The organism is Flagellimonas pelagia (genome assembly GCF_003584135.1).
Lineage (GTDB): Bacteria > Bacteroidota > Bacteroidia > Flavobacteriales > Flavobacteriaceae > Flagellimonas > Flagellimonas pelagia.
Genome location: NZ_QXFI01000018.1, coordinates 1 through 230,686, shown reverse-complemented (window position 1 = coordinate 230,686; position 230,686 = coordinate 1). Strand labels below are relative to the sequence as shown.

The 230,686-nt window shown below is 43.9% G+C and carries 222 protein-coding genes, 1 tRNA gene and 1 other RNA gene (1 of these 224 cut by a window edge); 112 read left to right on the top strand and 112 right to left on the bottom strand.

Features of this window, described 5'->3' with window-relative positions; all coding sequences use genetic code 11:
• Together D2V05_RS07510 and D2V05_RS07505 are read left to right on the top strand one after the other, a co-directional pair.
• Nucleotides 1-1,460, top strand: the 3' end of a protein-coding gene (locus D2V05_RS07510) for an alpha-amylase family glycosyl hydrolase (RefSeq protein WP_119647100.1). It extends 1,903 nt beyond the left edge of the window; 1,460 of the gene's 3,363 nt are visible here — the last part of the coding sequence; its start codon lies beyond the left edge, outside the window; the stop codon is at nt 1,458-1,460.
• Complete coding sequence (locus D2V05_RS07505) at nt 1,457-2,158, top strand: hypothetical protein (RefSeq protein ID WP_119647099.1); 702 nt, start codon at nt 1,457-1,459, stop codon at nt 2,156-2,158. The genes D2V05_RS07510 and D2V05_RS07505 overlap by 4 nt, the downstream gene beginning before the upstream one ends.
• Nucleotides 2,159-2,222: 64 nt before the next feature.
• On the opposite strand, the gene purU is transcribed toward D2V05_RS07505, so the two are convergent.
• Complete coding sequence (gene purU / locus D2V05_RS07500; RefSeq protein ID WP_119647098.1) at nt 2,223-3,071, bottom strand: formyltetrahydrofolate deformylase; 849 nt, start codon at nt 3,069-3,071, stop codon at nt 2,223-2,225.
• Nucleotides 3,072-3,213: 142 nt separating this feature from the next.
• Here purU and D2V05_RS07495 point away from each other — a divergent pair, with 142 nt between their 5' ends.
• A complete protein-coding gene (locus D2V05_RS07495) occupies nt 3,214-6,666 on the top strand; it encodes a methylmalonyl-CoA mutase family protein (protein WP_119647097.1) in 3,453 nt (1,150 codons plus the stop codon).
• Between the two features lie 7 nt (nt 6,667-6,673).
• Here the strand turns inward: D2V05_RS07495 and D2V05_RS07490 are convergent, their stop codons facing one another.
• Nucleotides 6,674-7,075: a hypothetical protein gene (locus D2V05_RS07490; RefSeq protein WP_119647096.1), complete on the bottom strand. Its 402-nt coding sequence runs from the start codon at nt 7,073-7,075 to the stop codon at nt 6,674-6,676.
• A gap of 123 nt (nt 7,076-7,198) precedes the next feature.
• Between D2V05_RS07490 and D2V05_RS07485 the strand changes: the two genes are divergently transcribed.
• Genes D2V05_RS07485 through D2V05_RS07475 form a run of 3 tightly spaced genes read left to right on the top strand, consistent with a single transcriptional unit; the run spans nt 7,199 to nt 9,795 of the window.
• Nucleotides 7,199-7,651: an Lrp/AsnC family transcriptional regulator gene (locus D2V05_RS07485; RefSeq protein WP_119640880.1), complete on the top strand. Its 453-nt coding sequence runs from the start codon at nt 7,199-7,201 to the stop codon at nt 7,649-7,651.
• Between the two features lie 60 nt (nt 7,652-7,711).
• The gene (locus tag D2V05_RS07480; RefSeq protein WP_119647095.1) at nt 7,712-9,127 is read left to right on the top strand and encodes an alpha/beta hydrolase family protein; all 1,416 of its coding nucleotides are present in this window, start codon (nt 7,712-7,714) and stop codon (nt 9,125-9,127) included.
• A gap of 32 nt (nt 9,128-9,159) precedes the next feature.
• Entirely contained in the window at nt 9,160-9,795 is a 636-nt protein-coding gene (locus D2V05_RS07475) for a DUF1684 domain-containing protein (RefSeq protein ID WP_119647094.1), read from the top strand.
• A gap of 55 nt (nt 9,796-9,850) precedes the next feature.
• Here the strand turns inward: D2V05_RS07475 and D2V05_RS07470 are convergent, their stop codons facing one another.
• From D2V05_RS07470 to crcB, 4 genes are all read right to left on the bottom strand, one after another.
• Nucleotides 9,851-10,912, bottom strand: coding sequence for a porin (locus tag D2V05_RS07470; RefSeq protein WP_119647093.1), 1,062 nt, complete (start codon nt 10,910-10,912; stop codon nt 9,851-9,853).
• 131 nt (nt 10,913-11,043) lie between these two features.
• Nucleotides 11,044-12,327, bottom strand: coding sequence for an ammonium transporter (locus tag D2V05_RS07465; RefSeq protein ID WP_119647092.1), 1,284 nt, complete (start codon nt 12,325-12,327; stop codon nt 11,044-11,046).
• 36 nt (nt 12,328-12,363) lie between these two features.
• The gene (locus tag D2V05_RS07460; protein ID WP_119640875.1) at nt 12,364-12,702 is read right to left on the bottom strand and encodes a P-II family nitrogen regulator; all 339 of its coding nucleotides are present in this window, start codon (nt 12,700-12,702) and stop codon (nt 12,364-12,366) included.
• A gap of 269 nt (nt 12,703-12,971) precedes the next feature.
• Nucleotides 12,972-13,346: a fluoride efflux transporter CrcB gene (crcB, locus tag D2V05_RS07455; protein ID WP_119647091.1), complete on the bottom strand. Its 375-nt coding sequence runs from the start codon at nt 13,344-13,346 to the stop codon at nt 12,972-12,974.
• A gap of 538 nt (nt 13,347-13,884) precedes the next feature.
• On the opposite strand from crcB, the gene D2V05_RS07440 reads away from it, so the two are divergent.
• Nucleotides 13,885-14,271, top strand: coding sequence for a pyrophosphohydrolase domain-containing protein (locus tag D2V05_RS07440; RefSeq protein ID WP_119647089.1), 387 nt, complete (start codon nt 13,885-13,887; stop codon nt 14,269-14,271).
• Nucleotides 14,272-14,304: 33 nt separating this feature from the next.
• On the opposite strand, the gene D2V05_RS07435 is transcribed toward D2V05_RS07440, so the two are convergent.
• Entirely contained in the window at nt 14,305-15,372 is a 1,068-nt protein-coding gene (locus D2V05_RS07435) for a branched-chain amino acid aminotransferase (RefSeq protein WP_183114801.1), read from the bottom strand.
• 106 nt (nt 15,373-15,478) lie between these two features.
• On the opposite strand from D2V05_RS07435, the gene D2V05_RS07430 reads away from it, so the two are divergent.
• The 10 genes from D2V05_RS07430 (at nt 15,479) to D2V05_RS07385 (ending at nt 24,972) form a co-directional block, all read left to right on the top strand.
• On the top strand, nt 15,479-15,949 hold the full coding sequence (locus D2V05_RS07430; protein ID WP_119647088.1) for a DUF4920 domain-containing protein: 471 nt from the start codon (nt 15,479-15,481) through the stop codon (nt 15,947-15,949).
• Between the two features lie 3 nt (nt 15,950-15,952).
• Complete coding sequence (mnmC2, locus tag D2V05_RS07425) at nt 15,953-16,615, top strand: tRNA (5-methylaminomethyl-2-thiouridine)(34)-methyltransferase MnmC2 (RefSeq protein WP_119647087.1); 663 nt, start codon at nt 15,953-15,955, stop codon at nt 16,613-16,615.
• Nucleotides 16,616-16,752: 137 nt separating this feature from the next.
• Nucleotides 16,753-17,715, top strand: coding sequence for a TIGR01777 family oxidoreductase (locus tag D2V05_RS07420; protein ID WP_119647086.1), 963 nt, complete (start codon nt 16,753-16,755; stop codon nt 17,713-17,715).
• A gap of 135 nt (nt 17,716-17,850) precedes the next feature.
• Nucleotides 17,851-18,426, top strand: a complete 576-nt coding sequence (locus tag D2V05_RS07415; RefSeq protein WP_119647085.1) for a nucleotide exchange factor GrpE — start codon at nt 17,851-17,853, stop codon at nt 18,424-18,426.
• Nucleotides 18,427-18,432: 6 nt separating this feature from the next.
• Nucleotides 18,433-19,548 carry a molecular chaperone DnaJ gene (gene dnaJ / locus D2V05_RS07410; RefSeq protein WP_119647084.1) on the top strand — a complete coding sequence of 372 codons (1,116 nt, stop codon included), beginning with the start codon at nt 18,433-18,435 and terminating at the stop codon, nt 19,546-19,548.
• A 183-nt stretch (nt 19,549-19,731) separates the two neighbouring features.
• Nucleotides 19,732-20,670, top strand: a complete 939-nt coding sequence (locus D2V05_RS07405; RefSeq protein ID WP_183114800.1) for an ABC transporter ATP-binding protein — start codon at nt 19,732-19,734, stop codon at nt 20,668-20,670.
• Nucleotides 20,660-22,000 carry an ABC transporter permease gene (locus D2V05_RS07400; RefSeq protein ID WP_119647083.1) on the top strand — a complete coding sequence of 447 codons (1,341 nt, stop codon included), beginning with the start codon at nt 20,660-20,662 and terminating at the stop codon, nt 21,998-22,000. Before D2V05_RS07405 ends, D2V05_RS07400 begins: the two co-directional genes overlap by 11 nt.
• A 6-nt stretch (nt 22,001-22,006) precedes the next feature.
• Nucleotides 22,007-22,894 (top strand): mechanosensitive ion channel family protein, encoded by an 888-nt coding sequence (locus D2V05_RS07395; protein WP_119647082.1) that lies wholly within the window; start codon nt 22,007-22,009, stop codon nt 22,892-22,894.
• Between the two features lie 57 nt (nt 22,895-22,951).
• A complete protein-coding gene (locus D2V05_RS07390) occupies nt 22,952-23,797 on the top strand; it encodes a DUF6268 family outer membrane beta-barrel protein (RefSeq protein WP_235855407.1) in 846 nt (281 codons plus the stop codon).
• Nucleotides 23,798-23,808: 11 nt separating this feature from the next.
• The gene (locus D2V05_RS07385; protein ID WP_119647080.1) at nt 23,809-24,972 is read left to right on the top strand and encodes a sigma-54-dependent transcriptional regulator; all 1,164 of its coding nucleotides are present in this window, start codon (nt 23,809-23,811) and stop codon (nt 24,970-24,972) included.
• Nucleotide 24,973: 1 nt separating this feature from the next.
• Here D2V05_RS07385 and D2V05_RS07380 read toward each other — a convergent pair whose 3' ends face one another.
• On the bottom strand, nt 24,974-25,684 hold the full coding sequence (locus D2V05_RS07380; protein ID WP_147378247.1) for a hypothetical protein: 711 nt from the start codon (nt 25,682-25,684) through the stop codon (nt 24,974-24,976).
• A gap of 178 nt (nt 25,685-25,862) precedes the next feature.
• Between D2V05_RS07380 and D2V05_RS07375 the strand changes: the two genes are divergently transcribed.
• Together D2V05_RS07375 and D2V05_RS07370 are read left to right on the top strand one after the other, a co-directional pair.
• The gene (locus D2V05_RS07375; protein ID WP_119640861.1) at nt 25,863-26,744 is read left to right on the top strand and encodes a PPK2 family polyphosphate kinase; all 882 of its coding nucleotides are present in this window, start codon (nt 25,863-25,865) and stop codon (nt 26,742-26,744) included.
• Nucleotides 26,744-28,141, top strand: a complete 1,398-nt coding sequence (locus tag D2V05_RS07370; RefSeq protein WP_119647078.1) for a M20/M25/M40 family metallo-hydrolase — start codon at nt 26,744-26,746, stop codon at nt 28,139-28,141. The genes D2V05_RS07375 and D2V05_RS07370 overlap by 1 nt, the downstream gene beginning before the upstream one ends.
• A gap of 12 nt (nt 28,142-28,153) precedes the next feature.
• On the opposite strand, the gene D2V05_RS07365 is transcribed toward D2V05_RS07370, so the two are convergent.
• From D2V05_RS07365 to D2V05_RS07320, 11 genes are all read right to left on the bottom strand, one after another.
• Complete coding sequence (locus D2V05_RS07365; RefSeq protein ID WP_119647077.1) at nt 28,154-28,738, bottom strand: TMEM175 family protein; 585 nt, start codon at nt 28,736-28,738, stop codon at nt 28,154-28,156.
• A 5-nt stretch (nt 28,739-28,743) separates the two neighbouring features.
• Nucleotides 28,744-29,352, bottom strand: a complete 609-nt coding sequence (locus D2V05_RS07360) for a PepSY domain-containing protein (protein ID WP_119647076.1) — start codon at nt 29,350-29,352, stop codon at nt 28,744-28,746.
• Nucleotides 29,353-29,447: 95 nt separating this feature from the next.
• Nucleotides 29,448-29,831 (bottom strand): SpoIIAA family protein, encoded by a 384-nt coding sequence (locus D2V05_RS07355; protein ID WP_119647075.1) that lies wholly within the window; start codon nt 29,829-29,831, stop codon nt 29,448-29,450.
• Between the two features lie 16 nt (nt 29,832-29,847).
• Nucleotides 29,848-30,135 (bottom strand): hypothetical protein, encoded by a 288-nt coding sequence (locus D2V05_RS07350; protein WP_119647074.1) that lies wholly within the window; start codon nt 30,133-30,135, stop codon nt 29,848-29,850.
• Nucleotides 30,136-30,253: 118 nt separating this feature from the next.
• Nucleotides 30,254-31,090, bottom strand: a complete 837-nt coding sequence (locus tag D2V05_RS07345) for a CPBP family intramembrane glutamic endopeptidase (protein ID WP_119647073.1) — start codon at nt 31,088-31,090, stop codon at nt 30,254-30,256.
• A gap of 15 nt (nt 31,091-31,105) precedes the next feature.
• On the bottom strand, nt 31,106-31,534 hold the full coding sequence (locus D2V05_RS07340; RefSeq protein WP_119647072.1) for a PH domain-containing protein: 429 nt from the start codon (nt 31,532-31,534) through the stop codon (nt 31,106-31,108).
• Between the two features lie 32 nt (nt 31,535-31,566).
• Nucleotides 31,567-31,743: a hypothetical protein gene (locus tag D2V05_RS19660; protein WP_183114799.1), complete on the bottom strand. Its 177-nt coding sequence runs from the start codon at nt 31,741-31,743 to the stop codon at nt 31,567-31,569.
• A gap of 236 nt (nt 31,744-31,979) precedes the next feature.
• The gene (locus D2V05_RS07335; RefSeq protein ID WP_147378246.1) at nt 31,980-32,342 is read right to left on the bottom strand and encodes a hypothetical protein; all 363 of its coding nucleotides are present in this window, start codon (nt 32,340-32,342) and stop codon (nt 31,980-31,982) included.
• Between the two features lie 112 nt (nt 32,343-32,454).
• Nucleotides 32,455-33,282 (bottom strand): alpha/beta hydrolase, encoded by an 828-nt coding sequence (locus D2V05_RS07330; protein WP_119647070.1) that lies wholly within the window; start codon nt 33,280-33,282, stop codon nt 32,455-32,457.
• 40 nt (nt 33,283-33,322) lie between these two features.
• A complete protein-coding gene (locus tag D2V05_RS07325) occupies nt 33,323-34,150 on the bottom strand; it encodes a class I SAM-dependent methyltransferase (RefSeq protein ID WP_119647069.1) in 828 nt (275 codons plus the stop codon).
• Between the two features lie 9 nt (nt 34,151-34,159).
• On the bottom strand, nt 34,160-34,762 hold the full coding sequence (locus D2V05_RS07320; RefSeq protein ID WP_220473541.1) for a dihydrofolate reductase family protein: 603 nt from the start codon (nt 34,760-34,762) through the stop codon (nt 34,160-34,162).
• Nucleotides 34,763-35,072: 310 nt separating this feature from the next.
• Between D2V05_RS07320 and D2V05_RS07315 the strand changes: the two genes are divergently transcribed.
• Nucleotides 35,073-36,005 carry a peptidylprolyl isomerase gene (locus D2V05_RS07315; protein WP_119647067.1) on the top strand — a complete coding sequence of 311 codons (933 nt, stop codon included), beginning with the start codon at nt 35,073-35,075 and terminating at the stop codon, nt 36,003-36,005.
• Between the two features lie 452 nt (nt 36,006-36,457).
• Here D2V05_RS07315 and D2V05_RS07310 read toward each other — a convergent pair whose 3' ends face one another.
• The gene (locus D2V05_RS07310; protein WP_119640848.1) at nt 36,458-36,652 is read right to left on the bottom strand and encodes a cold-shock protein; all 195 of its coding nucleotides are present in this window, start codon (nt 36,650-36,652) and stop codon (nt 36,458-36,460) included.
• 85 nt (nt 36,653-36,737) lie between these two features.
• A complete protein-coding gene (locus D2V05_RS07305; protein ID WP_119640847.1) occupies nt 36,738-37,376 on the bottom strand; it encodes a peroxiredoxin in 639 nt (212 codons plus the stop codon).
• A gap of 157 nt (nt 37,377-37,533) precedes the next feature.
• Here D2V05_RS07305 and D2V05_RS07300 point away from each other — a divergent pair, with 157 nt between their 5' ends.
• Nucleotides 37,534-38,076: a YfiT family bacillithiol transferase gene (locus D2V05_RS07300; RefSeq protein ID WP_119647066.1), complete on the top strand. Its 543-nt coding sequence runs from the start codon at nt 37,534-37,536 to the stop codon at nt 38,074-38,076.
• Nucleotide 38,077: 1 nt separating this feature from the next.
• On the opposite strand, the gene D2V05_RS07295 is transcribed toward D2V05_RS07300, so the two are convergent.
• The 4 genes from D2V05_RS07295 to D2V05_RS07280 form a co-directional block, all read right to left on the bottom strand.
• Nucleotides 38,078-38,620, bottom strand: a complete 543-nt coding sequence (locus D2V05_RS07295) for a GNAT family N-acetyltransferase (RefSeq protein WP_183114798.1) — start codon at nt 38,618-38,620, stop codon at nt 38,078-38,080.
• A 1-nt stretch (nt 38,621) separates the two neighbouring features.
• On the bottom strand, nt 38,622-39,182 hold the full coding sequence (locus tag D2V05_RS07290; RefSeq protein ID WP_119647131.1) for a thioredoxin family protein: 561 nt from the start codon (nt 39,180-39,182) through the stop codon (nt 38,622-38,624).
• Nucleotides 39,183-39,263: 81 nt separating this feature from the next.
• Nucleotides 39,264-39,644 carry a PUR family DNA/RNA-binding protein gene (locus tag D2V05_RS07285; protein WP_119640844.1) on the bottom strand — a complete coding sequence of 127 codons (381 nt, stop codon included), beginning with the start codon at nt 39,642-39,644 and terminating at the stop codon, nt 39,264-39,266.
• A gap of 75 nt (nt 39,645-39,719) precedes the next feature.
• Nucleotides 39,720-41,474, bottom strand: a complete 1,755-nt coding sequence (locus D2V05_RS07280) for an ABC transporter ATP-binding protein (RefSeq protein ID WP_119647064.1) — start codon at nt 41,472-41,474, stop codon at nt 39,720-39,722.
• Nucleotides 41,475-41,653: 179 nt separating this feature from the next.
• Between D2V05_RS07280 and nusB the strand changes: the two genes are divergently transcribed.
• From nusB to D2V05_RS07260, 4 genes are all read left to right on the top strand, one after another.
• Nucleotides 41,654-42,601: a transcription antitermination factor NusB gene (nusB, locus tag D2V05_RS07275; protein WP_119647063.1), complete on the top strand. Its 948-nt coding sequence runs from the start codon at nt 41,654-41,656 to the stop codon at nt 42,599-42,601.
• A 38-nt stretch (nt 42,602-42,639) separates the two neighbouring features.
• A complete protein-coding gene (locus D2V05_RS07270) occupies nt 42,640-43,119 on the top strand; it encodes a DUF1573 domain-containing protein (protein WP_119647062.1) in 480 nt (159 codons plus the stop codon).
• Between the two features lie 13 nt (nt 43,120-43,132).
• Nucleotides 43,133-43,423 (top strand): preprotein translocase subunit YajC, encoded by a 291-nt coding sequence (gene yajC, locus D2V05_RS07265; protein ID WP_119640841.1) that lies wholly within the window; start codon nt 43,133-43,135, stop codon nt 43,421-43,423.
• An 87-nt stretch (nt 43,424-43,510) separates the two neighbouring features.
• Nucleotides 43,511-44,860: a Gfo/Idh/MocA family protein gene (locus D2V05_RS07260; RefSeq protein ID WP_119647061.1), complete on the top strand. Its 1,350-nt coding sequence runs from the start codon at nt 43,511-43,513 to the stop codon at nt 44,858-44,860.
• 160 nt (nt 44,861-45,020) lie between these two features.
• Here D2V05_RS07260 and D2V05_RS07255 read toward each other — a convergent pair whose 3' ends face one another.
• The 3 genes from D2V05_RS07255 to pepT form a co-directional block, all read right to left on the bottom strand.
• A complete protein-coding gene (locus D2V05_RS07255; RefSeq protein WP_119647060.1) occupies nt 45,021-46,055 on the bottom strand; it encodes a serine hydrolase domain-containing protein in 1,035 nt (344 codons plus the stop codon).
• Between the two features lie 182 nt (nt 46,056-46,237).
• On the bottom strand, nt 46,238-46,828 hold the full coding sequence (locus D2V05_RS07250; protein ID WP_119647059.1) for a YdeI/OmpD-associated family protein: 591 nt from the start codon (nt 46,826-46,828) through the stop codon (nt 46,238-46,240).
• 1 nt (nt 46,829) lies between these two features.
• Nucleotides 46,830-48,059, bottom strand: coding sequence for a peptidase T (gene pepT / locus D2V05_RS07245; protein WP_119647058.1), 1,230 nt, complete (start codon nt 48,057-48,059; stop codon nt 46,830-46,832).
• 97 nt (nt 48,060-48,156) lie between these two features.
• Between pepT and D2V05_RS07240 the strand changes: the two genes are divergently transcribed.
• The 5 genes from D2V05_RS07240 (at nt 48,157) to D2V05_RS07220 (ending at nt 51,789) form a co-directional block, all read left to right on the top strand.
• The gene (locus tag D2V05_RS07240) at nt 48,157-48,576 is read left to right on the top strand and encodes a hypothetical protein (RefSeq protein ID WP_119647057.1); all 420 of its coding nucleotides are present in this window, start codon (nt 48,157-48,159) and stop codon (nt 48,574-48,576) included.
• 54 nt (nt 48,577-48,630) lie between these two features.
• Nucleotides 48,631-49,671 carry a quinone-dependent dihydroorotate dehydrogenase gene (locus D2V05_RS07235; RefSeq protein ID WP_119647056.1) on the top strand — a complete coding sequence of 347 codons (1,041 nt, stop codon included), beginning with the start codon at nt 48,631-48,633 and terminating at the stop codon, nt 49,669-49,671.
• A gap of 3 nt (nt 49,672-49,674) precedes the next feature.
• A complete protein-coding gene (locus tag D2V05_RS07230; RefSeq protein WP_119647055.1) occupies nt 49,675-50,334 on the top strand; it encodes a LysE family translocator in 660 nt (219 codons plus the stop codon).
• A gap of 20 nt (nt 50,335-50,354) precedes the next feature.
• Nucleotides 50,355-51,218, top strand: a complete 864-nt coding sequence (locus D2V05_RS07225; RefSeq protein ID WP_119647054.1) for a hydroxymethylglutaryl-CoA lyase — start codon at nt 50,355-50,357, stop codon at nt 51,216-51,218.
• 79 nt (nt 51,219-51,297) lie between these two features.
• A complete protein-coding gene (locus D2V05_RS07220; RefSeq protein ID WP_119647053.1) occupies nt 51,298-51,789 on the top strand; it encodes a hypothetical protein in 492 nt (163 codons plus the stop codon).
• 15 nt (nt 51,790-51,804) lie between these two features.
• Here D2V05_RS07220 and D2V05_RS07215 read toward each other — a convergent pair whose 3' ends face one another.
• Nucleotides 51,805-52,155, bottom strand: a complete 351-nt coding sequence (locus tag D2V05_RS07215) for a DUF6686 family protein (protein ID WP_119647052.1) — start codon at nt 52,153-52,155, stop codon at nt 51,805-51,807.
• Nucleotides 52,156-52,312: 157 nt separating this feature from the next.
• Between D2V05_RS07215 and guaB the strand changes: the two genes are divergently transcribed.
• Complete coding sequence (gene guaB, locus D2V05_RS07210) at nt 52,313-53,785, top strand: IMP dehydrogenase (protein WP_119647051.1); 1,473 nt, start codon at nt 52,313-52,315, stop codon at nt 53,783-53,785.
• Between the two features lie 22 nt (nt 53,786-53,807).
• Here guaB and D2V05_RS07205 read toward each other — a convergent pair whose 3' ends face one another.
• The 3 genes from D2V05_RS07205 to lysA all read right to left on the bottom strand — a co-directional run bounded on the left by D2V05_RS07205 (nt 53,808) and on the right by lysA (nt 56,047).
• Nucleotides 53,808-54,323, bottom strand: coding sequence for a thioredoxin family protein (locus D2V05_RS07205; RefSeq protein ID WP_119647050.1), 516 nt, complete (start codon nt 54,321-54,323; stop codon nt 53,808-53,810).
• A 70-nt stretch (nt 54,324-54,393) separates the two neighbouring features.
• Entirely contained in the window at nt 54,394-54,807 is a 414-nt protein-coding gene (locus D2V05_RS07200) for a DUF3995 domain-containing protein (protein WP_119647049.1), read from the bottom strand.
• 1 nt (nt 54,808) lies between these two features.
• Nucleotides 54,809-56,047 carry a diaminopimelate decarboxylase gene (lysA, locus tag D2V05_RS07195; protein ID WP_119647048.1) on the bottom strand — a complete coding sequence of 413 codons (1,239 nt, stop codon included), beginning with the start codon at nt 56,045-56,047 and terminating at the stop codon, nt 54,809-54,811.
• 167 nt (nt 56,048-56,214) lie between these two features.
• Here lysA and D2V05_RS07190 point away from each other — a divergent pair, with 167 nt between their 5' ends.
• From D2V05_RS07190 to D2V05_RS07170, 5 genes are all read left to right on the top strand, one after another.
• Nucleotides 56,215-56,853, top strand: a complete 639-nt coding sequence (locus tag D2V05_RS07190; RefSeq protein ID WP_119647047.1) for an LON peptidase substrate-binding domain-containing protein — start codon at nt 56,215-56,217, stop codon at nt 56,851-56,853.
• Nucleotides 56,854-56,971: 118 nt separating this feature from the next.
• Nucleotides 56,972-58,165 (top strand): ADP-forming succinate--CoA ligase subunit beta, encoded by a 1,194-nt coding sequence (gene sucC, locus D2V05_RS07185; RefSeq protein WP_119640821.1) that lies wholly within the window; start codon nt 56,972-56,974, stop codon nt 58,163-58,165.
• A gap of 347 nt (nt 58,166-58,512) precedes the next feature.
• Nucleotides 58,513-58,848, top strand: a complete 336-nt coding sequence (locus D2V05_RS07180) for a hypothetical protein (RefSeq protein WP_147378245.1) — start codon at nt 58,513-58,515, stop codon at nt 58,846-58,848.
• A 117-nt stretch (nt 58,849-58,965) separates the two neighbouring features.
• Nucleotides 58,966-59,367, top strand: coding sequence for a TerB family tellurite resistance protein (locus D2V05_RS07175; protein WP_119647045.1), 402 nt, complete (start codon nt 58,966-58,968; stop codon nt 59,365-59,367).
• Nucleotides 59,368-59,483: 116 nt separating this feature from the next.
• Nucleotides 59,484-59,909 carry an Hsp20/alpha crystallin family protein gene (locus D2V05_RS07170; protein ID WP_119647044.1) on the top strand — a complete coding sequence of 142 codons (426 nt, stop codon included), beginning with the start codon at nt 59,484-59,486 and terminating at the stop codon, nt 59,907-59,909.
• 98 nt (nt 59,910-60,007) lie between these two features.
• Here the strand turns inward: D2V05_RS07170 and uvrB are convergent, their stop codons facing one another.
• Genes uvrB through D2V05_RS07150 form a run of 4 tightly spaced genes read right to left on the bottom strand, consistent with a single transcriptional unit; the run spans nt 60,008 to nt 65,547 of the window.
• The gene (uvrB, locus tag D2V05_RS07165; RefSeq protein ID WP_119647043.1) at nt 60,008-61,996 is read right to left on the bottom strand and encodes an excinuclease ABC subunit UvrB; all 1,989 of its coding nucleotides are present in this window, start codon (nt 61,994-61,996) and stop codon (nt 60,008-60,010) included.
• Between the two features lie 49 nt (nt 61,997-62,045).
• Entirely contained in the window at nt 62,046-63,776 is a 1,731-nt protein-coding gene (locus D2V05_RS07160) for a T9SS type B sorting domain-containing protein (RefSeq protein ID WP_119647042.1), read from the bottom strand.
• Between the two features lie 28 nt (nt 63,777-63,804).
• On the bottom strand, nt 63,805-64,638 hold the full coding sequence (locus tag D2V05_RS07155; protein ID WP_119640816.1) for an ABC transporter permease: 834 nt from the start codon (nt 64,636-64,638) through the stop codon (nt 63,805-63,807).
• Between the two features lie 12 nt (nt 64,639-64,650).
• Nucleotides 64,651-65,547: an ABC transporter ATP-binding protein gene (locus D2V05_RS07150; protein ID WP_119647041.1), complete on the bottom strand. Its 897-nt coding sequence runs from the start codon at nt 65,545-65,547 to the stop codon at nt 64,651-64,653.
• A 78-nt stretch (nt 65,548-65,625) separates the two neighbouring features.
• On the opposite strand from D2V05_RS07150, the gene D2V05_RS07145 reads away from it, so the two are divergent.
• Nucleotides 65,626-66,702 (top strand): hypothetical protein, encoded by a 1,077-nt coding sequence (locus D2V05_RS07145; protein WP_119647040.1) that lies wholly within the window; start codon nt 65,626-65,628, stop codon nt 66,700-66,702.
• Here D2V05_RS07145 and D2V05_RS07140 read toward each other — a convergent pair.
• The 6 genes from D2V05_RS07140 to D2V05_RS07115 form a co-directional block, all read right to left on the bottom strand.
• Nucleotides 66,699-67,757: a nucleoid-associated protein gene (locus D2V05_RS07140; RefSeq protein ID WP_119647039.1), complete on the bottom strand. Its 1,059-nt coding sequence runs from the start codon at nt 67,755-67,757 to the stop codon at nt 66,699-66,701. The two genes, D2V05_RS07145 and D2V05_RS07140, sit on opposite strands and share 4 nt — an antisense overlap.
• Nucleotides 67,758-67,833: 76 nt before the next feature.
• On the bottom strand, nt 67,834-68,346 hold the full coding sequence (locus tag D2V05_RS07135; RefSeq protein ID WP_119647038.1) for an IS1096 element passenger TnpR family protein: 513 nt from the start codon (nt 68,344-68,346) through the stop codon (nt 67,834-67,836).
• Nucleotides 68,347-68,389: 43 nt separating this feature from the next.
• Nucleotides 68,390-69,403 (bottom strand): COX15/CtaA family protein, encoded by a 1,014-nt coding sequence (locus D2V05_RS07130; protein ID WP_119647037.1) that lies wholly within the window; start codon nt 69,401-69,403, stop codon nt 68,390-68,392.
• Nucleotides 69,400-70,830: a CCA tRNA nucleotidyltransferase gene (locus tag D2V05_RS07125; protein WP_119647035.1), complete on the bottom strand. Its 1,431-nt coding sequence runs from the start codon at nt 70,828-70,830 to the stop codon at nt 69,400-69,402. The genes D2V05_RS07130 and D2V05_RS07125 overlap by 4 nt, the downstream gene beginning before the upstream one ends.
• Nucleotides 70,831-71,391 carry an L-threonylcarbamoyladenylate synthase gene (locus D2V05_RS07120; protein WP_119647032.1) on the bottom strand — a complete coding sequence of 187 codons (561 nt, stop codon included), beginning with the start codon at nt 71,389-71,391 and terminating at the stop codon, nt 70,831-70,833.
• A gap of 12 nt (nt 71,392-71,403) precedes the next feature.
• Nucleotides 71,404-72,540 (bottom strand): glycosyltransferase family 4 protein, encoded by a 1,137-nt coding sequence (locus D2V05_RS07115; RefSeq protein WP_119647029.1) that lies wholly within the window; start codon nt 72,538-72,540, stop codon nt 71,404-71,406.
• A gap of 136 nt (nt 72,541-72,676) precedes the next feature.
• On the opposite strand from D2V05_RS07115, the gene D2V05_RS07110 reads away from it, so the two are divergent.
• Nucleotides 72,677-73,510, top strand: a complete 834-nt coding sequence (locus tag D2V05_RS07110) for a glycosyltransferase family 2 protein (RefSeq protein WP_119647027.1) — start codon at nt 72,677-72,679, stop codon at nt 73,508-73,510.
• On the opposite strand, the gene D2V05_RS07105 is transcribed toward D2V05_RS07110, so the two are convergent.
• Nucleotides 73,492-74,295 carry a glycosyltransferase family 2 protein gene (locus D2V05_RS07105; RefSeq protein ID WP_119647025.1) on the bottom strand — a complete coding sequence of 268 codons (804 nt, stop codon included), beginning with the start codon at nt 74,293-74,295 and terminating at the stop codon, nt 73,492-73,494. The genes D2V05_RS07110 and D2V05_RS07105 overlap by 19 nt on opposite strands.
• Nucleotides 74,296-74,541: 246 nt before the next feature.
• Nucleotides 74,542-75,357 carry a 2,3,4,5-tetrahydropyridine-2,6-dicarboxylate N-succinyltransferase gene (locus D2V05_RS07095; RefSeq protein ID WP_119647021.1) on the bottom strand — a complete coding sequence of 272 codons (816 nt, stop codon included), beginning with the start codon at nt 75,355-75,357 and terminating at the stop codon, nt 74,542-74,544.
• Between the two features lie 100 nt (nt 75,358-75,457).
• On the opposite strand from D2V05_RS07095, the gene ruvX reads away from it, so the two are divergent.
• The 3 genes from ruvX to D2V05_RS07080 are packed head-to-tail and all read left to right on the top strand — an operon-like array spanning nt 75,458 to nt 76,959.
• A complete protein-coding gene (gene ruvX / locus D2V05_RS07090; RefSeq protein WP_119647020.1) occupies nt 75,458-75,868 on the top strand; it encodes a Holliday junction resolvase RuvX in 411 nt (136 codons plus the stop codon).
• A 3-nt stretch (nt 75,869-75,871) separates the two neighbouring features.
• Nucleotides 75,872-76,462, top strand: a complete 591-nt coding sequence (def, locus tag D2V05_RS07085; protein WP_119647017.1) for a peptide deformylase — start codon at nt 75,872-75,874, stop codon at nt 76,460-76,462.
• Nucleotides 76,463-76,515: 53 nt separating this feature from the next.
• On the top strand, nt 76,516-76,959 hold the full coding sequence (locus D2V05_RS07080) for a DUF5606 family protein (protein ID WP_119647015.1): 444 nt from the start codon (nt 76,516-76,518) through the stop codon (nt 76,957-76,959).
• On the opposite strand, the gene D2V05_RS07075 is transcribed toward D2V05_RS07080, so the two are convergent.
• Nucleotides 76,960-78,531, bottom strand: a complete 1,572-nt coding sequence (locus tag D2V05_RS07075; RefSeq protein WP_417935671.1) for a family 20 glycosylhydrolase — start codon at nt 78,529-78,531, stop codon at nt 76,960-76,962. It lies immediately after the preceding gene.
• A 15-nt stretch (nt 78,532-78,546) separates the two neighbouring features.
• Nucleotides 78,547-79,191, bottom strand: a complete 645-nt coding sequence (locus D2V05_RS07070) for a GDSL-type esterase/lipase family protein (protein ID WP_119647130.1) — start codon at nt 79,189-79,191, stop codon at nt 78,547-78,549.
• Between the two features lie 154 nt (nt 79,192-79,345).
• Between D2V05_RS07070 and mazG the strand changes: the two genes are divergently transcribed.
• The 5 genes from mazG (at nt 79,346) to D2V05_RS07045 (ending at nt 84,065) form a co-directional block, all read left to right on the top strand.
• Nucleotides 79,346-80,119 (top strand): nucleoside triphosphate pyrophosphohydrolase, encoded by a 774-nt coding sequence (mazG, locus tag D2V05_RS07065; protein ID WP_119647010.1) that lies wholly within the window; start codon nt 79,346-79,348, stop codon nt 80,117-80,119.
• Nucleotides 80,120-80,209: 90 nt separating this feature from the next.
• The gene (locus D2V05_RS07060) at nt 80,210-81,577 is read left to right on the top strand and encodes an MATE family efflux transporter (RefSeq protein WP_119647008.1); all 1,368 of its coding nucleotides are present in this window, start codon (nt 80,210-80,212) and stop codon (nt 81,575-81,577) included.
• Between the two features lie 36 nt (nt 81,578-81,613).
• Entirely contained in the window at nt 81,614-81,841 is a 228-nt protein-coding gene (locus D2V05_RS07055) for a hypothetical protein (RefSeq protein ID WP_119640798.1), read from the top strand.
• Nucleotides 81,841-82,410, top strand: a complete 570-nt coding sequence (locus D2V05_RS07050; RefSeq protein WP_119647005.1) for a phosphatase PAP2 family protein — start codon at nt 81,841-81,843, stop codon at nt 82,408-82,410. The genes D2V05_RS07055 and D2V05_RS07050 overlap by 1 nt, the downstream gene beginning before the upstream one ends.
• Complete coding sequence (locus D2V05_RS07045) at nt 82,407-84,065, top strand: ArnT family glycosyltransferase (RefSeq protein ID WP_119647003.1); 1,659 nt, start codon at nt 82,407-82,409, stop codon at nt 84,063-84,065. The genes D2V05_RS07050 and D2V05_RS07045 overlap by 4 nt, the downstream gene beginning before the upstream one ends.
• Here D2V05_RS07045 and D2V05_RS07040 read toward each other — a convergent pair.
• Genes D2V05_RS07040 through meaB form a run of 3 tightly spaced genes read right to left on the bottom strand, consistent with a single transcriptional unit; the run spans nt 84,062 to nt 86,956 of the window.
• Complete coding sequence (locus D2V05_RS07040; protein WP_119647001.1) at nt 84,062-84,934, bottom strand: lysylphosphatidylglycerol synthase transmembrane domain-containing protein; 873 nt, start codon at nt 84,932-84,934, stop codon at nt 84,062-84,064. The two genes, D2V05_RS07045 and D2V05_RS07040, sit on opposite strands and share 4 nt — an antisense overlap.
• A complete protein-coding gene (locus D2V05_RS07035) occupies nt 84,915-85,877 on the bottom strand; it encodes a glycosyltransferase family 2 protein (RefSeq protein WP_119646998.1) in 963 nt (320 codons plus the stop codon). Before D2V05_RS07035 ends, D2V05_RS07040 begins: the two co-directional genes overlap by 20 nt.
• A gap of 35 nt (nt 85,878-85,912) precedes the next feature.
• The gene (gene meaB / locus D2V05_RS07030; protein WP_119646996.1) at nt 85,913-86,956 is read right to left on the bottom strand and encodes a methylmalonyl Co-A mutase-associated GTPase MeaB; all 1,044 of its coding nucleotides are present in this window, start codon (nt 86,954-86,956) and stop codon (nt 85,913-85,915) included.
• 209 nt (nt 86,957-87,165) lie between these two features.
• On the opposite strand from meaB, the gene D2V05_RS07025 reads away from it, so the two are divergent.
• The 4 genes from D2V05_RS07025 to D2V05_RS07010 all read left to right on the top strand — a co-directional run bounded on the left by D2V05_RS07025 (nt 87,166) and on the right by D2V05_RS07010 (nt 90,278).
• A complete protein-coding gene (locus tag D2V05_RS07025; RefSeq protein WP_119640792.1) occupies nt 87,166-87,591 on the top strand; it encodes an organic hydroperoxide resistance protein in 426 nt (141 codons plus the stop codon).
• 150 nt (nt 87,592-87,741) lie between these two features.
• Entirely contained in the window at nt 87,742-88,278 is a 537-nt protein-coding gene (locus D2V05_RS07020; RefSeq protein WP_119646993.1) for an RNA polymerase sigma factor, read from the top strand.
• Nucleotides 88,268-88,870, top strand: a complete 603-nt coding sequence (locus tag D2V05_RS07015) for a hypothetical protein (RefSeq protein WP_119646991.1) — start codon at nt 88,268-88,270, stop codon at nt 88,868-88,870. The genes D2V05_RS07020 and D2V05_RS07015 overlap by 11 nt, the downstream gene beginning before the upstream one ends.
• Nucleotides 88,842-90,278 carry a CCDC174 family protein gene (locus tag D2V05_RS07010; protein WP_147378244.1) on the top strand — a complete coding sequence of 479 codons (1,437 nt, stop codon included), beginning with the start codon at nt 88,842-88,844 and terminating at the stop codon, nt 90,276-90,278. The genes D2V05_RS07015 and D2V05_RS07010 overlap by 29 nt, the downstream gene beginning before the upstream one ends.
• Before the next feature lie 109 nt (nt 90,279-90,387).
• Here D2V05_RS07010 and msrA read toward each other — a convergent pair whose 3' ends face one another.
• Nucleotides 90,388-91,080, bottom strand: coding sequence for a peptide-methionine (S)-S-oxide reductase MsrA (gene msrA, locus D2V05_RS07005; protein WP_119646986.1), 693 nt, complete (start codon nt 91,078-91,080; stop codon nt 90,388-90,390).
• 390 nt (nt 91,081-91,470) lie between these two features.
• On the opposite strand from msrA, the gene D2V05_RS07000 reads away from it, so the two are divergent.
• Nucleotides 91,471-91,707, top strand: a complete 237-nt coding sequence (locus tag D2V05_RS07000; protein ID WP_119646984.1) for a hypothetical protein — start codon at nt 91,471-91,473, stop codon at nt 91,705-91,707.
• Between the two features lie 182 nt (nt 91,708-91,889).
• Here D2V05_RS07000 and D2V05_RS06995 read toward each other — a convergent pair whose 3' ends face one another.
• The 7 genes from D2V05_RS06995 to D2V05_RS06965 form a co-directional block, all read right to left on the bottom strand.
• Entirely contained in the window at nt 91,890-93,107 is a 1,218-nt protein-coding gene (locus tag D2V05_RS06995; protein ID WP_119646981.1) for a sensor histidine kinase, read from the bottom strand.
• 161 nt (nt 93,108-93,268) lie between these two features.
• A complete protein-coding gene (secA, locus tag D2V05_RS06990; RefSeq protein WP_119646979.1) occupies nt 93,269-96,631 on the bottom strand; it encodes a preprotein translocase subunit SecA in 3,363 nt (1,120 codons plus the stop codon).
• 135 nt (nt 96,632-96,766) lie between these two features.
• Complete coding sequence (locus tag D2V05_RS06985; RefSeq protein WP_013551418.1) at nt 96,767-96,991, bottom strand: DUF2795 domain-containing protein; 225 nt, start codon at nt 96,989-96,991, stop codon at nt 96,767-96,769.
• 125 nt (nt 96,992-97,116) lie between these two features.
• Nucleotides 97,117-97,674: a cob(I)yrinic acid a,c-diamide adenosyltransferase gene (locus D2V05_RS06980; protein ID WP_119646976.1), complete on the bottom strand. Its 558-nt coding sequence runs from the start codon at nt 97,672-97,674 to the stop codon at nt 97,117-97,119.
• A gap of 277 nt (nt 97,675-97,951) precedes the next feature.
• A complete protein-coding gene (locus tag D2V05_RS06975) occupies nt 97,952-98,449 on the bottom strand; it encodes a hypothetical protein (RefSeq protein ID WP_119646974.1) in 498 nt (165 codons plus the stop codon).
• A 2-nt stretch (nt 98,450-98,451) separates the two neighbouring features.
• Nucleotides 98,452-100,323, bottom strand: coding sequence for an ABC-F family ATP-binding cassette domain-containing protein (locus D2V05_RS06970; protein WP_119646972.1), 1,872 nt, complete (start codon nt 100,321-100,323; stop codon nt 98,452-98,454).
• Nucleotides 100,324-100,345: 22 nt separating this feature from the next.
• Complete coding sequence (locus tag D2V05_RS06965; RefSeq protein ID WP_183114796.1) at nt 100,346-101,515, bottom strand: lipoprotein N-acyltransferase Lnb domain-containing protein; 1,170 nt, start codon at nt 101,513-101,515, stop codon at nt 100,346-100,348.
• A gap of 101 nt (nt 101,516-101,616) precedes the next feature.
• Here D2V05_RS06965 and D2V05_RS06960 point away from each other — a divergent pair, with 101 nt between their 5' ends.
• Together D2V05_RS06960 and D2V05_RS06955 are read left to right on the top strand one after the other, a co-directional pair.
• On the top strand, nt 101,617-102,345 hold the full coding sequence (locus D2V05_RS06960) for a CDP-alcohol phosphatidyltransferase family protein (RefSeq protein WP_119646969.1): 729 nt from the start codon (nt 101,617-101,619) through the stop codon (nt 102,343-102,345).
• Nucleotides 102,346-102,780: 435 nt separating this feature from the next.
• Nucleotides 102,781-105,219 (top strand): hypothetical protein, encoded by a 2,439-nt coding sequence (locus tag D2V05_RS06955; protein WP_147378243.1) that lies wholly within the window; start codon nt 102,781-102,783, stop codon nt 105,217-105,219.
• Here D2V05_RS06955 and lptB read toward each other — a convergent pair.
• The 4 genes from lptB to D2V05_RS06935 are packed head-to-tail and all read right to left on the bottom strand — an operon-like array spanning nt 105,216 to nt 108,161.
• A complete protein-coding gene (gene lptB / locus D2V05_RS06950) occupies nt 105,216-105,956 on the bottom strand; it encodes an LPS export ABC transporter ATP-binding protein (RefSeq protein WP_119646964.1) in 741 nt (246 codons plus the stop codon). The two genes, D2V05_RS06955 and lptB, sit on opposite strands and share 4 nt — an antisense overlap.
• Before the next feature lie 57 nt (nt 105,957-106,013).
• Nucleotides 106,014-106,364: a carboxymuconolactone decarboxylase family protein gene (locus D2V05_RS06945; protein ID WP_119640779.1), complete on the bottom strand. Its 351-nt coding sequence runs from the start codon at nt 106,362-106,364 to the stop codon at nt 106,014-106,016.
• On the bottom strand, nt 106,354-107,196 hold the full coding sequence (tatC, locus tag D2V05_RS06940; protein WP_119646962.1) for a twin-arginine translocase subunit TatC: 843 nt from the start codon (nt 107,194-107,196) through the stop codon (nt 106,354-106,356). The genes D2V05_RS06945 and tatC overlap by 11 nt, the downstream gene beginning before the upstream one ends.
• Nucleotides 107,196-108,161, bottom strand: a complete 966-nt coding sequence (locus D2V05_RS06935) for a KpsF/GutQ family sugar-phosphate isomerase (protein WP_119646961.1) — start codon at nt 108,159-108,161, stop codon at nt 107,196-107,198. Before D2V05_RS06935 ends, tatC begins: the two co-directional genes overlap by 1 nt.
• A gap of 185 nt (nt 108,162-108,346) precedes the next feature.
• Between D2V05_RS06935 and recQ the strand changes: the two genes are divergently transcribed.
• A complete protein-coding gene (gene recQ, locus D2V05_RS06930; RefSeq protein WP_119647129.1) occupies nt 108,347-110,548 on the top strand; it encodes a DNA helicase RecQ in 2,202 nt (733 codons plus the stop codon).
• On the opposite strand, the gene D2V05_RS06925 is transcribed toward recQ, so the two are convergent.
• The 3 genes from D2V05_RS06925 to D2V05_RS06915 are packed head-to-tail and all read right to left on the bottom strand — an operon-like array spanning nt 110,545 to nt 111,508.
• The gene (locus tag D2V05_RS06925) at nt 110,545-110,856 is read right to left on the bottom strand and encodes a CCC motif membrane protein (protein WP_119640775.1); all 312 of its coding nucleotides are present in this window, start codon (nt 110,854-110,856) and stop codon (nt 110,545-110,547) included. The genes recQ and D2V05_RS06925 overlap by 4 nt on opposite strands.
• Before the next feature lie 8 nt (nt 110,857-110,864).
• Complete coding sequence (locus D2V05_RS06920) at nt 110,865-111,188, bottom strand: CCC motif membrane protein (RefSeq protein WP_119640774.1); 324 nt, start codon at nt 111,186-111,188, stop codon at nt 110,865-110,867.
• 11 nt (nt 111,189-111,199) lie between these two features.
• On the bottom strand, nt 111,200-111,508 hold the full coding sequence (locus tag D2V05_RS06915) for a DUF2752 domain-containing protein (protein WP_119640773.1): 309 nt from the start codon (nt 111,506-111,508) through the stop codon (nt 111,200-111,202).
• 83 nt (nt 111,509-111,591) lie between these two features.
• On the opposite strand from D2V05_RS06915, the gene D2V05_RS06910 reads away from it, so the two are divergent.
• Nucleotides 111,592-112,137, top strand: a complete 546-nt coding sequence (locus tag D2V05_RS06910) for a Smr/MutS family protein (protein ID WP_119646959.1) — start codon at nt 111,592-111,594, stop codon at nt 112,135-112,137.
• Here D2V05_RS06910 and D2V05_RS06905 read toward each other — a convergent pair.
• Complete coding sequence (locus D2V05_RS06905) at nt 112,134-112,649, bottom strand: hypothetical protein (protein ID WP_119646957.1); 516 nt, start codon at nt 112,647-112,649, stop codon at nt 112,134-112,136. The two genes, D2V05_RS06910 and D2V05_RS06905, sit on opposite strands and share 4 nt — an antisense overlap.
• A gap of 110 nt (nt 112,650-112,759) precedes the next feature.
• Between D2V05_RS06905 and D2V05_RS06900 the strand changes: the two genes are divergently transcribed.
• The gene (locus tag D2V05_RS06900) at nt 112,760-113,908 is read left to right on the top strand and encodes a cysteine desulfurase family protein (RefSeq protein ID WP_119646956.1); all 1,149 of its coding nucleotides are present in this window, start codon (nt 112,760-112,762) and stop codon (nt 113,906-113,908) included.
• Here the strand turns inward: D2V05_RS06900 and D2V05_RS06895 are convergent, their stop codons facing one another.
• Complete coding sequence (locus tag D2V05_RS06895) at nt 113,909-114,559, bottom strand: hypothetical protein (protein WP_119647128.1); 651 nt, start codon at nt 114,557-114,559, stop codon at nt 113,909-113,911.
• Nucleotides 114,560-114,664: 105 nt separating this feature from the next.
• Complete coding sequence (locus D2V05_RS06890) at nt 114,665-116,356, bottom strand: M23 family metallopeptidase (protein ID WP_119646954.1); 1,692 nt, start codon at nt 116,354-116,356, stop codon at nt 114,665-114,667.
• Nucleotides 116,357-116,521: 165 nt separating this feature from the next.
• On the opposite strand from D2V05_RS06890, the gene D2V05_RS06885 reads away from it, so the two are divergent.
• The 4 genes from D2V05_RS06885 to rny all read left to right on the top strand — a co-directional run bounded on the left by D2V05_RS06885 (nt 116,522) and on the right by rny (nt 118,908).
• Entirely contained in the window at nt 116,522-116,812 is a 291-nt protein-coding gene (locus D2V05_RS06885) for a hypothetical protein (protein ID WP_119640768.1), read from the top strand.
• Between the two features lie 14 nt (nt 116,813-116,826).
• Nucleotides 116,827-117,120 carry a cell division protein ZapA gene (locus D2V05_RS06880; protein ID WP_119640767.1) on the top strand — a complete coding sequence of 98 codons (294 nt, stop codon included), beginning with the start codon at nt 116,827-116,829 and terminating at the stop codon, nt 117,118-117,120.
• Nucleotides 117,121-117,174: 54 nt separating this feature from the next.
• A non-coding RNA gene (ssrS, locus tag D2V05_RS06875) (6S RNA) lies at nt 117,175-117,284 on the top strand.
• A gap of 52 nt (nt 117,285-117,336) precedes the next feature.
• Nucleotides 117,337-118,908 (top strand): ribonuclease Y, encoded by a 1,572-nt coding sequence (gene rny, locus D2V05_RS06870; RefSeq protein WP_119646952.1) that lies wholly within the window; start codon nt 117,337-117,339, stop codon nt 118,906-118,908.
• A gap of 12 nt (nt 118,909-118,920) precedes the next feature.
• Here the strand turns inward: rny and D2V05_RS06865 are convergent, their stop codons facing one another.
• Nucleotides 118,921-120,174, bottom strand: coding sequence for a DUF7477 domain-containing protein (locus tag D2V05_RS06865; RefSeq protein WP_119646950.1), 1,254 nt, complete (start codon nt 120,172-120,174; stop codon nt 118,921-118,923).
• A gap of 247 nt (nt 120,175-120,421) precedes the next feature.
• Between D2V05_RS06865 and D2V05_RS06860 the strand changes: the two genes are divergently transcribed.
• Nucleotides 120,422-120,844, top strand: a complete 423-nt coding sequence (locus D2V05_RS06860) for a CBS domain-containing protein (protein ID WP_119646948.1) — start codon at nt 120,422-120,424, stop codon at nt 120,842-120,844.
• A 71-nt stretch (nt 120,845-120,915) separates the two neighbouring features.
• Here the strand turns inward: D2V05_RS06860 and D2V05_RS06855 are convergent, their stop codons facing one another.
• The 14 genes from D2V05_RS06855 to D2V05_RS06790 all read right to left on the bottom strand — a co-directional run bounded on the left by D2V05_RS06855 (nt 120,916) and on the right by D2V05_RS06790 (nt 139,180).
• Nucleotides 120,916-122,979 (bottom strand): DUF349 domain-containing protein, encoded by a 2,064-nt coding sequence (locus tag D2V05_RS06855; RefSeq protein ID WP_119646947.1) that lies wholly within the window; start codon nt 122,977-122,979, stop codon nt 120,916-120,918.
• 145 nt (nt 122,980-123,124) lie between these two features.
• Nucleotides 123,125-123,877, bottom strand: coding sequence for a shikimate dehydrogenase family protein (locus tag D2V05_RS06850; protein WP_119646945.1), 753 nt, complete (start codon nt 123,875-123,877; stop codon nt 123,125-123,127).
• Nucleotides 123,831-124,868, bottom strand: a complete 1,038-nt coding sequence (locus D2V05_RS06845) for a DUF368 domain-containing protein (protein ID WP_119646943.1) — start codon at nt 124,866-124,868, stop codon at nt 123,831-123,833. The genes D2V05_RS06850 and D2V05_RS06845 overlap by 47 nt, the downstream gene beginning before the upstream one ends.
• Nucleotides 124,869-124,885: 17 nt before the next feature.
• On the bottom strand, nt 124,886-125,803 hold the full coding sequence (locus D2V05_RS06840; RefSeq protein WP_119646941.1) for a polyprenyl-phosphate transporter: 918 nt from the start codon (nt 125,801-125,803) through the stop codon (nt 124,886-124,888).
• A gap of 25 nt (nt 125,804-125,828) precedes the next feature.
• The gene (locus D2V05_RS06835; protein ID WP_119646939.1) at nt 125,829-127,229 is read right to left on the bottom strand and encodes a tetratricopeptide repeat protein; all 1,401 of its coding nucleotides are present in this window, start codon (nt 127,227-127,229) and stop codon (nt 125,829-125,831) included.
• 86 nt (nt 127,230-127,315) lie between these two features.
• Nucleotides 127,316-128,512 (bottom strand): aspartate aminotransferase family protein, encoded by a 1,197-nt coding sequence (locus D2V05_RS06830; RefSeq protein ID WP_119646937.1) that lies wholly within the window; start codon nt 128,510-128,512, stop codon nt 127,316-127,318.
• The gene (locus tag D2V05_RS06825; RefSeq protein WP_119647127.1) at nt 128,513-130,222 is read right to left on the bottom strand and encodes an OstA-like protein; all 1,710 of its coding nucleotides are present in this window, start codon (nt 130,220-130,222) and stop codon (nt 128,513-128,515) included.
• Nucleotides 130,223-130,313: 91 nt separating this feature from the next.
• Complete coding sequence (locus D2V05_RS06820; protein WP_119646935.1) at nt 130,314-130,793, bottom strand: Dps family protein; 480 nt, start codon at nt 130,791-130,793, stop codon at nt 130,314-130,316.
• A gap of 103 nt (nt 130,794-130,896) precedes the next feature.
• On the bottom strand, nt 130,897-133,014 hold the full coding sequence (locus D2V05_RS06815; protein WP_119646932.1) for a glycoside hydrolase family 97 protein: 2,118 nt from the start codon (nt 133,012-133,014) through the stop codon (nt 130,897-130,899).
• Nucleotides 133,015-133,113: 99 nt separating this feature from the next.
• On the bottom strand, nt 133,114-134,382 hold the full coding sequence (locus D2V05_RS06810) for an adenylosuccinate synthase (protein ID WP_119646929.1): 1,269 nt from the start codon (nt 134,380-134,382) through the stop codon (nt 133,114-133,116).
• A gap of 12 nt (nt 134,383-134,394) precedes the next feature.
• Nucleotides 134,395-134,853 carry a Fur family transcriptional regulator gene (locus D2V05_RS06805; protein ID WP_119640753.1) on the bottom strand — a complete coding sequence of 153 codons (459 nt, stop codon included), beginning with the start codon at nt 134,851-134,853 and terminating at the stop codon, nt 134,395-134,397.
• Between the two features lie 41 nt (nt 134,854-134,894).
• On the bottom strand, nt 134,895-137,099 hold the full coding sequence (locus D2V05_RS06800) for a RelA/SpoT family protein (protein ID WP_119646927.1): 2,205 nt from the start codon (nt 137,097-137,099) through the stop codon (nt 134,895-134,897).
• A 44-nt stretch (nt 137,100-137,143) separates the two neighbouring features.
• Nucleotides 137,144-138,376, bottom strand: coding sequence for a M48 family metallopeptidase (locus tag D2V05_RS06795; RefSeq protein WP_119646925.1), 1,233 nt, complete (start codon nt 138,374-138,376; stop codon nt 137,144-137,146).
• Between the two features lie 3 nt (nt 138,377-138,379).
• Nucleotides 138,380-139,180, bottom strand: a complete 801-nt coding sequence (locus tag D2V05_RS06790) for a TrmH family RNA methyltransferase (RefSeq protein WP_119646922.1) — start codon at nt 139,178-139,180, stop codon at nt 138,380-138,382.
• 69 nt (nt 139,181-139,249) lie between these two features.
• Here D2V05_RS06790 and D2V05_RS06785 point away from each other — a divergent pair, with 69 nt between their 5' ends.
• Nucleotides 139,250-140,053: a DUF6503 family protein gene (locus tag D2V05_RS06785; RefSeq protein WP_119646920.1), complete on the top strand. Its 804-nt coding sequence runs from the start codon at nt 139,250-139,252 to the stop codon at nt 140,051-140,053.
• 41 nt (nt 140,054-140,094) lie between these two features.
• Here the strand turns inward: D2V05_RS06785 and D2V05_RS06780 are convergent, their stop codons facing one another.
• The 6 genes from D2V05_RS06780 to D2V05_RS06755 form a co-directional block, all read right to left on the bottom strand.
• The gene (locus D2V05_RS06780; protein WP_119646918.1) at nt 140,095-141,393 is read right to left on the bottom strand and encodes an amidohydrolase family protein; all 1,299 of its coding nucleotides are present in this window, start codon (nt 141,391-141,393) and stop codon (nt 140,095-140,097) included.
• 10 nt (nt 141,394-141,403) lie between these two features.
• Nucleotides 141,404-144,346 (bottom strand): amidohydrolase family protein, encoded by a 2,943-nt coding sequence (locus D2V05_RS06775; RefSeq protein WP_119646916.1) that lies wholly within the window; start codon nt 144,344-144,346, stop codon nt 141,404-141,406.
• Nucleotides 144,347-144,405: 59 nt separating this feature from the next.
• Entirely contained in the window at nt 144,406-145,479 is a 1,074-nt protein-coding gene (locus D2V05_RS06770; protein ID WP_119646914.1) for a DUF3810 domain-containing protein, read from the bottom strand.
• A 91-nt stretch (nt 145,480-145,570) separates the two neighbouring features.
• Nucleotides 145,571-146,677, bottom strand: a complete 1,107-nt coding sequence (locus D2V05_RS06765; RefSeq protein WP_119646912.1) for a peptidylprolyl isomerase — start codon at nt 146,675-146,677, stop codon at nt 145,571-145,573.
• Between the two features lie 12 nt (nt 146,678-146,689).
• Entirely contained in the window at nt 146,690-147,238 is a 549-nt protein-coding gene (gldI, locus tag D2V05_RS06760) for a gliding motility-associated peptidyl-prolyl isomerase GldI (RefSeq protein WP_119646910.1), read from the bottom strand.
• A complete protein-coding gene (locus D2V05_RS06755; RefSeq protein ID WP_119646908.1) occupies nt 147,235-148,251 on the bottom strand; it encodes a DHH family phosphoesterase in 1,017 nt (338 codons plus the stop codon). The genes gldI and D2V05_RS06755 overlap by 4 nt, the downstream gene beginning before the upstream one ends.
• A 74-nt stretch (nt 148,252-148,325) precedes the next feature.
• On the opposite strand from D2V05_RS06755, the gene D2V05_RS06750 reads away from it, so the two are divergent.
• Together D2V05_RS06750 and D2V05_RS06745 are read left to right on the top strand one after the other, a co-directional pair.
• Complete coding sequence (locus D2V05_RS06750) at nt 148,326-149,360, top strand: alkaline phosphatase D family protein (RefSeq protein WP_119646907.1); 1,035 nt, start codon at nt 148,326-148,328, stop codon at nt 149,358-149,360.
• A gap of 50 nt (nt 149,361-149,410) precedes the next feature.
• Nucleotides 149,411-149,830: a nucleoside-diphosphate kinase gene (locus D2V05_RS06745; protein ID WP_119640741.1), complete on the top strand. Its 420-nt coding sequence runs from the start codon at nt 149,411-149,413 to the stop codon at nt 149,828-149,830.
• Nucleotides 149,831-150,067: 237 nt separating this feature from the next.
• On the opposite strand, the gene D2V05_RS06740 is transcribed toward D2V05_RS06745, so the two are convergent.
• Genes D2V05_RS06740 through recF form a run of 3 tightly spaced genes read right to left on the bottom strand, consistent with a single transcriptional unit; the run spans nt 150,068 to nt 151,870 of the window.
• Nucleotides 150,068-150,364, bottom strand: coding sequence for a DciA family protein (locus D2V05_RS06740; protein WP_119646905.1), 297 nt, complete (start codon nt 150,362-150,364; stop codon nt 150,068-150,070).
• Complete coding sequence (locus D2V05_RS06735; RefSeq protein WP_119646902.1) at nt 150,364-150,786, bottom strand: hypothetical protein; 423 nt, start codon at nt 150,784-150,786, stop codon at nt 150,364-150,366. Before D2V05_RS06735 ends, D2V05_RS06740 begins: the two co-directional genes overlap by 1 nt.
• A 4-nt stretch (nt 150,787-150,790) precedes the next feature.
• Entirely contained in the window at nt 150,791-151,870 is a 1,080-nt protein-coding gene (recF, locus tag D2V05_RS06730; RefSeq protein ID WP_119646900.1) for a DNA replication/repair protein RecF, read from the bottom strand.
• A 127-nt stretch (nt 151,871-151,997) separates the two neighbouring features.
• On the opposite strand from recF, the gene D2V05_RS06725 reads away from it, so the two are divergent.
• The 7 genes from D2V05_RS06725 (at nt 151,998) to D2V05_RS06695 (ending at nt 158,201) form a co-directional block, all read left to right on the top strand.
• Nucleotides 151,998-152,759, top strand: coding sequence for a tetratricopeptide repeat protein (locus D2V05_RS06725; RefSeq protein ID WP_119646897.1), 762 nt, complete (start codon nt 151,998-152,000; stop codon nt 152,757-152,759).
• Nucleotides 152,760-152,762: 3 nt separating this feature from the next.
• A complete protein-coding gene (gene ribH, locus D2V05_RS06720; protein ID WP_119646894.1) occupies nt 152,763-153,245 on the top strand; it encodes a 6,7-dimethyl-8-ribityllumazine synthase in 483 nt (160 codons plus the stop codon).
• A 184-nt stretch (nt 153,246-153,429) separates the two neighbouring features.
• Nucleotides 153,430-153,714, top strand: coding sequence for a riboflavin synthase subunit beta (locus D2V05_RS06715; protein ID WP_119646892.1), 285 nt, complete (start codon nt 153,430-153,432; stop codon nt 153,712-153,714).
• Nucleotides 153,714-155,561 (top strand): DNA mismatch repair endonuclease MutL, encoded by a 1,848-nt coding sequence (mutL, locus tag D2V05_RS06710; RefSeq protein ID WP_119646890.1) that lies wholly within the window; start codon nt 153,714-153,716, stop codon nt 155,559-155,561. The genes D2V05_RS06715 and mutL overlap by 1 nt, the downstream gene beginning before the upstream one ends.
• Nucleotides 155,562-156,296: a rhomboid family intramembrane serine protease gene (locus D2V05_RS06705; protein WP_119646887.1), complete on the top strand. Its 735-nt coding sequence runs from the start codon at nt 155,562-155,564 to the stop codon at nt 156,294-156,296. It abuts the gene before it with no gap.
• 3 nt (nt 156,297-156,299) lie between these two features.
• On the top strand, nt 156,300-157,163 hold the full coding sequence (locus D2V05_RS06700) for a rhomboid family intramembrane serine protease (RefSeq protein WP_119646885.1): 864 nt from the start codon (nt 156,300-156,302) through the stop codon (nt 157,161-157,163).
• Nucleotides 157,164-157,166: 3 nt separating this feature from the next.
• A complete protein-coding gene (locus tag D2V05_RS06695; protein WP_119646883.1) occupies nt 157,167-158,201 on the top strand; it encodes an endonuclease/exonuclease/phosphatase family protein in 1,035 nt (344 codons plus the stop codon).
• On the opposite strand, the gene D2V05_RS06690 is transcribed toward D2V05_RS06695, so the two are convergent.
• The 11 genes from D2V05_RS06690 to udk all read right to left on the bottom strand — a co-directional run bounded on the left by D2V05_RS06690 (nt 158,190) and on the right by udk (nt 168,491).
• Complete coding sequence (locus D2V05_RS06690) at nt 158,190-158,498, bottom strand: DUF6122 family protein (RefSeq protein WP_119646881.1); 309 nt, start codon at nt 158,496-158,498, stop codon at nt 158,190-158,192. The two genes, D2V05_RS06695 and D2V05_RS06690, sit on opposite strands and share 12 nt — an antisense overlap.
• The gene (locus D2V05_RS06685; protein WP_119646878.1) at nt 158,491-159,123 is read right to left on the bottom strand and encodes a WbqC family protein; all 633 of its coding nucleotides are present in this window, start codon (nt 159,121-159,123) and stop codon (nt 158,491-158,493) included. Before D2V05_RS06685 ends, D2V05_RS06690 begins: the two co-directional genes overlap by 8 nt.
• 18 nt (nt 159,124-159,141) lie before the next feature.
• The gene (gene lepB / locus D2V05_RS06680) at nt 159,142-160,884 is read right to left on the bottom strand and encodes a signal peptidase I (RefSeq protein ID WP_119646876.1); all 1,743 of its coding nucleotides are present in this window, start codon (nt 160,882-160,884) and stop codon (nt 159,142-159,144) included.
• Between the two features lie 48 nt (nt 160,885-160,932).
• On the bottom strand, nt 160,933-161,634 hold the full coding sequence (gene dapB, locus D2V05_RS06675) for a 4-hydroxy-tetrahydrodipicolinate reductase (RefSeq protein WP_119646873.1): 702 nt from the start codon (nt 161,632-161,634) through the stop codon (nt 160,933-160,935).
• Between the two features lie 3 nt (nt 161,635-161,637).
• Nucleotides 161,638-162,282, bottom strand: coding sequence for a DUF5683 domain-containing protein (locus D2V05_RS06670; RefSeq protein WP_119646870.1), 645 nt, complete (start codon nt 162,280-162,282; stop codon nt 161,638-161,640).
• Entirely contained in the window at nt 162,275-163,183 is a 909-nt protein-coding gene (locus tag D2V05_RS06665; protein ID WP_119646868.1) for a ParB/RepB/Spo0J family partition protein, read from the bottom strand. Before D2V05_RS06665 ends, D2V05_RS06670 begins: the two co-directional genes overlap by 8 nt.
• On the bottom strand, nt 163,184-163,957 hold the full coding sequence (locus tag D2V05_RS06660; RefSeq protein ID WP_119640723.1) for a ParA family protein: 774 nt from the start codon (nt 163,955-163,957) through the stop codon (nt 163,184-163,186).
• A gap of 135 nt (nt 163,958-164,092) precedes the next feature.
• On the bottom strand, nt 164,093-166,165 hold the full coding sequence (gene scpA, locus D2V05_RS06655; protein ID WP_119646866.1) for a methylmalonyl-CoA mutase: 2,073 nt from the start codon (nt 166,163-166,165) through the stop codon (nt 164,093-164,095).
• The gene (locus D2V05_RS06650; RefSeq protein ID WP_119646863.1) at nt 166,158-167,555 is read right to left on the bottom strand and encodes a methylmalonyl-CoA mutase subunit beta; all 1,398 of its coding nucleotides are present in this window, start codon (nt 167,553-167,555) and stop codon (nt 166,158-166,160) included. Before D2V05_RS06650 ends, scpA begins: the two co-directional genes overlap by 8 nt.
• Nucleotides 167,548-167,880 (bottom strand): FtsB family cell division protein, encoded by a 333-nt coding sequence (locus D2V05_RS06645; RefSeq protein ID WP_119646861.1) that lies wholly within the window; start codon nt 167,878-167,880, stop codon nt 167,548-167,550. The genes D2V05_RS06650 and D2V05_RS06645 overlap by 8 nt, the downstream gene beginning before the upstream one ends.
• A 2-nt stretch (nt 167,881-167,882) precedes the next feature.
• A complete protein-coding gene (gene udk / locus D2V05_RS06640) occupies nt 167,883-168,491 on the bottom strand; it encodes a uridine kinase (protein ID WP_119646858.1) in 609 nt (202 codons plus the stop codon).
• A 178-nt stretch (nt 168,492-168,669) separates the two neighbouring features.
• Between udk and D2V05_RS06635 the strand changes: the two genes are divergently transcribed.
• Genes D2V05_RS06635 through D2V05_RS06625 form a run of 3 tightly spaced genes read left to right on the top strand, consistent with a single transcriptional unit; the run spans nt 168,670 to nt 172,166 of the window.
• On the top strand, nt 168,670-169,170 hold the full coding sequence (locus D2V05_RS06635; RefSeq protein ID WP_235855406.1) for an acyl-CoA carboxylase biotin carboxyl carrier protein subunit: 501 nt from the start codon (nt 168,670-168,672) through the stop codon (nt 169,168-169,170).
• Between the two features lie 6 nt (nt 169,171-169,176).
• Nucleotides 169,177-170,619, top strand: a complete 1,443-nt coding sequence (accC, locus tag D2V05_RS06630) for an acetyl-CoA carboxylase biotin carboxylase subunit (RefSeq protein ID WP_119646855.1) — start codon at nt 169,177-169,179, stop codon at nt 170,617-170,619.
• Between the two features lie 5 nt (nt 170,620-170,624).
• Nucleotides 170,625-172,166 (top strand): acyl-CoA carboxylase subunit beta, encoded by a 1,542-nt coding sequence (locus tag D2V05_RS06625; RefSeq protein ID WP_119646853.1) that lies wholly within the window; start codon nt 170,625-170,627, stop codon nt 172,164-172,166.
• 158 nt (nt 172,167-172,324) lie between these two features.
• On the opposite strand, the gene D2V05_RS06620 is transcribed toward D2V05_RS06625, so the two are convergent.
• Entirely contained in the window at nt 172,325-173,386 is a 1,062-nt protein-coding gene (locus tag D2V05_RS06620) for a Gfo/Idh/MocA family protein (RefSeq protein ID WP_119646851.1), read from the bottom strand.
• Nucleotides 173,387-173,574: 188 nt separating this feature from the next.
• On the opposite strand from D2V05_RS06620, the gene D2V05_RS06615 reads away from it, so the two are divergent.
• Nucleotides 173,575-174,786 (top strand): multidrug effflux MFS transporter, encoded by a 1,212-nt coding sequence (locus D2V05_RS06615; RefSeq protein WP_119646849.1) that lies wholly within the window; start codon nt 173,575-173,577, stop codon nt 174,784-174,786.
• Here the strand turns inward: D2V05_RS06615 and D2V05_RS06610 are convergent, their stop codons facing one another.
• From D2V05_RS06610 to nagB, 6 genes are all read right to left on the bottom strand, one after another.
• Nucleotides 174,787-175,869, bottom strand: coding sequence for an anhydro-N-acetylmuramic acid kinase (locus D2V05_RS06610; RefSeq protein ID WP_119646847.1), 1,083 nt, complete (start codon nt 175,867-175,869; stop codon nt 174,787-174,789).
• Nucleotides 175,866-177,461 (bottom strand): glycoside hydrolase family 3 protein, encoded by a 1,596-nt coding sequence (locus tag D2V05_RS06605; protein WP_119646845.1) that lies wholly within the window; start codon nt 177,459-177,461, stop codon nt 175,866-175,868. Before D2V05_RS06605 ends, D2V05_RS06610 begins: the two co-directional genes overlap by 4 nt.
• Nucleotides 177,454-178,734, bottom strand: a complete 1,281-nt coding sequence (locus tag D2V05_RS06600; protein WP_119646843.1) for an MFS transporter — start codon at nt 178,732-178,734, stop codon at nt 177,454-177,456. Before D2V05_RS06600 ends, D2V05_RS06605 begins: the two co-directional genes overlap by 8 nt.
• Complete coding sequence (locus tag D2V05_RS06595) at nt 178,731-179,213, bottom strand: GNAT family N-acetyltransferase (RefSeq protein WP_119646840.1); 483 nt, start codon at nt 179,211-179,213, stop codon at nt 178,731-178,733. Before D2V05_RS06595 ends, D2V05_RS06600 begins: the two co-directional genes overlap by 4 nt.
• A gap of 2 nt (nt 179,214-179,215) precedes the next feature.
• Nucleotides 179,216-180,706: a glycoside hydrolase family 10-like protein gene (locus D2V05_RS06590; RefSeq protein WP_119646837.1), complete on the bottom strand. Its 1,491-nt coding sequence runs from the start codon at nt 180,704-180,706 to the stop codon at nt 179,216-179,218.
• A gap of 73 nt (nt 180,707-180,779) precedes the next feature.
• Nucleotides 180,780-182,717 carry a glucosamine-6-phosphate deaminase gene (gene nagB, locus D2V05_RS06585; protein WP_119646835.1) on the bottom strand — a complete coding sequence of 646 codons (1,938 nt, stop codon included), beginning with the start codon at nt 182,715-182,717 and terminating at the stop codon, nt 180,780-180,782.
• 174 nt (nt 182,718-182,891) lie between these two features.
• On the opposite strand from nagB, the gene D2V05_RS06580 reads away from it, so the two are divergent.
• A complete protein-coding gene (locus tag D2V05_RS06580) occupies nt 182,892-183,641 on the top strand; it encodes a DeoR/GlpR family DNA-binding transcription regulator (protein ID WP_119647126.1) in 750 nt (249 codons plus the stop codon).
• Between the two features lie 5 nt (nt 183,642-183,646).
• Nucleotides 183,647-184,459 (top strand): N-acetylmuramic acid 6-phosphate etherase, encoded by an 813-nt coding sequence (murQ, locus tag D2V05_RS06575; protein WP_119647125.1) that lies wholly within the window; start codon nt 183,647-183,649, stop codon nt 184,457-184,459.
• An 8-nt stretch (nt 184,460-184,467) separates the two neighbouring features.
• On the opposite strand, the gene D2V05_RS06570 is transcribed toward murQ, so the two are convergent.
• Entirely contained in the window at nt 184,468-185,586 is a 1,119-nt protein-coding gene (locus D2V05_RS06570; protein WP_119646833.1) for a PQQ-dependent sugar dehydrogenase, read from the bottom strand.
• A gap of 155 nt (nt 185,587-185,741) precedes the next feature.
• On the opposite strand from D2V05_RS06570, the gene D2V05_RS06565 reads away from it, so the two are divergent.
• The 18 genes from D2V05_RS06565 to D2V05_RS06480 all read left to right on the top strand — a co-directional run bounded on the left by D2V05_RS06565 (nt 185,742) and on the right by D2V05_RS06480 (nt 206,813).
• Nucleotides 185,742-194,051, top strand: a complete 8,310-nt coding sequence (locus tag D2V05_RS06565; RefSeq protein WP_119646832.1) for a T9SS type B sorting domain-containing protein — start codon at nt 185,742-185,744, stop codon at nt 194,049-194,051.
• Nucleotides 194,052-194,199: 148 nt separating this feature from the next.
• Nucleotides 194,200-194,273, top strand: a tRNA-Pro gene (locus D2V05_RS06560).
• 222 nt (nt 194,274-194,495) lie between these two features.
• Nucleotides 194,496-195,770: a site-specific integrase gene (locus tag D2V05_RS06555; RefSeq protein WP_036385944.1), complete on the top strand. Its 1,275-nt coding sequence runs from the start codon at nt 194,496-194,498 to the stop codon at nt 195,768-195,770.
• 84 nt (nt 195,771-195,854) lie between these two features.
• Nucleotides 195,855-196,238: an ArsR/SmtB family transcription factor gene (locus tag D2V05_RS06550; protein WP_036379075.1), complete on the top strand. Its 384-nt coding sequence runs from the start codon at nt 195,855-195,857 to the stop codon at nt 196,236-196,238.
• A complete protein-coding gene (gene merTP / locus D2V05_RS06545; protein WP_036379073.1) occupies nt 196,231-196,833 on the top strand; it encodes a mercuric transport protein MerTP in 603 nt (200 codons plus the stop codon). Before D2V05_RS06550 ends, merTP begins: the two co-directional genes overlap by 8 nt.
• Before the next feature lie 2 nt (nt 196,834-196,835).
• Nucleotides 196,836-197,048 (top strand): GDCCVxC domain-containing (seleno)protein, encoded by a 213-nt coding sequence (locus D2V05_RS19815; protein WP_081894160.1) that lies wholly within the window; start codon nt 196,836-196,838, stop codon nt 197,046-197,048.
• 108 nt (nt 197,049-197,156) lie between these two features.
• On the top strand, nt 197,157-197,489 hold the full coding sequence (locus D2V05_RS06535; RefSeq protein WP_036379071.1) for an ArsR/SmtB family transcription factor: 333 nt from the start codon (nt 197,157-197,159) through the stop codon (nt 197,487-197,489).
• A gap of 68 nt (nt 197,490-197,557) precedes the next feature.
• Nucleotides 197,558-198,190 carry a hypothetical protein gene (locus D2V05_RS06530; RefSeq protein ID WP_108423558.1) on the top strand — a complete coding sequence of 211 codons (633 nt, stop codon included), beginning with the start codon at nt 197,558-197,560 and terminating at the stop codon, nt 198,188-198,190.
• Nucleotides 198,187-198,657, top strand: a complete 471-nt coding sequence (locus D2V05_RS06525; RefSeq protein WP_036379069.1) for a DUF6428 family protein — start codon at nt 198,187-198,189, stop codon at nt 198,655-198,657. The genes D2V05_RS06530 and D2V05_RS06525 overlap by 4 nt, the downstream gene beginning before the upstream one ends.
• A gap of 16 nt (nt 198,658-198,673) precedes the next feature.
• Nucleotides 198,674-199,306, top strand: a complete 633-nt coding sequence (locus D2V05_RS06520) for a low molecular weight phosphatase family protein (RefSeq protein ID WP_108423559.1) — start codon at nt 198,674-198,676, stop codon at nt 199,304-199,306.
• A 3-nt stretch (nt 199,307-199,309) separates the two neighbouring features.
• Entirely contained in the window at nt 199,310-200,356 is a 1,047-nt protein-coding gene (arsB, locus tag D2V05_RS06515; RefSeq protein WP_036379066.1) for an ACR3 family arsenite efflux transporter, read from the top strand.
• Nucleotides 200,357-200,358: 2 nt separating this feature from the next.
• A complete protein-coding gene (locus D2V05_RS06510; RefSeq protein ID WP_036379065.1) occupies nt 200,359-201,129 on the top strand; it encodes a metallophosphoesterase family protein in 771 nt (256 codons plus the stop codon).
• A 322-nt stretch (nt 201,130-201,451) separates the two neighbouring features.
• A complete protein-coding gene (locus D2V05_RS06505) occupies nt 201,452-202,048 on the top strand; it encodes a sigma-70 family RNA polymerase sigma factor (protein ID WP_051947131.1) in 597 nt (198 codons plus the stop codon).
• Between the two features lie 85 nt (nt 202,049-202,133).
• Nucleotides 202,134-202,370: a thioredoxin family protein gene (locus D2V05_RS06500; RefSeq protein ID WP_051947130.1), complete on the top strand. Its 237-nt coding sequence runs from the start codon at nt 202,134-202,136 to the stop codon at nt 202,368-202,370.
• A gap of 12 nt (nt 202,371-202,382) precedes the next feature.
• Nucleotides 202,383-203,357, top strand: coding sequence for a permease (locus tag D2V05_RS06495; protein ID WP_051947129.1), 975 nt, complete (start codon nt 202,383-202,385; stop codon nt 203,355-203,357).
• Between the two features lie 12 nt (nt 203,358-203,369).
• Nucleotides 203,370-203,909 (top strand): sigma-70 family RNA polymerase sigma factor, encoded by a 540-nt coding sequence (locus D2V05_RS06490; protein ID WP_051947128.1) that lies wholly within the window; start codon nt 203,370-203,372, stop codon nt 203,907-203,909.
• Nucleotides 203,910-203,983: 74 nt separating this feature from the next.
• Nucleotides 203,984-204,451, top strand: a complete 468-nt coding sequence (locus D2V05_RS06485; protein ID WP_161594391.1) for a DUF2703 domain-containing protein — start codon at nt 203,984-203,986, stop codon at nt 204,449-204,451.
• A 565-nt stretch (nt 204,452-205,016) separates the two neighbouring features.
• Nucleotides 205,017-206,813 (top strand): ParB/RepB/Spo0J family partition protein, encoded by a 1,797-nt coding sequence (locus tag D2V05_RS06480; protein WP_036385939.1) that lies wholly within the window; start codon nt 205,017-205,019, stop codon nt 206,811-206,813.
• 129 nt (nt 206,814-206,942) lie between these two features.
• Here D2V05_RS06480 and D2V05_RS06475 read toward each other — a convergent pair whose 3' ends face one another.
• Both D2V05_RS06475 and D2V05_RS06470 read right to left on the bottom strand, forming a co-directional pair.
• Nucleotides 206,943-208,490, bottom strand: coding sequence for a Fic family protein (locus D2V05_RS06475; RefSeq protein WP_036379063.1), 1,548 nt, complete (start codon nt 208,488-208,490; stop codon nt 206,943-206,945).
• Nucleotides 208,491-208,691: 201 nt separating this feature from the next.
• On the bottom strand, nt 208,692-209,447 hold the full coding sequence (locus tag D2V05_RS06470; protein ID WP_036379062.1) for an SOS response-associated peptidase: 756 nt from the start codon (nt 209,445-209,447) through the stop codon (nt 208,692-208,694).
• Between the two features lie 116 nt (nt 209,448-209,563).
• Here D2V05_RS06470 and dinB point away from each other — a divergent pair, with 116 nt between their 5' ends.
• The 17 genes from dinB (at nt 209,564) to D2V05_RS06380 (ending at nt 230,654) form a co-directional block, all read left to right on the top strand.
• Complete coding sequence (gene dinB, locus D2V05_RS06465) at nt 209,564-210,778, top strand: DNA polymerase IV (protein WP_036379060.1); 1,215 nt, start codon at nt 209,564-209,566, stop codon at nt 210,776-210,778.
• Nucleotide 210,779: 1 nt separating this feature from the next.
• On the top strand, nt 210,780-213,761 hold the full coding sequence (locus D2V05_RS06460; RefSeq protein WP_119618876.1) for a DNA polymerase III subunit alpha: 2,982 nt from the start codon (nt 210,780-210,782) through the stop codon (nt 213,759-213,761).
• Nucleotides 213,762-214,007: 246 nt separating this feature from the next.
• On the top strand, nt 214,008-214,316 hold the full coding sequence (locus tag D2V05_RS19955; protein WP_081894468.1) for a DUF6660 family protein: 309 nt from the start codon (nt 214,008-214,010) through the stop codon (nt 214,314-214,316).
• 124 nt (nt 214,317-214,440) lie between these two features.
• Entirely contained in the window at nt 214,441-218,814 is a 4,374-nt protein-coding gene (locus D2V05_RS06450; protein WP_119646830.1) for a CusA/CzcA family heavy metal efflux RND transporter, read from the top strand.
• A 4-nt stretch (nt 218,815-218,818) separates the two neighbouring features.
• The gene (locus D2V05_RS06445) at nt 218,819-220,018 is read left to right on the top strand and encodes an efflux RND transporter periplasmic adaptor subunit (protein ID WP_119618874.1); all 1,200 of its coding nucleotides are present in this window, start codon (nt 218,819-218,821) and stop codon (nt 220,016-220,018) included.
• Between the two features lie 15 nt (nt 220,019-220,033).
• Nucleotides 220,034-220,450, top strand: a complete 417-nt coding sequence (locus tag D2V05_RS06440) for a Fur family transcriptional regulator (protein WP_067036187.1) — start codon at nt 220,034-220,036, stop codon at nt 220,448-220,450.
• A gap of 42 nt (nt 220,451-220,492) precedes the next feature.
• Nucleotides 220,493-222,460: a heavy metal translocating P-type ATPase gene (locus D2V05_RS06435; RefSeq protein ID WP_119646828.1), complete on the top strand. Its 1,968-nt coding sequence runs from the start codon at nt 220,493-220,495 to the stop codon at nt 222,458-222,460.
• Between the two features lie 885 nt (nt 222,461-223,345).
• Nucleotides 223,346-223,699, top strand: coding sequence for a single-stranded DNA-binding protein (locus D2V05_RS06425; protein ID WP_036385938.1), 354 nt, complete (start codon nt 223,346-223,348; stop codon nt 223,697-223,699).
• 62 nt (nt 223,700-223,761) lie between these two features.
• Nucleotides 223,762-224,211, top strand: coding sequence for a JAB domain-containing protein (locus D2V05_RS06420; RefSeq protein WP_119618872.1), 450 nt, complete (start codon nt 223,762-223,764; stop codon nt 224,209-224,211).
• Between the two features lie 150 nt (nt 224,212-224,361).
• The gene (locus D2V05_RS06415; RefSeq protein WP_090294768.1) at nt 224,362-224,559 is read left to right on the top strand and encodes a hypothetical protein; all 198 of its coding nucleotides are present in this window, start codon (nt 224,362-224,364) and stop codon (nt 224,557-224,559) included.
• Between the two features lie 303 nt (nt 224,560-224,862).
• On the top strand, nt 224,863-225,042 hold the full coding sequence (locus tag D2V05_RS06405; RefSeq protein ID WP_067036202.1) for a hypothetical protein: 180 nt from the start codon (nt 224,863-224,865) through the stop codon (nt 225,040-225,042).
• Between the two features lie 276 nt (nt 225,043-225,318).
• The gene (locus D2V05_RS19655; RefSeq protein WP_183114795.1) at nt 225,319-225,489 is read left to right on the top strand and encodes a hypothetical protein; all 171 of its coding nucleotides are present in this window, start codon (nt 225,319-225,321) and stop codon (nt 225,487-225,489) included.
• 24 nt (nt 225,490-225,513) lie between these two features.
• Complete coding sequence (locus D2V05_RS06400) at nt 225,514-226,101, top strand: BfmA/BtgA family mobilization protein (RefSeq protein WP_119618878.1); 588 nt, start codon at nt 225,514-225,516, stop codon at nt 226,099-226,101.
• Between the two features lie 2 nt (nt 226,102-226,103).
• Nucleotides 226,104-227,123, top strand: a complete 1,020-nt coding sequence (gene mobB, locus D2V05_RS06395) for a MobB family relaxase (RefSeq protein WP_119618879.1) — start codon at nt 226,104-226,106, stop codon at nt 227,121-227,123.
• An 11-nt stretch (nt 227,124-227,134) separates the two neighbouring features.
• Nucleotides 227,135-228,730 carry a type IV secretory system conjugative DNA transfer family protein gene (locus D2V05_RS06390; protein WP_119618880.1) on the top strand — a complete coding sequence of 532 codons (1,596 nt, stop codon included), beginning with the start codon at nt 227,135-227,137 and terminating at the stop codon, nt 228,728-228,730.
• Between the two features lie 309 nt (nt 228,731-229,039).
• Nucleotides 229,040-229,714, top strand: a complete 675-nt coding sequence (locus D2V05_RS06385) for a hypothetical protein (RefSeq protein WP_147378242.1) — start codon at nt 229,040-229,042, stop codon at nt 229,712-229,714.
• Between the two features lie 25 nt (nt 229,715-229,739).
• Nucleotides 229,740-230,654 carry an IS481 family transposase gene (locus D2V05_RS06380; RefSeq protein ID WP_119646114.1) on the top strand — a complete coding sequence of 305 codons (915 nt, stop codon included), beginning with the start codon at nt 229,740-229,742 and terminating at the stop codon, nt 230,652-230,654.
• Nucleotides 230,655-230,686: the final 32 nt, after the last annotated feature.

Below are 230,686 nucleotides of genomic sequence, written 5' to 3'. Positions count from 1 at the left end.
TATCCTATTTAGAACATAACTGGACCACGCCATCCAATATTGCCTATATGGAAAGCCATGACGAGGAACGGTTGATGTACAAGAACCTGAATTATGGAAATGCTTCGGGGGACTATAACATCCAAACCCTTTCAACGGCCTTGGACCGTATGGCCTTGGCAGGAGCTTTTCATTTTACTGTTCCAGGGCCAAAAATGATTTGGCAATTTGGTGAATTGGGCTATGATTATTCCATCGAATACAATGGCCGTACCGGTAACAAACCCATTCTTTGGGAATATTTTGATGATGCCGACCGAAAAGCACTTTACGACACTTGGAAAGATCTCATCACATTGTCAGTTGGTGAGAATATTTTTGAAACATCGGACTTTACATTGGATGTTGGCAATTCCTCAGGTTTGAAGGCCATCCATCTCACGGATACATCCGCGGGAACCGATGAAGTTGGGTATGTAACCATTATTGGAAATTTTGGTGTGGAAAGCCAGCAAATCAACCCAGCATTTCAAGAAACAGGGGTTTGGTACGAGTTTTTGGAGAACAACCTTAAATACGTAGTGACCGATGTGAACAAAGCGATAACGCTTGCGCCTGGGGAATATCGCATTTTTGGGAATAATCCTTCCAGTCTTTTTCCTAATGATAATCCACCAGATGAAGATTCTGATGGAGTGGTGGACGCCAACGATATCTGTCCAGGCACCACTTTAGGAGCTACCGTTAACGTAGATGGGTGCGAAGTGTTTTCCCTTCCGGAAGATAATTTTACCGTGATTGCCAGTAGTGAAACTTGCAGGGGCAGCAACAATGGAAGCATTGAAGTAACAGCCTTGGAAGCATTGAGCTATACCGCATCTTTATCGGGAACTTCGGTAGAGTTCAGTCAGTCCACAATATTTGAAAATCTTTCTGCAGGCACTTATGAGCTTTGCATTACGGTGGCCGGACAAGCAGATTACGAACAGTGTTTTGACCTTGCCATAACGGAACCTGAGGCACTTTCGGTGTACTCGAGTCTGGATAACAGTGCCAATTTGCTCACTTTGGAACTCAATGGAGGTACTTTTTACAAGGTTCAGCTCAACGATCAGTCTTTTTTGACGGATAATAGTTCCATCGAACTAAAACTGGACCAATCCGTGAATAAAATATCGGTCAGTACCGATGTCGATTGTCAGGGCAAGTTTGAAGAAACCTTCTTGCTTTCCGACAGGGCGTCTGCCTATCCTAACCCTATTGTTAATTCGGGAACGGTATCGTTGGATTTGGGTAAGGAAGTTGAAGTGCCCATGACCGTTCAAGTGTTCAATTTGAGTGGTAGGCTTTTGTATTCATCCCAAAGGGATGTATTATATGGAAAGCTTGATGTTGACCTATCACCTTATTCCAATGGGATGTATTTGGTAAAAGTATTTGGTAAGGATGTTGCCCATGAATTCAAAATCATAAAACAATGAAGACATTATATAGATATCTTTTTCTAATACTTACATTGCCATTTATTTCGTGTAGTGGAGGTAGCGATGATCCGGACCCAGAACCGGAAGTGCCAGCACCCTCGGCAACTACATTGATCTATCCTGATAATAATGAGGAATGTACGGAGGGCAGTGTCCTTTCGGATACGGAAAGTCAGGTGACATTTCAGTGGAACGCCTCTACAAACACAGATTCCTACACCTTAAAGTTGAAGGATTTGGAATCTGGTACCGAAAGTTCCTCCAACACCTCCAATACCACTTTGCAGGTGACTTTGAAAAGAGGTAATGCCTATTCATGGTCTGTGGTCTCCAAGGCAACGGGAACCTCCACCACCGCAGAGAGTGATACATGGCGTTTTTATAATGCTGGGGCAGCAGTTCAAAATTATGCGCCATTCCCGGCGTATGACCCTACACCTGCGATGGGATTATCCGTGGATGCAGGGAGTATGACTTTGAAATGGTCTGGATCTGACCTTGATGGGGATACTTTGTCCTATGCCATTTATTTGGATACGGCAACACCTCCGACCACTTTACTTGGTGAAACAAACGATAATAGCTATACGACCACACTAAACACGAATACCATTTACTATTGGAGAGTTATTAGTTCCGATACGTCGGCTAACAGCTCCCAATCCGAAATTTTTGAGTTCAGGACCAATCCATAAGATCTGTGGAAATTGGTTTTTGAGGTTTGTAGTTAGGAAAATAGGGGCTTTTGCCCCTATTTTTTTATGAAAAGATGACTGTTTTATTATTGTAGACCATGGTCTTTCTTGCCACATGGAGCTGCACGGCACGTGAAAGCACAATGCGTTCCAAGTCCCTTCCCTTGGCAATAAAATCGTTCACGGAATGGGTATGGGAAACGGCGGCGACATCCTGCTCGATGATAGGTCCGGCATCCAAGTCCGCGGTCACATAATGGCTGGTGGCCCCGATGATTTTCACCCCACGTTCAAAGGCTGCATGGTAGGGTTTGGCACCCATAAAGGCAGGCAAGAACGAATGGTGGATGTTGATGATTTTTTGTGGGTACACATTAATCACCTTCGGAGATACGATCTGCATATAACGGGCCAACACAACAAAATCCACTCGATGTTCCTGCAAAAGGGCCAATTGTCGGTCTTCGGCTTCCGCCTTGTTCTGTTTGGTAACGGGGACATGATAAAAGGGTATGTTGAACTGTTCCGCAACATATTCCAAATCTTTATGATTGCTCAAAATAAAGGGAATATCCACCGAAAGCTCTCCAGAGTTGTATCGGCTCAATAAATCGTAGAGACAATGGTTGTATTTGGAAACGAACACTGCCATTTTGGGTTTGTATCCATCCAGATATACTTCCCATTCCATTTGAAATTGATTGGCCAATTCGTTTTGGAACTCCTTTTTGAATGTATCCAAAGGCAACTCTTTTTCAAACTCACTTTGCAATCGCATGAAAAACACCCCGGCCTGTTTGTCCACATGTTGGTCAAGATAAACTATGTTTCCTTCTTGTTGATGGATAAAGGTGGTCACCGACCGAATGATACCCGCTTGATCGGGACAATGTATGAGTATGGTAAGCTTCATGTCCAATGTTTGACCGGATAAAATTAGAGGTTTAAGAAAGTGATGCCTAAACCTTGGATATTTTTTGTAAAATCCTAATCAAAATACGTTTTGATTTGCATTTTCTGTAAATTGCAGGGCAAATTCAGACCTTTTATTGCAGATGGAACAAATAACAGCCTATAAACCCAAGAACAAGATTAGGATTGTGACCGCGGCATCGCTCTTCGATGGGCATGATGCGGCCATCAATATCATGAGGAGGATCATACAAGCTACTGGGGTTGAGGTGATTCACTTGGGGCATGATAGGAGTGTGGCCGAAGTGGTGGATTGTGCCATCCAGGAAGATGCCAATGCCATCGCCATGACTTCCTACCAAGGGGGGCACAATGAATACTTTAGGTATATGTTCGATTTGCTGAAGGAAAGAGGTGCAGGACATATCAAGATTTTTGGCGGCGGCGGTGGAGTTATCCTTCCTGAGGAGATTAAGGAGCTGATGGATTATGGTATCGAACGAATCTATTCTCCAGATGATGGTAGGGAAATGGGTCTGCAGGGAATGATCAATGATTTGGTACAACGTTGCGATTCGACTGTCCCAGACTTATTTATCCCAAAAGGAACAAGCTTGGCGTCGTTGTTGGATCAACGAAATCCGAATACGCTAGCAAGGCTGATTTCCTTGGCCGAAAACCGACATGATGCATTTGAGAAGTTTCAGTCTGAGATAGAGAAAAGGGAAGGAAAAGTTCCAGTGCTTGGCATCACGGGTACTGGAGGTGCAGGAAAATCGAGTTTGGTGGATGAATTGGTGCGCCGTTTCCTGATTGACTTTCCAGAAAAAAATATCGGTATCATATCCGTAGATCCTTCAAAAAGAAAAACGGGTGGAGCCCTTTTGGGTGATCGCATCCGGATGAATGCCATCAATAACGAACGCGTTTATATGCGTTCCCTGGCTACCCGTCAATCCAATTTGGCGCTATCCAAACATGTTTCCGAAGCAATGCAAGTGCTTAAGGCGGCCAATTATGATCTCATTATTTTGGAAACTTCAGGAATCGGGCAATCCGATACTGAGATTTTGGAGCACAGCGATGTTTCCCTATATGTGATGACACCAGAATTTGGTGCGGCTACCCAATTGGAGAAAATTGACATGCTCGATTTTGCGGATATCGTGGCCATCAACAAGTTTGATAAAAGAGGGGCTTTGGATGCCCTTCGTGATGTGAAAAAACAATATGCCCGCAACCATGGATTATGGCATGCCAAGGAAGATGAACTTCCTATTTTCGGTACCATTGCCTCTCAGTTCAATGATCCGGGTATGAACAACCTGTACAGAAAGGTCATGGATACCTTGGTAGAAAAAGCAGAAGCTACTTTGGATTCAACGTTTGAGGTTTCCGGGGAAATGGCTGAAAAAATATATGTGATACCGCCTTCTCGAACCAGATATCTTTCAGAGATAGCGGAAAATAACCGCGCTTACGATGTCAAGGCAAAAGAACAGGCCCAAACAGCACAAAAACTGTACGGTATTTTCCTGACGCTGGCCTCTGTATTGGAAGTGGAACCCGAAAAAGCCGAAGGACTCTTTTTGGATAAATCCGGGTTGAATGAAATGGAAATCAACAGATTGGCTTCCAATCAAACATCAAAAGAGTTGGTGGGTTTGTTGATGAAGGAATTCGACAAGGTGAAAATGCAATTGTTGCCACAGCATTGGGAAACCCTCTTGAAATGGAACGAAAAGGTAAATCGTTATGCTTCTGAATATTATATGTTCCAAGTAAGGAACAAAGAAGTCAAGATCAAGACCCATACTGAATCTCTTTCCCATAGCCAGATTCCGAAAGTGGTGCTGCCCAAGTACAAGGCCTGGGGTGATATCCTTCAATGGATTTTACAGGAAAATGTTCCTGGGGAATTTCCATACACGGCTGGATTGTATCCCTTCAAAAGGGAAGGGGAGGACCCCACGCGAATGTTTGCCGGCGAAGGTGGCCCGGAGCGAACGAACAGACGCTTCCATTATGTGAGTATGGATATGCCTGCAAAGCGCCTTTCCACCGCTTTTGATTCGGTGACGTTGTACGGAAACGATCCAGATCATCGCCCTGATATCTATGGAAAGATCGGGAATGCTGGGGTCTCCATTTGTTGTTTGGATGATGCCAAAAAATTGTATTCTGGATTTGATTTAAGCAATCCGATGACTTCCGTGAGTATGACCATCAATGGTCCGGCACCTATGCTCTTGGCGTTTTTCATGAATACTGCCATTGACCAAAGCTGCGAAAAATACATCCGTGAAAATGGATTGGAGGAGGAAGTGGAAAAGCAGATCAAGGCTCTATATAAAGATATTGAACGCCCTTCCTATTTGGGACAACTTCCCGAGGGGAACAATGGTTTGGGATTGCTATTGTTAGGGGTTACTGGAGACCAAGTACTTCCAAAGGAAGTCTATGAAAAAATCAAGTTGGAGACCTTGGAGCAGGTACGTGGTACGGTGCAGGCGGATATTTTGAAGGAGGACCAAGCGCAGAACACCTGTATCTTTTCTACTGAGTTTGCCCTAAAGTTGATGGGTGACGTTCAGGAATACTTTATTGATCATAACGTAAGGAACTTTTATTCCGTATCCATTTCTGGATATCATATTGCGGAAGCAGGGGCAAACCCTATTACCCAGTTGGCCTTTACGCTTTCCAATGGGTTTACCTACGTGGAATATTATTTGAGCAGGGGAATGGACATCAACAAGTTTGGTCCTAATCTATCTTTCTTTTTTTCCAATGGGGTAGATCCTGAATATGCCGTTATCGGTAGGGTAGCCAGAAGAATTTGGTCCAAGGCCCTTAAAGAAAAATATGGGGCCGATCCAAGAGCCCAGATGTTGAAGTACCACATCCAGACTTCGGGAAGGAGCCTACATGCCCAAGAGATTGACTTCAACGACATTCGTACCACACTGCAAGCATTGTACGCCATTTATGATAATTGCAATTCTTTGCATACCAATGCCTATGATGAAGCCATTACCACACCTACCGAAGAATCGGTGCGTAGGGCCATGGCCATTCAATTGATCATCAACAAGGAATTGGGATTGGCAAAGAATGAAAACCCATTACAGGGATCCTTTATTATAGAGGAGCTTACCGATTTGGTCGAAGAAGCCGTTTTAATGGAATTTGATAGGATTACGGAGCGCGGCGGGGTGTTGGGTGCCATGGAAACCATGTACCAGCGATCCAAGATCCAAGAAGAGAGTTTGCATTATGAGACTTTAAAGCACTCTGGGGAATATCCCATCATTGGGGTGAACACCTTTTTGAGTTCCAAGGGCTCACCTACGGTTTTACCGGCTGAAGTGATCAGGGCAACCGAGGAGGAAAAACAAAATCAGATCAAAACGTTGCAACATCTTCATAAAAGAGAAAAGGACCATGCGGCAAAACAACTCGGGGAACTACAAGAAGTTGCTATGAACCATGGGAATATTTTTGAAAAATTGATGGAAGTGGCCAAATGTTGCTCACTCGGACAAATTACCGAAGCCTTGTTCCAAGTTGGGGGGCAGTATCGCCGAAATATGTAGGGAAAAATTAATCGTTTCTGTTGGAAATCGACTTTCTCCACTTTTTAAAAGTGATTCGGAAAGTCTTGATTTCTCTTCGGAGAAGGTTCAAATATTCCTTTTCCTTTACTCCGTCCCTTTCAAGGCCATTGCAATAGGCCAAAATGTTACGGGTCATGACGTTGACAAAGGAAAGGCTTTTCATGCGTACGGAATGGGAGTTGCTCAATGCGGCCTGTTCTACTTCTTGGGTAATCAAGAGTGCATCCGTCATCAAAGATTTGGTGATGTCGTCCCGGAAACAGTCTATTTGACGTAGGGACAACATTTCTTGGTTTCGGGAAAAATAGGAAGCGACCGCTTCGCTCAAATCACGTAGAGCCAAGGATTTACGGTATACAAGCAGGGTATTAAGAGAACTTCTCTCCATCTTTTCAAAAGCAATTTTGTACTATAAAATTACGGACGATTGAAAAATTCTTACTTTTGTTTTTAAACCAATAATAAAGTTTGGCTTTAAAAAGAAAGATTTATCGATTAATTTTCTTTCCAAATGAAGATAGATGAACTTAACTGGCAAATACTTGGGCACCTGCAACGCAATGCAAGGGAATCTTTTGCCAATATTGGCCGCAAGGTTGGGTTGACCTCGCCAGCTGTTGCGGAGCGAGTAAAGAAGATGGAGGATCTTGGGATCATAGAAGGCTACAGGGCCAATATTTCATATGTGGAGGCCGGACATCAGTTAAAGGCGATCATTATGTTGAGGGCCTTTATGGGAAAACTAAAACCCTTTTTGGACAAGGTAAAATCTTTTCAGGAGGTTGTAAATTGCTATCGTATTACAGGGAATGAGAACATTATTATGGAAGTGGTGTTGCGCGACCAGTCGCATCTGGAGAAATTCATAGATGAACTCATCGTATACGGAGAATGCCGAACGCACATTGTTCTTTCCAATGTAGTGGCCCATGCCCCTATTAAAAAAGGGAAGCCAAACAAATAACTTCCTTTAAATTTGATAGGACCAAGTAGCTTTTGGCTAGGTTTTTGTTCAATATTTGCTATGAAAAAATTACACTATACCATCATTCTTTTCATCTTTTTAGGCCCTTTAGCGATCGGCCAAAAATTGGTGTTGAAAAAAGGAGAAATTATTGAAGGCTTGGCCGTTAATGATTCTACAAAGAGTACGTTCTCACTCTATTTGCCTACAAATTTTAGAACGGATACCGAATGGCCATTGCTGATGGTGTTCGATGTGGAAGGCAAGGAAAAGCAAGCTTTGTCCATGTTTGTGCTGGCCGCGGAAAAAGAGGGATATATTTTGGCCGCGCCCAAAATGGTGGACAGCCTCTCTTTGACCAATAACATGCTTTTGACAGGTAAGACCATGGAGGAGGTGGTCAATATGCTTCCTATAAAACAAGGTCGGGTTTACGCAGCGGGATCTTCGGCTGGAGGGAGATTTGCTACATTGGTCCCCATTTTCATCAAAGGAGTAAAGGGAGCTATTTCCATTGGTGCCTCCCTGGCCAATAGGGAATTGTTGAACATTAAGAGTCCTTTTCATTTTATCGGTATGGTGGGCAAGGACAATTATGAATATACTTCAATGCTGACCGATACCAAATTGCTAGATAAAATGAAGTTTCCAAATCAAATGCTGCTATTTGATGGAGGCAACGATTGGCCAAGTTTTGATTATCTGGAGAAGGGCCTGCAACTGTTCACTTTGGATGCCATGGGCAGAAAATTGATTCCCAAAGATTCGGCCTATGTGGAACAAGCGTATCAGGAAGATCTGACCAAATTGAATCAGTTAAAAAAAATTGGAGATCTCCTTTGGGCAGAACAGTACATGACCGAAATGATGTCCATTTATGGCGCACATAAAAATCTGGATTCCCTGCGGTTGGTGCAAAAGGAATTGAGAAAGGACAAGCAGTTCAGGAGTATGAAGCGCAATGAAAACTCGGCTTTTCTGAAAGAGTCCTTGTTGAAGGAGGATTACCAGTATTATATGGAGGAAGATATATATACCCATAATTTCAACAATCTGGGCTGGTGGAACCATCAAAGGGGAGAAATCAAGAAATTTATGACAGGTACCGACCCCTTTGAAAAAGAGATGGGACACCGATTACTGGGATTTGTAAATGCCTTGGCAGAAGATTATATCGATTTGGTCCGATCCGATGAAGTAGTGGATGAAGATGCCCTGGCTTTCCTTTATATGTTGAAGACCATATTGGAGCCGGAAAATTTTGAGTACTACTTAAAGACCATTTCCTTGAGTGCCAAGAACGAGGATTTTGGCACTTCACTCTTTTATTTGGAAGAAGCCCTCAAAAAAGGGTTCAAGGACAGGGAAAAACTATATACTTTGGAAGGTACGGCCTTGCTACGTATTACGCCGGAATTTAACGAACTGGTATCCAAATACCTGAAGGATGCCCTGTATGAGATTGATGAAAATTGATTTTCCACTTACCTTTGTGTAAAATCCTTCAGATGAAATACGTAAGTCTGCTTTGCCTTTTGTCCCTATTGTCTTGCGGACAGGGGAAAAAGTACCATGATGAATCCACGGCATCCCCGAAGTCGGCTCTAGTGGCCGATATTTTGAAGTTTCAGGAAGGATTGGATGCCAGTTTCAAGGATCCGGAGGAATCGCCGTTACCGGATAAATATAAAAAGGATTTTGAGGGATTGGACTATTTTGAACCGGACACTACCTATGTGGTGAAGGCCAAATTGGTCCGTACCCCGGATGCTGAACCTTTTTTCATGCCTACCACTACGGATAGGAAAACGAATGAGGTTTTATATGGTATTGCCCATTTTACCTTAAATGGGGAAGAAAGGCAATTGGAAATTTACCAAAGTCTTGACCTGATCCAACAGGAACAATACAAGGAGTATTTGTTTTTACCTTTTAATGATGCCACCAATGGGGAAGAAACCTATGGGGGAGGTCGTTATATCGATCTTTCCATTCCCGAAGGGGATACCTTGGTGATCGATTTCAATAAGGCATACAATCCCTATTGTGCCTATAACAAAAAGTACTCCTGCCCTCTAGTGCCAAGGCAAAACTATTTGAGAACTAAGGTGAGAGCAGGAGTGAAAGATTTTCATAAAGACTAAAAAAAGCCTTAGACCAGAGGAATAAGGCTCTTTAGTTTTTACATATAATTTGTTTCTAGAAAGAATAGATGGCTGCAAAAAGTACAGAAGCCAAACTTTTGGTCGGTGCCAAATCGTTATCGATAAAACTATCCTCGGAAGAGCTATCCAAACGAATTTCTGGTTTTAGAATCAAGTCGCCAATGGTAGCACTACCTGTCAATGTGACTGCGAAAACATTTCCGTCTCCATCTGCATCGGCTCCAACTCCGGTTATTTCTTGACCAAAGAAATCTCCCGCCATGAAATATTCACCACGTAGCCCTAGGCTAAAGGTTTCAGATACTGCATATTGTGGATAAAGGGCAACACCTGTAAAAGAACCACCATTGTCTTCAATAGAGAAGTGGGCCGCATTCAATCCCAAGTAGAAATCTTCGGAAAGATCAAATCCACCGGTAAAGTCGATTTCATAGCTGCTTTGGCTGTACACAAAGTTCAAGAACTGACCTGAATATCCCAATTGCGCACCAACGGCATAATCACCAGTTGGGTTAAACTCGGTAAGATCCGTTGGGTTCATCACGGCTAACATAGCGGTCCAATCGCTTCCAAGATCAAAATCAGCCTTCAAACCGGTATGGCTAAATGGTCCATAAGAGAACAGGTAAGACGTACTGTAGTTGAAGTTGGCTACTGGAGAAATTACTTCGTATCCCAAGAAAGTGTTGAAGTTACCAAAGGTAAGGGTCACATCATCACTTACATTCCAGTACACATACAATTGGTTAACAATGTCACCTGTTGCAGAATACATTGGGGAAGCAAAAACGGCATCCGTACCACGTGGGCCAAATACCAAATCGGCCACAAATCCTACCTTTTCACCTTCATAAGCGGCAACTAGGTTGGCCATACCTAAAGCGAAACCAGGTAGCTGGGCAAAAGAGGAACCTGGAGCAATGGCGTCCTCGTCGTTTGGAGCAGTCAAATTGGCCCTGTAATAGGCATCTACCGAACCACTAAAGCTAAATTTTGGTTTTTCTTCCTCTTCTTGTGCAAAAGCAGAAATTGTTACCATTGAAAGTATGGCGAAGGCCAAATTTTTTCCGAAATTTGTATTTATAATCGCTTTCATATCATAATCATTTTGAGTTGTCCCTGATGGGACTACTAGTTGTTTAAATTGTGAGTTTTTGATTGAAAAGGTTATCAACGGAGCGTTTGGCAGAACGCTCCGTTTTCTTTTCTTGTAAATTGTGTGAGTTTTTAATTATTCTGTGAGGAAATGTGCTCTGGATAAGCTTCCACACCGTGCTCGTGAATATCGAGCCCTTCAATTTCTTCCTGTTCTGATACGCGAAGGCCGATAGTTTTCTTCAAGATGAAAAGGACCACAAAAGTACCGAGGGCGGCCCAGCCGATATAAGCCAAGGATCCGTAAGTCTGTACCCAAAGAAGTTTGGCACTTCCTCCGTAGAACAAACCACCATCCAAAGCGAACAAGCCAATCAAAACGGTTCCTAGGAATCCACAGACACCGTGTACGGAAATGGCTCCCACGGGGTCATCGATTTTGAATTTTTTATCGATAATCTCAATAGAGAATACTACGGCCAATCCACAAAGTAGACCAATGGCAAGACTTCCTACGGCACTAACGGCACCACATCCTGCAGTAATACCGACCAATCCGGCCAAAGCTCCGTTCAAGGTCATGGAGATATCTGCTTTTCCGTAACGGATCCAAGTCAAAAGTAGTGCAGCAATGGCACCCATGGCAGCAGCCAAGTTGGTGTTGATGATTACACTACTGGCAGCAATGGTATCGTCACCACCCCAAGCCAACTGGGAGCCTCCGTTGAATCCGAACCATCCCAACCAAAGGATCAATACCCCAAGGGCACCGAACATCATGTTGTGGCCTGGAATCGCTTGCGCTTTGCCATCTACATATTTTCCAATACGAGGACCTACCATGATGGCGGCCACCAATGCGGCACCTCCACCAACGGCGTGTACAACGGATGAACCTGCAAAATCGACGAATCCTGCTGTGTTCAACCAAGCATCATCATCAAATGGCCAGTACCAGCTACCGGAAATAGGGTAGATGAGCGTGGTCATCACGGCTGAAAAAATAAGGTAAGTGGAAAACTTGGTCCTACCGGCTATGGCTCCTGATACAATCGTGGCAGCGGTTGCACAGAATACGGTTTGGAAGAACAGGTTATACCAGTCTGTCGCACTGAAAAAGAAATATCCTTGATCGGAAGGGCTGGTCCTGAAAAAACCGCCGGCCACAAGGTCGCTACCGTACATAATACCGTAACCCAAGGCCCAGAACATGACCGAGCCAATGGCAAGGTCCATAAAGTTTTTCATGATGATGTTACCTGAGTTCTTGCTACGCGTAAAACCTACCTCGACCAAGGTAAATCCTGCTTGCATGAAAAACACCAAAACACCTGCAATGGTGATCCATAGTGCACCCATGTCGCCAGTGATGGCTTCCACGGCTTTTTCTATCGCTTCTTGTTCTTGTACAATCATAATCTAAATTTTTTGAGTTGTTTTTTGGTTATACTTTTAATTGATTCCGGCGCTACCGCTTTCCTTGGTCCTGATTCTGTAGGCCTCGATCATGTCGGAAACGAATATTTTTCCATCTCCCACGTTGCCGGTGCTTGCAGTGTCCAATAATACATTTACGGTTCTTTCCAGAAAGTCATCGGATACCACGATAACCAAATACCTCCTCTGTATATCGCTGGTGCTGTAAGAAATACCACGATACACATGTCCTTGTTTTTCATTGCCAACTCCTGTTACATCCCAGTAACTGAAGAAATTGACCTCAATCTGATGGAGTGCTTTCTTCACTTCATCAAACTTCGATTTTCTAATAATTGCCTCGACTTTTTTCATAATTAAGTAGTTAATTGATGTCTCAAATATATAGTAATTCACAAAAGACTATTAAAAATGAGTGGGTTATCCACCCATTTTTATGGGTATAAAAAAAATACCCCTAATATTTTAGGGGTATCTGATTTTAAATAAACTTTTGTTATTTATTTGTTGATTTTTTTTTAACATACTCTCTTTGGAAATTAATTTTTGTCATTAAAAACCATCAAAGCAAGTATTAATGTTTAAGTTTTAACAAAAATTAACTATAAAAATGTAATTTATAACTAACCAAGTTGTTTGGCCAGCCAAAGGCCCAAAACTACGGCAAGAACACCCAAACAGATGCTGGCGACCATATAAAAGCCCAAATTTAAGAAGTCTCCGTTCCTGAGAAGGGAATGTTTTTCAAAAGCGAAGGCAGAGAAGGTAGTGAACCCGCCACAAAAACCTGTGGCGAAGAACAAGGTGCTATTGTATGAAAGAATATTTCCCTTAGCAGATAAACCTAAAACTAGTCCGATGAGCAAGCAGCCCAAAATATTGACAAGAAAGGTGCCAAGGAAAAAATTATGGAGCAAAGGATTTAGTGGTTTGGAAATCAGGTAGCGCATTACGCTGCCAAATCCCCCACCTAAAAAAACAAGAAAGGCCTGTTTCATGCCCTAAAGGTACAAACTATACCGCTTCCTTGTATTCGGTTTCGGATGTCTCTCGGGGGAAGAGTCTTGGAAGTGAGGTCTCCGAAATTTTTTGAATAGGTTTTCTTAATCTTTCGCCTGCCCCGTTGACGCTAAAAATCAACAGTATTGCATTAATAGCGAGCAAAATGAAAAGAATGCTTAGGAATAACGTCATTTTTTCTGCTAAATTAATGTTAAACAAAAGTACGGTTTTTCCTATAGTATGTGAATCAAACAACATTTAATGTTGTGTAAATGAACATTTTTGTGGTAAACACAATGCAGCTGTTAATTTTTGAGAAAGTATTTGATTAAAAAAAGGATTATTATGAAAGTTATAAAGGAAATAAGAATCCAGATGACACCTTTGTAATTTTTCCGATGCAATTTTTTATCCTTTTTATAAGATAGGGCGATGATAACCACAAAAGCCAGAAAAAAAAGAATGGCGAAAATTAACTGTCCTGTGCTGAACATATTTTTTACTTTTATGCAAATCTAAATCAAATCGAAAGCAATGGAAAGTAAAATAAGGGCAGTAGAGCTTTTTCACAATTCCTTCGGTCTTGGGGTGTTACATGAACCAGTGGCAGATCTAGGGAAAGAAAAGAACATGTTGAGGTTCAATTTGATGGATGAGGAGAACAGGGAATATCTGGAAGCGGCCAATGATGGGGATTTGGTTGAGGTGGCCGATGCTCTTGGCGATATGTTGTACATTCTTTGTGGCACCATTTTGGAGCATGGTATGCAGTACAAAATAGAGGAAGTCTTTGAGGAAATCCAAAGAAGCAATATGAGCAAGTTAGGGGCGGATGGCAAGCCGATTTATCGAGAAGATGGAAAGGTATTGAAGGGCCCCAACTATTTTAAACCGGACATCCAAACAATCATGGACAAATAAAAAAAGCACCTTTTAAGGTGCTTTTTCATTTTATTATTCAACGGGATACCGCCATCCAAACTTGTCTTCAGCCCGGTTGTACTGTATATCGGTAATCCGCTTTTTCAACATGGAGGCATAACTGTCCTTCAATTCTGGAAGTTCATATTCTTCCCCATGATAGCCAAACCCTGAAATGGGGGATACCACTGCTGCGGTCCCGGCACCGAACATTTCCTTGAGGGAGCCATTTTTGGCAGCTTCCACCAATTCGTGAACGGAAATCTTCCTCACTTCTGTTTTGATACCTTCGTCCTTGGCAATGTCCAATATGCTTTTTCGGGTAATTCCATCCAAGATACGATCATTTGTCGGGGCGGTCATCAAAGTATCGTTGATGCGAACAAAAACGTTCATGGCACCAGCCTCTTCTATGTATTCGTGTGCATTGTCGTCTGTCCAGATCACTTGTTGGTACCCTTTGTCCGCAGCCAACTTGGTTGGGTAAAACTGTCCGGCATAGTTTCCACCTGCTTTGGCATATCCTACACCGCCATTGGCGGCACGGGAATAGGTTTCTTCAATCAACACTTTCACCTTTCCTGAAAAATAGGAACCGGATGGTGCACATGCGATGATGAATTTATATTCATTGGCCGGGGAGGCATGGAAACCTGTCCCTGATGCAAAAATAAAGGGTCTAATATACAAGGAACTCCCCGCATTGGTTGGGATCCAATCACTTTCCAATTGGATGAGCGCATGGAGTCCATCCATAAAAAAGGATTCTGGCAATTGTGGAATGGCCAAACGTTCCGCTGATTTGTTCAATCGCTTGAAATTTTCCAAAGGACGGAACAAAAATACCTTGCCATCATCATCCTTATAGGCTTTCATCCCTTCAAAGATAGATTGACCGTAATGGAAGATTTTGGCCGAAGGATCTAGGGTAATGGGTTGATAGGGAACAATCTTGGGGGCTTCCCATTCGCCATTTTTGTAATCGCAGACCAACATGTGGTCTGTATAAACGCTTCCAAAGGATAGATTGTCAAAATCCACCTCATGGATTTTGGAGGTTTTAGCTTTCTCTATAGCTATGTTGTTAACCATTGTTTCCATATCACTTACATTTGCAATGTTAAAATTAGCTATTTATTGTTAGTTTTGAGCGTTATACAAATCTAAATATCATACTTGATCTACAAACTTTTAAAACTTATTAAAAATGAAGGTTTTTAACACTATCTCTATTGTATTGTTACTGATTTTGGGAGTTTCCTCCTGCAAGCAGGAGGCCATTAAGGGCGATTATTACGGTCAGGAGTTCGAAGTTTCGGGCAAAGCCGTCAAATCATCCGCCACTTATGATGGTATTGGTGTTAAGGATTCCCTTCAAACACAGATGGTTGGGGAGATTACCGAAGTGTGCCAGGCCAAGGGCTGTTGGATGAAGGTGAAGTTGGATGCCGATAATGAGGTTTTTGTGCGTTTTAAAGACTATGGGTTCTTCGTTCCCAAGGATGCTGCCGGCAAAACTGTGGTGATGAACGGTGCCGCTTTTTTTGAAGAAATGTCCGTAGAGGATCAAAAACATTTCGCTGAGGACGAAGGCGCTTCGGAAGATGAGATTGCTCTGATCACTGCTCCCAAAAAGACACTCCGTTTTGAAGCAGACGGCGTGCTCATCGCCAATTAAATCTTGAAAAGAAAAATCATCGTTACCGGGGACGGCTCCAAAACCATCCAAATTGAGGACTGGGACGAACAGTACCATTCCAAACATGGCGCTATACAGGAGGCCTACCATGTTTTTATGGAACACGGTCTGCGATTGTTCCAAAACAGTGAGATCCATGTTTTGGAAATTGGCTTCGGAACTGGGCTAAATGCTCTCATCACCTTATTGGAAGCTCCAAAGCAACACCTCAGAATACATTATGTTGGGGTAGAGGCCTATCCGGTTACCTTGGAAGAAGTGGGGCATTTGGATTATTGTCATCAATTAAAGGCGGAAGATTCAGAGGAATTGTTTCGGTTAATGCATCAATCCCATTGGGAAGAATCGGTGTCCGTTACCGATGCTTTCCATCTGCTCAAACAAAAGAAGGATTTTAGGGAAATCAAGGATTTGAATAAGTTCAACCTCATTTATTTTGATGCCTTTGGTGCCCGGGTACAGCCCGACTTGTGGACTGAGGACATTTTCAAGATAATGTATGAAGCATTGGTACAAGGTGGGGTTTTGGTTACCTACGCTGCCAAAGGCAGTGTACGTAGGGCCATGCAGGCCGTTGGCTTTACTGTTGAGCGATTGCCCGGACCGCCAGGAAAACGCGAAATGCTCCGGGCTGTTAAAAATTAGACCTTGCCAAGATACTGTTAATGCCGGTGACCCAGATTGTCTTAAAAAGTTTTAAAGTTTGAACAATAGTGTTAAACCTAAATTAACATCTCAGAAACAGCCACTTAAACCATTAAATTTGTGTCAAATATGATAGTATGAGGGTGTTGATTACAGGGGCAACGGGTCTGGTGGGCCAAGCAATCACCAATGTCTTGCATTCCAAGGGCATTCCCGTAAACTATTTGACCACGAGCAAGGATAAAATCACCATATCGGAAGATTTTCAAGGCTTTTATTGGAACCCATCTAAAGGTGAAATTGATTTGAATTGTTTCAAAAATGTGCAGGCCATTATCAATCTTGCGGGTACCAACATCGCTAAAAAATGGACTCCCATTCATAAGAAAAAAGTGATTTCAAGTAGGGTGAACAGCTTGAAAACCCTAAAAAAAGGGTTAGAGCAAGTTGGGGCCAATGATGTGGAATGTTTGGTTTCCGCATCGGCCATTGGCATTTATCCCGATTCTCTTTCCCATTACTACGAAGAAGATGAAAAAGATTTGGATAAAGGATTTTTGGGCAAGGTGGTCAAAAAATGGGAAGCCGAGGCGGATACGTTCAAAGAGCTCGGCATTAATGTGGCCAAAGTGCGTATAGGGGTTGTTCTGTCTACGGAAGGTGGGGCTCTTCCTAAATTGGCCCTTCCCATCAAGAATTTTGTGGGATCGCCGCTGGGCAGTGGTAACCAATGGCAGTCGTGGATCCATATTGAGGATTTGGCGCAACTGTTCGTCTTTATAGTCGAGAACAACTTGAAAGGAGTTTACAATGGGGTTGCACCCAATCCAGTAACCAATACTAAAATGACCAAGGAAGTGGCCAGAATATTGGAACGCCCGTTATGGATGCCCCATGTACCCAAATTTGTCCTTAGGGCAGTTTTGGGCAAAATGTCAACTTTGGTATTGGCCAGCCAGCGGGTGAGCAGCAAAAAGATTGAAAAAAAAGGTTTTACCTTCCAGCATGCCAATATCTGCACGGCTTTACAGGATTTGTATTCAAGTGCAAAAGAAGAGGAAACTTCTCCTTTGGAGGCCGCTAAAAATGAGCTGATCTGAACTTAAAAGGTTCAATACGATACGATTATAAATCCGCCTAGGCGGATTTTTTTGTGATTTGTGGTGACATTTTGACATTTTTGGACAATTGGCAGTACTTTTGCCCTTTCAAAACGGAAACAAAACAGACATAAAATGAGCAATAACAGTAAGGTTGAGGAAATGGAAGACGAGCTAAACAATGGCCAAACGACCGATAATACTGAGCTGAACGAAGAAAATATGGATATGGACCAAAATGAAGGACAGGAAGAAAAGGTTTCTGTTGAGGATCAATTGCGACAGGATTTGGCCCAAGAAAAGGATAAGTTCCTAAGACTTTTTGCCGAGTTTGAGAATTTCAAGAAAAGAACCTCAAAAGAACGCATGGACCTGTTCAAAACGGCAGGACAAGAAGTCATGGTGGCCCTATTGCCCGTTATGGACGATTTTGACCGTGCCCTGAAGGAACTTTCCAAATCCGAGGATAAGGAAATGTTCAAAGGGGTGGAACTCATCAGCAATAAATTCAAGGAGACCCTAAAAAATAAAGGTCTGGAAGAAGTTGAGGCAAAACCAGGCGATGCCTTTGATGCCGAAGTGCACGATGCCATCACCCAAATTCCCGCACCCGATAAAAAACTGAAAGGCAAGATCATCGATGTGGTCGAAAAAGGGTTTAGACTCGGAGATAGAATCATCAGACACCCAAAAGTTGTGGTAGGTAACTAGAGTTATATGAAGGAGGATTTTTACGAAATATTGGGAGTCTCCAAGGGAGCATCCGCAGCGGAAATAAAAAAAGCCTATCGCAAGAAGGCCATTGAATACCACCCGGACAAGAATCCCGGCGATGCCAAGGCAGAAGAAATGTTCAAAAAGGCTGCAGAAGCTTATGAAGTTCTTGGTGACCCCGACAAGCGCGCCAAGTACGACCAGTTCGGCCATGCTGCTTTTGATGGAAGCGGTGGCTTCGGCGGTGGAGGTATGAACATGGACGATATCTTCAGTCAGTTTGGGGATATTTTCGGTGGTGCCTTTGGCGGTGGCTTTAGCGGCTTTGGTGGCTTTGGTAGTGGACAACGTAGGGTGAAGGGAAGTAACCTTCGCATCCGTGTAAAACTGAATCTGGAAGAAGTGGCCCACGGGGTCGAGAAAAAGGTGAAGGTGCGTAGAAAGGTCCAGGCAGATGGGGTAACCTATAAAACCTGCCCAACCTGTAACGGAACGGGCCAGATCACCAAAATCACCAACACCATATTGGGTAGAATGCAAACCGCCACTACCTGTAGTACGTGCGGTGGTTCTGGTCAGACCATTGATAAAAGACCCGCTGGCGCTGATGCCCAAGGGCTTATTGTGGAAGAGGAGACGGTTTCCATCAAAATTCCACCAGGTGTGGAAGATGGCATGCAATTAAAAGTATCCGGTAAGGGAAATTCAGCCCCAGGAAACGGAGTTCCCGGAGATTTGTTGGTGGCCATTGAGACTGTGGAGCATGATACGTTGAAACGGGAAGGGGACAATTTGCATTATGATCTTTATATCAGCATTTCCGAAGCTGTTTTGGGCAGCTCCAAAGAAATTGACGCCATTGGCGGCAAGGTCCGTATTAAGTTGGAACCCGGAATACAATCTGGTAAGATATTGAGGTTGAGGGGTAAAGGGATTACAAGCCTTAACGGATATGGTAGTGGGGATCTTTTGGTGCATGTGAATGTTTGGACCCCAAAAGAAGTAAGCAAGGAGCAGAAAGAGTTTTTTGAACGTATGCAGAACGATGAGAATTTTACGCCAAAACCGGAAAAATCCGATAAATCTTTCTTCGAAAAGGTGAAAGATATGTTCTCTTAAGCATAAAAAAACTTTCTGTTTAAATAAAAAACGTATATTTGAGACTGATGTTGGGTGACCGATATCTAATTTTCTTTTTCATAGCAATTTTTTTCCCATCCTTGAATTTTTTAAGGGTGGGTTTTTGTTTTTAAGGAATATGCAGGTATTGGTCAATTACATATCTTTGAAAAAATAGTTTACATGGATCATATCCTTGTTGCCAAAAATGTTTCCAAGACCTATGGGAACTATACAGCATTGAGCAACATTTCACTCGAGATTCCTAAAAATTGTATTTATGGACTTTTGGGCCCCAATGGGGCAGGGAAGACCTCTTTTATACGTATCATCAACCAGATTACCCACCAAGATGCCGGGGAGATTTTTTTCAATGGCGAGCATTTGTCCCCCAAGCACATTGCCCAGATCGGATATTTGCCAGAGGAAAGGGGATTGTACAAAAGCATGAAGGTGGGAGAGCAGGCCCTTTACTTGGCCCAACTGAAGGGGTTGTCCAAGCACGATGCCAAGGAACGGTTAAAGTATTGGTTCGAAAGGTTGAATATCGGTGACTGGTGGAACAAGAAGATCCAGGAACTTTCCAAAGGAATGGCGCAAAAGATCCAGTTCATTGTTACGGTGCTCCATGAACCCAAGCTGTTGATTTTTGATGAGCCTTTTAGTGGTTTTGATCCCATCAATGCCAATATCATAAAGGATGAGATCCTTAAATTGAAGGAGCAGGGAACCTCCATCATCTTTTCCACCCATAGAATGGAATCCGTGGAAGAATTGTGTGAGTACATCGCCCTGATACATAAATCGGAAAAGATTCTGGATGGGAAACTGGCCGATATCAAAAACGCCTACAAGAACAATATTTTTGATGTAGGCCTTCAAGTGGAAGAAAACAGTGATGCCCTCATGAAATCCTTGGCGGAAAAATTCAACATCTTGTCTTCCAACCTAGAAAAGCAAGAAGGGCATTTGGACTTTAAGGTGCAATTGCCATCATCCCATACGGGTGATATTTTAAGGGAATTGTCCGCGGTAGGAAACCTTTATCGGTTCGATGAGACCATCCCTTCAGCAAATGACATTTTTATCCAAACTGTAAACAATAAGGAAAATGGCAAATAAACTCGGATTGATCATAAAGCGGGAGTATTTGGCCAAGGTCAGGAACCGTTCCTTTATTGTAATGACCATATTGAGCCCTTTATTGATCGTGGGGATGATCGTACTGATTGCCTATTTGGCCAAAATAAATGACAATGAGACCAGGGTGATTTCGGTTTTAAACGAGAGTTCCTTTTTTCAAGAGGAATTTAAACCAACCAAGAGTTTGTCCTTTGTGCAATTGGACGACCTAACCCTGGATCAGGCCAAGGATTCCACCAATGCGTTGGAATATTATGGATTGTTGCACATCCCTAAAGGCGAAACAGTGGAAGAAGTGGCCCGTGCCACCTATTTATTCACCAAGGGCAATCCCAATTCCAGTGTTACCCAAAAGTTGGAATCTATCTTCCAAAGACAGTTGCGCCAGGACCGACTAGAGAAACTTGGGGTGTCTTCCGATCAGTTTTCCAATGTGGAAGCTCCATTCGAAATCAATCTGGCCACTTTTGATGGGGAAAGAAGTATCAAGGGAATCAATGAGATCAAGGCCTTTATCGGTGGTGGCTTCGGATATGCTATCATGATGTTCATCATCATTTATGGCGGATTTGTTATGCGTAGCGTAATCGAAGAAAAGACCAGTAGAATCATTGAGGTCATCATCTCCTCTGTAAAACCGTTCCAACTGATGTTGGGCAAGATTGTGGGCAATTCCTTGGCAGGATTAACCCAATTCACCATTTGGATCATATCCGCATCGGTATTGTTATCATTGGTTGTGATGGTGTTGGGGATTGATCTTAGTGCCATGTCCGGGGAAACCAATATGCCCGCTGGCCCCATGGGTGGTATGTCACAATTAGCTCCTATGGACAGTGATATGATGATGTACACCAAAGAGATTTTGGATATTCCTTGGGGGATTCTGATCATTTCGTTCTTCATCTATTTTGTACTGGGTTATTTGATCTACAGTTCCATATATGCGGCCATTGGGGCTGCCGTGGACAACGAAACGGATACGCAACAATTCATTTTCCCCATTATTTTGCCATTGATGCTGGCTATTTATGTAGGATTCTTTTCTGTGTTCAGCAACCCACACGGGCCCATTGCCGTTGGTTTTTCACTCTTCCCACTTACATCGCCCATTGTTATGTTAATGCGCTTACCGGGTGGAATTGGAGAAGGTGGAGTACCTTTATGGCAGTTTTTGTTGTCCATTTTCCTATTGATCGTTACCTTTTTGGGAATTGTTTCTTTAGCGGCCAAAATTTATAGGGTCGGGATATTGATGTACGGTAAAAAACCTACCTACAAGGAGTTGGTAAAATGGTTGAGATATTAATTCGGTATGCAAGAAGGTCCAGAAGAATTAAAAGAGATTATTAAAGAGGATATCTGGGGATCCATCAAGGATTTTTTGGATATCGGTTTTCATATTGGCCAAGGGGAGAAATCCATCAACTTAACGGTTGGCCTACTTCTCCTGCTAACGGTTGCCTTGGTGGGCACCAAGTTTCTTTTAAAATGGCTCCGTCACATCCTAACCCGAAAAATGGAGCAAGAGGACCAACAAAAATTCACCAGTGTCTTTAAGTTTACCAATTATGTGATTTATATAGTTGCTGTGCTTGTGACACTGAGCGCGGCGGGGATTGATATTACTTTGGTGATTACTGCATCTGCGGCCTTGTTCGTTGGCTTGGGTTTGGCACTCCAGGAACTGTTCAAGGATGTTTTGGGAGGGATTTTCATCATTGTTGACAAATCCTTACAAGTAGGTGATGTGGTTGAGGTGGATGGCAAGGTCGGGAAAGTCTTCGAGATCAAGCTGCGCACTACTCGGGCCATCACAAGGGATGATAAGGTGTTGATCTTGCCCAACCACAAGTTTATCAGCGACATTGTCTATAACTATACCCAAAACCATAAGACTACTCGGGAAAAAGTAACTGTGGGCGTGGCCTACGGCAGCGACGTGAACTTGGTGACCCAAATTTTGGAACAGGTCGCTGCAGGACAAAAACAGATATTGAAAAACCCCAAGCCATTCGTGCTTTTTGATGATTTTGGGGATTCGGCATTGATGTTCTCCCTGAATTTTTTCACGAACGATAGTTTTAGGGATCCAAGGATAAAAAGTGAACTTCGGTATAAGATCAATGCCAAGTTTAAGGAAAACAACATCAGTATCCCTTTTCCACAACGCGATGTACATATTATTCAGCCTAAACCATAAGAAGACATAAAAACCTCGATCCACCATATTGCAATCTGGAGGCTGTTCGCTTTCGTTGTGATACTTTGCAGCCATTCCGGTTGGGCCCAAAGCACAGATGTATTACGAGTGGAATACCTCAATATTCCCCAAAATGACACGGGCATCAAGACCCAACGCTACAAGGGACTCTTCAATCTGCCGATAAAGCTCAACGAAAAAAAGGACTACCTCATTGTGGGAATGGAATACAACAGGTTCGATATGGGGTATTCGGAAAACTTTCCTTTTGATAAGAAAGAGCTGATTCGGTTCCATGTCATCGACATGAACCTTGGATTTATTACCAAATGGAACGAAAACTGGAATTTGGTCACCATACTGACCCCAAGAATGGCCTCCAATTTTATCAGTGGTACGGTCACCGATGATTTTTTTATGAACGCGACGGCAACATTTTGGAAAGAAAAACCCGATGCCGAAAAACCCTATCGTATCGTATTGGGCCTTACCTATAATAGTACCACCGGATTACCGGTTCCGTTACCTTTGATCAACTATTACCGAAGGTTCCATCCGGACTGGGCCTTTACTCTTGGTATTCCCCGTTCTGATCTGAAATATTACGTTTCCAAGAAGCATGTTTTCGAAATGGCACTATTCTTGGACGGTTACTTTATAAATCTCCAGAATAACATTCTTTTGGAGGACGGCCAAGTGGCCTCAAAAATATCGCTCACCTCGTTGTTGGGGACCATTGGGTACCAGTACAACATTTCAAATCGTATGGCACTTTTTGCCATGGTGGGCACATCGGTGGTGCAGGAAGGGAAATTGAGGAACGATGAACAGGGAAACGTATTTTTATTGAATGACGAGTCAAATTTTTATATTAGGACTGGCTTCAAGATTGGAATTTTTTAAAAAAATAAGGTATGTCAAAGATTTTGGTGATAGAGGACGAATCAGCGATTAGAAGGGTATTGGTCAAAATATTGGCCGAGGAAAGCGATAGTTACCATGTGTTGGAGGCCGAAGATGGCCTGCAAGGCATCGAAACCATTAAAAAAGAAGACTTTGACTTGGTACTCTGCGACATCAAAATGCCTAAAATGGATGGTGTGGAAGTACTGGAAGCCGCCAAAAAAATAAAACCTGAAATACCCTTCATCATGATTTCCGGTCACGGGGATTTGGATACTGCTGTGAACACCATGCGATTGGGTGCTTTTGATTACATTTCCAAACCGCCGGACTTGAACCGTTTGTTGACTACCGTTCGGAACGCCTTGGATAAAAAGGAATTGGTAGCCGAAAACAAGATTTTAAAGAAAAAGGTCTCCAAAAACTATGAAATGATCGGGGATAGCGAGGAAATCGGGACCATAAAGGAAATGATCGAAAAGGTGGCCCCGACAGATGCACGGGTTTTGATCACGGGATCGAACGGAACCGGAAAGGAACTGGTGGCCCATTGGTTGCACCAAAAAAGTCCACGTTCGGCCGCTCCCTTTGTGGAAGTAAACTGTGCCGCAATTCCTTCGGAATTGATAGAGAGTGAATTGTTCGGTCATGTGAAAGGTGCCTTTACTTCGGCGGTAAAGGATCGTGCAGGAAAATTTGAAGCGGCCAACCAAGGGACCATTTTCTTGGATGAAATCGGTGATATGAGCCTTTCTGCCCAAGCCAAGGTGCTGAGGGCCTTACAGGAGAACAAGATTTCAAGAGTGGGTTCCGATAAGGACATTAAAGTGGATGTTCGGGTACTTGCGGCTACCAACAAGGACCTGAAAAAAGAAATAGAAGAGGGCAAGTTCAGGGAAGACCTTTATCATAGATTGGCCGTTATCTTGATCAAAGTACCAGCCTTAAACGATAGAAGGAACGATATTCCTTTGCTCATCGACCATTTCTCCAAAAAGATAGCCTCGGAACAAGGGACGGCCCAAAAAGCTTTTTCCAAAAAAGCGATCGACCTATTGAAAGGTTACGATTGGACCGGTAACGTACGTGAACTCCGCAACGTGGTGGAACGATTGATCATTCTGGGAGGCAAGGAAGTCTCCGAAGAAGACGTAAAGCTTTTTGCGAGCAAGTAATCTATTGCTTACAGCTTCCCAATTTTTCAAGGGCTTCTTCGGACAAGGTCATGACCCGATGGTGATATGCCTTTTTATGTGGGGATAACTTGGTGTTCAGAAGTATCAATCTGGATTCTTCATAGATATTGGTGATAAAACGATGGGCATCTTCACAATCCACGTCGGCGACCACTTTGTCCAAAGAAGATTCAAATCCAAGGAGACAGCTATGCACCTGTTCCTTCACCGAACTATTTTGGGTCAAAAACAAGGGATTTTGATTGTCCAACACCTCTTTGGTATTCATGACCAAAATATCGTCGTTATAATTACTTGAGGTTTCCTGTTCAAAAACTTTAAGGACCTTCATGCCGATCATGGTGTTTTCAAGGGCCTTGTGCAATGTTAATTTGGAATCTTTCAGGGATTCTGCCTTGGTGGCCAGTTTAAGTTCGGTCTGGGTACTTTCCAAACTTTCAATGGTACCTTCACAACCGCAATCCAAAAAGTTTCCCCGGGTTTTTTCAATACCGTTCAAGGCTTTGTAGGCGTGGTATTTTGCCATATCCAAAGTGGTGGAAACTACGGCGTTCTCTATTTCACTTTTGATGAACTGTAAATTGGAATTGGCATACTCACAGGCATTCCGTGTAGTAAAGGCCGTCATCAACCAAAAGCCCAGAAGGCCCAGGGTAAAGGCAATAAGTAGGATTATTTTCCTTGTTTTCATAACGCTTCTTGATTTGGGACAGTGCGTATTTGATATTCACTAAGTTACGTGGGGGGATTCTGTCAAGGAATATAAAATCGATAAAATACCTTCTAAACCCACAAGTGGTAAAAATATCGATGAACTGCACTCTTCAATGTAGTTGAAGGAATGGTCAAAAAGGTTTATATTCATTCCTATGGAAAAAATAAATACCGATCGCTTTTTGGTACGAGAGGAGATAAGGCTCTCCCAAGAAGAAACCTTTGAAGATTTTGGGGCCTCCAAAAAGGACCTGAAGGAAGAATTGAAGGATATACGTAAAAAACTGGGCGAATTTCAGGATACATTGTACGCCCACGGCAAATATGGGGTACTGGTCTGTCTACAAGGGATGGATACCGCTGGCAAGGACAGTCTTATCCGGGAAGTGTTCAAGGATTTCAATGTTCGTGGCGTGGTAGTGTACAGTTTTAAAGTGCCCACTACGTTGGAAAGGAAACACGACTATTTATGGCGACATTACATAGCATTGCCGGAGCGGGGAAAATTTTCCGTGTTCAATCGAACGCATTATGAAAATGTGTTGGTGACCAAGGTACATCCTGAATATATCATGGGTGAAAATTTGCCTGGTATTGAATCGGTGGACGATATAGACAAGGATTTTTGGGAAAAACGATACCAACAGATCAATGAATTTGAACAGCATGTGGCCGAAAACGGGACCATTATCTTCAAGTTTTTCTTGAATCTTTCTAAAAACCAACAGCGCCACAGGTTATTAAGGAGGATAGAACTCAAACAAAAAAACTGGAAATTTTCACCGGGCGATCTGGAAGAAAGAAAACTTTGGGAAAAATACCAGGCGTGTTACGAAGAGGCCATCAACAAAACTTCCACGGAACATGCACCTTGGTACGTAATTCCGGCCGACAGTAAGAAGGGGGCAAGGGTAATTGTGGCCTCCATAATGCTGGAAGCGTTAAAAAAATACAAAGATATAGAGGAACCCGAGTTGGATGATGAAATAAAGGCTAATTTAGAAACCTTTAAACAAGAACTGGAAAAAGAATCCTGATGAGAATAGTCCTCCTATTGGCCTTTTTATTGGCCAGTACCCCTTTTTTTTCACAAACCGAAGACGAAAAGCAAATAAAGGCCATTTACGATATGGCATTGACCAATGGCAAGGCCTATGATTGGCTCAATTATCTTTCCAATCAGATCGGTGGTCGACTTTCTGGTTCCGTTCAGGCGCAACATGCCGTAGATTATACCAAAACCCAGTTGGATGCCCTTGGGTTGGACAAGGTCTGGTTGCAGCCCGTGATGGTACCAAAATGGGTAAGGGGCATTCCGGAATTCGCTTACTTTGAGACTTCACCCGGACTTACCACCAATGTGCCCATTTGTGCCTTGGGAGGATCGGTCGCAACCCCTGATGGAGGCCTAAAGGCCAATATCGTGGAAGTGAAGGGACTGGAAGAATTGGAAAAGCTGGGAAAAGCTAAAATAGAGGGCAAGATCGTTTTTTATAATCGCCCTATGGACCCGACCTTGATCAACACCTTCTCGGCCTATTCCGGATGTGTGGACCAACGGGCTTCTGGGGCAGTTGAAGCTGCAAAGTATGGGGCACTGGGTGTCATCGTACGTTCCATGAACCTCAGGTTGGACGATTATCCACATACCGGGTCTATGCGGTATGGCGATACTCCGGTGAACCAAAGGATACCAGCGGCAGCGATCAGTACCAATGCGGCAGAATTATTGAGTACGACCTTAAAGTTGAACCCTAACACCAAATTCTACTTCAAACAGAGCTGCAAACAGTATGATGATGTGCAATCCTATAATGTGATCGGTGAGATCACGGGTAGCACCTATCCCAATGAGGTTATGGTCGTAGGGGGCCATTTGGATTCTTGGGACTTGGGGGATGGGTCGCATGACGATGGTGCAGGTTGCGTTCAAAGCATGGATGTGCTTCGGATATTGAAGAAAACGGGATATAAACCCAAACGTACTCTTCGGGTAGTGTTGTTCATGAACGAAGAGAATGGTATGCGGGGCGGTAACAAATATGCCGAAGTGGCACATGAAAAGAACGAGAAACATGTCTTTGCCCTGGAAAGTGACTCTGGCGGGTTTACGCCAAGAGGCTTTTCCATAGATGCATCAGAAGAGAACATTGAACAGATACAAGGTTGGAAAAACCTGTTCGAACCCTATTTGATCCATGTTTTTCAAAAAGGTGGTAGCGGTGCCGATATCGGCCCCTTAAAGGATGAAGGTATCGTACTTGCAGGCCTGAAGCCCGATTCGCAACGTTATTTTGATTATCACCATGCTGAAAATGACACTTTTGAGCAAGTGAACAAACGTGAACTGGAGTTGGGAGCGGCCACTATGGCCAGCTTGATCTATCTTATGGATAAATACGGCACGGTACCGACCCAAAAGGTGAAAGGCTAGGCGGCTGGAAGATCATTCCGGCTGTCCTTTCAATATTCTTTCTATCCTCTTGTCAGGGACCAGCCAAATGATGGCCACTAGAACGAACATGGCTCCGGAAAACCATACACTTATCCAAGCCATCGCAATACCTATGATATAAAACATTGGGGATAATTTTCCTTTCAAATCTTTGCCCACAGCGTTCTTTAGGATGGAATCTTTTCCTTGTGATCTAATGATGGAATTTTGAAGAAAAAAATAGGCTATGGCGGCCATCAACAGGATGAAACCATACAAGGCCATGGGTTCCGTGGCAAAATGGTTTTCTCCCATCCATCCGGTTACAAAAGGAACCAGTGAGAGCCAAAACAGCAGATGGAGATTGGCCCATAGGATTTTTCCGGTTACCTTTTTTACGGTGTGCATCATATGGTGATGGTTGTTCCAGTAAATACCCAGATAGATGAAACTGAGCACATAGCTCAAAAATATGGGCAAGAGTGGGAGAAGATCATCGAAATTGCTCCCGTGCGGTACTTTGATCTCAAGGACCATGATGGTGATGATAATGGCCAGCACCCCATCGCTAAAAGCTTCCATTCTTCCTTTGGTCATGATTTTCAGTTTAAAGGTTGGTAATTTGGTTGTTTAGGTAGTTTATCTGGTTTGGCCTTGCCAGATTTTCGCATTTGTTTAGGCCCATACCAAAGCCAAAATCCGGTCACGGTAAAAAGGAGCAAGGAAACCCCCATGATTGTGGTATAGGACAATTTTATATATCCGTCAGTGTTAAGATATCGGTCCAAAATGGAACCATCGTGCACATTTTCCAAAAAGTCTGATTTTCTTTGTCCTATGGAAAGCACTTCGCCTGTGGCCCCATCCAGTTGGACTTCATAATAGTTATCCACAAAGATAAATTTTACCGAACCCTTTTGTTTTCGCATATCGATTCGGTCCAACTCCAAAGAAAGGTCGGGAGAAACAATATTATGAAGGGTGGTGCAGGCAATGGTGTGCAGACTGTCCACGGGCAACCAATTCTTTAGTTCGGCCGTGGTCCCTTTTTGAGTTTTGGGCAGAATAACGCCATTGGTGTTTTTTTTCCAGCCTAAAAGGAGGCCTGTGACGGAGATGAAAAAAAAGAAAATAAATAATAAGGCTCCAGTGGTCCTGTGGACTTTTCTAAAAACCCGGAGTATTTTGGCCTGTTGTGTCCGTTTACCCATTCCAGTTTAGTTGAAGCATAAATATCATCAAAATTTGTCAAAAGCTAAAAGTCTTAACCAATGGATGCATTTATACCCAAAGAAGGGATGTGGAATTATTTAGCTTGGACGAACGCCATGGCCTCATCCATTTGCGAGACATCAAAATACCGTTCCAACCTACCTTTGCTGGCCCTTTGAAAAAAGAGATTGTCAATAGGGACAAGTGCCTTCAGTATCTTACTGTGGGCCACAATGGCCAGGTGCCCCATTTTCTTGTAGTTTCTCAGGGTCCAGATAATGTCCTCCATAAAGGCTTTGGTGCTGCTATGGGCAATCTTGAGCTCGTCCAATTTCACCAGTACATTTACCGTTGCAAAGCCTTTCTCCAATTTTTCGTCAAAGAATTTTTGACAAAGTTTTTCGTCCGTTTCATCAAAACCATCGATTACCTCAATGGCCAAAACGTTGTCTTCAAAAGTTTTGATTTGTTCTATCATGGTATAGATATTTTGTTCAACTGCCAGCTAACGGAGTCCCAAATACGCCCACTGCCAACTCCGCCCAAACCACCAGAAAAAGGATGATGATGGCCGAAACCCACAATAGCCTCTTATTTGGGGTTTTGGCCTTTCTGATGGCAAGATCAACGGAAAAGCCAACGCCTGAAAGGAGGATACCGGCCACTACAAAATCCATCAAGGACCATTGTACCTCATTGGTGAATTGCATGGCGATAAAAGGAATCAATAAAAGAACGGTTACCGTGATCAAAATAATCAATGGGCGTTTTACGGATAACATGGGATGGAATTTGAAAGATTCCCTCTAAGTTACTCCATGTAATACGGTATTAAAAGTAATTTGGGAAAGATTAACGCTTCTACAACCTAGGATATGGTAAAACAATATATGCCGTTGCTCAGAGTACAAGCATAAGGGAAAGTTGATATACAAAGCTTACACCATTTAAAATGCTATGGAGCCATATTCCATGCCATACATTTTTACTTTTATAAACCACAAACCCTAAAAATAAACCCATAATGAATTGCTCGTTTATGGTTCCTGCCATACTGGATAATAAGTCACCATGGTATTCCGACCTAACATTATAATATCTCATGGGAATATGATAAGTGCTAAAAAAGAGAGCGGTTAAGAATATGGAGGCACTTGCACTTTTGGTCAGTTTTAAAATACTGCTTTGTAAGATCCCCCTAAAGAAAAACTCTTCCCAAAAAGCAGCAATGACCAACATGTAAAGGATGCTGATGGGCATGTATAAAATAATTTTCCATGATTGGAACAACTTCAGTATCTGCTCGGAATCCCTAACTTCAAAAATTAAAAAGGGAACCAATAGAATAACCGAGACCAGTATGGCTTTACCATCTTTGAAGATGTTGGACCACTTAAAAAAAATGCTTGAAAGTGATTCTTTGTGAAGTTTAAGAATGAGTAGAGGTATAAGGAACTGTACCAGCCAATAAACAATGGAACTGCCGAGAAGGTTCATGAAAAAAATGCTGGCAAAGTACAGCAGACCATACACTACCAAGTATCCAGATGTCTTCTTTTGCAGAAGGCTTATAGGTTGCTCATCGTTTCTGAAAAAATACATGTATAAAAGTGCTACAATGGCCAATATTGCAATTAGACCAAAGTCAAAGCCTTTTTTCAATATGGTCAGTGACCAAAAATAAATCCCCATCGAAAGCAGGGTAATGACAAGAGAGGGCAAGTATTTTTTCTGCATTTAAAGGAATGGGTTTTATTCGGTGATATTTACATCACTTTTCAACTCTAAGATTTTATCTATGAAGACTTCATTGGTCTTCGGGCTGATATAAATCTCATTATATCTGTCATATTTTATAATCAGACCCTTCCTTGCCGTAGCAGGCCTAAACCCTACCCAAAGGGTGCGTCCCTTTACAATTTCCCTAATCCGTTCGTAACCGATTTTACCTTTCATAGGGCCGCAGCGGTAAATGAGCCCGTTGGGCGACAGTTCGTAATCGGTGCCAAAATACATCCAGAAAAGAAACACTACAACACCCAAGAGGAGGGGAAGCGTCCAATATTCATGGGGTTCCATTTCCCCAATGAAAATGCCATAAAGGGTAATACCCAACAAGAAAAGGTTTGTCCCAATAATGATGGTACTGAACAAAATATCCTTTCTGCTCTTAAATTTCATTGATTGTATTGGGTGAAAGGCGAGTACTTTGCCTATTGTCGTTGTTTCTGCGCTCTTATGGTGATAATCATGGCCAAAATCAATAGCACACTGGAAGAAATTCGCATCCAGAATCCAAAATCCATGTCTTCACTTTCTAAAATAAAGTTCAGAACGACCAAGATACCACTCAAAATAATTAAGGTAACAGGTAATACCTTTGACTTCATGTTTGTTCAGCGTTTCATTATATCAACATCGATAATCAAATCCCGATCATAAGCAGTGAAGCTACGATAAGCAGGTTCAACGTTTTGGTCTTTCTTCTTTTTGCCAATAAGATTCCTAACATAATGATACTATTTTTCTACAAATTACTAAAAAGAGCGGAATTTTGGTTACGGCAATCCATTATAGAATTATAAATAGTATTGTTCCAATTTTTTGGAATCCAAAAATATTTCGCCTACATACTTTTTCGACGTTTTAAAAGATAGGCTCCTCCCAAGATGGAAACCGGGGCAAAAACAAAAATGGCAAGCAGTTGTGTATAGTGATTGCCTTCCGATTTAAATACTGAGAAGGCCGCGAAACCGGCAATGATTCCAGCCAATATATAATTGGTCTTCAGATTCGCCCCTTTTGCTATCCACTGGGCAACAAGACCGGAAAGGAAGGAAGCAACGGCGCCGTACAAAGCCGTCAAGACTGCAAAGCCGATAGTTGGGTCAGCATGTGGGTTTTGGGCTGTCAGGTTGAAAAATGCCAATGAGGTCACTACAAAAATTGTGTATCCGATAAGTACTCCTATAATTTTTCTTATAATCATTAGTTTTATTTTTTTGTTTAAAATAAGCTTTTTGAGTTCTCGAGTTGTGTTTACCATATGGTTTTTCAACATGAGGCTATATGCTCTTTCATTTCAAGAGTAATCTTTTGTGTTATTTTTCATCAGGATTTCTTGCAAAGAAATTTTTGAAGAAGAGCAGTTGATATTCTATGGAATTTTTCCAGTATTCCCCGTTGTGTTCACCAGGTCGTTCAATATAATCGTGGGGAATATGCATATCCAGCATTTTTTTATGTAGGGCCTTGTTCACTTTATAGAAGAAATCATCGGTACCGCAATCAAAAATGATGGACAGATCATCGGTAGGGTATTTGTCTATCATATTTATGATGGTCATGTTTTTCCAATTATCCTTATGGTTGATGGTGTCCCCGATCTGTTCTGAAATTTCCCAATTGGTCTTGAAAGGAGTAATGTCCACCCCACCACTGGTACTGCCTATGGCTCCGAAAATATCTGGATGTCGCAATCCAAGATAAAAGGCCCCATGGCCGCCCATACTCAATCCGGTTATGGCCCTATGGTTGCGATCGGGAATGGTCCGGTAATGATCATCGACATAGGAAACCACCTCTTTGCTCACATGTGTCTCGTATTTACGCTCGGGATTGATGGGGCTGTCAAAATACCAACTGTTGTATCCGCCGTCGGGGCATACCAAGATCATTTGATGGTCATCTGCATATTCCTTTAGGTTTGGGGCAGTTTCCACCCAAGAGGCATAGGAACCGCTGTAGCCGTGCAATAGATACGCCACGGGATAGCGAGTGGTCGAATCATCGTAGTGGTTTGGTTTTATGATGACACATTTAATGGTCTTTTGCATGGAAGGACTGTAAATGGCCACGGTATCCACGGTGGAGGCCGAAGCGGTAGCAAGTCCCATGGTTGTGATAAATAAAAAAAGAAATTTTTGCATTAGGATTGCATTTGGTTCAAATAATAGGTTTTTGTGATGGTCATGGTTTTTTGTATACCCCACTTTTTAGTTCAAGCTCGCCGGACTTTAAGTGGAAAAGAAGATTCATCAACTTCGGTTTTGTGGTTTCCCCCATTAGAACGTTCAGTCCCATTTTGGGAGGTCCGGATTCTTTCAATCTGGCCAGAAGGGACTCAAAAAAATCGATTCCTGCCTGAGTTTGGTCAACGGACTGTTCTTCGATAAAACCAAACTCCTTCAACAGATCATCCATTTCTTTGGTTTTGAACAAGAAGCTAAGATGGGCATTGCTGGCCCAGGGCATGGGATAGTTTATTTGTCCATCTCCTTTTTGTAAGATGTCGTAAAATATAAAACGCCCCCCGTTTTTTAAAACCCTATTTATTTCCGAATAGAATTTTTTCTTGTCAGGAATGTTCATTTGCACGTGTTGTGTCCAAACAATATCAAAACTGTTGTCTTGAAAGGGAAGTTGAGTGGCATTCCCTTGTACAAAGGATGTTCCCTGATCCAAATTCACCAATTCCGATAACTTTTTTGCCGTCCTGATATATTCGTGGCTCAGATCGATGCCCGAGGTCCTGCAACCATGTTCTTCTACCAGCATCCTACATGGTCCGCCCAATCCGCAGCCTATGTCCAAGACATGCAGTCCATCTAAATCGATACTGTTCGCAAGCTCCTTGGATACTATTGCCCCACGTACATGGAACTCATCAACCCCAGCAATATCGGACCTTTTTACTTTATCCAGGGGAATGTTCTGTTCTTTAAGGCGATTAACAATGTCTTCATAAAGCCCCTCTTTTAAGTAGTGGTTCTCAATACGTTGGTTTAAATTTTCCATTCTGCGTTTTTACTTGCCATCTTTATGGTATGTCAGTGGCATATTTATTACAGGCCATTTCTTGATTTCGTAGCGGAGTTCCACCATTCCATTTTTATAGGCTGTGGTATCCTTTAGGTGAAGGGGCAATTCTTGCCCAAGATGGTCAAAAAAGGGCAATCCGCCCCCCAATATGATAGGTAAGATGCTGATTCGTATTTCATCTGTCAATTTGTTGATAATAAAATCTTTGGCAAGCTCTGCGCCACCCACGACCCAAACATTTTTATACTTTGGCCTTAGTTGTTCTACTACAAGTTTGTTGAGGTTGCCAGCATAAAATTCGATATTGGATCTTTCATTGGGAAGTTTCCGTTTAGTGACCACGATGGTAGGTTTGTCCCCATACGCCCAACCATATGATTTGGAAAGTTCCAAAGCGTGTTCATAGGTTTTGGACCCCATTACATAACAATCAATCGTCTTGAGAAATTCTTCCGGATCTTGTCCTGAAACACCTTTTTCATAACTGTCCGATGTCTCGAACCAAGAGATGCTATTGTCTTTTTTGGCTATGAATCCATCCAAACTGGAAACCATGTGTATGGTAACTGTTAATGATTGTATTGACATAAAGAATTGGACTTATGGGTATAACGAGTACTTATGGAAAATGTCCTGTACCATGTTCATTTTGAATTAAATGTACTATTTTTTTAAACGAGTTCGATAAACCTCTGTAATCTGGGGAACAACAATTATGACTTTCAAACATTTGGTTTAAATTGATGGTTGTCCCCATGGCCATACCGAATGATTGTCCTTTCCTTTTCATGCTTTAATCTATAGCTTTCCAAGGTATTGCACTATAAAACCCTTACCTTTGCACCCTTGGAAAAACCCAAGGGTCGAGAAATCGAATAATCCTATTAAAAAGAAAATAATGCAAGACGGAATTTACGCGAAGTTCAATACCCCTAAAGGGGAAATATTAGTGAAACTTACCCATGATAAAACCCCGGGAACCGTGGGTAATTTTGTTGCTCTGGCCGAGGGAAATATGGAAAATAGCGCAAGACCCCAAGGAAAACCTTACTATGATGGTCTTAAGTTCCATAGGGTGATTGCCGACTTTATGATACAAGGGGGATGCCCATTGGGCACCGGTACAGGAGACCCCGGTTATAAGTTCGACGATGAATTTCATCCAGAGTTGCAGCACGACACCCCAGGAGTATTGTCCATGGCAAATGCTGGACCTGGTACCAACGGGAGCCAGTTCTTCATTACCCATGTGGCCACGCCTTGGTTGGACAACAAACACACTGTTTTTGGACACGTGGTGGAAGGTCAGGATGTAGTGGATGCCATTGCACAAGGGGATACCATCGACAGTCTGGAAATCGTAAGGGTAGGGGACGAAGCCCAAACCTGGAACGCCATAGAGGCCTTTAGGGTTTTTGAAGGTGCCAGGGAAAAACGAATTGCCGAGGCGAAGGCCCAAGCAGAAGCTGAAATGGAAAAGTTGGCCGCCGGATTTGACAAGACCGATAGTGGACTTCGATATAAGATCATTCAAAAGGGAAGTGGACCCAAGGCCGAGAAGGGAAAAACGGTTTCTGTACACTATGAGGGTGCCTTGTCCAATGGGCAGGTTTTTGATTCTTCCTATAAAAGAAACCAACCCATCGATTTTACATTGGGCATTGGTCAGGTTATTCCGGGATGGGACGAAGGTATTGGATTATTGCAAGTGGGTGACAAGGCCCGTTTTGTGATTCCATCGCATTTGGCTTACGGAAGTGCCGGGGCCGGAGGGGTAATTCCTCCCAATGCAACTTTAATCTTTGATGTTGAATTGATGAAAGTGAAATAGGAATACTTCACTGCTAAATAAGTAAGAAAGCTTCCAGCAATGGGAGCTTTTTTATTTGGATCGGTTTACACTCAATAAGAGTAAACAAAGGTTTAGGGCCAGAAGGAATAGCAAAACGCTAAAAAAGGTATTCATGGTCGTTGCGTGTTTATAGTATAACAATCCAACGAAAAAATACCCTACCTATTGCCCGAAATGTATAGATTGCTCGTTTTCCTTTATTTTTTGGACCCATTCACGCTCAAAAAGAGCAAGAGAACATTAACGACCAAAAGAAATGAAAGTACTCCAAAGAAAGTGTTCATACGGATATAGGGTTAATGGTTATGGGGGAACAAAGCTTGTTTACATTTAATAGATTGGGAATGCCAAATTGGTTGCGTAAAAAATGTAAAAAAAATAAAGCCCGGGCTTTTGCCCGGGCTTGACATATAAAAAAGTGTGTTGCTACCTTAATCTATAACTTGTACATTAACGGCGTTCATTCCTTTTTTACCTTGTTGTAGTTCGAATTCTACAACATCACCTTCTCTAATTTCGTCTACCAAACCTGAGACATGTACGAAGTGATCTTTGTTTGAACCATCTTCAGTGATGAAGCCGTAGCCTTTAGAATCATTGAAGAATTTTACTGTTCCTTTACTCATAATGAAAATTAAAAAAATTAAATGAACCGCGAATGTACATTTAATTTATTGATAATTAGGGTTTTTTAAATAATTTCTTAAAAAATTATGCTGTTGGGTCCGGCGTTAAACGCAAATAGGGTTTGATTTCCTCCACACCTTTGGTGAAAATCCCCTTGGCCTCTTCGGTAGGTATTGCTGGGCTAACCACCACTTTTTGACCATGTTCCCAGTTAGCAGGAGTGGCAACCTTATGGTTGGCGGTCAATTGCAGGGAATCCACCACACGTAACAATTCATAAAAATTACGACCGGTAGAGGCTGGATAAGTCAAGATGAGTTTTACTTTCTTATCCGGACCAATAATGAAAACCGAACGTACGGTAAGGGTATCATTGGCATTTGGATGGATCATGTCATACAGATCAGAAACCTTTCTGTCCTCATCGGCAATGATCGGAAAGTTAACCTGGGTATGTTGGGTCTCATTGATATCCTTGATCCATTCTTTGTGCGAATCGGCCCCATCAACACTGAGAGCCATCATTTTCACGTTCCTTTTGTCGAATTCCCCTTTGAACTTGGCCGCGGTACCCAATTCCGTGGTACAAACGGGGGTAAAATCTGCGGGGTGGGAGAAGAGGATTCCCCAACCATCGCCCAAATAGTCATAAAAATTAAGGGTTCCTTCGGAGGTTACCGCAGTAAAATCGGGAGCGGTATCGCCCAATCTAAGAGTTGCCATATATGTTGTTTTAGAGTTGATACATCATTACCCTACAAAATTAGTAGATAAATCGGGACCAGCACCGAATTTTGGTTAAAAGTGTATTAAAAAATCCTTGCTCAACTGGTAATCAAAAAGTAATCTATTGCGACCTTAAGTTTATTATTTTTAGGCCATGGAAAATGATACATTGGAACAACTTCGCTATCCGATCGGGAAATTCGAAGCCCCGTCGGTCATCACAGAACCACTTTTGAAGGAATGGGTCTCTGTTTTGGAGCATTTGCCCCAACGGTTGGAGGAAATGGTAAAACCGCTGAACGAGCAGCAGTTGGAAACCCCATACCGACCTGGAGGATGGACGGTACGGCAATTGGTACACCATATTTCCGATAGCCATCATAACAGCTACATTCGTTTTAAATGGGCGTTGACAGAGCAAAATCCTGTGATCAAAGCCTATGATGAAAAAGCTTGGGCCGAACTCTTTGACACCCGTACAGCACCCATTCAAATGTCCCTGGATCATTTAAGGGCCATACATGCCAAATTGGTCTATTTGTTGAAAGGTCTCTCCAAAGAAGACCTAAAACGCTCCTTTATCCATCCTGATGGAAATGTAGCAACAACGTTGGAAGAAAATGTGGGCCGGTATGCTTGGCACAGCAACCATCATTTTGCACATATTGCCAATCTGATAGAGCGGGAGGGCTGGTAGCCTATAGGTTTTTGGTCAAGATCCACATGGCCTTTTCCGAGGGCTTGGCTCTGGGCAAGACCACTTCACTTTCCCGTTTAATGGTGTACCCATTTTTTTGATAAAATAGAATGGGATTGCCCTTTTGCATGGTATCCAGCCAAACTGTTTTTTTGCGGATGGAACGGGCGAAGTCTTCAATATATTGAAGTACCTGCTTGCCAAATCCTTTCCCTGAATGTTCTTGGAGGAAATATATTTTTTCGGCCTTCAAGGCTTCTTCCTTGGGTATCTCATCTATGCCGCAGTCCTTCACCAGTTTTAGGATGCCAACCGTATCGGTGTCATGATTGATCAAAAAATGCAGATTGTTGCGGTCTTCCAGTTCACGCTGAACCACTTCCTTGGTCAATCCATGTGAAATGTATGGCGTAGGGTCCTCATTTTCCCATAAATGCAAATAATGTTCACGGTATGATCGGGTTCCAACAGTGAGATAGGTCTCTAGATTGGTGCTGTCTATGGGAACCAAATGGATCTTGAGAATAGGAATCGTTGACTGCATATTAAGCTTCCTTCCATTTAATGTTACAACCCAGACTTGGTTTTTGTTCCTCGCTGATGGGTTTACCGTCCAAAAGCGCATCCATGGCAGTTTTTAGGTCCTTGCCCGTAAGTGGGATGCCGTTTCCTGGTCTGGAATCGTCCAATTGCCCTCTATAGACCAACTTTAGGTTTGCATCAAAAAGATAAAAATCGGGAGTACAAGCGGCGTCATAGGCTTTGGCCACCTTTTGGGTTTCGTCATACAGGTAGGGAAAAGAGTAATTCTCTTCACTGGCCTTCAATTTCATGAGATGTGGGGCGTCTTGTGGATAATTGGCCACATCGTTGCTCGAAATCGCCACGAACCCGATTCCCTTGGCCTGATATTCTTTCGCGATTATGGAAACCTCTGGATTTACATGGATCACAAAAGGGCAATGGTTACAAATGAACATGACTACAGTGCCCTTTTCACCCTTCACCTGTTGAAGGGACAGGATTTTATCGGAAACCGTGTCCAATAGTTCAAATTCAGGTGCCTTTGTCCCCAAGGGAAGCATATTACTGGGAGTACGTGCCATGGTATATTGTTTTGGATAGATCAAAAATAAAAAACGGCCTGCAAAAAGGCAGGCCGTCATCCATATTTTCAAAGATAAGGTCTAGATGTCGTCAAAATCAACATCGGTAAAGCTACCCGATGCGGTACCGTTTTCACTAAAGCTGGTTTCCTCGTCTTCTTCCTTCTTGAAATCCTTTTGGTGGCGCTCGGAAATGACCTCTTGGCCTTTTTCGTCGATGATGTATTCCATCATTTCCTCCATAATCTCCTTGAAGGCGGTAAAATCTTCCTTGTACAGATAGATTTTGTGTTTTTTGTAGTGGAAAGAACCATCATCATGGGTAAACTTCTTGCTTTCTGTGATGGTTAGGTAATAATCCCCGGCCTTGGTGCTTCTTACATCAAAAAAGTAAGTTCTTCTCCCTGCCCTTAAGACTTTCGAGTAAATCTCTTCCTGGTCCATGATATCTTTCTCGCCCATATGGTATAGTGTATTTGGTACTATGTTGAATTATGTTACCAAAAATGTAAAAAAAATGCTAATTCAGCAACTTTTTTATGATTCTTTACCCGAGAGTTGGTTGAGGTAAAGCTCTTTGTAATAGCCCTCAACGTTGTTCAACTCTTCATGGGTGCCCTCTTGTATGATCTTGCCGTTATCCATAACAATGATCTTGTCCGCATTTTTTGCAGAGGAAACCCTATGGCTCACAATAAGGGTGGTCTTGCTTTCGGAAACTTTTTTGAGGTTGTTAAGGATTTCTTCCTCGGTCTCGGTATCCACAGCAGAAAGACAATCGTCAAAAAGATAGATCTTTGGATTTTTCAACAACGCCCTGGCAATGGACACGCGCTGCTTCTGTCCACCACTCAAGGTAATGCCGCGTTCACCGAGAATGGTATCGTATTTTTTGGCAAATCCTTCAATGTTCTTATGGACCACGGCTTGCTTGGCCACTTTCACAATTTCGTCAAAAGAAGCATTTTCATTTCCAAAGCGGATGTTGTTCGCAATGGTATCCGAAAAGAGGAAGGCATCTTGCGGAACTGCCCCGATAGCACCCCGTAAACTGTCCAAATTGAGTTGCTGCACGGGAATCCCATCTACCAAAACTTCCCCGGAAGTGGTATCGTACAACCGGGCAACCAAATCGAGGATGGTGGATTTACCGGAACCGGTTTTTCCTAAAATGGCCACGGTTTCCCCGGCCTTCACTTTAAAGGAAACCCCGTTCAACGCAGTGATGTTGGTATCCTCATAGGTAAAGGTCACGTTTTTGAACTCGATATCACCATGGATAGGAGTGGACTTCTTTACTTCATTTTGGATGGAAGGCTCTTCTTTCAAAAATTCGTTGATCCGTTTTTGTGAGGCTTCTGCCCTTTGGATGATAGAAGTCAACCATCCTACAATGGCCACGGGCCATGTAAGCATGTTCACATAGAGGATGAACTCTGCAATGATCCCAACGGATTCAATTTGTCCGTTGATGTATTGTCTTCCGCCAATATAAATTACAAAAATGTTACTGATACCAATCAACAGGATCATTAAGGGGAAAAACCATGCATTTACCTTGGCGAGGGCCATACTAGTATCTTTTCCCTCATTGGCAAGGTCCCTTAGTTCTGCATTGATGCGAGGTTCTATGCTATACGCCTTGATTACGGAGATGCCCGAAAACGACTCTTGGGTAAAAGTGGACAGATTGGACAGGAACTCCTGTACCTTGGTACTTCTTTTGTGGATCACCTTGCTGATCTGGTAGATCAACACAGATAATACTGGCAAAGGCAACAATGTATAAGCGGCCAACGTAGGCGCCTTGATGAACATTAGGGGAATCAAACAGACAAACAGCGTCAGTGTTTGGATTCCGTACATGATGGCCGGGCCACCGTACATCCGAACTTGGTTGATGTCCTCACTGATGCGGTTCATCAAATCCCCGATCCTATGTTTCTTGTAAAAATTAAGGCTCAACAGTTGGTAGTGATCGAATACCTCATTTTTAAGGTCGTATTCGATATAGCGCGATACGTTGATGATGGTCTGGCGCATCCAATAGGTGAAAAGGCCCGATAAGATGGCCGTGCCCACAATAATGAGAATGTATTGCAACAACATTTCCTTGGCGTCGGAAAGGGTGATGGTCTTGTTCAAAAATTGCTCGACAGCCTGTATGGACTTGTTTACATACGACGGCATGACCAGTGAAAAGATGCGTGCTATGATGGTGATCAAAATCCCAACCAGCAGCTTTAACCAGTATTTTTTAAAGTATTTATTGAGGTGTCTTAGTTCCTTCATAGAGGGGAAAGGCAGTTTTTTGAGTGTCTTTATAGGTGGACAATCGAGCAAATATATGGCATTGACCACAAACTAAATGTTATAAAACTGATAAGAAAACAACTTTGGTAGGTAAGATTGAAATATAAGATTACTTTTGCGGAGTGAAAGCCAATCAACGACTTTAAAGTTCTTTAAAAATGCTTACCCGCAGGCATATCAGAGTAAAAGTGATGCAATGCATTTATGCATTGGTCCAGTCCAAGGACGATTCCTTGGCGAAGCAGGAAAAATTCCTAAGAGTGAGTATAGATAACATGTATGTGCTCTATCTACTTGTTTTGAGCCTTTTGGCCGAACTTCATCGCATGGCCGAAAAACATGTCAGCCACGCCAATAAAAAATACCTTGCCACCGAAGAGGACAACTATCCGGACAGGGAAAAGTTTGTCAAGAACCGCTTATTGTTGCAGATTGCCAACAACGAATCCTTGAAAAACGAACTTTCCAAACGAAAGTTGAACAATTGGTACCTTAACGAGGAATATATCAAGATACTCTACAAGGACGTTACCTCCAGTGACATTTACAAGACCTACATGACCAACGGGAAGAACAGTTACGAGGATGACCGCGATGTGGTGCTACAGTTATATCGAGAGATTATTGCGCCAAATGAGAAGGTATACGATTACTTTGAGGATGAGAAACTTACTTGGGTGGACGATTTCCCCATTGTGAACACCTATCTCATAAAACGCTTGAAGAAGGCCAGTGAAAGCTCTGCGGAGCGATTCTTTTTGCCAGCATTGCTCAAGGACCAACAGGATATGGATTATGCCAATGAGTTGTTGACCAAGACCTTGCTCAACGATGCCAAATGGGAAAAGGAGATTGAGGGCAAGACCCCCAATTGGGACAACGATCGTATCGCCGAGATTGATTCCATCATTTTGAAAATGGCCATTTGTGAGTTGCTCAACTTTCCCTCCATACCCGAAAAGGTAACCTTGAACGAGTATTTGGAGATAGCCAAAGAGTACTCCACCCCCAAGAGCAGCATCTTTATCAATGGGGTTTTGGACAAGCTGGCCAAGGAGTACAAAGCCTCTGGAAAACTGCAAAAAATAGGAAGGGGCCTCCAATAAACAATATTTGTTTAATTTTGGGAAAACAAATTTTAATCATGAAAAGAATAACAACAGTTTTTAGTTTGATCGCAGCCGTTGCTTTGATGGGGGTTTCCTGCAAGGACAAAGCTTCGAACAAAATAGTTGCGGACAATGTTGAAAGTGCTACTACAAGGGATGAGGCACAGAAAAAACTTCCGGTAATGACCTTTGAAACTTCCGAGCACGATTTTGGTACCATTGAAAGGGGTACCCCACAAGAAACCGTGTTCAAGTTTACCAATACAGGTGATGCCCCTTTGATCATTACCGATGCAAAAAGTAGCTGTGGCTGTACAGTGCCCGAATACCCAAAGAACACCCCGATCGCCCCAGGAGAAACTGGTGAGCTTTTGGTGAAGTTCAACGGTTCCGGACAAAACCAGGTGACCAAGACCATCACCGTTACCGCCAATACAGCAAAAGGTTCCGAAATCTTGAGGATCAAGGCCTTTGTTAACCCTAAGGAGGCGATGCCCGCTGGTCCCGTTAAATAAGGAGAAGATTTAAATGGAAAACCTCGGACAGTTTTTACCTCTGATCATGATTTTTGCCGTGGCGTATTTTTTTATGATACGTCCGCAGATGAAACGTCAGAAGGATGAGAAAAAATTTACTTCGGAATTGAAAAAAGGAGACCGCATCATTACCAAAAGTGGGCTTCATGGCAAGATTGTGGAATTGAACGACAAGGATTTTTCCTGTGTCATCGAAACCATGGCCGGCCGTTTAAAGTTTGATCGTTCTGCCATTTCCATGGAAATGAGCAAAAAGTTGAACGCCCCCGAAGAAAAGAAATAGCGTACAAAAAGTTTTATCAAGAACGTCCCTTGGAACATTGCGTTTCAAGGGACGTTTTTTTTGTACCTTATTCAAAATTTGAGGATCATGAACACACGTAGGCAATTTGTAAAAAGAAGCTCCTTGGGTATGGCCGGACTAGGGGCCAGCTTTATGTTCCCGACCGAAATGTTGGCTTCCATTCGAAGGACCATCAGCCCCAATGACAAGATACAAGTGGGACTCATTGGGTGCAACGGGATGGGGTTTTCCGATTTGAGCTCCATGTTGCAGAACAGCGAAGTGGAAGTGGTGGCCCTTTGTGATGTGGATGAAAATGTGCTGCGTGAAAAAACGGCCGAACTGGAAAAGGGAGGCATCAAAAAGCCAAAATGGTATTCCGATTATAGAAAACTGTTGGAGGACAAGGATATCGATATTGCCATCATTGGAACGCCTGACCATTGGCATTGCCTACAACTTACAGATGCCATTGATGCAGGAAAAGATGTGTACTGCGAAAAGCCTATAGCCAATTCGGTGGGTGAAAGTCAAGCTATGTTGGCCAAAGTGAATGCCAGTGACCGAATGGTGCAAATAGGGCAGTGGCAACGCAGCGAGCCTCATTTTGTGGATGCCATCAACTATGTGCATTCCGGGAAATTGGGACAAATACGATTGGTAAAGGCATGGGCCTACCAAGGGTGGATGCAATCCATTCCCGTGTTGCCGAACAGTCCTGTGCCTTCTGGGGTGGATTACGCCATGTGGTTGGGACCTGCCCAAAGCAGGCCTTTCAATGCGAACAGGTTCCACTTTAACTTTAGATGGTTTTGGGACTACGCAGGTGGTTTGATGACCGATTGGGGGGTGCATATGATAGATTATGCCCTGTATGGCATGAAAGCCTCCAATCCCAAATCTGTGATGGCCATGGGGGGTAAATTTGCCTACCCTGATGATGCGGCCGAAACGCCGGATACCCTACAGACCATTTATGATTTTGGCGATTTTTCCCTGCTTTGGGAACACGCTACAGGAATTGACGGTGGAAACTACGGTCGAAACCATGGAGTGGCCTTTATCGGGAACAATGGTACCTTGGTGTTGGATCGTGGCGGTTGGGAGGTGATCCCTGAGCACGACCGCCCACATTGGAGTCAAGATTTAGGCCCAAAAATAGAACCGGTTCCCTTGCAAAAAGGAATTGGCCAAGGTTTGGGACTACACACTAAAAATTTCTTGGAAGCCGTTAAAACCCGAGATGTCTCCCTATTAAAAGCTCCTATAAAAGTGGGTTACGATGCCGCAATGGTGAGCCATTTGGGCAATGTCGCCTTTAAAACGGGGGAGCGATTGTTCTGGGATGTCGAAAAAGGCAAGTTCAACCACTCAACGGCAGATGCCCTTTTGACCAAGGAGTACCATAACGGTTGGAAGTTTCCGAAGATGGGGTAGGTTTTGACTTGTTATGTTTTAGATTTATTTGTTGCACTTATCGGTGAGTATTTGCAAATAGGCGATTGTGGTTTTCAAACCTATCAAACTGCCAAAATTTAAAGCAGGTTACAGCCCTTGATTTTACTAATGTCGCGCCAATTTTGTATATACATTGTTATTAGCTGTTTTTCTTTAATATTTTGACAATTCGGCCATAAATGATTTCCGCTAAATTCCAGTCATATCCATTAAAATTAGTTGTATTATTGAATTGGATAACAACCATGTCCATGTCTTTGTAGTATTTTGCAATGCTTTGATATCCGGGAATCAGCCCTGTATGTTCATAAACGTAAATTGAAGAATAAATTTCCTGTTCACCTTTATTAAACACCGAACCATCGTTTAACGCCCTCAGGAATATACCCACGTCTTCTGCTGTAGCCAGCATTAAGCCTGTAACTTCATATTTGAAATCGGTTTCAAGGCCAACATAATAGCCGCTCATTACATCGTCCATGTTTACTTCACTAATTGAACCAAAAGTGTGTTTCAGCCCAAGTGGAGTTAATATTCTCTCCTTGATGTATTGCTGGTGGGGATAGCCCAACGTTTTATCAATAAGGTCTTCAATCAACATATAATTGGTATTTGAATAACCATAATCTTCACCTGGTTCAAAGTCGGCTGGCAAATCAAGGGCGTATTCAAGTGTTTCTAGTCTATTTTTTGGTGGATTTATCCAATAATCAGGATGGTCAACAAAATTGGGAATGCCACTTCGATGCTGCACCATCATTCTCAAAGTTATCTTGTCTGAATATTCAATTCTTTCCGCAAGTTCTGGAAAGTATTCAGCAAGTGTTTTATCCAAAGACAGACGCCCTTCTTCAACTAATTTTGTGGTAGCAACAGCGATATATAACTTTGTAATACTCGCTATTTTGAATAAGGCTTGCGGGTAGGCAGGTATTTTCTTTTTTCGGTCATGCCAGCCTGCGGCATAAAACTCCGGCGGCTTTCCCGCTTCGTCCACATAAACAATCATTCCGTCAAATCCATAATTAATTCCTTCGTTAAGTTGTTCTTGAACCGTATCCGGCAGTGGCATTATCCATGCTCTTACCAAAATCCATGGCACGAAGTATAAAGAGCCTATGCTAGCAATAATAAATACGATTCTGAGTATTCGTTTTATTTGTTTCTTTTTCATAATGTCATTCTATTTCAGTGCGATGCTTTACTTTATCAAATTGTGCATAACGTCATTAGATATGAATCGTTTTTAATGATTTATATCGACCGATACTGAATCAAGTTCAGCACAGGTAAGTGAAGTTGGTTTTCTGGTTAAAATATATTGAGGAATTCCATAATTGCTCATTGTAAATTGCCCTACCGATATCCATCATTCAAGCCTACTCCCTTTTCAATCATAGGAAGGATTTTATCCAATCTACGCAATTTGGTGGCTTCCTGTTTGGCTTCGGCAATGTATTCGCAGAACTCTTTCTGTTTGTAGGGGGCAAAGGCGTCAAAGGCACTTTTTAAACTTGCGTTTTCGGCCAATTTGGTTTTGAGTAGGTCTGGAATTACGGCTTTTGTGGGTTTGGAAGGCGCTAGTTCAATTCCCTTTTTTTGATTTTGAATGGCTTCTTGCATATAGGCCTTTACGCCCTTTTTATCAACCTCGTCCAAAGAAAAGAACTTCCAGTGCCGCATGCCCTTGGTCTTACCTTCCTGGGCATTTTCCAACACTTTTTTAGGGTCGTTCATAAGGGCCCCATTGAAGAACCAGACACCAAAATAGTTTTTGAATTTACTGATTCCAAAAACGTTTTTGCCATTTACGGTATACACTGGAAAACTCCATTTAAAATCCTCCTCGCAATCGGTTTGGAGGGCCAACTCGCGCAAAAGCGCAATTCCGTCCTTAAAGGGATGTTCCTTTTCATAAAAGGCTTCTAGTTTTTCCGATCTTTCCATCTTATTTGATTTGACTGGCGGTCAACTCACAGATTTTCACGATGACCTCTACCGCTTTTTGCATGCTTTCCAAAGGAATATACTCATATTTTCCGTGAAAATTATGACCGCCCGCAAAGATGTTGGGGCAGGGTAGGCCCATAAAACTCAATTGGGAGCCGTCGGTACCCCCTCGTATCGGTTTAATGATGGGCTCAATACCCAAGGATTCCATGGCCTCTTCGGCAATCTCCACAATATGAAAAACGGGCTCCACTTTTTCCCGCATGTTGCGGTATTGGTCCTCAATGACCAGACTCGTATAGTCCCCGTACTTTTGGTTGAGCTTGTCCACAACGTCTCTCAACAACTCTTTCCTGGCCTCAAAATGTATGGCATCGTGGTCGCGGATGATCAGTTCGATCTCGGCTTTTTCAATTTCGCCCTTAATCTTGTGTACATGGAAAAAACCTTCCATGCCTGTAGTATGTTCAGGAACTTCCCTTGAGGGGAGCAGGCTTAAAAATTCATTGGCAATGCCAATGGCATTCACCATTTTGTTCTTGGCATAGCCAGGGTGAACACTTTTGCCCGTAAAGGTTAGGTTGGCCTTGGCGGCATTGAAATTTTCATATTCAAGTTCCCCAATTTGGCTGCCATCCATGGTGTAGGCCCAATCGGCCCCGAATTTTTTCACATCGAACTTGTGGGCTCCCCTGCCAATTTCCTCATCCGGGGTAAAGGCTATCCGGATTTTACCATGTTTGATCTCGGGATGTTGCACCAAATATTCCATGGCTGTAACAATTTCGGCAATGCCAGCCTTGTCATCGGCACCCAAAAGGGTAGTACCGTCGGTGGTGATCAAGGTCTGTCCCTTGTATTGCAACAGGTCTTCAAAATAATCGGGAGACAATACAATGTTTTTTGACTTGTTCAACACAATGTCATTGCCGTCATAGTTTTCGATAATCTGCGGTTTCACGTTCTTCCCTGAAAAATCAGGCGAGGTATCCATATGGGAAATAAACCCGATGGTCGGCACTTTCTTGTCCACATTACTGGGCAAGGTGGCCATGATATAGGCATTTTCATCAATGGAAACCTCTTGCAGACCAATTTGATGGAGCTCCATCACCAGTTTTTTGGCCAGGTTCCATTGCTTTTCCGTACTTGGGGTCGATTTGGAATAAGGGTCACTCTGGGTATCGGTCGTCACATAGTCCAGAAAACGGGGCAGTAGTTTTTCCATGTTGGGCGTTTCACCAAAAATAAGGCTTAATTGGGCTATATTTGAATTTCCAACGGATTAAAAAAGTATCTTTCCCTATCATTTAAATCAACCTGCATTGAAGCCCATTTGTTTGATTTCTTTTCTCTTGTTGTGTTTTTCGGGTACTGCCCAAATGGAATGTATGCTGGGTGTGGGCGGAAAGGACAACGAGACGATTATCAAGGTGTTTGAACTCAGCGAAGAGCAACAGGAGAACCTTAAAAACTGGAGTGCGGAACTCAAGGTGCGAAATGACCTGTTGAGGGAAAAGGCCCAATACCTGATGAAGAAGAACGAGGAGAGTTCCCCTGAGGTGTTGGTTACAGTTTCACAGGAATACAAAATCATTTTGGATAGCATGAAACAGAATATCCGCATGATGGACAAACGCCTGTTGGGCACCTTCAATGAAGCGCAATACGAGCGGTATACAAAACTATGCAACCAGATGACCTTGCGTCCTATCTACATAAACAGGTCTGTTGACGAAAATTGAAGGAATTACAACAATCCATAGCAAGAGTTTTTATTTTTGTCCAAAATCTTTTTGATGTACAAAATCCTTATCCGACCCATCCTTTTTTTGTTCGATCCAGAAACGGCACACCACTTTTCTTTTTGGGCCATCAGGATTTTTTCAAGCTTGGGTCTGGGCTTTCTTTTTAGGAAAACCTTCGTCTTGAACGATCCCAAGCTCGAGCGTGAACTTTTTGGGTTGAAATTCAAGAATCCAGTAGGGTTGGCCGCTGGATTTGATAAGGATGCCAAATTGTACAACGAGTTCTCGGATTTTGGTTTTGGATTTGTGGAAATCGGGACGGTTACACCCAAGCCCCAACCGGGCAACCCACGGAAAAGATTGTTCCGTTTGGTGCAGGACAAGGCCATCATCAATCGGATGGGTTTTAACAACAAAGGGGTTTTTGAAGCCGCCGAACAACTGAAGAAAAAACACAGGGTGTTGATCGGTGGAAACATAGGGAAGAACAAGGTGACGCCCAATGCAGACGCCATAAAGGACTATCTGATCTGTTTTGAAGCCTTGTTTGAACATGTGGATTATTTTGTGGTGAACGTGAGTTCACCCAATACACCGGGACTTCGGGAACTTCAGGATAAGGAGCCCTTGACGAATCTGTTGAAAAAATTGAAAAGCCAGAATACGAAGCTGTCCAAAAAACTCAAACTGAAGGAGAAACCCATCCTGTTGAAAATAGCTCCGGATTTAACGGATGATCAACTCATGGATATCATTGACATTGTAAAGGTTACGAATATCGATGGAATCATTGCAACGAATACGACCATTGAGCGCAAGGATTTAAAAACCCACCTGATTCTGACCGAAGAGAAAGGTGGTTTGAGTGGTAAACCCTTGAGCAAAAGAAGCACGGAGGTGATTCGGTTTTTATCCGAAAAAAGCAATAAGGCTTTCCCGATCATTGGAGTGGGCGGAATCCATTCTGCTGAGGATGCTCTTGAGAAATTGAATGCCGGGGCCGATTTGGTCCAGCTCTACACTGGGTTTATCTACGAGGGTCCAGCACTTATTAAAAAAATCAACAAGGCCATTTTAGACCGGATGCAATAGGTTATGCACAGCTTGCTTTTGTACACTGAGGAAACCATACATTACCCTATTCTAATCGGGTTCGTGGTATCTTCTTTGGCATTGGCCCTTTCCCCTGGACCGGACAATATTTTTGTGCTGACCCAAAGTATTTCCAATGGGGTAAAATCAGGACTGGCCACGGTTTATGGCTTGGTTTCGGGTTGCTTGGTTCACACCACTTTGCTGGCTTTTGGTGTTTCGGAAATTATCAAAAGAAGCAATACTTTGTTCTTTGCCATCAAACTTTTTGGAGCCTTGTATCTGTTGTTCTTGGCCTTCAAGGTGTATCGAAGCGATGCATCCATCCTATTGAATAAGGAAAAGGCTCCGGCCAAATCCACAAAAAAATTGTTCATGACCGGTTTCACCATGAACGTGCTGAACCCAAAGGTCACCATCTTTTTTTTGGCCTTTTTTCCTGGGTTTTTGTTCAGTGATACATTGAACACCGTACTTCAATTTTATGTCCTGGGATTACTGTTCATGCTTTGTGCCCTGATTGTTTTCAGTTTTCTTGCCGTATTGGCAGGAAGTATTTCCAAATATTTGACGACCCATAACAAGGCAGGATTCTATTTGAAATGGGTGCAGATCGTGGTTTTTGTTGGCATCGCCATTTATCTGATCTTATCGGATAAATAGTGCTATTTTTACGTTTGCCTATGTCAAAGATCAAACTCATAGAATGTCCTCGGGACGCCATGCAGGGAATCAAGACCTTTATCCCCACAGATGAAAAAGTGAGGTATATCCAAGCTTTGTTGGGTTGCGGTTTTGATACGATTGATTTTGGAAGTTTTGTTTCGCCCAAGGCTATTCCACAAATGCAGGACACCGCCGAAGTGTTGGCCAAGCTGGACCTTTCCCGCACCAAGAGCAAACTATTGGCCATAGTGGCCAATATTAGAGGCGCAGAGGATGCCTGTGAACACCAGGCCATTGACTATTTGGGCTTTCCTTTTTCCATTTCGGAGAACTTTCAGATGCGGAACACCCATAAGACCATAACCCAATCCGTGGAAACCCTGAAGGGAATTTTGGAACTGGCCCATGCACACGACAAAAAAGTGGTCACGTATATTTCCATGGGTTTTGGGAACCCGTATGGCGACCCGTGGAATGTTGAGATTGTGGGGGATTGGACCGAGAGGCTAGCCGAGATGGGGACCCATATCTTGTCACTGTCCGATACGATTGGAAGTTCAACACCGGAAGTGATCGACTATCTTTTTTCCAATTTGATTCCCAAGTACCCAGAAATTGAGTTTGGGGCGCACTTACACACCACGCCTACCAAATGGCACGAAAAAGTGGATGCTGCCTATAAGGCAGGTTGCCGTCGGTTTGATGGTGCGGTGCAAGGTTTTGGTGGTTGTCCTATGGCCAAGGATGAACTGACGGGGAATATGCCCACTGAAAAAATGCTTTCCTATTTTACCTCCCAAAAAGCGGATACAGGTGTGAACTGGATGGTTTTTGAGGCGGCATTCAACAAGGCCACCGAATTGTTTTCGGTCTATCATTGACCTTAGGGTTGAAGAATACATGTCATTTATTTATATCGATTCTAAATTAATTATCTTTGGGGCCTAAATGATTTCAAGGATGACGTACAACGGATTTTTGGCCACCCTTCCCAAAGAGATTAGACTCTTTATTGCCACTTTTGTGGTAATTCTTTCCATAGGATATTTTACCGGGCTGCTGTTTATTCAACATACCGAAGCCACTTCACCGAGTGGGATTGAGGAAAATTACTTGGGTAATGAAGAAGATGAAGAAGCAGCGGTGATGAAGTTCAAAAAAGGGGATAGGGAGATGCTCACCACGGTACACACCCATATTTTGTCCATGTCGTTCATCTTTTTTTTGTTGGGTGGATTGGTGTGGATGACCCACGCTCCTAAAAAGTGGAAGCTCTTTTTGACCATTGAACCCTTTCTTTCCGTGATTCTCACCTTTGGTGGAATTTATTTGATGTGGTCAGGAATCGGATGGTTTAAATATGTAGTGATCGTTTCAGGAATTTTGATGACGGTTTGCTTTACGGGAGCGGCCAGTTTGGTATTGTGGCACTGTGCCAGACCGAAAAAGTAGGGGAATTGATTTTCCTCAATTCTCAATAAACTGATAATCGATATCCTGATAATGCAAAAGCGCTATGTCAGGATCCTCAACGGAAAGCAATCCCAATAGTTCCTGTACTTCTTCCCGGTTAACCAGTATGATAAAGTGCTTTTTACCTACGGAAATGGGAATCTTTCTATGGTGCGACCAATTTTTTAAATGGCTTTCCCAGTAGGGTAGATCCAACTGTTCAATGTACTCCTTTAGCGCCTCCAACTCCCACTCATACAATTCAAAACAGAGGTTGTTGAATAACAGTTGGAACAGTTTGGTGTGGTTGCAAAAGGTTAAAACGCCATTTTTGGATCGGTTAAGAATGTTCAATGATTGACACATAATACTGATTTGTGCCTTAAAGATAAAAATAAATTAGAATCATTCTAAATAATGATTAAAAAATCTGGAATGAAGCCATAGATAATCTCTATTTGGATTGCAGGCTGATTTCAATAAAAATAGTGGTATATTTGCACGCAATTAATCCGTAATTGCAATGGAAGCCCACCTAAACAAAATTGTTGGCGAAGGACTAACCTATGATGATGTTCTTCTTGTGCCCGCATATTCCGAAGTACTTCCCCGAGAAGTCAATATCCAATCCAAGTTCACTAGAAACATCACCATTAATGTGCCCATTGTTTCCGCAGCGATGGATACCGTGACCGAATCCCGAATGGCCATTGCCATGGCCCAAGAGGGAGGTATTGGGGTACTGCACAAGAACATGACCATAGAGCAACAGGCTCTTAAGGTTAGAAAAGTGAAACGTGCGGAAAGCGGCATGATCATGGACCCCGTGACGCTTCCTTTGGATTCCAAGGTTAGGGATGCCAAGGCCAGTATGAAGGAATTCAGCATCGGGGGAATCCCGATTGTGGATGCCAATAAAAAATTGATCGGAATCGTGACCAACCGCGACCTTCGTTTTGAGAAGGACGACGATCGTCCAATTTCCGAAGTCATGACTTCGGAAAATTTGGTGACCGTAGGTGAAGGAACCTCCTTGGAGCAGGCCGAGGTTATTTTGCAGGAAAATAAAATTGAGAAGCTTCCGGTGGTCAACGACAAGTATGAATTGATCGGGTTGATCACATTCCGGGATATCACCAAACTCACCCAAAAACCCATAGCCAATAAGGACCAATATGGAAGGCTACGCGTTGCTGCCGCCATTGGTGTTACCGCAGATGCTGTGAAAAGGGCCGGAGCACTGGTTGAGGCCGGTGTGGATGCCATCATCATTGATACGGCACACGGGCACACCAAAGGTGTGGTGGGTATTCTGAAAGAAGTGAAAAAATCGTACCCTCAGTTGGAAGTGGTTGTGGGTAACATTGCCACGGCCGAAGCTGCTAAATACTTGGTAGAGGCTGGTGCCGATGCTGTTAAGGTCGGAATCGGTCCTGGTTCTATTTGTACCACCCGTGTGGTGGCCGGTGTAGGTTTTCCACAGTTTTCCGCTGTGTTGGAAGTGGCCGCTGCCATCAAAGGAAGTGGGGTGCCCGTAATTGCCGATGGTGGAATCCGCTATACCGGTGACATTCCAAAGGCCATTGCTGCTGGCGCCGATACAGTGATGTTGGGATCGTTGTTGGCAGGGACCAAAGAATCCCCAGGGGAGACCATTATCTATGAAGGCAGAAAGTTCAAATCGTACCGTGGTATGGGTTCTGTGGAAGCCATGAAAGAGGGTAGCAAGGATCGTTACTTTCAGGATGTGGAAGATGATATCAAAAAATTGGTTCCGGAAGGTATCGTGGGCCGAGTTCCTTACAAAGGAGATCTATACGAAAGCATGCACCAATTTATTGGTGGTCTACGAGCTGGTATGGGCTACTGCGGTGCCAAGGATATTGCTACTTTGAAGGAAACAGGTCAATTTGTAAAGATTACTTCCAGCGGTATCCATGAAAGTCATCCGCATAACGTGACCATCACCAAAGAAAGTCCGAATTACAGTAGATAAAAAGCTTGGTTTTCTAGGGAAACTATTTCCCTGCGTAGCTTTGCCAGTCCTTGTCCTTGTAGATGTTTTCACCAAAGTACTTGGCAATCTGCATAAAGGGCTCCACTTTTTGATATCCGGGAACAGGGGACAACATGTTCATTTCCTCATCTAGGAACACCACGGTAGGATAACTCAACTGGCCTTGCAAAAGGGCGGCTGCCAATTCATGGTAGCCATTTCTTCCGGAAGGGACAAACTTGAAGGTCTTGCCTTTGTATTCAATGGGATCTTTACCCTCTGCGTCCAATTTCACCATGTAAAAGTTGGCCTGCATGTATTTGGATACATCGGGATGTTGGAATGTGTCCTTGTCCATTTTTTTGCACCATCCACACCAATCTGTGTACACATCGATGAACATTTTCTTGGGTTTTGCGTCGGTTTGGGAAAGCTTAACGGCTTCATCCCAACTTAGCCATTTTATATCTTGGGCGTTGGTCTGCAGTCCAACAAGAAGAAGAAAAAACAAACTGATTTGGGTAAATGTCTTGCGCATGATTTCTTAATTATGAACGTTTTGTCGTTCCATCCATACAAAGCTAACGAAAATTGTGCCAAAAAAGTATTCAGGACAAGAGCTCCAAAACAAATATCAAAAGGGATACCAGCAAGGCCAAAGGCGAGTAATACTGGCTGTCCATTCGGGCGAAACGGGTCGACCTCAATTTTTTGAAGAATCCCAGGTATTTGAAATCGCCCAGGGCCCGCAAAAGAAAAATGAAACCAATGGCTACTGAAGCATAGGTTAACTCTCTACGTTCCGTAAAACTGATGGCTTTGTTCAGGTAAATGAACGCGAAAAGACTCAAGAACAGCCCCACAAGTACGGTTCCCAACTTGCCCGGTTTAAAGAGAAACTTACCATTTTCCTTCGTGGGTAGTACCACGGAAGGATCCTTGATGCCGAAAATCGCCCAATAAAAATGGAGTCCGGCCAAAAAGATAAAAATAATGGAAAGCAACAGGGCTATAGTGCCCATTCTAGTTTACGGTTTCTTTCTTGGGTGCTTCAAATAGCGATTTAACATCTACTTGGTTCCTTAAAATGTCATCAAAGGTTTCGCGCTCGCGAATCAAATGGCCTTTGCCTTTGTACCACAAAACTTCAGCAGGTCGATATCTGGAATTGTAATTGCTTGCCATGGTAAAGCAATAAGCACCTGCATTTTTAAAGCACAGAATATCCCCTTCGGAAATTTCATTGATGCGTCGGTTGCTACCAAAAGTATCGGTTTCACAGATATATCCAACAACAGAATAGTAACGCTCCCTGCCATTAGGGTTGGAAATGTTGATGATTTCATGACTGGAGCCGTAAAACATGGGACGGATCAAGTGGTTGAATCCGGAATCCACACTGGCGAAAACTGTTGAGGTGGTCTGTTTTACCACATTTACTTTGGCGAGGAAGAACCCAGCTTCGCTTACCAAAAACTTCCCAGGTTCAAAGGCAAGGGTCAGATTCCTTCCATAATCCTTGCAAAACTCATTGAACCTTGCTGATAGTTTTTTCCCTAGTTCCTCAATGTTCGTTTGAATGTCTCCGTCTTTGTAGGGTACTTTAAAACCACTTCCAAAATCGATAAACTCCAGGTCCTTGAAGTTTTTAGCAGTCTCGAAAAGAATTTCAGAGGCATAAAGGAATACATCGATATCCAAAATATCACTACCGGTATGCATGTGGATACCGTTGATATTCATTTTGGTCAAGTCCACAATGCGTAACAAATGCGGAATTTGGTGTATGCTGATACCGAATTTTGAATCGATATGCCCTACAGAAATCTTGGAGTTGCCCCCGGCCATCACGTGGGGGTTGATACGGATACAAACTGGAATGTCGGGGTGTTTGCTTCCGAACTGTTCCAAAATGGAAAGGTTGTCGATGTTCACCTGCACACCCAAGGCGGCAGCGGCTTCAATTTCTTCCAACGAAACACCATTGGGGGTAAAGATGATGGATTCGGGTTTGAATCCGGCCAATAGGCCCAATTTTACTTCTTGGATAGAAACCGTGTCCAGGCCACTTCCCAAACTGTTCATGAATCGTAGTATACTGATGTTGGACAAGGCCTTCGCTGCATAGTTCAATCGTAGGCTGGGTACTTCCTTAAAAGCATTGGTAAGCCTGTTGAACTGCGATGCAATTTTATCCGCATCATAAACATATAGTGGGGCACCGTATTGGTCAACCAGTTTCAATAAATCCTTGGAATTCATGCTACATCCGTCTTTAATGGACAAATCTAAAGTAAGTCCTTGGGTTATACAAGAACAAAAAACATATTTTATATATTTATAACAAAATGTTTTAATTGTAACAATCCTTTTCTGGAGAACTGTTTGTGGCTTTGCTTGGGACATTGTACTTTTAGGCAAACCACAAAATGAAACTGCCATTATTTCCATTGCAATCCGTTTTCTACCCTGGTGAGACCGTACCACTCCATATTTTCGAAGATCGGTACAAACAATTGATCCATGATTGCAGAAAAGAGGCCTTGACGTTTGGGATCCCCGTTTTTATCAATAATTCCATTTCTTATGGTACCGAAGTGCAATTGGTGGAGGTGGTCACTACCTACAATTCTGGGGAAATGGATGTGGTCTGTGTGGCCAGACAGGTGTTTAAGATACTCAGTTTTGAAAAGCAAATGGATGGCAAATTGTACTCTGGTGGAGATGTGGAATTTTTGGAAATGGAGAACGATGCCGACGACAATCTCAGGAAAGAGGTAATCCAAAAAGTGGAAATGTTATACGATTTGATGGATGTCCCCTTTACCCAGACGTCGCCCAAACAGTTCAACAGTTATTCTTTGGCGCACAAAATGGGACTTTCTTTTGAACAGGAATACGAACTCCTGTTGATGACCAAAGAAACTGACCGATTGCATTTTATCAAGGCCCATTTGGAATCGACTACGAATATTTTGAACGAGGTCAACCGCACCAAAACCGTTATAGAAATGAACGGACATTTCAAAAATTTCGACCCTTTGGACTTTCAGGATTTTAAGCCTTGAGTTCCGACAGTGAAAAAGCACGGAATTATGGGCGAATAATTGGCAATAATTCCATAATACCTTCAATTTCTCCGTAGTGTTTTCTATTTTTGTCGGCAAACAAAAGTAAAATTCACAGATGAATCTTCACGAATATCAAGGAAAAGAGATTTTGGCCAGTTTTGGGGTCAGGATCCAGCGAGGTATTGTTGCCCGCAACGCCAAGGAAGCGGTAGAGGCCGCGAAACAACTTACACAGGAAACCGGAACCGGATGGCACGTGATCAAAGCACAGGTGCATGCAGGTGGTCGTGGTAAGGGCGGCGGTGTAAAACTTGCCAAAAACTTGAAGGAAGTGGAGGAACTTGCTGGTAGCATCATCGGGATGAACCTGATTACACCACAAACATCTGCCGAAGGTAAAAAAGTACACCAGGTTTTGGTGGCCGAGGATGTGTACTATCCAGGTGACAGCGAAACAAACGAGTTTTATATGTCCGTGCTCTTGAACAGGGGTACCGGCAGGAACATGGTGATGTACTCTACCGAAGGAGGTATGGATATAGAAGAGGTGGCCGAGAAGACCCCACATTTGATTTTCACCGAAGAAATTGACCCAGGATTGGGCTTGTTGCCTTTCCAGGCGAGAAGGATTGCCTTCAACCTAGGGTTGTCCGGAACAGCTTTCAAGGAAATGGTGAAATTTGTTTCCAACTTGTACAAAGCATACGAACAGAGTGATGCCAGCTTGTTCGAGATCAACCCGGTTTTGAAAACATCGGATGATAAGATCATGGCGGTGGACGCCAAGGTAACCATCGATGACAATGCTCTCTACAGAAGAAAAGCCTATGCCGAAATGCGCGACCTTAGGGAAGAAAACCCTATCGAGGTTGAAGCAAGGGAAGTAGGTCTGAACTATGTGGATTTGGATGGAAACGTAGGTTGTATGGTAAACGGTGCCGGGTTGGCCATGGCCACCATGGACTTGATCAAGATGGCAGGTGGTGAGCCGGCCAACTTCTTGGACGTGGGAGGTACCGCCGATGCCAAAAGGGTAGAGGAGGCCTTCCGTATCATCTTGAAAGACCCCAACGTTAAAGCGATTTTAATCAATATTTTTGGCGGAATCGTTCGTTGTGACCGTGTGGCTCAAGGTGTGGTGGATGCCTATAAAAATATGGGCGACGCCATTAAGGTGCCCATCATTGTGCGTTTACAGGGTACCAATGCCGAATTGGCCAAAGAGATCATCGATAATTCTGGATTGGCCGTACATTCAGCGGTGCAGTTCCAAGAGGCTGCTGATAAAGTGAAGGAAGTTTTGGCATAAAACGTCAACAATCGAAATAGACAAGGGCAACGTTTTCTTAACGTTGCCCTTTTTTGTTTTCCGGGAACAGGAAAAGAAGACAAAATCATTTTTTGTTGGATTTCAGAAAAGGTTTGCAAGGTTATTGGTCCTTTCTCAATTCGGCTGCAGAGTTTTCATGATTGTTCGGATTTTCTTCAAAATCTTCAATATTAGGACATCGTTACACAGGTTAAACATTGGTTAAATGACGTATTTGTGTAACATTTCGATTTTTTTACCGTCTTATATTTGTAGTGTCTTTAAAACAGAAACGTTTTTTTGACAAATCATTAAAATCATTCATCAATACATCAAAAAACAAAATCATGAGAAAAATTAAAATTGCATCCGTAGCATTTATGTTGTTTGCTACTTTGGGCGTTTTCGCCAACAAAGGGCACAATGAAGTTTCAGAAAAGAGCTTGTCCTCCCAAATTTATGAAATGTTGAAGCAGAATAACTTTGAGCTTCAATACAACGAGTTGACAGCCGATGTACGTCTCACCATCAATGATAAAGGTGAGTTGGTAGTACTTTCCGTGGACACCAAAAATGAAGTTTTGGAGAAATTTGTAAAGAGTAGATTGAACTACCAAAAAGTAGAGTCCGCACAACCTGTAGAGGGCAGAATCTATACGGTTGCCGTAAGAATTACCGCGTAATTGACGGAGATTGTTTGAGTTAGTTAGAAAGCCTTGATCGCATCAAGGCTTTTTTTATGCACTAAAATTGAGCTTTTTGAGTTATGTATAAGGAAGCAAGCCCCAAAACCAAACCAAATGGGAACCTACGAAGAAAAACTGAGCATCCTTTCGGAGATGATCGCCTTTGCCAGGGTGGATCATTCGATGAAACGGTCCGAATATGAGTTCCTGCTCAAGGTGGCCTCCAATTTAGGGATCGATAAGGAAACGTTCGATGGACTTTTAAAACATCGCTCCCCTAAAATAACCCTGAAGTCCCAAGCGGAACGGATCGTTCAGTTCCACAGGTTGTTGCTTTTAATGAACATTGATCGCGAACAACACAAAAGTGAGGTCAATACCCTTTACAATATAGGACTTAAAATGGGGCTTCCGCCCGTGGCCATTGGTCAGGTCTTGGAGGTGATGCACCGTTATCCTGACAACGTGGTTCCTCCAGAGGTGCTCATCGATATCTTCAAAGCGCATTACAATTAGTGTCATTTTGACATCAATTCCCCCTGTATTCATGCCATAAAGACATGTTTTTTGTATTGGTACACCATTTGCCTAGTACTAGGTGATTTAAGTGTTTAACTAAAAATTGAATCGCCATGAGTATAGTAAAAAGAAACAACCTGTTTTTTCCATCCCTGATGAACGATTTTATGGGTCCTGATTGGTTTGGTGGAACAGAGAAGTGGAATGCTTCCGTTCCCGCTGTCAACATAAAGGACAATACTGAAAATTTTGAATTGGAACTGGCCGTACCAGGTATGAAAAAGGATGATTTCACCGTGGAAATCGATAACGATGTGTTGACCATTTCCAGTGAAATGCAAACCGAAAACGAAGAAAACAAAGAAAATTACACCCGCAAAGAGTTTTCATATACCTCATTCAGAAGGGCCTTTACCTTGCCTGAGACTGTTGATGGTTCTAAAATCGATGCGAAGTACGAAGATGGAATTTTGAAATTGACCTTGCCCAAAAAGCAAGAAGCATTACCAAAACCAAAGCGATTGATTGAAATCGCATAAGAAATTGAAGGCACCAACTATAGGTGTTTCATGATGGTTGGATTAGTTGGTTAGTTTGTTGGCGCGCCCCTACAGCAATGTTCGGGGCGCGCTTTCGTTTATTCCTTTTCTTGGAGCATCTTGATTTCGTCCCGTAGTTTGGCCGCCTCCATGAAGTTGAGTTCTTTGGCCGCTTTTTCCATAGCCTTGCGCTTTTCCCTGATCAATTTTTCCTTTTGGTTCTCGGTCAGGTATTCCAAATCGGGTTCTGCGGCGCGCAGTTCTTCCTTTTGAAAATGATAGGTGGACACGGAATTCTTGGCCAAGGCATTGTCCAAATTCTTTTTCAAAGCCTTGGGGGTGATGTTGTGCTCCTTGTTGTAGTTCATCTGCTTGTCCCGACGGTAATTCGTCTCATCAATGGTCTTTTTCATGCTGTCCGTGATGGTATCCGCATACATGATGGCCTTTCCGTTCAGGTTACGGGCCGCACGCCCCACGGTCTGTGTCAGGGAACGGTTGCTTCGAAGAAATCCTTCTTTGTCGGCATCCAAAATCGCAACCAATGAAACTTCTGGTAAATCTAATCCTTCCCGAAGCAAGTTTACACCAATGAGCACATCAAAAATTCCTTTTCGTAGATCCTGCATGATTTCCACACGTTCCAACGTATCCACATCGCTGTGTATATAACGGCATCGAATATCGATTCTGGTCAGGTATTTGGTCAGTTCCTCTGCCATTCTTTTGGTCAGGGTGGTCACCAAGGTACGTTCATCCAGTTCCACCCGCTGTTGGATTTCTTCGACCAGATCATCAATTTGATTGGCGCTGGGTCGTACCTCGATTACGGGGTCCAATAATCCTGTCGGACGGATTACCTGTTCCACATATACCCCCTGACTCAGTTCCAATTCATAATCTGCAGGAGTGGCACTTACATAGATGACTTGGTTCTGTAAGGTTTCGAACTCTTCAAACTTTAAAGGTCGGTTGTCCATGGCCGCGGGTAAGCGGAATCCATATTCCACCAGGTTTTCCTTTCGGGACCGGTCGCCTCCATACATGGCATGTACCTGGGGAATGGTCACGTGGCTTTCATCAATGATCATCAAGTAATCATCCGGAAAGTAATCCAACAAACAGAAAGGTCGTGTGCCGGGTTCCCTGCCGTCCAAATAGCGGGAATAGTTCTCTATGCCGGAACAATAACCCAGTTCTCGAATCATTTCCAGATCAAAATTGGTGCGCTCGTCCAATCGCTTGGCTTCCAAGGGTCGACCTATTTCTTTGAAATAGTCCACCTGTTTGACCAAATCATCCTGAATTTCACGAATGGCATTCTGTAGGATGTCCGGCGAGGTTACGAACATGTTGGCCGGGTAAATATTCAGCGAATCGTAAATTTCGATGACGTTATTGTTGAACGGATCCAAAGCTTCGATTTCCTCAATCTCATCCCCGAAAAAATGGATACGGAACGCATGGTCTGCATAGCCGGGGAACACATCGACCACATCCCCCTTCACCCTGAAATTCCCATTCCGGAAATCTGCTGTGGTCCTGGAATATAGGCTTTGCACAAGTTGTTTCAGGAATTTGGTCCTGGAAATTACTTGGTCACGATGGATGGTGATCACGTTCTTTTGAAATTCGATGGGGTTACCGATACCGTACAAACAGGAAACCGAGGCAACCACAAGCACATCCCTTCGTCCCGAAAGAAGCGAAGAAGTGGCACTCAGCCTCAATTTTTCAATATCCTCGTTGATGGAAAGGTCCTTTTCAATATAAAGTCCACTAGTCGGAATATAAGCTTCTGGCTGATAGTAGTCGTAATAGGATACAAAGTATTCCACAGCATTGTTCGGAAAGAATTGTTTGAACTCCGAATACAACTGGGCCGCCAGGGTCTTGTTGTGGGCCAAAACCAAAGTGGGCCGCTGCACCGACTCTACTACATTGGCCACAGTGAAGGTCTTACCGGAACCTGTAACCCCAAGCAACGTTTGGTGGCGTACGTTTCCCTCAATACCCTCTACCAATTGTCGTATGGCTTCGGGTTGGTCCCCAGTGGGTTTGAATGCTGAGACTACCTGAAATTTCATTCGATAAAAATAGTAAAGGATACTACTAAAAGGAAGCGAATCAATGAGATTATCTTTTTAAGGAAAAATGCCCTTTGATTTCTTGGTTCGAATCATCGATGGCCACAAACCAATAGTCCCCGGATGGTAGGGGCCGACCTGCGATTCTTCCGTCCCAGCCCTGGGAATCCTGTGAAATCTGCTTGAGAAATTTTCCATACCGGTCAAAAATTCGGATACTTTGAAAGACTACTTCCGCTGATTTTTCTGGTTGGATGAACTGCCAATAATCGTTGATGTTATCCCCGTTTGGGGTGAAGAATTTTGGAAAGCCTTCCAAAGTAAGGTCTTGGATAAATGCTTCTTGGGCCACCCCGCAACCGTTCTTGTCGCGGACATACAATGTGTGGTTCCCAGGTTCAATATTGCTAAAGACACTGCTATCGGAATAAGGACCATTCATGTTGTCAATGGCAAATTCATAATCCCCAATACCCGAGGCTTCCACTTGAATGCTGAGCAGTCCATTGCTGTTTTGAACCCTAAGGTTGTCTATGGAGGCCATTTCGGAAGAGACTACATGGAATATCTTGGTAGTGGGGCATTCAAGGGTGCCTGCTTCCCTGTCCACCAGATTGTAGGCTTCATAACGATAGGTGCCATTTTCCGAGATGGCAACTTCACTGGTCTCCGAAAGCAATGTTTCGTTGTCCTTGTCATCCACTTTGTACCAACGATACCCATCGGCAACATCGGTGGAGAAGGCTATGTATGGGGCTTCGTTTTCACAGAATGAAATGGTGTCTGGAAAATCAATTTCAGGATTGATGGTCACAAAGTCACCCACGTTCACGTCCCAATACGGGCCACATCCAAAGGATGTGGTGAAACTTTCCTTTTGGCATCCCATGGCGGTACCTGTTTCGTTGGAAGGGGATATGGTGATGAAATAGGTCTTATTGGGTTCCAGATTGAAAATAGGGGTAGAGTTGGTATAAAACCGGGAATTGTCCAAGATATCACTACTGGTCGGTGTGGTTCCAATAGTGACATAGTAGGAAGTAGCCCCGGCCACCTCGTTCCATTCCAGTTCGGTGGTCAAGGGAACGTTGGTTTCCCCATTCGGAGGGTAGGTCATACTGGTGCATTCCGGCAGGTCTGAGACCATTCCTGTAGTAAATTGTTGGGCGGAACATCCCATTGCCGTTCCAATATCATTGTAAGGGATAATGGTTGCAAAAATGGGGGTTTCCGCTGGAAGGTCAATGTCTGGGTTCAAGGTCAATCTGTTTCCGACATCTTGCTCCAAAATATCATTGCCGCCTGCTGTTGTGCCCAATCTGACCAAGTAACCCGTGGCTCCGTAAACATAATTCCAAGAAATGTTGGTTTTTGGGTTGACATTGGTAGCCATATCCGAGGGCTGCGTCATTGTTGCACAGGAGGCGGGAGGTTGGGTCAATGACTCCGTGGTAAAGCTTATACTGGGGCAAGTAATATCGGGCCCATCATAGAAATAAAGGGAAATGGTTACATAAATGGTCTCATTTTCCGGTAGTCCAAGTGGAGGCGTGTAAGTGGTTCCGCTGACAAATTTAGGAGACACAATATCATTCCCGCCCGGTGTTGTACCTAGGGAGATGATGAATGCATTTACCCCATCCACAGGATTCCAAGAAATCGTGGTATTCAGGGGAACGTTCACCGCACCTTCGGCAGGGCTTAAGAGGTCAGGGCAATTTTGTGCATGTGCCATCACACCCATCAAAAGAACCAAGAAAAGTAATTTTCTGTTCAGCATTTACATGATATGTGCATCTCCCAAGATACTACAAATCACGCTTTTTCAATAGGACATAGGATAAATAGATGAAAATGGCAGTCCAAACGAAGGCAATCAGAAATTCGTACCAATAGGTGTGGTAATCGAACTTCATGTCTTCCCCAATCTGCTGCCCGATGTTCTGGACTGCAGAAAGACGGGTGAAAGGCTCCTTTATCAAGTTGGACATAGACTGCAATGGGAAAAAGTTCTTGATATGTTTTGCCGTGTCCCAACTGACCACTTTCCAGCCCAGTAGCCCGAAGACCACTTGTTCCAAAATGCTCCATAGAATCAGAAAGCCCAAAGCAAAGGCCGAACGTTTTACCAAGATGCCCAAAAACAGACAGAAAGAGAAAAAAGCTACCAACTTCACAAAAAAGGCGAACAAGAAGTCCAGATCGGAGAAGATAATGGACATCTCGTTATAATCCGAATAGGCCAACCCCAAAATCATGGATACCACAAAAACAAATACAGTGGAAATGAGGGCAAAAGAAATAACGGTCAATAACTTGGAAAGGATGAATTCCTTCTTGGAAAGTCCGTCAATCAAGTTTTGTTTGATGGTCTTGTTGCTGTATTCATTGGACATCATGGAAACGATCACGATTGCCAAGAACAATTTAAAAAGTGCAGTGACAAAGGTGTTAAAGTGCCAGATGTATGGGAAGTTGAAGATGCCCTGATCGGCTAAGTGAAACTGCACAGGTCCTATGTCGAACTTGATGGCCGCGATCAGTGCGATGGAGGTCAGAAGCACAAAATAGGAGATGATCAATACCTTACTGGCCCTGTTGTTCCACAGTTTTATGAATTCTATTTGGAGTAGACGTAACATTCGTTTTTTTGATTAGTTGTTTTTGGTCAAGGTTAAAAATTGTTCTTCAAGGCTTTCTTTGCGTTTCACCAAATGGGACAGGACGATTCCTTTTTCAAACAGCATCTTGTTCAAAGATTCGGCGTCCATTTCCTCTTTCAGATAAGCCGTAAGGGTACCGTTGAAGTTTTCTATTTTTCCAAAACTTGCATTTTTTTCGAGTAGATTCTGTAGTTGGTCCATCTGACCACATCGGAGCTCAAAAAAGCCGTGGCTGGCCAACATACTGTCTACCGGGCCCGAATACAAATTCTCTCCTTTTCGAAGAATGACCACATGGGAGCAAACCTTTTCCACCTCATCCAACAAATGCGAAGCCAACAAAATGGTAGTGCCTTGACCGGCAATGGTTTTAATGATTTCCCTGATTTGATGGATTCCTTGGGGGTCTAGGCCATTGGTGGGCTCATCCAGAATTAGTATTTCAGGATCGTTGAGCAGGGCAGAGGCTATGGCCAAGCGTTGCTTCATCCCAAGGGAATACGTCTTGAATTTGCTGTCCTTTCTCTCCCAAAGGCCGACCAATTCCAATTTTTCCTGGATTTTGGTCTCGGGAACCTCCTTGATCTTACAGACAAGCTGAAGGTTTTGGATGGCGGTCATATAGGGGTAAAAGTTGGGTCGCTCAATGATGGCGCCTACTTTTTTCAATGCTTCATGGGTGGAGGTGTTGCCCTCAAACCAACTAAAATCACCGGAAGTACGATTCACCACGTTCAATATAATGCCTAAAGTTGTGGACTTACCACTTCCGTTGGGTCCCAAAATGCCATAGACGTTTCCTTTTTCAATGGTGAAGGAAAGATCGTTCACGGCAGTCAGGTAACCAAATTTCTTGGTGAGATGGTTAACGGTCAGAATTGTTTCCAAAGGTTGCTAACGTTTTTTGAATGGTTTATACTAACTTGACGATGTTTATCGAAATTTGTTACAAAATAACCCTTTACAATGTCCGAAGAAAAATTGATGTCCAAAAAGAAACCTGCCTATCCCATAAGCAAGGAACTGGATGAATATTTGGATTATTACAACCGAAAGATTGAGATTCCCATCCATTATGATGATCTTCTCCGGTTTTCGGGCAGTGTTGCTGTGTATGATGCGAATGATGAGGACACCCTTTGGGTGAGGGTCTATTACCCGGAGTTTGATAGGGACGAGATCGACCTTGCCCTTAAACGGGTGTATTCCATCTTTGTGTCCGATGGTAGTGACTCCATTCTACAATACCTGAACGTGGATTATGTGGATTATTGCACCTTTGGGAACTCCAAACCCTTTCGGATCAAGATCCGTAACATCTTGAACGACAACTACACCTTGCTCTATGTAAAAAAGACCGATGCCTCCAGGGTGTATGGGCTGGAGTTGGAGCACATGCTGTCTCCCTACAACCTGAATTTTGTGATCTATGAGAATACTTTGATCGAAGAGCACATTGTGGGTATTCCCGGGGATCTTTTCATCAAGAACAATTTACCGGAGTGTTCGGAATTTGATAAAGCACAGATTGCCAAGGAGTTTGTAAAGTTCAACGAGCGCTGTATGATTCGACTTTTGGGTGATATGCGTTCCTACAATTACGTAATGGTTCCCACCCACGATTTTGACAGTGTGGTCTACAAGATACGCGCCATCGATTTTGACCAACAGTGTTATGAAGGGAAGTTGAAGGTGTACCGCCCCCAATTTTTCAAGGAGAACAAGATTATGGTGGATATGGTACAGAACAAACTGCGGATGGACTCGGTAAACCAATATATTGTGGAGGAGCGTTCCATCATTGCCAAACGGATTTTGAGTTGGGGGCATCGACTCACTGCACTTTTGGATGCCTGCCGTAAGGATACCATTTCCACTCCAGAAAATATTGAATTGCTCAAATCCCAATTGCAGGAACTTACGGGCGATATCAATTTTAGGGACAGTAAAAATATGGGTGAAATATTGACCCATGCCCTGGACTTTGTCCGTAGGAATTATGAGGATGTCAGTATGAAACAGATTATCGAGAAGAAGTTCTAGCTTTTCTGTTCCTTGTTGAAGTAGACCAAGTAATAGTACATTTGGCGTTCCTCATCCCATCCTTTTTCCACAAATTTCTCTGCAGATTCCGGGTTGATGAAATCCAGTTTGATTTGGATGTTGGTGTCCAGATTGATTACATTCTTGATCTTTCTTCTGGCATCGCTCACCGCTTTATTGGCAATATCGAAGTTGGAAACATCCTCAATGCTGTATTTGGGTCCTTTTTCCACTTTGTAATGTTTGAACTCGGGAATCAATTCCGGGTTTTCCATCACTTCATTCAAAAAGGTGGTTTCCTCAAAGGCGTCGTTTTTGGCAAAATGGTTCACTGCGCGGTTCATGAACAAAACTTCCTGTTGTTTGTCCTCGGCAGGTAAAACCACATCCTTGGCAAAGTTCTGGCAGAATTTCAGGTAGTTTTTGGTGTAAAAGTTCTCATCGGTCAATGGGATCAGGCCCAAAAAGTTTTCCAACCAGTATTTGGCATCATACCGGTTACTGTCCACCGACAACACTTTATAACCTTCTTCTTTTTCCACATTGAAGACAATACATCCCTTATCCAGTTTGTTGACATTGATACCTTGTTTGATCAAGATTTCCAGATTTTGTTCCGTTTCCTTGAACTGAAGAAAATCATGCTTCAACTCACTTTTAAAAATGCCCACGGCATCGGTTTTCTTGTTGTCGATTACCACATCCGAAAAATGCACCACGTATACCTCACCACTTTTGATATGGGGGTGATTGGATTGGTCATAGAGGTGTTGGGTAATCTTTTTTGAAAGTTCGTGCCCGTTCGCCGGGTTTTCAAAAATACCTGAAACAGCCGTGAACATATCATTGAACTCTACATCCACATCATTGGAAAACCTATAGTAATTCTCCTCTTTTTCCCGAAAGGGGCGGAAGAAATATTCCTTCAACAGACCTGCCATCTCATCGTTCAAGGTAAAAGGTTCCGACGATAGAAATGCGGCTTCGTTCTTACTTTTGTTTCCTACTCGGTGGAGGGAAAGACTTTCAATCTGGGCGTTATATAGGTTTAGCATTTTTTGGGTAAAGGGTTTAGGGTAAATGGTTTATAGTAAAAGGGTGAAGGGTTTGGGGTGAAAGGTCAAGTTCGATTCAATTCCAATTTTCATCAAAATCCATATCATCATAGCTGTCGAGGAAATCATCATCTTCATCAAAGTTATCTTCTAAATCACCTTCCTCGGCCTCAAAGTTTTTCTCTGGTGGGGCATCGGGCAGTTCCCCAAAACTGAAGAGCAGACTTGGGTATACGCGTCCATCCTCTTTTTCTGCAATATCGGCAAGTTCCACAAAAAAGGTCCACATGCTGAAAAAATCATACACATAGATCATTTTCGGGGTCTGTTCGGTTAGTACATCATCCAAACTGGTCTCGTTCATCAACCGAACATCAGAATCGCTGTCGCTCATGTCAAAAAGGGCGATTTCCTCATCTTGGTTCCATTCTTCGTCGCAAGTATAAAAAGAAGCCATTTCACTACCTTCAAAACCAAAGGCTTGGGTAATGGCATTGTGGAATTCTTCCAAAGTATTGTTGTCCTCAATCTCGATATCCCTAAAAATATCTTCCTCAGCATCAAGTATTATCCTGATTTTATAAATCATCCAAAAATTTTTAAAGTGGGCACAAAGTTACAATAAATAGACCTTATTTGGTGAACCGGTGCAAGGTAAACGTCATGGTGGCCAAAAGGAAAAATGCCCCGATTTGATGCGCGATTCCCAACCACAGAGGAACGGCGTAGATCAAGGTAAGTACACCCAACAAAAATTGTACAAAAACCATGGCCAAAAGCACTTTCAGACCTTTTTCCTGCAACGGTGTACGCTCTACCTTTCGGGTCTTGAACCATATCGCCAAAATGAACGCCACAACTACATAGGCAAGATAACGGTGAACAAATTGTACACCACTTTTTCCTTCAAAAAAGTTCTTGATTACGGGTTGTTGCTCAATATAAACCGTTTCGTGAATCAGTTTTCCTTCGCTCATCAACGGCCAGTGGTTGTGAATAAAACCAGCATCCAAACCTGCCACAAAAGCCCCCCACACGATTTGCAGGAGCAGGATGACCAAAGCGAACCGGATAAGGTTCCTGATCTTTGTGTTGACTTCCTTTTTGTCGGGATAAATCAAATCTAAAGCCACCCAAAGGCTATAGGCAAAGGTGAGGAAGGCCGTAGTCAAATGCGCCGCCAACCTAAAATGGGAGACATCAGGGCGATCTACCAAACCACTTTTGACCATATACCACCCCAAAAATCCCTGGAAACCACCCATGATCAAAAGGATCACCGCTTTTTTGATGGTGGCTCTGTCCAATCGTTTGGTAATCAAAAAGAACAGGAAAGGTATGATGAACACCATGCCAATAAGTCTTCCAATGAACCGATGCAACCACTCCCAAAAATAGATGTCCTTAAAATCCTCAAGGCCAAAATGGCTGTTCAACTTTTGGTATTCTGGGTATTGTTGGTACAATTCAAAGGCTTCCTGCCATTCTTGGTCATTCATGGGGGGAAGGGTGCCCTGTATCAACTTGTAGTCGGAAATGGATAGTCCGGAATGGGTAAGGCGGGTAATTCCCCCGACCAAAACCATCACAAAGATGAGCGCACAACCCGTTAACAACCAATACACCACATATTTGTTCTTTTTCATTTGGAGTGGACTTTTAGGTTCATTGATTTGCCTTTTTCCAACATAAATTGATAAGCGGCTTCGTATTCGTTCGGAATCTCGCCCTCTAGAATAGCCTCTTTGATGGCATCCTTGATGATGCCTATTTCCTTGCTAGGTTTTAGGTTGAAGGTTTCCATGATCTCTTCTCCGGAGACCGGGGGTTGAAAGTTTCGGACATGATCCCTTTCTTCGACCTCCACAATTTTTTGACGAACAATCTGAAAATTGTTCTTATATCTTTTCTGTTTCTTTGGATTTTTTGTGGTGATATCGGCTTCGCACAGTGTCATGAGGTCGTCCACAAAATCCCCGGCATCAAAGACCAATCGTCGCACCGCGGAATCTGTTACATGGTCTTCGGAAAGGATGATGGGCCTGGAACTCATCAATACCATCTTTTGAACGAACTTCATTTTTTCGTTCAGGGGCATGCGTAGCCTTTTGAACAGCTTGTACACCATTTTAGAACCCACGAATTCGTGGCCATGGAACGTCCACCCGATTTTATCATGGAACTTTTTGGTGGGAGCCTTACCAATATCGTGGAGTAGGGCGGCCCATCTCAACCAAAGGTTATCCGTGGTTTCTGAGATATTGTCCACCACCTCCAGCGTGTGCCAAAAATTGTCCTTGTGCCGTTGTCCTTCCACTTCCTCAATGCCCTGCAAAGCTGTCAGTTCGGAGAGGATCAGGGGAAGCAATCCGGTTTGGTGCATCAGCTTAAAACCAATGGACGGCTTGGGACTCATCAAAATTTTGTTCAACTCGTCCACGATGCGTTCCTTGGATACAATTTGGATACGCTCCTTGTTCTCCGAAATGGCTTGGAGCGATTTCAGTTCTATGGTAAAATGCAATTGTGTTGCAAACCGGATGGCACGCATCATGCGCAAGGGATCGTCGGAATAGGTAATCCCCGGTTCAAGTGGCGTACGTAATATTTTTTGGTCCAGATCGGACAATCCATTGAAAGGGTCCAACAGGGTTCCGAAACTGTCCTTGTTCAGGGCCAAGGCCAAGGCGTTGATGGTAAAGTCACGTCGGTTTTGGTCGTCTTGCAAAGAGCCATCTTCCACAACAGGTTTTCTGCTATCGTGGTGGTAACTCTCTTTTCGGGCACCCACGAACTCCAATTCCAATTCATTGTGTTTGATCATGGCCGTCCCAAAATTCTTGAACACGGAAATCTCAGGTTTCCCTTTGAGTTTGGAAGCCACTTTTTTGGCCAGTTGAATACCGCTGCCAATGGCCACAATGTCGATGTCTTTTGGAGTGCCCCTTTTTAAAAGATAATCCCTTACAAACCCGCCGATCACATAGGAATCAACCCCCAGTTCTTCGGAGGCTTCACCGATCAGTTTAAAAATGGGGTGTTGTAGGGCTTCTGTGTGCAACTCCTTCGTCATTTATTCGCGGATTACCTTTACCTGACCGTCATTGCTCAATTTGATGATGGAAGAGGGAACGGCATTTTTATTTACGTCCGGCAAATTTACCACATAGTCCACTCCTTTTAAAATTTCTGGGCTTATATCCTTGAATTGTTTTGGGGTGGGTTCCCCGGAGATGTTTGCCGAGGTAGAAACAATAGGTTTTCCAAATTTGTTGATCAGGTATTGGCAGAATTTATCCGATGCCACCCTGATTCCTAAGGTATTGTCTTCGGCCACAAGGTTTTCGGCAATTCCTTTGGGTTCATCAAATACGATGGTAGTGGGCTTTGTGGAAAGGTCTATAATGTCATAGGCCACGTCAGGTACTTGCTTTACATGGCGTTCCAACATACCCTGATTACCAACCAAACAGATGAGTGCCTTACTGTCTTCCCGTTTTTTGAGGGCATACACTTTTTTGATGGCTTCAGGATCTGTGGCGTCGCAACCGATTCCCCAAACCGTGTCCGTAGGGTAGAGGATTAGTCCACCTTCCTTCAATATTTTGATACAGTTGTTTATTTCTTCGGTCATGCCAGCCGATTTTTAATTTTTAGGAAAATTATATTCATTTTCGGCTATTTGTAAGGCCAATTCATATAGTTTCCTTATTTGATTGGATTGTTCATAATTATGTTGAATATGTTTGCGGCCCTCAATTCCCATTGATTTGGCAAGTTCGGTATCTTCGCAGAATTTCAACATATATTTTGCCATTTCATCTTCATCCTTTTCAGCTACCAAAAAGCCGGTTTTATTATGAATAACCAATTCTTTGATTCCGCCATGCTTGGTGCTTATTATGGGCAGGCCAGATGATGATGCTTCCATGATACTCACTGGTGAGCCTTCCATATCCCCATTAGGTGCTGTAATGGAATGTTGGACGAATGCCATTGATGTGCTCATTATTTCAGATATTTCTTTTTGATTTAAAATGCCTGTGAATGTTACCGATTTTTCAATTTTTAGTTCTGCGATCAATTTTTGACATTCATCATAAAGTCCAGTTTTATTGCCCACAAAAATAAGTTTGGCATCTGGATGTTTTTGTAGGACTTGATTAAATGCCCTAATAGTATATAGTGGGCCTTTTTTCGGGATTAATCGTCCTACTGCAATAAATGTTTTTGGATGAATACTTTCCCTGTTGTACAAAAATTTAGAAGTATCCACCCCACAAGGAACAACATGTATTTTTTCCTTATTGGCACCCAAATCAATGAGTGAAAATTTCATGTCCTGGGACACTACAATTATGCTTGAGGCATAGTTGAACAATGATTGGTATTTGTTTTTATATTGATTGAGTAATTTTTTGTCCGTAGCATCATGTCCATGAAAAATCACCATAAGTGGTATATTCATGGACTTAGCGGGTGGTACCATATGTGAGGCACTCATGCCATAGTTTGCTAGTATTATATCGATGTTGTTTTGCTTTAAAAATCTTTTCATACCATAGTTGCTAAAAAAATTATTCCTTCCAACTAATCCTTTTGCAACCTTATGAAGTATCCAAAAAGGCCATGGACTTAATAAATTGCCATTCTCCATTCGTTCCGGATATCTTCCATCGAATAAGGAGTATGTCTTGCATAAACTTTTGAACCCATTGATTTGATCCCTAATAAAGGTTTCTGAGTATGCGTGTTTTTCTGTACGGGTAATACAAATTCTCATAACCAAGACTTTAGAATTGTTTGTAAAATTAGCTCGATCTTAAAATTGAGGAAGCAATAAAGGTATTTCTATAAGGATATATGAATTGCAAAATTAAGCATATGGGATAACATTTAATATTTCTATTTTTGCCAGAATGAACCCGATGGAACAAGAAGCACCAAAAATTTCAGTTATCGTAAGTACCTACAATGCCGAGGAGTGGTTAAGGAAGGTGCTTTGGGGCTTCAATTGCCAAATTTTCAAGGATTTTGAAGTGGTGGTGGCAGATGACGGTTCCGGTCCCAAGACTAAAGCATTGTTGGATGAGCTGTCCGAGCAGGTTTTTTATCCGATCATCCATGTTTGGCAAGAGGATGATGGTTTTCAAAAATCAAGGATCTTGAACAAGGCGGTAGAGGCCTGTAATGCGGAATACATCATCATGACCGATGGGGATTGTATACCCAGAGAGGATTTTGTTGAGGTGCACTACATCAACAAAGAGCCAGGTTACTTTATTTCCGGAGGATACTACATGTTGCCCATGAACATTTCCAAGTTGATCACTCTGAAAGATATAGAACAGCAGAATTGTTTCAACATACAATGGCTCAAGGAAAAAGGCATTCCACAGACCTTTAAAAACAATAAACTCACGGCAAAAGGATTCGTTTCCAAGTTTTTGAACACATTCACCCCGACCAATGCCAGTTGGAACGGGCACAACTCATCGGGTTGGAAAAAGGACATCCTGAATGTAAACGGTTTTGATGAACGCATGCAATATGGAGGGCAGGACCGTGAGCTAGGTGAACGGCTTTTCAACTTTGGGATCAAATCTAAGCAATTACGCTACAGTGCCGTTTGTGTGCATTTGGACCATAAACGAGGGTACAAAACCCCGGAATCCATTGCTAAAAATCAGTCGATAAGAAAAGAGACTAGGTCGCAAAAAATGGTGTGGACCCACTACGGCATCACCAAGTAATAGGCTAGCTCGTTCTTTTTTTCCAATCTTTTACGTTCCTTGAATCTTTCCAAAACCCCAAGGGCATTCAGATAGCAGATGGTCATGCCTTTTTTTCCATCCAAAAAACCTAGGCGGATGATGTAGTGATTGAAAAACTTCCAAGCTGGTTTTACCACCATCATAAGATAATTGAAATGCTTTTCTTTATAAAAATCCTCTTTGGCCTTCAGACGGCCATATTTGAGCATTTTACTTTTATAATCCTCGTAATCCTTGTAGCAATAGTGGATCAGTTTTTCTTTTAGGATTCCTGATTTTCCATCGACCTCCAAGGTTTCATGGACAATTTTTCTATCGGTAAAACATGCTTTGCTTTTTCTGAAAAGTCTATGATTTTTATCCGTCTGCCAACCGCTAAAATTAAGGGGTTGGTTTTGGAACATGAATTTTCTGTAGAACCAATAGGCTTCATCGGCTTCAGGATTGTTTATGGTAGCTATGATTTCTTTTTGAAGGGATTTGGTAACCACTTCATCGGCATCCAAAAACAAGACCCAATCATTTGTTGCCTGTTTCAGGGTGAAGGATTTTTGTGATGTAAAATTCTCGAAAGGATTTTGTATTACTTTCACTTTGGGATGGTCCATTAAATATTCAAAGGTGCCGTCAGTACTAAAAGAATCTACCACAATGATTTCGTCTGCAAAAGAAACGGAATCGATACATCTTTCGATGTAACCCATTTCATTATAGGTGATGATTAACGCTGATAATTTTTGCTTTGGGGTGCTCAATCCAGCCATATGTATTGGTGTAGTGTTTTGGTATTTTACAAATCTATAACAAAAAAAAGGGTCAAAAATTGTTTATTGCTTTATTTTTCTTACAACAATCAGATCTTCATTATCCCTACCGCTTTTTTGTTAAAATCTAAATTTATAGTTGATATTCTTCTAATAGAGACCAAAAAAGAAATAGGGTTGCTTCTTTTTTTGGAAAAAAACAACCCTATCTTAAAAAATATGAATTGATACTCCTTGAGCATACAATTATACCGCTACATCATGCTCCCTCAAGGCATTGTTCAAGGATGTTTTCTTGTCTGTGCTTTCCTTTCGCTTACCGATGATCAAGGCACAAGGAACCTGAAACTCCCCTGCCGGGAATTTTTTGGTATAACTTCCAGGGATTACTACTGACCTAGCGGGCACCCTTCCTTTTAGTTCAATGGGTTCATCACCAGTTACATCAATGATTTTGGTAGATGCCGTCAAGACCACATTGGCCCCCAAAACGGCTTCTTTTTCTACACGAACACCTTCCACAACGATGCAGCGTGATCCGATAAAGGCATTGTCCTCAATGATTACCGGTGCCGCTTGTAAGGGTTCCAATACTCCACCGATACCTACACCACCACTCAAATGCACGTTCTTGCCTATCTGGGCGCAACTGCCCACGGTGGCCCAGGTATCTACCATAGTGCCTTCATCCACATAAGCCCCGATGTTCACATAGCTGGGCATTAAAATGGTTCCTTTGGAAATATAGGCGCCATGTCTGGCCACTGCATGTGGTACAACGCGAACACCTTTTTCTTGATATCCCCTTTTGAGCGGAATTTTATCATGGTATTCAAAAATGCCAGCTTCCAGGACCTCCATTTTCTGGATGGGGAAATAGAGGACCACGGCCTTTTTTACCCATTCGTTGATCTGCCATCCATCCTTGGTAGGTTCTGCACAGCGCAATTCTCCCATATCGATAAGGTCGATCACCTCCCGTATGGCCACTTGGGTCCTTTCGTCTTCCAACAATGCTCTATTGTCCCATGCTTCTTCAATAAGCGTCCTTAAATTGGTCATTTTTCTTAAAATTTTCGCAAAGATACGGCCCTCCCCAGAATAATGCCCGTCATTTTTAAGGGCATAACATTTTTAGGGTTATTTTTGCCAAAAAATTGTCTTGGCGAGAATTTTGGCTTTGGATTATGGTAAGATTAGGACGGGAATTGCGGTCACCGATGAACTGCAATTGATCGCCTCTGGACTTACTACCGTTGAGACCAAGGAACTGATCCCGTTTCTGGAGAAGTATCTCAAGGAAGAAACCGTGGAACGTTTTGTGGTCGGACAACCCAAACAGATGGATAATTCCCCGTCTGAGTCGGAAGAGCTTATCCAAGGATTTTTGGAGAAGTTGATGGCCGTGTTTCCCGCCATTCCAGTGGAACGACAAGATGAGCGGTTTACCTCTAAAATGGCGTTCCAGTCCATGTTGGACAGTGGGGTGAAAAAGAAAAAGCGCAGGGACAAGGCCATGGTTGATGAAATTAGTGCCACGCTTATATTGCAGGCATACCTTAACAGATTTTAGTTTATGATTTTACCCATTGTGGCATACGGTGACCCCGTTCTACGTAAAGTGGCAAAGGATATCACACAGGAATATCCAAAACTTGAAGAATTGATCACAAACATGTGGGAGACCATGTACAATGCCCATGGGGTAGGTCTGGCCGCCCCACAAGTGGGTTTGCCTATACGTTTGTTCGTGGTGGATACCGCTCCGTTCGGGGATGACGAAGAATTGGACAAAGAAGAACAGGAACAGCTCAAAGGTTTCAAAAAAGTGTTCATCAATGCCAAAATCGAAGCCGAAAATGGCAGGGAATGGGATTTTAACGAAGGGTGTCTGAGCATTCCCGATATCCGTGAGGACGTTAAGCGCAAGCCAGAGATCACCATTAAGTATATGGATGAAAACTTTGTTTCTCATACCGAAACCTATGATGGGCTTTTGGCCAGGGTGATTCAACACGAATATGACCACATTCAGGGAATCCTCTTTACGGACAAACTTTCATCCCTGAAAAAACGTTTGTTGAAAAGCCGCCTCGATAAAATCTCCAAAGGAAAGATTGATGTGGAGTACAAAATGAAGTTTCCCAACATTAAAAAAGGACGTTAAAAAAATCGCAGTTTGTGATAAAAACATATTTTTGCCCGCATAAATTATAATACATGGCCCTAGACAAGATTTTATCTATTGGTGGAAAACCTGGACTTTACAAATTGCTCACCCAAACAAGAAGTGGTTTTGTTGGGGAATCCCTGTTGGATGGTAAGCGTGTTACCGTTGGCATCCGCAGCAATGTGAGTGTACTTTCAGAAATTGCCATCTATACTTTGGAAGAAGAGGTTCCCTTAAGGGAAGTCTTCCAAAAGATAAAGGAAAAGGAAGGCGGCAAGAAAACTGCTATCAGTCACAAAGCCGATAAAATCGAGTTGGAGGAATACTTCTTCGAAATCCTTCCCAACTATGATGAGGACAGGGTCTATGCGAGTGATATCAAAAAAATTGTGCAGTGGTACAACATCCTTCTGGACAACAACATTACAGATTTTGTTGAAGAGAAGGATGCCGAGGAACCTACTGCTGTAGAAGCCTCCAACGAGGAGGAATAATCATTCTTTTTCCCAATCCACCAACTTGGTGGGGTAGTAATTGATGTTCATTTCTTTTAAATAAGGCACTTGCTTGGCCAAGCGTACTTTATAATCGTCCCAATTCAGGTTTTCACTGGTGGACCATCCTAACTCGGCAACACCAATAATGCGGGGAAAAGCCAAGTATTCCAGTTCTGCACTGTTGCTAATGGTTTCGGACCAAAGTGGAGCCTCAATACCTAAAATACTTTCCTTGGGAAGACCCTCCACATACGTTTCGGGGTTCCAGTTGTAACCTTCATCCACGGGGATGTAGGCAGCCCAATGAAGGCCAAATTTTGATAGGGAATCATACTGCATGTCCAAATAGACCTTTTTGGCAGGCGAAAGGATGATTTTGGACCCATTTTCAGCAGCCCTTATGGCATTATGGGGCTCGTTCCAAAGCTGGGCAATGGATGATGGGTCAATTTTTGCCTGTGCAATTTCATTCCAACCGATCATGGTCTTACCGTGTTTTTGGACAATTTTTTCCACTTTTTCCACAAAGTGGATATAGTCACTTTTTTTGGTCGCATGGCTTTCATCACCCCCAATATGAAAATATGGGCCAGGGGTCATCGCTGCAATTTCACCGATTACATCATCCAAAAAGCTGTAGACAGTATCCTTGCGCGCATCGAAGGTACTGAAACCTACGTGGGTACCGGTATAAGCTTCCACCTTTTTGCCGTTTCCGTTCAAGAAGGGATAGCTGAACGATGCCGCATTGGTGTGTCCGGGCATATCAATTTCAGGGATAATGGTGATGTGTCTGTCCGCTGCATATTGCACCAGTTCCTTATACTCTTCCTGTGTGTAAAAACCACCTTCACCACCACCTACTTCGGTAGCACCACCTACCTCAGTAAGTTTGGGCCAGGATTTAATTTCGATGCGCCATCCTTGGTCATCGGAAAGGTGTAGGTGTAGGGTGTTGAACTTGTAATAGGCCAGTGCATCCATGTATTTCTTCACTTCGTCCATGGTGAAAAAATGTCTTGAAACATCCAACATGGCACCTCGATGTCCATATTTGGGCGAGTCCATGATCTTTCCCGATGGAATCACCCATAAGGAATGGTCCGTTAAGGTGTCGTTACTTTTTTCGGGAATGAGCTGTCTCAAGGTTTGGATGCCTCTAAAAGCACCGGCAGCGGTTTTGGCATTCAACAAAATGGAGTCCTTTTTAATGTATAGTTGATAGGATTCAGGAGTTTCCAAATCTGTACTATCAGATTGGTTGATGTAGATCAATCGCCGGGTATTACCATCCGGAGAGGCGTTCACCATAAGATCCAACCCGGTTTTTCCTTTGATTTTTTCAGAAAGGAACCTTCCCACTTTTTCAAATTCAGGGTCAGTAGTTGTCGTATAGATGACCGTGCTGCTATCCAGCCCAAAGGCACTATGGGTGGCAATGGTCTTAACTGGTTTAGGGATCAATGGGGCACTGGCCAGATCGGTCTTTGGAAAATTGATTTCCTTTTTTTCGGTTTTACATGCTGCCAGGCAAATCACTGCCGTAAACAACAATAGGGTTTTTTTAATCACGTTAGTTCGGTTTTATTCTACGTAGTCTTTGAGGGTTTCGTACCAGATATCGTATCCTTTTTTGTTCATGTGCAATCCATCTCCCACGAAGATGTCCTGTTTCACTTTTCTTTTGTCCAACATGGGGTACCAGACATCCACAAAATTGACTCCCTGGGTTTCAGAGGCCAATTTGCTCAGTTTTCGGTTCAATCGTCTATAACGTCCTCGATAATGCCATCTGGAAATACTGGGCTTTGCCGAGATAAGCACGATTTCCATGGTTGGATTTTTTTGTTGTAACTGCGCCAAAATCCCTTCAGCGGTTCTCAGAATTTTTCGAGGACTTTTCTTGGCGAAAATATCGTTGTCCCCTTCATAAATGAATACTTTCACCGGATTGTAGTCCAGTATCAGTTCGTTTAGGTAAAGTTCCAAATCTGAAAATTGAGACCCCCCAAAACCAGTGTTCAATACCTGATGTTGAGGGAATCGTTCTTGTACATCGTTCCAAAAACGTATGCTCGAACTCCCTGTGAACACAATGGTAGGCCTTGTGGAATCCCAAAGGCTGTCATTCTTTTTCTGGATGGAACTTACTTCGTTCAAAAACGGCTTGTCGTTTTGGGCGATAACAAGGAAAGGGGCCAAGACTAGGGCCAAAAACAATTTTTTCATTCCAAATGGGTTTTGCCTTGAATGAAAGTTGAAGATAGTGATATTTTTCTTTTGTGGGTTGTTGAAAACTAGGTCTGCCCTTTTCATAAGTAAGTTCTGACCACAGGTGTCCAACCATACATACTTTGTATTTTTGACCTAAATATGCATAAAAATGAATTCAAGATCAGAACAATTGGCAGCTTTCGACCGACTTTTGACCATTATGGACGAGTTGCGGGAGCAGTGCCCATGGGATAAAAAGCAGACCATGCAGACCCTTCGGCATTTGACCATTGAAGAAACCTACGAACTAGGGGATGCCATTCTGGACAACGATCTTGAGGAAGTAAAAAAGGAATTGGGTGATCTATTGCTTCACATTGTCTTTTATGCCAAGATCGGTTCGGAGACCCAGGATTTCGATATCGCTGATGTGGCCAACAGTATCTGTGAGAAATTGGTCAACCGCCATCCCCATATTTATGGTGATGTAAAGGTGAAAAATGAAGAAGAAGTGAAACAGAACTGGGAGAACATCAAACTTAAGGAAGGCAAAAAAAGTGTGCTCGAAGGCGTGCCCAATAGTTTGCCTGCCTTGGTGAAGGCCAACCGAATCCAAGAAAAGGTGGCCGGTGTAGGTTTCGATTGGGAACATCCCGAACAGGTTTTTGAAAAATTAAAAGAAGAGTTGGGGGAGCTTCAAGAAGAAGTGAAGGCCAATGATGCCGATAAAATGGAATCCGAATTTGGGGATGTGCTGTTTTCCATGGTCAATTATGCCCGGTTTTTAAACATCAATCCAGAGAATGCGTTGGAACGGACCAATAAAAAGTTCATCAAGCGTTTCCAGTATTTGGAAGAAAAAGCAAAAGCATCCGGAAAAAGCCTTAAGGACATGACCTTGGCCGAAATGGATGTTTTTTGGGAAGAGGCCAAAGGGCTATGATGACCTAAATTTATCCTTTAGCTCATGTCAGTTTGACTTCATTGTTGTGTCAAACTAGCTATATTTGCCATCTTTTCATACGTATCCGTTTTGTTTCAGCAGTACACCAAAGAATTCGCCTATAACCTAAAGTTGTCCTATCCCGTTATTTTGGGGATGTTGGGTCATACTTTTGTGGCTTTCGCCGATAATATCATGGTGGGTCAATTAGGACCGACGGAGTTGGCCGCGGTTTCATTAGGGAATAGTTTTGTGTTCATTGCCATGTCGCTGGGTATTGGTTTTTCCACGGCCATAACACCCTTGGTGGCAGAGGCGGATGGGGCAGGCAATCAGGGAGCGGGCAAGAATGCCCTAAAACACGGTTTGGTACTTTGTACACTCTTGGGACTCTCTCTTTTTGGAATCATTTTGCTTTGCAAACCTCTGTTGCATCATATGGAACAGCCACCTGAAGTGGTGGAACTGGCCGTTCCTTACCTGGAGCTTGTGGCTTTTTCCCTGGTGCCCTTGATCATGTTTCAGGCGTTCAAACAATTTTCGGAAGGACTTTCCCAAACCAAATATCCCATGTATGCCACTATTTTGGCCAATGTGGTGAACATTACCCTCAACTACCTCTTCATTTTTGGTTCGTTCGGATTTCCCAAATTGGGCGTGGTTGGGGCGGCCATCGGTACGTTGGCCTCACGGGCCATCATGGTATTGTTTATTTGGTTTTTATTGAATCGTAAGGAAAAATTCAAGCCCTTCGTGACACATTTCAATTTCAAGAATATTGAAAAGAAGATGATCAATAAGATCATCAGTCTGGGTTTTCCATCGTCCATGCAGATGTTTTTTGAGGTGGCCATTTTCACGGCGGCCATTTGGTTGAGTGGGGTACTGGGTAAAAACGCCCAAGCGGCTAACCAAATTGCCTTGAACCTGAGCAGCATGACCTTTATGGTGGGTATGGGGCTCAGTGTGGCCGCCATGATCCGTGTGGGCAACCAAAAAGGGCTCCAAAATTTCAGGGAACTGAAGCGTATAGCCGAATCCATATTTTTCTTGACCTTGATTTTGGAAATTGTTTTTGCCACACTCTTTTTAGTGGGTAGGCATTGGTTCCCGACCATTTATTTGGATGTGGACGATATTATGAATCAAGCGGATAACACTGAGGTGATTATTATAGCGGCCAAATTGTTGTTGGTGGCGGCTTTCTTTCAAATTTCAGATGGTTTGCAAGTGGTGGTATTGGGGGCCCTAAGAGGACTTCAGGATGTAAAGGTTCCTATGTTGATAACCTTCGTCGCTTATTGGCTCATCGGTTTTCCTGCTTCTTTTTATTTGGGTCTGTATACAGATTTGACGAGTACCGGGATCTGGATCGGATTGCTTCTTGGGCTCACGGCATCGGCCGTAATGTTGTATCTTCGGTTTAAGTATTTGATCCAAAAATTGATATCGGAATAAGTAAATCACCCATTTGGGTCCAAATTGATAACACACATGGAACTACCTAAATTTTTGTTGGCCGACAATACGGACTATCCCGAGGCCATTTTCATTGTCCATACCGAATACCCGCGTTTTATCATCAATTTGGAAAATGATGAAGTGGAATGGATGGAGGAATTCTCCAAAGAGGACGAAGCGGATTTGATGGAAGAAGCCGAAAGTCTGATCGAGGCGGCTACTGCTTTTTATGATCGTGAAGTGGCAAGATACGACGCATAATGCTCGAACAAATCCTACAGTACGATAAAGACCTCTTCCTATTCCTCAATGGCTTGGGAACGGAAACTTGGGACGGTTTCTGGATGTTCATGACCACCACCCGAAATTCCGCTCCACTTTATCTGCTGTTATTATATCTTACCTACAAACATTTGGGTTGGAAGAACACCGCCATCGTTTTGGTTTCTGTTGCGCTTTTGATTACGTGTACGGATCAGTTGGCCAATTTTTTTAAATATGGGGTGGGTCGCTTGCGTCCATGCCACGACCCAGAAGTGAGCAGTGTAATGCGCTTGGTAAAAAGTTACTGTGGTGGACAGTACGGTTATTTTTCGGCACATGCGGCCAATTCCTTCGGGCCTGCCGTGTTTTTTATCGTCTTGTTCCATCAAAAGGTGAAATACATCAGTTGGGTTTTGTTGCTTTGGGCCTGTATCGTGACGTATAGCAGAATCTACATCGGCGTACATTATCCATTGGATGTAATCACGGGGGCTTTCATAGGTTCGCTCTTCGGATGGTTGTTTGCCAAGTTGGCTATATTTGCATTCCAAAAAATAGGGACATGATCTCCACCACCCGGTATTGGTTTTTTATTGCCCTCATTGTGCTGGTGTATCTCATCGGGATGTTCGTGACCCTGTTCGAGAATGATTCTGCCCAATTTGCCGTAATGGCCATGCGAATGGTCCAAGAACATGATTTTTTAAGCCTTTTCAAAGGCCCGGAGGAGTATCTGGACAAGCCACATATGCATTATTGGTTGGCGGCCCTTTCCTATAAGATTTTTGGCATCCATGATTGGGCGTACCGAATTCCCGGTATTCTGTCCACCTTGTTGGGTGCATATAGCTGTTATGGCCTTGGAAAATTGCTCTACAATAAAGATGTGGGCAGATTCGCCTCCTTGATCTTTATGACGGCCCAGACGATGGTGCTGGCCAATATTGATGTACGTACGGACGCCGTGCTCACCGGCTTTACCATATTTTCCATTTGGCAGTTGGTGGCCTATATTGAAAAGAATTCCCTGAAAAATATTGTCTTGGGTGCGTTTGGGGCCGGAATGGCCTTTTCCACCAAAGGACAGATAGCCTTGGTGGTTATTGGTATTTCCGTATTGTGCCATTTGGCCTACACCCGAAAATGGTACCGATTGCTCAACTGGAAACTGTTGGTGGCTGTTGTAGTGTTCGGGTTGACCATTGCACCCATGCTGTATGCGTATTACCATCAATTTGATCTACATCCCGAAAAAGTGATTCGTGGTAAAGACCATCGCAGTGGCATCTTCTTTATTTTTTGGGAACAGAGCTTTGAACGCATGAGCGGAGAAGGGGTAGGGAAGAACAGCAGCGATTTCTTCTTTTTCTTCCACACTTTTTTGTGGGTGTTCCTGCCATGGACGGTTTTGGCCTTGATCGGCTACTGGAATCAATTGAAAACCTTTTGGAAGATGAAATTCGCTTACCGACCCAATCTGGAGTTTATAACACTTGGTGGTATTTCCATCCTGTTTTTTGTCATCAGTTTCGCCCAGTTCAAGTTGCCACACTACATGAATATTTTAATGCCGTTGTACGCAATTCTATCGGCAGCATTTCTCTATACCCTGTTTCAAGAGGAAAAAGCTAAAATGGCCAAAGTGATTTTGGGCTTCCAATATTTTATATTGGGATTGGTCGTGGTGTTCGTTTTGTTGGTCAGTTTTTATGTGTTCCCATTGAAGCACTGGTACGGATATACAGCTTTGATAGTTGCCCTCGCATTAACTGTCTGTTTTATTTGGAAGAAAGAAGAATTGGTCGCCAAAATTGTGATCGTGGCACTATTTAGTTCAATATTGTTGAACGGATTGATGAATGCCCAGTTCTATCCAAAATTATTGGAATACCAAGGCGGGTCCACCATGGCCGAAAAGGTAAAGGAGCAAAATATTCCGGTGGACAAGATCTACAAAGTTTCCGAACAACATACTTGGGCCTTGGATTTCTACGACAAAGATCCCGTCAATATTGTTTCCATCCCTGAACTAAAATCCAAAAAGAATGTTTGGGTATATGCCACCGATCAGGAATTGGCTCAACTCTCCAAACAAGGGATTCAGTGGGATGATCAAATCACGGTGGACCAGTTTAGGATTACCCGATTACAGATCAAGTTCCTGAACCCGAATACCCGCCAAGAAAAGCTCAATAAAATGCATTTGGTGCATTTAAATTAGGCTACCGATTCCAATTCCGGTTTTTTGAAATGATATAGAATTCCAAAAAGGGAGGTGAGTGCCGTAATCAGAAAGAAGGTAAAACTGATGCCGATGGAGGTACTTGCATCCAAACCCAGCCATTCCGCCCCATACAAAAAAGTAACCTCCCTACTTCCAATGCCACCAATGGTCAATGGAATGACCGACACGATGGACGATACCAAGAAGACAAAAAGATATTCGATGGCATCCGTGGAAATGGATAGCGCCTTCAAGATGAAAATCACACAGACCAACTGCGCCAATTGCACTAGAGCAGAATAGCCGAACGATTTCCAAAAAACGGGTAGGGTGGTGGTAAAGAACAGCTTGTTCATGAACCAAAAGGCAACCAAACTTAATGGTATTAGCAAAATCAATAACCAGTCAAAGCCATCAAAAAATGGATTTTTGGACAAGGTTCCCAAAAAGCAAGCATACATAAAAAGCAACAACATGCCACTCAAGCGGTCCAGCAACAAACTGGAGACCACTTTTTTGGTCCCAGGCTGAAATGCTTTTTGTACCACATATCCCTTATAGGCATCTCCGCCAATTCCTCCAGGTAAGAACAGATTGTAGAACATGCCTAACAAATAGAGTTTCAAATTGCTGCGATGCGAGACTTTGGCCCCAATTTGATGGAAGTACTCATTCAACCGAAAAGTGGCTAAGATCTTGGAAAGCACAAAAAATACCAAGGCCAAGAAAAGGAAGAAAGGCTTGCTTTTCTTCAGGGTTTCCAAAACGTCCTTCAGATCTATTTTCGTGAAGATAAAGTAGATCAGGGCTGCACTTACAACTAGTTTTAAGGCAGTGATGAGCTTTTTACGCAGCTTTTCCGTCACCTATCGTGATTTTTTTAATGCGATATGGTCGTTTTTGTTGAGACTCGTAATACGTGCGGATCAAGAGTTCCATCACAATACCGATGGTAAACAACTGTATACCTCCTAAAATGAACATCATCCCGAAAATGAGCAAAGGCCTACTTCCGATATCCTCTCCGAGTCCTAGCTTCACTATCAATAAATAAATATTGATGAAAACACCCAATATGACCAACAATACGCCCAAAATACCAAAGAGGTGGATGGGGCGTTGGAAATACTTTCGGATGAAGAGCAGCAACATCATGTCCGCCACCACCTTGAAAACCCGCTCCAAACCGTATTTGGAAACCCCTGCATGGCGTGCATGGTGTTTTACGGGGACTTGTTTGATCTGGGCGCCTTCCAAAAAGGCCAACAACGTGATAAATCGATGCATCTCGCCATAAAGGTTCAAGCCTTTGGCAATGTCCTTGGTAAATACTTTTAAGGCACAGCCGTTATCCTTAATATCCAGTTTGGTCACCCTTCTCACCATAAAATTGGCAATCTTGGATGGTATTTTTTTGACGAGGGAATCCTTTCTTTTTTGTCGGATACCTGTGACTACATCATATTCACCGCTAACGGCATATTCCAGCATATGCGGAATGTCCGAAGGGTCGTTCTGAAGGTCACCATCCATGGTGATGATGTATTCCCCTTCGGCGTAATCAAGACCGGCCGCCAAGGCGAGACTTTGGCCGTAATTTTTTTTCAGCTCGATCAAATGGACCTTGTCGTCATCCATTTCCTTGACCCTTTGGCGGGTTTTGTCCGTGGAAAAATCATCGATATAGACGATCTGGTAGTTGTACCCCGGAAGACTTTCATGGATTTTCTGGGTTAACAAGACCACGTTGTCCTCCTCGTTGTACAAAGGAACCACTATGGATAAAAGGGAATCGGTAACGGTGCTCATTCAGTATAAAATCTGTGCAAATTTATCGCTTTTATTTAAAGTTCCTTGGTTATCTGATCCAATAGGAGCTTGGCCGCATAAAACGGGGAAATTTTGTTGTCGTCAATGTCCTTCAACAGAGCAATCTGGGCATTTTTAAAGGATTCCTTTTGATGAAAAAACTGTTTAATGTGTTCATCCACGGTCTGTAGGAACCAATTCTTGTTCTGGGTCTTCCTATTTTTATCAAAAAAACCATTTTCCTTGTTCTGTTGCACAAAGTTTTCCACTACATCCCAAATTTCCTTGATTCCGGTATTTTCTGTTGCGGAGCATTTCAATACTTTGGGGATCCATCCGTTTGCCTTTGGGGGATAAAGATGTAGGGCTCTGGAAAATTCGGTTGCTGCCAGTTCGGCCTTTTCCAAATTGCTTCCGTCCGCTTTATTGATGGCGATGGCATCGGCCATTTCCATAATTCCCCTTTTGATGCCTTGTAACTCATCCCCGGCACCGGATAATTTCAGCAAAAGGAAAAAATCCACCATACTGTGCACGGCAATCTCACTCTGGCCCACCCCGACCGTTTCCACCAAGATTACATCGTATCCCGCAGCTTCACATAAAATGATGCTCTCCCTTGTTTTTCGGGCCACACCACCCAATGAAGTTCCCGAAGGGGAGGGGCGAATAAAGGCGTTTGGATCCTTGGACAGTTCCTGCATTCGGGTCTTATCTCCCAAAATACTGCCTTTACTCAATGAACTGGTGGGGTCCACGGCCAAAACGGCCACTTTTTTGCCCAAAGAGGTCAAATAGGTCCCAAAAGTCTCGATAAAGGAACTTTTACCCACACCTGGGACTCCGGTTATTCCTATTCTGATGCTTGCATTGGGCTTGGCCAGGCATTTTTCGATTACTGTATTGGCTTTTTCATAATGGGAAGGATGGGTGCTTTCCAGCAATGTGATGGCTTTGGCCAACTGGGTTTTATTGCCATTGAAAATACCTTCGGTCAACTCCTCCGCGGATACTTCCTGTTTACGGAGTGCCTTTATTTTTGAAATGGTGTTTGTTGGTATGTTCTTATCGCTTGTCAAGAGTATGTCCCTTAGGATTTATCACGAAGGTATAAAGTTTTTGTTTGTTAATGGGAATGGGAAGACGACGAACGATGGATGCCGATATCCATTTCACATAAATTTAATAACTGTTTAAGGGTACTTCCAGTTTCAATTTGGTAACTTTTCAGATTAATGACCGATGTGTTTTATACTATCGGTTTTTATCAACCCTTAAAAAGAAACGAATGAAAACTATTTTTGAAGCGAAGGCGACCAACACAGGAGGCAGGTCCGGACATGTAGAAAGTGAAGATGGCGTATTGGACTTCGATATTACAATGCCGAACTCCAAGGGCAAGCCAGACCCAAAATCCACTAATCCCGAAGAACTGTTCGCGGCGGCCTATTCCACTTGCTTTGCGGGAGCTTTGCAGGCCGTTGCCAAGGAGCAGGGAATTGATGATCTAGGGGATTTTAACGTTACGGCTACCATAGAATTCAATAAGGAAGAAGAAGGTTTTTACCTAGAGGCCACTTTGGATGCCTATTTGCCCACGGTAGATCAGGAAACAGGGGAAGACCTGATCAATGCGGCCCATGAAATCTGTCCTTACAGCAAAGCTACACGTGACAATATCACGGTACATCTCAATTTATTACTGGACGAATAAGTCTTATAAGTACTTGATAAAGAATCCCGTTGAGCGAACTCTTCGGGATTTTTTTGTTAAAAATGACTCAAAATCGCACTAATTTGCAACGAGGCCATTTTTGTATCGTCCTTATGATGAACAACTAAAAAACCAAGCATAGAACCGAGCGTGTTCCATATTGAGCTAGTGGAGCGGTGTAAAGCGAACGATCGTCAGGCACAGCTTAAACTGTACCATCAGTACTGTGATGGTATGTTTGGTGTGGCCATGCGGTTCCTTAAGAATACAGACGATGCGGAGGATGTGCTCCAAGAGTCATTCATCAAGGCTTTTCAGCGTATCCACCAGTTTAAAGGAGAGGTAACCTTCGGGGCTTGGTTAAAAAGGATCGTAGTGAACGGGAGCATCGATTTTTTGAAATCGAAACACCAGCAGACCGTGGAGCTCAATGAAAATTACCTCCATGTCACGGACGAAGATGGTTGGACAGTTGAAGAGGGGATTTCTTTGGAACAGGTTAAGGTGGCCATTGAAGAACTGCCCCAAAAATATAAATACGTGGTGCAATTGTTCTTAGTGGAAGGATATGACCACAGCGAGATTTCGGAAATCCTGAACATCTCGGAAACGGCCTCACGCACAAGACTGCTGAGGGGAAAAGCGCAATTGCAGGATAAACTAAAGGATTTGGCTTATGGCACATGATCTAAGGGATTTGTTTGAAAAGGAAAGGGAGCAAAAGCACTATAGCTTAAAAAAAGGGCACGAGGCGCGGTTCTTGGCCAAATTGGACGAGCAGTTGCCGTCAACACCTCCCAAAAAGAAGGTATTTACCTGGTGGCTACAGGTTGCCGCCTCGGTTGTGGTGGTGTTAGGATTATCAATATATTTTTTTGTGGTATCCGACAATAAGATCGACCCTGATGAGAACATTACCGTAGTAGACCGGGAAAACCCAAACGGTGAGGCGCAGAGCATATCCTTGGGCGATCTTTCCCCCGACCTGAAAAAAATAGAGACCTATTATACGACCAACATCAACCTGCAGCTTTCGGATTTGGAAATAGATCCGAACAATAAGGAGCTTATGGACAGCTATATGGACCGGTTGGCGGAACTTAATGACGAGTATCACAAGTTGAACGCCGAACTGAACGAATTTGGTCCGAACGACCAAACCATAGAGGCCCTTATCAAAAATCTACAGCTTAGGCTACAGTTATTGCAAAAATTAAAAACCAAGTTGAATCAATTAAAATCATCAAAAAATGAACAGGAATCGTCTAATATTGTTTAGTGGATTACTCGCTGTGCTGGCAGGGTTAACCTGCCATGCACAGGAGAAATCGAAGACCTACAAGGAAACCTATAATGTGGACAAGGACACGGAACTCAACATCAATACCAGTTATGCCGATATTGAGTTTGTGACCTGGGACAAGGACCAGGTGGAAATTACCGCAACTATTGAATTGGATGGAGTGCCCGATGAGGATGCCAAATCGTACTTGGATAAAGATCTGGTCAAGATCATGGGCAACAGCAAGGAAATTGAAGTGAGTACCGAAGGAGCTGGACCCTATGCTTTCGATTTTAGGAGCATTGACATCAACATTCCGGAAATTCCCTCCGTGGCCCGTATTATGGAGAATATCGAGATTCCCGAAATGCCTGAGATCGCTGTTCTTCCCGAACTAGCAATTTTGCCTCCAATGCCACCGATGCCATACATGGAGTTTGATTATGATGCTTATAAAAAGGATAAGGAAAAGTATTTGAAGGAGTGGAAGAAGAAATTCGACAAAAACTTTGACGAGGATTACAAGAAGCACTTTGAGGAGTGGAGCAAGGAGATGGAAGAAATGGCCAAGGAACGTGAGGAACAAATGGAGGAGATGAAAAAGCAACGTGAGGAGCTTAGGGCCGATCGTGAAAGAATGCGCCAGGAAATGCGAGAAGAGTTGCAGGAACAACGTGAAGAACTCAGAAACCAAAGGGAAGAAGTGAGGAGACAGCAAATAGAAGAGGCCAGGGCCATGCGAGTAGCTCCCAATGTGTTCTACTTTTCATCCGATGGTAAGAACAAAGAGTACAAGGTGAAGAAACACATCATCATTAAAATGCCGAAATACCTGAAACTAAACTTGAACGTGAGGCACGGCGAGGTAAAACTTGCTGCCAATACGAGGAACATCAATGCAAGCTTGTCCTACGCAAGCTTGCTTGCCTCTACCATTGATGGCGACAAGACGGACATCAGGGCCTCATACTCGCCGGTGGTGGTGCAGCGATGGAATTACGGAAAATTAAAAACCGATTATTCCGATGATGTAAGTCTAAAAGAAGTAAAGGAATTGAAGTTGAATGCCGTATCATCCAATGTGGTGATCGGCAGGTTGACTAGTAAGGCATCTGTCACGAACAATTTCGGCAACCTGAGCATCAATTCGGTTTCCGATGGATTCCATACGTTGGATATTTCTGTGGAAAATGGCGAGTTGGATTGCAAATTACCGGCTACTCCCTTTGTGATTTCCGTAAACGAAACCACCTCAGGGTCAGGGTTTAAGTATCCCCAAGCCTTGAAACTACAATCTTCCAAAAGTCATGGTTCCAATTTGTATAAAGGGTACCACATCAATGACAAGGATGGCAAGTCCATCAGCATCAATTCCAAATACAGCGAGGTGGTTCTTAAAAATTAAAAAGACCTCCCATTCCCAAAGAACCACCTACTTTCGGCTGTCCTCTCTACTAGGCCAATTCTTCTACTTCAAGCGATATCCGCTTCTTCGTCCATACAAAGCCTTCAGCTTAATGCACATCTTCCTTTAGGAAGGATTTGAAATTCTTTTTGAACCGGTTCAACCTTGGAATGGAAACATTCTGGATGTAGCTGTTGTTCGGGTGTAGTTTTTCGTAATCCTGATGGTAATCTTCGGCCCTATAAAATTTGTCGAACTTTTTCACTTCGGTCACTATAGGTCTGCCATAGACGTGTTCCGCTTCCAATTTGGCCATATAATCCGTGATAATCTTCTTCTGTTCATCATTCTTATAAAATGCAATGGAACGGTATTGGGCGCCCCTGTCGGGTCCTTGCTGGTTTAATGTAGTGGGATCGTGAGAGCCAAAGAATACTTGTACCAGTTGTGTGAACGAGACCACTTTTGGGTCATAATATACCTCTACGGATTCGGCATGGTGGGTTTTACCATAGGAAACTTGTTCATAGGTAGGGTTTTTCTCCGTTCCGCCTGAGTAGCCTGAATATACTTCCTTAACACCCTTTACGCTTTCAAAGATGGCCTCTACGCACCAAAAACAGCCACTGGCAAAATAGGCAGTTTCGTATTGCTGTAATTCCGAAGGAGTCAGTTTGGGAGTTTCTGGATTTTCAATAGGCTCTTGATGGGCCATTTCGGGTTGGGTAGATTTCTCTTTGGGTCGGCAACTGGTCGAAACCAAAATCAGAAGGGTAAAAAATGTAATTCTCACGATGTTCATGTTCTTTCTTGCTTAGTTGCTTTAAGATACCAAGAATTACACGAAAGGGTGTTAAAATTTGTGAATTGACCTCATTTCTGCCTTGGACTAAAATTTGCCTTACAATTCAAAATCTTACAATTTTCCTACACGATGTAATGAAAATATAATCTTTTTCCTACAAATATATCATTCATTATCAACAACTTACAAAGCACCCTACATTTTCATGATCGATGAAATGCACATGCTGTCGGTATGATGTTTTTGGACCCAAAAACGTTCGTCGTCGATAAAATGCACTTCAACCAAGAAAAGTTTTTATACCGAAAATTTTGGTCCGTTAAGCGACACAAATCTGATCCAGGGTAGGTGCGAGGGTAATTTTACTTCGTAATAAAAACCCAAATCATGAAAACAATTTTAACCATCATCGCAGTAGTTTTTTTCGGAACCGTGGCCATGGCCCAAGATACTTCCAAAGAAGTTAAGGTAGATACCGTTACTGTGGGAGTTGAGTTGAACATCGATCTTAATGCATCCGTTAAGCAGAACAGGGAGGTTGCCAGATTGTACAAATTCAAAAATTCCAAGGTTAAAAAAGAGCTTTCTTTCACCACCAAAAAGGACAAAGCTAAATTGGCTTAATCATGATTTTAAGTTTGCTGATTCCCTTTGCCTTGTTTTTGAGCATGGCATTTGTGATCGCTTCGATCGTGTTTTCATTACGGGAGAAAAAATTTCAAGATAAATAGGTAGGCAGTAGCATATTTCATAACAGAAGAAGGCCGGTTTTAAACCGGCCTTCTTTATTTCTTTTGTTTCTGGGATCAATCCACGGAGTTGAACTCTTCCACGATCTCTTCGAACTCTATGCGGTAATAAGTACCTTTTTTGTCATAATCGCGGCTGATGGTACCCCTTAGCTGCCTAGCGAGGTTATAGATCAATTTAAGACCCAAGGAATTGGATGTCCTAGGGTTGATGTCCTCGGAATACCCTATGCCATTATCGCCGAGGTACATTTCAAAACGATTGTCCCCAATCTTATGGACCGACACGTGGACTTCCCCATCATGCCCTTCCGTAATGCCATATTTGAGGGCATTCGTAATAGTTTCATTAATAATCAATCCCAAGGGAATAACAGTGTCTATGCTGAGTTTGTGCTCGTCGATATCCAAATCAACCTTTACACTGTTGTTACTGCCCTTTACGGAACGCACTAGATAATCGCATAGTTCCTTTACATAGGGTTTGAGTTCTATTTTGGAAAGATAATCGTCCCTTTTGTAAAGCATTTCATGCACCATGGCCATGGACACAACACGGTTTTGACTGCTTTTGATAATGTTGCTGATCTTTTCATCGGCAATGGCCCGGGATTGCAGGCTGAGAAGACTGGAGACCGTTTGAAGGTTGTTCTTTACCCGATGGTGTACTTCCTTGAGCAAGGTTTCTTTCTCTTCTATGCGTTCCTGGATCTCGTTTCTGGATTTGTACAGTTTATGATGGGCTCTAAGCAGGTTTTTGCCAAATACACCCCCAAGTAGATACACGGCGAACACGGCACTCAAGAAAGCGAACCAATTTCTGGATTCCATGGGAACGGTATTGTCCGATATCTTGAAATCCCCGGTATCATAAAGGAACAGGATAGTAAGTACCGCCAAATTGATGATCAGGTAGAGTTGGCCGAACACCTTGGTGGTCACATACCCCGCAAAGACCACAATGGCGAGCACAAAAATGAACGGACTTTGGATGCCCCCGCTGTAAATGGTGATGATAATGGCCCCGATCATGGAGAGTATGGAGGTCAGGTTATAAGTGAGCACTAAGTTGTTGTGCTGCTTGTAGACTAAGGTGTTGATGAGGTTGATAAAGGCGTAGCCCAAAAATACATAAGGGATTACCCCTCTGATATCCAAAAGGAAAAAACAGATCAACCCGAAGACGGCAGCAAAAATCGAAGAACTATAGTTAACCTTTAGTATCAAATCAATCTTATCTTGTAATCGATATTTATCCTCACCAGGAATTTTCATATGCTGCACGTGATTGTACCCTCTACTACCAAAAGGTTGAAAATTGGGGTAGTAAAGAAACTTAATGGGGTGTTTCAGGGTGTAAATCTAACTATGTTTTTGATATAAAAAAAGTGGCAGCTATAAATAACTGCCACTCTTAAAATTTTGAATGAGAGGGTTTAGTCTTCCACCAATACCCACTCCCCTTTATCGAGTAAGGGCTCTGCCTGCTTAAACTTCATGGATTTGCTCTCTCCCGACATTACGTTTTTAATGGTGACCCTATCGTTACGGCCAATTTTCGGTTTCTCACGAACAATAGTCTCGGTAATATGGGGTCTTTGCCCTTGGGTTTGGCCCGCAGCCCTGTTCTGGGCAGCCAGCTCGTCACTGTTCGGGATTTCCTCTTTGGAAGTCTGAAGGTTTTCCTTGGGTCTGCGAACCGTTCTGGCTTCTTGGATCTGATTGGTGTTCTCGGATGGCAATTCCCCTTTGAAAAGGAAAGAAATCACTTCCTTGTTCACCTTGTCTATCATATCCTTGAAAAGTTCAAAAGCCTCAAACTTGTAGATCAATAAGGGATCTTTTTGTTCGTGTACGGCCAATTGAACGGATTGTTTCAACTCGTCCATTTTACGCAAATGCGTCTTCCAGGAATCATCGATGATGGCAAGGGTGATGTTCTTTTCAAAATCGGTGATCAGTTGCTTTCCGTCCGTTTTATAAGCCTTCTCCAAATTCGTCACCACGTTCAAAGTCTTGATGCCATCGGTAAAGGGAACCACAATACGTTCGAACTTGTTGGTGTCATCCTCGAACACTTTTTTGATGACCTGGAAGGCCACAGTGGCACTTCGCTCCATTTTTTGTTGATAGAAGTTATAGGCGGCCTTATAGACGGTCCCTGCAACTTCTTGGAAGCTCATTTTTTTGAATTCCTCCTCGGAAATGGGCGACGTAATGGAGAAAAACTTGATCAGCTCGAACTCGAAATTTTTGAAGTCATCCGCCATTTTGTTGGTCTCCGCCACCACTTCACAGGTGTCGTAAATCATGTTGGCGATGTCCACTTTTAAACGATCTCCTTGAAGGGCGTGTTTCCTTCTTTTGTAAACCACTTCCCGTTGGGCGTTCATCACATCATCATACTCCAACAAACGTTTACGGATACCGAAGTTGTTCTCTTCCACCTTTTTCTGGGCGCGCTCTATGGATTTGGTCATCATGGAGTGTTGGATCACTTCTCCTTCTTCCAATCCCATACGGTCCATCATCTTGGCGACCCTATCCGAACCGAACAGACGCATCAAGTTATCTTCCAGCGAAACGTAGAACTGGGAACTTCCTGGGTCTCCCTGCCTACCGGAACGACCTCTCAACTGTCTGTCCACCCGTCTGGAATCGTGGCGCTCTGTACCAATAATGGCCAAACCACCTGCTTCTTTCACATCTGGGGTCAATTTGATGTCGGTACCCCTACCGGCCATGTTGGTGGCAATGGTGACCACTCCCGATTTACCGGCCTCGGCTACAATATCGGCCTCTTTTTTATGGAGCTTGGCGTTCAATACGTTGTGCGGAATCTTACGCACGCTCAACAGTTTGGACAACAATTCTGAAATCTCTACCGAAGTGGTACCGATCAGCACGGGCCTGCCTGCAGTGGCAAGCTGGGTCACTTCTTCAATAATGGCATTGTATTTTTCGCGCTTGGTCTTATAGATCAAGTCGTGTCTGTCATGTCTTGCAATAGGTCTGTTGGTCGGGATTTCCATCACATCCAACTCATAGATTTCCCAAAATTCACCAGCTTCGGTTACCGCGGTACCGGTCATCCCTGCCAACTTGTTGTACATTCTAAAGTAGTTCTGCAGGGTGATGGTGGCGAAGGTCTGGGTCATGGCCTCGATCTTCACGCTCTCCTTGGCCTCAATGGCTTGGTGCAGACCGTCGGAATATCGTCTACCGTCCATGATACGACCGGTTTGCTCATCCACAATCAACACTTTGTTGTCGATGACCACATATTCCACATCCTTTTCGAAGAGGGTATAGGCTTTCAATAATTGAGTAAGTGTGTGGATTCTTTCACTTTTGATGGCAAAATCCTTGAAAAGGTCTTCCTTGAGATCGGCCTCTTCCTCAATTTCCAGATTTTGGTTTTCGATCTTGGCGATTTCGCTACCGATATCAGGCAATACGAAAAAGTCTCTATCCTGATCGCCAGAAATGTATTCAACTCCCTTATCGGTCAGTTCTATCTGGTTGTTTTTTTCATCGATTACGAACAACAGTTCCTCATCCACTTTGGGCATTTCCCTGTTGTTGTCCTGCATGTAGTAGTTCTCGGTCTTTTGCAACAATTGCTTAACCCCTTCTTCACTCAAAAATTTGATGAGGGCCTTGTTTTTGGGAAGACCACGATGTACACGTAGCAGTTGGAAACCACCTTCTTTGGTATCCCCTTCCTTGATCAACCGTTTGGCCTCTGCCAAAACCCCGGTCAAATATTGTCGTTGCTTTTGAACGATATCGGAAACCTTGGGTTTCAATTCGTTGAATTCGTGTCGGTCACCTTCAGGTACAGGTCCGGAAATGATCAATGGCGTTCTGGCATCGTCGATCAATACAGAATCCACCTCATCCACAATGGCATAATGGTGTGGACGTTGTACCAAATCATCAGGTGTATGCGCCATGTTGTCACGTAGGTAGTCAAAACCGAACTCGTTGTTGGTTCCGTAAGTGATATCGGCGTTATAGGCGGCCCTTCTTCCATCGGAATTGGGTCGGTGCTTATCGATACAATCCACGGAAAGGCCATGGAACTCGAACAAAGGGCCCATCCAGGCGCTATCCCTTTTGGCAAGGTAATCGTTCACGGTTACCAAGTGTGCTCCTTTTCCTGCCAAGGCGTTCAGATAGAGGGGTAGGGTGGCCACAAGGGTCTTACCTTCACCCGTTTGCATTTCGGCAATTTTACCTTGGTGCAATGCAATACCTCCAATCAACTGCACATCGTAGTGGACCATGTCCCAGGTTACTTCTTTTCCGGCGGCATCCCATGAGTTTTGCCATACGGCCTTGTCATCCTCTAGGGTCACATAGTCCCTGTCACCGGACAATTTTCTGTCAAACTCGGTGGCGGTTACCGTCAGGGTTTCGTTGGCCGCGAAGCGTTTTGCGGTTTCTTTGACCACGGCAAAAGCCTCGGGCAATATGGTATTTAGGGTATTTTCTGAAATTTTATAGGCCTCTTCGTTCAGCTTGTCAATTTCAGTATAGATTTCTTCGTTTCGATCGATGTCAGTGGAGGCTTCGACTTCTGCTTCAAGGGCTGCGATCTTATCGTTGATCTCTTTGCAGTCCTCAGCGATCTTGGCCTTGAAATCGACGGTTTTCTGTCTTAGTTCATCGTGCGACAATCCTTCCAACTGCTGCTCGAAGGATTTTATTTCTTTTACCAAAGGTTGGAGCGCTTTTACATCTTTCTCCGATTTATCTCCTACAAAAACCTTTAGTACGGAATTAATTAAACTCATGGAATAATTTTTCGTTTGAATGGCAAAAGCTGTTCCAAGGATGGGATTACGATGGAAATCTTTTGCTGGGCTGTCAAAATTACATAAAAAAAAGCCTCAGATGAGACTTTTTAACGTGCTTTGTGCTTTATGAATTTAATATTCATCCTCGTTCCAGAGGTAATCTTCCTCGGTGGGATAATCAGGCCAGATCTCTTCGATGGATTCGTATATCTCGCCGCCCTCTTCTTCCATGGACTGCAAATTTTCAACTACTTCCAACGGGGCTCCCGTACGAATCGCGTAATCTATCAGTTCGTCTTTGGTGGCTGGCCAAGGTGCATCACTTAAATATGAGGCTAGTTCTAACGTCCAGTACATAGTAACGGTTTGATTTTAAATTTTTTGCAAAAATAAATTTTAAACCCAATTTGTCAAGTAAAAACTGGATTATTTAAAAATTATTTTATTGTTGGCAAAACTTAGTGGTCAAAAAAACGATTTTATCAGTCCAATTTCTCCGGAATCCACTTGATTTCATCGGCGTTTGCATCTTTGGACAATTTTCGTGCCAATACAAAAAGGTAATCGGATAGGCGATTCATATAGGAAAGCAAGGTCTCCGGAACAGGTTCGTTCTCGTGCAAGTAGGAGATCATGCGTTCCGCCCTACGGCAAACCGTTCTGGCAATATGACAGTATGACACGGTCGTGTGGCCTCCGGGAAGGATAAAATGTGTCATTTCAGGAAGGTTTTCGTTCATTTGGTCCATTTCCTGTTCCAAAAGGGCAATATCTTCCTGGTTAATTCGCGGAATTTTTAAACGTTTGTCCCTTTCAGGTTCCGTGGCCAATATGGATCCCACAGTGAAGAGCTTTTCTTGGATCAATACCAATATTTCTTTGGAATGGGAATCCATTTGCTGATCGCGGAGCAGCCCCAAATGCGAATTGAGTTCATCAATGGTGCCGTAACTTTCTATACGGATATGGTGCTTGGGAACCCTGCGGCCTGTAAAAAGTGCCGTGGTGCCTTTATCGCCTGTCTTGGTGTATATTTTCATTTTTTCAATTATCAATGTTCAATAAACAATAATCAATTAACAGTTGTTGTCTGATCGGTATGTGTACTGTCAATTGCTCATTGTAAATTGGTAATCGTCCATTGTTCACTGTTCATTGTCCCGCCTTCGCTTTCCTTCCATGAACCTGCGCGACTTCCTTCGTTTGGTGGCTCTTTTGTTTCTGGTTAAAATCACCAAATAAATAAGCCCCAATACGCCGAGTACGTACCAAATCGTATTGTCTGTTGCAACATTTTCCATACCTAAAATTACTGCATTAAATCCGAATGGTGAAATGCTCCTTTACCTGTTCCCTGCGGATAAAGAGGATACCACAATGATACAGGTCCATGCTGACCGTAATTTCAGGTCTAGCAATAAGGTGGTTCCACTCTTCCAATTTTTTTTTGTCAAAGTAGATGTTGTCAATTATCAGCAAACTGTCATTATGAAGTCTACCTTCATCGAGTAGCGTATTGAATTCGGAAGGGTTTAGTGAATTAAGAAAGAGCATATCCAACATTTGTTGTGCAAATTGAACCTTTGGAAATCTTTCTGCCACTAGTTTGCTGATTCCTGAATCTTGGATGATGGCATGCTGAACGTTGAAATATTTGATGCTCTTAAGCAAAACATTGATGCTTTTGTCCTTATGGTACGTCTTCTTATTGTAAAGGCATTTTGTTACAAAATTGAAGACGAAGGGCGAATGCACCCCGTGTTCGTTGGTGGATTTAAGCAGGAATTGAAGATACGAAGCGATCCTGAACCACATGATTATCCTTCAAGAATTGAGGAAAGCTCAAACCAGCGCTCCGTTTTGGTCTCGATGGCATCCGAAACTTCCTTGAGTTCCACGGACAATTGATTGATCTGATCACCTGTTAAGTCAGGATCGGTAAATCGGTTCTGTAGCGTCTCTTTTTGCTCCTCAAGCTTTTGGATGTCCTTTTCCAATTGCTTGTATTCTTTTTGCTCATTGTACGAAAGTTTACCCCCACTGGTGTCCCTCCAGTTTTTTTCCTGTTTCTCCACAACGGTGGACTTGTTTTCCCTTTCCTCTTCCACCTTGCTGCTCTCGTACACCCGGTAATCGGTATAGTTGCCCGGAAAATCTTCGATAATCCCATTTCCCTTGAAGACGAATAGGTGATCCACGATCTTGTCCATAAAATAACGGTCGTGCGATACCACGATCAAGCAGCCCGGAAAATCCAACAGAAAGTTTTCCAAAACATTGAGGGTCACAATGTCAAGGTCGTTGGTGGGCTCATCCAAGATCAAAAAATTGGGGTTTTGGATAAGTACCGTACACAAATAAAGTCGTTTGCGTTCCCCTCCACTCAATTTTTCGACAAAGTCGTACTGTTTTTTTCTGTCGAAGAGAAAACGTTCCAAAAGCTGTTGGGCAGAAATCTGCCTTCCTTTTTTCAGGGGAATGTAGTCCCCGAACTCTCGGATCACATCAATGACCTTTTGGCCTTCCTTGTCCGGAATCCCTTTTTGGGTGTAGTAGCCAAATTTTAGGGTATCGCCCACCACAACCTTTCCGCCATCCACATGTTCCTGTTGGGTGATGATGTTCAAAAAAGTGGATTTTCCGGTACCGTTCTGTCCAATGATACCTACCCGTTCACCTTTGGTGAAGTTGTAATCGAACTTGTTCAAGATTACTTTGTCCCCATAAGACTTGGAGATATTGTGCAATTCCAAAATCTTGCTGCCCAAGCGCTCCATGTTGAGTTCCAATTGCACTTCGTGCTCCTTTCTACGTTGATGGGCCCTTTGCTTGATCTCATTGAAATCGTCAATCCGGGACTTGGATTTGGTGGTCCTGGCCTTGGGCTGCCTTCTGATCCATTCCAATTCCTTTTTGTAGAGCATTTTGGACTTCTGTTGTTCCACGGCCTCCCGCTCCATGCGGCCCTCTTTCTCATTCAGGTAATAGGAATAATTGCCCTTGTAGGTGTAGAGTTGGTTGTTGTCCAATTCTATGATTTCGTTGCAGACGCGGTCCAGAAAATAGCGGTCGTGGGTGACCATGAAAAGCGTGATGTTCTCTTTGGCGAAATAAGCTTCGAGCCACTCGATCATTTCCAGGTCCAAGTGGTTGGTGGGCTCGTCCAAAATAAGCAGGTCCGGCTTGTTGAGCAGCGCATTGGCCAATGCCAATCGTTTTTTTTGACCTCCCGATAACGTGGAAACCTTGGCATCGAGTTGGGTCAGTTGTAGTTTGAAAAGGATTTGCTTGTACTGGGTCTCGAAATCCCAGGCTTGGTGGCGCTCCATGGCTTCAAACGCCTTTTGATATCGTACGGAGTCTTCTGGATTTTCTACCGCTTTTTCGTAGGCTGCAATAATCTTTAAAACCTCATTGTCGGTGGCGAAAATGGTTTCTTCTACGGTCAAGTTGGGGTCCAAATAGGGTTCTTGTTCCAAAAAGGATATCTTGATACCTTTTCTAATATTCACTTGACCTGTTTCGGAAGTATCCTTGCCCGACATGATGTTCAATATAGATGTCTTGCCGCTCCCATTTTTGGCGATGAGCGCAATTTTTTGGTCTTTGTTGATGCCAAAAGAAATGTCGGAGAACAGGACCAGTTCCCCATAGGATTTCGATATGTTTTCTACCGTCAATAAATTCATGGATGCTGCAAAATCATCAAGCTTACAACTTGGAATACCGAATAAGATATACGTATCGGATGGCCAGGGTCAAAAGTAAGGGAATCAGTACGGGCGAAAAAATCTGCACTTTAAATATCCAAAGCAAAAGCATCAATCCTATCAACCCCAAAGCGGTCCAAAGATATTTGGTTGACCATTGGGGCAGTTTGTCCTGAAAGGCAAAAATGAAGGCCACAAAAGCATTCAAAGGGAAAGCCCAAAGCACATTGAAGTTTCTGGGTGTGGAGGTATGGTCCGTGGCCACCCAAAGGAGGAACAAGACCGTTCCGGCCAGTCCGGTGATCAACATCAGTGAAAAATCCAACCATCTGCTGCGTGTTTGGTGGCGATAATCAAAATAGGTGATGATTCCCGTGAATGCCAACAACAGGATAAACCAGAATAAGGGGGTCAAAGGGAAAAAGGTTTGGTTGAGGTGTTCACTATAATCCAAAATGGTACGTTCCCTTTTTAAAAGGGGCTTCCTGTCCAACGTGGTATGCCTTATCTGTTCCATGGCGTAATAGGGCATGAACATATGTTCTTGTACGGTTGCTTTTCGATCTACGGGGGACCCAAATGCCAAGTCAATGCCGAACATGGACCATGAATTTACTTTTAGAAATTGCCTCACCAATTGCCTGAAGGTATACTGTTTCTCCAGATAAGAGCCATCAAAAACAACTTTATCCCCAAACTGGTTCTTTAAAATGGTGCCCGTAATGCTGGAACAATTGTTCAGTAGCGGGTCGTAGAGGTAGTCCCTGTTCTGTGGCAGGTAATTGTTCTCAAAAAATTGGAACATTTGGTTGCGCTGCTCTAGGCTAAGGTCCAGAATCTGTTCTTTGATCCATCTTTTCTCCAATTCATAAGAAAACAAAAAATCATCAAAAGTGCTCCTAGAAAGGGAATAGATCAAACGTCCCTTGGCAAAATTGAGATAGAAATTGGGTTTTTTGAAGTCGAAAGTTCCGTAGTTGTATACCACATCAATACCTAAAACGGAATCCTGCACACGGAAGGCACTATGCCCGAAAGCGGTGTATACCTCATCGCCGGCGGCACAGGTCAATAAACTTATCTGGGATTTTTCAGAAAGTTCGGGTACTTGGGAAAACATCGTTTTCCCGACCAAAAGAGACAAGATAAGTAATAGGGATTTTGGTTTCATTCCAAATTTCATCAGCGCAAATATCAGAATAAATACGGCTCCTTGAAATAGGATTCCGTAACAGTTTGTTTTTTCCCTTATTTTTACGGAAATCAATACCTATGAAGTCCTATATTCCCAACTTTTTAACGCTTTTGAATGTTTTGAGTGGTTGCATTGCCACAGTTTTTGCCGTGTTTAACCATCTGGAGTGGGCTGCGTTGTTTGTGTTCATTGGAATATTTTTTGACTTTTTTGACGGATTGGCCGCACGGGCCCTAAATGTTCAGAGCGAAGTTGGGGTGCAATTGGACTCCCTTGCCGATGTGATCACCAGCGGGTTGGTCCCCGGAATATTCATGTACCAATTGCTGAACATGGCTGAAAGGGGAGGGTGGAACCTTGGCTTTGGACATGATATTGAATTGTCCGTCATGCCCTTTTTAGGTTTTGTGATTACACTGGCTTCCGCTTATCGGTTGGCCAAATTCAATGTGGATGAGAACCAGGTTTCTTCTTTCGTGGGCTTGCCTACTCCTGCCAATACACTGTTGATCATTTCCTTGCCCCTTATTTTGATGTACCATAACAACGAAGTATTGAACGGCATCATCCTCAATCCTTGGTTTTTGATCGGGTTAACGATTTTAAGCGCTTACTTGTTGAATTCACCCATAGAACTTTTCGCCCTCAAATTCAAAAATTGGAGTTTTAAGGACAACGGCATACGCTACCTTTTTTTGATTGGAAGTTTGATCATGTTATTGACCCTGAAGTTTTTGGCGATACCTATTATTATCTTAGCCTATATTTTGATGTCATTGATCGATGGAGGAGGAAGAGCGGCTTAAATTAAATTAGATAGGCAGTTCCAGTGGGGTTAGACATTTTTACAGGATAGAGAGGTGTTGTCTATTCCCTGTCAGCTTTCCTGGATGGTTTGGAGTTAATATGGGAAATATGGCAGTACTGTTACCCCTCCGGAAAGTAAAATGAAGTTGGTCGAATGCGCTGATCGTTTCCACATCAAGCCGGTTTAAAAAGAGATGTAGGCTATGACTCCCACTTTTTCTTTTTATGGACTCTTAGTGCGCTGCTTTGAAGCTTTGGTGCCATTTAGTCCCGTTGCATTTTGAACTAGTTTCTTTGAGAGAATGTGTGGTGTTGAAATTGCTTCAACATGACATAAAGCAAAGGACAAGAAAATGTATACTGGGTTTATTTATGTATTTTTAAAGGTATATGAATTGGTCTGTTTTCTTTCCGAAACAATTAAATTATTTATAATGCTCAAACACAAACCATTATTATGTGCCTTATCGTTCCTTCTTGTCATCAATATCCTTAAAGCTCAAAATCAAATTGTAGGGAGATACCGCAAATATTTTGAGGAACCTAGAGAAATTGTGTACCTACATGTTAGTAAGGATGTATTTCTTCCAGAGGAAGAAATTTGGTTCAAAGGTTATTTGTATGACCAGAAAAATGCCCGACCATCAAAAATTTCCAAAACAATAAATGTGGGCATATATGACAGTTTAGGTATCTTAAAAAAAGAACAACTTTATTATTTGAACGAAGGCTATTTTAAAGGAAGTGTAAAGATTGATTCAACTTTTTCCCATGGGCGTTATTTTTTGAAAGCAAAAACCAACTGGATGCGAAACTTTGATGATGGAAATTCATTTTTAAAGGAAGTTTGGGAGGTTAAATCAGACTTTCAAGCTGCGGAAAAACCCCAAAATTTGAAAAATTTAGATTTCCAGTTTCTACCGGAGGGAGGGAATCTAGTATCGGGTATAAAGAATATTGTAGGAGTAAAGATCCTCGATCATATGAACATGCCTTTACAATTGAAAAATATTAAGATTGTTGATGAGCGAGGGGAGCAACTTGCATTGATGGAAACCAATACCCTAGGCCTGGGGAAATTTGAGATAGTACCGAAATCAGATATTAGTTATTTCGCCAAAGTAAAAATACCTTCCGGAGAAGAAGTGAGTATTAAAATACCTAAAGCTTATCCCAAAGGCGTTAACCTAAATGTATACGACAATCCATACAAAGAAGAGGTTTTGGTGCAAGTACAAGCCAATGATTTAGCACTGGAGGAAGGGGATATAAAGACAAATTTGGTTTTACACAAAGATGGGGAAGTCATTTCCGAACCAGTCTTATTGTCAAAAAACTCCAAAAGTTATACTACTTATTTTGATAAGTCTAAATTGATGGCAGGCGTAAATATCCTGACCTTATTTGATGAAAAGGACAACCCCATAGAAGAGAGACAATTCTTTGTATGGAAAGGGATAGGGGAAAATAGAATTGAAACCTATGTGGATTACGCTACACGATCAAACGACTCTTTGGAAATAGTGTTGACTGCCAAAGTTGCTCAACCAATGGGGCTAAGTGTTTCTGTTTTGCCCAAGAATACAATGGCATATCATGGGAATGACAATATTTATGAGCAATTTTATCTTAGATCATATGTGAAAGGCGATATCCAAAATGTTGACTATTATTTTACAAATACCGATAATAAAAAAAAATACGAGATGGATCTGCTTTTGCTGACTCAGGGTTGGAGTAGATACAATTGGCATGAGATAGTAAACGGGAAATTCCAAACAGCCTATAAACCGGTAGATGGATTGAACCTCTATGGTTTTTTAAATGAAAAGTTGAATAGGGAAAGTATTTTGATTCATAAATCCATTGTGCATGAGCCAACAGAAATACACCTATCACCTGAGCAAGATAAATTTTTGGTTACCAATTTTTATCCAATTATCGGGGAAAGTATCTTCTTTTCCAAGAAAGATAGCCGTGGAAAATTATCCAAGTTGAATATGTATGCCCGTTTGTCAAACAACTATTTTCTTAAGGATGAAATTGATATTTCCGGTTACGAAAAAGTCAACATTTTTAATAGGGGAAGCAGTAGTATAGATGGAGGTGATGATGATTTTGAACTACCGGAATTAAGTACCGACGAAAAAATCATTGCCCTGGATAATGTTATCGTTACGGAGCAAAGTAAAATGGAGAAAGATGCACGAAATAATTTACAGGTTCCCAGATATTTGGCTAATAAAATTACGGTTGTTGATAAAGAATTGGCCTCAACGTTTGGTACTGTTGCGGATTTGTTGCGCTCTAAAGGCTATGAGATACGGGAGGATTTGCAGGCTTATGATGGTGGTAGCAATGAATTTATTAGTAGGTTCAGAATAAAATCACGCCGGGGCGGAGGTGTTAATATGTTCTTAGATGATGTGTTACAACCTAATTTGGATGTGTTTTACAATATGCCCTTAACACAGGTAGAGAGTTTTTATGTGGATAGGTTATCCAGGTATATGGGAACAAAAGCAGGGCATAAGGAAACGGTATACATTTTTTCGAGACGTAGCGAAGAGTTAAATCTGACGCCTGGTCAAGATTTCATATCCGGAAAATCCTTTACATTTAAGGTGGACAAGGGCTTCGAGAAACAAAAGGAGTTTTATAGCCCTAATTTTAAGTCATTTACGGATTCGGCATTTGAAAATTTTGGGTTAATCCATTGGGAACCATTAATATGGATAGACGGGAATAACAACTATAAGTTTAAAATTCCAAATTACGGTTATGACAAATTAAAACTTGTGATTGAAGGAATGGGAGAGGACGGAAATCTATATTCTGATATTAAAATATTGAATGCAGCTAAATCCGACTAAAAATCAAGCTTCTTTTTCCGTAGCTCGAAGTTTTGGCCCAGATATACCTTACGAACCATTTCGTCCACCGCCAATTCTTCGGGAATACCAGCCTTTAGGATGCCTCCTTCGAACATCAGGTAAGAACGTTCCGTGATGGCCAAGGTTTCCTGAACATTGTGGTCGGTGATTAAAATGCCGATGTTCTTGTTCTTCAATTGTGCCACAATACGTTGAATATCCTCCACCGCAACAGGGTCTACCCCGGCAAAGGGTTCGTCCAACAAAATAAACTTTGGATCCGTGGCCAAGGCCCTTGCAATTTCCGTTCGGCGACGTTCACCTCCTGAAAGTAGGTCCCCTCGGTTTTTACGGATATGCCCCAAACCAAATTCATCAATGAGCGATTCCATTTTCATGTGCTGCTCCTTTTTGCTCAACTTGGTCAGCTGCAGTACACTTAGAATATTTTTCTCAATGCTCAGTTTTCGGAATACCGAAGCTTCCTGTGCCAAATAACCGATGCCGTGTTGCGCCCGTTTGTACATCGGAAAACTGGTAATATCGGTGCTGTCAAGGTAAATGTTGCCGCCATTGGGTTTGATGAGCCCTACGATCATATAGAACGAAGTGGTCTTACCCGCCCCGTTCGGTCCCAAAAGACCCACGATTTCTCCTTGGTTCACTTCCAAGGAAATACCCCTAACAACTTTTCGGCCACGGTAGGCCTTCATGATATTTTCTGCGCGTAGCTTCATAAGAACGTGCCAAAACTAAACATATTCTTTTTCTGGGATGGTGTCTTTTGGATTTTTTTAAGCATCGTTGGCTTCCAAATCTTCCCAAAATTCATAGGCCCTTCGCAAATGGGGTACCACGATGGTACCACCTACCAAAGTGGCAATACCCAACGTTTCCATGACCTCTTCTTTGTTGGCCCCGGCTTTTTTGGAACTTTCCAAGTGGTATTTCACGCAATCGTCGCACCGAAGCACTGCGGAAGCCACCAACCCCAACAATTCCTTGGTCTTTACATCGAGGGCTCCGGCCATATAGGCATTGGTGTCAAGATTAAAGATACGCTTGATCAACTTATTGTTGTCTGCAAGCAGCTTTTCGTTCATTTTGGAACGATAGGCATTGAATTCTTCTACTTTATTTGGCATTTTTTCGCGCGTTTTCTTTTTTCTCTTCCCTTCTAACCACCATTCTGGAGATATAGATGCTGATTTGGTATAAAATAAGCACAGGGATAGCCACTACAATTTGACTGGTGATATCCGGAGGTGTAATGATGGCCGAAAGAATTAAAACCACCACCAAGGCAATCTTCCGGTACTTTTTCAAGATTTCCGGGGTTACCAGACCCACTTTGGTCAAGAAATAGATTACGATGGGAAGCTCGAACATGATCCCACAGGCAATGACGGAGGCTCTAACGGTGGATACGTAGGATGCCAGGTCAATCTCGTTTAATACCTCTTTACTGACCTGATATGAGCCTAAAAAGTTGATGGACAACGGTGCCACCACATAATATCCGAACAGCACCCCCAAAAAGAACAGGGAAGAAGCGGTTAGGATGAATCCTCTGGAGTGCTTTCGCTCTTTTTCATAGAGCCCTGGACTTATGAATCGCCATAACTCGAACAATATATAAGGGAACCCGATGATCACACCGGCCCAGATGGATGTCCAGATGTGGGCCGAAAATTGCCCCGCCATCAATCTACTCTGAATGGTGAAAGGTAGGGATTCACTACAAAATTCGGATGTTACCCCAAAAAAGGTCGCAATGTTGCAAAAGAACTTGTAGGTGGGGAAATCCATGTTCTTTGGACCGAATAGGATGGTATCAAAAATGAACCCCTTAAAAATAAAAGCCAAGCAAGCGATGATCACCACGGCGAAGGTGGAGCGTATCAAATGCCAGCGCAATTCTTCCAAATGGTCCAAAAAGGACATTTCATCCGGATTTTTCTTCTCTGTTTTTGCCATTATAGGATTCCCTCGTTTATAAGGTTATGGATATGGACCACGCCGGCGTAGGAATCACCCTCAAAGGCCAAAAGCTGGGAAATGCTCTTTTCTTGGAGCATTTTCAACGCATTGATGGCCAAGGTATCCACATCCACCGATTTTGGGTTGGAGGTCATGATGTCCTTGGCGGTCAGTCCACTAATATTGTCGTATTTGCTGAGCATCCTTCTTATATCCCCATCCGTAACAATGCCTACTACTTTTTTGTCATCCATGACGGCCGTAACCCCCAACATTTTGGAGGATATTTCAACGATTACATCTTTTACGCTGGTGTTGATGTCCACTTGTGGTTTTTCATTGTTCACCACGATATCGGCCACGCGTAGATAAAGTTTTTTGCCCAGGGCCCCTCCGGGATGGTACTTGGCGAAGTCAGCACTGCTGAAACCCTTGAGCTCCAAAAGGCAGATGGCGAGTGCATCGCCCATGGCCATTTGCGCCGAGGTGCTGGTCGTTGGGGCCAGATTATTAGGGCAGGCTTCTTTTTCCACAAAGGTATTCAGTACAAAATCGGCCTGTTTGGCCAACAGTGAATCCATATTGCCGGTAATGCCCACAAGTTTATTCTTCCCGATCTTGATGAGTGGCAGTAAAGCTTTTATTTCGGGCGTGTTTCCACTTTTGGATAGGCAAATGACCACATCATCCTCTTGAATGGTGCCCAAATCGCCATGAATGGCATCCGCAGCATGCATGAAAATGGCAGGAGTGCCTGTGGAGTTCAGTGTGGCCACAATTTTAGAGGCTACAATGGCACTTTTCCCAACGCCGGAAACCACCACCCTTCCCTGCGATTCCAATATGTGTTGTACGGCATGTGCAAATTGGTCATCGAGTAGGTCTATCAAATTGCTGATGGCCTTACTTTCGATTTCAAGTGTCCGCTTTGCGATGGATAAAATTGACTGATTGTCGTTCAAGGTAAATAACGGATTATCTAATTGTATTCCTAAAAGAATATCTTATCTTTAAGATTACAAAACTAATCAAACTATCTTTTACAGACCATTATGGAAGATAGAATACTTCCTACTTTTGAAGATTGATTAAAATGATTGTTTCAACGGCCTTTCAGGTTGCTTGTTATTAATTGAAAAATGCGGAAATGAGCCTAACGAATACCGATTTGCATTCCTCACTCAAAAAATATTTTGGTTTCTCAAAGTTTAAGGGGCTCCAGGAGGATGTCATCCAAAACGTGCTGGACGACAAAGATACATTTGTGATCATGCCCACAGGGGGCGGGAAGTCCCTTTGTTACCAGTTGCCGGCCATTATGAAGGAGGGTACCGCTATTGTGGTTTCCCCATTGATAGCTTTAATGAAAAACCAAGTTGATGCCATCCGTGGTATATCCGAACAAAATGGTATAGCCCACGTGCTCAACTCTTCGCTCACCAAGACCGAGGTAAAGCAGGTGATGGAAGATATCTCGAACGGCGTCACCAAATTGTTGTACGTGGCACCGGAATCCTTGACCAAGGAAGAGTATGTGGATTTTTTGAGAAGCGTGAAGCTTTCCTTCGTGGCCGTTGATGAGGCACACTGTATTTCGGAATGGGGGCACGATTTTAGGCCTGAATACCGAAACCTCAAAGGTATCATCAATCGATTGGGAGAAGATATTCCCATTATTGGATTGACAGCAACGGCCACACCGAAGGTGCAGGAAGATATTATTAAAAATTTAGGGATGAACGATGCCTTGGTATATAAGGCATCATTCAATAGGCCCAACTTGTTTTATGAGGTGAGGCCCAAGACCCAGAATGTGGATGCCGATATTATCCGATTTGTAAAGCAGAACCAAGGAAAATCGGGCATCATATACTGTTTGAGCAGAAAACGTGTAGAGGAGCTTGCCCAGGTGTTACAGGTAAATGGGGTGAGCGCCGTACCTTACCATGCTGGTTTTGATGCCAAGACAAGGGCCAAATACCAAGACATGTTCCTGATGGAAGAAGTGGATGTGGTCGTGGCCACCATCGCTTTTGGTATGGGGATCGATAAGCCCGATGTACGTTTTGTGATCCATCACGATATCCCGAAAAGTATAGAAAGCTACTATCAGGAAACCGGTCGTGCCGGTCGTGATGGCGGCGAAGGGCATTGTTTGGCCTTCTACTCGTACAAGGATGTGGAAAAACTGGAAAAGTTCATGTCAGGTAAACCTGTGGCGGAGCAGGAAATAGGAAATGCCTTGTTGCAAGAAATTGTGGCCTATGCCGAAACTTCCATGTCGAGAAGAAAGTTCATCCTGCATTATTTTGGTGAAGAATTTGATGAAGTGGATGGGGAAGGGGCCGATATGGATGATAATTCCAGGAACCCGAAACCCAAGGAAGAGGCCAAGGACGAAGTGGTAAAATTGTTGAGTGTGGTCCGGGATACCAAGGAAAAATTCAAGACCAAGGAAATTGTCAGGATTTTGGTGGGTAAGACCAATGCCATGATCTCGTCGCACAAGACCGATGAAAAGGAATTTTTTGGGATTGGTGCCGAAAAAGACAAGTCGTATTGGATGGCGTTGGTCAGACAGGTACTGGTGGCTGGAATGCTCAAGAAAGAAATTGAACGGTATGGTATTTTGCACTTGACCAAGGCCGGGGAGGATTATCTGGAAAACCCTGAATCGTTCATGATGACCAAGGACCATGTGTATTCGGGGGATGCCAACGATGCCGTGATCCAAGCGGGCAAATCGGGAGGTGCATCGGCAGATGACAACTTGCTGAAATTGCTGAAGGACCTTAGAAAAAATGAGGCCAGAAAAAGAGAAGTGCCACCTTTTGTGGTGTTCCAAGACCCTTCTTTGGAAGATATGGCCTTAAAATATCCCATTAGCATGGATGAACTCTTGAACATTCAGGGGGTGGGCGAAGGAAAGGCCAAAAAATATGGCAAGCCCTTTATCGACCTTATTGCCAAATATGTTGAGGAGAACGAAATTATCCGACCAGATGACCTTGTAGTGAAAAGCACCGGGGCCAATTCTGGATTGAAGCTATATGTAATCCAAAGTATAGACAGAAAATTACCTTTGGACGATATTGCCTCTGCCAAGGGGTTGGAGCTCCCTGAACTTATCAAGGAAATGGAACAGATTGTTTTCAGTGGTACCAAACTGAACATTGGCTATTGGATCGACGAAATCCTGGACGAGGACCAGCAGGAAGAGATCCACGATTACTTTTTGGAAGCCGATACCGATTCCATCACAAAGGCCATTGAAGAATTTGATGGCGATTATGACGATGATGAACTTCGGTTGTACCGACTCAAATTTATAAGTGAAGTGGCAAACTAATAGTTGCCACTCCACTCACCTGCCGTAATCATGGCAATGATAAATCCAAAATATAGGATAAACAGCACCAGATAGATCAAGGCCAATGCCAAGCCGATATAGGCTAAAATCTTTCCTGTCTTTACATTGCTGTAATCCGTATAACTTTCAGGACTTTGTAGATATAACTGATTGGCGGTCTTCGCCTTCACCAAGGCGATGATGCTAAAAATAGCACCAAAGGGACCGCAACATACCAAGGTGCCGACTATGGAAATGATTCCCATGGTCAGCACGGTACTTGCCCCGGGTAAGGGTTGTTGGCTCATATATTGGATTATTGATATTGTTCCATCATTTCATTGACCTTTTCCATATAGCCGTCCCAGCCACCCATTTGATTGATGGACCAGATGGTGTAAAGTAGATAAAGGAAGCCCAAGACCATACCTATGATTGCCAAGATCTTGACCGTTTTCAGGGTACTGTAATTTTTATAAAGGTCTGGGTTTTCGGTATAGGCCTTTTCATCTTTTCTGACCAACAAGAAGGCAATTCCACCTAGAATAAGTCCGGGGACGCCTCCAAAGCAGCAGCACAAGAATGAAAGAATGGCCAACACCATAGCTATCGTTACATTTGGTAAATTTTTTTGTTCCATGATTTAAATGTTTAGTGTATCAATTTGATTATGAAGTTAATGAGTATCAACGCTACGCTTGTAATGCTCAGGAAAATAATGTACCTGTTGTCCACTTTCGCTTGGAATACTTTACTGCTGATCAGCAGAACGAACAATGGAATGAGTGTGTAAACGGCCGGATACATTTTGAAGGCCGCCAAGAATTCACCGTGCAGCAGCAAGTCAACAGATCGTTGCATTCCACAACCAGGACACTCCAGTCCGAACAGTTTCTTGTTTAGACAAGGCAACATATAATCCTTTAAACTGAGGGCAAATATGGTTGGTTGTAGGTGCATCTTAGTCTGTAATAGGTGAAAAATACTATTATTTTTGTTTATGGGTTTAACTTTTTGGTCATTTTTTTAACCGTAAAGGCGATATGGGTAAATTTTCGATAGGTGATAGGGTAGAGGTACTGGACGAAGCCATCAAGGGTACCGTACAACAGATAGAAGGGGATATGGTTACCTTGATGACCAAGGATGGTTTTCCCATGAAGTTCACAGCCAAGGATTTGGTCAAGGTCCAAGGGAAAATATCGGTTTCCAATATTGAGGTTTCCCAAATCATGGAAGAGAAGGAAGTTCCAAGGAGGAAAAAGGCCGTCAGCAAAAAACCAAAGGAACGCAATTTGCCCAAAATGGAGGTGGACCTACATATCCATCAATTGGTAAGATCCACCAAGGGACTCACTAATTTTGACATGCTCAACATTCAATTGGAAACCGCCAAACACCAACTGGACTTTGCTATCCAAAAGCGGATTCAAAAAGTGGTTTTTATCCATGGGGTGGGTGAGGGCGTCCTAAAGGATGAACTGCAGTATCTTTTCAATAAATATGACAACCTCAAATACTACGATGCCGATTATCAAAAATATGGGTTGGGGGCTACAGAGGTCTATATTTTTCAAAATGTTTCCTAGGGAATTGCAGTGGTAACCTCCCCGAACGCACTAATGTTGAGATTGGTAATCCGCTCACCACTCCCTGTTACGAATGAAATACCGCTCAAGCTGATATTGTGCACAAAGTTGGCGCCATCAGTATCCGCGTAAGTTTCAATGATAACCAATCCATCTTCGGCTTCCACTTCATCTATGACCACTGGGTCCACGGTTGGAATATCATCACAGAAATAGTTCTTGCTTACGTCATCAGAGAAAATACGATAGGTAACCTGGGATTGGCTGGATACGGTGCTTTCCGTGACAATGGTATCCCCAACAACCCCCTTGTTCAATACACCGCTCTGTAATTCCAGAATCAAGGCTTCATTGTCATTGATCTTAAATAGAATATTCTTGCTGGTTGTTACGGGAGCCGTACAATATTGAAGCGATACACTGTCGAAATCGATGGTCTCTATCTGCAGGTCACCATCACTGCAAGCAAAAAGCGCCAAGGAGCACAAGACTAAAAAGAAATATTTTCCCATGTGCCAAATTTAAAGCAATTCCCTTTTAATAGCCCAACACAGAGAGTGACTTTAAAGGAAATTAACTTTATTTCACGTATTTTTGCCCCGTTAAAAATGACGACTGGACCATGCAAAAAGTGTATCTGGACAATGCGGCGACCACGCAGGTAAGGGATGAGGTAATTTTGAGAATGCAAGAGGCCCTGGCTGCGCATTATGGTAACCCTTCTTCTACCCATAGCTTTGGCCGCTCTGCAAAAACAGCTGTGGAGCAGGCCAGAAAAACCATTGCCAAAACCCTAAATGCCCAACCTTCCGAGATTATTTTCACCTCGGGCGGGACTGAAGCCGATAACATGATCTTGCGCTGTGCCGTTCGCGATTTGGGTGTGCAGACCATTATTACCTCAAAAATAGAACACCACGCGGTTCTGCATACCGTGGAAGAACTGGAGAAGGAGTATGGTATTGCTGTTTGGTATGTGGACCTTGACGAATTTGGAAATCCAAAAATGGACCACTTAGAAAGCCTTTTGCAAAAGGACAGTTCCAAAAAACTCGTTAGTTTAATGCATGTGAACAACGAGATTGGGAACATTACGGATATTGCATCCGTAGGGAAGCTTTGCCAGCAGTATGGCGCATTGTTCCACTCCGATACCGTACAATCCATTGGGCATTACGCTTGGGATGTGCAATCGGTACATATCGATTTTATGACCGCCGCTGCCCATAAGTTCCATGGACCTAAAGGCATTGGATTTGCCTTTATCCGAAAAAATTCCGGACTGAAACCTTTGATTGTCGGGGGAGCGCAGGAGAGGGGTTTTCGAGCTGGTACGGAGCCGTTCCATAATATCGTCGGATTGGAAGAAGCTTTTGTGAAAGCCTATGAACATTTGGAAGAAGAGACCAAGACCGTGAAAGCCTTGAAAAAGTACTTTGTGGAAAAAGTACAACAAGAAATTCCTGGGGCTTTCTTCAATGGATTGTCCGCTGATTTGGAAAAAAGCACCTATACCTTGGCCAATGTTCGTTTGCCTTTCGACAAACAGAAAGGGCTTATGTTACTTTTCCATTTGGATATGAAAGGAATTGCCTGTTCCAAAGGAAGTGCCTGCCAATCGGGGAGTGATCAAGGATCACACGTGCTTGCGGAGATTTTATCGCGAGAAGAACTGGAAAAACCTTCTCTAAGGTTTTCTTTCTCCATGTACAATACCAAGGAAGAATTGGATTATACGGTGCAGGTGCTCAAGGAATTTGCCAACAACTGATCAATCCTTGTTCTTCTTTTTCTTTTCCTTGTCGTAAGGGAATTTTCTGGAGGCCGTCTTCATCATTTTATCGATGAGTTCGTTGGTGTTCTTGCCTGTCTTTTTGGTGATCACGTTCTCGTATTTCCAGAGGAGCTTGCCGGTTTCACCATCACTAATTTTCAATCCGATTCTACCATAGTTGGCATCCCCGCTGAAGTAATCCATAAAACTGAAATCCGTGGGCACACCTTCTGAAAGGAGGATGTTCAGGTTTAGGTTGCCACTGATGATGCCATCCACATCCAAGATTTTGCATAGATCTTGGGTGGTGTAGGTGTCTATGTTGTTGTAATCGATTCCGTTTTTAGCCAAGATGGCATTGGTATTGTGTATGTTCTGAAAATCTACATTGAACTTTTTGCGTTTCTTGCGTCTAGCAAAGTAGGTTTCCAATGCGTTCTGTACTGCATAGCCTTCCTTTTTTGCAAGGACCTTCAATTCGTCATGGTCCACGGTTTTCTTCAGCTCCAGATAGGCAATGAAGGGGATAATGGCCAATGTTTCATGGTCCTCGGTAAGCTCGTCGAACTTCATGTTCTCATAAATGTTCTTTTGTGCCGTAACCAAGGTACTTGCCAATAGAACAAAAACGAAGACAAATTTTTTCATCAATATCATTTTAATCAAATCATAACCCGAACAGAGGTCAACATAGTTCTCAATAAAGGGTGTTGTGGGTTCGTTGCTGGCTGATTTGCGCTTGCAAAAATACGGTTATTTCCTGAAAAAAATACTGGTAAAGGTATTGGAGTTACCCACATTGTCTGTTACGGTCACTTTGAGTTCACATTCGTTGGTGTTCAGGATCTTGTCATCAAAATTATAGGTAATGGTATTGGTTTTTGGCTCGTACTCCATTAAGATCCACTCGCCGTTCAAAGTGGCACTGTAGGTGTCTATCCCACTCAACTCATCAGAAATATTGAGGCTCAAATAACTATAGTTGCTCAGCCATTGTTTCTCCTTAAAGTTTTTGGGTCGAATGGTGGGTGCAACACTGTCCCTCACCAAAGTATAGGTGCCAAGGGTGCGGGTGCGGGTAGTGAATGATCCATCCCTTTTGTAGGTCTTGGAATAGGATGGTCTCATATCCTCGTCCAAATGGGCAATGAACAGTTGTTTCCTTTCTTCCAACGGATATTTGGAAGGGTCAAAGCTGATGGTAAAGTTTCGATGGGCCGCCACACTGTTATCGTGTATGGCAATGGTATCGGTTCCTTTCTTTAAGTTGATGTAAAAATCTTCGTAAAAAGTATTAGCCGGAAAATATACTTTGGCCGCACCTAAATCAAAATTGTTGGGCTTGTCGGCAATGATGAAATCATCGGTCCTATCATCATCCTTGGCCACTTTTTGTGGCTCCCGTTTTCCTTCGACCGGAATGATCAGCTTGGTAATGTTCCCCAGAATATCCGAGATAAGCAACTCTACTTGGTAGGACATCCCCTCTTCGATATCAATTTTTCCATTGTTGTAAAGGGATTTGTAGATATCCAAATGGTTATAGGGTTCCTTGAAGCATTTTTGGATACGCTGTCTGTTTTTATAAAAATAAGGGTAATCGATCAAGGTGTTGATGTAACGCGTCTCCCCGAAGGAAAAGGTTTCAAAATCGAATTCGGAATATACCCTGCCGTTAACCGTTTGTTTTACCGAGTACACACCATTCTTGTTGGCGGCCAAATCTTGGCGGTCAAAGCTGTTGATACCGAACCCAATGGTTCCCAAAGCCGATACCTTGTCAGCAAGTAAAGAACCGTCGGGCTGTTTGGTAAAATTGATCTGGGTGGTTTTGGCACTTTGGTTTATCAGGGCACCATCCGATAAAGGATATCCGAATAATCCCAACACGGTTGGATTGGTGGCATCGCGCACCTCATAGCCGTATAGCAAAGGGTTGGTCGGTTTTTCGGTGATGCTGCTTCGGATTTCGAAATGTAGATGGGGTCCAGCTGACCCCCCTGTGTTACCCGAGTAGGCTATTACACTGCCTTTGGTCACTTTCAGCTCCCCAAAATCGGGGAATATTTCCACCTCGTAAGATTGCTTTTCATACTGCACCTTTTTTACATAATCTTCCAATTCTGGACCGAATTTTTTAAGATGTCCATATACCGAAGTGTACCCATTGGGATGTGCCACATAGATTACCTTGCCATAACCCCAGAGGGAAACCTTGATCCGTGTAACGGTCCCATCCGCTACGGCCATTACGGGTAAACCCTCCCGTTGCTGGGTCTTGATGTCTATCCCGGAATGAAAATGATCGGAACGTAGTTCCCCGAAAGTTCCGGCAAGAATCAACGGTATTTCCAAAGGCGACTGAAAAGCATCCTGGGGATAATTGTCTTGGGCGACAAGTATTCTAGTGGAAAAAAAGAGGAAGACTACAAGATTAAGGCGCATAGTGTAATTTATAATTACTTACGAAAGTAACCAATGTTTTGTTTTTTGGAAAAGGATTTGCCGAGGTTTGGACTTAAACCAAAGCTTTAAGAATTAATCCAAAAAGTATTGCGAGGTAACCCTAGGATCGTTAACTTTGTGTAATACGTATTGTTGTTTGCATCTATGAGCGAACTTGTTGAGATTGTGGATTCTTTGGAGAACAAGGTGAGCAAACTGCTGCACAAAATGGAGCTATTGCACAAGATAAACACCAAGTTGAAAGAAGAATTGGACCTGATAAAGGAAGAAAGCAAGCTTAAGGAAGAAGCTCTGGTAGAATGGGAAGAAAAGTATAATTCCCTGAAGATGGCGAACACGATGCTGGGTAGTAATGCTAGTAAAACTGAGGCTAAGCTCAAGATAAATACATTGATCCGCGAACTGGATGTTTGCATTGCCAAGTTGGCGGATTGACATGTGCCAGAATTATGGACGAGAAGCTCAAAATAAAGCTTTCCATTGCCGATAGGGTATATCCGCTAACGATAGACCCACGACAAGAGGAAGGTTTGCGTAAGGCCGCCAAGAATATTGAAAACCTGGTCAAAAAGTTCGAACAGAACTATGCGGTCAGGGATAAACAGGATGTTTTGGCCATGTGTGCCCTACAGTTTGCTTCTAAAATTGAGCAAGGCGGAATAGATCGTTCCGAAAATACCGAGGCCGCCCTAGAGCGTCTTAAGGCATTGGATGAACTGGTATATTCCAAATTGGGGGAATAAGTTCTTTTAAATAAAATATTGTTACTGCCCACATTGGTAAATATTTTTTGACAAACTCAACGCTATTATAATTCAAAAGGGTGAGTTTGGGTTGTAAAAGCAGGCCCTACTTGTATAGGGATCCTTGATCAGCCTGGTAGCCCTAAACCTGTAATATGGAGTTTGTACAAAACTTCGGCCAATGTGGGCTTTTTTTTTAACTAAACACTATCAAACATGGATACTATCATAGGAATAATCGTAGCGGCTGTTGTGGGGCTGGCGATAGGATTTGCAATTGCCAAGATGATGGAGAAGGGCAAGGCATCCAAAACCATTGCCAATGCAAAGAAAGAGGCAGCGGATATCATTAAGGAAGCGAACAAGGAAGGTGAAGGCATCAAAAAGGATAAGATATTCCAGGCCAAGGAGAAATTTTTGGAACTAAAGGCCGAACACGAAAAGGTCATCATCAATAAGGACAAAAAAATCGCCGAGGCAGAAAAACGCACCCGTGACAAGGAGTCGCAAGTAAGCAGTGAGTTGGCCAAGAACAAAAAGTTGAACGACCAACTACAGGAGCAGATCAAGGAAATGGACTATAAAAGTGATATCCTTGATAAAAAGCAATCCGAACTGGAGAAACTTCACAAGAGCCAGGTTCAGCAGTTAGAAGTCATTTCTGGACTTTCCGCAGAGGAAGCAAAGAGTCAGTTGTTGGAATCCCTGAAAGAAACGGCAAAGTCCGATGCCATGGCCTATCTTCAGAACACGCTGGAAGAAGCAAAGCTTACCGCCCAACAGGAGGCCAAAAAGATTGTGATCAATACCATCCAACGTATCGGAACCGAAGAAGCAGTGGAAAACTGTGTTTCAGTCTTCAATCTGGAATCAGATGATGTAAAAGGACGTATCATTGGCCGTGAAGGAAGAAATATCCGTGCCCTTGAGGCGGCCACGGGGGTAGAGATTATTGTGGACGACACTCCGGAAGCCATCATCCTTTCCTGCTTTGATTCTGTACGCAGGGAGGTCGCACGACTTTCACTCCATAGATTGGTGACCGATGGTAGGATTCACCCTGCCCGTATTGAAGAAGTGGTGAAAAAGACCGAAAAGCAGATCAACGAAGAAATTGCCGAAATCGGGAAAAGGACCGTAATCGATTTGGGAATCCATGGATTGCATCCGGAACTGATCAAAGCGGTAGGTCGTATGAAATATCGTTCCTCGTACGGACAAAACCTATTGCAACACTCCAGGGAAGTGGCCAAACTCTGTGGTGTGATGGCCGCCGAATTGGGACTCAATCCCAAATTGGCCAAACGCGCAGGTTTGTTGCACGATATTGGTAAGGTGCCTATGGCAGAAGTGGAGGTGGAAACACCCCACGCCATCTTGGGTATGCAATGGGCCGAAAAATATGGCGAGAAAAAAGAAGTATGCAACGCCATTGGTGCCCACCACGATGAAATAGAAATGACGACCCTAATTTCCCCTATCGTACAAGTATGTGATGCCATTAGCGGTGCACGTCCTGGTGCTAGGAGACAGGTATTGGACTCCTACATTCAGCGATTGAAGGACTTGGAGGACATTGCCTTCGGGTTCAATGGGGTACAAAAAGCCTATGCCATCCAGGCAGGTAGGGAGCTTCGCGTCATTGTGGAAAGCGAAAAGGTAAGCGATGACAAAGCAGCCGAATTATCCTTTGAAATATCCCAGAAAATACAAACGGACATGACCTATCCTGGCCAAGTTAAGGTGACGGTCATCCGTGAGACACGCTCCGTTAACGTAGCCAAATAGAAGTTATTCCCCTTAGTTGGCGTTGTTAATGATCCAATCCAGGGGAAGTTCCGTGTAGTTGGAGGTAGACCTGTTGGAAGCATGTGTGGAACCATCGGACATGACCACAAACCACATGTCGTTTCCATAGGCTACTGTGGTAATTTTATACCCTTTGTCCGACTGCTCCCTGATCCAATCTATGGGATATTCGTATTGGGTCTTCCAGGTTTGAAGGCCCAAATTGGACCCGGCACTCATGCTAAGGGCCCATAACCCGTTTCCGTAGTTGGCAGAGGTTATGGAGTAGCCATCGTTCCAGTTTTCGGTAATCCACTCTTTGGGCAGTTCGTAACTTGTTTTCCAGCGTTGAGCCGTATAACCAATGTTCTTGTCCATGACCACGTACCATTCGCCACCTCCACAGGCAATCTCTGTGATGTAGTAATAGTCGTTCCATTTGGTGGTGATCCAATCCTTGGGAAAGACATCCGATTTTTTCCATGATTGTGGCCCCATTCCGTATGCTTTGCTCATGACCACCACATAGGTGCTTTTGTCAGCATTGTGCTCCACAGCGGTGATATAATAACCCAAGTCCCATTGCTCCTTGATCCAGTCGCTGGGATACAACGCAGCTTCCTTGATTTTTTGTTCGGAATAGGCCTTGCTTCCAAGATTGCTCATGACCACCGACCAAAGGGGAGTATCGTATTCTTGGTCCATGCCCATGGCAATGGAGGTAACGGCTGTATTATTGGTGGGGTATTCCACTTCACCTTTAGTGATGTAGGTAAGTAATTTGAACAATACTTCATCCTCATTGTAGTAATCGTCCAAGTAGCCTTTAGTAAAGGCATCTGGGTTCATTTTAACCCAATACAACATGGGTTTCATATATTGGGTGATGTCCGAGCCACCCAAGCCATTATCATCAACGGTATACGCCTCAAAGTTATTGTTTCCCAAAATCTTCACATAGAAATTGTCCGCAGAGTAACTTGACCCTTCTGGCCCACGTACCATAAAGGCATCACTTCCGTTCAAGTATTGGTCCTGGGTACCATCGGCTTTGGAGAAGTTTTCATATTTACACAAAAAACTGGCCAACTTGTCTGCACCGTTCGCATAGTATTTTACACGTACAATGGCTTGGTCCTGTTCATAGAAGATGACCAGGGCGGTATATTTCACCTCCCCACTGATCCAACTGGTTTCGTAATAGTCTTGGGCCTTGGTAACTAATGAACAGCATACAATGATTACAAGGGCAATGAAGTTTTTCATAATCGGGAGTACTTGGTTGGTTATTTGGTGGTCAAAAATGTTTTTTTAAACAGGGTTAAGCAAAAAAATGGGGCGTATGGTCAAAAATAGTAAGTGTAAGTTCTTTTTTGATTTTTTAATAGCTTGAAAATACCCTTCTAATAATCATAGTACTTTGTGGAGCATGCCCCCCCAAGATGACAATTATCATACTTTCCCCTTTGTGATTGGAGTAACTTCATAAAAGGATTTTTAAACTGCAACGAAGATGAAAAATGGTGTTCCTATTTCCGAGATCATGACCAAAAAACTGGTTACATTGAAGACCACAGACGATTTGGTCACCGCAGAACGACTTTTCAAAAAGCATCACATCAGGCATATTCCAGTAGTGAAGGGTGATATCATTAAGGGTATGCTGAGCTATACAGACCTTCTTCGGATAAGTTTTGCCGATGCCATTGATGAGCACGAGGAATATGTAGATACAATTGTCTATAATATGTTCTCCATTCCCCAAGTGATGGTAAATGATGTGGTGAGCGTCACTTCCAAGACAACCATCAAGGAGGTAGCCCAATTATTGGCCACCAAAGAATTCCATGCATTGCCTGTTGTGGATGATGGAAAACTTGTAGGTATCGTGACCACTACGGATTTGATCAAGTACCTTTTAAAATTGTACAAATAGGAATACTTTCACTGCAAACAGCGGAACTTTATTGGTTTTGAATGACGGGGTTCGTTGGAGGCGGAATGTATTTATTCCTCTTCGCTGCTGTCATCCTCTTCCTCGGCCTCTTTGTTCAATTTATGTTCAAGGATGTTAAGTTTTTTGAGCTTTTCTTTCCAGGTTTGTAGTGTCTCTTTCTGTTTGTCGATGTTCTTGATCACCTCCTTCACCAAGGGATTATCTTCGGAGTCCCCTGAGAAAAACTGGAGATTGTTCTCCAATTGACGGATTTCTGCCTTGCTCTCATCAATTTTGCGTCTAATGAAGACCCTTTCGTTGCCAATGGCGTAGTTATCCTCGGTTTTGGCCAACTCCTGCACCTTGTTGCCATATTTGAGCAGTTCCGATTCATGTCTGCCGACCCCCAGCTTTTTGAGCAGGGCATCCACAATTTTATTGAACTTGCCATTGATGTGCTTTTTGTTGTAGGGAATGCGGCCGTATTGTTTCCATTCAGCCAAAAATTCCTTGATGGCCCCAAGATCTTTTTTCTTATCGCCACTCAATTGGAATTCCTTCAAGCGCTCCAAGCAGGCATTCTTCTTGTCAAAGTTTTCGTATTCCTCCTTATGGGCATCATTCTTGTCGGAATGCAATCGGTCAAAATAATGGTTACAGGCCTCCTTGAACTCGTTCCATATCTTGTCCGAATATTTTCGAGGCACATGCCCTATCTTTTTCCATTCATTTTGAATGCGCTTCATTTCCGGGGTAACCGTGACCCAGTCATCACTGTCTTTTAGGGAAAGTGCCAGATCCAGTAGTTCCTTTTTCTTTTCAAGATTCTGCTGCTGATCTTTTTTCTGGTTTTTATAGAAGGAATTTTTGCTTCTGTTGAACTTGCGAACGGCATCTTTAAAATGGCCCCAGGTTTCCTCGTTCACTTTTTGGGGCACCTTACCTGCCTTGAAAAAGGAATCCCGGAGTGCCTCGACTTCCTTGATCTGCTTCTGGATACCTCTATGGTTATCTGCAACATGATCGGCGATATGGACAATGGAAGCAATGATTTCCTGCTTCTTTTCCAGATTTTTTTCAAATACTTTTTCCAATTCCTGGAAATGTTCCTGCCTACGCTGGTGCATGGCCTTGGTGGCATTACTGAAACGTTCCCAGATATCTTCGCGGTGTTCCTTGTCCACGGGTCCTATGTCTTCCTTCCAGATCTTGTGCAAGGTTTGAAGTTCCCTAAATGCCTTTCCCAGGTCGGGTTCGTCTGCCAAGGCTTCGGCCCGCTCCACCAGTTTTTGTTTTTCTTCCAGATTGTGCTTGAAATCGAGGTCACGTAACTCCCTGTTCAGGTGTAGAAAATCGTAGAAGATTTCCATGTGGTGATGGTAGGTGCGCCAAACATCGTTATAGTTGGTTCGCGGAATGGGACCTGCATTTTTCCATCGTTCCTGTAGTTCCTTAAAATTGTTGTAGGTGGTGTTGATATCCTCTTCAACATCGATGAGCCCTTTCAGTTCCTCAATGATCTGCAATCTATTCTGAAGATTGTTCTTGAGGTTTTGTTCCAGTTGTTTGTAGTACTGATCTCGTTTTTCACGATAATCGGAGTACACCTCGTTAAATTGTCGCTTGGCAACCGAGTTGTACCTGAAATCAATTTCATTGCCTCCTTTGGAGACAAATTCCTCTTTCTTTTGTTCGATGAATTCCTGGAACTTTTGATCGAACTCATATTTAATGGCACTGACATGTCTGCCAATGGCCTGAACCTTTTCATTTTTGACCAAACGCTGTAATTCCCCTACCAAGTTTTCAAGTGGCATGGAATGGTAATCCAGCATGGGGATGTAGTGCCGTTTTTCATTTTCGGAATCCTCTGCATCCTCTGCATTGGATTCGTCTATTTCATCTATGGCCTCATTGGAGTCATTGGACTGTTCGGATGGTTTGGATTCTTTTTCGGTATCCGTGGCCTCGGAAGGAGTAGTCTCCGATTTGGGTTCTTCGGTATTTTCAGGCATGGCATCTTGGGACTCATTTGGTTCGGAATTGGGGCTTTCCTCCAAATGTGCTTTTATGTTGTCCGATGTCTGCTCATTCCCACCTTCAGCTTGCTGAAGTTTGCGTTCATTTTCCTGCATTAGTAGTCTCTTTTCCTGTTGATTGATGGTAATCTATAGCCAATTTAACAAAATTAAATTGTCTAATTGCAAAAGTACCGATTCTTCTTTTGCCTATGATTTTTGATGTACGGATTGGCCCAATCCTTTTATCGATCGTACTTTTTTAGGGAGTGTTCCAGATTTCCCAAGCTTTTTCGGCTTGTAGCTTCAACATTTGAAGCCCATTGCAAATGCTGGCCCCACGTTCCTCACCCAAGGTCAAAAAAGTGGTTTTTTCAGGGTTGTAGATCAAATCGTAGAGCAAATGGTCCTTGTTGAGAAATTGATAGGGGATGTTGGGTTTTTCGGCAATGTTGGGGTAAGTGCCCAAGGGGGTGCAGTTGATGATCAAGGTGTGGCCTTCAATGACTTTCCTGTCAAGTTCATCATAGGAAAACTGGCTTGCTTTTTTTTGTCGGGAAACATAGGTGTTGGCTATGCCCAATTCATCCAGTACAAACCGAACGGCCTTGGAGGCACCACCGGTACCCAAGATCAATGCCTTGGTATGGTGGGATTTTAAAAAAGGCTCCAATGATTTTTGAAAACCGTATGCATCAGTGTTAAAACCTTTCAATCCATTTTTGGTGATGTTGATGGTGTTCACGGCCCCTATTTTTTCTGCCTTGGCATCCAATTCATCCAAAAAGGGAATCACTTCTTCTTTGTAGGGAATGGTCACGTTCAAGCCTTTGATGTCACTTTGGGAAAGCACAATTTCCAGCTCTTCTATCCTTTGGATATCGAAATTTTCGTAACTATATCTGTTCAGTCCCAAATCCTTGAACTTTTGGGTGAAATAGCCTTGCGAAAAGGAATAGGAGATGTTCCTACCGAGCAGCCCGAACCTGTTTGTTTTCTTTTCTGTTGTTTCCATACCAATCCAATACCAATAATACCAAAATTCCAAGGAAAATGAAAAGTATGGCCCACCAAGTTTCGCCATCCCCTATATGGGGAAGGTACCTTTGGTAGTTGAGGATGATTTTGTCGCCATTGGAATCCAACAAAGGGATACCAGTGCCATCCGTTTTAAAAATGGTTCGTTTCCAAGGCCATAGTACCCCCAACGACCCAGTAATAAAACCAAGGATCACGGCCGTGGTTGTGGCCTTGAAATGCTTGAGTACATAACTGAGCAAATGCGAAAAGGTGACCAGCCCCGTTGCGGAACCCAGGGTAAAAATGGCCAAAATCTTTAGGGTCTGCATGCGTTCGGCATCCTTGAAAAAGTCAAAATCCCCTGAAAAAATATCGGAGAAGGTATCGTAAAGGGCGTTGACCGAATCTACCAGAAGCAACACATAGTTTCCAAAGAGAATCAAAATGAACGACCCGGAAAGCCCAGGGAGCGTCATCCCCGAGACACTGATGATTCCACAGAAAAAGATGAACAACAAATTGTCGTTTTCCTTTGCAGGGTTCAAAAAACTGATGGATATCCCGATGATCAGTCCAAGAATACCGGCCGGAATGGTCCGTTGGTTCCATGGCTCAAAATCTTTTCCGATATGATAAATGGACCCGACCACCATACCAAAGAAAGTGGCCCAAACCAAAGTCTCGTTCCGGTCCAAAAAATAATCCAAAATCCTAGACACGCTAAAATAGCTTACCAACATTCCAAAGATCAAGAGGGCCAAAAACTGGGCATTGGTGTATTGATAAAAACTCTTGAAACGCCCGTTGAACAACAATTTGAGGGCTTTGGAGTTGAGTTTTTGCAAGGAATAGATAAACTCTTCGTAAAAACCGCCCACAAAGGCCACAATACCACCTGAAACTCCTGGAACCTTATTGGCCGCACCCATACAAAGCCCTTTGATGACCAAAAAGAAATTGTCCAGAAATGTTCTAGGTTGATGCATGGGCACTTATGTTTATCCTATTTTTTGGAAGCTGCCTTTTCCAGGATAAAAATAAGTGAAAAACCTATGATGGCTAGGATAATGGCGAGCATTAATTTGTTGTCCCCCTCAAAAGCACCGGGCCATACGTTCATGTCGTCTACTACTACAACTTTTTCACCAAAAACCTTGGTTTCCAAAACTTTTTTCCAAGGCCATATTTTGTTGAGGGAACCCAAAATGAAGCCGGTCAGCAAAGCCAAGGTGATATTTTTATAATGGTTGAACATCCATTTCAGCAATCTGGCAAAGCTCAACAATCCAACAATTGCTCCGAGGCCAACCGTTGCTACAATCTTGATGTCTCTTTCGTGGACTGCATCCAAAATGGTCTTGTAGGAGCCCAAAAGTACCAAAATGAAGGCTCCTGAGATGCCAGGTAGGATCATAGCGCAAATGGCCAGGGCACCTGACATGAAGAGATAGGGGAGGCTATCGGAGTTCTCGCTTACGGGCAGTTCCGTGATAAAAAAGGCCAACAGGGCTCCAAGGACCAAAACGATTACGGTTCCCGGGTTCCACTTGGTGATTTCCTTTCCCACGAAGAAAATACTGGCCACTACCAAACCAAAGAAAAAGGACCAAAGCAGGACAGGTTCGTTTTCCAACAGCCAACTCAAAAATTTCGCCAAGGAAAGCACACTGATGAATATGCCAACAAAAAGGGAAATCAAAAAGTTACCATTGATCTGGTTCCAAGCAGCTTTAATGCCTTCTTTTCGGAGAATGGTAAACAATGAGAGATTAATGTTGTTGATGGAAGTGATCAACTCTTCATAAATTCCTGAGATGAACGCGATGGTACCTCCGGAAACTCCTGGGACCACATCAGCGGCACCCATGGCCATACCCTTAAGGGTAACGAAAATATAATCCAGTAAACGGCGTGATTTCATGCGGCAAAGATAAACAACGGGATGTTTATTTGGCGGTTTTCTTGATTTTGGAAACCAATGCCTTTACCCATTTTACTTCGCTGAATTCTGGAAATTCTTCATCAAACAACTGTAATTTGCCCATATCCATTTCCATGGCGTCGGACAAGGCTTTTTTTGCTTCGGCAATGTCGTTGTTCTTGAGGTGGATACCTGCCAATTTATAGGTGAGCACGGCACTGTCGGGATAAAATTCCAGCCCTTGGAGCAGAACCTGTATGGATGAGTCAAAATCACCGATCCTCTTCAGGACTTCCGACCAATTCTTCCAGGTTTCCAATTCATAGTTGCCCAGGTCCACAGCTTGTTTGTAGGCAAAATCAGCCTCATCCAAATTGTCCATGGCAAAATAAATCTTGGCAGCTTTTTTCCAGTACAATGGGTTTTCCCCATCAATATTTATGGCCTTGTTGATGTAGTACAATGCCTTTTCGTAGTTTTTTTGTCTATAGTGAAAATCGGTAATCGCCAACCAGCCCTTGTCCAACAAAGGGTCTTCGTGAACGGTTTGGTAGTAGTAATATTTGGCCAGATCATAGTTTCCTAATTTTTCATGACATTTTCCAAGTCTTAGGAAAGCATGGGAGGTAGGGTCTTCTATTGATATGGTGGATTCGTAATTTTCGATGGCCTCGTTATAGCGACCCAATTTTTCCAACACTTTGCCTTTTTCGAAGTATGCCCCGATGAAGGTATCGTCGGAAATCACGGCAAAATCAAACGCAGTGAGCGCCTCTGGGTACATGTCCATGGCATAGTACATTTTCCCCAACTGGTGCCAAGCCACTTCGGAATAGGGATTTCTCTCCAAATAATCGTTCAGATAATGTATGGCTCCATCAAAATCCTCTAAGAACTCAAAACAATAGACCACATTGTACAACGAAGAATAATCACTGTCATCAAACTCCACACATTTCATAAAGCTGGTCTTGGCCCTTTCATAATCGTCCATAAACAGGTATTCCATGCCCAAAAGGGAATGGATATCAAAAGTGTCGTCCGTTAAATGCAAAGCCTCCAAGAGCAAGTTTACAGCTTCTTGGTGGTTGTCCTGTTTGGATTGGATGTTTGCCCTTTGAATGTAGATTTCTTCATTGTGGGCATCGATGTTCTGGATTTCGTCCAATAGCTTTTCGGCAGCATCGAATTTGTCCTCAAAGGCCAATACCTCTACCTGCAATAGTTTAAGTTCAAGGGAATTTGGGTGTTGTTCCAAACCAATTTGAATGGCCTTTTTTCCCAAGGAGATTTTGCCGTTGTTGAGGTAGTGGTGGATGATCTCTTCAAAGTCCTCCGCGTCGAAGAAATAGACGTCATCCGTCTTCAGCATGGACTCGAATTTGCTAATGGATTTGTCAGGATATTCGTTAGAATCTAACGCCATAGGAACGTTTTTGGTTTAACTATGGACTTAAAATTAACCCTTTGCCTACCTTATTAAGTCCAAAATTTGGGTATGTTATCAACAAATTAGTTAACAGCGTCGGGTTTATAGCTGTTTAAAATGGCTAGTATTTTGTCGCAACCTTTCTCAATTTCTTTCATAGAAATGGTCAATGGAGGCGATATTCGTACCGCTCTCGTCTCAAATAACAACCAAAAGAGAATCAGTCCATTTTTAGCCGCTTCAAGGACCAAATAATCGGCCACTTCCTTGCTTTCCATGATGAGGGCGAGCATTAATCCCTTGCCTCTAATCTCTTTAATCAAAGGATGTACCAAAAGCTTCCGGAACAGTTTTTCTTTCTCTAGGGTCTGTGGAATGAGCTCCGTTTCGGTAATCTCACGTAAAGTTGCCAAACTGGCAGCCGCTATGACAGGATTTCCCCCAAAAGTGGTGATGTGTCCGAACTTGGGATGGTCCTGTAGGTCGGCCATCATATCCTTACTCGCCACAAAAGCGCCAACAGGTAATCCAGAGGCCATGCCTTTGCCAATGACCAAAATATCGGGTGCGCAATTGAAATGTTGAAAGGCAAAAAGTTTGCCCGTTCTACCAAAGCCTGGTTGGATCTCGTCCAAGATCAACAGGGCGCCAACGTCGTCACAACGTTTTCTTACCTTTTCCAGATAGCCATTTTGTGGAAGGATGAATCCCGCACCCCCTTGAATTGTTTCCAAAACAACACCAGCGGTCTTTTCCGTGATCTTTTCCAGATCTTGCTCGGAGTTGAAGTCGATAAAGCGAATATCCGGCATTAACGGCCTGAAGGCACTTTTTCGTTCTTCAAACCCCATCAAACTTAAACTGCCCGTAGTATTTCCGTGATAGGCTCGGTTGGCAGCAATGATTTGAGATCTTCCCGTATGTCTTCTGGCCAATTTTAAGGCCCCTTCCATGGCTTCAGTACCCGAATTGACTAAGTAGGTAGTCTCCAATTTTTTTGGAAGGAGGGAGGCCAATAATTTGGCAAACTCCACGGCGGGTTGCTGCACATATTCCCCATAGACCATAACATGCATATACTGATCCACTTGGGTTTTGATGGCTTCTACCACCCTAGGATGGCAATGACCCAATCCGCAAGCAGATACCCCGGCCACAAAATCCAAATGGGCATTGCCCTCTTGGTCATAGATGTAACTTCCCTTGGCTCGGGAAACCTCTAAGCCCAAGGGATGTGGAGAAGTCTGTGCTTGGTATGTGAAAAAGTCTTCTTTCTGCATTTATGGGGTCTGTGCCTTTTTTTTGACCGTTGGTAGCTTGGGTCTTACGGCCTTTGTATTTGCCTTGGCATTCACGGGGTCGTTCTCGTTGTTTTGACGTTCTTCTTCCTCTGCATCAATATCGATGGGATTGTCTATGCCTCGTATCTTCACCAATTGGATATTGTTGTCGTCCTCATCAAAAATTTCATCCTTGGACATGATCCGTTCATCACCACGCCAAACAAAACCTTTAAGTTTTCTGCTCTCCACAGGTAAATCCGTTTCAGGGAAAATATCGCCATCCGGGTTTACGAAGAAAGTGATATCCTCCATATCGTTATTGGCCATCAACAGTCGGATTTTACTACAAATGGTCTTATCTATGCCAATCAACTCCTCGTCGTCATTGTACACGTAATAGATGACTTCGGTATTACTGACCAGGTCAATGATTTTTAGCTCATTTTCAATGAACTTACCAAAGAGGTTCTTTCCTTTAGCTTGATTGTACCCTATACCACTAATGGTATCGAGGGAAATGATGAATGCGTTCTCGATGACCTTTAAGGAATCCAGTTTTTCGGTTTCCATATCAGAAATCAGGTGGATGCTGTCCCCCGTGATCTGGTTGTCCACATTCCAGAGGATGGGGTCCTTGATCAGTTGGGTAATACCTGTGGACTCATCAAAATGGATGGAATCACATTTTCCGCTTAGATCGGTCTTGTAGAATTTGGCGTTCCTGAAGGCCCTCAATATCCTGTGTTCCTCCTTGCCGGTGACCATCAAGGTGTCCCCATGCATATACAGGGAATCTTTTTGGACTAGACTGATGGAAACGGCCCTTTTGGTGGCAAAAACGGAATCCTTGGCCTTATGTACCTCGGCGTAGTGGGCCTTGATCACCCCATTGTTGATGGTATCCGTAATCTTGATGTTGTTGGTGGCGGAAGCAAACTCCGTGATTTTGTCAAAATAGAGGCTATCACCCTGAATGATCTTGTTGTCGTAATCAATGCGGGTATTTTTAATGCCATAGCCCTGCTCGATCTTGGTATCATAAAAACCTCGTTCGCAATAGATCTTGTAGTCTTTTCCAACTATGGTGGATGGACCGTACATATAAGCGTTTTTGGAAGTGGTGTAGTAGTCCAATTGCTCCGAATCAACAATATAATCCGGATTGTCTATGTGCACATTTCTTTGGAACTGATACTTTTTAGGGGTCATGAAATAGGTCCCCACTTTACTGGTCAAAACGTTGGCAGAATCCACGACTTTCCCACCCGAATTGTAGTAGGCTTTCTGGTTTTCTCGATCAAAGTACAGGGTATCGGTGGTCAATGTCATCTGCCCGTTTGTCAAATCCACTTTTTCCCATGCCTTGGCCAGTTTGGTGTTACCGTCATAATCCATCTTGCCACTGTTCATTTCTATGGAATCGCCCTGTTGCATGCGTATGTTCCCAATGGCTTTTAGTTTATTCTCTTCCGTATAGAAAATGGCAATATCGCACCAAAGGTCGGCACCTTGATGTTCAAATTGAACCTGATGGTCATCATCCCGGCTAAATATGGATGCACCCGGAAATTGGTCCTCATCCTTGGTAAAATTGGCCCCATAGACGATGTTGATCTGTCTACCCTCGGTTTTTGGTTCTTTTTGCTGGGCCATGGTTCCCAAAAAGGAAAGCACCAGTATCAAAAAAGAAATTCTTTTCAAATCCATGGAATTTTGCCCAAAAGTAGGATTTTTGGGCAAAGTGGCATCAATCCTTTAGAAAGGTTTGTGAATTACAGGGAAACCGTACTATTTTGGCCTATTGGTTCAGATAGGCCGAATACATCCAAATCAATTTTTCCTGTTCCCTGATATAATCGCTCATGAGGGCATTGGTACCTTCATCATTGGAATCACCGGACATTTCCAGAAGTTCACGCTCCAAAGGAAGCAATACCTCATAGCCTTCCAGTATTTTTTGAATGGCTTCCTTGCCGTTCGAAATATTTTTAGCAGCCTTTATTTTAGAAAGAGACGAATAGTCTGCATAGGTGTGTAAAGGAGTGTATCCTAAGGTTAAAATACGTTCTGCTATTTCGTCGACTTTGATCAAGGAATCGTTGTACAGTTCCTCAAACTTCATATGTAGTTCGAAGAATTTCTCGCCTTTGATGTTCCAATGGAATCCACGGGCATTCATGTAGAAAATCTGATAGTTGGCCAACAACTCGTTCAGTTTTTCGGACAATTCTTGGGATGCTTTTTTATCAAGTCCTATTAGATTTAGATTACTTGCCATTTGTATTATTGTTTAATTTGATATTGTTGAAATACTTTTTATAGAGTTCAAAGTTAAGGATACCCCCATTTTTGTAAAGTGACCTAGGTCACTGTATAAGTGTCTAGGATTTGGTTTTCTTTATTAAACTGATAGCAAAACCACCCCCCTCTGCCAAATGAACCGACAAAGTGGATCCCTTTTTCACATCAATATTTTCAATGGATATTGCTGTGGGGTTCTCCTTATAATTCGCATCCGCAGCATCTTTATAGATGATCGCTTCATAGTCGACCCCGTCATCCAAAAATTCAAAATCAATATCAATGTCCCTGGCATTTTCGTCGGTAATACCACCCACAAACCAGTTGCCTGTTTCCCTTTCTTTACGGGCAATGGTCACAAAATCACCCACTTCACCATTCAGAACAACAGTTTTGTCCCAATCCACCCCCACATCTCTAATAAACTGGAACGCGGGTTGGTTCTCATAATTTTCGGGGAGGTCACATGCCATTTGAATGGGGCTGTAAATGACCACGTATAAAGCCAGTTGTTGTGCCAAGGTGGTGTTGATCTGGTTATTGGGTTTGGTGGGCAGGGCAATGTCAAACACACCAGGTGTGAAATCTATTGGGCCGGCCAACATTCTAGTAAAAGCCACAATGGGTAAATGCTCCGGGGGATTACCACCATCAGAAGCCCAGGCGTTGAATTCCTGCCCACGAAGCCCTTCCCGAGCAATCACGTTGGGGTAGGTACGTCGGAGGCCAGTTGCCTTTATGGGTTCGTGGGCGTTTACGGCCACTTGGTACTTGGCTCCGGTTTCCACCACTTTTCGGTAATGGTTCACCATCCATTGTCCATGATGGTATTCCCCTTTGGGTATGATTTTGCCCACATAGCCGGTTTTCACGGAATGGATGCCCAATTTGTGCATGAGTTGATACGCGGTGTCCAGTTGTTGCTCATAGGTGCGGGGGGCTGCGGAAGTTTCGTGGTGCATGATCAGTTCCACTCCCTTTTCCTTTCCGTAGCGGGTCACTTCCTCTAAGTCATAATCGGGGTAGGGTGTGATAAAATCAAAGACTCCTTCGCGGTCCTCAAAACCAATCCAATGTTCCCATCCGGTGTTCCAACCTTCTACCAGTACGCCAGTAATGTTGTTCTTGGCCGCAAAGTCAATATAATGTTTGGTGTTTTCCGTTGTGGCCCCATGTTTTCCATGTGGTTTGGCATCGGTGGTAAAGGAATTCATGTCTTGTGAAGCAGCATAATCCCATGTGGATTTACCAATGTGCATCTCCCACCAAATGCCCACATATTTTTTGGGTTTGAACCAGCTCACATCGCCAATCTTATTGGGTTCGTTCAAATTGACGATGAGCTTGGAGTCGATAAGCTCCGTGGCCTTGTCCGCAATCTGGATGGTACGCCATGGTGTTTTGAAGGGTAAGGCCCGCTTTACTTTATATCCCAAACGGTCGGAACCTACCAATTCACTGGTCAGTTTCAAGGTTTCATTGTCCACTTTTAGGGTCATACCTGCATAATCGGTGAGGTTGGCCTCATGGAAACTAAGGTGTAGCCCTGAATTCGAACGCATGGTCACCGGAGTGTTCACTGCGTTTTCAGGAATGTTGCTCTGGGCCAGGTCGGCATTGTTCCTTTTGGCTATGGCATCGATTTCCGAAACTTTGGAGGTGTTGTACAGATGTTCATAAATATCCCAATCCCCGGGTATCCAAAACGAGGTGTAGTCTTCCGTTAGTTGGAACTCGGTGTTTTCATCCACAATGATGATGCTATCGATGCCTTGCTGTGGCAAAAACTCATACCGGAAACCGATACCGTCATCATAGGCCCTGAAATACACGTTGATTTTTCGGTTCGGCGCTTGGGTCTCTTCCAGTTCCACCTTCAACTCGTTGTAATGGTTGACCACATCCTTTTGTTCACCCCAAGGCATTTCCCATGTCTCGTTTACAGTATTTGTACTGCTGCCAGTGATTTTAAGATGATTTTTGATGGATTCTTGGTCTTTAAAATCAAATCCAAAGGAAGAAGTGTCAATAACCACTTTGTCTTTATGGCTCACCAAATAAATTGGGGCACCATCGTCCGTAACCTGAAAATCTATGGAATTGTTCCCGCTGGGAGATGATACGGTTAAAACAGTTGATTTTTCGGTACAGGAAAGCAATGTCCCGGCCAAAAAAAGGAGGGTCAGCAGTTTGTTCATTTTAGTAGTTTTTGGATAATTTATTATGTGTGTTACGGTTTGAAAAAAGCCGTATCAAATTACCCTTAAAGGTACTGAAAAATGAGCAATAACTGAAGTTTACCTATGGATAGTTTGGAGTCTGTCCGGACCCACGGAAACTATTTTGATAGGCACCTGCAACTGCTCTTCCAAAAAGGAGATATAATCGTTAAGGGCCGGGGGCAGTTCATCCGATTTGGTCAGTTTTGTAAGGTCCTTGGCCCAGCCTTTCATCTCGGTGTATACCGGTGTTACGTACTCACTTTCGATGTTGTAAGGCAAGTGCTGTATTTTTTCACCTTTGTAATCATAGGCAGTGCAAACTTTTATGGTCTTGAACCCGCTCAACACGTCTGCCTTCATCATCATCAGCTCGGTGACGCCGTTGATCTGTACGGCATATTTCAATGCAACCAGGTCCAACCAACCACAACGTCTTGGTCTTCCCGTGGTCGCCCCGAACTCGTTTCCTACACGGCCCATGGTGGCACCGTCCTCATCAAAAAGCTCGGTAGGGAAGGGTCCACTGCCTACACGGGTGGTATATGCCTTGAAAATACCCAAAACACGTTCAATCTTGTTGGGGGCCACGCCCAAGCCGGTACAGGCACCCGCTGCGGTGGTATTGGAAGAGGTAACATAGGGATACGTTCCAAAGTCTATGTCGAGCAAAGAACCTTGGGCACCTTCTGCCAATATTTTTTTGCCTTCGGCCTGTGCCTTGAAAATATACTCTTCACTATCGATAAAGGTCAATTTCTTCAAAGCTTCGACCCCGACACAGAATTCTGCTTCCAATTCGGCCAGATTGTATTCGATTTCCACATCGTAAAAGTCGATCATGGCCTCGTGCTTATCGGCAAGGGCACGGTATTTCGTTTTCCAGTCGTCAAATTCAAGATCGCCCACACGCATACCGTTGCGGCCTGTCTTGTCCATATACGTCGGGCCGATTCCTTTTAACGTGGAACCAATCTTGGCCTTCCCCTTGGAAGCTTCCGAAGCGGCATCCAACAATCGGTGCGTAGGAAGGATTAGATGGGCCTTTCGGGAAATCAGGAGTTTGGATACGAAATCGATATTGAACTTTCCAAGGTTATCCAATTCCTTTTTAAAGATGACGGGGTCAATGACCACGCCATTGCCCACAATATTGATGGCATTTTTATGGAAAATCCCAGAGGGAATGGTGTGCAATACGTGTTTGATGCCATCAAATTCCAAAGTGTGCCCGGCATTTGGACCTCCTTGAAATCTGGCGATGATATCGTATTCCTTGGTCAGTACATCAACAATTTTTCCTTTTCCTTCGTCTCCCCATTGGAGTCCAAGCAATAAATCTACCATGAAATGTGTGGATTATTCGGTTAGGTTTTCTTCTTTTTTGTTTCGGGTTCCGTAGAAATATAAGGAGTGGTTGTTGATCTTGATATCAAAAACCTCCTCAATCGTTTTTTTGATGGATTGGATGCGTGGGTCACAAAATTCCACTACTTCACCAGTGTCGGTAAGGATGACATGGTCGTGCTGACGATCAAAATAGGATTTCTCGTATTGTGCCTGGTTTTTACCAAACTGGTGCTTTCTTACCAATTTGCACTCCAACAACAACTCGATGGTATTGTAGAGGGTTGCACGGCTTACCCTGTAGTTTTTGGTCTTCATTTTGATGTAGAGGGATTCCACGTCAAAATGGTCGTCACTTTCGTAAATTTCCTGTAAAATAGCGTAGCGCTCAGGGGTCTTGCGGTGTCCCTTTTCCTCAAGGAATGCGGTGAACACATTTTTTACAATTTCCTGATTTTTGTTGTTATCCATGGCTTTCTACCTAAGCTAATGCACAAAGGTACAGCTAAAAATTAAATTCTGGTCACTTTGTCGATCCCTTCAACCTGCTTTAAATTGTCTATAAGCTTTTTAAGGATGGTGTTGTTTTTTACCACCAAAGTGATTTTTCCTTTGAACGTACCACCATCTGCCGAAAAGTTGAGGTTGCGCATGTTCACGTGCATGTTTTCCGAGATGATTTTGGTGATATCCTTCACCAAGCCGAGGTTGTCGATGCCCGTAATCTCGATATCCACCGAAAACTCTTCTTGGGTGGAATCTATCCATTTGGCGCTAATGATCCTATAGGCATAATTGGATTGCAATGAAATGGCATTGGGGCAGTTTTTCTTGTGCACTTTGATGCCATCATTCACACTTACAAAACCAAAAACATCGTCCCCTGGGATAGGGTTGCAGCACTGGGACAGTTTATAGTTGAGACGTTCTTCTTCCTTGCCAAAAACGAGCATGTCGTACTTGGTGGTGATTTCATCTTTGTCAATATCCTTGGGAACCGGGGTTTTTCGGATCCTGTTCTTGAAGAAATTGATAAAGGCATTGTGATAGGAAGAAGCAAAATCCTTGAGCTTATCGTTGTCGATGACCCCGATACCTACCCGGTAGAACAAGTCTAAACTGGTCTTTAGTTTAAAATAGTTCACCAGTTTGTTCACGGTATCCTCGTTCAGCGTGATCTTTTGCGATTTCAGCTTTCTTCGGAGAATCTCTTTACCTTCCTCGGCCACTTCTTTCTTCTCCTCCATCAATGAGGATTTGATCTTGGACCGAGCCCTGGCGGTATTGGCATAGTCCAACCAGCTTTGGCTGGGCTTGGCAGTTTCCGAAGTCATGATTTCTACTTGGTCTCCACTGCGCAATTGTGTGCCCAGGGGCACCAATTTTCCATTGACCTTGGCCCCACGGGTCTTCATGCCGATTTCTGTATGGATGTTGAAGGCAAAATCTAGGGCCGTAGCTCCTTTGGGCATAGATTTTAAATCTCCTTTCGGTGTAAAAACAAAGATTTCTTTGGCGTACAGGTTCAGTTTGAATTCCTCCACAAAGTCAACTGCATTGCCATTGGCACTTTCCAACGCTTCTTGCAATTTGTTGAGCCATTCTTCAATGCCCTGTTCCTTTTGGGCTCCATGTTTGTATTTAAAGTGGGCGGCATATCCTTTTTCCGCAATCTCGTGCATCCGCTCACTGCGTATCTGCACTTCTACCCATTTGCCTTTGGGTCCCATCACGGTAATGTGAAGGGCCTCGTATCCTGTAGATTTTGGAGAGGTGATCCAATCGCGCAATCGCACAGGGTTGGGGGTGAAGTGATCTGTGACTATGGAGTATATCTTCCAGGCCAGGAATTTTTCGTTCTTCCTATCGGATTTGTATATGATCCGAATGGCAAACTTATCGTACACTTCATCAAAGGAAACGTTCTGGGCCTTCATTTTCCTTCGTATGGAGAATATGGACTTCATACGGCCTTTGATGTAATAGTTGAGCCCTTCCTTGTCCAGAGAATTTCGTATCACATCGGAAAACGCTTCGATATAGGCCAAATTCTCTTCTTCCGTATCTTCAATTTTGGCCTGAATATCCTTATATACCTCAGGTTCGGTGTATTTTAAGGCAAGGTCCTCAAGATGTGTCTTGATATTATAAAGCCCTATCCTATGTGCCAACGGGGCATAGATATAGAGTGTTTCAGACGCGATTTTCACTTGTTTGTGCTCCGGCATGGAATCCATGGTGAGCATGTTGTGGTAACGGTCTGCAATTTTGATGATGATTACTCGCACATCATCATGGAGAGTCAACAGCATTTTTCTGAAATTCTCTGCCTGTTGACTAATGTCCATGTCCTTTTTAAGGTGGGCAATTTTGGTGAGCCCGTCCACAATCTTTGCTACGGTTTCCCCGAACATCCGTTCAATATCGGCAAGGGTGTAGGGGGTGTCCTCGACTACATCGTGCAAGAGCGCAGCCGCTATGGAAACGGCATCCAATCCAATTTTGGAGGCAACGATCTTGGCAACTGCAATGGGATGGAAAATATAGGCCTCACCTGATTTTCGTCGTTGGTCCTTATGGGCATCCACGGCCACGTCAAAAGCAGAGCGTATCAACTTCTTGTCCTCATCGGTCAAGGTTTGATAACTGATGCGAAGCAATTCCTTGTATTGCTTGGCAATCTCCTTGTTTTCTTTTTCGATAGCAGCGGCTGTCATAGTATACTAAAATTACTACAAACTTATTATGTGGGCAACAAAAACTATGCCTTCAAATTACGGATGCGTTCCACCAACGGTGGGTGGGAATAGTGTACGAAAACGTAGGCAGGGTGGGGAGTTAGGTTGCTCAAACTGTTCTTGGACAACTTCTTTAACGATGTGACCAAAGGTGTTGCCGAAAAGGTGTTCTTGGCATAATCATCGGCTTGAAATTCGAACTTTCTGGACAGATAGTTCATAGCCAAACCTGTGATTTCCGAAATGGGACTGTACAACAAGGCAAAGCCGACCAATGCAGCATGGAAACTTGGTGTAGTTACTCCAATGGCCTTAGAAATTTCTGGGTGATTGATGAAAAGGGAGAGAATGTACAAGGTAAAACCCGTTACAGCTAAAGACAACACCAAGTTGAAAATGATATGGTTTCTCTTGTAATGACCGACCTCGTGTGCCAAAACGGCCACAATTTCCTCTTCATCCAGATCATGGATTAAGGTGTCGAACAACGTAATCCGTTTTTCTTTTCCAAACCCTGAAAAATAGGCATTGGCCTTGGTAGAACGCTTGGAGCCATCGATTACGAAAATATTCTTGAGTTCAAAGCCGACTTTTTGGGCGTACCCTTCAATGGCATTTTTTAGACTGCCCTCATTCAAAGGTGTCTGTTTGTTGAACATCGGCACGATCAACCTACTATAAAACAGGTTGATGAAAAGGATGACCACGCCAACCATGATCCAGGTATAGATCCAAAATTTTGGGCCTGTCCATTGATAGAACCATATAAAAAGGGCCAAGATACCACCGCCTAATATCGCGGTCAGTATACCGCCTTTGATCTTATCCATAAAGAACAGTTTTTTAGTGGTCTTGTTGAAGCCGTATTTTTCTTCGATCACAAAAGTGCGGTAATAAGAAAATGGCAATCCCAAGATGGCACTGCCAAAGGTGATCAGCCCAAAGAATATCAGGGCCATGGGGATAATATTCTGGCTTATGGAACGCGTCAATTGGTCGATCCACTCAAAACCGCCGAACCACAGAAAGCATAGGGTCAATATAAGGGAAAATCCATCCGAAAGCAACCCAAAACGATAGTTGGCAAGCTTGTACTCCTGCGACTTTTGGTATTCCTTTTCATCAAAAACATCGGAAAGTTCCGGAGGCAAAGTGGATTTGAACCGTTTGGCATTGAGGTATTCCAAGAATTGGTGGACCAAATATTGGACAACAAGGATGGCGAGAATAATATAAAAGAGTACAGTTTTTTCCATAGACTAAAATCCGCGTTGTCGCTTGGCTTCAAAGATAAGTATTGCCGCCGATACGGAAACGTTCATGGAATCGATTTCGCCCTGCATCGGTATAATGATATTTTGGTCGGAATTTTGGAGCCAATCCTCCGTTAATCCGGTCGCTTCGGTACCCATGACCATGGCGGTGGCATCTGTAAAATCGCAATCCACATAGTTTTTGGAGGCGGTTAGGGCGGCACAGTAAATCTTGATTTGGTTCGATTGAAGAAACTGGATGATTTCTTCCGTCGAACCCATCCCTATTTGATTGGTAAAAATGCAGCCTACACTGGATCGGATGATATTCGGGTTGTACAGGTCCGATTTGGGATTGGCAATCAACACGGCATCTACGGCGGCGGCATCGGCGGTTCTTAACAAGGCACCGATGTTCCCTGGTTTCTCGGGGGCTTCGGCCACTAGTACCAAGGGTTGTTTGTTTTTGAAATGGATGTTTTCCAATCCGTGTTCCTTGACCTTCATGATGCCCAAAACACCTTCAGTGGTGCCCCGGTGTGCAATTTTCTCATAAACAGGTCGGGTAATCTGGATGATTTCAGGTTTTGAATTTACCAGTACATCCTTCAGGTGATGATCGGACCAAATCTCTGGGCAATACAAAAAGGTGGTTAAGGTATAGCCTCCTTTCTGGGCAAGTTCCAGCTCACGCTGTCCCTCCACCACAAAAAGCCCGGTCTTCTTCCGCTCACGGGATTTTTCCTTTAATAGCAGTATGTTTTTTACCAAAGGGTTTTGGACACTGCTGATCGATTTGGCTTCCATCACGAAGTAAAAATAGCGTTTCTTGTAATCTAAAAAAGCGGTTTTCGACCAATTGCCAAAATATAGACCATGAAAAAAACAACCATCCTAATGATTTTTTTGGCCCTAATGGCCTGCAAACCTTCCCCAAAAAAAGAAGCGGCACAAGTGCCGGAACCGATTGGGTCGGGCACTCCTAAATCAAAATATCCAGAATATTTAGCCAAGGTTTTTGAGGCGCACGGTGGCCTAGATCTTTGGAAATCCATGCGAACGCTCACCTTTGTGTTGCCCAACCCCGATGCGCCCGAAACCCACACTATTGACCTATGGTCAAGAAAAGATAGAGTGGATACGGAAAAGTATTCCATGGGTTTTGATGGGGAAAGTGCTTGGCTTTTGGATCCTGATCAAAACTACCAGGGAGATGCCGCTTTTTACCACAACCTGATGTTCTATTTTTATGGGATGCCCTTTGTATTGGCCGATGATGGCATTGTGTACGGTGAGGCTGAAGACTTGGTGTATGAAGGGAAAAGCTATCCTGGAGTGAAGATTTCCTATGATGCTGGGGTCGGTGCCTCTTCCCAAGATGAATATTTTATCCACTTTGATCCAGATACACACCAAATGGCATGGCTAGGTTATACGGTCACGTACCGGACCGGGGAGAGTTCGGATAATTTTAGATGGATACATTATGGTGAATGGCAGGATGTTGGAGGACTAATACTGCCTAAGGCCATCACATGGCACAATTATGAGGGCAGGAATATCTTGGATGCCAGGAATACCGTAAATTTTGAAGATGCCTCGGTGAGCAAGGAGCCCAAACCCGATAGTTTTTATGAAAAACCGGAGGGAGCGGAATTTGTTGAAATCAAGAAGAGTTAAAAAAAGCGGCGTTCATTTGAACGCCGCTCTCTTTTTGGAATCTATTGTCCTGCTTTTTCTCTTTCATATTTATCCATGTACCGGTGCCATAGCTTGGTCTGATGGGTTTCTAGGGAAATATCCCTACCATCGATATAAGCTTTGGAAAGTTGGTTGGTGCGCATATCCAAGGCATCACCCTCGGAGATGAACAAGGTGGCGCTCTTGCCAACTTCCAACGTTCCGTATTGGTCATCAATACCTAGAATTTTGGCCGTGTTACCGGTCAATAACTGTAAAGCTTTTTCCTTGTCCAACCCTTGTCCCACGGTCTGACCCGCATAAAAGGCCAAGTTTCTGGCTTGGAAATTGGCGGCATCCTCATTTTGTAATCCAACCAAGAGACCGGCGTCTACCAAAAGTTTTGGCAATTTGTATGGCAAGTCATAATCATCGTCTTCGTATTCTGGCAATGCATGAGTCTGTCCTACCAAAACGGCTACATTGTTTTCCTTAAGGAAATCGGCAATTTTATTGGCACGATATCCTCCCACGATCACAATGTGCTTCACCCCGACTTCTTTGGCCATGTTCACGGCATCTGTAATTTCCTTTTCGCCATCTGCGTGGATGTACAAACGCTTGGAGCCGTCAAAAAGTCCCTCCATGGCAGCAAATGGTAGGTTTTTCTCTTTTTCAACAGCTTTTCCATAGGCACTGGAATTCAAAAAGAACATTTTGATGTCATCTACCTGATCGCCATACTCCTTGTTGGGAATAAAGCCTCGTTCTTCACCCATCCACCATCTACCTCTCCTGAAAAAGGATGGCCAGTTCATATGGATGCCATCGTCAGTTTTAACGGCAGCATCTTCCCAGTTCCAGGCATCAAACTGTACAATACTGGAGGTTCCAGAAATAGTTCCACCCTGTGGGGTTACCTGTCCCAACAGCACGCCATTGGGTCTCATACTCTCCACTACCTTCGATTCGGCGTTGTAGGCTATGATGCTCCTTACATGGGGAATCATTTCGCCTATCTCATCTTGATCATCACTGGCCCTCACGGCATCCACTTCTACCAATCCCAAAGGTTTGGCCGGAGCTATAAAACCGGGATAGACATGTTTTCCTTTGGCATCGATCATGGTTCCGATCGTAGGAGCCATGAGGTCCGCACCAATGGCGGTGATCTTACCATCTTTAAAAATGATGGTACAGTTCTCAATGACCTCCCCGTTACCGATATGGGCCGTAGCACCAAAAATGGCAACTTGTTCCGTTTGCGGAGGTGCTGGGGTCTGTTGTGCGTTCAATGATACCCCTAAAGCTATGGCTATGATTAAAAATATTTTTTTCATGGTGTATGGTTTATAGGGTGTCACAATTAAATTGTTCTTTCTTGCTTTGGACCGGTGTTTTGGTCTTTCCGCCTTTTTTCTTCTCGTTCAGCATCATACCGATGAGTTGGTTCCTTTCTTTTTTGGCAGATTCACGCAACATTTTGTCCTTTTCCAGGTCAAAATAAACAGTCCCTTCAATCATAGTTTTTTCTGCCTTGGCGTATACGGACAATGGATGGTCTGACCAAAGGACCAAATCGGCATCCTTACCTTCCTCTATGCTTCCTACGCGGTCATCCAAATGCAAAAGTTTGGCAGGGTTAAGGGTAACCATCTTCCATGCCTCTATTTCTGAAACACCACCATATTTTACTGTTTTACCGGCCTCTTGGTTCAATCTACGTGACATTTCCGCATCATCACTATTGATGGCCACGGTAACACCTTGACTGGCCATGATGGCTGCGTTATAAGGAATGGCGTCGTTCACCTCGTACTTATAGGCCCACCAATCGCTGAAGGTGGAACCCCCAACACCATGTTTGGCCATTTTATCCGCTAATTTGTATCCTTCCAAAATGTGAGTGAAAGTGTTCATGCGGAAACCAAACTTCTCGGCCACTTTCATCATCATGTTGATTTCGCTCTGTACGTAGGAGTGACAGGTAATGAATCGTTCACCGTTCAAGATTTCGGCCAAGGTTTCCATTTCCTCATCATAGCGATAAGGTTGTCCGCTCTTTTTCTTGGTATCGTATTCCTTGGCTCTTTGGAAATAATCGGTGTATACCTGTTCTACACCCATCCGTGTCTGTGGAAAACGGGAGTAACTGCCCCAGTTGGACTGTTTCACGTTTTCACCCAAGGCAAACTTGATGAATTTGGGAGAATTTGGGAAGATAAGTCCATCGGCATTTTCGCCCCATTTCAACCTTAAAATAGCAGAACGCCCACCGATTGGGTTGGCGGAACCGTGCAATAACTGAATGGTGGTAACACCTCCTGCCAGGTCTCGGTAAATGCCCATATCCTTTGGATCTATAACATCCTTCATACGAACCTCAGCGGAAGAATTTTGCCCTCCTTCGTTAATGGCCAAAGCAGCAATGTGCGAATGCTCATCAATGATTCCTGCCGTCAAATGCTTTCCTGTTGCATCCACCACCGTGGCACCGCCTGCCTTAAGATCTTTGCCTACTTTGGAAATCTTTCCATTTTTTACCAGTACATCGGTATTTTCTAGGACTGCTTCACCGGTCCATACCGTAGCATTTTTGAAAAGGATATTTTCTTGCTTGGGCTTGGTCTTGTAGCCATATCCTACATTGGGGTAGGTGAGGGCCACCAATTCAGGTTTTTCGGTTTCCTCTGGAGTGGATTTTTCCTCAAAAGGTTTGGTTTGGATCATGGTTGCTGTGGACTCATCCCCATTGGGAAGTACCACCTTTCCGGTAATGGTTTGTGACCCTGGCATTACATGGGCCACCATGCGGTAGGATCCCATGCCATCTTCAGAAAAGGCAAGGTTCAACCAATCGGCATCATATGCAATTTTGGACTCCAAGGTCTCATCACCTTTTTTGATTTCGGCTTTTGGTTTGTCTACGGAACCGGTCACTGATACGGTATAGGTATTCGCTCCAACAGAAAGATTGTAATCTCCACGGATGTCCACAATGTCCATGGACTGTATGATGTTCTTGCTTCCTTGTACCCAGTTTTCGTAAAGAATGGTCCCTTTGTCGAAAATTTCACCGGAGGTGATCAAGAAATTGGCCTGACTTCCTGCCTGCAAAGAACCTACTTGCCCTGATTTTCCCAGAATACTCGCGGGAATAGTGGTCAATGCCTCAAGGGCCTTTGTCTTGGGAAGTCCATAGGCAATGGCCTTCATCAATTTTTCTTTCAGGTCCGAGGGGGATTTTAACCCGTGTAGGGTTATGGTGAACTCAACGCCATTATCAGCCAATACTTTGGGGTTAGATGGAGCCAAGTTCCAATGTCTCATATCCTTAAGGGCAATATATTGGGCCTGATAAGGATTGGAAACATCATAAGCATCCGGAAAGTTCAAGGGTAGGATCAACTTGGCATTGGTGGCCTTGATATCGTCAATTCGCTCATACTCATCTCCTCCTGCCAAAATAACGTATTGGATTCCGAAGAGGTCCCCGATCTTGTCGGCCCTCAACACATTGCCATTGTCACCTGCATCAAAAACTTGAACCAACCCCTTGTTGGCAATCAAAGCCTCCAAAGAACGGTCCTTGGTGTCCACATTGCCCTTGCTGTACCAATCCATGTCATAATACATTTGACGCATGAGGGCCATGGCACCCATTAAGGAACTAGGATAGGACTGTCTTTTGGCAACACTCTTGGTAAAAGAAAAGTATTGTGCCGATTTATCCGACAGGATACGCTGTGCCTCACTGCCCTCGTCGTTCAGGGCAACGAGCAATCCGGTACCGCGGGCAATTCCGTCCTCGATGTGTGCGTTTACAGTTCCAAAACCGGCCTTTCTAAGCTCACCTGCTTTTTTGGAGTCATATTTAAATTCATTGATGGCGTTGTTTTCGGGCATGATATGGTCGTTCCAGTAAAATCCTTCCCTTTCCGGGCCATATTGCGCGGAACGTCCGCCACCACTGGCGCGTTCAGGTTTTTTTACCCCGAAATCCGAGAAAATATCAACAAAGGATGGATAGATGGATTTTCCTTCCAAATCCTCCACAACCGCATTTTTAGGGATGCTCACGGATTTCCCGACCTGTACCACTTTTCCGTTTTGGATCAGAAGGGTACCTTTTTCAATAACTTGGGTTGGGGTAACATAGATCTTGGCATTGGTAAATGCCGTGTAATTGTTGTTCTTCTTTGCCTTTACGCCGTCATTTATGGGAAAATAATCCTGTGCAAACAAAGAAACACTGCCCATGAAGAGGGACAGCGCCAAGAGTTTAATTTTCATAAGGTTATTATTGAATTAGTTGGTTTAAATATAACCTAAGTGCATAGATTGCACAAGTTTCAACCACCTTGAAAAACCCTGTTTTGGTAATTGATCATGAGCCCGACAACCGAATTATAACTTTTGATGCCTTCCTTTTGGTTGTTCACCTTCAAAAATGTGTTGAATACGGATTTGAATAGGGGTTCCAATGGATTCTCATATTTTTTCCAAAAATCGTTCAATTCCTTAAAATTTTCCTTTACACCGGGATTAATGGTTGTCAAAATCCTATTGTATTGAGTTTCATCCTTGTAAAACAAATCGGAAAGGCAATACCCCAAGGCATGATGATAGGAAGCGTATTTGAAGTAAGCATCATCACTGTTCGACGTGACCAAATAGCCGATAAAATTCGTTGCATCTTCAGCAGAGTATCCCAACTGGTGGCCCACTTCATGGCCACTCACCATAGGTAATCGAAAGAGAGGTGTTATCCCGTTTACTTGGGCTTCATTGGTAAAAGGATTAAGATAGCCCCCATAACCCATAATGGTCAGAGGAAGGCTGTAAATGGAGGATTTTAGACTCGGGTTTTTGTATTCAAAATCCGGGTATTGTTTTTGGAGCAGGGCATAGGCTTCCTCGGTTTTTTGAAAAATTTCCCTTTTGGAGTAGGGGATGTGTACCGGGGCTAGGCTATCCTGGGTTATTTGATATTGGTACTGGTTCGTTTTTTCCACAATATATTCGGTAAAATCCACCAATTCCTCCAAGGTGTATTCCCGTTGGATGTTCAACTTCCATGTGATGGGCTGACGGTAATAATTCATGCCCCAAAGCAAATGGAAAGCAAAATAAGCTATGGAGAGGACCACGACCACATTCTTTAAAAAGAGCAGGGGCTTGGCCTTGATTACTTTCCAATGTTTGTAAATGTATCTGCCTGCCAAAAAAAACAAGGCCGTGTAAAGCAGATCCCCAAACGAGAAGGGGATCCATCCGAACAGTATTCTCAGAAACCTGGAAATATAGATGTACAGGCCATTGCTGTAATAGTTTTCCACTACGTCCGGGTAACTCGCCAACCATCTGACCAATAGGATTTGGGCCGGAAGTAAGAGGGCGATAATGGTTTTTGTTCTTTGTCCCATTTACATAAATAAACTCAAGGTCTGTGGCATGTTCGAATAAAAAAAGCCGCACGGAAAAGTACGGCTTTTTTGTATTTTCTTTCGGGTGGTATTATTCCATGATTCCTACTACTTCCAAATCGAATACCAAAGTGGAGCCACCGGGGATAGGTCCATAGTCAGAATCTCCATATCCAAGGTGTGGTGGGATGAACACACGAAGTTTGTCGCCCACTTTCATGGTCAACAACGCTTCCCTGAAACCTGCAGCCAATTGCGCATCGGGGCTGTACTTCATCGGGAAGGGGGTATAACCGCCTTGATCTCTACGACCAGGATTCAATTGATTGAATTTTTCGGCAATCTCTTGAATATTGCTATCGAACAATTCCCCGTTCATCAACCAGCCGGCATAGTTTACCAAAGCCATTTGACCAATTTCGGGTTGCTCGCCTTCGCCTTCCTTCAATTTAAGTATTTTTAGTCCTGTTGGGGTTTCTTCGGCTTTTGCCATTTGCTCGGTAAACTCCGCTGCCAAATCTTGTTTCATTTTAATAAAAGCTGCCGAAACCGCTTTTTCTTCCTCAAAGTAATCGCCCAAGATTTTTATCGCATCAAATTTTTTGGCCTCCTTTCCGTTCCGAACAATTTCCACATGGTTCATCACCACATCGGTTTTGGGCCGGTCACCAGGGGCGGTTTCTACATTGGCAATGGAATCCACCACGTCCAATCCTTTTACCACTTCCCCAAAAACAGTGTGCTTGCCATCCAACCACGGTGTTTCTTTGTGGGTGATGAAGAATTGGCTGCTATTGGTCTTCGGACCACGGTTGGCCATGGAAATGATTCCTTTCTTGGAGTGTCTCAGGGAATCGTTGAACTCATCCTTGAAAGTGTAGCCAATGTTTCCGCTTCCGGTGCCTGATGGATCACCACCCTGGATCATAAAATCCTTGATGACCCTATGGAAAATGATGCCGTCATAGAATTTTTTGTCCTTGTATTCATCGTTCACATAAGGGTTGTTGCCTTCTGCCAGAGAAACAAAATTGGCCACGGTAACGGGTGTTTTTTGATATTCCAATTTTATGACAATGTCACCTTTCGTCGTCTGGATATTGGCAAAGATGCCATCTCCCAAATCGGCATACTTGCTCGATTTGCATCCGAAGAAAACCGTGGAAATCAGGATTAAGATATAAAGGGATTTTTTCATTGTATTTTAAATTTAGTTTAAACTGTCCTTGTTTATGATGATGGTGTGTAACTCTACCGAAGATTTTACCGGGGTCCTTGGTCCAATGGCATTGTTGTCGCCTTGGTATCCGTATGCCTGGAGTGATGGGAAAATGAAGGTTGCCTTTTCACTCACCTTGAGTAATTTAACTGCATTCTGTAAGCCTGGGAACAATTGTTGTTTGTCTACCACATGAGACACTGGGCCAATGTCCTTGGCCGTATATATAGTGTCATTGTCCAAGGTCATCAAATTGTAGGAGAACAAGATTTGATCATTGGTCTTTGGCAAATAAGTGGCCGTATCGTTCTTGGTCTCGAAATAATACCAAAAACCATTGGGACTGGTCAAATATTCATGAACCGTATCTTTTTTGATGATATCCTGAATGGCCTTTTCTTCCTCTGCCAACAATTTCTTGTTGCGTTCAATGGATTCCTTGTAGAAACTACCCGTTTTTACCTCAACGGGTTTTCTAGGTTCCGGTCCGCCACAATTGATGAACAACAGGGCCAGCAAAAAAACGAAAGCAATTCTCATGGGTTCAGTTCGTTTTTATAGGTTTTTAGGATGTCGTTAAAGCGTGATATGGTCTCTTCCATGCCCAATTCACTTCTTCCCCCGGCAGCATTGGTATGGCCACCACCGTCGAAATGATTACGGGCAAATTCGTTCACTGAAAAATCACCAGTGGAGCGCAACGATATTTTGATGATGCCTTCTTCCTTGTTTTCAATAAAGATCAAGGCAAAAATAATGCCTTCCAAGGTAAGGCCGTAGTTTACAAAACCTTCGGTGTCTCCTTTTTTATAGTCGTAGGCATCCAATTCTTCCTGGGTTAGGGTGATGTAGGCCGTGCGGTATTCCGGCAAAATGACCATGTTGCTCAAGGCCACGCCCAACAAATGCAATCTGGAAGGGGAATTGGTGTCGAAAACCTGACGGTGTATCTCCATATTTTCGGCGCCCCTATCGATAAGTTCGGCCACAACGCGATGTGTTTTGCTAGAGGTAGATCGGTATTTGAAAGATCCGGTATCGGTCATGATACCCGTATACAGGTTGGTCGCGATATCCTTGGTAATGGCATCCGTTTCACCTAGATATTGGATGAAATTGTACACCATTTCGCAGGTGGAACTCATGGTAACATCAGAATAGGTTACCTTGGCATAATCACCGGGTTGCTGATGGTGGTCGATCATGATAAAATCGGCCGTGGCCGCTTTCAGGGCGGTCTCCATTTGCCCTACGCGGGACAGGTCGTTGAAATCCAAGGTGAAGATAACCGTGGCTTCTTCCAGCAATCGCCCGGCTTTCGGATTTTCCCTTTCAAAATTGATGACCGAGTCGTTTTCCGGCATCCATTTCAGGAATTTTGGATAATCGTTCGGGGCGATCACATGGGCGGTCTGCCCCATTCCTTTCAAAAAGCCATAGAGCGCCAAACAGGAGCCCATGGCATCTCCATCTGGGTTTTTATGGGGGATGATCGCTATTTTTTGAGGTTGGGAAAGTATCGACTTTACTGTAGTGATGTCCTCTGCATTCATGCGGCCAAATATACAATAATATAATATAGAGCTAACTTGCATAATCCTTATTTTTGAAGACCTAAATTCCAATCATGAGACACTTTAGTGTATTGTTCCTTTTGGCTGCCCTGATCATGGGATGTAAAAAGAAGGAAGAAAAACCGACCGTAATCCAAGAAGAAACAAAACCCGATTTCGTTGTCGCTTTCGGGTCTTGCAACATGCCACAGGAACCCAATCCTTTTTGGGACGATATTTTAGCGGAACAACCCGATGTATGGATCTGGGGCGGCGATATTGTGTATGCCGATACCGAGGATATGGATAGGTTACGTTCCATTTATGCCATGCAGGATACGGTTTCTGGCTATGCCAAATTAAAGGCTGAAGTACCCATTATCGGTACATGGGATGACCATGACTTTGGCGTAAATGATGGAGGTGCCAGCTTTGCGGTTAAAAAGGAAAGCCAACAAGTGTTCCTTGATTTTATGGGGGTTCCTCAAGATAGTGAAAGAAGGACGCGTGAAGGTGTTTATGCTTCCCATGATTATCAAACCGGAGCAGGCAAATTGAAGGTCATTATTTTGGACACCCGATATTTTAGAAGTGATTTGGTAAAGGATGAAGACCCGAAAAGACGCTACCAACCTAATATGGCAGATGATGCCACGGTTTTAGGTGATGCCCAATGGGCGTGGTTGAAAAATGAGTTGACCCATTCCGATGCCGACTTCAACTTGATCATGTCTAGTATCCAATTTTTATCGGGGGAGCATGGTTTTGAATCTTGGGGCAACTTTCCAAAGGAAGTAGAAAAAATGGAAAATATGATTGTGCAGTCCGGGGCGAAAGGAGTGATTATTTTGTCGGGAGACAGGCATATTTCGGAATTTTCAAAAACGAACCTTCCGGGATTGGCTTATCCCTTGGTTGATTTTACGAGCAGCGGCCTTACCCATTCCTATTTTAGTTATAGCGGGGAACCAAACAAATATAGAGTAGGGGATGTGGTTTCTGATAAAAGTTATGGGATCATCAACCTAAATTTTAAGGATAAGGAGGCCGATATGAAAATTATGGGGGATAATGGTGTGGTACTTCAGGAGTTAAAACAAACCTATTAAACCTTGTCCGTTATTCGAAAAACTGTACTTTTGCGCAAAATTTAAAGAAAATGACGGGAAATAGAACGTTTACCATGATCAAGCCTGATGCCGTTGAAAACGGGTACATTGGTGCGATTTTGGAAAAAATAACGGCTGCTGGGTTCAAGATCGTGGCCATGAAGTACACACAATTGAGCAGAAGGGATGCCGGGGAATTCTATGCCATCCACAAGGAGCGTCCATTCTTTGGTGAATTGGTCGATTTTATGACCAGAGGCCCCATTGTGGCTGCTATTTTGGAAAAAGACAATGCTGTTGATGATTTTCGTGCCTTGATCGGGGCAACCAACCCTGCAGATGCTGCCGAAGGCACCATCCGTAAGTTGTATGCTGCTAGTATTGGTGAAAATGCCGTCCACGGTTCCGATAGTGATGAAAATGCTGCCATTGAAGGTGCTTTCCACTTTTCTGGAAGGGAAATTTTCTAAAAGCAATAAAATATCAAGAAGAAGCCGCTCCAAAAGAGTGGCTTTTTTTTTTGGAAACACAAGATTTTGAATATTGTCATTCCGTGCTCGACACGGAATCCCATGAAAAGTAAGGTGTGGATGCAGAATCAAGTTCGGCAAGACCTCTTTTGGTCTTGGTCATTTTGAGAACAGCGAAAAATCTCTTACCTGGGAAAATGTCAAATTGTTCTCGACTGCGCTCGAATTGACACTAAATTACCTTAAAATCAACTTTTTTACCAGCTCTCGACCCAACTCCTCATTGATCATGGTAATAATCTTGGATTTTCCCAAACTGAGCTCCTCGCGTAAAACCGAAGAGGAAAGCGAGACGTATAGGGTTTCATTTTTCAATTCTACCGATGTAGTGTAATTGTTCACCCCATTGCCCATCAGGTTGGTCCAAGCTTCGCGGGCATCCACTTTGTCCATACCCTTTTGTAGCTTATTTTCCTTGATGAATTCACTCAAGGCCTCGCCCAAAGCCATATGATCGTTGTTTCTTTTGGCCATTACTTGGGAATTTTAATGGGTTCGAAACGTTTGTACGTATATTGGATGCCATCCATGTTGGTCACGGAGAAACCCATGGAATCCACTGCGACCAGATTCTCCTCCCACTCACTGAAATCGTTTTTGTACTGAAGGACAAAAGTTTGATTGCCAGGAGTTATGGTGAAAGTTTCCACATCGTTGGAAGTGTCATAAGAGCCGTCAAATTTGGGCTGCATTTTTTTTCGGTACCCTTTTCCGTCTTCAAATTGAATAAAATCGATGCTGGGATTTACACCGTATTCCTTGATGGAACCATCAGGAAAAACCACTTCTGAAATCTCCCAATACCCATTCAAATAATGAAGGTCTGCTTCCTTGACGGAGGTGCTTTCGCAAGCAAAAATGAGAAAGGCGATTAGGGTAAAAAGGAATTTTTTCATGATGCTACAAGGTAAAGATTTTATAGCTCTGATGAATATTTTTCACCACATTTTCGGTACGTTCCGCATGGGTGTCACTGATAAAGATCTGCCCAAAATTGTCATTCTTCACCAAACCCACAATATGGGAAACCCGATTCTCATCCAACTTATCAAAAATATCATCCAATAATAGAATGGGAGTGGTGCTGGCCTGTTCCTTTATAAAATGGAACTGGGCCAATTTTAGGGCGATCAGGAAGGATTTCTGCTGTCCTTGACTCCCAAATTTTTTAATGGGATGGTCGGCAATGGTAAAGTTGAGGTCATCTTTGTGGATACCCACAGAAGTATATTGCAGTGCCCGGTCCTTTTCCATGTTGGCCTCCAAAAGTTCTAGTAGACTACCTTCATCAAGTTGACTTTCGTAGGATAGCATGATTTGTTCCTCTTTATCCGAAATGTGCTGGTATTGCTCCTTGAAAATTGGCAAGAAGGAGGATATGAACTCCAGTCGTTTTTTATGGATTTCGGTGCCCAAGGCATGCAATTGTTCATTGTAAATGGATAAAGTTCCTTTTTCAAAAGTGTGGTTGGCCACAAAGTATTTTAAAAGAGAGTTCCTTTGTGTCAACACCTTATTGTATTTGATGAGGTTATTGAGATAGGCTTTGTCCGATTGCGAAATGACCCCATCCATAAATTTTCTTCGGGTGTCGCTGCCTTCCAAGATCAGATCGCGATCAGCAGGAGAAATGATCACGAGGGGCAAAAAACCGATGTGCTCCGAGAACTTTTCATACGGTTTGCCATTTCGTTTGATTACTTTTTTGGTACCTTTTTTAAAACTGCAGATGATTTTTTCGCTCCTGCCTTCCTTTTCAAATTCCCCGTCCACCACAAAAAATTCGGTGTCGTGTTTGATGTTTTGGGTAGAGACGGGATTGAAATAGCTCTTGCCAAAACAAAGGTGGTATATGGCGTCGAGGATGTTCGTCTTTCCAACACCATTATCGCCGACCAAACAGTTGATCACCGGGTCGAATTCCAGGTCCTTGGAATCAAAATTTTTGTAATTGACTAAAGATAAATGTCTTAAAAACATATGGCTTTTGAGAAACAATGGGATTTTTGCAGGTTGGTACCCAAATTTGCGATTCCAAAAATAACGAATAAATTACCTTTTGGTTTTGGATAAAAACTTTATTTTTGCGCGACCAATTTAATGACGGATGGCAACATACAAGAAGAGAGGCTTCAAGCCAAAAAATAAAGAAGAGGAAGCTCAATTAGACGATCACGAAAGTACAACAGCGGAAGTATTCCATACGTTGGACGAGAGTGCATCGCGCACCGAGGCATGGGTACAAAAGAACCAAAACTATATTTTGGGCGTTATTGGAGCCGTTGCTGTTGGTGTTTTGGCCTATTTGGGATACCATCAGTTCATCCAAAAACCAAAGGAGGCAACAGCCGCCAACGAACTTTTCTATCCACAACAATATTTTGACCAAGCTTTGAACAGCGAAACCGAAAGGGATTCTTTGTTCACATTGGCCTTGAACGGTGCCGAAGGTAAATATGGTTTCTTGGACATCATCGAAGAATACAGTGGTACCAAAGCGGCCAACCTTGCCAAATACTCTGCAGGGATGACCTATTTGAACCTTCAGCAATATCAGGACGCCATTTCCCAGTTGGAAAGTTTTTCTTCTGATGACGACATCATGGGAGCCATGGCAAAAGGGGGTATTGGGGACGCTTTTTCCCAATTGAACCAGCCAGAAGATGCCTTGGATTACTATCAAAAGGCCATTGCTCACAGTGAAAATGAATTCACAACCCCTAGATTTTTGTACAAAGCTGGAGTGGTTGCCATGGAACTAGGACAAAAGGATAAGGCCTTGGGTTATTTTGAACAAATCAAAGAAAAATATCCCGACTCCCAAGAAGGAAACGGCATTGATGCCTTGATCGGGATGGCCCAAAACTAAAACATGGCCACAGAGAACAAAAACTTATCCGTTTACGATAAAAATAAAATCCCAAACGCGAAGGATCTTCGGTTTGGGATTGTTGTTTCGGAATGGAACGGACAGATTACCGAAGCCCTTTTCCAGGGTGCCCAAGAGGCCCTTTTGGATTGTGGGGCCTTGCCAGAAAACATCATCCGTTGGAACGTACCCGGTAGCTTTGAGCTAACTTTTGGCAGCAAAAAAATGATCAACACCCAAAAGGTGGATGCGGTTATCGCCATTGGAAGTGTGATCAGGGGAGAGACCAGCCATTTTGATTTTGTATGTAGTGCAACGGCCCAAGGTATCAAGGATTTGAATGTTGCTTACGATGTCCCGGTTATTTTTTGTGTACTTACCGACGATAATATTCAACAATCCTTGGATAGGAGCGGCGGCAAACACGGCAATAAAGGTACCGAAGCGGCCATAGCGGCCATCCAGATGGCGGTGTTGGGGAAATAAGAGCAAGTTTAAGTAACAAGTCCAAGCTCAAGTTCAAGACGAGCGTTTTTTATCCGAGCAATCCAATATTCCAGCAATCAAACAATCCAGAAATCAACGGTTCGGTTGTTAACATTTTTTAGGAAGGGTCTCCGAGCCCTTTTTTCTATTTTGAGTACCTTTGGGCATATAGGAGAAGGATATCATGCGAAACCCCCTGAAACTTAGGAAAAATAGGAGCTTTGAGTATTCACCGCGATACTACAAAGGGGAGGGCAATCCTTATAAGATAGAACACAAACTGGATAAATTCCGAAGTACGGTACAGACTAATCGAGGGATTAAGAACAAGTTTACCTCGGCCATGGATGACCTGAAAAACGAAGGGGACAAGAACATGAAACTTCGATTTCTTGTAATAGTGGCCATCTTGGTCTTATTGTTCCTCATCATTATAGACTTCGATTTATCGATATTCTGGAATCCATAATGGCGGACATCATTAAACTGTTACCGGACCATGTTGCCAATCAGATAGCGGCAGGGGAGGTGGTTCAGCGCCCAGCTTCCGTGGTGAAGGAACTGATGGAAAATGCCATCGATGCCGGTGCCAGTACCATCAAGTTGATTATCAAAGATGGTGGAAAGACGTTGATACAGGTAGTGGACGACGGCATGGGGATGAGCGAGACCGATGCCCGTTTATCCTTTGAGCGCCATGCTACTTCCAAGATTACTTCCGCACAAGATCTTTTCAATTTGCATACCAAAGGTTTCCGTGGTGAGGCCTTGGCTTCCATAGCGGCCATTGCCCATGTGGATATGCAAACAAGAAAAGAGGATAGTGAGGTAGGGGTTCAGCTCAAGATTGAAGGCAGTAAGATCGTTTCCCAAGAAGTGGTGGCCACTCCGAAAGGGACATCCATTTCCGTGAAAAACCTGTTTTTCAATATTCCGGCGAGAAGAAACTTTTTAAAATCCCACCAAGTGGAACTGAGGCATATCACCGATGAGTTCCATCGGGTGGCCTTGGTGCATCCCAATATCGAATTCCATTTTTACAACAACGGGTCGGAACTGTTCAATCTGCCCAAAACAAAACACCGCCAGCGAATTGCCCATATTTTCGGCAACAGGATGGAGGACCGGTTGGTGCCTGTGAATGAAGAAACCGAGGTGGTGAAGATTTCCGGTTTTGTCTGCAAACCCGAATTTGCCAAAAAGAGTCGGGGCGAGCAGTTTTTCTTCGCCAATGACCGATTTATCAAGAGTCCTTATCTGCATCATGCCGTGACGGCCGCCTTTGAAGGTTTGATCAAATCGGATATGTACCCAGGTTATTTTCTGTATTTGGAAGTAGATCCATCGTCCATCGATATCAACATACATCCCACCAAAACCGAGGTGAAATTTGATGATGAAAACACCTTGTACGCCATTTTGCGTTCCACGGTAAAGCATAGTCTAGGACAATTCAATGTGGCCCCGGTCTTGGATTTTGATCATGATCCCAATCTGGATACGCCTTATGCCTACAAGGAAAAAGATGTCATTTTACCAAAGGTAACGGTAGATGCATCCTTCAATCCATTCAAGGAAACTTCGGAATCCAAGGGAATGGGTAAATCCTTTCAGAAAACAAGTGTTAAAGGTTGGGAAGACATGTATGAAGGCTTGGACAAGGATATTGATGTGGAGGAATTCAGCAGTGTGGTAATCGAATCCGAAAGTGCAGTACAAGGGACATTATATACCGATGAAGAGGTGGAGGAACGCTTGGCCGCAACTTTTCAATTGCGCAGAAAATATGTAATGAGCACTGTGCGATCGGGCTTGTTGGTCATTCACCAGAATAGGGCCCATGAACGCATCCTGTTCGAGAAGTTTTTAGGGGAGATCACCGTAAAGGAAGGGGTGAGCCAACAATTACTCTTTCCTTTGGAACTGACTTTCAACAAACAAGAATTGGCCGTTCTTAACGAAATCAAGGAAAGCCTGACAAATATCGGGTTCGCTTTTGAAAGTTTGAAACATGAAACTGTAAAAGTGACAGGTGTGCCCTTGGTAGTGCCCGAAAGTGGGATTGGCACGGTATTGGATCATTTGATTGCCGACTATATGGAAGGTTTTAATGATGGAACCCTTTCACAGGCGGAGGTCCTGGCCAAAGTGCTTTCCAAAAACCTGGCCATTAGAACGGGGGAAGTTTTGGACCAAGAATCGCAATTGGCATTGGTGAACAATTTGTTCGCCTGCAAGGAGCCTTCCCTTAGTCCGTTTCAAAAAATAACGTATACCATTGTCTCCGAAGGGGATATCGATAAAAAATTCAGCTAGATGGGTAGAATGACAGAGGCAGTAAAACACATATTGATCATAAATGTGATCATGTTTTTTGCCACACAATTATATGGAGACCAAATGTACCAATGGATGTCGCTTTGGTTTCCCAAAAACCCCAATTTTGAGTGGTGGCAGGTGGTAACCCATATGTTCATGCATGGGAACCTTATGCACATTGTCTTCAATATGTATGCCCTATGGGCATTCGGTACACCATTGGAGCGTATTTGGGGAAGGAACAAGTTCCTGTTCTTTTATTTTTCAGCGGGACTAGGTTCGGCGGCATTGCATACAGGGGTCAATTATTTTCTTTTCACCGAAGGAATCAATGCTTTGGAAGGAGCAGGTATTGCCAAGACACAGATTTTGGATATTTTGGCCAATGGACAATACAGTCCGGGTTGGTATAATGTGGTATCAAAAGGTACTATAGATAGTATGCTCATGGCATTCAACACTCCTGCAGTGGGAGCATCGGGAGCTATTTATGGTGTTTTGGTGGCTTTCGCCTTTATGTATTCCGAGGCAAAACTGATGCTCATCTTTTTGCCTGTGCCCATAAAGGCGAAGTATTTTGTGCCCCTATTGATTGCCAGTGACTTGATCTTTGGTATTAGCAACGTGAATACAGGGGTTGCACATTTTGCCCACATTGGGGGTGCGTTGATCGGATTTATAATGATGTGGTACTGGAAGAAGAACCAGTTCAACAATAACCGTTGGAATTAATCTATGGCGAGTGGTGGACTTCAATATCAATATGCCAGGCTGACCGTTGCGGAGAAGCTGATAGCCCTGAACGTATTGGTTTTTTTACTGGATGGACTTTCAAAAGCTTTACTCGGGTATTCCATTTCCACATGGTTCCAATTGCCAAAGGATTTTTTGGAGTTTATTGGACAACCCTGGTCCTTGGTGACCTATTCCTTTTTCCATGCAGGGCTGATGCATATTTTTTGGAACATGGTCATGCTCTATTTTGCGAGCCGTATATTTTTGAACCTTTTTGATGCCCAAAAGTTCATCAATGTATATTTCTTAGGGGTCATTGTGGGTGGATTGGTATTTCTTTTGAGCTATAACGTATTCCCAACTTTGTTGAATACCAATACGGCATTGATAGGGGCTTCTGCTGGGGTAACGGCCGTGTTGATCTTTGTTTGTGCCTATATTCCCAATCAAGAGGTTCGTGTGTTTTTCTTCAATATTAAACTGTGGTATATAGGGGCGTTTTTTGTGTTGATGGATTTGATCCAAATACCTTACGGAGGAAATATAGGAGGTAGGCTGGCGCATTTGGGAGGAGCGTTGTTAGGGTATGTCTATGCCCGTCAATTGTTCAAGGGAAATGATATCGGTTCTGGGTTTACCAAATTGAGAAACGCTATCGCAAGTCTTTTTAAACCAAGGGAAAAAAAGGCACCTATGAAAACGGTTTACAAAAAGAGTGCAACGGTAAACAATAAAGCGGATTACGACAAACAGGCCAAACAACGGAAGATAGATATCATTTTGGACAAGATAAGCAAATCGGGGTACGAGAGCCTGTCCAAGGAAGAAAAGGATTTTTTGTTTAAAGCCGGTAAGGAAGACTGATTTGTGAAGAACCTCTCATTTTTTGATAAGATCATCTTTTTGTTGAACACCTTGTTTGCCTTGGTGCTGGCCATTTCATTGTTGGTGCCTTATATACCTACCAAATACATTTCCTCACTTTCCATACTGAGTCTTGTGGTGCCAATATCCGTATTGATCAATGCAAATTTTGTTGTGTATTGGTTATTGCGAAGAAAAAGGAACTTTTTGTTGTCCGTATCCTTGTTGGTGCTTTGGTACCTGTTTTTAGGTCCTTTTTACAAGTTTTCTGGGCAGGACAAGGTTGATGAAAAAGATCAAAGGGCATTATCCATAATGTCTTTCAACGCAAGGAGTTTTAATAAATATAGTTGGATCAAAGATTCCAATATTGAAAACGAAATAGTCTCTTTTGTAAAGCAGCAAAACCCAGATGTTATCTGTTTTCAGGAATTCAGTATGATAAAGAAAAGAGAGTTTAAAAACTACCCTTACAACTATGAGACTCCTGGAGGTACTAAAAAATCATACCAGATTATTTTTTCAAAGTTTCCTATTATTCAGGGACATTCATTGGATTTTCCACAAACCAATAATAATACCCTGTATGTAGATATTTTGTTTAAAAAAGATACCTTAAGGATTTTCAATGTTCATTTACAATCCTTTAGGATAGTTCCAGGTTTGAATACGATAAAAAGGGAACAGTCTGCAAAATTGTTCGAACGGTCTAGACAGGCGATGTTGAAACAATACGAACAGGCCAATCTGATAAGGGAGAACATGGAGAAGACCCATTTTAAAAAAATATTGGTGGGAGATTTCAACAATACCCAATATTCCAATGTTTACCAGATCATTAAAGGGGATATGAACGATTCCTATTTTGAAAAAGGAAAAGGTTTTGGTCGAACCTATGATCTGTTGAAATTCCCGATACGAATTGATTATATATTAGCTGACCCCGAATTTGAGGTGCTTTCCCATCAAAACTTCAATGAAAGACTTTCGGATCATTTTCCGGTCATGGCAACATTGCGATTGGACTCACATCAATAAACAATCCATCGTATCCGCAAAAATATGGAGGAGCAGGGCCAGACCAATCAATCGTGTAGGTTTAAAAAATGGAAGGATACAATATCCCAAAATGGCCCAATAAGAATGCAACGGATGAAAACCGATGCTGCAACGATTGGAATCGAACAATGGATTGGCCCAAAAATGGTCAACATCAATGAGGATGCCGGTCCATAAAATCAATAATGCCCCAATCCGGTTTCCTTTGAAAAAATAGAAAGCGATGAAGACGGGAACTATAAAATGGATTCCGTAATGGATACCGTGCCTAATCATGCAAAAAATCCAAGGATTGTTCTTTTAAGTAGGTGAGCGTATTGGTTCCCTCATTGAACAATAGGTCCAAAATACTGAGGTTTGGAATAAAGCCATGTCTTTCTTCAAATACCTGTGGGTAAGATTCCAAATCCGGTTTTTTTTCCTTTTTGGCTTCTACCAAAAAACGGGTGTCGACCAAGTCTTTGGGACTCAATTCATATTTGCCCGTTCTTTCACTTGCCAATGGAACCCCCAGACAATCTCCTATAATCTCAACAGCCTTTAGGTTAAACTCAAATAGAGAAGCCTCTTTACCTTCGAACAAAGGCCTGATATCATCCTCGTAGAACTCAAAGAACGGAGAGGTGCGGTATGCAGTTTCCAGGGTGCGCCAATGCTGCTTTTTCCAAGGATAGCTGTTGTCCATGAGCACATCGGCATATTTTTGACGACCTTCATCTCCGCCCACATGTTTTATGGGGATATTGAGCATGTGCTTGCCCTTATCAGTACAGATATAGCAACGGTTCCGGTAGGTCTGCTTCTGAAAATTGTCATGTGCCTCCCAAACCACTTCTTGCTGTGCTATGGCAGCAAAAGTAGCGATGTTGGGAAGGTATGTTGGATGAAGCAGTAATTTCAAAAGTGAAACGATTTTGAATTATGCCGTTTTCTTCTTCTTTCTTTTACGGAAAAAATCGAATATGAACCAACCGATGAGCAGGGCCACAAAATATTTGAAATAGGACACAGGTTCGCCGCTGCCGCCCACGGTGGTAAAGATTCTTTCCCAACGAGGTCTCCAATGGGCTATGCCTTCCTGGAAATTGTCAAAACTCATCCAAAGGAATACGGGTTTGCCCACAATGTGGTCGGCAGGGACATAACCCCAAGTACGGCTGTCCTCGGAATGGTCTCGGTTATCGCCCATCATCCAATAGTAATCCTGTTTAAAGGTATAGGAATGGGCTTCCTGCCCGTTAATGTAAACTTTATTCCCCGTGATTTTTACATCATTGTGTTCGTAGTCCCTAATGATTTTCTTGTAAAGCGGGATGGTCTTGGCACTGATCTCTACTGTTGTCCCTGCTTTGGGTATGTAAATGGGGCCGAAGTAATCGTTGTTCCAAGGGTATAGGTTCGGTTTTTGAGGGAATGCGCCTCCATATTCGCCTTTGGGTTCCTCGGTCTTGACTACCGAATCGATGGCAGGGTTTTCACGGAGTTTTGCCACCATTTCATCCGTCATATTGGCAACCCTAGATCGTGGTTTTTCCTCTGTCAAGGAAAGCCTTAATTGACGAATAACATCGGTCGGGATTCCTTTTTCTTTGGTGATGAGTTCAATTTTGCCATCACTTGTTCTATTTCCTCCTAAAATATAAGGGGAAAGGGCATTGACCTGACTTTCGCTGATGTTGGTGGCAATATATTTTCGTAGATAATCCGCGGCATCAACATCTTCCAAATATTTACTGGAAACACCATTTTGGGCGTAAACCTCATAATCATACATGGGTTTGGCACGGTCGGAAAGTTTTAACTGTTGCCCGTTGATATAGACATACCCATCAATGACTTGCAGGGAATCTCCCGGGGTGCCCACACATCGTTTTACGTAGTTGGATTTTTTGTCGACAGGTTTCATTACGGCTTTTTGCGCCTTAAAAAACTGGTACAGGGTATCTGATGGGAGACTGAAAACGACAATATCATTTTTCTTGACCTCTTCAAACCCGGGCAAACGCATATAGGGCAGTTGCAACTTGTTGATCCATGAGGTCTTGTAGGTCTCTGGATCCACATCGGCCAAGTAGGAACGTGTTTTGAGTATGGGAAGGGTGTCGTGCACCATGGGTGCCGCCAAAGTGGTCATGGGTACCCTGGCCCCATAATGGAACTTGCTTACGAACAAGAAGTCCCCAATTCGAAGGGTGCGTTCCAAAGAGCCCGTTGGAATTACATAGGGCTGAATAAAATAGGTATGGACAAAGGTAGCGGCCACAATGGCAAAAACAATGGAACTTACCCACTCCCCAAGTCCGGTGCGTGGTTTCAGGCTTCTATCCTCAATATAGGCCACATCTTCAAAATAGTTGATGTAGTAGATGTAAAATCCAAGAGTGAGGATTACCAACCAGGTATCTAAAAGGGAATGTTTTCCAAAACTTCGGATGGTTTCCACCCAAACTACGGGGAACATCAATAAATTGATGATAGGAATGAAGAGTAACAGTACCCACCACCATGGTCTTTTGATGATCTTCATCAAAACGATGCCGTTATAAACCGGAATTGCAGCTTCCCAAGTCTTTCTACCTGCCTTTACATATAGTTTCCAGGTTCCCAAAAAGTGGATGACTTGAATGACCAAAATAAAAATGATCCATTGTGTACCGTCCATATAAAAGTTTCTTAGTTAGACTTGATGCCTAAATTGTTGTTACGTTTTTTAGCTTAGGTTTAACACATCCTTCATGGTAAAAACTCCAGTTTTTCCCTGAATCCATTCTGCAGCGATTACGGCTCCCAGAGCAAATCCCTCGCGATTGTGTGCTACGTGTTTGATTTCAATTTTGTCCACGGCACTTTCGTAGGAAATACTGTGGGTTCCCGGTACCATACCCTCACGAATGGAATTTATGGTAATGGCCTTGTCGGCGGTATCGTGCAACTTCCAATTTTCATAGGAAGAGTTTTGAATGATTCCCTCTGCCAAGGTAATGGCTGTACCACTTGGGGCATCCAATTTTTGGGTATGGTGTATTTCTTCCATGGAAACCTTGTATTGCTCCAGCCCGGCCATCATTCTGGCCAAATGGGTATTGAGTTCAAAAAAGATATTAACGCCCAAGCTGAAGTTGGAGGCATAGATGAACCCTCCATCATGCTTTTGGCATAGTTCCACGGCATCGGCATAATTGGACAACCAACCTGTGGTGCCACTGATTACGGGAACGCCATTTTTAAAACAATTCGTAATATTTTCAAACGCAGCATCAGGTGTACTGAAATCGATGGCTACGTCCATGGATTTGAAATCGATATCTGTTGCGCCGGTATCAATTTTGGCTACAATGGTATGGCCTCTTTCCACAGCGATCTGCTCGATCATTTTGCCCATTTTGCCATATCCAAAAAGACCAATCTTCATAATTTAAAATTTTACGACCAAGGCCATTCCGTAGTTGGGTTGGTTGGTCAGGGGGTTCAAATCCAAATAAGGTTTAATATCGAACGATAGGTTGTCGTCCACGTTGTATTGTTTTAAATGGGCATCCACATTGGCATCGATAATGTTCAGGGCGTAGAGTGCAATGGTGATCACCAAGGAAAGGTCGCGATCCCGTTGGGCACTTTCTTGTTCCTCTTGGAGGGCATCATCCGATACACGGGGGATAGTTCCATCACCATAAAATTCATCATCCGTAAAACCTGCCAATCTTCGCTTGAAAGCATTCCGGGCTATTCTATATCGTGTATTGTTATAGGAATAGGCATAAATGGCCGTGCCCATGGCACCCCAAACGATGGGGGCTTTCCAATACCTTTTGTTGTAGATTTGCCCCAAACCTGGTACAATAGCGGAGTAAAAGGCAGCCTTGCTGGGAGCCAAAGGGTTTACGCTCTCCCTTTTGCTCACTTCCTCAAAGGTGATGCCCTCGCCGTTCAAACCTTGGGTCAAGGAATCCACTTCTTTGGTCTGAGGTTGTTCTTTTTCCTGGTTTTCTTGTTTTTCCTGAGAAAAGCCAATGTGAAGAAACAATAGGGAAAAGAACCAAAAATGAAGGGTTTTACTCACCAGTCAATAGTTTTTTGATACGCTTGAATTCTTCCTCGGAATGGAAGGGAATCACAATCTTACCTTTTCCGTTACTGGATGCGGTAACGTCCACTTTGGTGGAAAGGTAATCCTTCAAGGCATCGATTCCGTTGGAAACAAACCCAGGAACCGCCTTGCCCGTTTTTATCTTTTCGGTGTTGGGAGCGTCCGAAGGTTCTTTGTAATCCTTCACCAATCTTTCAGTTTCCCTAACGGATAGACCATCGGATACTATTTTCTCATAAATCCCGATTTGGTCTTTTTTCTTTTCGATATTGATAAGAGCCCTGCCATGTCCCATGCTGATGAACCCGTCCCGCATCCCGGTCTGAATGATGGGGTGCAGTTTGAGCAATCTAAGGTAATTGGTAATGGTCGAACGTTTTTTCCCCACCCGATCACTCAGTTTTTCTTGAGTGATCTGGATCTCATCGATCAAACGTTGGTAGGATAATGCAATTTCAATAGGATCAAGATCCTGTCTTTGGATGTTCTCCACCAAGGCCATTTCCAGAGACTCTTGGTCATTTGCAATACGGATGTAGGCAGGAATGGTCTCAAGCCCCACCAACTTGGAAGCACGGTACCTACGCTCTCCTGATACCAACTGAAACTTGTTGAAATCGAGCTTGCGAACGGTTATGGGTTGTATGATGCCGAGCTCACGAATGGAGCTGGCCAGTTCTTCAAGGGCTTCGTCATTAAAATTGGAACGCGGCTGAAAGGGGTTCATCTCTATGGATTCGATATCCAATTCCACTACATTCCCGATGACCTTGTCCGCATTCTTGTCCGAAACCGATTGGATATCGTTCTCGGGGTCTTTCAAAAGAGCGGACAGGCCTCTACCCAAAGCCTGTTTTTTTGTTGCTTTCGCCATTTAAACTTTCTCCTTGTTTTTCTTCAAAATTTCGTTGGCCAAGTTAAGATAATTCGAGGCACCCTTGCTGCTGGCATCGTATTTTATGATGCTTTCCCCATAACTTGGTGCTTCACTCAGCCTTACGTTTCTTTGGATGATGGTATCGAAAACCATATCCGCGAAGTGTTTTTTCACTTCTTCAACAACTTGGTTGGATAGGCGTAGCCTTGAATCGTACATGGTCAATAGCATGCCTTCGATATCCAGGTCGTTGTTGTGTATTTTTTGGACACTTTTTACGGTATTCAAGAGTTTTCCCAAGCCTTCAAGTGCAAAATACTCGCATTGGATAGGTATCATCACCGAATCCGCTGCGGTAAGGGCGTTCAGCGTTAAAAGACCTAGGGAAGGAGCACAATCGATCAAAACAAAATCATAACGATCACCAAGACCTTTAAGGGCTTCCTTCAACATATATTCCCTATTGTCCTTGTCCACAAGTTCAATCTCAATGGCGACAAGGTCGATATGTGCCGGAATAAGGTCTACATTGGGGGAATCGGTCGGGATGATGACTTCATCCACACTCATCGTATGTTCCAGCAATTGGTAAGTTCCCTGTTCCACGGAATCCACATCGATACCTAAGCCGGATGTTGCATTGGCTTGGGGGTCGGCATCGATCAATAAAACTTTCTTTTCCAATACACCAAGAGAGGCCGCGAGGTTTACCGTGGTGGTCGTTTTTCCCACACCGCCCTTTTGGTTTGCAATAGCAATAATCTTGCCCATTTCATAGTAAGTTAGGTGCTAAAAATACGATTATTTAAGATGCTAAAAAATGTAAATTGTTAACAGTGGGTGAATAAACCCGCTATTATGCGTTAAAGAAAGTTAAAGTTGTATTTACAAGCTAGTTAAGCGGGTTCAATCCATCAAAATGTTCAAGATTTCTATGGCTGCATCCGCAATCTTGGTACCGGGTCCAAAAACAGCCACTGCTCCATGGTCCAACAAGTGCTTGTAATCCTGTTTTGGGATAACACCGCCAACGATGACCATAATATCTTCCCGACCCAGTTTTTTGAGTTCTTGCACCACTTCGGGTACCAATGTCTTGTGCCCACCAGCCAAGGAAGAGATACCCAAAATGTGTACATCGTTCTCCACGACCTGTTTGGCCACTTCGGCCGGGGTCTGGAAAAGGGGTCCGATATCCACGTCAAAGCCAAGATCGGCATACCCGGTGGCCACTACCTTGGCACCACGGTCATGGCCATCCTGACCCATTTTGGCCACCATGATCCGAGGTCTTCGCCCTTCCTGTTGGGCAAATTCATCGGCCATTTTTTGGGCCTTTTCAAAACTTTCGTCGTTCTTGATTTCTTTGGAATACACGCCGGTAAAGGATTGGATTTTTGCTTTATACCTACCAAAGGCACTTTCCATGGCGTCACTGATTTCGCCGAGAGTCGCACGTTCTTTGGCGGCTTGTACGGCTAAAGCTAGCAAATTTTCCCGGCCGACTGTATTTTGGGTCGCTTTTTTGGCCGCTATCCGTATCTGTTCCAAGGCCTGCTCCACCGCTTTTTTATTTCTGGTCGACTTGATTTGCTGAAGTAGCTCCATCTGCTGTTTGCGCACTTTGGCGTTGTCCACTTCCAAAATCTGGAGGTCGTCCTCGTTTTCCAATTGATATTTGTTCACGCCCACGATAACATCCTGTCCACTGTCGATTCGGGCCTGTTTTCTGGCCGCGGCTTCTTCAATGCGCATTTTAGGGATACCTGCTTCGATGGCTTTGGTCATGCCCCCCAATTTCTCTACTTCCTGAATCAGTTTCCAAGCTTCCTCGGCAATGTGATGGGTTAGTTTTTCCACTTTATGGCTACCTGCCCAAGGATCCACGGTTTTGGTGATGTGGGTCTCCAATTGAAGGAAGATCTGGGTGTTTCTGGCAATCCTTGCCGAAAAATCAGTGGGTAGGGCAATGGCCTCATCCAAGGCGTTCGTATGCAGGCTTTGGGTTCCGCCAAAAGCGGCGGCCATGGCCTCGATTGTGGTTCTGGCCACATTGTTGAAGGGATCCTGCTCCGTTAAACTCCAACCACTGGTCTGGCTATGGGTACGGAGCATCAGCGATTTGTCACTTTGTGGCTCGAACTGTTCTACCAATTTGGCCCAGAGCATACGGCCCGCTCTCATTTTTGCGATTTCCGAAAAATGGTTCATCCCAATACCCCAAAAGAAGGAAAGTCGCGGTGCAAATTCATCAATTTTTAATCCTGCCTTGATTCCGGTACGGATGTATTCGATACCATCGGCCAAAGTGTAGGCCAGTTCCATGGCCGCAGGGGCACCTGCTTCGTGCATGTGGTAGCCCGAAATACTAATACTGTTGAACTTGGGCATCTTTTTGCTGGTAAACTCAAAAATATCGGCCACAATCTGCATGGAAGGGGTAGGAGGATAGATGTAGGTGTTCCGCACCATGAATTCCTTCAGAATGTCATTTTGAATGGTCCCTGCCAATTTTTCCATGGGCACGCCTTGTTCCTCGGCAGCCACAATGTAAAAGGCCATAATAGGGATGACTGCCCCGTTCATGGTCATGGAAACGGACATTTCATCCAACGGAATGCCATCAAAAAGGATTTTCATGTCCTCCACGGAATCGATGGCTACCCCTGCCTTTCCCACGTCACCAACAACACGATCGTTATCGGAATCGTAGCCACGGTGAGTAGGAAGGTCGAAGGCTACCGAAAGTCCTTTTTGGCCTGCTTCCAAATTTCTACGGTAAAAGGCGTTACTCTCCTCGGCGGTGGAAAACCCGGCATATTGACGAATGGTCCATGGCCTCAGCACATACATGGTGGAGTAGGGTCCCCGGAGAAAAGGGGAGATTCCGGCGGCAAAATTTTCGTGACCGAGGTTTGGGGTCTCGACTGCGCTCGACCCGATAGCCAATTTTAGGTTTTGAAGATCTTTTCTACTCATGGTCCAATCTTTTTTGTTCCGATGTCTCGGCCAATCGCTTTTCTATAATGGGCACAATGATGGTCTTTCTGGGCTGGGTCTTTACGAAGGGATACAATTCCAGGTCATCCTTCATGCGGTCCTGTGGGTTTTGGTACTTGTTGGTGCCCAATGATATGATCTTGCCTTCATCAAACAGTTCTTGCTCTTTGGCGGCACTTTCCTTGATTTTTTGTTGGATGGTCCCTTTTTTCAACGCATCCAAAAATCCTCCGGAGGCTTCCAACTGTTTGAAAAGTGTCAAGGATTTTTCCGCCAATTGCTTCGTCAACGATTCAATGTAATAGGTGCCTTCCGAGATTTCTGCAGCTTCGTTAAAATAGCCTTCTTCCTTCAACAACAACAATTGGTTTCTGGCAATGCGTTCCCCAAAAGCATTGTCCTTGTGATAGATGGCATCATAAGGAAGGTTACATACCGTATCCGCTCCGCCCAAAACGGCCGACATACATTCCGATGTGGTACGCAGCATGTTCACGTTATAATCGTACAGTGTTTTGTTGCGCTTGGATGGGACAACTAAAATGTGACATTCGTTTTCAATTCCATATTCCCCAGCTAAGGTTTTCCAAAGCCAGCGCAAGGCTCTCAATTTCGCTATTTCAAAGAAATAGTTGCTGCCCACAGCCACTTTGAAAGTGATGGGGAATGACTTCTCGACTGCGCTCGAAGTGACATTTGCAAAATGGTTCAGGTATTCATGGGCATGGGCCAAACCATAGGCCAATTGTTGTACCATGTTGGCCCCTGCATTTTGATAAAGCGACATATCCACACCCACCACAGATACTTTGGCGTCAGATTGGGTCAATTTCAAAATCTCATCCAAAATCTTATGGTCCGTTTCCAGATTATGGAACCAGTTGCCGTCTTTGGCCAGATGACCAATCAAGTCGATATGGAGATGGATAGGGGCTTGGTGACCTTTTGTGGCCGCCAATAACTTTTGGATAGGTTCCACAGCCAAAAACTCAAAATGAAAATGGATCGGAACAGATGCTAAATCGATTTCGGAGAGCAGTACATTAAAATCGGTCCCTTCGCTTGGAACAATAAAAATCAAACTTTCCACTCCCTTTTGAAGGATTTCACGAGCCTTGGTGTTCGCTTTTTTGGCATCGCCTGCGTAAATGGTTTGGGCAATGTTCCACGGATGTTCCTTGCCAATCGAAAAGGTAGGAACACCTTCAACGTCATCGTGGTTGTAAAAGGGCTTCACCTTGATTCCCTCCAAGGATTCCCATACCAAGGCTTCGTTGTAGTCGGCACCTTTTAGGTCGTATTGGATCTTTTGTTTCCATTGTTTGGCGGAAACTTCAGGAAACCCATCAAATAGGCCAGTTTTACTCATCTTGTTTGTTCTTTATGCTGTCTTCGTATTCGATCAAAAAGATTTCTTCCTTATCTTTTTTCATGTAATATTTTTCCCGGGCAAGCTTCTCGATTTCCTTTTCATCCGACATTTTTTCCAGAATTTCCTTGTCCTTGGCAATTTCCCCCTTCAAAAACTCCTTTTGTTTTTCCAGTTTTTGGATTTCGTCCCTAAGTTCCAAATGGATCAATAGGGAATTGGTATCAAAAAAGGCCATCCAAATCACAAAAATGGTCAACACGAGGATGTACGTATTCGTCATCACTTTGAACCATTTTTTCTGTTTGAGTTCCTTGAGACCCATGGTTATGTCAATTTATTGTTGATGATGGTACGTACCATATCCACGGCCACCGTATTGTAATGGTTGTTCGGGATGATGATGTCCGCAAACTCCTTTGATGGTTCAATGAACTGCTCATGCATGGGTTTTACCGCAGTTTGATAGCGTGTCAAAACCTTGTCAAGATCATGGCCACGTTCCCTGATGTCCCTTTGCAACCTGCGGATCAAACGCTCATCGGAATCGGCATGCACAAAAATCTTGATGTCGAACATATCTCGCAGCTTGGGGTTGCTCAAGACCAGAATACCTTCCACAATCATCACTTTTCTAGGTGGAGTAGGTATGGTTTCCTGCAACCGTGTTTCCTCCACAAAAGAATAAATAGGCGTGTCGATGGTCTTGCCTTCTCGTAATTGCTCAATATGATCGATCAATAGGTCAAAATCGATGGAATTCGGATGATCGAAATTGATTTTTGCCCTTTCCTGCCGATCCATATGGGATAGGTCGTTATAATAGGAATCCTGGGATATGACCCCCACTTCGTTATTGGGAAGTTGGTCAACAATTTGGTTGACCACGGTGGTTTTACCACAACCAGTGCCCCCGGCAATCCCTAAGATCAGCATACTTTTAATTTTGGTACCAAAAATAAGCAATTGATTAGATCTGCCCTTGGTTTAAACCTTTACATAATTAGTTACCATTTATCAATTAAATAATGACCAAAGTCATAACCTTCCAAAGTTAATGGCGCTAGCTTTGTGGGATTCTAACGCATTAATCATATCTTTATCAGGGTAACCTATGGAAACACTTTTTATGGATAACTCTTATTCGGTCAAGGTTGATGCCGACTTTGACTTTAAACTTTCCAAAGACCAAATTTCCTCCTTGGATTTGATAAAAACCGGCGAAAACGCCTATCACTTGTTGAAGGATGGCATTTCCTACCACATTGAGATTTTGGCCGCCGATTTTTGCAGTGGAATGTACACTATCGGCATCAATGGTAGTGAACATCAAGCCTTGATCAGCACTCCTTTGGATGAACTCATTGAGAAAATGGGCTTCGCCACCAATTCCAACAAGAATATCGATTCCATTGAGGCACCTATGCCTGGGTTGATTCTGGATATATTGGTTAATGAGGGACAAGAGGTGAAGGAAGAAGATCAATTGGTCATCCTAGAGGCCATGAAGATGGAAAACATCATCACTTCGCCTCGTAATGGGGTCATCAAAAAAATAGCCGTCAAGAAGGGAGATGCAGTTGACAAAAAACAATTGTTGATTGAATTTCAATAAGATATCATGAAAAAAATATTGATTGCCAATCGTGGCGAAATTGCGGTCCGTGTGATGAAGACCGCAAAAAAAATGGGAATCCGAACCGTGGCGGTCTACTCCACCGTGGATAGGAATGCTCCCCATGTGCAATTTGCGGACGAAGCCGTTTGTATCGGCGAAGCTCCATCCAACCAATCCTATTTGCGTGGTGACAAGATCATTGAAGTGGCCAAACAACTCAACGTGGATGGGATTCACCCTGGATATGGTTTCTTGAGTGAAAATGCTGATTTTGCCGAAGCTGTTGAAAAGAGTGGGATTACGTTTATTGGTCCCAAATCCAAGGCTATCCGTATGATGGGAAGCAAATTGGCTGCGAAGGAAGCTGTAAAAGCATACAACATCCCCATGGTGCCGGGAATTGATGAAGCCATTACCGATGTGGCCAAGGCCCATGAAATTGCCAATGAGGTTGGGTATCCGATCTTAATAAAGGCCTCTGCCGGAGGTGGAGGTAAAGGTATGCGGATCGTGGAACGCGAAGAAGACCTGGAATCCGGAATGAAACGTGCCATCAGTGAGGCAACTTCGGCTTTTGGGGACGGTTCCGTTTTCGTGGAGAAATATGTAAAATCACCAAGGCATATTGAGGTGCAGGTCATGGCGGATACCCACGGGAATGTGCTCCATTTTTTTGAAAGGGAATGTAGTGTGCAACGTAGGCACCAAAAAGTGGTGGAAGAAGCCCCATCATCCATATTGACTCCAGAAAAAAGAAAGGAAATGGGGATAGCGGCCACCAAAGTGGCTCAAGCCTGTGATTATATTGGGGCCGGAACCGTCGAATTTTTGATGGATGCCGACCACAACTACTACTTTTTGGAAATGAACACCCGTTTGCAGGTGGAACACCCGGTTACCGAAATGATTACGGGCGTGGATTTGGTGGAATTGCAGATCAAGATCGCTAGGGGAGAGGCTTTACCCATGAAACAGGAAGACCTTTCCATTCATGGTCATGCCGTGGAGCTTCGGGTGTATGCAGAAGACCCATTGAATGACTTTTTGCCCAGTGTGGGGAATCTAGAAACCTATAAGCTTCCGACTGGGGAAGGAGTTCGAGTAGACAATGGTTTTGAGGAAGGCATGGACATTCCCATCTATTACGACCCCATGTTATCCAAGTTGATTGCTTATGGCAAGACTCGAGAAGAGGCCATTGAATTGATGTTGGACGCCATCAACCATTACAAAGTAAAAGGGGTGCAGACAACTTTGCCCTTCGGCAGTTTTGTTTTTGCACATGAAGCCTTCCGTTCCGGAAACTTTGATACCCATTTTGTGAAAAATTATTATTCCCCCGAAAAGATTCACGAGGAAAACTCCAAACATGCTGAAATAGCTGCTTTAGTGGCGCTTCAACAGTATCTGGAAGATAAAAAAATAGTGAGATTACCTTCAAATTGAACTCTATGGATTCCAAGATAAAGACACTACAGGAAAAAATTGCCGAAGCTCATTTGGGTGGCGGTATCAAGAGGATAGAAAAGCAGCATCAAAAGAAAAAATTGACCGCTCGGGAGCGAGTTCTTTACTTGCTGGACGAAGGCTCTTTTGAAGAAATGGGTATTTTGGTCACCCACCGGACCAAGGATTTTGGTATGGATAAAGAGCTCTATTATGGTGATGGGGTGGTGACCGGATATGGAACCGTCAACGGAAGACTGGTCTATGTGTACGCACAGGATTTTACCGTGTTTGGTGGTGCGCTTTCCGAGACCCATGCAGAGAAAATTTGTAAGGTGATGGATTTGGCCATGAAGGTTGGTGCACCTGTTATCGGATTGAACGATTCAGGCGGGGCCAGGATCCAGGAAGGAGTACGATCATTGGGCGGTTATGCCGATATTTTTTATCGAAACGTACAGGCCTCAGGTGTAATCCCTCAGATTTCTGCCATTATGGGCCCCTGTGCCGGTGGAGCCGTATATTCGCCTGCCATGACGGATTTTATTATCATGGTGGAGGAAACCAGTTATATGTTCGTGACCGGTCCCAATGTGGTCAAGACCGTTACCAATGAAGAAGTGACCTCTGAGGAATTGGGTGGAGCCAGCACGCACGCCATCAAATCTGGTGTGGCGCACAAAACCTCTTCCAACGACGCCGCTTGTTTGGATGATATTAAAAAACTATTGGACTATCTTCCACAGAACAATGCCCAACTCCCCGAATTGAAACCTTATGTTTTGGGGGATGAAATCAGGGAGGAACTCTGTAGTATTGTTCCAGATAACCCGAACAAGCCTTATGATATGCACGATGTAATCAAGGGCATTATCGATTCGGATACCTTTTATGAGATCCATAAGGATTATGCGGAGAACATCATCACCGGTTTTGCCCGATTGGGAGGTCGGAGCATTGGTATCATTGCTAACCAGCCCATGTTTTTGGCAGGGGTATTGGGGGTGAAAAGCTCCAGAAAGGCAGCACGTTTTACTAGATTTTGTGATGCGTTCAACATTCCAATATTGGTTTTAGTGGATGTGCCAGGGTTCTTGCCCGGTACCGACCAGGAATGGAGCGGAATTATCATGCATGGGGCCAAATTGTTATATGCCCTGAGCGAGGCTACCGTACCTCGGGTGACTGTTATTACCCGCAAAGCCTACGGAGGTGCGTACGATGTGATGAACTCCAAACATATTGGTGCCGATTTTAACTTTGCTTGGCCCAGTGCCGAGATTGCCGTAATGGGGGCCAAAGGTGCGAGTGAGATCATTTTTAGGCGCGAAATTGCTGAAGCGGATGACCCAGAGGCCAAGTTGAAGGAGAAGGAAACCGAATATGCCGAGAAATTTGCCAATCCGTATAGGGCGGCAAGGCGTGGTTTTATTGATGAGGTGATACTTCCCCAAGATACAAGGCGCAAACTTTTGAAGGCCTTTGCCATGCTGGAGAAAAAACATGTGGAACCCCCCAAGCGGAAACACGGGAATATTCCTTTGTAAAAAAGTTCTGGTTTACATAAGTCATTCTGAGCGAAGCGAAGAATCTATTTTATGTATAAAAGGTAAAGGGGTTTGACACGTATTCCACCAATTCCCACGAATAACTTTATACAATTTGTCCAAATGTGTCAGGTCGAGGGTACGTCCTGACAAACTTCCTACAAATCTATGGTCTTTCCCGTCCTAACGGATGCATCTGCCGCCAAAACAATTTTGAGGCTATTGATTGCGTCATTCAAATGATGGGTCAGATCAAGGTCGTTTACAATTGCCTCATGGAAATATTCTTGTTCCAATAAGCATAGACCATCGTGGTCGGGCTCATCTGCCGTATCGATGATTTCATCTTTTTTTGTGAAGTGGCCCTCTGCATCCAAATTACTGTAATGCAATTTTAAATTCCCCGTTTTGGAATGACCTTCAACATCATCGGAGGCTCCTTTGTTCAAGTCACTTATGGAAACACATCCGTTTGGTCCGATCACATCTTTAATGAAAAAAGCAGTTTCGCTCATCATGGGTCCCCAACCGGCTTCGTACCATCCTACGGAACCGTCTTCAAACCGGACTTGTAATTGTCCATAGTTGTACATGTCGGCATCGATCTCATTGGATAATCTTGCCCCAATAGCAGAGACACTTACTGGGTTAGAACGTGTCATGGAACACATGACATCAACATAATGTACACCACAATCCACAATGGGAGACATGGATTTCATGAGTTGTTTGTGGGTATACCAATGGCTTCCGGAACTCTGTTGGTTCAGGTTCATTCGCATGACCAAAGGTTTTCCCAGGGTTTGGGCCATTCGGGTAAACTTGGCCCAGGTAGGGTGTACCCTTAAAATATAGCCCACTACCATTTTCTTGCCCTTTTTTTTCGCTAAATCCACTAAGGTTTGGGCTTCTTCCACAGTAAGGGCGAGTGGTTTTTCCACAAAAACATGGGCATTAGCCTCCAAGGCCATTTTTACATAATCAAAATGGGTGTCGGGATAGGTGTTGATAGAAACCACTTCAGGCTTTGTGACTTCCAAGGCGTGGGTATAATCGGAAAAGGTGGCAACTCCTCCCAATTCATTGGAAAGACGTTCCCTACTTTCTTCCCCGCGGCTGACCAATCCCACGATTTCAAACCCATCCAATTGGTGATAGGCCCGAGCATGGGAGGTTCCCATATTGCCACAACCTACGACCAAAGTTTTTAATTTTCCCATTACCTCTATCATTTATCACTAAAGATAAGGTTACTTCAGCTTTTTTCCAGACTTAGGTGGGTATTGGTTATTATTGGAACAAGACAAAATTGCACATATTCTTCAACTATTGTGTTAGATGTGTTTCCATAACATTAAACCTTTCCTAAAAGCTTTATTCGTCCAAAGGGTATGCCTATTTTTGCACAATGCAAAAAACAGCCCAAAAACCCAACTTTGAATTTGTAGCCCTAATGGCCGCCTTAATGTCCATCGTAGCTTTGGCCATTGATGCCATTCTACCTGCTATTTCCAACATAGGGGAAGCTATCAAAAGTTATGACTCTACGGACAACCAATTGTTGGTCACCATGATTTTTTTAGGGCTTGGGGTTGGACAATTATTCTTTGGCCCTATTTCGGACAGTTTTGGCAGGAAACCTGTGGTGTATGTAGGCTTTACCATTTTTTTGATGGCGAGCGTCATTTGCTTGGTAGCACCTTCCCTTGAGATTATGGTCGTTGGGAGAATTTTGCAGGGGATTGGTCTTTCGGCACCGCGTACCATTGCAATCTCTATCATCCGAGACACCTATGAGGGAGACTACATGGCCAAGGTCATGTCTTTTGTGGTAGCATTCTTTATCCTGGTTCCCGTAGTGGCGCCTGCCATTGGTAAGTTGATATTGGATGCAGCAGGATGGCAGGCTATTTTCTATGTTCAAATGTTCTTTGTTCTGGTGGTGTCCCTTTGGTTTTGGAAGCGACAAAAGGAAACCTTGCATCCTGAATATAAAATCCCATTTACGAGCCATGTGTTCATCGATGGATTGCGGGAGTTTTTCCGGTACAAGGAAACGGTGGCGTTTACTCTAACCTCTGGTTTGGTAACCGGGGCTTTTTTGGTGTATCTGAGTTCGGCCCAACATATTTTTGAAGATCAATATGCATTAAAGGAGATGTTTCCTTACATTTTTGCTGGATTGGCCATTTCCATTGGATTGTCCACTTTTTTGAACGGTACTTTGGTCATGCGTTTTGGGATGCGAAAACTATCGTTGATGGCTACCATTGTTTTCTGTTTGGTGGCGATTACCTATACCATTATGTTTTTGAATTCTCCGAACCCCGATATTTATGTGCTGGTGGGCTTTTTGTCCGTACAGTTTTTCTGTTTAGGGTTTATGTGGGGGAATTTCAGGTCCATTGCCATGGAACCCATTGGCCATATTGCAGGTATTGGGGCGGCCATAAACGGATTCATTTCCACGGTGTTGTCCATTCCCATTGCCACTTTCATCGGAGAATTTGTAAAAGACAGTGTTTGGCCTTTGTTCGCGGGATTGGCCATTTGTGGTCTATGTGCGCTTGCCATTTTTCTTTTGGTGCACAGACCCAAGAAAAAGGTGGCAACGGTTTGATCAACTCCCTTGGGGAAAGAAAACTTCTCCGCTACAGGAATCCGACGTGGCTCCGGTAACAGATTTTAGCACATTGGTTTTGCCTTCTAAACGGAGAACGCTCATCAATGCAAACACCAATGCTTCTTTATAGGCAATAAGGGTCTTAGTGGGTATGACCACTTCAATATTAGGTCCCAATTTTTCTTGAAGGATATCCATGAAAAATTGATTTAGGGCACCGCCCCCTGTAGCTAACAATTTGTTTTGGGGTTTGCTACTGTATTTGTGTACCGAAAAGGCAATCTGCTCGCAATTGTGGTGTATCAGGGTGTGTAATAAATCAATGTTTGCGCTTGTGGAAGCATTGACCAAGGGAATCACTTTTTCTGTGAACCATTCATATCCGGTAGATTTGGGGTAGGGCAAACGGTAGTATTCCAAACTGTTCAACTTCTGTAATAAGCCATGGTCTAATTTTCCGGAACGGGCCAAATTTCCATTCTCGTCGTAGGGGAGCCCCATTTTATGGGTGATGTAATTCAAGGGCATATTGGCCATCCCGATATCATAGGCAATACGTTCATCGTTCTTTTCAAAAGAGATATTGCTGATACCTCCCAAATTCAAGCAAAAATCAAACTCATGGAACAAAAGTCGGTCTCCGATGGGGACCAAGGGTGCGCCTTGTCCCTTTAGGGACACATCTTTGGTACGGAAGTCGCACACCACTTGTTTGCCACTGGTGTTTGCCAGGAATTGTCCATCTCCCAATTGAAAAGTTATCCCATCTTCCGGCCGATGATGCGAAGTGTGTCCGTGGCTGGCAATAAAATCAATTTCTTCCCCCAGTTCGTCAATAAATAGTTTGGATTGTTCCCCTAACCACATACCATAGTCTTTGTGCAATTGTGCATGGTCCGCATCGGACAGGTAAATGGCGTTCTTGAGATATTCCCTCATCTCATCGGAATACGGTACATCCTTGGTCTGCTTTATGGAAAAATTCCAATGACCGTCTTCCTCCCAAATGTGGCAATAGGCCATGTCGAGTCCATCCAAAGAAGTGCCTGACATTAATCCCAATACTTTGTACATGCTCATAGACCAAAAGTTTTAAGTTGGATGGGAAGCGACCCTTTGGCAGGAACTTTTCCCATGAAATGTTGCAAAGCCACTTCCTGGAATTCCGGAAAATCCTGATACATCAAAACGATGTTGGAGGAGTCCCTCAACCCTAAAATATCCAATACATAAGGATTTCCAAACAGATAGAGAAGCACATTTTTATTTGCAATCCACGATTTGATGGTTTCCAAGATCTTTTCATCAAAACCGAACAGATTTTTGGGTTTCACGGCAGGAGGGAAAATAGCTAAGACTACATTTTCTTGATCTGCAATTTGATCATTGATTCGATCTAGGTCCGATGTAATATCCAAAGCCATCGAACCATAAGCGTCCTGCAATCCTTGGGAAAAAAGGTTTTTTTTGGCGTTGCTGAGGGATAGGTTGAGAAAAGGAGAATTCTTTAATGCTCTGCAAGAGCTTGGTGACCCGTACAGTTCGGTTAGGCAATTCTGGGCCACATCCGTATTGATGGAGGCGGCGGTTTCCCAACCAAGACCTTCGGTGGCTGTTGTGTTGGAGAATGCTTTTTCCTTCAACTTCCAGATCCGATGGAAGCTTTCTTCAATTCGTTGTGTTTTTTCCTGTTTTAAAATGGTCTGAATGCCTTCTTTTACATTTTCGCTAAAACAGAGGACATCCATTCCAGCAGCAAAGGCCTTGGCTTCCAAATCCCCTTTCTTGTTAAAGGTTTTGGATACGGCATGCATGTTCAGTGCATCGGAAATGATAACACCCTCAAAACCCATTTGCTCCCGTAACAAACCTGATATGATTTTGTGGGAAGTGGTCGCAGGTCCCTCGTTATCCAATTGCGGAAGTAGCAAATGTCCGACCATAACCGAATCGACGCCTTTTTGTATCAATTGTTGAAAGGGATAGAGCTCGTTTTCTTTTAATTCCTGCAAGGACTTATCGATCACGGGCAATCCTAAATGGGAATCGGTTGCTGTGTCCCCGTGACCTGGGAAATGCTTGATGGAGTTTAAAATTCCGGAATCGGACATTCCTCTAGTGAAAGCTTGGGCTTTGGTAAAAACATCTTCCTTGTCATCCCCAAAAGAACGATAACCGATTACTGGATTTTCAGGATTGTTATTGATGTCCACCACTGGTGCCAAGTTCCAATGGATGCCAGCAGTTAGGCAATCGGAACCAATGGCTTTGCCAATTTGATGGATGAGGTCATCGCCATTCTTTAAGGCTCCCAAGGTGATGGCATAGGGGTATTGTGGCGTATTTTCAATGCGCATGGCCAATCCCCATTCCGCATCAATAGCGATCAAAAGCGGGATTTTGGCCGCTTTTTGGTATCGGGCGATGAGCTGCTTTAAACGGTCGTAACTTTTTTCATTGTGGACAACCGTCTTCTTCCCCTCAAAATTGGTGGCCGCACTGGCACGGCTATGGAAAAAACAAATGGACCCAATATGGTGTTCCGAGATGAGTAGCTCCATTTTTTGGACTTCTTCCTCGGTATCGTTGATAAAGACAGCGGGCATGAACAGTTGCCCCACTTTTTGGGACAACGTAAGCTGGTCTTTTGGGGGCAAGTGAAACTTATTCATCGGTTTCCGCAGTTTTTTTGCCATAATCGGCGGGGTAATCCAAATATCTCAACACGATGAATGCCGGAATGGCAGCGATGACCACCCAAATGAAAAATCCATCGTAACCCAACCATTCCTGAATATAGCCACTGAGCATACCTGGCAACATCATGCCAAGAGCCATAAATCCGGTGGCAATGGCATAGTGGGAGGTTTTGGAAGCCCCATCGGCCACATAAATGAGATACATCATAAATGCGGCAAAACCAAATCCATACCCAAATTGCTCCAAGATCACCGTGCCTACCACAGCATAAATACTGGTACTTTGGGTAATGGCCAAAAGAGCATATAATGCGTTGGGAAGGTTAAGGGCCAAGAGCATGGGGAGCATCCATTTTTTAAGGCCGTCCCGAGAGATTAAAATACCTCCGACGATTCCGCCCAAAGAAAGCATGATGATGCCCACGGTGCCATAAATGGTACCCACCGCTTCCGTGGAGTAGGCAAGACCGCCCACTTCCAATTTATCCAATAGGAAAGGCGAGGCCATTTTTACCAATTGCGATTCGCCCAAACGGTAGGTGAGTATGAACAGCAACACCCACCCAATCTGTTTTTTTTGGAAAAAGGAGGCGAAAACTTCCAAAAAACCGGCCGGTTTGGCTTCCTTTTCACTGGAAGATCCCTCAAACTTTGGAGTGGTGAAGAAATTGGAAATGGTCAGGACCAACATCAATACAGAGGCACTGATCATAGTAAGGGACCACGCTTTTGTATTATCCCCATATTTGTTTTCCAGATAACCTGCAAAGATGACGAGGAGTCCCTGTCCGGTAATCATGGCCAATCGGTAAAACGTGCTTCGTAAGCCAATAAAAAAGGATTGTTTTTTCTGGGTAAGCCCGATCATGTAATAGCCATCGGAAGCGATGTCGTTGGTGGCCGAAGCAAAGGCGGCCATCCAAAAAAAGGACAAGGTGATGGTGAAAAAGGAATTAGAACCCATAAAGAGACCAATTCCCAAAAAGGCCAAGGAAATGACCAGTTGCATCATCAAAAACCATTTGCGTTTGGTGCCGTTGAGGTCCACAATAGGGCTCCATAACGGTTTGATGACCCAAGGCAGGTACAACCAACTGGTGTATAGACCTATTTCTGCATTGCCGATCCCCAACCGCTTGTACATGATCACGGAAACAGTCACCACTAAAATATAGGGGATTCCTTGTGTAAAATACAGGAAGGGAATCCAAAGCCAGGCATTTTTGTCTTTCGGCGCTACATTCATTTGGGATGTTTTAATAGGTTTTGATAAATGCTCCTCTCAGATTTTTCTATGATTTTGGCACCCACCGTTTTTTCGTAATAGGTTGCCGGACCTACCCCTCCAATAATGGCATAGGCATAGCCCATTTCACGCAAGGCCATTAAGGATTTTACAAGCAACACCTTTCCAATATCCTTTTTCCGTTCCGAAGGAAGCACGCCGGTCGGGCCGAAAAAATTCTTGGCGGTACTTTCAAAACAGGCAAAGCCCAGAATGGATTGTTCCCTTTGTGCAATAAAACAGGTTGTGGGAAGGTGGGTGAATGCAGCGGCGGTCTCATCGGCCCAGTTGATACTGAAATTCTCCCGCACCCAATTTACCACGATACTTTTTTCAGGAGGGATGGGCTTTCTGAACACGATATGTTCCTTTTCCAAAAGCTGTTTTTCTGCTTTGGTTATATCGGGTAGGTCCAAAAGTCGTACAAGCATGTCCTGCATGATCAATTCGGTATTAGGTTGAGGGTTTGTAAGGCACTTTCATTTCCGTAGGTGTCCATAATGGTGATTCCCAAGCTCTTTTTGGATTGTTTATTTGGCATCTCAATCTGATAACATTCCGATTTTTTACTTTGTGAAAGATATGCCTTTGCGATAAGTTTGCGTTTAGTACCACGGATTTCGTAAAAATTCAGAAACCTGGGGATACTATCAGTATGGGAAATACAGATATCCAATTGGTCGTTTTGGTTTTTGGCGGATACAATGGCAGGTAATGGAACGGTTCGCTTAATTTTATTCAAGGGACCGGGGTTGTTTGATGGATACCTGTAAAATTTCTTCTCCAGTTTTTGGTTGACTTTTTCATGGGTGCCCATCAATGATTTGGCACTGAAAAAGATATTTCCGTTCACATGATCCAAATTTCTTGAGAATTTGAGCTGTTTGGGGATTTCGTTGTTTTTGGTCCAGGCTTTGTCGCTGTTATTTTTGATTTTATAGGCACCATTCCCTATGTACAGATGGGTGTTGGGCGTGGCATTGTTCCACCACGAAGTGATTTTTTTGTGAGAAGCAACAGAAAAATCCATGCTCCAATATACTTGCGGAGCCAAATAATCCAACCAACCTTTTTGGACCCAAAGGAGGGGGTCGGCGTAAAGATCTTCATAGGTGGTCTGGCCTGCTTGGGTATCCGAACCCTTGGGGTCCGTGCTACGGTTTTTCCATACCCCAAACGGACTAATGCCGAATTGCACCCAGGGTTTTGTTGTTTTGATGGTTTTGTGGACCATTTTAACCAAGGAGTCCACATTGCTTCTCCGCCAATCTTCCAAAGATTGATTGAGCAAACCATTTTCAGAAAAGGTAGTTGCATCTTCAAAAACTTCCCCTTCCACCTTATAAGGATAGAAATAATCATCAAAATGGATAGCATCCACGTCATAATTCGAAACCAGTTCCCTAATGACTTGGTTGAATTTGTTCCGTACTTCCGGAAGCCCAGGGTTGTAGTAGTATTTTTGTCCGTATTTCACCATCCAATCAGGATGTTGGTAAAAATCATGGGTTTTGGCCAAGACAGTGGTGTCCAAATTTACCGTGGCTCGATACGGATTCAACCAAGCATGAAATTCCATGCCATGTTTGTGGGTCTCTTCGATCATCCATTTTAAGGGATGGTCAAATCCTTTTGGGGCTTCGCCTTCTTTCCCCGAAAGATATTTGGACCACGGGGCCGATTCGGTTTCATATAAGGCATCTCCGGCCGTTCGCACTTGGACTATGGCTGTGTTGAAATTTAGTTTCTTATAAAAATCCAGTATGGCAATGAAGTCCTTTTTTTTCTTCTCAACATCATCTTCTGGGTGTTTAGGCCAGTCAATATTGGCCACGGTGGCGATCCATACCCCCCTAAATTCTTCTTTGGGCAACATGGACGTTGCACAGGACAAAAGGAAAATAAAAGGAACGAAATAAAGGATTCTTCTCATAAAGGCGAATAAAAAAGGCCTACGATGTACTAAATGTAGGCCTTTTTAAATAAAATCAATCTATTGTTTAAGATTAGAAATGGTATCGTACAAAGCCTTCCATGGCTTCGTATTCGGCCATACCCAAAGCATTATATCGATTGGCGGTTTCTTTGTTCCTCTGCTCTGCACGCTGCCAAAACTCCCTTTCATCATTGCCGGGGAACATGGCGCTGTCCTTTTGAGATTGATGTTTGAAGATGGCATTTTTCTTTCTTGTCATATCCTTGGGCCCAATGGGTATGGCCATTTCCATGTCCGCAATGTCCCATTCTTGCCAAGCGCCCCTATATAGCCATACATAACAGTTTCTGATCCAATCCACTCTGTCGTCCTTCAATTTTTGTAAGGCCCTAAAAACACTTTCCAAACAGACCCTGTGTGTGCCATGAGGGTCGGAAAGGTCACCTGCGGCAAAAATTTGATGGGGCTTCAATCTGTTCAACAGGTCATAGGTAATCTGGATGTCCTCGTCGGACAGAGGTTTTTTTCTGACGGCTCCGGTTTCGTAGAAAGGAAGGTTGAGGAAGTGTGCGTTATCTTCTTTCACCCCGCAATACCTACAGGCAGCCAAAGCTTCCCCTTTTCTGATAAGTCCCTTGAATTGTTGTACTTCTGGACTATCCACTTCGCCTGGTTTCTTACTGGCCAGGAATTCGCGTACCTCCTTGAATTTCTTTTTAAGCTCTTTGTTTTCTTTTTGAATGTCGGTCGCGAAATCCAAAAAACGGATTACTTCGTCATCAAATACGGCGATGTTTCCTGAAGTTTGGTAGGCTACATGCACATGATGCCCTTGATCTACCAGTCTTAGCAAAGTGCCACCCATGGAAATAACATCATCATCAGGGTGCGGACTGAAGATGAGCGAAGTTTTTGGATATGGCTCGGCTCTCTCCGGTCTTTGGCTATCATCCGCATTGGGTTTTCCTCCAGGCCAACCCGTAATGGTGCGTTGCAGTTCATTGAACACATTAAGGTTGATTTGTTCGGCAGAACCAATTTCTGCAATCAAATTACCCATTCCATATTCATTGTAATCCTCATTGGTCAATTTCAAAATAGCTTTGTCCAACTTTTCGGAAAGCCAGATAGCGGCACTCTTGATGAGTTTGTCGTTCCACTCACATTCCGTAACCAACCATGGGGTCTTTATTCTGGTCAAGTTGGAAGCTGCGGCGCTATCCACTACAAAATCACAATTCTCATGGTGTTGTAGGAAAGTAGCCGGTACAGACTCTTTGATCTTGCCCTCAACCGCTTGGTATATGATGTTTGATTTTCCCTCTCCCCAAGCCATCAAGATGATTTTTTTGGCTCCCATGATGGTTCCAACTCCCATGGTAATGGCCCTTTTGGGAACATTTTCTTCCCCGAAGAAATCACTGGCAGCATCCAAACGGGTAACCCTGTCCAAACGGACCAAACGTGTTTTGGAGCTCAGCGAGGATCCAGGTTCATTGAACCCGATATGCCCAGTTCTACCAATTCCCAGAATTTGGATGTCGATTCCCCCAACATTTTGGATTTTTTCCTCGTAGTCCGCACAATATTTCCTGACATCATCTTTGGACAGGCTTCCGTCCGGGATATGGATGTTGTAAGGTTCAATGTCGATATGGTCAAATAGGTGTTCGTTCATGAAACGCTTATAGCTGTGGATGGAACTTGGATCCATCGGAAAGTATTCGTCCAAATTGAAGGTGACCACGTTTTTGAAGCTCAACCTACCTTCTTTGTAAAACTGTACCAAGTAATCGTACACTTTTGTAGGGGTGGATCCAGTGGCCAAGCCAAGCACTGCTTTTTTGCCTTGTTCTTGCTTTTGTTTGATGAGGCCGGCAATTTCATTGGCAACATACCATGATGCACTTTCCGAATCTTGATAAATATGGGTGTTTACCTTTTCAAACTTTACGGTTTCTGCATCTATGGGCTCGTGTTTTAAGGGATTTTTAACCAATTCTTGCATGTTTTGTCGGGATTAAGGGTTTAAAACTCGACAAATATAATTAAATATTGCTGTTTTTTGCAATATATTTGCTGTTTTGTGCTTTTTTAATCAAAAGTTAACATTGGTTTGAAAGTAAACGGCATAATCTGGAATTGTTTTCTACTTTTGATTTTGAACCCAAACAAGAATTTGATGCTCAAGGAAGAACGACAACATGCCATCCTTAATGAAGTGGAACTCCACAATAGGGTGCTATTGACGGATTTGGCCGAGAAACTGGATGTGTCCATTGATACGGTCAGGAGGGATGTCAAGGAATTGGATGCTGAGAATCTGCTGACGAAGGTGCATGGCGGGGCGGTATCATTGGGTTTTGTCAACCATAGTCCAGCCAGGAGTAACGTTTATGCCCTGGATAAGAAAGTGGGCATCGCCAAAAAAGCATCAACATTGCTAAGAAATAACAGTGTGATTTTGATCGATGGAGGGACCACTTGTTTGGAATTGGCCAGATTGTTGCCGACCAACATTAAGCTGACCTGTTTTACCCTCAGTCTTCCCGTGGCCATGGAATTGTTGGGCAAACCCAATGTGGAAACCATATTTATTGGGGGTACACTTTCCAGGGATTCACAGATTGCCGTGGGAGCCAATACCATAAATGCATTGGCGCAGATCAAGGTGGATTATAGTTTCATTGGGACCGGATATGTGGACGCGGAGTTTGGGTTGACCGAGTTTGATTGGGAAGTGGTACAGACAAAAAAAGCGGTGATCAATGCTTCCAAGAAAACGGTACTTTTGTGCATATCGGAAAAATTGAATTCGCAGCATCGTTTCAAGACCTGTGATTTGAATGTAATTAGTACCATGGTGACCGAACTAGAACCTTGGGACAAGAAGCTCGATGCATTTAAGAATATGAACATACAATTATTGTAGGAGTGGTGGAAAAGCACATTAAGATAACGGAGAAACCATCTTTGTACGACCGATTGGAGGAGATGGATGCGTTGGAGATCGTGGCCAACATCAATAATGAGGATAAGAAAGTGGCCCATGCCGTGGAAGAGGTATTGCCCAAAGTGGCCCTTGTTGTTGAAGAAACCGCAAAGCGCTTTGAAAAGGGAGGTCGTTTGTTCTACATAGGAGCAGGTACAAGTGGTAGGTTGGGTATTTTGGATGCTTCAGAGATTCCACCCACCTTTGGGATGCCCTACGATCGTGTGATTGGTTTGATTGCAGGGGGTGACAGTGCCATTCGCAAGGCTGTGGAATTTGCCGAAGACGATACAAAGCAGGCTTGGAAAGATCTTCAGGAGTATGACATCAATGACAACGACGTTTTGGTTGGTATTGCCGCATCGGGAACCACACCTTATGTATTGGGCGGTATAGCAGATGCCAAAGCACACGGTATCTTGACGGCCGGTATTACAAACAATCCTGGGTCGCCGTTGGCTTTGGATTCGGATATTCCTATAGAAATCAATGTAGGGCCAGAGTTCCTCACGGGAAGCACCCGTATGAAAAGTGGTACAAGCCAAAAACTGGTGCTCAATATGATATCTACAGGACTCATGATCCGTATTGGGAGGGTGAAGGGTAATAAAATGGTGAACATGCAACTCAGCAATACCAAATTGGTGGATCGCGGAACCCGATACATTATGGAAGAGTTGGGCTTGAGCTATGAAGAGGCGGAAAATGCCCTTAAAAAGTATGGCTCCGTTAAACTGGCCGTTGATGCCCTAAAATAAGTCTAGGGCTATTTAGGGACCAATTTGACAATGCCTTTGCCTTCAATACCTACATAAATGTAGCCATCGGGTGCTTGGCGAACATTTCGGACCCGACCCATGCCATCCAATAACTTTTCCCGATAGACGACCTTGTTATTCTTGAGTTCCAATCGTTCCAAATATTGAAAGGCCAGTGATCCAACCAATAGATTTCCTTTCCATTTTGGATATTTGTTAGAGGTTACAAATGTCATCCCAGAGGGAGCAATAGAAGGCGTCCATTGATAGATGGGTTGTTCCATACCGGGTTTGGAGGTCTCGTCGGTAATTTTTGTTCCACTATAGTTGATACCGTAAGTGATGACCGGCCATCCATAGTTTTTTCCTTTTTGGATGATATTGATCTCGTCACCACCCCTAGGGCCATGTTCATGCTCCCAAAGCACTCCCGTTTCTGGATGGAGCGCCAAACCTTGGGGGTTTCGGTGTCCATAACTGTAAATGGCCTTTTTGGCACCATTGTTTCCTACAAAAGGATTGTCTTTTGGAATGCTGCCATCGTCATTGATCCTGTAAATTTTTCCACCGTCCCTTTTAATGTCCTGCGGATTCACGTCCCTGTCGCCCCGTTCCCCAATGGAAAAGAAAAGATGGCCGTTACGATCAAATTCCAACCTAGAACCAAAATGTTGCCCGCGGGTAGAGTTGGGGACAGCTTTGTACAATACTTGTTGGTCCACAAGCTTATTATTGGAAAGTTTGGCACGCATGATGGCCGTGTTTCCGCCTTTTTCATCACCATCACTGGAGGCATACGAAAAATAGATCCAACCATTTTCCTTGTAATTGGCATGTAGTTCAATATCCAATAATCCCCCCTGACCACGATTGTATACTTCTGGAACATTCCCAATTTCTATGTTTTTTCCTGACTTGTGCAAAATCAATTTTCCTGATTTCTCCGAGATAAGGATTCCACCATTTGGAAGAAAAGCCATGCCCCAAGGGTTCTGGAAACCTTCAACTACGGTTTCTACAGTAAAATCAAGGGTTTTGGGAAGATTTATGCCATTATCTGGCTGTTGCGCGCAGGATGTACTAAGCAGTACAACGAAAAAATAGGCAATTGACAGACTTTTTTTCATAGTTTTACGTTGAAATAACAGATTTTATAGATAAACGGTTGCTTTTTGGTAATCGGGTGTGTTGAAGATAAAGAGATTTTTATAAGAATAGATAATTACTTTATAGAATATTAAGGTCCCAAATCTGAAATATTCTCCTAACAAGACTTAACCCTATGCTCCCACAGAAAACAAGGCATTTGCTATATGTCGTGTTGTTGGTGTTCATATCAATCTTCGGTTCCACGGTATTAGCAAAAACAGGTGTCAACAGGATACTGACCAGAGTGGTATCCTCCATCACCGAAGCAGTTACAGAAGAAAATGCATCGGTCGGTACGACCGAAGCCCCCACGGAAACCGGGGAAGATTTGTTCCCGACCAGTACGATGATGTTTGCGACCATAATTGTTGGTGCAAATGAAGAAGTGGTGTGTCCCAACGACGGCAGCACATTGGCTAAATTCTTTTTGTGCGGGACCAGTGACATCCGAACCATTTCCCTTTCCCAATCAGGAAGTACCTACCAATGGCAGAAATTGGATCCAAATACCTGTGCTGCCACGGTTGTTGATGATTGTCCTACCATTAATGGAGCCTGTACTTGGAATACAGTGGGTACCGGGGCAACTTATAACCTTTCTACCGCAGGCGAGTTTAGGGTACGGGTAAATTCAGGTCAGTACTATTACTTTAAATCCACACTCAACCCATTGGATCCCCAATTGATTAAGGAAGATATCATCTGTGGAAATCCAGGTAGGGTAGAGGTGACCAACGTACCCGCTGGTTACGAATACAGTTTGAACAGTCCATCTGGACCTTACCAAGACACTCCCTATTTTGACATTGCTTCTCCTGGCGACTACAGGGTCTATGTGCGTTTGAAAAACGTTTCAGCAAGTGCTTGTGTGTTCCCTTCCAACTTGGTGACCGTAGGTGATTTGGATATCAATGTAGATGTTACGGCAAATGATATTTTGTGTAGTGGGGAGTTGGGCAGCATCGATGTGCAGGTTTCTGGCGTCCCCGGGTTTTATACCTATCGATTGGTGAAAAATGGGGTTACTGTGGATACTTTTGGCCCTAATGGAGCCGATACCTATACCTTTGCCAATGTAAGTCCAGGAACTTACAGCATCAGGGTGGAGACCAATAATTGTTCTGAAACCGTTACAAATGATGTTAATGGTGATCCAATCGTAATCGGTGGAGGAATCAGTCCTTTGGCCGTTTCGGCTACGGCTTCTGACAGTTTTGGCTGTGGGGCCACATCCGTGAATGTGAATCTGACCACTTCGGGAGGTACGGCACCGTATCGTTATAGTGTGGATGGCGCTCCATTTAGTTCACCTTACTCTGGTGCCACAAGTTTTTCAGTTACCTCAGCAGGAACCTATTCTATTTTGGTGGAAGATGCCAACGGCTGTCAACGAAGCGCTTCCGTGGACGTTCAGGATATTCCGCCACCCGTTTTCAACATAGTGGAGCAAGATGCCAATTGCGGTGGAGCCAATGATGGTAGGGTTACCATTAACGTGACCAACGGCTACGGTTATGAAATTGAATATAGTATCAACAACGGAGCTACTTTTCAGATAAGTAATGTGTTTTCCAACTTGGCTCCAGGTTCTTATAATGTCGTTTTGAGGTATGAACAGGATTCTTTTACCTGTACCACGACACCTCAATCGGCAACCATTGGCACCCCATCGACCATTACGGCAACGGCTACGCCAAATACTATTCCTTCCTGTACCAATGAAACGGGTGGACAGATTACGATTTCTGGGGTATCCGGTGGTACGGCGCCCTATGAGTACAGTATTGGTTCCGGTTTCGGCACTAATCCTGTATTTCCGAATTTGGGTGTGGGGACCTATACGCCTATGGTTCGAGATGCCAATGGTTGTGTGCAGACCCTTCCTGATGTGGTGTTCAACGCATTGAACAAACCAACGGATCTTGCTTTCAGTATTTCAAGTTTGGATTGTATCACCACCACCGCCTCTGTTGATGTTGCGGTAACCGGGGGTACGGGTCCTTACACTTATGAAATCATTGCACCAACAGCTAGCGCCATCAATAATGGCAATAACAGCACCTTTACTGGATTGGGATTGGGTACTTACACCTTTAGGGTGACCGATACCGAAGGTTGCTCCTACGATGAAAATTATGCCATTACCGATATCAGCTCCATTGGTGTTGCCGCCCAACAGACCAAGGTGGTTACCTGTGTAGGCGATTCGGATGGCGAAGGCCGCTATTTGGTGGATGGATTTAATTCAACCTACAGCTACAGTATCGATGGTGGACCAGTTTTTACAGGACAAAGTAGTGGTATAGTGCCCTTAACGGGATTATCCGCAGGAAGTTATGTGATTTCCGTTACCGATGAAGAAACCAATTGTACCGATACGGCTACTTTGGTCATCGAAGAACCTTCAACGGCTTTTGCCATTTCCAGTTTGGATGTTACAGCCATGAGCTGCCAGAATGGAAATATTGGTGCCGTGCGCATCAACACTATTGGAGGCTGGGGAGGAAATCGCTATACCTTGATCCAACCCGATAGTTCCGTGCGTGGACCTAAAAATGGTAGCACATTCTCCAATCTATCACAAGATGGAACCTATCAAGTTAGCGTTACCGATGCCAACGGATGTACGGTTACCGATAGTTTTACCTTGACCCGTTTGGATGCCCCAACCTTGACGCTTGACAATGGAGCTTCGGATTTCTGTTATGACAATTTCACGGCCTCTACCTTGGTGGTCAACGCTACAGGAGGATTGGCGCCATATCAATATCGAATCAATGGTGGAGCTTTGGGAGCGAGTAACAGTTTTTCTGGACTAACTCCAGGCACCTATACTATTGAAGTGGTGGATGCCAACGATTGTAGGGACACGGTTACGGCTACCATTCAGCCTCAAGTTATTGCAAATGCCATTACCATTCAAGAGTTGGATTGTGCGGGACCTCCGGGACAGATTCAGGTGAATATCAGCAATGGATATACCTCTGGAGGGAATTATGATATTTATGAGGTGAGTATCAACGGGGCGCCTTATACTTCTGACAATAACAATATTACGGGAACGTCGTTTGTGTATAGCATACCCAATGATGGCTCCATTATTTCGGATACCACTTTTCAGTTCTTGGTGACAGATAGCAGGGGATGTACCACGGAATCCAATATTGTGACCATTTCTCCGCCGGAGACCATTGCTGGTTCGGCCGTGGGAATTGATACCCAGTGTGGTGACAATACGAGCGGTATCGTACAATTGATTCCGGATACCACCCAAGGGGTGCCCCCTTATGAATTCAGTAATGACAATGGGGCAACTTTTGGAACGCAAAACTTCTTTTCAGGTTATGGACCTGGTACCCATGGTGGTTTTGTAATCCGTGATAGCAGGGGGTGTGTAAGCCCAGAATACACCGTAACCATTGGGGCCAGTGACCCCTTGGATGCAACAGTGACCCCAACGGATGCCATATGTTCGTCAGGTGCTGTGAATGGTTCCATTTCAACTACCATCAACAATGGAGTGGCACCATTTGATTATATTCTGTTGGATGTTGCCGGCAATTTGGTAGCCTCCTCCACGGGAACAGCAAGTACTACCGTGAATTTTCCAAACCTTCCCATGGGAAATTATACGGTGGTGACCACCGATGCCTCCGGGTGTGAAGATCGTGATGAAGTGGTCATCGATCAAAATCAATTGGATTTGATTCCTTTGGATCCCAATCCTTCCATTTGTTCGGATACTACCTTCCCTTATCGTGTTCAAGCCACTGGGGGAACCGCACCATACGAATTTAGATTGGTTGGGGAGCCAACCTTCAATCCAGCTACTTCTGGAGGGGACATCTATGATTTTACCGGTCAAGTGGTCCCTGGTGTCACCTATTTTGTGGAAGTGAGGGATGCCAATGGATGTACCTATATTGAAGAGATTGATCCAATTCCCGCTCCAAACCCAGTGGCGGTGGTAGCCACCACTACGGCGGCATCCTGTAATGTCTCGGGTAGTGGTTCCATCGATTTTGAGGTGAGTGGAATATCCGGAGCAGGGAATTTTACGCTCACTTTACAAAATACTGACACTGGCGCAATTGTTTCTGGACCTACTGCCCATACAGGCGAAACAATACCATACAGTGGTACCTTTAACGGATTGGCCCCAGGTAACTACCAAATAGTGGTACGCGACGATGTAAATGGTTGTAGTGGAAGTACCTTGGTCTTTATTGGCTTTAGTTCACCTTCCATTGCCATTGATAATTTTGTGGAAGCGACCTGTAATGCAGGGGCTTTGGTCACTGTTAGGGGATTCGGGGGAACGGAACCGTTCAATTATGCCTATGTGCCATCAGGAAGCCCGGCACCCACTGTTTTTGCATCGGCGACCACTTTTGAAATTCCGGGACCCTATCCTACCGATTATGATTTCTATGTTCAGGATGCCAATGGTTGTACCGCTCTAACTACGTTGACCGTGACCCAAGAAGCGGGAGTGCCTAACCCGGTTATCAACGTAGTGAACCAGTGTACCGCAACCAGTGGGTACCAAATCAATATGGTTTCTCCTTTATCTACAGGGTCAGGGCTGCCCGAAGAAACCTTCCAGTACAATATTGGTAGCGGATTCCAAACGGCCACCACTTTTACCGTGCCTAACCCTGGAACCTATTTGATTACTGTTAGGGATGGCAATGGTTGTACCAATACCGTCACAGCGGAAGTATTCGATTTCTTTGCCATTACGGCGGATGCGACCTCGTTTCCAACCTGTAATGCAGGGGATGGAGTAATCACGGTGAACACCACTGGAGGTAGTGGTAATTTTGAGTTTCAGCTACGGGATGCCAATACCTTGGCCAATATTGGTCCGGCACAGAGCTCCAATGTTTTCAATAGCGTATTGCCAGGGGATTATAATATTTTGGTTACCGACCTAAGTTCCAATACCTTCCCATTGTGTTCCGATGAAGCCATCGTGAATGTATCTACGGTCAACAGTCCGATCATTACGGCCACGCCAAGTAGTGATGTCACTTGCTATGGATCGAACAATGGGACCATATCAGTGGAACTGCAACCGGGTAGTGATACCGATACTCCACTGAGCTATATTCTGTATGACGGTTCTGGGTCAACTATCGTGGCGGGACCCCAAGGTTCCCCCGTTTTTGATGACCTTCCACCCAATACCTATCAAGTGGAGGTGGTTTCGGATAGAGGCTGTACCGATCGTTCTTCCGATATCATCATCATAGAACCTGCAGATTTAACCGTTACTGCGGTCAATACACAATTTACGTGCAACCCATCCAGTAACCAGTTCAGTACGGCAACCATTACCGTTTATACGGATACCAATGGGGATGGAACAGGAACCGCAACGGGAACAAGTCCTTACACCTATAGCATGAATGACGGTACGCCACAATTTGATGGTACCAATTTCCAAACCAGTAATACTTTTGAGGTCATTGATAACGGTACCAACCAGACCATTATTTTGACCGCAAGAGATCAAAACGGATGTGAGCAGACTTCCACAGTGACCATCGATACTCCAACGGATATCACTTTTAGTTACAATGTAAACCAAATTACTTGTGATGCTTCAGGTACGGGTGTCGCTCCGGGTTCCATTGATATCATCATAAATGAAGGCCCTGGAAACTATGAGGTGGAAATCTTGCCATTGGGCTCGGAACCTGCAAGAAGTTCAGGAGGGACCGATCGTGTTACCTGGGACATTGCGACTCCCGGAGACTATATTTTTGCTGTTACCGATATAGGCAGTGGGGGATGTTCCTATTTGACCGCCACCATCAACATGCCCGAATATAACAACATCGAAGGGGTCATTGCCGAGGTTCAACCTGTTACTTGTTTTAATGGAAATGACGGGGTGATCAGTCTACAGATCAACAATTATAGTGGGGTGTATAATTATGAAGTATTCAGCAGAAATAGTTCAGGAGTTGAGACTTCTACTGGTGTGACGGGTACTTTTGATACCAATGCGCCCATAAATACCCCAGAATTAATCACTAATGTGCCCGCAGGTAATCTTGTAGTGCATATTGAGGCGATGGATTCCCCATTCTGTGATGAGGTCAGTAATGTGGTTACGGTCAGGTCTCCGGATAGGGCACTTACCGTAAGTGCTGTCCAAACCTCTCCAGTGACCTGTAATGTGCCCGGTTACGGTGAAATTACCGTGGCTGGCGATGGCGGTTGGGGAACCTATCAGTACCAATTGATGGATTCCGGAGGAAACATTTTGGTGGATTACCCGAATACCAATCCGGTATTTGAAAATCTATCGACGGACACCTATACCATTAATGTGAGGGATCTAAGGGGGTGCGAATCATCTACCAACATCAATCTACCATTGCCAACACCGATTGCCGCGGATATCCAAATCGTACAGCAACTGGCATGTAACAATGATAATAATGGTATCATAGAAGCATATAATGTAGGTGGAGGACAAGGCCCCGGCAATTATCTGTACCAATTGAACCGGATTACGGATGGTACCAATAGTGGTCTTCAGACAACTCCAACATTTGCCAATTTGTCGGCAGGGGATTACACCATCACCATTTTTGATGGTTGGAACTGTAGTTATACCACGGTTCCGATTACCGTTCAGGATCCAGAAATTGTGGTGGCGGAATTGGTGGAACTTCAACCTCCGGGTTGTGGGGATTTGGGTAGAATGGAACTTATGGTCACCAATCCGGAAGCGGGAGTGGATTATTTCTACCGCAGATCGGGGACCTCTGACCCCTTTGTACCGTTCGGTGCGGGAATGACCAGTGTGGAAATTGCAGCCGATATTACCCTGGACCCAGGGCCATTCCAATATGATGTGCAAAATTCCAACGGTTGTCCATTCGAAAGATCGAACCAGATTTCATTGGATCCTGCTGCACCTTTGGTCATTGCCTTGGACTTGACCAATGCGACCATCAATTGTGCCGGGGAAGCGACCGGAATCATCCGTTCAGAAGCCTTTGGCGGTATAGGAAGTTATGTGTATACCTTGGTGAATTCGAATACCGTGCCACCCAATGCATCTACTATTGTTCGTCCTGCCCAAGCTTCCGGTATCTTTAGGGAATTGAACCCGGGAACCTATTATGTATATGCGGAAAGTGGAGGATGTACCGCCATTTCGGACCCCATCGTCATCGACCCAAAACCACCATTGGTGTTGGAGTATTTGGAAGCTGTACCAGTAATGTGTGCGGGAGACGCCAACGGACAGATCATTATTGAGGCGAGTGGAGGTACAGGAGCCATTAGATATTCCATTTCGGACAACTTGAGTGAATTTTTTGAAGGGAATGATCCAAATAATCCGAACAGAAGAACGTTCACGGATTTACCACCAAGAACCTACGATATCATCATTCAGGATGATTTGGGTTGTACTATTACCAGAACGGTGGAGATAACCCAGCCCATGGAATTGTTGGCAGGGGTAATTTCAACCACACCCGAAACCTGTATGGGCGATGGTGATGGCACCATGACCCTTCAGGTAACAGGGGGAACAGCTCCGTATTTTACCAGTGTGAATTCTGCCGACGATGCCGATTTTGTACAAAATGATACCATGTTCTTTGACAACCTGCAAGGCGGGGAAACCTATGTGGTTTTTGTTCGGGATGCCAATGGATGCCAGACCAATGTAATTGCGGAAATCGGTATTGGAGTGGATATTGTGGCCGAACCCGTTGTGGAATATGGATGTGAAGGAATATTCCCGAATAGTACCACTACCATCAACATTGCGGATAGTTCACAACTTTCGGACCTCTTATTTTCGTTGGATGTGGATGATGTTCAATTGGCGACTGACCAAAGAACCTATGGAGATTTGTCACCAGGGGAACATACGGTATATATTTATCATGCAAACGGATGTGTGACTTTCGTGGAGTTTGAGATCGACGCCTATGAACCGTTGACCTTGGAAGCCATAAAAACTGGGCCTAATGAAGTAACCGCAATGGCCACGGGAGGATTTGGAGGATATGAATATTTCTTCCAAGGGGAATCCTATGGGGAGGTGAATGTCTTCAATATCAATGTGGATTCCAACATCAACATCATGGTCCGGGACCAAAATGGATGTGTGGCCAATCTGGTGATGCCATTTAATTTTGAAGGAATGCCTGAAATGCCGAATTTCTTTACTCCCGATGGTGATAACCTAAATGATTATTGGTACCCGGAAAATCGAGAGTTTTTCCCGGATATTGATGTCATCATTTATGACCGATATGGCCGGGTAGTGGCTCGATTGGACCAAGTGAAGAAATGGGACGGAAACTATGAGGGCAAACCGTTGCCCACAGGGGACTATTGGTATGTGGTTAATGCGAATGACAGGGAAAAACAGCGCTTTGTAGGGCATTTTACCCTATATCGTTAAAGGGTTTAAGTGTTGACAACCAAGAGGATATCTTAATACAAAATATAAATCCCTGTTCATGTGCAAGAATGGGGATTTTTAGATTTGTAAAAGTTGCAAGGGGAGTAGGTTAAATATCATCAAAATTTATATTTTTGCAATCCATTTTCGGGATGTGGCGCAGTCTGGTAGCGTACACGCATGGGGTGCGTGTGGTCGCTGGTTCGAATCCAGTCATCCCGACGAACCATGGTTTTATGACACTAAGTAAAACCTTAATTAATTGAAAACCAGAAAATTAATTTTTTCTGGTTTTTTTTATTTCCATCTGAAACCATCGGTGAGGATGTCCTATAGAGTGTCCTATTTTTGTCGGGAAAAATTCCCTAAATTGTACTTCCATTATTGATTTTTCGTGTGATTTGACTTTCGCTTCAACCAATGTTTCACTTAAAGCGAGAACACATGAATACCTCTAACTCCTTCAGTATCAGTTTTTGGCTGAAAAAATCAGGAAGAAAAAAAGATGGACGGTTTCCAATTTATGTCCGGATCAGATGTAAAGGAAAAAATGCAGATCTCAGTGTCCATAGATCAACTTTTGAAGAACGATGGTGTCCTATTTTGGGAAAAATGGACCATAGGGCCAGTGAATCCGTTGTTGTAAACAAATATCTGGACGACGTCCGTGCAAAGTTGCTGGAATGCCATCGGCAACTTAGTGCCGAGAGTAACTTTATAACGGCACAATCCATCAAGCTTCGATATCTGGGAAAGGACAAGGTGATGCTCACCCTATTGGACCTTTTGGAGTACAACCGAACCTATGAGTTGCCCAAACTGGCCAAAGGGACGGTCAAGAACTATTCCTCCACAGAGACCTACCTGAAACGCTTCATTGCCAAAAAATATCGGGTACCCGATATTGGGCTGGCCTCGATAGACTATGCCTTTTTGATCGAGTTTGAAAACTTCCTGCGGAACTGCGAACCCATCAAATCGTTCCAGACATTGAACAACAACGGTATCATGAAACATATGCTGCGGTTCAAGAAATTGGTGACCATGGCCTATAAATTTGATTGTATCCCCAAGAATCCCTTCAATCTGTATAAAGTGAAAATGGAGGATTATGACAGTGCTTTCTTGGAAGAGGAGGAAATTCTGGCGCTGGACCAATTGGAATTCGAGGAAAAGGGCATGGAACTGGTCCGGGATATTTTCCTTTTTGCCTGTTATACCGGACTCAGCTACATAGAGATCAAACTTCTCAATCCCAATGGTATCGTATCCGGCATCGACGGGGAACTCTGGATCGATGTAAAACGCCAAAAGACCAAGACCGAAGTGAAGGTTCCCCTATTGCCCAAAGCCAAGAAAATCTTGGAGAAGTATGTGGATTTTCCCAAAAATGAAAATACCGTTCTTCCAGTGTATTCCAATCAAAAGGTGAACCAATACCTAAAGATCATTGCACAAAGGGCAAATATTGATAAGCACCTAACCTTCCATGTGGCCAGACATACCTTTGCAACGACAATCACCTTAATGAACGACGTGCCCATTGAGACCGTTTCCAAACTCCTCGGGCATACCAAGCTTTCAACGACCCAAAAGTATGCTAGGGTCGTGGAAAAGAAAATCAGCAAGGACATGGCCCAGTTGAAGGAGAAATTGGGAAGCGGGCAAAGTAAAGCGAACGACAATTCGGAATATCCGACCCTAAAGATTATCAGGTAATGTGACCCAGGGCTTGATATTGTTCTTTTGCCACCCATTTATTTTAGAGTTTGCTAAAATAATAAATTACTGTAACTTCGTAGTATGGATAAGAACATATGCATACGTTTGGAGGCGGATGCCAAACAGATAATGGAATGCAGGGAAACTATGCAAAATTTGGAAAATTCCATGGACTCCCTTTCAGGGATAATGAATTTAATGGGCAATCCGGTTCGGCTTAAGATTCTCTACCTTTTGAACCAAGAGCAACGCTTATGTGTCTGTGACCTTAGTGATATACTGGAAATGAATGTATCCGCAATTTCACAACATTTGCGCAAGCTCAAGGACAGAAATTTGATCACATCCCAAAAGGAAGGCCAGATGATCCATTATTCCTTGGTGACCGATCATTCGCCGTTACTTTTTCCAATTTTTGACCTGCTCGATAAAAAAGAACAAATAAAACCAGTAAACCATGAATAACAAGAAAACCTTAATGGGATCTTCCATTATTTTGGCCATGGCCACCTCCCTTTGTTGCATAGGACCACTTTTGGCCATTGTGGCCGGAACATCTGGCCTGGCGTCCAATTTTAAGTTTTTGGAACCGTTCAGACCGTATTTGATCGGAATTACGGGTTTGGTTTTGGTAGTGGCGTGGTACCAACAGTTAAGGACAGTCGCCAAAAAGGAAATAGACTGTGCATGCGATACGGACGAAAAGCCGGCCTTTTGGAAGGGTAAAATTTGGTTGATGACCATCACGGTCTTTGCCTTAGCGATGCTTGCCTTTCCCTATTATGCCCAATCTTTGTACCCGAAACAGGAAGCCAAGGGTCAAACGAACTTTTTTGCGAGCCAAGATGTCAAGGAAATCAATATTCCGGTCGTGGGAATGACATGCAGTGGGTGCGAGGCACATATTGAACACGAGGTCAATGGACTTGATGGGATCATCATGGTCAAGGCAGATTACCAAAAAGCCAATGCACAGATAATGTACGATCCCGCCAAAACCACCAGGGATGCTATCGTGAACGCCATTTTGAAAACCGGATACACCATAAAGGACCAGTGATAATGGATATCAATCTGTACTCTACAATTACCTGTCCGCATTGTGGCAATTCCAAAGAGGAAAAGATGCCTACGGATTCTTGTCAGTTCTTTTATGAATGTGAAAATTGCGGCTCCATTCTAAGGCCCAAAAATGGCGATTGTTGCGTGTATTGTTCCTTTGGTTCGGTGGCCTGTCCCCCCATTCAGGCAACATCCGGATGTTGTGGTACATGACCAAGTGACCCTGAAAATTTGTAAAGCCTTGGTTTGAACCTAAGTATTTTTATCGAAAATCTTTTTATGTTGAATCAATATATTGTAATATTGCGATAAAATAATGATATGGGACTGGCAAAGACCGAAATATTTACCGAAAACCAGAATGAGCTCGCCCTCATCGGTAAGGTATTTGCCCATCCCGCCCGGATTGCCATATTGCAGCACCTCTTCAAGGTCAAGGCCTGTGTCTGTGGTGACCTTGTGGACGAGATAGGACTGGCACAGCCTACGGTTTCACAACACTTGAAGGAACTCCGGAACATGGGACTCATCAAGGGCGATGTGGAGGGCACCAGTGTCTGTTACTGTGTCAATGTGGCAAATTGGAACGAAATGAAGGATAAGTTCAAGGCATTCCTCGATCAGGGGATTGAACTGGACCAAGAGTGCTGTTAGTATTTTTTTGAACCCATTAATCGTTTTATTGCGATTAACTAATAAACTGAAACCATAAAATAGAAACCATGAAAACAAAAATGATCCTAACCATGGCACTGCTGCTGTTGTGCCTCCCATTGACCACACATTCCCAGGAACTGAGGGGAAAGATCCAACGCTCCGTAAAGGAACTGAAGACCGTTTTTCCCCAGATACCCAAAGAAAAGATCCAGCTTTTGGACCAACTCGCCGCCAGAATGGTGTCCAATATGGGGGAGACCCCTTATACCGTTGTATTTGTGGACCAGGACAATGACGATATGGGCCAATTGGCCATGATCTGGCTCAGGACGGGCCTTATGTACTACGGATTATATGACAGGTTCAAGGTGGAATCCGCTGGTCTGGATACCGCCAATGAGACCCTTCCCGGTCTGGCCCTGCTGAAGAACGATGGGTTCAGGGTCTCCAATGCGCAGGGCGAATCCCTGTTCACGTATTCGGTCCGCTATGGCTCCGATAGTTGGACCATCAACAGAAAGACCCTCGAATCCTTACATTTGGACGAGGACAGCAGTGTCAAGGTATATGTACAGGATGGGCTGACGGACCGAAATGCAGAGGTCCTTTTTGAAAACAAGGCCGTCATCGCGGGGGAAATGATCTATGTCGCCACCCAGGTCGATGCTATTATCAAAGCTAAAATGAACAATCCATGAAATTATCAGAAGTAAAAGAAGTACTGTCCCGATTGGAAACCCTTGGCTTCCAATTGCCCACCGGGGAAATGGTCCCCGGACATTTCCATGTCACCGAAGTGGGGAAGATTCACAAACACTTTATAGACTGCGGGGGAACCGTGCGCCATGAGGAAGTGGTCAGTTTCCAACTGTGGGAGGCCAACGACTATGACCACAGGTTGCATCCCGAAAAGTTGGTTCATATCATCGAACTGTCCCAAAAGGTATTGGAAATAGAGGACTCACTGGAAGTCGAAGTGGAATACCAGGGCACCACTATCGGAAAATATGGCCTTGCCTTTGATGAAGGGCATTTTCTGTTGACCACCAAGATGACCGACTGCCTTGCCAAGGACCAGTGTGGGGTCCCCGAAAAGAAACCAAAGGTAAGACTGTCCCAATTGAAAAGTGAGCCCTGCTGTTCCCCGGACGGCAATTGTTGCTAAATCTTAATTCTATATAATGACTACGACCACAACTAGCCTGTTCCCTGAAATAGCGGGATTCATCACAACCTTGAAACTGGATGCCGTTTCCCCGGAGCGTAGGGAAATCCTTGATCCCCTTGCCGGGTTCATACAGTCGAAAGTTTCCGAAGATCAGGAAATACGCCTGAATTTCATTTGCACCCACAATTCCAGGAGGAGCCACCTGTCACAGATATGGGCACAGGCCATGGCTTTCCATTTCAACATCAAGAACGTATTTTGCTATTCGGGGGGGACCGAAGCCACGGCCCTGTTCCCGATGGTGGCGGAAACCTTGGGGAAACAAGGGTTCCAGATCCAACAGCTTTCACAGGGACAAAATCCTGTCTATGCCATCAAATATGCGGAAAATGCCCATCCGGTGATCGGGTTCTCCAAGAAAATGGACGATGCCTTCAACCCCAGTTCCGGCTTTGGGGCCATCATGACCTGTGATTCGGCCAATGAGGCCTGTCCCTTTGTGCCCGGTGCGGAAAAGCGCATCCCCATCACCTTTGAGGATCCCAAGGCCTTTGACAATACCCCGCAACAGGCCGAGAAATACCTTGAAAGGAGCATACAGATAGCAACGGAACTTTGGTATGTATTTTCACAGATCAAATCATAACACATGGCAGTAAAAAAATTGAGCTTTTTGGACAGGAACCTTACCCTTTGGATCTTTATCGCCATGGCGGTAGGGGTCGGTATCGGTTACTTCTTCCCGTCCTTCCCCGACATCATCAATTCGTTCAACAGCGGCACCACTAACATCCCCATTGCCATAGGTCTCATCCTGATGATGTACCCACCTTTGGCAAAAGTGGATTATAAACTGTTGCCCAAGGTGTTCAAGAACACCAGGATCTTGACCATTTCCCTGGTGCTCAACTGGATCATCGGCCCCGTGTTGATGTTCGTCCTGGCCATCCTCTTTTTGAGGGACTATCCCGAGTATATGGTCGGATTGATATTGATAGGTTTGGCCCGTTGCATTGCCATGGTGCTGGTCTGGAATGACCTGGCCGAGGGCAGTGCGGAATATGGTGCGGGACTGGTGGCCCTGAACAGTATCTTCCAAGTGTTTGCCTACAGTTTCTATGCGTGGATCTTTATCACCGTTTTGCCCCCATATTTTGGCTTTGAAGGGGCCATTGTGGACATCTCCATAGGGACCATAGCGGAGAGTGTGGCCATTTATTTGGGCATCCCCTTCCTTATGGGCATCCTTAGCCGAACGATATTGGTCCGGATCAAAGGGGAACAGTGGTATGCCCAAAAGTTTGTTCCCGCCATTTCTCCCATGACCTTGATCGCCCTGTTGTTCACCATTGTGATCATGTTCTCCCTCAAAGGGGAACTTATCGTGGAGATTCCCATGGACGTGGTGGTAATCGCCATACCCCTCTTGGTGTACTTTACCCTGATGTTCATCATTGGGTTCTTTTTCACCAAGGCGATGGGTGCCGAATATGACAAGACCGCTTCGGTGGCCTTTACAGCAGCCGGGAACAACTTTGAGCTCGCCATTGCCGTGGCCATTGCCGTCTTCGGACTGGATTCCGGCCAGGCCTTTGCAGGGGTCATCGGGCCCTTGGTGGAAGTTCCTGCCCTGATTCTGTTGGTAAGGGTCGCCTTTTGGTTGCGCAAAAAGTATTTTAAACCGCAAACCGCATAAGGATGAAAATTGCACTCTTCTCGGACATCCACGCCAACCTTCCTGCCCTTGAGGCCTTTTTTGTGGATGTGGAAAAACATAGGCCGGACGCCATCTATTGCCTTGGGGACCTTGTGGGCTATAACATCTGGCCCAACGAGGTGGTCCATGAGATCAGAAAACGCCGGATACCCACCATTGCGGGCAACTATGATTTTGGCATCGGACGCAACAGTGATGATTGTGGCTGTGCCTACAAGAGCGATGAGGAAAAGGCGAACGGGGCAATTTCCATATCCTATACCAACTCCATTATGGGGGATGATGAAAGGGCCTACCTGAAAAACCTTCCATCCCATATCAATGTGGAGTTCAAAAGGAACGATGAAACAGTGAACCTACTCCTGGTGCATGGAAGCCCAAGACGAATCAACGAGTATCTTTTCGAGGACCGGAAGGAGAAGAGCCTGGTACGCATCCTGCGGGATGCAAATGCCGATATCCTCTGTTTTGGACATACACACCAACCCTATCACAAGGCCCTTTTGGATTATGATGGAGGCACCATATACCGCCATGCGATAAATATCGGATCCATCGGAAAGCCCAAGGATGGCGACAATAGGGGATGCTATGTGCTGTTGAACATGGATGGGAACTTCCGTAGGCCGGACAAGAATAGCATCCATGTGGAGTTTGTACGCTTCGAATATGATGTCGAAAAGGCGGCCAAAGCCGTTGAGGGCAGCATATTGCCCAACGCTTACGCTGGAGCATTGAGAAAGGCCCATTGATTATTTTTTAAGGCCTTAGTCTAAATATTTTCTTGTAAGACAATCCAAATCTGTGATGAATTTTGTAAGGAACAATGTAAGTACAAGAATATAACAGGCAACTTGGTGGAAATATTTTCCATTGTAAATCTACCCTTGATCAGCATTTAAGGGAATTGAAAACCATGGTCAGTTACAGGGAAATTTTACCACTACTAAAGCTTCATCCTTAATTGACAAAGGAAATAGGAAGAGTGAAAAATAAAAGTTTCACCAACCTCTTTGTATACATATCCTGTGTAGGCTGGCACACCATTAAACCGAAAGCCATAAAAGCAAAGCCATGAAAAAGAAATGTTGCGATATTAATGAACAGATCGAAAGTTTCTACAGTTATTTAAAATACTTTACCTTAAAAAAGGTTCGGGATGAAACCATTGCGGAAGATATTGTGCAAGAGGTAATGCTGAAACTGGTCGAGTCCTATCAAAAAAATAGGGAAATTGAAAACATCAAGGCCTGGCTGTTTCAAGTTGCCAGAAATACCATTTATGACCATTTCAAAAAGAGTGCCCCAATTGTTGAACTTAGTGATGTAAAGATACTTGAGGCAACTGAACCAACCAATCTGGAGCTATCCGTGTATGATCATATGATACCCATGATCCAGTTCCTTCCCAAAAAATATGCCGAGCCTTTACAATGGAGTGACATCGACAAACTATCCCAAAAAGATGTAGCTGAAAAGCTGAACTTGGGGTATTCGGCTGCAAAAATGCGGGTGCAAAGGGCAAGAACAAAGCTAAGGGAATTATTTGTGGAATGCTGTGATATCGTATATGATGCCAATGGCAACTTCGTCAATTGCTCTGTTAAGGAATCGTGTATCCCGTTAATAAACCACTTGGTTGATTTTCAGGCATCCACAAAGTACAAATAGGTAGAATCATTTTTTTATTGAGAATTGTGTCTTTTGACACGCCATTTTAGACTACATAGTAAAGTTTATTTAAAATTACTGAACTATGAGTACTGAAGTCAAAATTTTACATTCATCCTGCTGCGCCACTGCATCCCCCATAAGGGCACAAATCGAAAAAATTGCCAGTGAAAACCATCTGGACGTAAACATCACCGAGTTTTCTGACCTCAAGGACACCATGCCCTACGGGGTCCTTACCTTTCCTGCATTGGTCATTGACGGGAAGGTTTATGACTATAAAAAAGTCAGCAACGACAAGGTGTTATTAGCAATTCTTTAAAACGTTTTTAAGATGGAAATCTTTACAAAACTGCTTACCCGACTGGCAGACTATGTTGTCCATGTCCTTTTGGGTATTCCTGATACGGATACATTCGGCTCAGCATTACACTATTTCATCATTGCCTTTGGCTCTATTTCCATTCTGGTTGTGCTGGTGACCTATGTAATGGGAGTGGTAACAAGCTATTTGCCCATGGAAAAAATCCGGGATTATTTGGAGAAACACAAAAAATCAGGTCTTGGGAATGTTGTGGCCTCCTCTTTGGGTGCCTTGACACCTTTTTGCTCGTGTTCTTCCATTCCTTTGTTCGTGGGAATGATGCAGGTCAGGATCCCACTGGGAATTTCACTTTCCTTCCTCATAACCTCACCCTTGGTGAACGAAATCGCTATTGCCATTTTCTGGTTGGGCTATGGTTGGAAAGTTACAATAGTGTACCTACTTTCAGGAATCGTCTTGGGGGTGATCGGTGGAATTATCCTGGAAAAGATGGGTATGGCCAAATATGTGGCAGAATGGCTCAAGGACAATGAATGGAAAGCGCATTCGAGGGAAAAGGATAGCAGAAATTTGCTGAAACGATTTCCTGGAATTCATCGGGAGGCCATTCGGACCCTTAAAAACCTTGTCCCCTATATTTTTATAGGAATTGCAATAGGGTCATTTATCCACGGCTATGTCCCCGAGTCATTTTTTGGCACCTATATTTCAAAATCCAACCCTTTTGCGATTCCCATTGCCGTATTGGTATCGATTCCATTGTACATTGATGCGGTTGGAATCCTGCCCATATTGGATTCGCTCGTTGACAAAGGGGTTCCGTTAGGGACGGCCATGGCCTTTATGATGGGTTCGATCGGACTTTCCATCCCCGAAGGCCTGCTGCTCCAAAAAGTGATGCAAAGGCAGTTGATCATTGCCTTCTTTTCAACTATTGCCATTGGAATGATCATTTCCGGTTATTTGTTCAACCTCCTTTTTTAACAACCTATACTTATGAAATGTGATATATTCAATATTTGGGAAGACCTTCGGACTGATTTAAGGAACTATGTGGGCAAGCGTGTTTACAATGAGCATGATGTTGATGATATAATGCAAACGATTCTTATCAAGGTCATAACATATTGTGAGAAAAAAAATGACGTAAGATATATAAAGGCTTGGTTATACAGGATTGCACAACATACAATTTTTGACTTTTACAAGAAGCCAAGAAAGACCACACTTGTTGACCTGGAACAGTTGCACCTGTTTGTTCCGGATGAATATGATGAAAACGTCTTTGTTTGGCTCGATAAGTTTATAAATGGTCTCCCTATCGACTATTCAACTCCCTTGAGACTTTCGGATATAGAAGGCCTTCCGCAGAAAAGTATTGCCGCGCATCTGGGCTTGACATTATCGGCAACAAAGTCAAGGATCTTAAGGGCAAGGAAAAAGGTTAGGGCAAAGTTTGATGAATGTGGTGAAGTTGAATATTCTGAAAACCAAATGTGGAGATTTACCATTACAAAATCCTGTTGCCTATCATAATTTTGTATAAACCTGCATCCTTTGTCCATTTTCCATGTCTTAGGGGTAAACTTTAATCTTAAAAACGTATGAACATGGAAGTAAAGACAAAAAATGCATTGAGAGTGACCCTTTTTCAAGTGGGAATGCCAACAACTGGGGAAGGTACTTGCTCAGCCTGTGATTCTGTTCAAGGTGTATTGCTATCGGCGATTCAAGAAGTTCAAGAACTCTTTGATCATTTGAACTGCGAAATCTTGTTCAGTTCAACCATGATTAAAACGATAGAGGAAGCCGAAAAAGCCCATATTGTTGCTTCCCCTACCATAAGGGTCGGCAACCTCGATTTCCATCCTGAACATTTGGAAGACAGTCCGGAAGCCAGGGAATGGGTTTGGAATGGAGCTACAATGGGAGAACCCAATAAAGAAATCTTAATCGAGGTATTGCTCAAAGGCTATTTTGAACCCAAAAATGACCATGGGGAAATAACCTTGTCCCCTTACATTCTAAAACACTTAAAAGGAGAAGTGACCGCGGATTCCAACTGCGGATGCCATTGATGAATGATTGGGTGAACCGCCTTAGGTTCTGTTAGATGAGATTTACCTCATACAAGAAAAGACCTTATTAAGCTCATCGGAAACGATGGGCTTTTGTTTTACCTATTTTTTGAATTTGGCAATCTTCCCAGTAGTATTTCATTACCGTTCAATACCCCAATGCCGTATCGTCCCCTCGTTTGTCCGCCCCGCCCTCAAATAAGTCATTTTCAGGACTAGGACGGCGGATACGCTTCCCATAACCTAGGTTCGTGCCTGATTGATATTGTAGCCTTTGGTTTTTAGGGTTCTATGGGTTTTCAAAGAAAAACCTTCGGTTTCAAACATGCGTACAAGGGATATCCATCTAAGGTTTGGAACTATAATACCCTTATGGGCCTTCTGGAGGGGTAGATTTCTTTTTTATCTTCCAATAGTTTTCGAAAGATAAGCCCGCAAATGGTTTGTCGGACAAGGGACATAAAGCCGTTCCCCTGTCACTTTTTATTCCGTTTCCTTGCCACTCCAAAAATTTGTCTTCCGCTTGGTTTCCGCTCAAATATTGTTTAACCAAAATCCAAAGATCATGGAAGCACAAACAAAGAAGAGAGCGACACGTAAAGCAGGTAACAACCAAGGTTCAAAGTCGGAACAAACCAAAACTGTGGAGAAGGTGGAAAACGTTCCACAGATCCAGTTGTTGGGAATCGATTCGGTTTTCCCGGACCCAGACCAACCCCGAAAAACCTTTGATGAGCAAAGTCTCAATCATTTGGAACAGAGCATTGCCGAACATGGGGTGCTGCAGCCGATCACCGTACGAAAATCCGACGAAGGTTTTATCATCGTCATGGGTGAGCGAAGGTATCGTGCCAGTAAATTGGCAGGATTGACCACTATCCCTGCCATGGTAAGGGACTATAGGGACACTGAGATTCTGGAGGTCCAGATCATCGAGAACCTACAGCGCAAGGATGTGGAACCCACGGAGGAGGCCGAGGCCATCCAATTTTTGTTGGATCGTTACGAACCCGGGGAGATTGCAAAACGTCTGGGCCGATCTGAGAACTATATCCGGCAACGCATCAAGTTGGCAGGATTGATCGAGGGATTCAAGGCCTTTATCCGCAGTGGGGAAATGACCCTCTCCCTAGGGGTGGCCGTGGCCCTTTTTGAACCCGGAGAACAACTGATGCTGTTGGAAAGCCTAGAAGACGAATTCCAGGAACATCGGATCAAACGGATGATCGAAAGCCGCACCTTCGATCTGTCCAAAGCCCCTTTTGGGTTGTCGGATAAGACGTTGCTTCCCAAAGCCGGGGCTTGCCATACCTGTCCCTTCAATGCTGCCAATCAGGGCAATTTGTTCGGTGATGGGAAGATGGTCTGTACCCGGACCTCCTGTTTTGAGAACAAAAAGACCAAGACCTTTATGCAGCTATTGAAAAGCGTGAAAAAGGAAGGATTGAAACTGGTGCCCAACATCAACAAATACCGGGTGGACGAGGAACGCAACCAATGGGTCATGGCCCAAATGGAAAAGGAGGGCCTAGCGGTGCATTTGACCAATGGGCTGGACATTTTAAAGGAGCCCATAGAACCTACCATGAATCACATTAGGGAGGAGCACCGACACTATGAATATACCGAGGAAGAGTTGGGTGAATTCCTGAAAGAGGCCCTGGAATCCTTCACGGAGGAAAAGGAGGCATGGGACAAGGCCGTGGACCTTGGATTTGAAAAGGGTATCCTGCTGGAAACGGACACCTATTTGACCCGGCCGGTATTTGTGAAGGTCAGGGAAGAAACCCATAGTGGAAGTTCAGGTACCAAGGCCTTGGAGCAACGCAAAATGTCCGAGTGTACCCCGGAGGAGCAGATCATCAAGATCAATACACGGGAATTGCGGAAAAAACAGATCGAGAACAACAACCAGTTCAAGGAAGTCGTGGACATGATACGTGAGACCGATTATATCAACCTGAAAAAGCCTTTGTCCACGGATGAAATGGTGGCCATTGCCATTTCCCTGTTCGAGAACAACATCGGGTATTATAGCCAAAGGGAACATTTTGGGGAATTCTTCGGCGAGGATTCCAAGTTATCCGATGGGGAACGGGTGGCCCGGTTCAAACAGGGTTTCAAAAAGGAGACCTTGTATAAACTGCTCCGGTTCCTGTTGACCCGACAGGTACACCTTGGGGAAAGCAACCACTCCAATGATTTGACCAACCGATCCTTTTATGTGGCAATGCAATCCTTTTACAAGGAGAAGATTTTGGGAATCGAAAAATCCTATACTGAAAAGCGTCAAAAACGGGAGGAACGGATCAAGGAAAGGGTGGCCAGTTTAGAACGGCAGGCCAAAATATTGGAGGGATAGGGCTTCCAAATGGTACAAAAGAAGGGTTCGGGAAAGCGAACCCTTTTTATTTTGGTCGAACCATGCCGGTGTCCTACCACAGATAGGGATTTGAATAGTTAGGGAACCCAAACTGGGTCAGGTTACCCATCAACCTTGGAAAATACTTTGGAATGAATCTTCAATTTCCTGGATTTCAGCATCTGTCAATTCCGCAAATTCCTTTTCCCTTCTTTTTTTGGACAATATACCTTCATTCTGGTTCAGAAACTTGATCAAAAGATCGACTTTGGTATCCGGTAAGGTCACACGGGCATTGATAAGGTTTGTCATCCGATCGTATTTTTCCAAATAGTCCAATTCTTCCGGTATGATCCTTTCAATGGTCTCTTCCACACAGGTATACAGGAATTCCGCTTGTTTGGTCAAATCAAAGTACCGGTATAGATCAATGGTTTCGTTCAGGATATCGATGTTATGGTCTTGTGTTTCCTCCCATTCGATCAAATCGACCCTTGGCGAGGAAAAATGCTCCAGAATATCCTGATATTCATCAATCCGTTCCAGAATGGCAGAGGATATGGGGAATATCATACCTCTCTTGGTATACCCCATCCGGGTAAGCAAATGGTGGATGATATAGCGATGTATCCTCCCGTTGCCATCGGATAGGGGATGGATAAAAACAAAGCCAAATGCGATGGTGGCCGCGGCCAATACAGGATTGTACCGAGACTTCTGCAACAGCTCGTTCGTGCCGAACAACCCTTGCATCAAAAGAGGAAGGTCCTTGGCCTTGGCAGAGATGTGGTCGGGCAAGGGGGAGAGGGTCTCCCTATCGTGCTCCCCAATAAAGCCTTCCCCGGTCCTGATGCCCATATGCCTCAGTTTTTTGTTGCCGATGACAATATGCTGTAACCGTTCGATCTCCTGTATGCCCAAAGGGGACTTGCCCGATTGGCCTATGGCTTTTCCCCAATTCCTTGCCCGCATGCTCGGGGGATGTTCCCCTTCTATGGCAAAGGATGCCTTCGAGTCCTTCAACAATAAAAAAGCAGCGGTCCTTCGAATAAGATCCTTGTCCCGTTTGCCCAATCCCTTTTCGATGGTTTCAGATAGGTCCTTGGCAATATACCCATCCAGTTTTGCCGTCCGTCGGATCATCGGGCAGTACCCCGGGACCCCGGGCAGGTTGTTCTTGACGCGATGCCGTGTGGAATTCTCGGGCTCGGCCGTATATTGTAGGTTGGGGTCCACCACCGTTACATAAGTGCCCTTGTTCAGGTTCGGTACGTCAAGGGTTATTCCGGTCAGCCATTCGTATAGAAACCACGCCCTTCTAGTGTATTGCCCCGTGGGCTCCTCTTCCAACATTTGGTGTATGATGGCATCCCCGGTCAACTCGAAAAACCTTTTGAGGAGATATAGGTCCAAGGGCTCGTATTTAAGGGCAAAGACCAAATGGCTTTTCAGGTCGTCCTTGGGTTTGTGCCTTATGGTGAACACTTGCCATTGGTCCGTATCGTAGCGTTGGTGCTTCTCCGTTGCCATGGCCAATATATCAGGCAGGGGAACCGCTACATCAAATTGATTCTCCATTGTGGCAATCAAAAGGGACTGACCTACCAAGAAACCTTCCTCAGGTAAGGTGCGGCCATGAAAAACCGTTATTTTCTGTGAAAAATCATTATTTTTCATATGATGACGTGAAATATAATGACAAATATACCATGAAAAACAATTACTTGGCGTGAAAAACGATGATTTTTATATATTTTTCATGAAATATAAGTACATCTGTCTGGGTTGACCGTTGAAGATCTTGCACTTCCGGGGCTAGCGAACCCTTAATGGGGGATATTCCCTGTCCGTACCCATGAACATGGTCAAAAGGAAAGGTCAATAGGGTATGGACACCTCTTCGTAGTCCACTTTTTCAATGATGCCCGGATAGTTGGAATCCACACTTCTACTATAGAGGTCCTTGGTGACGGGATAGGCTTCCAGATCACCTTCCCATAGATCGTCATCGATAAGATCTTGAACATCTGATTTATTGTTGCCGTTATGTAACCAAGCATCCAAGTTTTCATCATCAATGATGACGGGTCGCCTTTTCTTTTCATTGTGGATTTCCTCGAACATGGGGGTGGCGTCCTTGGTGAGTACGGCAAAGGTCCTCCGTCCATCGGCCGTGTTGGTATAGATGCCCGCTAGGTATATGGGGTCGCCGTTCTTTCTATGGAAATAAAACGGAACTTTAAAATCCTTTCCCTTGACTTTCACTTTCGTATTGTGTGGTTCGAAGAATCCGTCCACGGGAATGATACAGCGTTGGTGCTCCCAACAGTACCGGTACACGAAGTGGTCAAAGAGCTTTTCGGATTTGGCATTCAGTCCCCCAAAGGTTTTTGGGTTCTTGAAATACTCCGTGTAATTTTCCTGCTTTTCCTTTGGGGGCATGATGCCCCACATCGCAGGGAGCATATTGTAGGGCTCTTCCTGGCCCAAAGTCCACATCACAGGATGGCTCCAGCCGTTGGCGTGGAAATAAATGAGTTCCAGGTCGGTGTCCAGGTCACCGTACATGGCCTTGACAGAAAGGAGTTTTTCCAGCTCCTTCCGTTCCCGGGTCTGTCTGGTCGAGTAACACATGTTGAGGTTGAATTATGCCGTATTAAGATAGGCAAAATTGTTAAAGTTTTGAAACGGGTTGTTCCTTTCCGTACATTTGGATATTTTCCAAATTATAGGAATAAATCCAACATTTTATGAAACCCACCATTCTCCATATCGATCTGGATACCTTCTTCGTCTCCTGTGAACGACTACTGGACAGCCGTCTGATGAAGCGGCCCCTCTTGGTCGGTGGGTTGGGGGACAGAGGGGTGGTCGCGGCCTGTAGCTATGAGACCCGGCGTTTTGGGGTGCATTCAGGGATGCCCATGAAAGTGGCCCGGAGGTTGTGTCCGGAGGCCACTGTGATTAAGGGCAATGCAGGGACCTATATGAAGTTCTCGGACAATGTGACCGAGATTATCAAGGAGAGTGTCCCGGTCTTTGAAAAGGCCAGTGTGGACGAGTTCTATGCCGACCTTTCCGGGATGGACCGTTTCTTTGGCTGTTACAAATACGCCTCGGAAATTCGACAACGGATCTTGAGGGAAACGGGATTGCCTATTTCCTTTGGACTCTCCCAGAACAAGGTGGTCTCCAAAGTGGCCACCGGGGAGGCCAAGCCCAACAACCAGATGAAGATCGATCTTGGACTGGAGAAAGAGTTCCTGGCGCCTTTACACATTCGTAAACTGCCCTCCGTGGGGGAGAAAACCTATGGGCTTTTGTCCAATATGGGGGTGACTACCATACAGACCGTACAGCAACTGCCCTTGGAGATGCTGGAAAGCGCCTTTGGGTTGCATGGACGGACCATCTGGATGCGGGCCCAGGGGCTGGACAATTCCCCCTTGCTCCCGTTTCATGAACGGAAGTCCATTTCTACGGAACGTACCTATGGAAAGGATACCACCGATATGGTCAAACTGGAGACCACCTTGTTCGCCATGGCCGAGAACCTGGCCTACCAACTCCGAAGGGCCAATAAGATGACGGGCTGTGTGAGTGTGAAGATCCGGTACAGTGATTTCAAGACCTACACCAAGCAGAAACGGGTTCCCTATACTTCTGCGGACCATGTGTTGGTACCCTTGGTGAAGGAACTCTTTACCTCCCTTTATGACCGAAGGATGCTCATCCGACTCGTGGGTGTCAACTACAGTCATATCGTAGGGGGGCATTACCAGATCGACCTGTTCGCGGATGACGAAAAACTGCTCAACCTCTATCAGGCCATGGATCGTGTACGGAACCGATTTGGGGAATCCAGTTTGATGCGGGCCTCGGCCATGGGGGCCCATAGTATAGGAAGAGGCGGAAACCCCTTTGACGGACAACCACCCATCTTATTGGCCCATAGACAACAATAGCATGTACTTGAACTGCCATACCTATTATTCCTTGAACTACGGGGTGCTTTCCGAAACGGAGCTCTTGGAGTTGGCCTGTTCCCATGGGGTGGAAACCTTGGCCCTGACCGATATCAACAACAGTTCGGCAGGGATGAACTTTGTGCGACTGGCCCATGAGCAGGGAATACGTCCCATTCTGGGAATCGATTTTCGCAACGGGAACGTACAGGAGTTTGTGGGCCTGGCACAAAACAATGAAGGGTTTCGGGAGATCAATGCCTTTCTATCCGAACATTTGCATAAGGGAACATCCATTCCCTCCGTGGCTCCAATATTCGAACATGTCCATGTCATCTATCCCTTCGAGAAGATCCAGGAGGAGGAACGGACAGACTTCCGAGCTTATGAGTACATTGGGGTATCCGTCGAAGAGCTCCGGAAATTACGGTTCTCCCGGTACCGGGATTATACCGATAGATTGGTGTTGTTACAGCCCGTGAGCTTTCGTAACAAAAAGGATTTCAATACCCATCGGTTGCTTCGGGCCATAGGATTGAACACACTGTTGAGTAAACTTCCCCAGTCCGAGGAGGCCAGACCCTCTGATACCCTTCGGTCCATGGAGGAACTAAAAAAAGCCTTGGTTGATTTTCCGCATATCTGGGAGAATACGCAGCGGTTGATGGACTCCTGTACCATTGCCTTTGGGTTTGGAAGTGAGCGGGTTTCCCAGAACCAGTCCCGTTTTTTGGCGTCCAAGGCCTTGGATGTGGAGCGGTTGCGGGAACTGGCATTGGATGGGCTGCCTCGACGCTATGCCCATCCCACGGAAAAGGTCAAGGAGCGGATGTTCCGGGAACTGCGTACCATTCAGGAACTGGACTTCGTGTCCTATTTTTTGATCAACCATGATATCGTCTCCTATGCCAAGTCCAAAGGGTATCCCTATGTGGGCAGGGGGAGTGGGGCCAACAGTCTGGTGGCCTACCTAATTGGGATCACCGATGTGGATCCCATTGAACTGGACCTGTATTTTGAACGGTTCATCAATCCCTTTAGGGCCTCCCCTCCGGATTTTGACATTGATTTTTCCACCTGGGACCGGGACGATGTCACGGCCTATATTTTTGAACGTTTCGAGCATGTGGCCCTATTGGGAACCTACAACACCTTTAAATACCGGGCCGCTGTTCGGGAACTGGGCAAGGTGTTCGGTCTGCCCACCGAGGAAATCGATAAGCTCAGTGCAGGTCGGTATGAGCAAGGAAGCTTGGACGAACTGGCCCGATTGGTGCTGAAATACGCCACCTATATCCATGGGATGCCCAATTACATCAGTGTGCATTCCTCGGGGATCTTGATTCTGGACCGTTCCGAGCATTACTATTCGGCCACGACCCTGCCGCCCAAAGGGTTTCCGACGGTGCAGTTCGATATGATCATTGCCGAGGATGTAGGCCTGTTCAAGTTCGATATCCTTGGGCAACGGGGATTGGCCAAGATCAAGGAGGCGGTTGAGGTGATCAAGGACAACCGACCCGATGCCATGCTTTGGGACATCAAGAGCGTGGAGGCCATGAAACAGGATGCCAATATCAATCGGTTGTTGAGCCAAGGAAGGGCGATAGGGGCCTATTATGTGGAATCCCCAGCCATGCGGGGGCTGATGAAAAAGCTACGGACCCATGACTACTTGGGACTGGTGGCGGCCAGCTCCGTGATCCGTCCAGGGGTATCCTCCTCGGGGATGAAGGATGAATATATCCGCAGGGAGCGGGAACCGGAACGCCGCAAGGAGGCCAATCCCATCCTGTTGGAGATCATGCCGGAGACCCATGGGATCATGGTCTATCAAGAGGATGTGCTCAAGGTGGCCCATCTCTTTGCAGGACTCGACCTAGGGGAGGCCGATGTGTTGCGACGGGGGATGAGCGGAAAGTTCCGTTCCCGGGAGGAATTCCAAGCAGTGAAACTCAAGTTTTTTGAAAACTGCAAACAAAGGGGGCACGATGCTGCCTTGACCCAAATGGTCTGGGAACAGATCGAGAGTTTTGCGGGTTATGCCTTTGCCAAGGGACATTCCGCTTCCTATGCCGTGGAAAGCTACCAGAGCCTGTATCTGAAATGCTACTTTCCCCTGGAATTTATGGTAGCCGTGCTCAACAATAGGGGAGGGTTCTATGATACAGAGCTCTATGTCCATGAGGCTAAGATGTGGGGAGGAATTATCCATCCGCCCTGTATCAACCGCAGTGATCATGTCAATGTCATCTATGGGAAGCACATCTATTTGGGGCTGGGGCAGCTTCGGAGTTTGGAACGTTTGGTCATCCAACGCATTTTGAACGAAAGGCAACTCCATGGCAAATTCCGAGATTTTGATGATTTTATCGACCGTGTCCCCATTGCCATCGAACAGTTGACCATCTTGGTGCGTATCGATGCCTTTCGTGTCTTTGACGTGCCCAAGAAGCAAGTGCTTTGGCAGGCCGTGTTCAAGACCAAGGCCCATCGAAAGGAAACTATCCAGAAACTGCTCTTTAAACCCAACCACAGGCATTTTACATTGCCGAATTTACCTTCCCATCCTATTGAGGATGCCTACGACCAAATGGAACTTCTGGGTTTTCCACTATGCGGGTATTATGAACTTATGGACGGCAAAGTGAAGAGTAGGCTGACTGCCGGTGATTTTGAGGCCTATGTCAACCAAAGGATCTGGATCTATGGTTCCCTAGTGCATACCCGATTGAACACCACATCCAAAGGGGACACCATGCGCTTTACCACCATGCTCGATCTGGAAGGGCACTTTTTTGACTGTGTACACTTTCCACAAACGATGGCATCCACACCCATTCATGGAAAGGGCATCTATTTATGCCACGGAACGGTGACCGAAGAGTTCGGGCATTTCAGTCTGGAGGTGGTTACGACCGTCAAACAACCCTTGAAACCTGACCCGAGACAAGTGGGATCGGGAGCGCTATTGGCCAAATAAAAGCGAGTAAGGACGTATTCCGATCAATACTGCGCAAAGATAAACCCGGAAAATATTTCTCGGGAAAGGGACGGCATAAGGCCGTTGCCGATGTCACTTTTTTCATACTCTAGTAATGACCTGATATTTTAGGGGGAAAACTCCAATAATGAAGTTTGGAACTACTTTTTATTGGTCCAAAAAGAGTTCCTTTTAAGAACCATTCTTTGCAATAGAGTTGCACTTGGATTTTTTTATCTTTGCCCCGTGAAATTTTTGACAATCATATTAACAATATACTTCTTGGCGCTCAACGTGGTGCCTTGTAGTGATTCAGGGAATGCCTCTGACGATTGCCAAACTGTTTCGGTAGTCGATTCTGACGGCGACCAAGGTGACGATTGTGAACTTTGCTCGCCTTTCTGTCAATGTCATTGTTGCCACGTTCACACCATAGATTTTGGGCTTGTCGCATTTGAACCGTACCAGCCAGAAATCCCAGACGAATTCTTTGCCCATTTTGATGACCTCGGCAAGGATATTCCACCTTCTCTTTTACAGCCCCCTCGGGCATGATCCAGTTTTTATAGGATAAAACTATCCTGTTTTGACGTGACTTTTTCATGGTTACGTCAATATCGTGCGTTGCTTTTCATCAATGCGCCCAGTAAGAATATAAACTGAATCAATACCCTTGTCCATGATCAACAGAATCATTGATTTTTCAATCAATAACAAATTTATTATAGGTCTGCTGACCCTCGCATTGATTGGTGCGGGCGTTTATAGCATGACCCAAGTTCCCATCGATGCCGTACCGGATATCACCAATAATCAAGTACAGGTCATTACCCAATCACCCAACCTGGGAACGGAGGATATAGAACAATTTGTAACCTATCCCGTGGAAGTTGCGATGAGCAACCTACCCAATGTCAAGGAAATCCGCTCTGTTTCCCGTTTTGGGCTTTCTGTGGTGACCATTGTATTTGACGATGAGGTGGGCACTTATTTGCCCAGACAACTTGTAGCCGAAAAACTGCCCGAGGTTCAGGAACAGATCCCTTCTGGCTTTGGCAAACCCGTTATGGGGCCAATTTCAACGGGATTGGGTGAAATCTACCAATATACCCTTGAAGTAGATGATGAACATCAAGGTGAATATTCGGCAACGGAACTGCGAACGATGCAGGACTGGATTGTACGGAGACAGATGGCCATGGTACCCGGCGTGGTCGAGGTAAACGCCTTTGGCGGAAACAAAAAGCAATACGAAGTGGCGGTTGACCCGGACGAACTTCGCGCCATTGGTATTACCATTACAGAAGTGTTCTCGGCCCTTGAAAACAACAACCAGAATACAGGTGGGGCCTACATCGAGCGTAACCACCAAGCCAACTTCATTCGTGGTGAAGGGCTGGCCAGGACCATATCGGATATTGAAAACATGGTGGTCAAGGCCGTTAATGGCATTCCCATCAAAGTGAAGGATATAGGTAAGGTAAGCATGGGAAGTGCGGTACGCTATGGTGCGCTTACCAAAGATGGAAAGGGCGAAGCCGTGGGCGGAATGATCTTGATGCTCAAAGGGGCAAATTCCAACGAGGTGATCGAGAACGTGACCCGACGTGTGGAACAGATACAACGGTCCCTTCCTGAAGGGGTGTCCATCAAACCTTTCCTTGACCGTAGCGAATTGATCGCCGAGACAACAGGCACGGTAACGGGGAACCTTTTGGAAGGTGGGCTTATCGTGATCTTCGTGTTGGTCTTGTTATTGGGAAATTGGCGTGGCGGACTCATTGTGGCTTCGACCATACCCTTATCCCTATTGTTTGCCTTTATTCTGATGAATGTTTTTGACGTATGGGCAAACTTGATGAGCTTGGGGGCAATCGATTTTGGAATCATTGTGGATGGTGCGGTGATCATCGTAGAGGGCACCGTTTTTTTAATGTACTCCTATGTGGTCAAAAAGAATGGCGTTAGTGCAGAAACACGGGATGACATCGCCGCCAAGGCCTCCAAAAAAATGATGAACGCCGCTTTCTTTGGCCAGCTGATCATTCTGATCGTGTTCCTGCCCATTTTGGCCTTGGAGGGTGTCGAAGGGAAAATGTTCCGGCCCATGGCCCTTACCTTCATTTTCGCCATGATCGGGGCCATGCTATTGTGTCTTACCTATGTGCCCATGGTTTCGGCATTGTTCCTACGGCCGCCAAAATCCAAAAAACAATCCTATGGCGATAGGTTCGTGCATTGGATTGAGCAGAAATATGAACCGTTGTTGACCAAATCACTTTCCAAGGCCAAAGTGGTCGTAAGCATTGCCATTGCCATTTTTGCCATTGCCATTTTCGTCTTTACGAGAATGGGCGGTGAGTTTATCCCGCAATTGGACGAAGGTGATATTGCCTTTCACGCGATCTTGAAACCCGGCAGTTCCCTGTCGGAAACCATCGAAACCACGACAAAGATTGAACGTATCGTGAAGGCCGAATTTCCCGAAGCGGAAACCGTTCTCAGCCGTATCGGTGTCGCCGATGTACCAACGGACCCGATGCCCATGGATATCGCCGATGTCTTCGTTATCCTCAAACCAACGGATGAATGGACATCTGCAGAAAGCAAGGATGAATTGGTGGAAAAAATGAAGGAGGCCATCAGTATCGTTCCCGGTGTGAATTTTGAGTTTACCCAACCTATAGAAATGCGCTTCAACGAATTGCTTACGGGTGTTCGTGAGGATGTGGCCATTAAATTGTTCGGGGAAGACCTCGGCATATTGGCAAGCAAGGCCGAGGAAATGGGGGAAATCATTGCCACCGTTCCCGGTGTGGCAGATATGAAAGTTGAGGCCACGGACGGCCTGCCACAAATCACCATTGACTATAACCGCAATAAATTGGCACAGTACGGTCTAAAGATCGAACAGCTCAATAAAGTGGTACAGGCCGCCTTTGCAGGAGGAAAGGCGGGCGTAATCTTCGAGGGTGAAAAACGGTTTGACCTGGTCGTAAGACTTCAAAAGGAAAACCGGCAAGGCATCGAGGACATCCAGAACCTGTTCATCAACCTGCCCAATGGTTCGCAAATCCCATTACGGGAAATTGCCGAGGTAAGTTATGAACCCGGCCCGATGCAGATAAGCCGTGACAATACCAATAGGCGGACCTATGTGGGCATCAATATTCGCGACCGTGATGTAAAATCCGTTGTAGAGGATATCCAAGAAAAATTGGATGCCCAGTTTGACCTGCCCACAGGATATTACATTCGGTATGGTGGTGCTTTCGAAAATCTGGAACGCGCCAGCAATAGATTGCAAACTGTTGTCCCTATTGCCTTGTTCCTGATTTTCATATTGATTTATTTTGCGCTAAAGTCCTTTCCACAGACCTTGATGATCTACCTCGCCATCCCGATGGCCACCATTGGCGGTGTGTTCGCCCTCTGGTTAAGGGATATGCCCTTTAGTATTTCCGCGGGGGTCGGCTTTATCGTGCTTTTTGGCGTGGCCGTTCTGAACGGACTCGTCATGATAAGTGGTCTCAATGAACTGAAGGAAGAAGGCGTGACCAATCTTAAAGGTAGAATTATAGAAGGCACCAAAAGACGGATTCGTCCCATTATGCTCACGGCCTTTACGGATATTTTAGGGTTTCTTCCCATGGCCGTTTCGGCTTCGGCCGGGGCAGAGGTACAGCGACCTTTGGCCACCGTGGTCATTGGTGGCTTGATAACTTCGACCCTCTTGACCCTCTTTATCCTACCCATCTTTTACCAATGGGTCGAGGGACGTTCGGAACGGATGAGGAAACCCGACCCGAAATGGGTTACCCCTGTGGTCATGGTCCTTCTTTTGTTCGCCACCGCACTGCCTGCCAAAATGCATGCGCAAGAAGGTTTTGAAAATGCACGGCAGATCCAGCCTAATGATTCACTGCCCGCTATTTCATTGGAAGAGGCGGTGGAAGTTTCCAGGAAAAACTACCCGCTGTTGAAAGCGAAACAATGGGAGGTCCAAAAACAAACCGCCCTAAAAGGTATGGCTTACGACCTTGGCAATACCCAAGTCTTCACAGGTGGCGAAGAAATTGCGGACGGACAAGGAATTTATACCTTGGTTGGGGTTGGACAACAGAATATCGACCTGTTGGGCATCAGTGCAAAAAGGCGTTTGCAGAGACAACGCATCGCTTTGGCCGAGACAGCTCTTGACCTTTCCGAACTGCAAGTGGAACAGGAGGTCAAAAAGGCTTGGTCAGAAGCCTATCGACAACGACAGAAATTTGAACTGTACCGTGAACTGGATTCCATTTATTCACAGTTTAAAAGAGCAATAGAACTCAACTTCAAGGTAGAGGCCATTTCCCGGCTGGAATATTCATCGGCCACAAATCAGGCCTTACAAATCAACAATCAACTGCAACAGGCCGAAAGTGATTATGCCATTGCCCTGCAAAAGCTCAATCTTTGGTTGGTTTCGGACATCTACTATTCCGTTCCAGAAAAACTTGATGAAAGTGCGGTAACGGTTTTGGGATGGGAAGGGGATTTGGGAAAACACCCAGAGCTGGAACTTTCACAAAGGCGCATCGAGGAGGCCGAGGCGACATACGATGCAGCACGGGCTGACTTGCTGCCTAAGTTCAACCTTCAGGGCGGACTGCAACAGGTCAATGGTGATAGCGGGTTCTACACCTATCAAGCCGGCATTTCGGTTCCTTTGTTTTCAGGTGGACAGCGTAGTCAAGCCAAGGCCGCCAAAATTGAAAGTGAAATCGCAAAGACCAATGCGGATTATACCAAACGCCAGCTGCAATCCGAATATCGGCAGGCGGTGCAAGCCTATCAGAAATGGAGCGCATCGTGGCAATTTTATAGGGACAAGGCCTTGCCGCTTGCCCAAGAGCAGCGCAGGGGAGCATTGTTGGCCTACGCGGAGGGTGCGGTGGACTATGCAGCGTTCACACAGATTATTCGGGATGCCATAAACACGGAAATGGATGCACTTGACGCTCTTGACAACTATCTAGAATCAGTATTTGAATTACAATATTTTAAACAATAGACAAATGAACAATCTTTTTAAATATAACGTTATTGGGCTTGTGGCGATGCTCTTGGTACTTGCTTCCTGTGGGAATTCCAAAGCCGATACTGAAGAAGCAAAGCAAAAAAAACCTGAAATGGACGAAATGCACAAAGAAAGTGAAGCCAAAGAAGCCATGCTTACGGAGGCGCAGTGCCGGAATCTTAACATGAGAATCGATACCGTCGCCCAACGTGTTATGAAGCAGTATGTGGAAGCCAATGGCCAACTGGAGGTCCCACCTCAGAATGAAGCGACCATTACGACGGTCGTGGGTGCCAATGTGGTGTCCATAGAGGTCATTGAAGGCGACAAAGTAAAAAAGGGACAAACGGTCGCCTATTTGTCCCACCCCAATATCATCCAGAAACAGACCGATTACCTGAACGCCTACAGTAACAGCCAGTTTCTGAAAAAGGAATTTGAAAGACAAAAAACCCTGTATGATGCCGGGGTGGGCAGCGGGGCCAACTTTCAAAAGGCCGAAGCGGAATACCGGGCATCCCAAAGCCTGGCAAAGGGATTGGAAGCACAGTTGCAACAATTGAACATTGGTGCGTCCGGGGTGAGAAACGGTACGATTTACCAACGGGTGGCATTGCGAAGTCCCATTGAGGGATTTGTCCAAAACGTAGCGGTGAAGACCGGACAGTATGTAGAACCGCAGACCGACCTATTTGAAATCGTTGACACCCATCACGTCCATGCCGATTTAATGGTGTTTGAAAAGGATGTGTACAAAGTAAAGGTAGGGCAGCAAGTATCCTTCAATGTACAATCCATTCCCGGAAAGGAACTTACTGCGAAAATTTATTCCGTAGGGAAAACTTTCGAGCAAAATCCCAAAGCGATACACGTCCATGCTGAAATCGAGAACAAGGAAGGGCAGCTGATTCCAGGGATGTATGTTGAAGGACGGATTGAAATCCAAAAATCCGAGACCGTTGCGGTGCCTGAAAGTGCAATAAGTTCGAACGAGGGAAAGAAGTATATTTTTAAAGCGGAGCGTGAAGGCAATGACTGGAGCTTCAAACCTGTCGAAATTAACACAGGCCCAAATGACGGGGATTGGGTCGCCATCGATTTTGTAGATTCCGTTGGGCCAAATACTACATTTGCATACAACAATGCCTACTATTTAATGGCCCAAATGAAAAAAGGGGATGCGGGACATAGCCATTGATAAAATTACAATATGATGACAGAAATTGAAAAAACATTGGAAAACAAAGGTGTACGCCCAACGGCGATGCGTATTTTGATCTATAAATATTTGGCTGAAAAGGAAGTGGCCATTGCCCTGACCGATATGGAGAACGCTTTCTCAAAAGCGGACAGAACCACATTGTACCGGACCCTGAAGACCTTTGAGGAAAAACGCATTGTGCACCAAATAGATGATGGCACCAATATTTCAAAGTATGCCCTGTGCGAACCAGGTTGCAATTGTGAAATGGAACAAGATCTGCACTTGCACTTTCATTGCGATAACTGTGATGAAACGGTCTGTCTCACTGAGCATAAGATTCCCCATATCAATCTACCTGATGGGTATGTGGCAGAAAATGCCAATTTGGTCATTAAGGGAATCTGCGACAAATGCAGCGGGCAATAATTGCACTTCCGTTGCATGAAACAAATAACGACCTTACCGTCTATGAAAAAGAAAAAAGTAAAACTACGTGATCTTGGTTCAAAGGAACGCCAGGGCGAACACGGACACGAAAGTGGCCATAACCATGACGGTCCTGAAGGTGTATCTAAATTCAAGACCTATTTACCGGCCATTTTCAGTTTTGTAATGCTTATCATCGGCATAGCAGTGGACTATTTTGATGCTTTTCCGTTTTTCAAGGGCTGGATAAGGATCGCATGGTACACCCTTGCCTATTTGCCTGTTGGTTTTCCTGTCATCAAAGAAGGTTGGAACAGTATAAAGCATGGTGATTTCTTTACTGAATTTTTCCTGATGTCCCTTGCCACTCTAGGAGCCTTTGCCATAGGCGAATACCCAGAGGGCGTGGCCGTAATGTTGTTTTACGCCGTGGGCGAACTGTTCCAAAATGCAGCAGTCAATCGGGCAAAGGGAAATATTAAGGCCCTTTTGGATGCGCGACCGGACGAAGCTTTGGTGCTTCGTAACGGGAATTTCGTTACCGTAAATCCCCAAACCGTCGAGATTGGCGAAAGGATACAAGTACGTGTGGGTGAGAAAATCCCCTTGGACGGCATTCTCTTATCCGAAAGAGCTTCCCTCAATACGGCGGCAATTACTGGCGAAAGTAAGCCCGATACGATAAATAGAGACGAAAAAGTCTATGCCGGAAGTATTAATCTCGAGGGTGTTATCGATGTAGAAACCTCCAAAGAATTCAAGGACAGTTCCATCACTCGAATCTTGGATATGGTACAAAACGCTACAGCCAGAAAATCAAAGACAGAACTGTTCATTAGAAGATTTGCAAGAATTTATACGCCCATTGTGGTTTTCCTTGCCATTGGATTAACGTTCTTGCCCTACTTTTTTCTAAATGACTATGTATTTAGGGATTGGCTCTATCGCGCATTAATATTCCTAGTGGTTTCCTGTCCCTGTGCCTTGGTCATTTCCATTCCGCTCGGCTATTTTGGTGGTCTGGGAGCGGCATCCCGAAATGGGATTCTTTTCAAAGGTGCATCTTTTTTGGAAGCAATCACCAAAGTGAACACGGTAGTGATGGACAAAACGGGAACCGTTACCAAAGGGGTTTTTAAAATCAAGGAGATCAAGACCGCGCAATTTGAGGAAGCCAAGTTTATGAAATACCTGATGGCCATGGAGGAACAATCTACCCATCCCATAGCAAAAGCAATTTTGGAATACAAAGCCGAAGGCACGGATATAAAGGCAACCGATGTATCGGAAGTTGCAGGAAAGGGATTAAGGGGAACGGTCAATGGGAAAACAGTGCTGGTGGGCAATAAAGCCCTAATGGCCTCAAACAACATTGATGTACCTTCAGAAACCGATGATATTGTAGATTCTATTGTAATGTTGGCCATTGATGAAAAATTTGCAGGCTATGTTACCATTGCAGATGAACTCAAGGAAGATGCCCATCAAGCCATCCAACAAATCAGGGATGCCGGGATTTCGAAAATCATAATGCTTTCGGGTGACAAAGATTCCATAACGCAACAAGTCTCGAAAAAGTTGAACTTTGATTGGGCAAAGGGCGGCCTGTTGCCAGAAGATAAGCTCGGCGAAGTCGAAGAACTCAAAAAACAATCAGACACCAAAGTGGCCTTTATGGGCGATGGCATTAATGATGCGCCCGTTCTGGCCATCAGCGATGTGGGCATTGCCATGGGAGGCTTGGGTAGTGATGTGGCCATTGAAACAGCAGATGTCATCATTCAGACCGACCAACCGAGCAAGATGGCACGAGCCATTAAAATAGGACGCTCCACCCGAAAGATAGTTTGGCAAAATATTGGGCTCGCTTTTGGCGTGAAGGCATTTGTGCTCATCCTTGGAGCGGGAGGCCTAGCCACGATGTGGGAAGCAGTTTTTGCTGATGTGGGGGTTGCCTTATTGGCAATATTGAATGCTGTTCGACTTCAGCGGATGAAGTGGAACACTTAGTTTCAAAGAGGAACCATTTTTTGGGCTAACTTATATTTCAGCCGTTGTTGGCAGCCCCATGGTTCGCCAAGACCTTCAATAAAATTGTACATGAGAGGCTTCGCAGGTTGTGTCACCCAAACAACTGTCCGTGTATTGGAGGGGACTTCAGGAAGGTTAGGGGTCTGATTCTTCGAGAAACGGCGACAGGACTTATGAGACAATATGAAAGCTTCCGGGCATAAAAAACCGTATCCGAACAATTACGAAATGCTTATCACTGAGGATGATAAATAATCCGGTCGTAGGGTAACTCCAATACGTTTGTTCCCTTATTGTCGTAATGTTTGATGAAACTTCATTTGGTCAAAACGGAAGCCGTCCAAACGGATCTTTGGTGCGCCCTTCCTTAGCAAACCCTTCTTGGGGCTTTGCCGGGAAAGGCCGCAAATCCGTCCGTCCGCCCAACAAATTTTAAGGGGTCCATAATAAAAGAAGCCCTCGTTGTTTTTCGGGGCATCGAAAAACAGGGCAGTGCCCAAGGACTTCCTATCAGGACACCATTGCCTGCACTCGCTTAACTTCCCGTACGCTCCCTTGCCAATGGGTCTGAAGGAATTCCTAAGGCCCTTATCGAACCTGTCAAGGCCAAGACAGGTTTTGTCCACAAATAGGGTTTCCACTTCCTTGAAAACCTAAAGGTTTTGCTACGTCGCGGAGCCTCCCGATTTCTGTCCAAAAGCCTTGACAGAACCCCCCTTCTTTTATTGTGCTACGCACGTAAGAAGCAAACAAACGCCCCTTAAAATTTGGGAAACAATGACCAAAAAAATAGAGGGGAAATTTTTAACCCTGTTTGCTGATTTATCCATACTGGAAGATAGCAGGCCTTTAAAACTTTTTATCATGAGTACATTGAGAAACAAAGTGCAGTTGATCGGAAACGTGGGGCAAGACCCCACCATTACTGACCTTGACAAAGGCAAACGTGTGGCACGGTTCACCATGGCCACCAACGAACATTACAAAAACTCCGAAGGGGAACGGGTGACCAATACCGAATGGCACACCATCATCGCATGGGGAAAACTGGCGGACATCATCGAAGGCTTCGTGACCAAGGGCAAGGAAGTTGCCATCGAAGGGAAATTGACCTCCCGATCCTATGAGGACAAAGAGGGCAATAAAAAATATGTGACCGAAGTGGTGGCCAGTGAGATCCTGCTTTTGGGCGGTGGTGATAACAATACCACCGAGTAAAATGGATAGGGGGTGTCCAGTCTTTGGGCATTCCTTTCTTTTTCATCCTTAACACATTTGAAATGGAACACCGTGTCAATGAAATACAGATCAGTTATCGGGAAAAACTCAGCACGCTGAAATCCCTGTCCGTGACGAACTCCAATGAGGTGGCGAATCTATTGTTCCAAAATTGGGACAACAAGACCATAGGCCTGCACGAGACCTTTAAGATCGTGCTGCTCAACCAGTCCAACAAGGTAAAGGGCATTTATCCACTATCCCATGGGGGCATCACAGGTACCTTGGTAGATCTGCGCATCCTTTTTGCCATTACCCTAAAGACCCTTTCCGTGGGGATCATCCTCGCCCATAACCATCCTTCTGGACAACTCAAGGCCAGTTATCAGGATAAACAATTGACCCAAAAGATCAAAGAGGCGGCACAGCTTTTTGATGTCAAGGTTTTGGACCATATCATCCTTGCGCCTGATGGTAGGTATTACAGTTTTGCTGATAATGGAATTCTTTAATCCAATGGTCATGGAAGCGAATACAGCGAATACAGAAATGATGGAATTTGAAAAATGGTTGGAAGAACAATATGACCCAAGGTATTACCCCGATGGGTTCGATCCAAGCCTATATGATCTGTGAGCAATGAACTATCAAAGTTTTGAATAATGGTCTATTTGAACTTTACCAACCTTGATAGCGAGACCCAGGAACGTTTGCTTTCCGTATCCAAAGAAGATGTGGAAAGCCGTTCCGGGACCGAATTGCTCCAATTTGCAGAAACGCATGATAAGGACTATGATACCCTCTTGGAAGAAGAGGCAATGCGAAATCTCTACAGTTATGATTTCGTATTCAATATGTGAATGCCAAAACACACCATCGAAGCCCATCCATCACGATGGGCTTTTTTTATGGGTTCATGGTTGGTTTTTAGGTGGGTCGAACACCCAAAAACCAATTTGGGAAATTCTTGTTTGCAAAGTATTGGGCAACCCCAAAGTATACCTATCCCTTATTTGACCGCAAGTTCGCCCTTCAAAAATGTTCCCATCAAAAGACTACGGCATAAACCGTTCGTACCTCACTCCTTCCGTTTCCTTTTGAGCTGAAATTTTTGGGAAGTGCGGGGATGCCCTCAAATAATTAATAATCTAAAATCATGTATTATGAAAGCAATTGTAAAAAAGTCATTGGAAATCCCTGCAAAGAAACATCCAAAGAAAAGCGTTGTCAAAAAGACAGCGGATGCCACGGTGGACAAAACCTACTCCCTGGTGGTCAATCTCTGGATATTTCGGTATGAGTATTACAGGGAACAGACCAATACTGTTCCATCGGAGGACTGACGGGAACAAGACCCTTGAAAAAGGGTCTTTTTTTTGGCGTTCCCGTGGAACTCCCGACGTTGTGGAAACCCAAAAATGGACGTTTCATATTTACTGCGGGCAAATGATGCCATTTGCCCGCAGAACGCATTTTTGTGCCTGAAGGAATGTGGGTATATTTAAGATGCTACATCGTAGCAAAGTTTGCACGGCAACCCAACTTGATCTGACTTTCCAAAAGTCCGTGCTCCATAGGGTAAAATATGAAAAGGGACGGCTGTCTTTTTAAGATGGTTTGTGCGATGCTTTTTGGGCCTTTGGCGCAAAAAGGAGAAGCAAGAGGATAGCGTGCTGGCGCAGCGCTACCGATCATGGTTGCTCCGTAAGGCCCTGTTTATAGGGGTTTTGGGCATTTTAGAAAACTTGGGGCATTCGGTTTTTGTTGAAAAAATGGGCCGGGCCCAGTAAAACCAAGGAATTTTTGTTGAAAAAATGGATAAGGGTTACGAAAAAGAGACGTTTGCGGGACTGAGGATCAAAATCTCGGTGGCCCTGAAATTTCGGAGCTTTTCCAAACGGCAAGGAAAGTCCCATTCCATGACCTTGTTGGCCATGGTGGAGTTTTTTGAACGCCATGGGATCTCCCCGGAACAACATTTTGGGGAGACCATCGCCAGTATGAAATTGTTCATGAAGCGACGCTTCAATGCCATGGTGGCCATCATGCGCAGCATCGAAAAGGAACAGACCCTGCCCACGGTCAGTATGATGCAGGCCCTCTTTCAGCAGGAACTGGAATCTGGGGAGGGGGACGAATGGGAAGGGGACTTTGAATTTTTTGAAAGGCAGCTGACCGAGATCAACACGCCCACCAATCCTGAGCTGTTGGATAAAGAGACCACCGTTCCCAAGATCGTCCATGAACGGTTGAAGGAACAGGTGGAAGAATTGAAAGCTGATTTTGGGCATGTCCTGGATCATGTGTCCGTGACCAAAAACCGCTTCGGAAAGGACCACCTCAAAGTGGACCTCAAACCCGGAGCCATAGAACAATACCGTACAAAACTCAAAAACCTATAAGCATGTACATCGCCATCACACGACAACACTTGGGAGATAACTATCATGGCAGTGCCAGTGATTTTGTCAAGTATCTGGAAAAGGAGAACGAAGGGAAGGCCCCTGAAGATCAAGAACTGTTCTTCAACCAAACAGAAAACAATATTGATGCCCAGCGGGTCATTGCCGAGATCGATGCCAATACGTCCAAGTTGTCCAAACGGGATCCCAAGTTCTATTCCATCATGGTCAGTCCCTCCCAGGCTGAACTCAACCATATCGGAAATGACCCCGAAAAGCTGAAACAATATACCCGGGAACTGATGAAGACCTACGCGGCCTCCTTTTATAGGGACAAAGAGGTGACGGTCAAGGAGGTATTGTATTTCGCGAAACTGGAAAGGGAGCGGACCTATTCCGAAAAGGACAAAAAGGTCAAGGAGAACCAGGCCTATGCCAGCAAGATTTTGGAACTGCAACACCAGATCAGGGCCATCAAAGAGGGTAGGGAGCAAGGGGACATGGCCAAACTTCAAGAAAAAATCAATGCCTTGGAAATGGAGGCACCCCATAAACAGAACGGGAAACGTATCGTTCCAGGCATGGCCAAGGAAGGCCACCAAAGCCATATCCATATCATCGTCAGCCGAAAGGATGTGACCAACTCCCATAGCCTTTCCCCAGGTTCCAAGTTCCGCACCTCGGAAACCACCCTCAATGGGGAGAAGGTCAAACAGGGCTTTGACCGGGACAAGTTCTATCGGACGGCTGAAAAGACCTTTGACAAACAATTCGGGTACCGCCGGAACTTTGTGGAGACCTACCATGCCCGAAACTTGTTGGATAAAAATCCCAAGCAATTCTTTACGGCTCTTTTGGGATTACCAACAACCGAGAAACAGGCTGCCAAACAATTGTTGTTCAAGGCGGGAATCAAAGTGCCTAGCATCCCCACCAATAAAGCGCAGTTGGCCTATAAAGCGATGATGCAACTTAAAAAAGGTATCGGAAAGGCCATGGAGTCAGGATCCATTGGAATATAAAAAATTTAAATATGGAAAGTTTAGGATGGGTTGAAATAGTATTTGGTATGGTGATCGGGGCAGGAATCTCGGTTGTAGTAAATCGATTTCTCAAATATGGGTTTGTGATATGGGTTTTTGGCATTGTTCTTTTGGCCGTGGCCAATGGTTTACTAAGGGGGTGGGATGGTCTATTAAGAGAATCATTGGTCCTTTGGTTGCCGTTGTTTTTTGTCCATGTGGTAATCTATGGTTTGGTGGACCACTACAAAGACAATCAGAAACCCTCAAAGGTTTTTGAGGTGAAAATGAGGGTAAAGGGGAGGCCTCTGGTTTTAGGAAACATCCGAAGGGGGGTCTCCGTGATGGCTTCTGCAGGAAGCGGTAAGACCGAGAGTGTCATCTATAATTTTTTAAAGCATTTTCAAAAGGAGCATTTCTCCGGGGTCATCCATGATTACAAGGATTTTGAGATCACGGAAATGGCCTATCCTTTATGGAATGGGGAGCAGGTACCCTTTAAGATTGTTTCCTTTGGCCCCATCTATAATCGTGTGAACCCCATCGATCCCAAATATCTGCCCGATGAGGAGAGTGTCCATGAGGTGTCCCGGGTGCTGTTGGAGAACTTGATGGAGCATAGGGACTCCGATGAGAACAGTACTTCCCGTTTTTTTAAGGATGCAGCCGAGGGCTTGATCAGTGGATTGATTTGGAGGTTAAAGACCGATTATCCGCACTATTGTACCCTGCCCCATCTCATGGCCGTTTTTCAGCAATTGGCCACCAAGAGCTTGATCAAATTCTTAAAAGAAAATATAACCTCCCGGGCCATGGCCGATGCCTTTATCAGTGGCATAGGGTCCGAACGACAGACAGCAGGGGTACTCAGTACCTTGGCGAATGGGTTCAAAAAGATCAGTACCCGGAAGATCTTTATGGTGCTTTCTGCTGATGAGATTTCCTTGGATATCAATAATGAAGACCACCCATCCGTCATTGCCTTGGTGAACAATCCACAAAAGGATGCTTCCCTTTCCCCTGTGATCGCCACCATCATCCATACGATTTCCAAGCAGATGAGCCAACGCAACCGGAAACCTTCTTTTATGTTGTTGGAGGAGGCCTCTACCTTACGGCTGTTGAACATGCACAGGATACCGGCTACATTACGGAGCTATGATATCGTAAGTGTCTATGTCCTTCAGGACAAGATCCAAAATGATATGATGTACGGGGAGAAGGCCAGTAAAGCGATACTCTCCAATCTATCGTATCAGTTTTTTGGGAAAGTCAATGACCCGGACACGGCTCGATATTACGAACGCTTCTTTGAGTTGGTCAAGATACCGACCCGGAGTGTGAGCAAAAGTTCGGGGTTGAACCTGGAACGACGGATAACGGAAGGGGAGAAGGAGGTGTCCAAGCGTAGGGCCGAGGTGTTCTTTCGGTTGAAACAAGGGGAGTTTGTGGTATTCGCTGATGGTAAGGATAGAAAGGTACAGTTTCCGAGGCCAGAAATTGAAAGGGGATTGCCCAAGCCTTTGCTGGTTTCAGAATTGGAATTGGAACAACATTATCTGAAAGTGCATCATGAAATAAAAGGAATTTTTCTGTATGTAAAATAAAACTAGTTTTAATACATCACTGACTCCTTTTTTGCAAAGAGGTTCGGCTATCATAACGGGTATGAAAGAAGTTAAGTTTAATGCGTAAAAAATATACTTCCATTCCATTCAGAGGACTTAAATTCATAAGCCAATTATTTTTCTTGGTTACTTCTTGATTTCAAGTAATGAAACAGTGTTATTTTGAAAGGTGTTGAGATAAAATTATGTAGCTTTCCTTATCTTAAACATGCGAATTTATACCCTTAGAATACCATAATGGATTATAGGAAAATTACTCGGAATATAATAAGTAACCCCACCTTAAGTTTGGCACAAAAAGCTGCCCTGATTAAGTTACATGTCCCATCTGGTCATTACAAAGATGCTTTAAGAATTAACCCATTAATAGGTAGATATATACTACAGAATCCTTTTTTTGAATCAATAGAGAGCATCTATATTAAAGATCCATTTAGCTTTTTAAACGATTTGAAGAGCGAGTTTAGATGGATTACTTGGATTATAGATAATTTTTTACAAGAAATAAATGATTTCTTAAAATTAAAATGCCAATTCGATAAAAGCATTTTACTTGAAAACTTTACCAACGCTAAGGAGTTACTTGTTCAAATTGAGACCAAATTTGGTATAAGTCTTTGGAGTATAGAAGCTAGCTTATTGATTAAGGATCATGAAATTGGATCTGAAGCAAATTGGAATGCCCTAAGTGATTATTTGAGGAAAATTAAAAATCCAATATATGAGTTCATAATAAATTCTAGTAGCAAAAGGATTGAGTCGAAAGTTAGTTTCCAAAATTTCATTACACAATTTCAAAATGATATTGATGCGGTAAATACGGAAGGAGCTCTAAGAGATTTTTTGGTTTTTAAAAACTTTAGTTATCCCGATTATGAATATTCGCATCCCAATCTAGAAGGTGTGTTGTATGTTACTAATACTTTATCTGTGACTACGTCAACTAAAAGTGTACTATTTTGATAATAAATCAAGAGACACTTTTGACATGGAAAAGACAAGAGAAATTGAGCAATACTTAAGATGGAAGTTCAAACTAAGAGTACTTGAATTTGCAAAAGATTATGGAAAGGTCAAGGAGACCTGTGAAATGTTCAATGTTAGCAGGAGCAGCTATTTTAATTGGAAAAGAAAGTTTGACAAACATGGAGCAAAGGGTCTTTTAAGGAAAAAGAGGGAAGCTGATACCTACCCCAATAGAATCAATCAGAAAACGGTTGATCTGATATTGGACCTTAGAAAGGAATACAAACTTGGCACATGGCGCATCAAATGGTATTTGGAAAGATATCACAGTATCAATGTCTCTGAATCAAGTGTCTACAGAACCCTGAAAAGGAATGGTATCAAGCCGCTCGAACGAGCCGTTACCAGAAAAGCGATGGGACCTAAACGCTATGCCAAGAAAACCCCGGGCCACCATGTTCAAGTAGACGTCAAGTTCTTGGTTTTCCACACCAAAGAAGGAAAAAAGATAAAAAGGTATCAGTACACGGCGATTGATGATTGCACACGTATCAGAGCGTTGAAAGTATATGAAAGGCACAACCAATCAAGTTCCATTGACTTTATGGATTATGTGGTCGGTATGTTCCCGTTCCGAATCCATACCGTCCAAACCGACAATGGGCATGAATTCCAATCCAAGTTCAATTGGCATGTGAAGGACCTTGGCATGGAGCACCGTTATATAAAGCCCGGAAGACCCCAGCTCAATGGAAAGGTGGAACGGTCGCACCTCACGGACAAAAAGGAGTTCTATCAACTATTGGACTACTCCGACGACGTGGATTTGAACAAAAAAATAAAGCAATGGGAAGACTTTTATAACTTTGATAGACCACATGGTGCATTTAAGGGAAAGACACCCTATGAAATTTTAATGTATCACTTGAAAAAATAAGAATTCAGTGCCATTTTAGCTGAAGTAGCACA

What these genes read in the sequence shown, in the direction of transcription:
- D2V05_RS06770 (WP_119646914.1), bottom strand. Translation starts at nt 145,479, where the DNA reads ATGGGACAAAGAACAAAAACCATTATCGCCCTCTTACTTCCGGCCCAA.
- D2V05_RS06965 (WP_183114796.1), bottom strand. Translation starts at nt 101,515, where the DNA reads ATGAAACCAAAATCCCTATTACTTATCTTGTCTCTTTTGGTCGGGAAA.
- D2V05_RS07130 (WP_119647037.1), bottom strand. Translation starts at nt 69,403, where the DNA reads ATGAAAAAGAACAAATATGTGGTGTATTGGTTGTTAACGGGTTGTGCG.
- D2V05_RS07430 (WP_119647088.1), top strand. Translation starts at nt 15,479, where the DNA reads ATGAAGGTTTTTAACACTATCTCTATTGTATTGTTACTGATTTTGGGA.
- udk (WP_119646858.1), bottom strand. Translation starts at nt 168,491, where the DNA reads ATGCTGATCTTAGGGATTGCCGGGGGCACTGGTTGTGGTAAAACCACC.
- D2V05_RS06535 (WP_036379071.1), top strand. Translation starts at nt 197,157, where the DNA reads ATGGGACTGGCAAAGACCGAAATATTTACCGAAAACCAGAATGAGCTC.
- msrA (WP_119646986.1), bottom strand. Translation starts at nt 91,080, where the DNA reads ATGAACATCGTGAGAATTACATTTTTTACCCTTCTGATTTTGGTTTCG.
- D2V05_RS06475 (WP_036379063.1), bottom strand. Translation starts at nt 208,490, where the DNA reads ATGAAAAATAATGATTTTTCACAGAAAATAACGGTTTTTCATGGCCGC.
- D2V05_RS06845 (WP_119646943.1), bottom strand. Translation starts at nt 124,868, where the DNA reads ATGCATCAACCTAGAACATTTCTGGACAATTTCTTTTTGGTCATCAAA.
- D2V05_RS06885 (WP_119640768.1), top strand. Translation starts at nt 116,522, where the DNA reads ATGAGCGAACTTGTTGAGATTGTGGATTCTTTGGAGAACAAGGTGAGC.
- D2V05_RS07180 (WP_147378245.1), top strand. Translation starts at nt 58,513, where the DNA reads ATGAGAAAAATTAAAATTGCATCCGTAGCATTTATGTTGTTTGCTACT.
- crcB (WP_119647091.1), bottom strand. Translation starts at nt 13,346, where the DNA reads ATGAAACAGGCCTTTCTTGTTTTTTTAGGTGGGGGATTTGGCAGCGTA.
- D2V05_RS07055 (WP_119640798.1), top strand. Translation starts at nt 81,614, where the DNA reads ATGGAACTACCTAAATTTTTGTTGGCCGACAATACGGACTATCCCGAG.
- D2V05_RS06985 (WP_013551418.1), bottom strand. Translation starts at nt 96,991, where the DNA reads ATGTACTGGACGTTAGAACTAGCCTCATATTTAAGTGATGCACCTTGG.
- D2V05_RS06945 (WP_119640779.1), bottom strand. Translation starts at nt 106,364, where the DNA reads ATGCCAAATAAAGTAGAAGAATTCAATGCCTATCGTTCCAAAATGAAC.
- guaB (WP_119647051.1), top strand. Translation starts at nt 52,313, where the DNA reads ATGGAAGCCCACCTAAACAAAATTGTTGGCGAAGGACTAACCTATGAT.
- D2V05_RS06820 (WP_119646935.1), bottom strand. Translation starts at nt 130,793, where the DNA reads ATGGCAAGTAATCTAAATCTAATAGGACTTGATAAAAAAGCATCCCAA.
- D2V05_RS06625 (WP_119646853.1), top strand. Translation starts at nt 170,625, where the DNA reads ATGGATTCCAAGATAAAGACACTACAGGAAAAAATTGCCGAAGCTCAT.
- D2V05_RS07330 (WP_119647070.1), bottom strand. Translation starts at nt 33,282, where the DNA reads ATGCAAAAATTTCTTTTTTTATTTATCACAACCATGGGACTTGCTACC.
- recF (WP_119646900.1), bottom strand. Translation starts at nt 151,870, where the DNA reads ATGTTTTTAAGACATTTATCTTTAGTCAATTACAAAAATTTTGATTCC.
- D2V05_RS07345 (WP_119647073.1), bottom strand. Translation starts at nt 31,090, where the DNA reads ATGCAGAAAAAATACTTGCCCTCTCTTGTCATTACCCTGCTTTCGATG.
- D2V05_RS06665 (WP_119646868.1), bottom strand. Translation starts at nt 163,183, where the DNA reads ATGGCGAAAGCAACAAAAAAACAGGCTTTGGGTAGAGGCCTGTCCGCT.
- D2V05_RS07215 (WP_119647052.1), bottom strand. Translation starts at nt 52,155, where the DNA reads ATGTGTCAATCATTGAACATTCTTAACCGATCCAAAAATGGCGTTTTA.
- D2V05_RS06500 (WP_051947130.1), top strand. Translation starts at nt 202,134, where the DNA reads ATGAGTACTGAAGTCAAAATTTTACATTCATCCTGCTGCGCCACTGCA.
- D2V05_RS06925 (WP_119640775.1), bottom strand. Translation starts at nt 110,856, where the DNA reads ATGAGCCAACAACCCTTACCCGGGGCAAGTACCGTGCTGACCATGGGA.
- D2V05_RS06565 (WP_119646832.1), top strand. Translation starts at nt 185,742, where the DNA reads ATGCTCCCACAGAAAACAAGGCATTTGCTATATGTCGTGTTGTTGGTG.
- D2V05_RS06740 (WP_119646905.1), bottom strand. Translation starts at nt 150,364, where the DNA reads ATGGCCAAAAGAAACAACGATCATATGGCTTTGGGCGAGGCCTTGAGT.
- D2V05_RS07255 (WP_119647060.1), bottom strand. Translation starts at nt 46,055, where the DNA reads ATGAAAAAGAAACAAATAAAACGAATACTCAGAATCGTATTTATTATT.
- D2V05_RS06725 (WP_119646897.1), top strand. Translation starts at nt 151,998, where the DNA reads ATGGCAACATACAAGAAGAGAGGCTTCAAGCCAAAAAATAAAGAAGAG.
- D2V05_RS06830 (WP_119646937.1), bottom strand. Translation starts at nt 128,512, where the DNA reads ATGCAGAAAGAAGACTTTTTCACATACCAAGCACAGACTTCTCCACAT.
- D2V05_RS06620 (WP_119646851.1), bottom strand. Translation starts at nt 173,386, where the DNA reads ATGGGAAAATTAAAAACTTTGGTCGTAGGTTGTGGCAATATGGGAACC.
- secA (WP_119646979.1), bottom strand. Translation starts at nt 96,631, where the DNA reads ATGAGTTTAATTAATTCCGTACTAAAGGTTTTTGTAGGAGATAAATCG.
- purU (WP_119647098.1), bottom strand. Translation starts at nt 3,071, where the DNA reads ATGAAGCTTACCATACTCATACATTGTCCCGATCAAGCGGGTATCATT.
- D2V05_RS06660 (WP_119640723.1), bottom strand. Translation starts at nt 163,957, where the DNA reads ATGGGCAAGATTATTGCTATTGCAAACCAAAAGGGCGGTGTGGGAAAA.
- D2V05_RS06790 (WP_119646922.1), bottom strand. Translation starts at nt 139,180, where the DNA reads ATGGAAGCCAAATCGATCAGCAGTGTCCAAAACCCTTTGGTAAAAAAC.
- D2V05_RS06490 (WP_051947128.1), top strand. Translation starts at nt 203,370, where the DNA reads ATGAAATGTGATATATTCAATATTTGGGAAGACCTTCGGACTGATTTA.
- D2V05_RS06900 (WP_119646956.1), top strand. Translation starts at nt 112,760, where the DNA reads ATGCAAAAAGTGTATCTGGACAATGCGGCGACCACGCAGGTAAGGGAT.
- D2V05_RS06810 (WP_119646929.1), bottom strand. Translation starts at nt 134,382, where the DNA reads ATGGTAGATTTATTGCTTGGACTCCAATGGGGAGACGAAGGAAAAGGA.
- D2V05_RS06555 (WP_036385944.1), top strand. Translation starts at nt 194,496, where the DNA reads ATGAATACCTCTAACTCCTTCAGTATCAGTTTTTGGCTGAAAAAATCA.
- D2V05_RS07380 (WP_147378247.1), bottom strand. Translation starts at nt 25,684, where the DNA reads ATGAAAACAAGGAAAATAATCCTACTTATTGCCTTTACCCTGGGCCTT.
- D2V05_RS07365 (WP_119647077.1), bottom strand. Translation starts at nt 28,738, where the DNA reads ATGACCAAAGGAAGAATGGAAGCTTTTAGCGATGGGGTGCTGGCCATT.
- D2V05_RS06505 (WP_051947131.1), top strand. Translation starts at nt 201,452, where the DNA reads ATGAAAAAGAAATGTTGCGATATTAATGAACAGATCGAAAGTTTCTAC.
- D2V05_RS07405 (WP_183114800.1), top strand. Translation starts at nt 19,732, where the DNA reads ATGGATCATATCCTTGTTGCCAAAAATGTTTCCAAGACCTATGGGAAC.
- D2V05_RS06440 (WP_067036187.1), top strand. Translation starts at nt 220,034, where the DNA reads ATGACAGAAATTGAAAAAACATTGGAAAACAAAGGTGTACGCCCAACG.
- D2V05_RS07415 (WP_119647085.1), top strand. Translation starts at nt 17,851, where the DNA reads ATGAGCAATAACAGTAAGGTTGAGGAAATGGAAGACGAGCTAAACAAT.
- D2V05_RS07335 (WP_147378246.1), bottom strand. Translation starts at nt 32,342, where the DNA reads ATGATTATAAGAAAAATTATAGGAGTACTTATCGGATACACAATTTTT.
- D2V05_RS07160 (WP_119647042.1), bottom strand. Translation starts at nt 63,776, where the DNA reads ATGCTGAACAGAAAATTACTTTTCTTGGTTCTTTTGATGGGTGTGATG.
- scpA (WP_119646866.1), bottom strand. Translation starts at nt 166,165, where the DNA reads ATGAGTAGAAAAGATCTTCAAAACCTAAAATTGGCTATCGGGTCGAGC.
- D2V05_RS06755 (WP_119646908.1), bottom strand. Translation starts at nt 148,251, where the DNA reads ATGAATGCAGAGGACATCACTACAGTAAAGTCGATACTTTCCCAACCT.
- D2V05_RS06915 (WP_119640773.1), bottom strand. Translation starts at nt 111,508, where the DNA reads ATGCACCTACAACCAACCATATTTGCCCTCAGTTTAAAGGATTATATG.
- D2V05_RS06785 (WP_119646920.1), top strand. Translation starts at nt 139,250, where the DNA reads ATGAAAAAAACAACCATCCTAATGATTTTTTTGGCCCTAATGGCCTGC.
- D2V05_RS06635 (WP_235855406.1), top strand. Translation starts at nt 168,670, where the DNA reads ATGGAAACACTTTTTATGGATAACTCTTATTCGGTCAAGGTTGATGCC.
- D2V05_RS07205 (WP_119647050.1), bottom strand. Translation starts at nt 54,323, where the DNA reads ATGCGCAAGACATTTACCCAAATCAGTTTGTTTTTTCTTCTTCTTGTT.
- D2V05_RS07025 (WP_119640792.1), top strand. Translation starts at nt 87,166, where the DNA reads ATGAAAACTATTTTTGAAGCGAAGGCGACCAACACAGGAGGCAGGTCC.
- ribH (WP_119646894.1), top strand. Translation starts at nt 152,763, where the DNA reads ATGGCCACAGAGAACAAAAACTTATCCGTTTACGATAAAAATAAAATC.
- D2V05_RS07270 (WP_119647062.1), top strand. Translation starts at nt 42,640, where the DNA reads ATGAAAAGAATAACAACAGTTTTTAGTTTGATCGCAGCCGTTGCTTTG.
- D2V05_RS06750 (WP_119646907.1), top strand. Translation starts at nt 148,326, where the DNA reads ATGAGACACTTTAGTGTATTGTTCCTTTTGGCTGCCCTGATCATGGGA.
- D2V05_RS07260 (WP_119647061.1), top strand. Translation starts at nt 43,511, where the DNA reads ATGAACACACGTAGGCAATTTGTAAAAAGAAGCTCCTTGGGTATGGCC.
- D2V05_RS07125 (WP_119647035.1), bottom strand. Translation starts at nt 70,830, where the DNA reads ATGACGAAGGAGTTGCACACAGAAGCCCTACAACACCCCATTTTTAAA.
- D2V05_RS07225 (WP_119647054.1), top strand. Translation starts at nt 50,355, where the DNA reads ATGTCAAAGATCAAACTCATAGAATGTCCTCGGGACGCCATGCAGGGA.
- D2V05_RS07360 (WP_119647076.1), bottom strand. Translation starts at nt 29,352, where the DNA reads ATGGGTAAACGGACACAACAGGCCAAAATACTCCGGGTTTTTAGAAAA.
- D2V05_RS06580 (WP_119647126.1), top strand. Translation starts at nt 182,892, where the DNA reads ATGCTCAAGGAAGAACGACAACATGCCATCCTTAATGAAGTGGAACTC.
- D2V05_RS06390 (WP_119618880.1), top strand. Translation starts at nt 227,135, where the DNA reads ATGGAAAGTTTAGGATGGGTTGAAATAGTATTTGGTATGGTGATCGGG.
- lptB (WP_119646964.1), bottom strand. Translation starts at nt 105,956, where the DNA reads ATGAAGCTACGCGCAGAAAATATCATGAAGGCCTACCGTGGCCGAAAA.
- D2V05_RS07420 (WP_119647086.1), top strand. Translation starts at nt 16,753, where the DNA reads ATGAGGGTGTTGATTACAGGGGCAACGGGTCTGGTGGGCCAAGCAATC.
- D2V05_RS06865 (WP_119646950.1), bottom strand. Translation starts at nt 120,174, where the DNA reads ATGAAAAACTTCATTGCCCTTGTAATCATTGTATGCTGTTCATTAGTT.
- D2V05_RS06570 (WP_119646833.1), bottom strand. Translation starts at nt 185,586, where the DNA reads ATGAAAAAAAGTCTGTCAATTGCCTATTTTTTCGTTGTACTGCTTAGT.
- D2V05_RS06780 (WP_119646918.1), bottom strand. Translation starts at nt 141,393, where the DNA reads ATGAAAAAAATATTTTTAATCATAGCCATAGCTTTAGGGGTATCATTG.
- D2V05_RS06435 (WP_119646828.1), top strand. Translation starts at nt 220,493, where the DNA reads ATGAAAAAGAAAAAAGTAAAACTACGTGATCTTGGTTCAAAGGAACGC.
- mobB (WP_119618879.1), top strand. Translation starts at nt 226,104, where the DNA reads ATGTACATCGCCATCACACGACAACACTTGGGAGATAACTATCATGGC.
- D2V05_RS07105 (WP_119647025.1), bottom strand. Translation starts at nt 74,295, where the DNA reads ATGGCTGGATTGAGCACCCCAAAGCAAAAATTATCAGCGTTAATCATC.
- D2V05_RS06615 (WP_119646849.1), top strand. Translation starts at nt 173,575, where the DNA reads ATGCAAAAAACAGCCCAAAAACCCAACTTTGAATTTGTAGCCCTAATG.
- D2V05_RS06895 (WP_119647128.1), bottom strand. Translation starts at nt 114,559, where the DNA reads ATGAAAAAATTTGTCTTCGTTTTTGTTCTATTGGCAAGTACCTTGGTT.
- D2V05_RS07310 (WP_119640848.1), bottom strand. Translation starts at nt 36,652, where the DNA reads ATGAGTAAAGGAACAGTAAAATTCTTCAATGATTCTAAAGGCTACGGC.
- D2V05_RS19815 (WP_081894160.1), top strand. Translation starts at nt 196,836, where the DNA reads ATGGATATCAATCTGTACTCTACAATTACCTGTCCGCATTGTGGCAAT.
- D2V05_RS07400 (WP_119647083.1), top strand. Translation starts at nt 20,660, where the DNA reads ATGGCAAATAAACTCGGATTGATCATAAAGCGGGAGTATTTGGCCAAG.
- D2V05_RS07350 (WP_119647074.1), bottom strand. Translation starts at nt 30,135, where the DNA reads ATGTTATCCGTAAAACGCCCATTGATTATTTTGATCACGGTAACCGTT.
- D2V05_RS06450 (WP_119646830.1), top strand. Translation starts at nt 214,441, where the DNA reads ATGATCAACAGAATCATTGATTTTTCAATCAATAACAAATTTATTATA.
- D2V05_RS07460 (WP_119640875.1), bottom strand. Translation starts at nt 12,702, where the DNA reads ATGAAAAAAGTCGAGGCAATTATTAGAAAATCGAAGTTTGATGAAGTG.
- D2V05_RS07115 (WP_119647029.1), bottom strand. Translation starts at nt 72,540, where the DNA reads ATGAGAATTTGTATTACCCGTACAGAAAAACACGCATACTCAGAAACC.
- D2V05_RS07235 (WP_119647056.1), top strand. Translation starts at nt 48,631, where the DNA reads ATGTACAAAATCCTTATCCGACCCATCCTTTTTTTGTTCGATCCAGAA.
- D2V05_RS07300 (WP_119647066.1), top strand. Translation starts at nt 37,534, where the DNA reads ATGGAAAATGATACATTGGAACAACTTCGCTATCCGATCGGGAAATTC.
- uvrB (WP_119647043.1), bottom strand. Translation starts at nt 61,996, where the DNA reads ATGAAATTTCAGGTAGTCTCAGCATTCAAACCCACTGGGGACCAACCC.
- D2V05_RS06715 (WP_119646892.1), top strand. Translation starts at nt 153,430, where the DNA reads ATGCGAAACCCCCTGAAACTTAGGAAAAATAGGAGCTTTGAGTATTCA.
- D2V05_RS06595 (WP_119646840.1), bottom strand. Translation starts at nt 179,213, where the DNA reads ATGCAGGACATGCTTGTACGACTTTTGGACCTACCCGATATAACCAAA.
- D2V05_RS07395 (WP_119647082.1), top strand. Translation starts at nt 22,007, where the DNA reads ATGCAAGAAGGTCCAGAAGAATTAAAAGAGATTATTAAAGAGGATATC.
- tatC (WP_119646962.1), bottom strand. Translation starts at nt 107,196, where the DNA reads ATGGCAAAAACAGAGAAGAAAAATCCGGATGAAATGTCCTTTTTGGAC.
- D2V05_RS06445 (WP_119618874.1), top strand. Translation starts at nt 218,819, where the DNA reads ATGAACAATCTTTTTAAATATAACGTTATTGGGCTTGTGGCGATGCTC.
- D2V05_RS07470 (WP_119647093.1), bottom strand. Translation starts at nt 10,912, where the DNA reads ATGAAAGCGATTATAAATACAAATTTCGGAAAAAATTTGGCCTTCGCC.
- D2V05_RS06690 (WP_119646881.1), bottom strand. Translation starts at nt 158,498, where the DNA reads ATGATTAGGCACGGTATCCATTACGGAATCCATTTTATAGTTCCCGTC.
- D2V05_RS06905 (WP_119646957.1), bottom strand. Translation starts at nt 112,649, where the DNA reads ATGGGAAAATATTTCTTTTTAGTCTTGTGCTCCTTGGCGCTTTTTGCT.
- D2V05_RS06550 (WP_036379075.1), top strand. Translation starts at nt 195,855, where the DNA reads ATGGATAAGAACATATGCATACGTTTGGAGGCGGATGCCAAACAGATA.
- D2V05_RS06415 (WP_090294768.1), top strand. Translation starts at nt 224,362, where the DNA reads ATGGTCTATTTGAACTTTACCAACCTTGATAGCGAGACCCAGGAACGT.
- rny (WP_119646952.1), top strand. Translation starts at nt 117,337, where the DNA reads ATGGATACTATCATAGGAATAATCGTAGCGGCTGTTGTGGGGCTGGCG.
- D2V05_RS06815 (WP_119646932.1), bottom strand. Translation starts at nt 133,014, where the DNA reads ATGAACAAACTGCTGACCCTCCTTTTTTTGGCCGGGACATTGCTTTCC.
- yajC (WP_119640841.1), top strand. Translation starts at nt 43,133, where the DNA reads ATGGAAAACCTCGGACAGTTTTTACCTCTGATCATGATTTTTGCCGTG.
- D2V05_RS06960 (WP_119646969.1), top strand. Translation starts at nt 101,617, where the DNA reads ATGAAGTCCTATATTCCCAACTTTTTAACGCTTTTGAATGTTTTGAGT.
- D2V05_RS06605 (WP_119646845.1), bottom strand. Translation starts at nt 177,461, where the DNA reads ATGAATAAGTTTCACTTGCCCCCAAAAGACCAGCTTACGTTGTCCCAA.
- D2V05_RS06860 (WP_119646948.1), top strand. Translation starts at nt 120,422, where the DNA reads ATGAAAAATGGTGTTCCTATTTCCGAGATCATGACCAAAAAACTGGTT.
- D2V05_RS06975 (WP_119646974.1), bottom strand. Translation starts at nt 98,449, where the DNA reads ATGTGGTTCAGGATCGCTTCGTATCTTCAATTCCTGCTTAAATCCACC.
- sucC (WP_119640821.1), top strand. Translation starts at nt 56,972, where the DNA reads ATGAATCTTCACGAATATCAAGGAAAAGAGATTTTGGCCAGTTTTGGG.
- D2V05_RS06610 (WP_119646847.1), bottom strand. Translation starts at nt 175,869, where the DNA reads ATGAGCATGTACAAAGTATTGGGATTAATGTCAGGCACTTCTTTGGAT.
- D2V05_RS07325 (WP_119647069.1), bottom strand. Translation starts at nt 34,150, where the DNA reads ATGGAAAATTTAAACCAACGTATTGAGAACCACTACTTAAAAGAGGGG.
- lepB (WP_119646876.1), bottom strand. Translation starts at nt 160,884, where the DNA reads ATGGACGGTACACAATGGATCATTTTTATTTTGGTCATTCAAGTCATC.
- D2V05_RS07110 (WP_119647027.1), top strand. Translation starts at nt 72,677, where the DNA reads ATGAACCCGATGGAACAAGAAGCACCAAAAATTTCAGTTATCGTAAGT.
- D2V05_RS07140 (WP_119647039.1), bottom strand. Translation starts at nt 67,757, where the DNA reads ATGCTAAACCTATATAACGCCCAGATTGAAAGTCTTTCCCTCCACCGA.
- D2V05_RS06400 (WP_119618878.1), top strand. Translation starts at nt 225,514, where the DNA reads ATGGATAAGGGTTACGAAAAAGAGACGTTTGCGGGACTGAGGATCAAA.
- D2V05_RS06880 (WP_119640767.1), top strand. Translation starts at nt 116,827, where the DNA reads ATGGACGAGAAGCTCAAAATAAAGCTTTCCATTGCCGATAGGGTATAT.
- D2V05_RS07120 (WP_119647032.1), bottom strand. Translation starts at nt 71,391, where the DNA reads ATGACCGAAGAAATAAACAACTGTATCAAAATATTGAAGGAAGGTGGA.
- pepT (WP_119647058.1), bottom strand. Translation starts at nt 48,059, where the DNA reads ATGGAAAAACTACTGCCCCGTTTTCTGGACTATGTGACGACCGATACC.
- D2V05_RS06835 (WP_119646939.1), bottom strand. Translation starts at nt 127,229, where the DNA reads ATGGCGTTAGATTCTAACGAATATCCTGACAAATCCATTAGCAAATTC.
- D2V05_RS06825 (WP_119647127.1), bottom strand. Translation starts at nt 130,222, where the DNA reads ATGGATTTGAAAAGAATTTCTTTTTTGATACTGGTGCTTTCCTTTTTG.
- D2V05_RS06910 (WP_119646959.1), top strand. Translation starts at nt 111,592, where the DNA reads ATGGGTAAATTTTCGATAGGTGATAGGGTAGAGGTACTGGACGAAGCC.
- gldI (WP_119646910.1), bottom strand. Translation starts at nt 147,238, where the DNA reads ATGAGAATTGCTTTCGTTTTTTTGCTGGCCCTGTTGTTCATCAATTGT.
- D2V05_RS06480 (WP_036385939.1), top strand. Translation starts at nt 205,017, where the DNA reads ATGGAAGCACAAACAAAGAAGAGAGCGACACGTAAAGCAGGTAACAAC.
- D2V05_RS06485 (WP_161594391.1), top strand. Translation starts at nt 203,984, where the DNA reads ATGGAAGTAAAGACAAAAAATGCATTGAGAGTGACCCTTTTTCAAGTG.
- D2V05_RS06510 (WP_036379065.1), top strand. Translation starts at nt 200,359, where the DNA reads ATGAAAATTGCACTCTTCTCGGACATCCACGCCAACCTTCCTGCCCTT.
- D2V05_RS07015 (WP_119646991.1), top strand. Translation starts at nt 88,268, where the DNA reads ATGGCACATGATCTAAGGGATTTGTTTGAAAAGGAAAGGGAGCAAAAG.
- D2V05_RS06650 (WP_119646863.1), bottom strand. Translation starts at nt 167,555, where the DNA reads ATGAGTAAAACTGGCCTATTTGATGGGTTTCCTGAAGTTTCCGCCAAA.
- lysA (WP_119647048.1), bottom strand. Translation starts at nt 56,047, where the DNA reads ATGAATTCCAAGGATTTATTGAAACTGGTTGACCAATACGGTGCCCCA.
- D2V05_RS06800 (WP_119646927.1), bottom strand. Translation starts at nt 137,099, where the DNA reads ATGACAGCCGCTGCTATCGAAAAAGAAAACAAGGAGATTGCCAAGCAA.
- D2V05_RS07480 (WP_119647095.1), top strand. Translation starts at nt 7,712, where the DNA reads ATGAAAAAATTACACTATACCATCATTCTTTTCATCTTTTTAGGCCCT.
- D2V05_RS06775 (WP_119646916.1), bottom strand. Translation starts at nt 144,346, where the DNA reads ATGAAAATTAAACTCTTGGCGCTGTCCCTCTTCATGGGCAGTGTTTCT.
- D2V05_RS07505 (WP_119647099.1), top strand. Translation starts at nt 1,457, where the DNA reads ATGAAGACATTATATAGATATCTTTTTCTAATACTTACATTGCCATTT.
- D2V05_RS07355 (WP_119647075.1), bottom strand. Translation starts at nt 29,831, where the DNA reads ATGATAGAACAAATCAAAACTTTTGAAGACAACGTTTTGGCCATTGAG.
- D2V05_RS06590 (WP_119646837.1), bottom strand. Translation starts at nt 180,706, where the DNA reads ATGAGAAGAATCCTTTATTTCGTTCCTTTTATTTTCCTTTTGTCCTGT.
- D2V05_RS06645 (WP_119646861.1), bottom strand. Translation starts at nt 167,880, where the DNA reads ATGGGTCTCAAGGAACTCAAACAGAAAAAATGGTTCAAAGTGATGACG.
- D2V05_RS06460 (WP_119618876.1), top strand. Translation starts at nt 210,780, where the DNA reads ATGTACTTGAACTGCCATACCTATTATTCCTTGAACTACGGGGTGCTT.
- D2V05_RS06525 (WP_036379069.1), top strand. Translation starts at nt 198,187, where the DNA reads ATGAAATTATCAGAAGTAAAAGAAGTACTGTCCCGATTGGAAACCCTT.
- arsB (WP_036379066.1), top strand. Translation starts at nt 199,310, where the DNA reads ATGGCAGTAAAAAAATTGAGCTTTTTGGACAGGAACCTTACCCTTTGG.
- D2V05_RS07045 (WP_119647003.1), top strand. Translation starts at nt 82,407, where the DNA reads ATGATCTCCACCACCCGGTATTGGTTTTTTATTGCCCTCATTGTGCTG.
- D2V05_RS07175 (WP_119647045.1), top strand. Translation starts at nt 58,966, where the DNA reads ATGGGAACCTACGAAGAAAAACTGAGCATCCTTTCGGAGATGATCGCC.
- D2V05_RS07475 (WP_119647094.1), top strand. Translation starts at nt 9,160, where the DNA reads ATGAAATACGTAAGTCTGCTTTGCCTTTTGTCCCTATTGTCTTGCGGA.
- D2V05_RS06420 (WP_119618872.1), top strand. Translation starts at nt 223,762, where the DNA reads ATGGAACACCGTGTCAATGAAATACAGATCAGTTATCGGGAAAAACTC.
- D2V05_RS07080 (WP_119647015.1), top strand. Translation starts at nt 76,516, where the DNA reads ATGGCCCTAGACAAGATTTTATCTATTGGTGGAAAACCTGGACTTTAC.
- D2V05_RS07440 (WP_119647089.1), top strand. Translation starts at nt 13,885, where the DNA reads ATGGAAAGTAAAATAAGGGCAGTAGAGCTTTTTCACAATTCCTTCGGT.
- D2V05_RS06470 (WP_036379062.1), bottom strand. Translation starts at nt 209,447, where the DNA reads ATGTGTTACTCGACCAGACAGACCCGGGAACGGAAGGAGCTGGAAAAA.
- D2V05_RS07050 (WP_119647005.1), top strand. Translation starts at nt 81,841, where the DNA reads ATGCTCGAACAAATCCTACAGTACGATAAAGACCTCTTCCTATTCCTC.
- D2V05_RS07385 (WP_119647080.1), top strand. Translation starts at nt 23,809, where the DNA reads ATGTCAAAGATTTTGGTGATAGAGGACGAATCAGCGATTAGAAGGGTA.
- D2V05_RS06380 (WP_119646114.1), top strand. Translation starts at nt 229,740, where the DNA reads ATGGAAAAGACAAGAGAAATTGAGCAATACTTAAGATGGAAGTTCAAA.
- D2V05_RS07095 (WP_119647021.1), bottom strand. Translation starts at nt 75,357, where the DNA reads ATGACCAATTTAAGGACGCTTATTGAAGAAGCATGGGACAATAGAGCA.
- D2V05_RS07485 (WP_119640880.1), top strand. Translation starts at nt 7,199, where the DNA reads ATGAAGATAGATGAACTTAACTGGCAAATACTTGGGCACCTGCAACGC.
- D2V05_RS06995 (WP_119646981.1), bottom strand. Translation starts at nt 93,107, where the DNA reads ATGAAAATTCCTGGTGAGGATAAATATCGATTACAAGATAAGATTGAT.
- D2V05_RS07070 (WP_119647130.1), bottom strand. Translation starts at nt 79,191, where the DNA reads ATGAAAAAATTGTTTTTGGCCCTAGTCTTGGCCCCTTTCCTTGTTATC.
- dapB (WP_119646873.1), bottom strand. Translation starts at nt 161,634, where the DNA reads ATGAAGATTGGTCTTTTTGGATATGGCAAAATGGGCAAAATGATCGAG.
- D2V05_RS06855 (WP_119646947.1), bottom strand. Translation starts at nt 122,979, where the DNA reads ATGCAGGAAAATGAACGCAAACTTCAGCAAGCTGAAGGTGGGAATGAG.
- D2V05_RS06705 (WP_119646887.1), top strand. Translation starts at nt 155,562, where the DNA reads ATGGGTAGAATGACAGAGGCAGTAAAACACATATTGATCATAAATGTG.
- nusB (WP_119647063.1), top strand. Translation starts at nt 41,654, where the DNA reads ATGCTTACCCGCAGGCATATCAGAGTAAAAGTGATGCAATGCATTTAT.
- D2V05_RS07290 (WP_119647131.1), bottom strand. Translation starts at nt 39,182, where the DNA reads ATGGCACGTACTCCCAGTAATATGCTTCCCTTGGGGACAAAGGCACCT.
- D2V05_RS06850 (WP_119646945.1), bottom strand. Translation starts at nt 123,877, where the DNA reads ATGGAAACAACAGAAAAGAAAACAAACAGGTTCGGGCTGCTCGGTAGG.
- D2V05_RS06795 (WP_119646925.1), bottom strand. Translation starts at nt 138,376, where the DNA reads ATGGAAAAAACTGTACTCTTTTATATTATTCTCGCCATCCTTGTTGTC.
- dnaJ (WP_119647084.1), top strand. Translation starts at nt 18,433, where the DNA reads ATGAAGGAGGATTTTTACGAAATATTGGGAGTCTCCAAGGGAGCATCC.
- D2V05_RS07220 (WP_119647053.1), top strand. Translation starts at nt 51,298, where the DNA reads ATGACGTACAACGGATTTTTGGCCACCCTTCCCAAAGAGATTAGACTC.
- D2V05_RS07135 (WP_119647038.1), bottom strand. Translation starts at nt 68,346, where the DNA reads ATGATTTATAAAATCAGGATAATACTTGATGCTGAGGAAGATATTTTT.
- D2V05_RS06520 (WP_108423559.1), top strand. Translation starts at nt 198,674, where the DNA reads ATGACTACGACCACAACTAGCCTGTTCCCTGAAATAGCGGGATTCATC.
- D2V05_RS06495 (WP_051947129.1), top strand. Translation starts at nt 202,383, where the DNA reads ATGGAAATCTTTACAAAACTGCTTACCCGACTGGCAGACTATGTTGTC.
- D2V05_RS06600 (WP_119646843.1), bottom strand. Translation starts at nt 178,734, where the DNA reads ATGAATGTAGCGCCGAAAGACAAAAATGCCTGGCTTTGGATTCCCTTC.
- D2V05_RS06765 (WP_119646912.1), bottom strand. Translation starts at nt 146,677, where the DNA reads ATGAAAAAATCCCTTTATATCTTAATCCTGATTTCCACGGTTTTCTTC.
- D2V05_RS06425 (WP_036385938.1), top strand. Translation starts at nt 223,346, where the DNA reads ATGAGTACATTGAGAAACAAAGTGCAGTTGATCGGAAACGTGGGGCAA.
- D2V05_RS06530 (WP_108423558.1), top strand. Translation starts at nt 197,558, where the DNA reads ATGAAAACAAAAATGATCCTAACCATGGCACTGCTGCTGTTGTGCCTC.
- D2V05_RS07145 (WP_119647040.1), top strand. Translation starts at nt 65,626, where the DNA reads ATGTCCGAAGAAAAATTGATGTCCAAAAAGAAACCTGCCTATCCCATA.
- D2V05_RS06955 (WP_147378243.1), top strand. Translation starts at nt 102,781, where the DNA reads ATGCTCAAACACAAACCATTATTATGTGCCTTATCGTTCCTTCTTGTC.
- D2V05_RS06840 (WP_119646941.1), bottom strand. Translation starts at nt 125,803, where the DNA reads ATGAAATCACGCCGTTTACTGGATTATATTTTCGTTACCCTTAAGGGT.
- D2V05_RS07230 (WP_119647055.1), top strand. Translation starts at nt 49,675, where the DNA reads ATGCACAGCTTGCTTTTGTACACTGAGGAAACCATACATTACCCTATT.
- D2V05_RS06890 (WP_119646954.1), bottom strand. Translation starts at nt 116,356, where the DNA reads ATGCGCCTTAATCTTGTAGTCTTCCTCTTTTTTTCCACTAGAATACTT.
- dinB (WP_036379060.1), top strand. Translation starts at nt 209,564, where the DNA reads ATGAAACCCACCATTCTCCATATCGATCTGGATACCTTCTTCGTCTCC.
- D2V05_RS06920 (WP_119640774.1), bottom strand. Translation starts at nt 111,188, where the DNA reads ATGGAACAAAAAAATTTACCAAATGTAACGATAGCTATGGTGTTGGCC.
- D2V05_RS07490 (WP_119647096.1), bottom strand. Translation starts at nt 7,075, where the DNA reads ATGGAGAGAAGTTCTCTTAATACCCTGCTTGTATACCGTAAATCCTTG.
- D2V05_RS07000 (WP_119646984.1), top strand. Translation starts at nt 91,471, where the DNA reads ATGAAAACAATTTTAACCATCATCGCAGTAGTTTTTTTCGGAACCGTG.
- D2V05_RS07295 (WP_183114798.1), bottom strand. Translation starts at nt 38,620, where the DNA reads ATGCAGTCAACGATTCCTATTCTCAAGATCCATTTGGTTCCCATAGAC.
- D2V05_RS07285 (WP_119640844.1), bottom strand. Translation starts at nt 39,644, where the DNA reads ATGGGCGAGAAAGATATCATGGACCAGGAAGAGATTTACTCGAAAGTC.
- accC (WP_119646855.1), top strand. Translation starts at nt 169,177, where the DNA reads ATGAAAAAAATATTGATTGCCAATCGTGGCGAAATTGCGGTCCGTGTG.
- D2V05_RS19660 (WP_183114799.1), bottom strand. Translation starts at nt 31,743, where the DNA reads ATGAAGTCAAAGGTATTACCTGTTACCTTAATTATTTTGAGTGGTATC.
- D2V05_RS07320 (WP_220473541.1), bottom strand. Translation starts at nt 34,762, where the DNA reads ATGTCAATACAATCATTAACAGTTACCATACACATGGTTTCCAGTTTG.
- D2V05_RS07340 (WP_119647072.1), bottom strand. Translation starts at nt 31,534, where the DNA reads ATGAAATTTAAGAGCAGAAAGGATATTTTGTTCAGTACCATCATTATT.
- D2V05_RS06405 (WP_067036202.1), top strand. Translation starts at nt 224,863, where the DNA reads ATGAAAGCAATTGTAAAAAAGTCATTGGAAATCCCTGCAAAGAAACAT.
- D2V05_RS07190 (WP_119647047.1), top strand. Translation starts at nt 56,215, where the DNA reads ATGAAACTGCCATTATTTCCATTGCAATCCGTTTTCTACCCTGGTGAG.
- D2V05_RS07435 (WP_183114801.1), bottom strand. Translation starts at nt 15,372, where the DNA reads ATGGAAACAATGGTTAACAACATAGCTATAGAGAAAGCTAAAACCTCC.
- D2V05_RS07170 (WP_119647044.1), top strand. Translation starts at nt 59,484, where the DNA reads ATGAGTATAGTAAAAAGAAACAACCTGTTTTTTCCATCCCTGATGAAC.
- D2V05_RS06700 (WP_119646885.1), top strand. Translation starts at nt 156,300, where the DNA reads ATGGCGAGTGGTGGACTTCAATATCAATATGCCAGGCTGACCGTTGCG.
- nagB (WP_119646835.1), bottom strand. Translation starts at nt 182,717, where the DNA reads ATGCAAGAATTGGTTAAAAATCCCTTAAAACACGAGCCCATAGATGCA.
- D2V05_RS07155 (WP_119640816.1), bottom strand. Translation starts at nt 64,638, where the DNA reads ATGTTACGTCTACTCCAAATAGAATTCATAAAACTGTGGAACAACAGG.
- def (WP_119647017.1), top strand. Translation starts at nt 75,872, where the DNA reads ATGATTTTACCCATTGTGGCATACGGTGACCCCGTTCTACGTAAAGTG.
- D2V05_RS07305 (WP_119640847.1), bottom strand. Translation starts at nt 37,376, where the DNA reads ATGGCAACTCTTAGATTGGGCGATACCGCTCCCGATTTTACTGCGGTA.
- D2V05_RS06745 (WP_119640741.1), top strand. Translation starts at nt 149,411, where the DNA reads ATGACGGGAAATAGAACGTTTACCATGATCAAGCCTGATGCCGTTGAA.
- mutL (WP_119646890.1), top strand. Translation starts at nt 153,714, where the DNA reads ATGGCGGACATCATTAAACTGTTACCGGACCATGTTGCCAATCAGATA.
- D2V05_RS07370 (WP_119647078.1), top strand. Translation starts at nt 26,744, where the DNA reads ATGAGAATAGTCCTCCTATTGGCCTTTTTATTGGCCAGTACCCCTTTT.
- mazG (WP_119647010.1), top strand. Translation starts at nt 79,346, where the DNA reads ATGAATTCAAGATCAGAACAATTGGCAGCTTTCGACCGACTTTTGACC.
- D2V05_RS06980 (WP_119646976.1), bottom strand. Translation starts at nt 97,674, where the DNA reads ATGAAAATATACACCAAGACAGGCGATAAAGGCACCACGGCACTTTTT.
- D2V05_RS07280 (WP_119647064.1), bottom strand. Translation starts at nt 41,474, where the DNA reads ATGAAGGAACTAAGACACCTCAATAAATACTTTAAAAAATACTGGTTA.
- D2V05_RS07495 (WP_119647097.1), top strand. Translation starts at nt 3,214, where the DNA reads ATGGAACAAATAACAGCCTATAAACCCAAGAACAAGATTAGGATTGTG.
- D2V05_RS07200 (WP_119647049.1), bottom strand. Translation starts at nt 54,807, where the DNA reads ATGGGCACTATAGCCCTGTTGCTTTCCATTATTTTTATCTTTTTGGCC.
- D2V05_RS07250 (WP_119647059.1), bottom strand. Translation starts at nt 46,828, where the DNA reads ATGGAAAGATCGGAAAAACTAGAAGCCTTTTATGAAAAGGAACATCCC.
- D2V05_RS07010 (WP_147378244.1), top strand. Translation starts at nt 88,842, where the DNA reads ATGAACAGGAATCGTCTAATATTGTTTAGTGGATTACTCGCTGTGCTG.
- D2V05_RS07375 (WP_119640861.1), top strand. Translation starts at nt 25,863, where the DNA reads ATGGAAAAAATAAATACCGATCGCTTTTTGGTACGAGAGGAGATAAGG.
- D2V05_RS06805 (WP_119640753.1), bottom strand. Translation starts at nt 134,853, where the DNA reads ATGGATAACAACAAAAATCAGGAAATTGTAAAAAATGTGTTCACCGCA.
- merTP (WP_036379073.1), top strand. Translation starts at nt 196,231, where the DNA reads ATGAATAACAAGAAAACCTTAATGGGATCTTCCATTATTTTGGCCATG.
- D2V05_RS07315 (WP_119647067.1), top strand. Translation starts at nt 35,073, where the DNA reads ATGCAAGACGGAATTTACGCGAAGTTCAATACCCCTAAAGGGGAAATA.
- D2V05_RS07035 (WP_119646998.1), bottom strand. Translation starts at nt 85,877, where the DNA reads ATGAGCACCGTTACCGATTCCCTTTTATCCATAGTGGTTCCTTTGTAC.
- D2V05_RS07465 (WP_119647092.1), bottom strand. Translation starts at nt 12,327, where the DNA reads ATGATTGTACAAGAACAAGAAGCGATAGAAAAAGCCGTGGAAGCCATC.
- D2V05_RS06970 (WP_119646972.1), bottom strand. Translation starts at nt 100,323, where the DNA reads ATGAATTTATTGACGGTAGAAAACATATCGAAATCCTATGGGGAACTG.
- D2V05_RS06735 (WP_119646902.1), bottom strand. Translation starts at nt 150,786, where the DNA reads ATGAAAAAATTCCTTTTTACCCTAATCGCCTTTCTCATTTTTGCTTGC.
- recQ (WP_119647129.1), top strand. Translation starts at nt 108,347, where the DNA reads ATGAGCCTAACGAATACCGATTTGCATTCCTCACTCAAAAAATATTTT.